This is a genomic window from Lysobacter xanthus, from assembly GCF_047159895.1.
Genome location: NZ_BAAGAB020000001.1, coordinates 54,126 through 268,968, shown reverse-complemented (window position 1 = coordinate 268,968; position 214,843 = coordinate 54,126). Strand labels below are relative to the sequence as shown.

The window sequence follows — 214,843 nt, the reverse complement described above, 5'->3', positions numbered from 1 at the left end:
CCTGATCCCGCGCAAGCAGAAGGTCGTCGAGACGCATCGCGAGACCCGCGTCGACGTGAACACCCCGCCGCGCGTCTGATCCGATGCGTCGCAAGCCGGGCCCGCGAGGGCCCGGTTTTTTTTCGCCCGCGCGTCGCCCGCACCGTCGTCGCACCGCGTCGTCCCGCCGGCGTGCACGACGCCGCGGCCATGGCATGGCATCGTCCATCGGCGCGTCGCCCGACGCCGATGACCCTTCCGGAGGCCCCCATGTCGTTCCGCACGTCGTCCATCCGCATGCTCGCCGCGCTTGCCCTTGGAGGCTCCGCCTTCGCCGCGCAGGCCGCCGATGTTTCCCTCGCGCGACTCGACTGCGGCGGTGCGCCCGAGCCGGTCAGCGTCGCCACGTTCTCGGACACGATGGAATTCCCGGACCTCAAGCTGCAGCTCGTCTACAGCTGTTACCTGGTCCGCCACGGCGATCGTTACCTGCTGTGGGACACCGGCAATGCGATGGACGGCTCGCCGCGCGCGCCGAAGGCGTCGATCGTCGACCAGCTCGCGCGCATCGGGGTGAAGCCCGAGCAGGTCGAATACGTCGGCATCAGCCACTACCACGGCGACCACACGGGGCAGCTCCCGGCGTTCGCGAAGTCGACGCTGCTGATCGGCCGCGGCGACTGGATGGCGGTGCAGCCCGCCACCGCGATCGACGGTGCCGACGCCAAGTCCTATGCCGCCCGACGCGCGCCGTTCGCGCCGTGGATCTCCGGCGGCGCGAAGGTGGAGCCGGTCACCGGCGACCGCCGCGACGTCTTCGGCGACGGCAGCGTGCTGATCCTCGACCTGCCGGGCCACACGCCGGGCCACCACGGCCTGCTGGTGAAGCTGGCCAAGGCCGGCAACGTGCTGCTCAGCGGCGACGTCACCCATTTCCATGAGAACTACCGCAGCAACGGCGTGCCGACCTGGAACACGAGCCGCGCCGACTCGCTCGCCTCGCTCGACCGTTTCCGTGCGCTCGCGAAGAACCTCAAGGCGACGGTGATCATCCAGCACGACCCGCGCGACGTGGCGAAGCTGCCGACGTTCCCCGCGTTCGCGAAGTAGGAACGCGCCTGTCGTTCGACGTCCGGTGTCGACGACCTCGTGCATGGGGGCGTCGATGTCGAGTCGTCCGGCGCACTGTCGACCGCAGGCGCCGGCGAGACGCGCCGACACCCGCGCCCGACCGCACTTACGCGCCGCGCCACCACCGTCGTCCGGTGATCCGCCGCCCGCCGCGTCGCTGGGCGAGCACGATCGTCGCGACCACCGACAGCGCCACGCAGGCGAGTTTCAACGCCACCATCGACGCGTTCCCGACCGCGTTGTCGGCGACGTCGAACAGGGTCCAGTAGGCATTGAGCAGCACGTGGAAGGCGATCGGCAGCCACAGGTTCCATCGCCATTCGACCAGCAGCCACGACCACCACAGGCCACCGACGCCGGTGAGCAGCGCGATGCCCAGCGCCTCGGTGGCATCGCCACCCTGGTAGAGGTGCTCGACGCCGAACACGAGTGCCGACAGCAGGGCGGCGGGCAGGAAGCCCCAGTTCGCGTAGCGGTAGAGGAAGCCGAACAGGAAGGCGCGGAACAGCAGTTCCTCGGCGATGCCCGGCAGCAGCGCGGTGCGCACGAGGTCGAGCGCCATGCGGTCGGCGGGCGCGAGGGTGGACGTCGCGGCGATGCCGGCCAGCACGATCGCACTGGAGGCGAACGCGAAGGCGAACGCGCGGCCCGGCGGGGCGGTGAGCGCGAGCGCCGACAGCGCGCGGCGCCGGCCGAGCAGCAGCGCCGCCACCGCAAGCGGCCCGGCGAGGTACAGGCCGTAACCCACGACGGCGAGCGCCAGCATGCGGGGCCAGCCGTGCAGATCGGCGGCCACCGCATTGAAGGGCACGAGGCCGGTCAGGTCGACGGCGAGGAAGGTCGCGATGACCAGGATCGACGTGGCGGTGCGCGACAGGCGCGGGGCGGCGTCGATGGCGAGGGGCGGGGCGATCGGGAGGATGTCCATGCCGACGTTGTCGCCCGGGGCGCTGGTCCGGCGCTCCTCGAAACCCGGCGATCGCTCCTCGAAACCCGTGCGGACGCTGCTTGAAACCCGGAACGGCTTACGAGGCCTGCGGCTCCGGCCCGGCGGGAACGTCGGACGGCGCGGCCCGGTAGGCGCTCGGCGCCTGCCCGGTCGCCTGCTTGAAGGCGCGGTTGAACGAGGCGAGCGAGGCGAACCCCGAGTCGAGCGCGATGGCGAGGATCTTCTCGCCGGAGAACGCCGGGTCGCGCAGGCGGCGCTTCGCCTCGGCCACCCGGTACTCGTTGACGAAGTTGCGGAAGTGCCCGTGCCCGAGGCGATGGTTGATCGCACGGCGCAGCGCGGGCTCCGGCACCCCGACCTGCGCGGCGAACGCGGCGAAGGTCAGGTCGGCGTCGAGCCAGGGCCGCGCCTCGCGCATCACCGCCTGCACGCGGGCCAGCACCGCGGCGTCCGGGTCCGGCACGGCCTCGCGGGCGCGTGCGGCGACGGGCGTTGCGCCCCAGGGGTCGGCCCGCAGCAGCCAGACGCCGAGCCCCGCGGCCAGCACGGCGATCGCGCCGTTCTGGAGCATCAGGAAGCGCTCGGGCTGCCAGCGGTAGCCGTGCAGCAGGTCCATCGCGAAATCGCTGGCGACCAGCGCGAGCAGCGCGAGCGCGAAGACGGGCCGCGCGCGGCGGCGCCGTTCGACGAGGTCGCCGCGCAGGTCGCGCAGCACGTGCCAGCCCGCATGCAACAACAGGCCGCTGCCGAGCGCGATCTGCAGCGCCGAGAGATCCACGCGCGGCGGCGGCGCGAGATAGCCCTTGCTCGCCACCACGAGTCCGAGCCAGGCGAGCGTCGCGGCCACCACCGCCGGCGTGCGCACGCGCGCCTGGAACAGCACGAGGCAGAACAGCCACAGCGCGATCACCGCCATCCGGCTGGCGAACGAGGCGACGTCCCACAGCGGCGACGGCAGGTCTGCCGCATCGAAGGCCGTGTTGACCCCGAGGAAGCCGGCGAGCCCGAGCGCGAACGCCAGGAAAGCGCGCGACACCGGCAGGCGCGGCGCCGACGCGAGCAGCGCGAGCGCGGTGAGCAGCAGCAGGCTCGCGCCCGCGGTGCGCAGCACGACGTCGAGGAGCAGCGGTGCGTTCGGCATCGGTGGCCTGCGGGCGGGACGGTCCGGGCGGGCCGCCCTCACGCACGGTCCGCGTCGCGAACCTTACCGCGTCGCCGCGCGGCGTTCCGCGCCGCCGCGCCGATGACGGGCAACAAGAAGGGCCGGGTCGAGGACGCAGCGCCCTCGAACCCGGCCCTCGCGGTGGCGCCCGACTCAGTTCGGACGCAGGCGCTTCTCGACCTCGGCGGCGGAATTGCCCACCGCCTCGACGGCGCGGCGCAGTTCCTGCTCGCTCACGCCGAACTTCTCGGTCCAGTACCGCACCTCGTGCTCCTCGCCCAGCGCAATCAGCTTGCGGTCCGGGCTGCCACGATCCTGCAGGTTGTCGCTCATGGTCGCTTCTCGCTTGGGGGAACGCCCGAACCTAGCGCCGCCGGCGTGATCCGTCCGTTGACCGGTCGGGCCGGGTGCCCCACCGCTGCGACTGCTCGCGGGGCGCGCGATCCGCGATGATGCGACGGTCCGGGATGAGCCCGGCGGAGACGTGTCGATGGCCCCGTTTGTGATCGCCCTGCTGGTCCTGCTCGTGGTCGTCATCGCCACGCGGACGCGACGCGGCGAGTCGCCCTCCTACGGCGGGGACGGCATCGCCGGCGACTCGGGCAGCTACGACGGCTCCGGCACTTCCGACGGCTGCGACTCCGGCGACGGCGGCGGGGACTGCGGTTCGGACTGAGCCGCATCGCCGCGGGCGTACGGACCCGCGCGCAACGCCTCAGAGCATCAGCACCACGCGCCCCTGGACCTGCCCATGCCGCAGGCGATCGAGCACGGCGTTGACCTCCGCCAGCGGCGCCATGCTCACCTCGGTGCGCACGCGGCCCTCGACGGCGAAGGCCAGCGCCTCGGCGAGGTCCTTGCGCGTGCCGACGATCGAGCCGCGCAGGGTGATGCGCTTGAGCACCACCGGGAAGATCGGGGTGGGAAAGTCGCCCGGCGGCAGTCCGACGAACGCCACCGTGCCGCCGCGCCGCACGCAGTCCACCGCCTGCGCGAACGCGGGCCGGGAGACCGCGGTGACCAGCACGCCGTGCGCGCCGCCATCGGTCGCCGCGATGACGCGTTCGACCGCGTCGGGCCGCGAGCCGTCGACGGTCACGTCCGCGCCGAGCGACGTCGCGAGCGCGAGCTTGTCGTCGGCGATGTCGATCGCGACCACGCGCAGGCCCATCGCCTTCGCGTACTGCACCGCCACGTGCCCGAGGCCGCCGATGCCGGAGATCGCGACCCACTGGCCCGGTCGCGCCTCGGTCTCCTTCAGGCCCTTGTAGCTGGTCACGCCCGCGCAGAGGATCGGCGCGAGCGCCGGCAGGTCGGCGTCGGCGGGCAGCCGGCCGACGAACTTCGCGTTCGCGACCACGTACTCGGCGTAGGTGCCGTTCACGCTGTACCCGGTGTTGTGCTGCGATTCGCACAGCGTTTCCCAGCCGGTCTGGCAGTACTCGCATTCGCCGCAGGCATCGTGCAGCCAGGCGACACCGACCGCATCGCCGGGCTGGAGGTGCCTCACGCCCGGCCCGAGCGCGACGACGTGGCCGACGCCTTCGTGCCCCGGGATCAGCGGCAGCGTCGGCTTGACCGGCCAATCGCCATCGATCGCATGCAGGTCGGTGTGGCAGACACCGGTGGCGACCAGCCGCACCAGCACTTCGCCGTCGCCCGGCGTCGGAATAGGCACGTCCTCGATGCGCAGCGGGGCACCGAAGGCATGGGCTACGGCGGCTTTCATCGTCTTCATGGGGCACCTCCTGACGGTGTGCCCCAGCGTCGCAGGCCGCGTACGAGCCGGCTTGACCCCGATCAATCCATCAACGTCCGCGGCCGTCCGGCGACGGCCCGCGCCTCAATGCGTAGGCTGCAGGCCCGGCCGGTCGGCCGGTGCGCCCAGCACGCCCGCCATCGCGCCGGGATGCTCGCGCAGCAGCCGCGCGAACATCGCGAGCCCGTCGGCGGTGCGTGGCGTGATCGGGCGGACGTCCGCGTCGAAGTGGCAGACGGTGCCGCACAGGCGGCCCGCATCGTCGAACAGCGGTGCGCTGCAGTACGAGCGCACCACGTCGCGCTTGGGATGGCCGTCGACGCGCGCATCGCGCAGCGAGTCGCGGATCTCCACCGCCGCGCCGCTCTCGCGTACGAGCTGGCAGTACGACGCCACGACGGGTAGGTCGTCGCCCCGCGCGCCCTGCGGGTCCTCGCGGTCGTACATCTCGACGTAGCGCAGCCAGTCGCCGTCGAAGCGGAACAGCGCGGTGAAGCGGAAATCGTCCAGCCAGTTCAGCAGCACGATCGCATCGCGCGTATGGCCGTGCTCGAGCATGTAGACGAGCTGCTGCTCGCGGGACGATGCCATCGGTGCGGAAACTCCTGCGGGACGCGCAAGGGTGCCTGCATCGGGGCCGCGGCGGGTTACGTCCGCGTCAAGGCGGGGCTCAGGTCTCCGATTCCGAGCGCACGTGGAGCACCGCCTCGCCCTCGTCGTCCACCTCCAGCATCACCGTGATCGGCCGGCAGCAGACCGCGCAGTCCTCGATGTAGGTCTGCGCGCCGGCGCTGGCGTCGGCCACGAGGCTTGTCGGCTCGCCGCAGTAGGGGCAGTCGACGTCGACGGTGCTGAGCATGGGGCGGTCTCCGGTGGATCGCGGTGGCAGGTCATCGGCTCGCGCGCGACGGCGGAAGGCCGCGCGGCGTTCCCTTGCGGCAGGCGTCCGAGCAGTACTTCACCGCGTCCCAGTCGCGTTCCCACTTCTTGCGCCAGGCGAAGGGGCGCTGGCAGACGGGACAGGTCTTGGTAGGGCGGTGCACGGTCAGCATGACACCGCATTGTGCGCCGCGATCGGCGCGTCATCGATCGCACCGCCGTGACACCCCGAAACGCCACGGGGGCCACCTGCCTCGTCGACGGGCGCGCATTTGCACCGGGCTACACTGGCGACCCGCCTGGAATTTTCCCGATGACCGACACGTCCGGTGACCCGCTGTACCGGCTCTACGGCGAGATGGCGGCGCTCAAGGCCGTGGTCGGCGTGATGCTGCCGCTGGGCCCGCAGCCGCAGGCCCTGCTGGCGGTCATCGAATCGCTCGAGCAGGCGACGCTCGAAACGCTCGGCGCCCTGCCGGTCGGGCATCCGATGCGCGACGGCTTCCAGGGCACGCTCGAGAACTACAAGCTCATCCTCAACAAGTCGCTCGAGGACGCCAGTCGCGCGGCGAACGACGCGCACTGAGCGCGGGTCCTCGATTCGCCACGCGTAAAAACGTCACCGAACCCGCGGCCCCACCGCGCCGGTCGCGGTCGCGCGCCGCCGGCACCGGGTCGGCTCACCAGACCTCGCAGCGATCCGCGCCGGCGCGAACCATCGCATCGCCCGCCTTGCAGGCGAACGCCTCGCGGAACTCGGGCAGGTTCGACAGCGGGCCGTTGACCCGGAACCGCGCAACCGGATGGGGGTCGCCCTGGATCATCGAGCGCTGCGTTTCCGGCCGCGTCTCGTCGCCGCGCCACTGGCCCCAGGCGATGAAGAACTGCTGCTCCGGCGTGAAGCCGTCGATCGTCGGCTCCGGGCCCTTGCCCTCGCGCGACTTGCGGTAGGCGCGCAGCGCGATCTTCGCGCCGGCCAGGTCGCCGATCGATTCGCCGAGCACGAGACGCCCGTTGTGGTGCAGGCCCGGCTCGATCGCGTAGCGCTCGAACTGGTCGACGACGCACTGGCCCTTCGCCTTGAACTGCGTGAGGTCGGCCGGCGTCCACCAGTTGGCGAGCCGGCCCTTCGCATCGAACTGCGCGCCTTGGTCGTCGAAGCCGTGGCTGATCTCGTGGCCGATCACCACGCCGATCGCGCCGTAGTTCACCGCGTCGGTCGCATCCACATCGAACGCGGGCGGCTGCAGGATGCCGGCCGGGAACACGATCTCATTGAGCGAGGGGTTGTAGTAGGCATTGGACGTCGGCGGCGTCATTTCCCAGCGGTCGCGATCCACCGGCTTGCCGGCCTGGTGGCGGTTTTCGGCCACGTTCCAGCGCGTGGTCGACATGCGGCTCGACAGGAATGCGTCGCGGCTCACGTCGACGCCGGCATAGGCCTTCCACTTGGACGGATAGCCGATCTTCGGCCGGAACGTGCCGAGCTTCTCGAGCGCGCGTGCCTTCGTCTCCGGCGCCATCCAGTCGAGTTCGCGGATGGAATCGCCCATCGCCAGCAGGATGTTCGCCACCATGCCTTCCATCCGCGCCTTGGCTTCCGGCGGGAAGTACTTCGCGACGTACGCCTGGCCGAGCGCGTCGCCGAGCTGCTCGTCGACGTCCGCTGCGCAGCGGTTCCAGCGCGGCTTCATCTGCTTGGCGCCGCTCAGGTAACGGCCGTAGAAATCGAAGTTCTCGGCGACGAACGCGGTCGGGAGCGCCTCGGCATTCGCGTGCAGCACCTGCCAGCGCAGGTAGGTACGCCACGTGGCGAGCGGCGTCGTGGCAAGTTCGCGGTCGAGCTGCGCGAGGAACGCCGGCTCGGTGACGTTGACCTCGCCGCGCGCCATGCCGGCGGTATCGAAGTAGCGACCCCAGTCGAGCGACGGCGCCTTCGCCTGCAGCGCCGCGAAGGCCATCGGATGGTCCTGCTGCTTCGGATCGCGCAGCGCGACATTGTCGAGGGCGGCCGCCGCGAGGCGCTTCTCGAAGTCGAACACCGTCTTCGCGGCCGCCTTCGCCTCGGCGGGCTTCGCGCCGGCCAGCGCGAACATCGTCCCCACGTGCGCGAGGTAGCGCGTGCGCGCTTCGGCGAAGCGCTTGTCGGGCTTGAGGTAGTAGTCGCGGTCCGGCATGCCGAGGCGGCCGGGCGACACGTTGGCGACCATGCGGTCGGGTGCGTGCAGCCCCTGCTGCGCGTAGACGAAGAAGGGCGCCATCACGCCGATGTTGTGCAGGCGCCCGAGCTCGGCCTGCAGCGCATCGCGCGTGCGCACCGACTCGACCCCGTCGAGCCACGGCTTCAGCGGCGCGAGGCCCTGTGCATCGATCCGGCCCTCGTCCATGCAGGCCGCGTAGTAATCGCCGGCGAGACGCCCGGGGCCGCTCGCCTTCGTCTTGCCGGCGGCCAGCGCATCCAGCAGGTCGCGCACGTGCGCCTTGTTGGCCTCGCCCGACTGCCATCGGCGGCTCCAGCGGTCCATGTCCGCCGGGATCGGGTTCTCGCGCCGCCAGGTCCCGTTCGCATACGCGAAGAAGTCGGTGCAGGCCTGCGCATTCGGATCGAGGTCGCCGGACAGGATGCCGTGCGGCGTGCCCGCCGTGGCGGTGCCCAGCGCGGTGAGGAGCAGGAGCGGAAGGCGCGAGCGCGACATGGGGCGGCCTGGCGGGACGGAAGGCCCGACTATAGCCCCGCGTCGCGCCGCATCCGATGCCGTGGGTCTGCCGCGCGCGCATCGGAAATCCGTGCGCGTGCAGGCGCAGTCGCGCCGCACGCACCCGGCGCCGCAGGCCTTAGGCGCCGAGCAGCTCCACCTCGAACTTCAGCGTCGCGTTCGGCGGAATCACGCCGCCCGCGCCGCGCGCGCCGTAGCCGAGGTTGGGTGGGATGATCAGCGTCCGCACGCCGCCTTCGCGCATGCCCTGCACGCCTTCGTCCCAGCCCGGGATGACCATCCCCCCGCCCAGCGGGAAGATGAAGGGCTCACCGTGGTCCTTGCTCGAGTCGAACTTCTCGCCCTGCTGGCCGTTCTCGTAGAGCCAGCCGGTGTAGTGGACGACGACGTTGCGGCCGCGCTGGGCTTCCGGGCCGGTGCCGACGACGGTGTCTTCGTATTGCAGGCCGGAGGCGGTGGTGGTGTAGGGCATGGTGGGGTTCCTGTCGGGGACGGTGCACTCGAAGTCTAGCGGTCCGTCCGTGCAGGCCGATCCACGACGCTACCGCCAGTACCTCTGCACGGTCGGGTCTTCTTCCTGCGCGAGCACTTCGGCCTGGATATGACGGATATGCCGTTCAGGCGGATGCTCGAGCATCGCGAGGCGCTGCAGCAGGAACAGATTCCGGACCTCGATCTTGCGGAAGCCGGCGCTGATCGCCTCGATCTCCAGGTCGGTCAGGTCGGGATGCCAGAAATCGACGATCAGGATCGCGCGGCGCGCGCTGCCCTCGTTCCAGACTTCATGTTCGAACGAATCCTCGAAGAGCAGGCTGCGACCTTCCTGCCAGTGCCGCGTCTCGGGTCCCACGCGAATGCGGCAACCCTCCGGAATGCGGATGCCGAGATGGCAGCGCACGCGCAGGTTGTCGATGCTGCAGTGGGCCGCCAGGTGGGACTGCGATGCATGGATCGAGAACAGTGCATCGCCCCATGGATAACCGATGCACACCCGCGGCAGACCCTGGATGAGCTCGCGGGTGCGGGGACACCTCCGGGTGAGCGCTTCGGTATCGACGCCCATATGGCTGAACAGGTAGACGCCCCAGAACTTGTCCATCGACGGCGGGGTGTAGCGCAGCAGGTCGTCATCGCGCAACGCGAGATATTCCTCGCGGATCACGTCGATCGAGCGCTCGAGCACGAGCGCGCCCGGGGCTGTCTCGACAGCGGGAAACGGTTGGTGCGCGAGCCCGGGAAAGCACGGGTAGGTGGGGTATTGCATCGGCCCGTGCGTGGCGGGGGGCACCTCGCCCGCGAAGGCACGCAGCCATACCTTGACCCGGTCCAGCTCCGGCCCGGCGGAAAGGATGTTGTCGTAATACCCGCCGGATTTCATCGCGGCGATGACGGCACTGCAGGCGGCGTTCAAGCCATCGATTCCCCGGCGGTATCGCCACGATCATGGCGACCGGCCGGAGCCCGCGCAATAACTGACGCATCGAGTCGCGCGGTGTGTTTCAACCATTGCCACGCGAGCAGCGCTGCCGCCAGCGCCGCGGCGGCACTCGCGAAGGCCGCGCCCGAGGCGCCCAGATGCGGCACCAGGATCAGGTTGAGCGTGCCGTTGATCACGATGCCGGCGCATACGCTGAACACGGCGACGTGCGGCCGTCCGATGAAGGCGGCCACCGCCGCGGCCGGGCCGAAGACAGCGGCCGCGACCTGGCCGCCGACCAGGATCAGCAAGGGCCGCAACGCCGGCTCGTAGTGGGGGCCGAACAGGCTCAGGAACCACGGTGCGACCAGCCACAGGCCAAGGAAGGCCATGACGGCGACGGAGAGCATCGTCCGCGCCGAGCTGCGCAACATCCGGTGTACGCCCGCACTGTCGCTGCCGGCTGCAAGCTCCTCCAGCAGCCGTGGAATCAGCACCGTCGTGGCCGCGCCGACGGCCACGAGCACCGGCTGAAGGAAGCGCGTCGCCACCGCGTAGATCGCCACTTCCGGTTTCGTGGCGGTCAGCCCCATCAGCATCAGGTCGAGGCGCTCGTTGATCGCGGCCGCCACCATCACCCCGCAGAAGCCGAGTGCCGCCCGACTCCACGGACGCGCTTCGAACACCGGCGTCGCGCTGCGAATGGGCGACGGCAATACCCGCCATGCGTAGGCAGCGGACGCGACGAGCACCACGCCGTTCGCAACCAGATACGCCGCGAGAACCCAGGAGGCGGAAAGGTTCGCCCGCTGGTTCCACCACAGCGCGGCCAGCAGCGCCAACATCAGTACCGAGCGCAACAGGTTGGCCAGCACCTCGGCCGCGAGCACCCGGTTCAAGCCCTGCAGCAGGCCCGTCAGGACCAGCAGGAGCACGCTGGGCAGGAGCAGTAGCGTCGTCGCCTGGTAATAATGCCTTTGCCCCGCTGCCAGCTCGGGCAATCCAAACGCGACGAAACCCCAGGCCGACAACGCCACCAGCGTGGCGAGTAACGCGGTCGTGGCGAGCGCGAAAACGATCAGGCCGTGCGCCTGGGCCACATGGCCCTGTGCCCACTGCGCCGGCAGGAAGCGCACCAGCACGGCGGGCATGCTCATGCTGACCACCGAGCCGGCGAGGGCCACCCAGACCAGGGCGAGTGCAACCCTCGCGAAGTCCTCCGGTGCCATGGTCCGCGCGAGCGCGAGGAACAACAGGAAAGAGAACCCCGTCGAACCCAGTTTGAGTGCCGTGTTCAACCAGGCGCTGCGAGCTTGCGAGCCAATCATGCGGGGTTCCGGCGAGGTAGCGAGATTTGCGCAACGGACCTTCGCTGCGCCCAAGCGTGCAGGGCCGGGAATTGTCGCCCACTTGTACTCGCCTGGCTTCGCTCGGCGGCCGCGACCGTTTTTTGACGCGGTGCGCCATGTTGTAGACTTGCTACTGCTCCGGGCGCGGCGGGGGATGTAGGTTCGCGCCCGGATCGATTTCATGGAAGGCGCGTTCGCGACCTGCCTGCAGGGTCTTGGGGAAACAATTCAGATGCGTGACGTTGAATCTCGGCTCGAGAGTCACGGGAAATCGGCTGGGCGGGCCTCTGCGCTGCGACGGCTGAATCTCCTCGTGTTTCCCTTGGTGCTGGTGCTCTCTTGCGTGCTTCCGGCGAGGGCGGGATCGACTGCGGGCATCACGGCCGAGCGGGTGGAGCCCGACCGGAAATTCGCATTCGTCTACGTCTTGCGAGCCGGCGACCTGATCGACGTATCCGTCTACCGACATCCGGAACTGTCCCGGAAACTCACCTTGCGACCGGATGGCGCAGTGACGGTGCCGCTGCTGGGTGACGTGCAGGCGGCCGGCAAGTCGCCGAGCGAATTGGCCCGTCTGCTGACGCAACGATACGAAGTGCGGATCCGCAATCCGGAAGTCACCGTTGCCGTCGAGAATCCCCCGGAACCCGTGGTGTTCATCCTCGGCGAGGTCGGTGTCACCCGCGCATTGCCGCTCCGCCAGGCGGGCAATGTCGCGCAGGCGCTGGCCCAGGCCGGCGCACTGCCGAAATCCGCGGCGATCTCGCGCATCACCGTGATCCGCCTGAACGAGCAGGGCGAAATGGTGTCGTACGGCCTGCAGCCCCAGGGTCGTGGCCGCACGGCGCAATTCATGGCGCTCAATGCGATGGCGCTGAAGCCCAACGACCTCATCGTCGTTCCCGAGACGTACCGGGGCCAGGTGGTCCGCGTCTTCCAGGACATGGTGACCGTCCTGTCCCCGTACTTCCAGTTGCGGGTCCTCGACCAGCAAGTCGGCTTTGGATTCTGAGCGGCCCATGAGCGTGAACGAAGCAGTGCCGCACGTCCCCGAAGCAGACAGCTTCCAGATCCGCGCCTCGCTGGAAGCGATCGTGCAATCGCTGAGATTGCATCGCTGGCTGGTGCTGGCCTGCATGGTGCTCACGACGTCCCTCGTGATCGCCTACATGGCCATCTGGCCGCCGATCTTCGAAGCGGAAGTGCTGGTCTCGGCGGACGCCGGGGACGATCCGCAGCGGAACGCCTTCTACCAGGGCTGGAACATATTCCGGAAGGACACCCTGATCGACGAGGCGACCCTCATGACGGCACCGCCGGTCCTGAAGGAAGTCATCAAGCGAATGGACCTGCGCTACGACGAGGTCTATCACCCGTTCACCAGCTATGCCGTCCACCTGTGGGGCGAGTCCTGGTTGGGCCGCGCCTATCGTTCGGTGAAGTACACGATCTTTCCGCCCAAGGTCAGTCCGTACACTCTTTCGGCCCAGGAACTCGAGTACGCCAAGGTGCTCAAGGACCTCAAGGAAAGCGTCAGCGTGCAGCAGGTCGGCGAAGCCAGCATCGGTCTGCTGATGGTCAAGGGATCCACGCAGCGCGTGTCCGAGATCGCCAATACGATCGCGCAGGTCTATCTGGAGCAGCGGCGCGCACGCTTCGTGGGCGAGGCCGAGGAGGCGTACCAGAGCCTGCAGCAGGAAACGGACAAGGCCCTCGAGCAGCTGCGCAAGTCGGAGGCCGACATCAAGCAGTTCTATGCCGACAACGGCATGCTCCTGTTGTTCGAAAAGGAGCGCTCCCAGATCGGCCAGTTGCTCGAACTGGACAACCAGGTGACGGACCTGGAAGCCCGCGTCGCCGCGAGCCAGAACGAGATGTCCGTCCTGAACAGGGAGCTGTCGTCCGAAGGCGTGCAGCTCGGGGCGAACCGCGTATACAAGGACAACGCCAACAAGGATCGCCTGGTGCGTCTGGAAATCCAGCTGGCGGATGCCAACCAGCTCTACCAGCCGAACTCGCCCGAAGTCCAGGACATCGAGCAGCAGATCGCCATCGCCAAGGCGGGCATCGCCGGCACGGGCGCGGGCCAGCCGGTGATGCGCAACATGCTGAGCATCAGCGAAGCCTACGAAGTGGTGCGTCGCAAGAAGCTGGAACTGGATGCGAAGCTGCAGGGCGACCTGGCGGCGCTGCGGGTCAAGCGGATGGAATACGCCAAGTTGCAGGCGGTATTGAACAGCCTCCCGCGGCAGACGCAGGTCAATCGCGAGCTCGAGCGACGCCAGCTCAAGTACGAAAGCACCTATCGCAGCCTCAACGAAAAGCTGACGATGGCGGAAGTTTCCATGGCGACCGCGAAGTCCGCGCCGTCTTCGATGCGGGTGATCGACCCGGCCAGCCCGCCCGAGAAACCGCGCTGGCCCAACAGCAAGTTGTTGGTGCTGGTGGGGATGCTGTCCGGCCTTCTGATGGGTGCGGTCGTCGCCTTGCTGCTCGATCTGTTGCTGCCGCGCGTGAACCGTCACCGCTTGCTCGCGCAGACCGGCGACTACCGCCTGTTCGCCGTCGTCGGCAACGACACTGCCTTCCTGTCCCGGATATTCCCGCAACCCGGAAAGGCATACCGATGAGGCCGCAGCACAAGATTCTCGGCGCGATTCGCGCGCGAGCTCGCTCGGTCGTCTCCAGGAGCCGGGAACCTGCGTCGCGCACGTACCGGTTCATGTCGAGGCTGATCGAGCAGGAATTCCCGGCGGGCGAAATGGGTGTCTGCCTGTCGTTCTTCTCCGCCGACCACGACGGTGCCACGACCGACACGCTGCTGATGCTCGCAAACAGCTTGCAGGGCGAACTGGGCAGCCGTGTCCTGATGGTCGATGCGCGTTTCCGCGATCCGGCTGCCGGGCTTACCGGGCGGTTGGGCATGTTGTCCGCGCCCGGCTTCGCCGAAATCATGCGCGGGGGGCTGGACGGCTGGTCCGATTCCATTCGCAAGACGGCGCTGGACCGCGTCGATGTCTTGCCGGCCGGCCTGCTCGGTCCGTCGGATGCGCTCAGCCTCGACCGCGACCGCTGGACGGAATTTCTCGCACGCGCGGCGGGCCGTTACCGCCATGTCCTGATCCAGACGAGTTCGGTGCTGGCGGATACCCGCAGCCTGCTCGCGGTGGCGCAGACCGATGCGGTGTTCCTCGTCGTGCAGGAGAACCTCACGCTGATGAACACCGTCGCCGACATCCGGCATGTCCTGCTGAGCAACGGCGTCGAGGACCTGCGTGTGGTCCTGTCGACGCCCGAGCAGTGAGGCTGCAGTGGCCACGCCCGCACCGTGCCTGAGATGAACATCGGGAAGCGGCCCGCCGCGACCCAGGCGCTGTTGGTGGTGCTGGGTTCGATCTGGGCCGCGGCGATGGCGATCGTGCTGTTCAGTGGGAGCAGCCTGTATGCGTTGACGATGGTCGCGGCCACCGCGTCGCCGCTCGTGCTCTACACGAGCCGGAACCCGCGCCTGTTCTTCCTCGTCGGCACGGTATTCACGGCAGGCCTGGGCCTTTCCATCAATTTCATGCGCGTGACGCACATCGGGGGCGCACCGTCCTACAGCGTGGACCTGATGGATTTTTTCTTGGCGCCCCTCGTGGTGTTCCTGATCAGGGACTTCGCCAAGGGATACCGTCGCGATTTTCGCTTCTCGTCGATTTCCGTCTGGTGGGCCGGGTTGATCGCACTCGGCGTCGTGTCGGTGATTCTCGGTCCCTATCGCCAGTTCGCCGCCTTCGAAGTCGTGCGAATGCTGAAGTGCTGGCTGCTGTTCCTCGTCATCGTCAACGAGTGCGTGCGCGAGAAGCATTTCCACTACGTCGTGGCCGGCCTGGCGGCCGGGGTGGCGCTCAACGTGCTCGTCGCGCTCACGCAGTTCATGCTGAAGCGCGATCTCGGGCTGCAGGCTCTGGGGGAGCCCTCACCGGAAGCGACCCTGGGCGCCAATTACGGCGTTTACCTGGGCGCCGGAACCTACCGCGTCGGTGCGCTCATGGGGCACCCGAACCTGTTCGCGGCCTATCTTGCATTGGTGCTGCCGATCTTCATCGGCCTGCTCTTCACCGGCTACAAGGGCGCGAACAAGGTTCTTCTCTCGCTCGTTTCGCTCGGCGGCGCGGCGGCGCTGGTCCTGACTCTTTCGCGTTCGGGGTGGGCGGGCTTCGCCCTCGCCATGCTGCTGTTGATCGTCGTCGTGTTCATCCACCCGGCACTGCGCACCCGGTTCGCGGCGCTGAAGCTGGCCATGGTCTCGGGGATCGGCGTGTGCGCGCTGGCGGCGGCCGGCCCGATCATCCGACGCATCACCTCCAGCGATCCCGGTGCACTCGACTTTCGCGCCGAGTGGGTCCATATCGCGTGGACGATGGTCCAGGACAAGCCGATCCTCGGCTTCGGGCTGAATACCTTTTCGTACCATATCGTCGGCTACACGAAGGACAGCGTCAGCACGCTCATCGATCGATTTGGTGACGTTTGGCCGGTGGTACACAATATCTACATGCTGACCTGGGCGGAGCAGGGCAGCGTCGGGCTGCTGCTGTTCCTCGCGCTCCACGTGAACCTGATGTGGATCGCGTTCCAGAACTCGCGGCGAATGCTCAGCGACAAGGTCTTCATGACGAGCATCGGCGCTGCGTGCGGGGTCGCGGCGATCATGCTGGATGGTTTCGCCAGTTTTTTCACGCGTGTCCCGGCGTCCGGCCGAGTGTTTTGGATCGTGGTCGGCCTCATCGTGGCCGCGAAGTACTGGAACGAACGCACCTTCGCGGCATTGGGAAAGTCGGGTGCGCCGCGACCCGCGCCAGCGCCTGCGAAAGCCGCCGACCGAAAGGTCGGCCCATCCGCTAGCGCGGCATTGCCGGGGCCGGTCGGCCCCAACTAAGGGAGGCAGAGATGCAAGTTGTAATTCTTGCCGGTGGCAAGGGAACGCGCGCCTATCCGTTCACCGAGTACCTGCCCAAGCCGATGATGCCGGTGGGTGGCAAGCCGATCCTTGTCCAGATCATGCAGTTGTTCGCGGCGCAGGGGCATCGGGAGTTCGTGATCTCGGTCGGGCATCGCAAGGAAGTGATCCTCGATTACTTCTCGCACAAGTCCTACGACCTCGACATCACGATCGTCGACACGGGCGAGGAGACCGACACCGCGGGGCGCATCCATCGCTGCCGCCACCTGCTCGGCAACCAGTTCATGGCGACCTATGGCGACGGTCTGTCCGACGTACCCATCAACAAACTGATCGATTTCCACAACGGGCACGACGGACTGGTGACCTTGACCAGCGTCCCGCTGCCCTCGCAATACGGCACGGTCGAGTTCGACGAGAACAACCGCGTCACCGGTTTCAGGGAAAAGCCGCGGCTGATGAGCCACTGGATCAATGCGGGCTTCTTCGTAATGGACAGCAAGGTCTTCCAGCACTGGGACGGCAGCAACCTGGAGCGCGAGGTCTTCCCGGTCCTGCAGGACCGCGGGCTGCTGTACACGTACCGGCACGACGGATTCTTCAAGTCGATGGATACCTACAAGGACCAGCAGGAGATGGAGGAGATGCTCGCCCGTGGCGACATCGCCCAGGGTCCTGTCCACGTCCAGACCAGTGATCGATTCAAGTACGTCGAAGCCGGCGCGATCCCCGCATAACGCCGCTGTCCAGAGACGCGCGGCAGGTGTCGCACCACTTTATTGCATCTAATGCAACGGGCGAGAACAGTGATGAACAACAGCAGCTTCTGGCAGAACAGGAATGTCTTCGTAACGGGCTCCAATGGCTTCTTGGGCAGCTGGATGATTTCCGAGCTCAATCGCCGCGGTGCCAATGTCGTCGGCCTCGTCCGTGATGTGTCCGCGACCGGCAAGGGCGGGCTGATCGAAAAGTCGGCGCCCGCGTCCGTGGTCTTCGGCAAGCTCGAGGACTACGAGGTGCTGTTGCGCGCGATCAACGAGTACGAGGTCGATACGGTGCTGCACCTGGGCGCCCAGCCGATCGTCGGCATCGCCAACCGCAACCCGCTGTCGACCTTCGAGGCCAATATCCGGGGCACGTGGAATCTCCTGGAAGCCTGCCGGCAGGTGTCCACCGTCAAGCGCGTGGTCGTTGCCTCCAGCGACAAGGCGTATGGCGAGCAGCCGACCCTGCCGTACGACGAGTCGATGCCGCTGCAGGGCATGCATCCCTACGACGTCTCCAAGAGCTGCACGGACCTGATTTCGCAGACGTACCACAATACGTACGGCACGCCGGTGTGCGTCACCCGTTGCGGCAACTTCTTCGGCGGCGGCGACCTCAACTTCAGCCGCATCGTGCCGAGCCTCATCCGCTCCGCCCTGGACGGGGAACGGCCGGTCATCCGCAGCGACGGTTCGATGATCCGTGACTATGTCTACGTCCGCGACGTCGCGCAGTTCTACCTGCACCTGGCCGAGGCGATGGAGGACGACAGCCTGCACGGGCACGCCTTCAATTACAGCACCGAGAGCCAGCTGAGCGTCCTCGACATCACGCGCATGGTCCTTCGCCTGATGGATCGCGCCGATCTCGAGCCCGTCATCCTCAACGAGGTCCGTGGCGAGATCCCGCACCAGTACCTGAGCGCCACCAAGGCCCGCGAGATGCTGGGCTGGACGCCGCGCTTCTCCATCGAGGACGGCCTGAGGGAAACCATCGACTGGTACCGGGCCTACTTCGCCAACGCCCTGGCGGCCTGACAGCCATGAGCGAGCATGCGTCCGCGGTGCGACCGCGAATCTCGGTCGTGATACCGAGTTACAACCGCATCGACTCGCTCTCCGATACGTTGAACGGGCTGGCGGCCCAGACCCTCCCCGCGACGTGCTTCGACGTGGTGGTGGTCGACAATGCGTCCACCGATGGCACGCTGGAGCGGGTTCAGGCCATGGCACCCGACATGCCCTACACGCTGCGCGTGCATCGCATACCCGGGGAGAACCGCGGGCCGGCGCCTGCGCGGAATTTCGGCGTCGGGCTGGCGCTGGGCGAGATCATCGCGTTCACCGACAGCGATTGCCGCCCGGATCCGCATTGGCTGGAGGCGGGCTTGGCCGCGTTCGACGACCCGGCAGTCGCGTTTGCAACCGGCGTCGTCGACTTCAAGCCCGAGCAGAGGGATCAACTGGGTTTCTTCGCGCGGCACACCGTGGTCTCCAGTTTCGAGCACCCGACGTATCCCACGGCGAACGCGTTCTACCGGAAGAGCGTGTTCGAGCAGTTCGGGGGCTTCGATGAGCTGCTGTCGTTCCCGAGCATCCTCGGGATCGCCATGGAAGCCGCGGATACCGATCTTGCCTGGCGCATCAAGGAAGCCGGTCACCGCAACGCGTTCGTCGCGTCCGCGATCGTGCACCACGAGGTGCAGACGGTTTCGCCCAAGAACTGGTTATTGGAGCCATTGCGGCTGTTCCTCGTTCCGGCATTGGTGAAACTGCATCCGGGGCTGCGCGGGAGCCTGTTGGCCCATGGCCTGTTCTTCTACCGCGGCAGCATCGGGTACTACATCGCCTTGCTCGCCGCCATCGCCATCGCCATCCTGCGGCCGTCCCTGCTGCTCGCGCTGCCCATCCTGCTGCTGGCGCTCGCCGCGGTGAAGGCGCGTTCGCTGCGGCCGGACGTCGTAGTCATCCGTGCGGGGCAGATCGTGTTGAACACAATGCGGATCTATGTGATGTCATTTGCGCTGATCGGCGGAAGCCTGCGTTCACGGGCGCTCGTGCTGTGAAGCGCCGGAGAGCCTGGGGCGTCGCTGCGTGCCTGATCGTGCTGGCTGGACTTGCCTTGGCGGTAGTGGCCAACCACGCAGCGCGCGGGAAGCTGGCCGCTGTCGTGGCGAACGAGGGCTTCGAATCGGTCCGCGGGACGATGCCGGAAGCCTGGGTCCTCGACGACGCGGTGAGCGGCAAGGGCTCGGTGAGCGTGTTCGATGCCTGGCCGGGTGCGAACGGTCGCGTGCTGGTGCTCACGCCGAATGCGAAGAACGGCGGCCAGCAACCGCTGGGTGTCGGGCAGATGCTGGACGCAAGCACGCTGCGCAACCGCACGGTGACCGTCGAAATGGTGGCCGCTGCCACGCAGGGCGCTACCGCGGTCGTGGGCGTGCATGCGATCGGCGACGGTGGGGATGTCGGCTTCCTCCAACTCACCCAGGGCAATTCCAGTGGCGTCCTCAAGCGACAGGTGGCGACTCTCAAGGTCAAGCAGGGCGCGCGGAACCTGATCGTCTATGCGGTGGCTACGGGCACCGACGGCAAGGCGGTGTTCGACTCGGTCCAGGTCAGCGCAGCACCACGCAATGCCGGGGCGTCGGCGCCCGCGCGACCTGCGGCGACGCCCGGCGATGCGACCGCAGATGCGGAAATCTCGATCGACACGCGCCGCAGCCTGCGCCAGGTGCCACCGACCCTCTTCGGCACCAACGCCGAATGGATCTTCGACGGTCAGGGCCTGTGGTCCGCCCGCGACGGCAAGCTCGACGCTGACGCGGTCGCGCTGACCCGACAGTTGTCGCCCACCCTGATCCGTTTTCCCGGGGGCGTGTTCTCCGATACCTACCACTGGCGCAATGGCATCGGGCCCCAGGCCCAGCGCCCCGTGACGGCGCATTACCCCGGCGGGCCCCAATCGCGCCACAGCTTCGGCATCCCCGAACTCGTGGAGTTGTCCAATGCCGTCGGCGCGCAATTGCTGCTGACGGTCAACGCCGGGACGGGCACGCCGACCGAGGCGGCCGACTGGGTGGCCTACATGAAGCGCTCCGGAAGTGCGCCCGTGCGCTACTGGGAAGTGGGCAACGAGCTCTACATGAAGGACGACCTGTCCGGCGCATCCATGACCGCGGACGAATACGCGCGCCGATTCGCGCTCTTCGCGGGTGCGATGCGCAAGGTCGACCCCACGATCAAGATCGGCGCGATCGGCGGCCTCAATTACGGAAGCTACAGCTTCATCGACGATCCGGAATGGACCCGCAGGGTCCTGTCACGGAATGCAGGGCAGATCGATTTCCTGGCCGTCCACAATGCGTATGCGCCCGTCGTCATGGCCCCGACGGCATCGAGCGCTCCGCGTGATGTCTACCTGGCGATGATGGCGGCGCCGGTCCGGATCGAAGCGAATCTCCGTGACGTCTCCGCCTTGCTGGCGGAGAACGAAACCAAGGGCCGGCCCATCGCCATCGCGGTCACCGAGTGGGGGCCGTTCTTCCACGTGCTCCCCTCGAGCCCGTGGGTCGACCACGTCAAGACCATGGGGTCGGCATTGTTCGTCGCCTCGACCATGAATGCGTTTCTGCGCACGCCGCGTGTCGAGATCGCGAATTTCTTCAAGCTGACCGAGACCGGTTTCATGGGGTGGCTGGGCCGACGCGGCGGCAAGCCGATGGCCACCGCGCCGGCGATGGCGTTCGAGCTTTACCGGCACAAGCTGGGCACCAACCTCGTCCACGTGGACAGCAGTATCGGCCCGACCTTCGATGCCGACGCGGCAGGCGTGGTCGCCGCCGCCTCCAACGTACCCATGCTGGATGCGGTCGCGACGTTCGATGACGGCAAGCTCGTCCTGATCGTGGTGAATCGCAGTGATACCCGCGCGGTCCACGCCACCCTGAAGCTGACGGGTGCGGCGCGTTATGGCCCCGGAACTGTGGAAGGCATCCAGGCCGACAGTTTCGATTCGAACACCGGCACCACGCTTCCGAAGATACCGGGCATCGACTGGGCGCCCCAGGCGAGCCTGGGACGGTTCGCACTCGGGGCGAAGAGCGAGATCAGGCAGTTCAAGGCGGCGCTCCCCGCTCCGCGCGCGGGAACCGACGGCACCACCCGTGTCGGATTCGATTTCCAGCCGCTCAGCATCACCAGCATCACGTTCGAGCCCGCCGCGCGTGGCGATGACTAGCGTCGGCAACCCCGGGAGCGACGTCGCCCAGGATCCGGTCGCGGAAGCACGGCCCACGGTCGCTCGCAGCCAGGCCTATCTCCTGCTGGCGCAGGTGGCGCGGGTCGTGCTGTTCCTGCTCGTCACCCGTCAACTCGGCAGGGACATGGAGGCCGCCGACTTCGGATTCTTCGCGCTGGTATCGACGATGTTCGCGCTCGCGCTGCAGGTGATGGACATGGGCTCCACGGCGGTGGCGACCCGACAGATCGGCCAGCAGCCCGCGATCGAGCGCGAGTTGCTGGAGGCCCTGCTGGGCTGGCGCCTGCTGCTCGGCACGGTGATGGCGGTCGGCTGCCTGCTGCTCGCGTTGTTCGGGCCCGTACGGGGTCCGGAAGAACGCGCCGTCTTGGCCGTCGCCGGGATCGGTGTGTTCCTGCTCCACCAGAGCAGCTATTTCGTCGTATTCCAGCTTCGCCAGCAATTCGGTCGGGCCCTGCTGTTGGGCTTGGGCTCACAGATCGGGTTCCTGCTGGCGAGCCTGGTGCTGTTGCGAATGCACGTGGTCGCCGTCGTCGTCGCGTTGCTGGTCGTCGTTCGCGAAACCGTGCAGGTATTGGGCAGTCGGCTGATCGCGATCCGCCTGCTCGGATACCCGCTTCGGCCCCGGCTTCGTTCGCCCGCATTGCGGCCCCTGCTGGCCGTTGCGTGGCCCTTCGGGCTCTGCGCGGTGATCTACAAGCTCGCCTTCCACGGCGGCACGTTTTTCGTCTGGATGCTCGAAACCCCCGACGTGCTGGGCACGCTTGGTGCGACGCTGCGCCTGTTCAGCCCGGTGATCGACGCCGCGTGGCTTTTCGTCACCCCCTTGATCGTGGGGATGAGCGTGGCGGCACGCACCGACACCGACGTATTCCGCAACCAGTTGTCGGCCTACCTGTGCCTGCTGCTGGGCGTGGCCGGGTTGCTCGCGGTCTGTGGCTCCATGCTCGCTCCGACGCTGCTGCGGATGGTCTACGGCGACCGTTATGTGCTCGGCGAACTGTCTTCGGTCGCGACCTTCCAGTGGTGCAGCGCGGCGACCGCGCTGTCGCTGGTCACGCCGGCGGCCGCCATTGCGATGCTCGCGCAACATCGCGAGAAAGAGCTCCTGTGGATCAGCGCAGCCGGCCTGGGCCTGAACATGCTGGTATGCGCGTGGGCCATTCCCCGGCATGGTGCCGCCGGCGCCGCGATGGCGACCTTCGCCACCGAAGCCTTCATCGTGTTCGGTTTGCTCGGGCGACTCTATATTTCCGGTGACTGGCGACCATCGCCGTGGCTCGTCGCCCATTTGCTGCCGGCGGCCCTGGTGGCCTCGGCGCTGCTGGCGCTCGCACCGCATCCCCAGCTGCGCCTGCCCGTTGCAGCGCTGATGGGATTGGTGTCCGTGCTCGCCATGTGGCAGTTGCCGGCGCAGAAGAAAGGCCGACGGGGCATCGACCCGGCGGCGATGACCCTGGTGGAGAATCCGCCGCGAGAAGGGCAGCGACCATGAGCGTACGCCCCACCATTGCCGGCAGTGCGTCCGAAATCGTGCGTGGCGACGGCAGCACCGTCCACACCCGCGACGGCCGCGCGCTGACGGACCTGGCCTGCGGTTTCGGCTCGGTTTTCCTCGGGCATGCCCATCCCGACGTTGTGGCGCCGGTGCAGCACCAGCTCGGGCAGATCTGGAGTGGCGGCAGTTATCCCACCGCGATCCAGGAGGAAGCCAAACACCTGATTGCCGACCTGCTGCCGACGGGCTTCCGACCCTGCGGCCTCTACTCCACCGGAATGGAGTCGGTGGAGTTCGCGCTGCGCATCGCCGCGAGCCATACCGGGCGGAACGACTTCGTGGGTTTCGCGTGCAGCATGCACGGCAAGTCGACGCTCACCGCGGGCCTGTGCTGGGAGAATGCGTCGATCGGGAGCCATCGTGCGCACACATTGCCCTTCGTCGACACCGTCCCGGAGGCCGACATCCTCGATCGCCTGGCGACGCTGCTCGCGACCGGCACGATCGCCGCGGTGCTGGTGGAACCGATCCAGGGATCCAACGGATGCCTGCACGCCAGTCCGTCGTTTTATCAGCAGCTCATCGAACTCTGCCGCCGCTATGGTGCGCTGTCGATCTTCGACGAAATCCTGACCGGCCTGTACCGCACCGGCCCGCGGTTCCGAGCGGAAATGCTGCAGGCTCCGCCCGACCTGCTGGTTTTCGCCAAGTCCATCGGCAACGGGTTCCCCGTATCGAGCGTGGCCGCCCTCGACCACGTTCCGCTGCTGCCGGGGGCTTTGCCGGGCAGCACGTTCGCAAGCAACTCGCTGGCGGCGGCGGCGGTCGTGGCGACCCTTCGGGTCATGGAGCGCCTGCCCATGCAGCAACTCGTCGCCGATGTCGGAGCGACGGTGGAGCAGGCATTGCGTCCCTGTCAGGTGGCCGGCATCCGTGTGCGTGGCGGCGGCGCATTGTGGGCCCTGGAACTTGGCCCCCACGTCGAAATGGGCCCGCTCCTGCAGGAGATCCACCAGTACGTCCTGGTTACGGCGCAACGGCGTTTCATTCGCGTGCTGCCGGCTGCGAACATCGACGCGCGCTTGTTGCGAACGGCGTGCGAATACATCGCCGACGCCTGCATTCGCGCGCATTCGGGAGGGAAGTGAGCATGGCGCGCAAGCTCTATATCTTCGGCGCGCAGAACTTCGCGGAGATGTGCCACTACTTCTTCACGGAGGACAGCGAGTACGAGGTGGCCGGCTTTACGGTCGACGCGGAGTACCTCGTCGAAACCACTTTCTGCGGCCTTCCCGTCATCGCCTACGAAGAACTGCGAAAAACCGTCTCGCCGCAGGATGCGGACATTTTCGTGGCCATCGGCGTCGCCCGGATCAACACCGCGAGGGCCGAGCGCGTGGCGCGCGTGCAGGCCGACGGATACACATTGGCCAGCTTCCTCAGCACGCGTGCGCATGTGCACCGGGACCTGGTGATACGCCCGAACACCATGGTGATGGACCACGTGATGATCCACCCGGGCGTCAGCATCGGCGCCAACACGGTGCTGTGGAGCAATTGCGGTATCGCGCTCAAGGTGCGCATCGGCAACCATGCGTGGATCACCAGCGCGGTGATCGGCGACTCCTCGACGATCGGTGATTTCAGCTTCATCGGGCTCAACGCGACCATCGCGCCGTTCGTCAACATCGGCAGCCACAATCTCATCGGCACGGGTGCGGTCGTCACCCGCGATACGAAGGACTACCAGGTCCTTCGCGGGCCGCGGAGCCGGCCGTCCTCGGTCTCCAGCCTGCGCGCGCGAAACATCTCGCTCATTCGCTAGCGGCGTGCCGTTCGCGCGCGAGCTGTACCAACGGAATGGGCGCCATGCCCGTCGTCAACCGCGCCGTGATGGCGGCGAACTCCCGGCGCACGTCCAGCGCATCGACGGCAAGACTCGCCGGCTGGAGCGGGTCGGACAGCCGCCGCAACGGTGGCCGCCATCCCCCGTAGAAACTCCGAATGCCTTGCTGCGACAAGGCTGGAAGGATCTCGACCATATGGCCTTCGTCGAAGAAGAACACCGGGCGCCCGGCGATCACCCGGTGAATGATCGAGAAGGAAAAATAGTTCCAGAAGAACGCGTATTCCGCGGCCATCAACGTCGCCATGTAGCGCGAATACGATTCTTCGCCGCGCAGGATGACGTCCGCGCCCTCGGCCAGTTTGGGCCGCAGTTGCGCGGCCAGTTCCGGCGTCGCGACCAGGACGGCCTGTCGCCCCGAAGCCGCCACCTCGGACAGGCGTGCCGCTAGGTGTTCGATGAACGCGCTGCCGTGGCGCCGGGTCTGGATGAGGCAATCCACGCGCGAGAGGGTGAATACCCACAGCGGTTTGCCGGGCGCGAGCGCCGCCTGCGACTGCGACGCCCGCGCCAGGTCGGGATTGAAGTAGTTCAACTGCAGGGTCCGACCACCCGCTGCCGGCTCCTCGATGGGTGCCGGATACACGTGGCAGGCGCCTCGAAGGGCGCGGCGCATCAGGTAGATGCGCAGCGACAGTGCCTTCGACATCAAGGCGATGGACGCCCGCCTGAGGCCGCGCCCCATGCCCGGCTGGCTGGCCAGCACCACGGAAAAATCCAGGCTCCAGGGGCTTCGGATCATGCCGATGAAGGGGTCGCTGGTCAGCACCGGCGTTCCGCGCGCTCGCAGGAACCGCAACAGCTGCAGGGCGTGCAACAGCGAGAAGCGGCGACCGATCGCGAGCAGGTAGCCCGAAAAAAGGAGGACGGCATCGGGCTCGGTCTCACGCACCGACGCCTGTATCTCGTTCAGGGATTCGTAGCGCCGGATGTCGAAAGCACCGGCGGCCAGGCCGGGTTCCTGCATGCCGACCGGCAACATCAGCACCGGCGCGGTCGCCAAGGGCGTACGCTCCAGGAAGTTCATGGCGTTGCCCAGCTCGCCATAGTCGCGCGACACGATCACCAGGAGTTTCATGGGCGATCCAGGACGCGTGCGTAGAGGCGTTCCAGGGCGTCCACGTGGGCGTCCCAGGTGAACATCCTCGCCGTGGCCAGGTTCTGCCGTCCCGCCTCCGCGCAACGCACGGGATCCTTCCACAACGCGCCCACTGCGCGGGTCGCCGCGTCGGCGTCGTCCGCGACGATCTTTTCGCCGGCGAAAGGCAACGGCGAGGTCGATACCACGGCGCAGCCCGACGCCATGGCCTCCGCCACAATCAAGCCGAAGGTCTCCGCCTTGGTCGGAAAAAGGAAAATGCGGGCAGCGGACAGCACCTCCGCGAGGTGTTGCCGATCCCTGAAGCGTTCGATCGCGACGTTGGGCGGGCAGCGGGCCGCGACGTCGTCATAGCGCTCGCCCCAGCCGATGATCCGGAACGGGACATCGGGCATGTTCGCCGCCACCTGCAGCACGACGTCGATCCCCTTGCGAACATCGAGCTTCCCGGCAAACAGCACATACGGCTTGTCCGCGGCGGCGTGGTAGTCGGCCAGGCTGATGCCCGGGGCGATCACGGTATCGTCGGGCCGTGCCGACCCGAGGCTGCGCGCCAGGGCCAGCGAGTCGTCGCTCAGGAAAATCCGACCGGCCAGGGGAAGGCGCAGCAGGAACTTTTCCATCGCCCGGAATGCGCGACCGACCACCGGCCCGCGCATTTCCAGCCAGACGTCATCGAACAGGGCGAGCACTTCCAGCACCACGGGCTTGCCGAGCGCGCGCCCGGCCTTCTGTGCCGGCACGACGGAGTGATACGTGAAGCAGTGGATGAGGTCGGCGTCGCAGGCCATGGCCGCCACCTCGCGCCACGCCCCGTTGAACCGGTAGCGCGACACGGGCAGGCGCCGGGTCGCGATCCCCTCGAACGAACCGATCGCCGGATCGCCGGCCGTGAGGACGCGCACGACGTGGCCCCGGGCCTGCAGGTGACGCGCGGTCTCCAGCACCACGTATTCGCCACCGCCGGCGTAGTCGGGCGGGAAGCGCTCATGCACGAGCAGGATGTGCAGGGGCCGGACGTTGCTCACAGCAGTACGCAACGCGCGCGGATGGAGCCGGAGACGAGCGCATACCAGGTACATAAACTGCGTGGCACGCCCACCACGACGCGCGCCAGACGTGGCATGACGCCGCCGACATGACCGCCGCTCAGGAACCGCGCGACGAGGTACGGTGCGATGAACGGCACGGCGAACAGCGAGCGGCCGGCCACGAGCGGCAGCGACAGCAACGCGAGATTGAACAGGAATGTTTCGCGGGTCAGGAAATAACGCAAGAACATATGCCGCCGAAGGCCCGGATGCTTGCGTACCAGCGAAGGCAAGTTGCGGAAATAGAGCGGCTCGGCCAACCACTTCCGGAAGCTGACCCGGAACACTTCGTGGTGGACGAGCGCATCGGCCGCGAATGTGCCCCGGTAGCCGCCCTGCGTGACTTTCCAGCCCAGGTCCGAATCCTCGCCGTAGAACAGGTCGAGGAAGTCCGCCGAGAAGCCGCCGACCGAATCGAACGCCTCGCGGCGGTAGAAGATGTTGCAGGTCTCGAAGAAGACGGTCGGCCCGCGGACGGACACGGTCTTGCACGGGAAGCTCTGCGACTGGTCCGGCATCGGCAATGTCTGGCCCTGCACCAGGCCGACGGGGTCGGAACCCTGTGCGGCTGGCTGCCCGAACGCCGCAAGCCCCGCCTTGAGCCAGTCCGGCGTCGCCATGCAGTCGTCGTCGATGAAGGCGAGGAACTGGCCTCTCGCGACGGAGGCTCCGAATTGCCGGGACCGGGTCGGACCCGGGTAATCCTTCTTGAAGTAGAAGGCGTCGAACGGCTGGTCCGCGCACCACCGCGTCGCCATTTCTTCGGTGCCATCGGGGGTGTGGTTGTGGACGACGATGACTTCGAAGTGCGCGGGGTCCAGCGTCTGGTGGGCGAGCGAGTCGAGCAGGCGCGCGAGCAGGGCCTTGCGGCCGTGCGTGGGGATGATCACGCTGACCAACGGCGGCATCGAGGCGTTCATGACGTGCTGCGCGTCGGTTGCGTGACCAGCGCGAGCAGGCGCTGCTCGTAGCGGGGGCCCAGGCGCGCCCAACTGAACTCTTCGGCGCGCGCCTGGCAGGCCGCGCGAACGGTCGCGCTTTTCCCGCGCGCCAGGACCGAGAGCAGGGCAGCGACCAGCCCATCGACGTTGTGCGATTCCCGATCGAACGGGGCAGGGTCGAAGCACTCGCCCACCAGGTCGCTGTCGATGATGTCCGGGATGCCGCCATGCCGGGCGCCGACGACGGGCGTACCGGCGGACAGCGATTCCACCAGCACGAGGCCGAAGGCTTCCCACACCGATGGCAGCACGGTCACCGACGCGGACTGGAAAAGGGCAGGCAGCTCATCGACTTGGCCCAGCCCATTGAACTTGATCGCGTCGCGCGTGCCTGCGTCGCCCGCCAGCTCGAGCAGCGCCGACTGCCGTGCCTCGCTTGCCCGACCGGCGAAGACCAGCGTCGCATCGGAGTACGTCTGCCGGATCCGTGCGAAAGCACGGCACGCCAGTGCTGCCCCCTTGCGCGCCTCGTCGACGTCGCCGACGAACAGCAGGCAGGGTCCGTGTGGTGCGGGCTCGCTGCGCGCTCCGCAGTCGGTTGCAAACCGGGCGGTTTCCACCGGTGGCGGCAGTACGTCCGCGTCCACGTTCCAGTCCCGCTTGAGGCAGTCACGGGCGAACCGGCTCAAGACCAGCACGGCGTCCGCGTGGCGCAGCACCGTGCGCATGAACCACGCATCCAGCGGAACCGCGCGGAAATAGGCCCGGGTCGGGATCCCCACCGACATGAACACGACTCGATAGCTCTTGTTGAACCGCGCCCGGGCGCGCAACGCCGCGTAAGCATCGAAGTAGTTCAGGCAGAAAACGACGTCCGCATCGCTGCGTGCGAGCGATGCCTGCAAACGGATGGCGAACGCGTGCAACTCGTTGAATTGCCGCGGCACGGGTCGGCCGCGCTGGCGGATGAACCGGTATTCGACGCCATCCCGGTCCTCGACGCCCGCGTGCGGGGCCATGGCGTGCACCGTGACCGCGTGGCCGCGACTGCGGAGGTCGCGGGCGAGGTTGTCCAGCAGCCGCTCGGATCCGCGCCGCACATGCGGCCATGCATACGGATTGGTGATGGCGATACGCACGACGGCCCGCTCAGAGCCGGTCATCGGTGATGGTGGCCGCGGGCTGCGCCGTGTCGGCCTGCAGGTCCGACGTCGCAGGGCGACGCCGCCTGCCTGCGAGGCGGCTCGGCGGCCCCCAGCGCCCGCCGCCGCGCGCCAGCACGGCGGCATCGGGCACGGCCCGGCGCGCCTGCACCTGCCTTCGCAGTGCCAGCGTTTCGCCCAGGTTCGACAGGTTCCATGCCAGGGCGCGCCACTTGGGCGCGCGCGGTGCGCGCAGCACCATGTCGGCCAGGGTGTAGAGCGCATAGCCGCAGAGCATGAGTGGAAGATGCCAGCCGCCCGCATTCTTCAGGATGGTGCGCAGTCGGTTCTTGCAATAGTGGAAAACGATCTGCGGATGCGCGAAGCCCGGATCGGCATCCACATGGTGGCGCGCCTCGAGTTCCGGGAACACCGATACGGGACGACCGGTGAGGCACAAGCGCCACCCGAGGTCGGAATCCTCGTAGCCGTAGAAGAACGTCTCGTCGAAACCGCCGGCCCGGCGAACGGCGTCCGCGTCCGCGAGCATCGCCGAACAGTTGATCCAGATGCGATGGGCCGGTGGCTTGCCGCGGTCGAGGGCAGTGCCCTCGTCGACATCCCAGGCCAGGCCGAGCAGGCCCATGTCCCCGCCGTAGGCGTTGACGCGATCTTCGTCGAAGGCATACAGGATATGACCCCCGACCGCGCCCAGCTCGGGTGCCTGCCGCATGCGGAGCACTGCGTTCGCGATCCAGTCCGGCGGCAACTCGATGTCGCTGTCATGGAACAGCACGTAAGGCGTCGTCGCCGCCGCGAGGCCCGTGTTTCGGGCACTCGCCGGGCCGTTCGGTTCCCTGCGGATGTAGCCGAGCCGGCCCTTCCACTGCGGAATGAGTGCAGTCACCTGCTCCTGCGTACCGTCGGTGGAGCTGTTGTCCACGACCAGCACGCGAACGCCCGGACAGGTCTGCAGCGCAAGCGCCTGCAGGGCGCGCAGCAGGTCGGCGGCGCGGTTGTAGGTCGGGATGATGACCGTGACCTGCCCGGTGCCGGCTGGCTCGACGGCCTGATCGCCTCGTGGGGTGCTCGGGTCGTGCATCGACATTGGGGCCTCGGGTCCGTGCGGTGGCTGCACGCGGGAGTCAGCGCGAATGCGCGACGGGTTCGTTCGCGGATCGAGCCTGCAGAGTGTCGAAGTAGGCATCGATCTTTTCGACGAACGCATCCCACGTAAACAGCCGGCAGCGCTCCGCCCCCGCCAGGCCGAGCTGACGCGCCTGTTCCGGGTGATCGAGCAGCCTTTGCATCGCGTCGGCGAACGCCTCGGGTTCGGGCTCCACCAGGTAGCCGGTGACACCGTCGCGAATGATTTCCGTGGGCCCGCCGCGGTTCACCGCCACCACCGGCTTTCCATACGTGCCCGCCTCGAGCGGCGTCAGTCCCTGGTCTTCATTGAACGCGGTGAAGAGCGTCGCATGACAGCGCCGGTAGTAGTCCTTCATCTGCGCATCGGTGAGGTCGGTTTCGAAGCGGATGGGTGCGCCGCGTGCGAGTTCCCTCAGCTTTTCCAGATACGGCTGGCTCTTGCGATCCACCATCCCGGCTACGACGAGCTCGATGTCGCGGCCCGTTCGCGCGTGCAGGGCCTTGAACGCGGCGATCCCCAGCTCGATGTTCTTGGTCCACATGATCCGCCCCGGCAGGAAGAAGAAGGGCTCGAACACATCGCTGGGTTCGATCCGCTCGCCGGTAATGCCTGCATGGGCGATCTCGATGCCCGCTGCCGGAAACAAGCCACCATCGGTGACGCGTTTCTTGACGGTCTCGGTAATGCAGAACGCATGCGCGTAGCGTCGCCACGCCAGCTTGTCGATCAGCCGGTAGCCGAACTCGAATGCCGACAGCAACGGGCGCAACCATCCGTACCGTGCCAGGTGGCGCTTCTTGTATTCGCTGTCGTACACCGCGCGCAGCGGCGTGAAGCACAGGCACGCCACCGGCTTGTCGCTGTTGCGAAAGTTGATGAAGCTGCCGAGCCCATCGCAGCAGACCAGCACCGCGTCGTGCGCGCTCGAATCGAGCTTGGTGCGACCGATCCGCCACGCCGCTCGCAGAACCGCGCCGTATCGACGCTCGACCGAGACCTTTCCAAGCTCGACCACGCCCATCGACTTGAGTTCGGGATACGTCCCGTCGGGGCTGTAATGGCTGGTGTAGATGACCCAGTCGTGCCGGCTGCGCGACTTGATCTCCATGATCGTCCGCTCGAGGCCGCTCTTGACGTAGATCCAAGGGTGGTAGATCGCTATTTTCATGGCGGACACGGAGAACGTGCGGACGGGTCGAGGCGATGGCAAGGCGACACGACGCCTGTCGCGGTTTTCGCAACAGACGTGGACCTTGTCGACAGCCCCCTGGCGTGACATCAATCGACCGAGAGTCTAACATCGGGTGTATACGTCAACGTGCGCCGGGGAAGGGCGTTCGGTTCGATGAAGACGTAGCGTCGGGGAAAACTTTTTGAATACGGGTCGGCCTGTCCACGTGCAGGTTGGCGGTGCGTCGACGCGGTTCGTGTCCCCACGGCCCTGACCTGCTTTTCAAGGGCCTTCATCGTGATGAAGGATGCAGCGGGGGTTGCAGTGAACAGACCGCCAAGCGGGAACATTCGACCGCCCGACTCCGGGCAGGCCGGCTTCGCGCGTCTCCTCGATGCAGGCGCGATCATCGTCGCCATCCCGTTGTCGTGTGCATTGCTCTCGACGCCGATCGCACCCGAATTGACCGTGTACGGGCTGCTCGCCCTGCTGATTTTTCCGCTCGCGGCCGTGCGCTGGGGCCTCTACCACGACCGCGGGCACATCCCCACGCTGTGGTCGGAAATACGCAGGCTGGTGGGCAGCTGGGGCAGCAGTGTCCTGTTCCTGGTGCTCGCCATCTACCTGATGCAGCGCCTGCAGGTCGTTCCGGTGAAGGTGGTGGCGGTGTGGTGCGGCGTAGCCATCGCCCTCATGGTCGGGATGCGCCTGCTCGTGCGCGCACACTGGCGCCTGACGCCGATCGGCAAGCACGGGATGCGTCGCGTGGCGATCGTCGGGGCCACGCGCATGGGCGCCCAGGTGGCCCGGAACCTCGAGAACGCGCGGTGGATGAGGCTGCAGGTGATCGGCTGTTTCGACGACCGCGCGCCCGACGCCACTCGCGTGGACCTCGAACAGGGTTTCGAACTCAGCGGGAAGATCGACGACCTGGTGGAGCTCGCACGTGCAGGCGGCGTCGATGTCATCTACATCGCGCTGCCGATGGCGGCTGAGCAGCGCATCAAGCGCTTCATGTGCCTGCTGAGCGACACCACCGTGTCGATCTATTTCGCCCTCGACTTCAGCAGGTTCGATCTCCTGCACGCGCGCTGGGATCGCCTCGGCAACATACCGCTGGTCAATGTGGTCGACGCCCCGGGTACCGGCGTCAGTGGCGCCTTGAAGCGCTGTTCGGACGTGGTCGCATCGCTGGTGCTGCTGCTCTTGGCCGGCCTCCCGATGCTGCTGATCGCGATCGGCGTGCGGCTGTCATCGCCGGGCCCGATCCTGTTCCGCCAGCAGCGCTACGGATTGAACGGACGGATCTTCCACATCTGGAAGTTCCGGACCATGACCGTCATGGAAGACGGCGCCGCCTTCCGGCAGGCCACGCGCAACGATGCGCGCGTCACCCGTTTCGGTGCCTTCCTGCGCGCCAGTTCGCTCGACGAACTGCCGCAGCTGTTCAACGTGCTGCGGGGCGACATGGCACTGGTCGGTCCCCGGCCGCACCCGGTCGCCATGAACGAAGAGCAACGGAAGCTGATCGAACGCTACATGCTCCGCCACAAGGTGAGGCCGGGCATCACCGGCTGGGCGCAGGTGAACGGCTTCCGCGGCGAAACGGATACGCCCGAAAAAATCAACGGCCGAATCCGGCTGGACCTGGAGTACATCGACAACTGGTCGCTCGGGCTCGACCTGCGCATCCTGCTGCAGACCGTGCGCGTGCTGGTCCACCACAACGCCTACTGAAAGCGCGCAGCGGCAGGCAGGTCGTTTCGCCGCTGTACTTCGAATGCCCGCACGCGCATCGCACACCGATGCCGTCCGGACATGATTCACGCGATGCACTCAAATGGACGCGGGCCCGATGAGAAACTACGAAGCCAGGAAACGGATTTTGGTCACCGGTGGCGCCGGCTTCCTCGGCTCGCACCTGTGCGATCGCCTGCTGGAACGCGGCGACGAGGTCGTGTGCGCGGACAACCTGTTCACCGGCAGCAAGCGCAACATCGAACACCTGCATGCCAATCCGCGCTTCGAGTTCATGCGACACGACGTGACGTTCCCGCTGTACGTGGAAGTCGACGGGATCTACAACCTCGCGTGCCCCGCATCGCCGGTGCACTACCAGCACGACCCGGTGCAGACGACGAAGACGTCGGTGCATGGCGCGATCAACATGTTGGGCCTGGCCAAGCGCCTGCGCTGCCCGATCTTCCAGGCGTCGACCAGCGAGGTCTACGGGGACCCGTCGGTCCATCCGCAGCCGGAGGCCTACTGGGGGAACGTGAATCCCATCGGGATCCGTTCCTGCTACGACGAGGGCAAGCGGTGCGCGGAGACCCTGTTCTTCGACTACCAGCGACAGCACGGCGTATCGATCAAGATCGCCCGCATCTTCAACACCTACGGCCCGCGGATGCATCCCAACGACGGCCGCGTGGTGTCGAACTTCATCGTGCAGGCGCTGCAGGGCCAGCCGATCACCATCTTCGGCGAGGGACAGCAGACGCGGTCCTTCTGCTACGTCGACGACCTGATCGACGGCTTCCTCAAGCTGATGGACACCGAAGACGGCTTCACCGGTCCGGTCAACCTCGGCAATCCCGGTGAGTTCACGATTCGCGAACTGGCGGAGAAGATCATCCAGTTGACGGGCTCGAAATCCAGGATCGAGTTCAGGCCGTTGCCGTCGGACGACCCGTTGCAGCGGCAACCGGACATCTCGCTCGCGCAGAGCAAGTTGGACTGGACGCCGACCGTGCAACTGGACGCCGGCCTGCTCAAGACGATCGCCTATTTCGATGAGCTGCTGGGGTGTTCCAAGTGAGCGCACGCCCCGACGCGGCCGCGAAGACCGCGGTGATCACCGGGATCACCGGGCAGGACGGCGCTTACCTGGCGCAATTGCTGCTGGAGAAGGGCTATCGCGTGGTGGGCACGTATCGCCGCACGAGCTCCGTGAACTTCTGGCGGCTACGGCACCTGGGCGTCGCGGCGCACCCTGCGCTGGAGCTGGTCGAGCACGACCTGGTCGACCCGGGCTCGTGCCAGCGGCTTCTGCAGCGCCATCGGCCGCAGGAGATCTACAACCTCGCGGCGCAGAGCTTCGTCGGCGTGTCCTTCGACCAGCCGGTCAATACCGGCCAGATTTCCGGCCTCGGCGCGGTGAACATGCTGGAGGCGATGCGCGCGGTCGACCCGTCGATCCGCTTCTACCAGGCCAGCACGTCGGAAATGTTCGGCAAGGTGCAGACCGTCCCGCAGGACGAGTCGACGGCGTTCTATCCGCGCAGCCCCTATGGGGTCGCGAAGCTCTACGCGCACTGGATGACCGTGAACTACCGGGAGTCCTACGACATGTTCTGCGTCAGCGGGATTCTGTTCAATCACGAGTCCCCGCTGCGCGGCCTCGAATTCGTGACGCGCAAGATCACCGATGCGGTGGCCCGCATCCATTCGGGCCAGGCGGCCCTGCTGGAGCTGGGCAACCTCGACGCGGAACGCGACTGGGGATTTGCCGGCGACTACGTCGACGGGATGTGGCGGATGCTGCAGACCGAACGCCCCGGCGACTACGTGCTTGCCACCGGCGGCGTCGAGACCGTGCGCGGCTTCGTAACGATGGCGTTCGGCGTCGTCGGCCGCACGCTGGCATGGGAAGGCGAGGCGGAACGCGAGTTCGGGCGGGATGCGTCGACCGGCGAAGTGCTGGTCCGGGTGAATCCGCGCTACTACCGGCCCGCCGAAGTCGAACGGCTGCAGGGCCGTGCCGACAAGGCGCGGCGCGAGTTGGGCTGGGCGCCGCGAACCTCGCTGTCGCAGCTGTGCCGCATGATGGTCGAAGCGGATCTGGGCCGGGTCGCCGATGGCCGGTCCTACTAGCCGGGTCCTGCTGACGGGAAGCCGCGGTTTCACCGGGCGGTATGTCCGCAAGGCGCTGCTCGCTCGGGGCTACGACGTCGTCGGCCTGATCAACGACGGCGAGGCCGGGCCCGACGAACGCACGGCCGACATCACCAGCGCCACGGCGATGCGCGACCTCGCGAGCGACGTCGCTCCGGATTACGTCATCCACCTCGCGGCGATCACCTTCGTCCCGCACGCCGATGCCGAGGGCATCTACCGGACGAACACGCTCGGGACGTTGAACCTGCTTGAAGCGCTCGCGGCCCTGCCGCGTCGCCCGAGCCGGGTGATCCTCGCGAGCAGCGCCAACGTTTACGGCAACGCCGCAGCGGAGTTCATCGACGAGGCGGTTCCACCGGCGCCGCTGAACCACTATGCCGCCAGCAAGCTGGCGATGGAGGCGGTGGCCTCCGTGTATCGCGACCGGCTGGCGTGCGTCATCACCCGGCCGTTCAACTACACCGGGCCCGGGCAGGCATCGCAGTTCCTGGTTCCGAAGATCGTCGACCACTTCGCCGCGCGCGCAACCCGCATCGAGCTCGGCAACCTGGATGTCGAGCGTGACTTCCTCGACGTCCGCAGTGTCTCGTCGATCTACGCGGCACTGCTGGACAGCGCGAACGTGGACGGAGGCGTCTTCAATGTCTGCTCCGGTCGCGGCACGACCCTGCGCGCGATCGTGTCCAGGCTCGAGGCCATCACGGGCCACGCGATGGACGTGGCGGTCAACCCGGAATTCGTGCGTCCCAACGAGATCCGGCGACTGGTCGGAAGCAACGACCGCTTGCGCGCGGCGGTGGGGGAGTGGCCCGACTACAGTCTCGACGAGACGCTGCGCGACATGCTCGCGGCTGCGGAAGCGACGGCGCGGACCTGAGCCTGCGTCGCGGAGAAGCGACGTGGCGAGTTCGTCTCCTCATCCTGTCGGACGTCGGGCAGCGATGCGCGGCGCTACCGAATACCGCGGGGTGTCGATCGGCGGACGGTACCCGGGATGACCCGGCGACCCGGACCGCTGCCGGCTCCCGATCCAAGGCGGTTCGATTGGTCCGTCCATGACGTCAATGACGTGATGCATGAGGTCATTGACGTCATTTGCGACGTTCTGGACGTCATGCGTCGGGTCAAGGACGTCGTGAACGAGGTCGCCGACGTCATGGGTGAGGTCGCCAACGTCAGTTGGGAGGTTTCGGACGTCAGCGGCGAGGTCCGGGACCTCGTGCGTGGCGTTCTGGATGTCGGTGGCCGGGTCGGGGACCTCGCGGGCGAGGTCTCGGCCGTCGAGCGCGGCGGGTTGCACGTCGCTCACCGGATCCCTTTAGAAGCGTTTCGTGCGCTGGCGCGCCCGAGTCACTTTTCTTTGCTGCTGCAAAGAAAAGTAACCAAAAGAAAGCAGCTTCCCCGAGGAATCTACAGCTCCCACGTGTCGGGTTCTAGCGATCGCCACACTCGGCCTCCTGCCTCGGGTGGCGACGGCCGACGTCCTGTCGGCCGCCCTTCGGGTCTCACGTTGCTGTCCCGTCGTCGAGGCAGAGAAAAAGCCCACTCCGATTCAGGGTCATTGAGCTTCGACCCTTTCTTCTACTGCCGTGCCTACGGCAGCTTCTTCGCGGGGATCGCCAGCAGCGGTCCTTCGTAGTACAGGTCATGCTCGTACGGCTGGCGTACGTCACGAATCTCGATCGTCAACTGGGGCTCGATGGCGACGGCAGCGGAGACAAGCGCGCAGACGTGTCCATTCGGCTCGACGACCGGCTTGAGCAGGACGTCCAGCTGCGTCGGTTCCCCGCGGCGCAGGCGGATGTCGACATAGCGGGCGTCGAAGCCCGCGGCGGGCAGTGGGCCCTCCACGCAGATGCGGTGGTGACGGAAGACCGGGTGGTCGTAGAGGACTTCGCGGGTGACCTTCGCGTCCTCGACGCGGTGCGTGGTCAGGAAGTTTTCAGCCGGCTGCGTGTAGGGCGGCGGCTCGGCACCGGCGGCGCCGGATGTGGACAGGACCGCAACTGCGGTCAATGCGAAAGGGCGGGCTTGCCGCAGCGTGCTGATGAAGCGCATGGATGCTCACGGTGTTGCGGCACGTGGGCCGGCGGTCCAGATGCGAACGGGTGGGGTCGGGCCATGGGGTTCAGCGCTCCCGGCTCAGGGCTGGAGAGCGTTTCGTGCGCTGGCGCGCCCGAGTCACCTTTCTTTGCTGCTGCAAAGAAAAGTAACGAAAAGTAAGCAGCTTCCCCGACGAATCTAAAGCTCGCGATCGAGTGAGTCTGCCGCCATCGCCACACTCGGCCTGCTGCCTCGGGCGACGACGGCGCGTGCTGTGCGCCGCCCTACTGGTCTTCGAATACTGTTTGACCGGCATAGGCGAGGAAAAGTGCACGCAGACGCCCGTCTCCCTACGCTTGCTGGCTATTCAGACCGAGTAGACCGCACCTGAACATCTGCCACGCCGTCGTAATTTGATGGCTTCACCGCATCGGTGGGCGCGCGCGACAGCACCGCCACCAAAAGTGCCACTGCGGACGCGACAGGCAACCAGGTTTTTGCAACTCGCAGGAACCAGCCAGTTAACTCAATCTCAACCGTAAATGGCCAAGGGTGGCGTGCGTTCGAAAACTGTGTGTGTTCCGCATCCCACCGGGAGGGATCGTTCTCGCACTCAATGTAGCGCTCGAAATGCGCCTCACTCATTCGCTTTGCGCCTACCAGCGAAATGAATAACGAAAGAAACACCAGCGCGATCGAGAAGACCGCCCAAGAGTTTTGTCTGATGCCTTGCGCATTTTCAAAGCAGGCCCAGTTGGCCGCGATGACAGCGACCGACAAATGAAAGCTGCTCTCGGTAAGCCGGCCGGACCAGTAGTTGTAACCCTCTTCAACGGCGATTAATGCATCACGCCCACTGCCGTAGCGCGGGGTCACGTGCTTCGGCCCCCTCCCGGTCCGCGTCCCGCGCTGCTTTTGCGAGCTGCAGCCCGCTTCACACCTTCAATCTTTTTTGCGGCCCTCTTGGTTGCAACCTTCTTCGTCACAACCTTCTTGGCAGCAGCCTCGCGGGTTGCGGTCGTGTTGCCAGCAACCTCTCTATTCGCAAACTTTTTGGCCGCAACCCTTTTGGCTGCAATCTTCTTGCCCGTAACCTTCTTGCTTACGGCTCTGGATCTCGTGATCTCGCCGGCTTGTTTCGGAGCACACTTTTCGGGTGCTCGCCCGGCTGTGCTGTCGAGTACCGTCGGCTTGCGCGCGTCGCGCTGGGTTTTCCCGACCACAGTAGTCGTCGCGTGTCCCCCACGCGAAATGCCCACCCGCCTTTTTGCCGGTGTCTTCAGCGGCATATTGGTCCCCTATCACAGGGCGGACCTAGAGTTGCCGGTTCGCCCTGTGGGTTCGGCCAAAAGCCTCAAGTGAAGAGGCCGACCCACCAAGGCGCCACGATTACGAGTGCGTCCGACGGCTATCGATCGGCAGCCTTAAGGCGCTACTTTCCTCGGCAGCGTCGGCCATATGGCGATAGATTCCTTCGACCTGCGAAAATGCCCTAGAAAAAAGCGGGTTCTTAGGCTGTTGCCATTGCAAGTCACTTCGTAAGCCTTACAGCGTGAGGTCGTGCACGCGGCAGCGCTCATCGATCAGTCGGGTGCGTGTACCGATCGGACGGATCACCAGCACCCGTCGAGGCTGACCGCGGCGCTGATGTCGATCATGTCTCCTTCCGGCCAGCAGCAGACGTTTCCGCCTGGGCCTGCCGCCCCAGCACAGGCGCACGGTTGCCCGCCTGACATGACTGCGCCTGCATCATCCGGTGCCTGCGCACGACGGAACGTGGACGGTTAACCCCTAGGACGGTGGCCGGCCGTTGGAGGACCATAGAGGTCCGAGGGAGCATTCCGGCGACGCGGTGAGCGGAACGCGGGCGTCGACTCGATCCGGACCGGCACTGTCCATCGACTTCCTGGAGACTAACGATGCCGACCATGTTTGCGATGGCGCTGCGCGTGGCCCTGTCCGCGCTATGTCTTCAAGCATTGCCTGCCGAGGCACGCAGTCCATCAGCCGACTGGGCAGGAAGCTATATCGCCGGTTCCGGAAAACTCATGCTGTATCCCACAGGTAAATTCGACTACGACGGCAGCAGCAGCGGCAATTGCTTCCCCGATAACGGTGGAGACGTGGGTTTTGTCGAAGCCTTCAGCGGCCGCTATCGCATGAAGGGCGGCTGGATCGTGCTCAAGCCGGAGACTCCAGGCTATATCGGCGGGTGCAGCGGTATCGCCCTAAGGCTGTTCGCCTACCGGGTCGGTGCGCGTCGCTACCTGTTCGACGAACACTACCTGCGCCGCATCGCCCACGAGGTTCGGCGAGGTGCGGATCCAAAGGTCTACTACCCTTGGCACACCGCGGGCGAACCTGCCGAGTTAACCCGTGCCGCGCGCGCGTGGCTGCCTCCGCCGTTCGCGCATATGGCGACGACGCGGCCACCGTCGGGATAGGTCATCGCCATCGGCCCTGTGCAGAAACGCACGTTGTACGGCGCTGCGGGGCGTATCGAGGGCGAGCAGCTCTTCGCGATTCTCACCTTGAACTTCGGCCGCAACCAGGGCGCATTCGAAGGTATGCCGATCTGCGTGCCGGGCACCCCCCCCACGTTGTTACTTCAGTCCGCGGCTGAAAACACCTCGACGCTGGGTTGGGTGTGGTCAACGACGGGGGCGGGGGCACCCGACATCGGGCAGCTTTTCGAGTCCGCGTGTAACGACAGCGCGTAAAGCACTCATTAGCCGCTTACCGGAACGACCGCTGCGGGTCGAAAGCAGGCATCCCGACCAGCGAATAACTGGAAAATTAGTTCCGCACCGCGGCGACCACCTCTTGTACGAACCGATTGACGGCAACGCCCGTCGGCACCTCGTCATACGCGCCGGCGGCCGTCACGATCGCCAGGTCGCGCTCGGGGATCACGAAGAGTCGCTGCCCGCCATTTCCGAATGCGGCATCCCACGCAACGCGGCGGCCTTCCCACATCGTAGTTCCTGACCACCAGTGCCCGTGGTAGCGAAAATCGGCGACGTCTGTCGCCAAGCCTGGCGCCCAGGAGTCTCGTAGCCACTTCGCAGTCACGAGCTGCCGGCCGTTCCATCGCCCATCGGCCAGCACAAGTCGTCCGAACTTCAGCAGATCGCGTGGCCGAAGGCGCAATCCGTTGAAGGCCATTGGGCGGCCGTGCAGATCGCGCACCCACTCCCAGGAACGGATGCCCAGCGGGGTGAACAGGCGCGCATTCGCGAATTCGTCGATCGGCAGGCCGGTCCGATCAGTGATGATCTGCGCCAGCAATGCCGTGCAGCCGCCGCTGTAGTTGAACGTCGTCCCCGGCTCGACCGCCATCGGTCGGTCGAGCACGTAGCCGGGCAGGTCCTGCTTCCAGAACAACCTCAGCTCGTCGTTGATTCCGATTCCGCCTCCCTTCCAGGAGAGCCCGCTAGTCACATCCAGTAGGTGCCGAACACGGATGCGGCGCTCGTTCGCTGATGCTGCCCCCTTCAGCTGTGGGAAAGCGTCGCCAACGAAGGTGGCCGGGTCCGGCGCGTTGCCCTCCGCCAAAGCGATGCCGTACAGCAGGCTGGTGACCGACTTTCCGACCGAGCGGACGTCGTGAATCGTCGCCGGACCGAACTCCTGCCGCACCGACAGCAGCGAATACACCGACCGGTCCCGCCCGCCCTGATACGCATCGGCGACGAGGCGGCCGTGGCGTTCGACGAGTACGGCGTGCACGTTGAGCCTTCGGTCGAGCAGGCGCTGCATCGCATCCAGCAATTCGCGATCGTCCAGTCCTTCGGCCGCGGGGGTCGAGCGCGCCCAGCCGTCATCCAGCGCGACAGGCGTGGGGCCCGTGCGCGCACCGATCGGGCGCAACCATGCGGACCAAATAAAGATCGCCAGCGCGGCGAGGCCCAGCGCCGCGTACGCCTGCACTCGCCGAGAACGAAGCTTCATGAGTGATTGAAGGCCAAGGCCATTTCGCGAATCGTAGGCGCGTTGCACGTCCGCTATCCGCTAGTATCGGACATCCAGTCCCGGCCAGACGGGCCGTGTGCGCATCGACGTGTCGACAGCAGCCCGCGAACCAGCCCGTTCAGCGTTCTTCGCCGCCATGTCGCGGGGCAAGCACGATCTGGCCAAGGGTCGCGCTTACTGCCCAGCCGTTCAGCTCGGCGAGACGCGAAACGATCGGCGATATCGGAGGATGCGGGTACTCCTCGCTTTCGGCAGCCGTCGATGACGCCCATCCGATCCGGATCGAATCACGCATCACGGTGGCGGTGACCGCTACATCCCTACGGCTCAGCTGTCGAAGCACGAGCCTGAGAAGGAGCGGCAGTTCGGCTCCCGCCAACAGGGGCGCCGTCGCTTCGGGAACGATGACGTGGACGGGTGCCGCGGGCGACACGTCGCGGGCTGCTTCGTTGACCATCGCCGCCAAATCACAGGGGACGCAGCGCACCTCTCGCCGCCGCGCGACGGCGAGCAACGCCTCGGTCAGGTCGCCGAGTTCACGGACGCCGCGGTCCAGCCGTCCGAGACGTGTGCCTTCGGATGCCGCCAGCACCGGGTCATCAAGAAGCACTTCCGCGACCCCGCGAACCACTGCGATCGGCGTACGCAGTTCGTGGCTCGCGTCCGCGAAGAACGCCTGCTCGCGTTCGTCGGCTGCGGCGAGGCGCGCCTGGTAATCATCGATGGCCCGCGCGAGGCGCCCGAGTTCGTCGTCCGGCGCATGCGCGGCGAGGCGCGTCCGTGCCGGCGTGCCATGAAGCCCTTCCACCGCCGAGGCCAGATGGCGGAGCGGACGCAGGGCGGTCCCGGCCAGCCACCACCCGACGAGTGCCGACAGCGCGACGCCCAGCGAGACGAAGCCCGCGAGCCAGGCATGGAGGTGCAGCTCGAGGCGCTCGATGTCGGACAAATCGATCACCACGCGAAGGCGCCCGGCGCGGGTGTCGAACACGCCCGCATGCTGGCCTTCGTACTGCAGGTCCTCGTACATGCCGGGCGGCAGGCGCGCGAGCCATGCCGGCGCGTCGTCGCGATAGCCCGCGAGCCGCTGCGTGCGCGGCAGTGCGGCGGGCAGTCCGTTGTCGACGCGCAGGACGTAGTCGTCCACCTGGCCGCGCAGCAGCTCGCGCGCGAGCACGGTCTCGTAGTCCTCGGTGACCACCAGCACGGCCGCCACCAGCAGGCCGCAGACGGCGAGGCCCAGTGCCGCGGACGCGAGCGCGACGCGACGCCGCAGCGAGGCGGGTGCGGGCCTCACGACAGGATCCTATAGCCGACGCCGCGCACCGACGCGATCAGCGCGCGATCGAACGGGCGGTCGACAAGGTTGCGCAGCTCGTACATCTGCTGGTGGAGGGCAGGCAGGTCGGCATCGCCATCGTCCCAGCCGGCGGCAAGCAGGCGTTCGTGCCCGACGATCGCGGGTGCGTCGGCGAGCAGCGCGTCCAGCAGCCTGCCCTGCGTGCGCGTGAGCGGGATCTCGCGCCCCGCGCGCGAAGCGGTCATGGTGCGGCGGTCGTAGTGCAGCTCGCCGGGCGCCTGGCGCCGCGTCGCACCGGAGAAGCCGCGCTGCAGCGCACGGATACGTGCCTCGAGCTCCTGCAGCGAGAACGGCTTGACCATGTAGTCGTCGGCGCCCTCGGCGTAGCCGCGCAGCTTGTCCTCCAGTGTGTCGCGCGCGGTGAGCATCAGGATCGGCACGCCGTCGCCCGCCTCGCGCAACTGGCGGCACAGGTCGAGCCCGTCGAGCCGCGGCAGGCCGAGGTCGAGCACGATCACCCGGAAGCCGCCTCGGCGCGCCCTCGCGAGTCCGCTGGCGCCGTCGGCGCAATGGTCGAGTTCGTAGCCGCGACGTTCGAGGTAGTCCCAGATGTTCGCGGCGATGTCGTGCTGGTCCTCGACGAGGAGCACGCGCGCGGGGGCATCGGGCGTTGCGGGAGGCATGCCGGTAGCCTGCCATGAACGGCGTCCAGCGCTTAACGGCCGCCTGAGACGCACCTGAGGCGGCTTTACGCGCCGCCGCCCAGGCTGGCGTTTTGGCGACCGGCGGCGCGATGTTCTCGACGATTCCGGGGCGATGGCGCCCCGTGGTGTGGTGGTCCTGCACCTTCCTCGCGATTCAGACGCTGGTGCGGCTGGTGCTGCGGATCGACATCGGCCATGCGATTCCGGCAGGTGTTGCCGATGCGAAGCTCTTCGCGGTCGGCTTCGCGTACGACGTCGCGACGCTCGCCTATGTCGCGCTGCCGCTGGTGCTGCTGGCGGCCGTGGTGCCGTTGCGCGGACGTCGCGGCCGCGTTGGGCGGTTCGTGCTGGAAGCGATGTGCGCGCTGCTGCTGCTGGGCCTGCTGTTCGTGGCGGTGTCGGAGTGGACGTTCTGGCAGGAGTTCCAAGCGCGCTTCAACTTCATCGCAGTCGACTACCTCGTCTACACCACCGAGGTGATCGGTAACATCCGGCAGTCGTATCCGGTCGGCCTGCTGCTCGCCGGCATCGCCGCGAGTGCAGCGCTGCTGCTGTGGGCGACGCGCGGGCTGCGCCGGGTGCAGGGCGAGCCGGCGACCGCGCTGCAGCGCATCGCCGTCCCCGCCGGCTGGGCGCTCGCGGCGGTGGCGGTGTCCGCGCTGGTGAGCGCCGACCTGAAGGATCGCGGCAGCAATGCCTATGCCGACGAGCTGGCCGGCAACGGCATCTACCAGTTCTTCGCCGCCTACCTCAGCGCATCGCTCGACTTCGACCGCTTCTACCGCACCCTTCCCGATGCGGACGCCGAGGCCGAAGTGCGTCGCAGCGTGGCGACGCCGGATGCGACCTTCCTTGGCGTCACCGGGCTCGATCGCACGATCCACAACCTTGCCCCCGAACGCCGGCTCAACGTGGTGCTGATCAGCGTCGAGAGCTTCTCGGCGGACTATTCCGGCACCTATGGACGCAAAGACTCGCTCACGCCCCAGCTCGACGCGCTGACGTCGCGCAGTCTCGTGTTCACCAACCTCTACGCCACCGGCACCCGCACGGTGCGCGGGCTGGAGGCGTTGTCTCTGTCGGTGCCGCCCACGCCGGGCGAGTCGATCGTCAAGCGCCCGCACAACGAGGGCCTGTTCACGCTCGCCCGCGTCTTCAACACCAAGGGCTACGCGTCTGAGTTCCTGTACGGCGGCTACGGCGCCTTCGACAACATGAATGCCTACTTCGGGCACAACGGCTATGCGGTGCACGACCGCACCGAGATCCCCGACGCGTCGATCCACCACGAGAACATCTGGGGCGTGGCTGACGAGGACCTGTACTCGATGGCGCTGTCGCGCTTCGACCGGGCGCATCAAGCCGGAAAACCCTTCTTCGCGCACGTCATGACGACGTCGAACCACCGCCCCTACACGTTCCCCGCCGGGCGGGGCCCGTGGCCGCAGAAACAGCGCGAGAGCGCCGTGCAGTACACCGACTGGGCGATCGGCGATTTCCTGCGCCGCGCGCGTACGCATGCGTGGTTCGCGGACACCGTGTTCGTGATCACCGCCGACCACTGCGCCTCGAGCGCGGGCAAGGCCGCGCTGCCCGCCTTCCGCTACCACATCCCGCTGTGGGTCTACTCGCCGCGCCATGTGGCCCCCGGGCGATTCGACGGGCTCGTCAGCCAGATCGACCTGCCGCCCACGCTGCTCGGCCTGCTGGGCTTCGACTACCGCAGCCGCTTCTACGGCGTGGACGTCTTCCAGCAGGCGCCGGACCGCGCCCTGATCGGGACGTACGAACTGCTCGGCCTGATCCAGCACGGCCGGCTCGTGCAGCTCGCGCCACACCGGCGCGTGACCACGCTGCAGCCGGCGATGCGCGACGACCTGCCGCAGCCTGCCGCCGCCGACGATCCGCGCCTCACGCTGCGCGCCGTCGCGCTATACCAGCACGCCGCCCACAGCTTCGCCAATGGCGGCATGCGCGACTTCGATGCGCCGCCGCCGATCGCGGTGAAATGATGCACGCCGCGCTGAGGGAAGCCGCGGAGCTGTCGGCCGTCGTGCTGGGCCTGTTCGCCGCGCTCTCGGTGCTCAGCAGGCGGCACGACCGCTGGGCCGCGGGCTTCCATCGACGCCGCGTGGGCCTGCTGCTGCTGGTGGCCGCGGCGGTGGTGCTGGTGGAAGTGACGGGCGAGGTGCTGGGCCAGCACAGCACCGCCATCGACCGCAGCATCCTCCTGGCCATCCACGGCGCGGTGCCTGCAGGCCTGTCGCCGCTGTTCGACGTGGCGACGCAGAGCGGATCGTCGCACTGGATCGTGCCTTGCGTCGCCATCGCGGTGGCCCTGCTGCTGTGGCGGCGGCACCGCTTCGAAGCCCTGCAGCTGGCGACGGTCACCGCCGTCGCCGGCCTCGTCATCTACGTGGCGAAGACTGCGGTCGGCCGCGCACGCCCCGACCTGTGGTCCACGCAGTGGTTCTGGGGATCGAGCTTCCCGAGCGGCCACACATTGAGCACGGCGGCGGTGGCGACCGCGGCCTGCCTCGCCGTGGCCCGCGTGCGACCGCAGGCACGCCGGCCGGCGACGGTGCTCGCGATCGTCTGGGTCGGGCTCGTGGGCCTCTCGCGCCTCGTGCTCGGCGTTCACTGGCCGACCGACGTGATCGCCGCGGCCTGCGCAGGGCTGCTGCTGGCGACCGGCGTCAACGGCCTGCTGGCGTGGATCGGCCATCGCAGCGGCCGGCTTGCGCTGCCCGCACCACCGGCTTCCCGAACGGATGTCCAACCATGAACCGGAGCGTCGAACACGCCCTGAGCAAGGTGCCCGCCATCACCCTTGCGTTCTGGATCATCAAGATCCTCGCCACGACCCTCGGCGAGATCGGCGGGGATGCGGTCACGATGAGCTGGCTGGGCGAGACCACGCCGGAGGCGGGCGGCGCGGGCGTCTCCGGCTACCTCGTCGGCACCGCGATCTTCGCGCTGGTTTTCGGCGCCGCCGTCGCTGTGCAGATCCGCGCCCGCCGGTTCCATCCCTGGCTGTACTGGACCACGATCGTCGCCAGCACTACCGTCGGCACCACGCTCGCCGACTTCGTGACGCGCGCGCTCGGCATCGGATACACCGGCGGCTCGACGCTGCTGCTCGGCCTGCTGCTGGCCGCGCTGTTCACCTGGTACCGCAGTACCGGCACCATCGCCGTCGACAGCGTGCGCGATGCGCGGTCCGAACTCTTCTACTGGCTCACCATCACGTTCTCGCAGACGCTGGGCACCGCGCTGGGCGACTGGGTGGCCGATACGCAGGGCCTGGGCTACACCGGCGGCATCGCGATCTTCGGCGGCCTGCTGGCGCTGACGGCGCTGCTGTACTTCACGACGCGGCTGTCGCGCACGGCGCTGTTCTGGGCCGCATTCGTGCTGACGCGACCGTTGGGCGCGGTGGTCGGGGACTTTCTCGACAAGCCGCATGCGAAGGGCGGACTGGAGCTGAGCCGCTACACCGGTTCGGCCGTGCTGCTGGTCGCGATCGCGTTGTGTGTCGCGCTGTTTCCGCAGCGGGCAGCGGAGCGGGGGCACTGATTCATGCATGGCCTGTCGCACTCCCGATAGCCGGGCGACGTGGCGCGGTGCCGGCACGTTGGCGCGCGCCCCGCGATGCACACCGGCTCACCGCGCGTAATCCTCTATCGTCCCGACTTCCAGGCAACAGCAGAGGGCGGCATGACGACGTTTCCGACGTGGTTCGCATGGGCGATGCTCTCCGCGGTATTCGCTGCATTGACGGCGATCTTCGCGAAGGTCGGTATCCAGGGCATCGATTCCGACTTCGCCACGCTGCTGCGCACGGGTCTGATCCTCACGGTACTGGCGGTGTTCGTTGGCGGCACCGGCAAATGGTCCGACCCGCGCGCACTGCCGCCCCGCACGCTGCTGTTCCTCGCGCTGTCCGCGCTCGCCACCGGCGCCTCGTGGGTGTGCTACTTCCGTGCGCTGCAGGTCGGCGCCGCCTCGCAGGTGGCGCCGGTCGACAAGCTGAGCGTGGTGCTGGTCGGCCTGTTCGCCTACGCCTTCCTCGGCGAGCGCCCCACCCCGCGGGAGTGGTTCGCGCTTGCGCTCGTGGCGGCGGGCGTTGTGCTGCTGGCTTGGCCGTCGGGCACGTCCACGCACGCGAGCTAGCCAACGAGGCGCGCGGTGCAAACAGCAGGCACCCGGGACAGCGCGGGTCCCCGTTTGCCCTGGTCAATGTCGCATGTCCGCTTCGGGTCGAAAGCCGCCGTCTCGGCGTCTGACGGCGGCTGTGCGCCCGTACGACTAGGATTCGGTCTGCTCGGCCATCTCGAGCGCATCTTCAACCTCGATGCCTAGATATCGCATCGTACTCTCAAGCTTGGTGTGACCAAGCAATATCTGCACGGCCCGTATGTTCTTCGTGCGCCGGTAGATCAGCGAAGCCTTCGTCCGACGCATGCTGTGTGTCCCATAGGCGTGGCGGTCCAGTCCGATGGCGGCGACCCATGCAGAGACGATGCGCGCGTACTGTCGCGTTGAAAGGTGCCCGGCTTCACGGCATCGCCCTGGGAACAGATATGACGCGGGATTAAGATGTCCCTCATGGACCCATTGGGCCACGGCGGCTCGCGTCAGGTCAGTTAGCTCAAACTGGACCGGTCGGCCCGTCTTTTTCTGAAGGATTATGGCTCGCTTGGCGATCGCATTCCCGTGGGAGATGTCCCGGAGCCGAAGGGCAATTAGATCGCAGCCGCGGAACTTCGAGTCGATCGCTAGATTGAACAGTGCGAGGTCGCGGAGATTGCCCGCGAGCTGCAGGCGCACCCGGATAGACCAGATCTCGCTTAGCCGGAGCGGTGCCTTTTGCCCGACCAGCTTGCCCTTGTTCCAAGGTGTACGTCTGGGTGCCATATGAAGTCTCCGATAGGAGACTCCACGGTGGCGGCGCTCCGCGAGCGCGTCAGACCGCTTATGCCAACGCTTCGAGACGCTTGGCGGCTTCGCGCTTTCCAAGTCCGCGAACCAAGGCAATCGCCGCCCGCTGGTTCGCGCGTGGGACTGCCTTTCCGGCTTCCCAGTTATAGATCGACTGACCACTGGCTCCAACCAGGCGGCCGAAGTCCGCTGCCGATAATCCAAGGCGCGCCCGGAGCGACTTCAGGCCCTTTGCGCTAAATCGCGTCCCGCCCGCCTTTTCCGCCGCGAGAGGTGCGCCTTCCTGCGGCGCCTTCGAGAGAGAGCGAAGCTCCTTCCGCAAAGCCGACATTTGTCGCTTCAGCTCTGCAATCTCCCGACGGTAGTTCGCGTTTGCTTTCCGCAGGGGATCGGCCGCGCTCTTGATCTCCCTCCGAGCAACGCGAGCGATCTCGCCTTTGAGGACGGAACTGAAATTCGACATATCTGCGCCAGGTGGAACGGGCTTGCAGTCTACAGGCGCACCGAAGGTTGCCTGGCACAAGGGCGGCTTTCGGCCATAAGCCGACATCAGCGCGACCAGCGGTGTGCATTCGCCGAGCCTGTCGCCATCCGGCCCATTAGATCGGTCATCGCCTCGGCGACTTGTGCACCGACGAACCCAAGATCGTGTCGCCGTGCGTCACAGGCGTGCGCGTCTGGTCGAGCAACGTTTGCCACCGGCATGCAAACGAAGTGTGTCGCACGAGCCAGTGCATGGCGAAAGTTCGGGAACCAGCGCAGCGATCGCGCCGTACCCGCCAGCCAGGTACGCAGCAAACAGACAACGACGGTTCTCATCGCCTGTCTAACTCGTTGTCTGCTGAAGGGAGGGGAACGAGTGCGACTACGACTACGAGGCAGGACCCTGTCTGCACCAGGCTCACATGGGCAAGGACAACGCCCGTTGCCCGACGAGTTTCGCGGGCGTGTCGAAGGGCGCCTCGTCGGACCGGCCGGGCCGGGCACCCACCCGTGGTGGCATCCGGAGGATCTTGGTCACGCGCGGCAGGGATAACACGTAGCGGTTTACTATGGTCGCAATGTTTTGAGGGATTGCCACTACGATGTGGTCGAGAGGCGGAGGAAACCAATATGGGTATTTCCGATGAGCTGGTCCTTGCCGCGAGAGCCGGGGACGCATCAGCTCTCACCGAGGTCCTGAAGCATTCGCGGCAGGATTTACGGCGTTATGCGGAGTACCACTGCGAAGTTAATGACGTGGAGGACGCGGTCCAGGAGTCGCTTTTCACGGTGTCACGCCGCCTGACGGATCTGCGTCAGGTGGAGGCGATGGCGTCGTGGCTGTTCCGGATCGTCAAACGCGAATGCACTCGCATGCGGCGAGCGTGGCGTCGACTTCGCTACCAGCCGCTTGATCCGTCGCTTGAGCCTGTCGTTACTGCCGAGCCAGCCGAGCTGCGGTTGGAAATCGGGCGCGTGCTGGCGACCGTGCCCGAGCATTACCGGGAGATCCTGGTGATCCGAGACATCGAGGGCTGGACGCTCAACGAGATCGCGGACGCGCTGCAGCTCAGCCTGCCCGCGGTCAAGTCGAGGCTGCACCGCGCCCGTTCGCTGGTGCGCGAACGCTTGGCGGGAGAAGTGCCGGCCACGAATGTCGATGCCGCCAAGGCTGAAATGCAGACCGCCAAGTAGCGGGGAACGGGCGCGCGACCCGCCGGCGCAGTTATGCCTGTCACGCGGCACAGGATCGGCGTTTCCCTGTTGACCGACAACCGCTTGAACCGCATGCGCAGCATTCAGTCCGATGCGTCCAGTCGCGCTCGTGACAGCAGGGCGCCCAAGGCTGCTAATGCCCGTGCCATGCGGATGGCCACGGACCGGAACAGGTAAGCGCCGGTCACCGCGGCCGGTAGCGCGAGGGCCCACCCGCCGAGCCACCGGCCCAGATAGCCGCCTTCAAACCCTGTGTTAATCGCCGTTACGACAGCAGACACCAGGCCCGACATGCAGGTCGCCAGACACGCGGGCACAAGCCGCGTCGCGAGATCGGGCACCAATGGCGGCAGGAGGTCGGCGCGAGCTGCCTCCGTGCCCGACTCGATCGGACTAGCGCGCGACGAGGAAGCCGGTTGATCCACGCTCATCGGTATTCGGGATTGGGATGGTCGAAGCGGCAGCCCGCGTCCCAGTCGGTGCGCTGATTGCCATGGACCGGGAAACCGCCGGCGTCGCGGAGCAGCCGCGCCAGATGCATCAGGTTCCACGCCATGAAAGTCGCATTTCGCTGGGTGAAGTCATTGTCGTAGCCCGCGCCGTCGTCGCCATAAGAGGGCCCGGCGCCCGCCTCACCGACCCAACCCGCGTCCGCCTGGGGCGGGATGCAATACCCCAGGTGCTGCAGCGCATACAGTAATGATGATGCGCAGTGCTTGGCGCCGTCCTCGTTGCCGGTGATCAGCGCCCCGCCGACCCGCCCGTAGTAGACGTACTGGCCCGCCGCGTTCGTCTTGCCCGACTCGGCGTACAGACGCTCGATCACGCGGCGGCAGACCGAGCTCTGCTCGCCGAGCCAGATCGGCGTGCACAGCACCAGGATATCGGCGTCCATCACCTTCGTGCACAGGTCGGGCCAGTCGTCACGATCAAAGCCGCAGGTGCGCATATCGGGCTGCACGCCCGGAGCGAGGTCGCGATCGACAGGCCGCACTATCTCTACGGCGACGCCCTGCCGCCGCATGATTTCAGCCGGCACGTGGACGAGGCGCTCGGTGTGCGACACCTCGGGGCTGCGTTTGAGCGTGCAGTTCAGGAAAAGCGCCTTGAGGTCGTCGTATCGACGTGCGGGCGGTGGCGTATCGGTCATCAGAGCTGCTCGGCTGCGTGGTGCGTCGGGTGGGCGGCGAAAGCTTTGTACAGCGGGCTGGACGGAAACGCGCCCATCCGATGGGCTGGCTACCCGCGCGTTTCTGCGACCTCGTACGAGGTGCGCAATACCTCGTGTCTGTCGCGCGCAAAGTGACAGGTTCCACGGACGGCAGGCACGTGTGCCACGTCGCGTCGAACCTTGGCTCTCGAGTGCAAGTGACGAGCGACCCATTGGAGGTGGCCGCTTCCAGCTCACGCCATACCCGCGTGGGAAAGCTCTGTGTCGGACTCCGACGGAGCGAGCGCACCACCACAACTGGAACCCTGCCCCGCCGTGCAGCCATAACAATGGCCCGCAACCCGGATGCCGTCGGGCAACCGCGCGTGCAGGAGGTCGGTGACGTGCATCGTCCGTCCGGCGTGCGTGATCGGAAGGCCAAGCATCTGGTTGAAATCGCAGTCGTAGAGTGCGCCGTCGTAGCCGACGCTGAGCGTGGAGCGACACATCACGCCTTCGAGGTTCCCGTCGCGATGGGCTGCGCGCAGCGTGCCCATGTAGGCGTGGAACTGGCCCTTCGACACCAGCCATGAGCCGAAGCGCTGGATCGGCATGTTGGCGATCGTGTAGAGCCGGTTGAAGTCGACGTCGAAATTCGTGCGCAGCAGGCGGCGGTAGTCATCCTCGAGCGCGCCCTGAGGCGGCGGCAGGAATGCGCCGTTGGGGTTGTAGACGAGGTTGAGAACGAGCTCCCTGTCGGGTTGTGCATAGCCGAGCGCATTGAGCGCCTGCAGGCCGCGGATTGAGCTTTCGAAGACGCCATCGCCCCGCTGCTCGTCGACGTTGGCCTGGCTGTAGCACGGCAGGGACGCGACGACCTCCACGCCGTGCGCTGCAAGGAAGCCGCCGACCCAGTCGTAGCCGGGCTCTTCCATGATCGTCAGGTTCAAGCGGTCCATCACGCGCAAACCGCGTGCCGTCGCGGTCTCGACGAGCCACCGGAAATCGACATTCATCTCGGGCGACCCGCCGGTAAGGTCGAGCGTTTCGATGCCGAGCACGGTCGCGGCATCCAGCGCGGCCTGCAGCGTCTCGCGCGACATCGTCTCGGTGCGACGCGGACCCGCATTGACATGGCAGTGGATGCAGCTGAGGTTGCAGCTATAGCCGAGGTTGAGCTGAAGCGTGCGTACGTTCGCGCGGCGCAGCGGCGGGAACGCGATGTCGCGCAACAGGGGAAGGGTGTCGTGCATGTCAGACCGCCAGTTGGATGGTCGCGGGAACGGAGGGTGTCGCGGGTGCGGCGCCGGATTGGAGGCGTGAGAGCCACGCGGCGAGGCGTCGCTGCGAAGGCGTGGCTGCGGGAAGTGCGTCGAGCGCCTCCAGCACGGGCGTGAGGTCGGGTTCGGTGTCCAGGTCGCGCAGGACCGGCAGTTCGCGCCAGAGTCCGACATCGCCCACGGCCGCACGGAATGCTTCCGCAGTGTCATCGCAGCTGTAGGCCACCGAAGTCCAGGCGTGCGTCGGAATCGCGACGTTCGCGCCGAACAGCCAGAACCCGCCGTCGTCCGCGCGGCCGATCACCAGCCGCGGCCCGGGAGCTGCGAGCCAGCCAGCCGCGGACCGAAGATGGTCGGCCGTGATCTGCGGCGCGTCGGCGCCGATGAGCAGCGCGGCGCCGTGGCGTTCGAGGAGGGCGCCATGCACGCTCGCCATGCGCTCGCCGAGTCCGCCTTCGCCTTGGGGCACATGGGCGAGGTCGGCCCAGGCGTCGCCGTCCAGGGCTTCGGGCTCGGCCACCGCCCAGTAGGGCTCGAGCGGCCGCGACTGCCTTGCCTCGCACGCGACGGACGCGACGGCTTCCGCCGACAGCAGGTACAGCGCTTCGGCCGTCTGGCGTCCGATCGCGGGCCAGAGCCGAGACTTCACCGACGACAGCACGGGCGTCTTCACGAAGATCGCGACGGCGCAGCTCATGGGCGCTGCTCTCCGCGCGAGAACGCCCATGACTGGCGCAGCGTGGCCGACCAGTGCTGGCGGGTCGTAGTCCACCAGCCACGCGTGCCGTATTTGCGTGCACTGGTGATCACGGTGCCGCCAAGCGCACGCAGGCGCAGACCCGCACCTCGCGCGCTCCATACGAACGCGTGGTCCTCGCCGTCGACCGATGGGAAGCCACCAAGCCGAACGAAATCGTGGCGACCGATCACGAAGGCTTGGTCGCCGAACGGCAGGCGCAGCAGACGACTGCGCAGCGTGGCGCCCCAGCCATTGAGTCGCGCCAACGCGGGTCCGTCGCTGGCGAAGGCGAGGTCGAAGTAGCCGAGGCCGGGCGCACCGTTGAGCAGATGTCGGTCCAGACCGGCAAGCACGCGCGCGTCGATACCGGTGTCGGCATGGAGGAACCACAGCACGGGTGCATGCGTGGCGGCGGCGCCGGCGTTGAGTTGCGCAGCGCGTCCGCGGGGTGCGTGGAGGACGCGGACACCGGTCGGCACCGGGGCGCTCGGTTGCACGCGGTCGGGCAGCACGAGCACGCATTCGGCCACGCCCGAGGCTACGAGGACGGGCAGCAGGCTATGCCAGGCCTCGTCACCGGGGCCGGCGGGCACGACCGCGGCGATGGCGGTGCGATCCACGGCTCAGCAACACGCCGGGGGGGTGGCCGGCGTGGCGCCGGGCGTCGCACAGTCGAACAGGCCGAAGTGCGTCGAGGTGTCGCCCGCCAAGTGGAAGTGCGCGGCGTAACGACTGCGCGCGAGCATGTCGAACGTGTTGCCGCAGACCCGCATGGGGCGGCCGGTCTCGAAGCGATGATGATCGTCGAGCACGAACGCGTGCGGATGCCGCGCGATGCTGCCGCGATATGTCGCGAGCTGGCCGTAGTCCTCGCAGCGATCCTCCATGGGCAGTCGGAATGCGCGCACCGTCGCCGAATGGAACCGCACCATGCCGATGCGCGATTCGACCTCGGGATCCAGCAGCGGAATCGGCGCGCGGCTGACGTCGCGTGCGTCCAGGCAACCCGCCTGCGCCATGACGCGTCGAAAATCTTCCGTATACAACGCGCCGCCGAGGCATTCGCCGAGCAGCACCGGGTCTTCCCGCAGCGGCGTCGGGATGCGGCGGTCGGCGAAGACATCGGAGAAGTAGAGCTCACCGCCGGGCTTGAGCACGCGGAAGATCTCCGCGAAGACGCGCGCCTTGTCGGGCGCGAGGTTCAGAACACAATTCGACACGACCACGTCGACGCTGGCGTCCGCGATCCCGCATGCGGCGAGATCCTCGATCACGCCATCGACGAACTCGACGTTCGATGCCGCGTAGCCGAAGCGCTGGGCATGCCAGTCGCGGTGGCGTCGCGCGACATCGAGCTGTTCGGGTGTCATGTCGACACCGATCACGCTCCCTTGCGGGCCGACCAGGCGCGACAGGATGTACGCATCGCGCCCGCTGCCGCAGCCCAAGTCCAGCACTGTGCAGCCTTCGAGCGCCGGCGGCAGTGGCGAGCCGCAACCGTAGAACCGGTCGAGCACGTCCGGGTGCAGGTCGCCGATGACCGCACGTGCCTCGGCGGACATCGCCTCAGCCGGGCAGCAGGCGCCGGTTTTTAGATCCTTGGAGGACGAGAGCGTGCTGCCGTAGTACTCACGGACGGAGTCATGGAGTGCGTCGACGGTCATGGAATATCTCAGCGGACGAGGAATGCGATGAAGTAGGCGATGACTGCCGCACTAGGCAGGGTCACCAGCCATGCGAGCAGGATCTGGCGCATGACGCCGCTGCCTGCCGTGCCATTGCGTGCAGCGAGGCCGAACAGCGCGCCGGTGCTGACGTGCGTGGTGGAGACCGGCAGCCCGAAACGCGACGCGAGCAGCACCAGTGCGGCGGTCACGCCGTTGGCGGCGAGGCCCTCGGCAGGATCGATACGCGTGACGCGATACGCAAGCGTCCGCGTCACCCGCTGTGACGCCACCAAGCCGCCAGCCGCCATCGCCACCATGACCAGCGCGAACGCGCGCGTGGATCCGATCCCGCCGGCCGCCATCAGCGCCGTGATCTTCGGCGTGTCGTTGAGGCCGCGCGCGAAGCTGACCGTCGCGGCGCTCGCCACGTGAGCCAGGTCGGCAAGTCGAAGGCGCCGGCCCGGCATGTCGATCACGGCGAGGGTGCCGTCGGCGGCTACCGTCAGTTCCGTCGTTGCGGGCTCTTCGACGGTAACGCGCGCCTGTTCCTGCGTCGGGTTCGGACGCGCAGCGGAACGGCCCGGTTCGCCGGCACGGCTGCGCAGCACCAGTGTCGCCAGCAGCAGCGCGAGTACGAAAGCGATGACCGGCGACGTCACCAAGGGCACCGCCATCGTCGACAGCGCGACGCCCAGGTGCACGTTGGCCGGTGCAAACGCATAGCCCGCGCCGAGCAGTGCACCGATCAGCGCATGCGTCGTGGAGATGGGAAGGCCGGCGGCGGTCGCGATCCACACAGTGGCGGCGCCCGCCATCGCGACGCTCGCCAGGAACGGCAGCGCGGTGGTCAGATCCGACGGCACGATCCCATGGCCGCTGAAGGCCTGCAGCAGCCCGCTCGCGAGTACCGCCGCCGCGATGCCCCCAAGCCCGGTGGCGACCGTCGCAATGACGAGCGCGGGACGTTGCCGCACGACGCCGGAACCGACTAGCGTCGCAGCTCCTTTGATGTTGTCGTTTGCGCCGTTCGCCGCGGCGAGTAACAGTGTCGCGACGAGCAGCAAAATAGTGAGCACAGCGGCCTCCAGGTTAATGACGTTGCATCGCGAAATAGCGGGCGGCGAGTTGCAGCAGCCGCTGTGGTGCGTGCGCGCGTTTCCAGCTGCCCGCCACGAAGCGGTTGGCTTCGCTGTAGGTCGGGTAGACGTGGATCGTCGACAGCAGCTTGCTGAGCCCGAGGCCGTGCTTCATCGCGAGCACGAGCTCGGCGAGAAGCTCCGGCGCACGCGCGCCGACGATCGTGGCGCCGAGGATGCGGTCGGACCCGTGTGCCGTAACGACTTTGACGAAGCCGCTGTCGCGGCCATCGGCGATGGCACGGTCGAGGTCGTCGAGGCCGTAGCGCGTGACTTCGAACGCGATGCCTTTCTCGCGCGCCTCGCCCTCGGTCAGACCGACCCGGGCGATCTCGGGGTCGGTGAACGTCGCCCACGGCACGACGCGCAGGTCCTGCCGGAACCGCCACCACGGCCGCAGCAAGGCATTCAGCACGGCGTAACCGGCCTGATGGCCTGCGACATGCGTGAACTGGTACGGCCCGGCGACGTCGCCCGCCGCGAAGATGCTGGGCACCGACGTGCGCAGGAACGCGTTGGTGCCGACCGTGCGGTTCTCTTCGATGCGCACGCCGAGCACCTCCAGTCCGAACCCGTGCGCGTTCGGCGTGCGGCCCAGTGCGACCAGGATGCGATCGAATGGAATACGGACCTCGACGCCGTCGTGCGTGCAGACGAGCGTTCCAGAACCGCCGGCCGCGGCCTCGACGCGGTCCGCGGAATGGCCGAGCCGGACGTCGATGCCCTCGGCGTCGAACACCGACTTCAGGCACGCCGACGCCTCCGGATCCTCGCGTACCAGCAACCGGTCGGCACGTTCCACGAGGACCACCGTGCAGCCCAGCCGCGCGAAGGCCTGCGCCAGCTCGCAGCCGATCGGCCCACCACCAAGCACGAGCAGGCGATGCGGACGCTCGCGCAGGTTCCACACCGTGTCGGACGTCAGTGGCTCGACCGCGTCCAGCCCCGCGATCGGCGGCACCGTCGGTTTCGCGCCGGTCGCGAGGACGATCGAGCGCGCCGTGATCGTTCGGCCACATACCTCAACGGCCCACGGCGTGCGAATCGTCGCGTCGCCGCTGATGACGTCGACCCCCATGCCCGTATAGCGTTCGCGAGAGTCGTGCGGCTCGACCCGTGCGATGACGTCGCGGATGCGTTGCATCACCGCCGCGAAGTCGACGTCCACGGATCCGCAACTGACCCCGTACCGCTTCGCATCACGCACCTGGGCGGCCACGTGCGCGCTGCGCAACAAGGCTTTCGACGGCACGCAGCCGGTGTTGAGGCAGTCTCCGCCCATGCGGTCACGTTCGATCAGAGCGACCTTCGCGCCGACGGTGGATCCAATGTAGGACGCGACCAGTCCCGCGGATCCGGCGCCGATCACGACGACGTTGTAGTCGAAGCGGGACGGGCGACGGTGACCTGCATTCGCGCGTCCGTCGCGCATCGCCTGCAATGCGCCCTTGGTCGCGATCGGTACCGCACCGAGCAGGAGCAGTGCGAGAATCATCGACGGCGACAAGACATCGCTCGGGGAATGCAGCACCGCCAGCTGCCGTCCCGCATACACATAGGCAACAGTCGCCGGCAGCATCCCGATCTGGCTCACCGGATAGAACGTTCGCAGGCGAAGTGGGGACAGCCCGGCGAGCACGTTGACCAAGAAGAACGGAATCGCCGGCACCAGCCGCAGCGACAGCAAGTAGAGCGCGCCATCGCGCCGGATACCTTCGTCGAACTGGTCGAGCTTCTCGCGATAGCTACGGCGCAACGGCTCGCGCAGCAGCCGGCGGCTGGTCAGAAAGGCCATGCTCGCCCCGATGGAGCTCGCGAACGACACCAGCGCCACGGCTTCGACGAAACCGAACAGCGCGCCCGCCGCGAGTGTGAGAACCAACGCACCCGGCATCGCGAGCGCGGCGGCGACGGCGTAAACGACGAAGAACAAGGCTGCGGATGCAGTGGGATGCTCCGCGACCCGCAGGGCCAGTTCTGCGTGTCGCACGTTGAGCGTCTCCAGCGTCAGCCACCCATGCGAATCCAGCTGCCACGCTGCGACGCCTGCCAACGCCAGCAGGAGCGCCGCGCCGATGACGCGCGCGCGATGGGAGGCTGGCGGCGATTGAATTTCTGGATCCATGTCCACTAGAGCCATGGATCGCCGAAAAGGATTCGGGACCTACAAAATTCCTTTGCGCGGAGAGAGGCGCGGCTGAATGGGTCAGCCTGATCTGCGAGCCGCGTCCATGCAGGCCGATCCGCCGTCCGCGGCGAGCGAACGACCGGCTTCATTCGCTGGGCTCGCGACGGGCCTGATCGTTCCGCACGGTTACCGAGACGAACGGGAGCGTCAGCAAATACCCGAGTGACGCCGTGGGGGCCGGGCGCGTCTCGACCAGGCCGATTCTCATGGTCTGCTGGTCCAGCTCGCGCGAACTCGGCGAGGTTCGGAGAAGACGGTCCCAGACGCTCAGAAAGTTGCCGAAATGACAGTCGGTGTAGACGCGCAAATCCGAGTGGTGCAGACGGTGCCAAGCCGGCGTGACCAGGAGCAGCGCGACCGGGCGCTCCCATCGCCGCGGCAGTTGCAGGTTTGCGTGCGTCATCAGCGAAAACGACGCGAGCAGGATCTCGTAGCCGGCGACCGCTGTGCCGGTGGGCCCGACTAGGATCACCAGCACAATTTTGTACAGCGCGGAGATGAGGATCTCGGCGGGATGGAAGCGCAGTCCGAGGGTCGCGTCGAACTGCGGGTCGCTGTGGTGCACGCGATGCACGCGCCAGAGGGAGGGAATGCGGTGGAACGCGCGGTGCTGCAGATAAAGGCCCAGGTCGAAGGCGATAATGGCGAGAAAGGCTTCGGTCGCTGGTGTCCAGGCCACGTGGTTCAGCAGGCCTAGGTGATGCGTGACCGCGAAAGCCGTGACAGCAACGACTCCGTTCGGCAGCAGCACGCGGGCGAGGAGGGCCGAGCCGAACCCCAACACCACGTTGGTGAATTTGCGGCGCAGGCCGACGCCGTCGCGGCGAAAGCCGAAGCCGCGTTCGAGAACGAGCAGCACCACGAGTAGCGCTGCCAGGACCACGAATCTCTGCGCGATCAAGCGGTGCACCATCGGATTTCGGGACGGGGCATCACCACCGAATCGACAGGCCGGGTACCGAGTCCGCGAGTGACGTTGTTTCCCAGCACTCTGGTGTGAGAAGCACTGGAATCGATCGACTTGCAGATACAGACGCGAGTTGCTTCGCCGGCTGACGGGCTGCCGAGAGTCGGCGGCAGCACCACGACGCTACCGCAGCTGTCCTTGCCACGAATGCCGTCCACAGCCCTGCTAGGACCCCACGGCCGCGGCAAGAGCCGACACGTGCTCGTCGCGACGTCGGGGCGACTGCGCGCCTTCGCCATACCGGGCGTTAGCAGCGTTGGTTGTGGTCGCGGCATCCGTGGCTCAGGACTTCGCCGGCCCCGGCATGATGGCGCGACGCCCGAGCGTCAGCATTCCCTGCTTCTCGAGTTCCTTCAGCACGCGACTGATCGCTTCGCGGGTGCTTCCCAGCTCGTCGGCGAGTTCCTTGTGGGACACGGCGATGCAGGCTTCGCCGTTCCGGCGTGCCTGGTCGACGCGGCGCAGGATCCGCTCCCGAAGGCCTTCGAAGCTGGTCTCACCGGCACGCAGCAGCAGCGCGGCGACGTTTCCGGTCAGAGCACGCATGACGAACGTCCGGAATGGCGGTTCTTCGAGCAGCGCCGAAAAGTGCCGGGTCGGAACCCGAAGCAGGGTCGTCGCGCCCTCGGCGACCACGTCGACCGGCGCGGACGCCTGGTAAAGCGATAGCACGGTCACGGTGCAGAGATCTCCGGCGGGAACCCGATGAATTCCGAGGCTCCGCCCGTCGCGTGAGTTCGCACGGATCCGCAGCGCACCAGACAGCACGATCGAGAAGTAACGGTCACAACCGCCGTCGGTTCCGCTGACTTGCGCGCCATCGGCGAAACGCGCCACGCAAGATTCCGTGAGCGCGCACGCCCAGCGCTCGCCGGTGATCGCCTGCGTCGACGGGTGCCGGTCCAGAAGTGACCGGTCGAAGGGCAGGTCGTATGTCACGGCTGCGCGGTGAGCCCTTGCGCGGCATGAAACACCGCGGCGCTGGCGCGCGCGCCGCGTGCGGCGGCCTGGCCCTCGGTCAACGAACTTACATCGTCGCGCGCGCTCACCGTGCTGCCCGACTGCGTTGCGACGTGAAGCCGGCGGCCGCCGAACCGGCCTCAGCGAGAGGTGTGTTCATACGTATCCCGTCTCCGTCACTCGGCGCCCTCCCGGCAGACATGCCTATGAGAGGCATACGGATCGGAAAAGGATTCGCCGCGGCATGACCGTCCGTCGCGCGTGCAGCCCGGTACCCGGAACAGGCCGACGGGGACCGTTGCTCGCCTCGGTGCCCATGCTCTGCCGGCGCGACGGTAAGGCCATAACGATTTTCTAACGAGCGGCCCCGCCGGTCGGACCATTCCCGGCCTCGGTATCAATGGTTACTGAATGTCGCGTGACGGCATCGTTTAATTGTGACGCGGGGCAAATTTCGGGGAACAGCGGTTCAGGCCGCGTTTGGACAACGATTCAGTCGGCTGGCGCGCCGCTTTGGGCATCAGTCCGGCCGGCGACGGGTCCTGATGTCCCGGCGGATGCCCGAGCCAAGCAGCCCACAGCACAGATTTCGACCCCGGCAAGCGGGGTCTCGCCCGCCAACACTCAAGGATCGATCCATGCGCGCACCAACTCGAATTCACGCACTGACCTTCGCCTGCATCATGGCGATGGCCAGCGGTACGGCCGCCGCCAGAACAGTCGCGACCGACTGGAACGACGAAGCACTCCAAGCCATCCGCACCACGCATCCCGGCCCGCCGATGGTCGCGCGCATGCTGGCGATGACCGACACGGCGATGTACGACGCATGGGCCGCCTACGATGCGCGGGCGAATGGCACGGAGCTGGCCGGAGAGCTGCGCAGGCCGGCGTCCGAACGCACCGATGCGAACCGGAGCAAGGCGGTCAGCTACGCCGCCTATCGCGTGCTGCTCGACCTCTTCCCCTCGGAGGCCGCGAGCTTCAGGGCAAGGATGACCGCCCTCGGCTACGACCCCGACGACAACTCGCAGAACCTCAACACCGCAGTCGGGATCGGCAACGTCGCGGCAGCGGCACTGCTGCAGAGCCGCCACCACGACGGGTCCAACCAGCTCGGTGACATGCATGCGGGCGCGTACAGCGACTACACCCAGTACGTGCCCGTGAACTTCTTCGACCAGATCGTCGACCCCAACCACTGGCAGCCGCTGCGGGTGTCCGACGGGCACGGCGGGTTCGTGACGCAGACCTGCATCGCCCCCTTCTGGGGACGGGTGAAGCCGTTCGCGCTGCACGGCTACAACCAGTTCCCGGTCACGAACCCGGCCAGGTACGGCACGCCGGAGTACCGCAAGCAGGTGCTCGAGATCGTCCACTACAGTGCGACGCTCGACGACCGCAAGAAGGTCATCGCCGAATACTGGGCCGACGGCCCCAGGTCCGAGCTGCCGCCGGGCCACTGGGTGCTGTTCGCCAAATATGTTTCCGAACGCGACCACCACACGCTGTCGCAGGACGTCACGATGAATTTCGCGATGACCAGCGCGGTGCTCGACGCCAGCGTGGCCGTCTGGGGCTACAAGCGGCAGTTCGATTACATCCGTCCGGTCAGTGCGGTCCATTACCTCTTCAAGGACCGTCCGATTCTCGCGTGGGGTGGCCCGGGCAAGGGCGCGCGCGTGATGAACGGGCGCGACTGGCAGCCTTACCAGGCCAGCACGGTCGTTACGCCGCCTTTCTCGGAGTACGTATCCGGCCACAGCGCGTTCAGCGCAGCTGCTGCGGAAGTGCTGAAGCTGTACACGGGCAGCGACAGGTTCGGCGCGTCGGTCACGAGTCCCGCGGGCTCGTCGCGCGTCGAGCCCGGGCTGGTGCCTGCACACGACGTCACGTTGTCGTGGCCGACGTTCTCCGCGGCCGCGGACGAGGCAGGGATCTCGCGTCGATATGGCGGAATTCACTTCGTCCAGGGCGACATGCAGTCGCGCGCATTGGGCCGCAAGGTCGGCGCCCAGGCCTTCGCGCTCGCCAGCGACTACATCAGCGGTCGCGCCGGAAACTGATCTGACGCAGGCCTAGGGACGGTATCTCCACGGATGCCGTCCCGATTGGCGTGTCGTTCAGTGCTGCCGAACTCGTCTAGTTCTTGGCCGCCCCTAGTGCGGTCCGATTCGGCGTCGCGACCGCGATGCCGAGTTGATCGCAACGGCAGACTCACTACGCGGCGGAGGCGTCGCCGTCCACTGGACACGCGGCGAACGCGGCATGCGTCGAGCCGTCAACAAGACTGATGGGCTGGCGGGCTGCGCACTGAGCCGTGTCGCGACCTCAGCGGCCCTAGCGACCGCTGCCTTCCTCAACGGAGCGTCAGGTCTCTGGGTGCGCAATTCGACCGTTGCACGTGCCATAGCCGTACTTCTGATGGGGCGCACCAGCTCGTCCGACGTCACATTGGGTCGAAAGCGGACGCTAACGCGGCTACCGCGGATCCGCCCAGCTCGGCGCGTCAGGCAAAGCGCCTGTCCACTCGGGCGGCGGCAGCTCGATTTCAGGCATGACGGTCGCTGCTTCCACGGGTAACCGCGGCGCGTTGGCAACGGTCAGTGCCCGCAGTGCGTCGCTCTTCGTCAGAACTGCAGCCACCTCACCAGCGAGCACACCGAACATGTCTGCGATGAGCAGGCAGAGCCAAACCTCAGACATTTGGAATCCATTCCTTCTCCGGACAAGCTGTTCGAGTCCCGCGTGAGCGTAGCTATGGAACACGTGTGTTTGTTCCAGGATTGTCGAGCCGAGACGTTGCAGCTCTTGCGGCCCTCGCTTCGCCAAGTAGCGAGCCAAGTCATCCAAGTCGGGTTTTGCTCTCCCCGCGACAAAAACGCTCGACCGAGTCAAAGTCCGCGACGTAGACGAGCCAAAGCGCACGAAATGTCGTTTCCATCAATGCTCGGATCAACGCGTGTGCTGTCGCAAAGTGCCTGAAGCGCACCAGGGTCGCGATCGCAGCATGGTGTTCCATGGCCAGAAGAATCGCGTCGTGGGCTATGGCACTTCGCAGCGCCGACGGAAAAACAGCGTTCTGGAAGGCGTCGACGTAGCGCAGGTGTAGCCCAACCGACTCATCCGCGCGCCCGTCGAGCTCAGGTGGTTGAGGTTGCATTGCACGAGTCTAAAAGGACGCTGGACCGCCTGCGACGTCCGCTTTCGGCCAAAAGCGGACCTCGGCTGATCAACGTCGGCAATGTGGTCGGTCCCAACCGGAACAGTCATGCTGCTCGACATGTGCATGCAGCCGGGTTGGCATACGGGGCTGGTGGACTAGAACTGCATATCGCTGGGTTCCATAGCGCCAAAAACCTGTTTCAGAATCTGCATGGCCGTCATCAGCACGGTGCTTGATGAGTAATTGGGCCACGCGAGGTCCTGCCGCCCTCAGAGGCGCAGAGCGGTGAAACCTAAGCCAGCTTTCGGATGAGTGTTTCGGCGATCTGTATGTCCGATCGTCGCACGAACATCGTGACGTACTGAGCCGTTCGAACTCGAATGTATTGAACTTGCGCGAAATCGAAACGGGCATAGATGCGTTTGATAGGGACACCCGTTCGTCGACTGACGCGTGACATCGATTCGTAGGTCTCATCAAAATGATTCACTGACGCTCGGCACGGGTAGATGCGGCCGCGAAATGTGCGGCACTGCAAGTGACCTGCCCGTTTCAGACCGGTGATCACCGCGTCGGCGCACTCGAGTTGCGTGGCGGCAACGCGCACAGTGACGCACACATCGCCGTCGCGCATGCCGGCGACGAGAGCCTCAATCGCCGCAGCCTTCACCTGCAGGCGCCCACCAAGTCCCGGCCCCTTGGTGAGTCGTCCCACTACGAGATCCGGATCCTCCAGCAGACGTTCGTAGACGGTCGCTTTTTCCGCTGGCGATGCGTGCGAAGCAGTGAGTGCCTGATCAAGGCTGGTGATTCCTTCGGCGCGTAGAAGGCGCTTTCCTCGGAGCAGTCCGTTCAAGCGCGCAGCCAGCGCCGCCACGTCTTCGACCGTCAGGGATTGCGGCATCGCCGCTCGATGGTTGCGCTGATACAGTCCTGAGTCGCACATCGCCTTCAGAGTCTCGATCGAAACGCCCACTTGTTTTGCAGCCCTGCGAATACATGCCGCGGGGTGGCGAGATTGCGACTGCCGAAACGCACGTGCGTGCTCCAGATCAACGACGGTTGTGCGTGTGCCGTCGGTGGCCACCTTCTTGGACTTGATCTCCCCGGCGCGAACGAGCTTCTGCAACGTCAGGATATGGAGCCCCGTGACCTCGCAGGCCTCGCCGTAGGTTCCCCAGCGAAAAGTAAGATCGGGGGCGAGCGCGTCGCTGCTGTCCCGGGCAACCGTCGAGCGCGTCCAGTGCTGGCTGGCAAAGCGGTGCACCTCGTCGCGGATGAATTGAAATGCGGTCGCTCCACCTTCAACATTCTTGATTAGCGACCCCTTGAGCCAAGCAAAGAGTCGATGGAAGGCGGGCAATGATTGCGGGTCGGACACGGACGCGCTGTAACGGTCGGCAAGGAACAAGCGAAAGTTGTGGGGCCAGTCCGACAACGCATGTGCCACCGCGTTCAACTCACTCCGGTAGTTCTTACGGGCTTTCGAACGTTCCCGCCCCACGCCATCGCCTTGAGCGACGAAGCTGAGCGTCCAGGTCAACTTGCACAGCTGCCGGAGGGTCAGGTGCTGCAGGTGGCGCCACTGTGCGGGTACTGGCTCGCCCAGCTGGTCACGATAGGTCATCGCACGCAGCAGGCCCATTAGATCCGCGAGATGCGTCGAGACTGGCCGGGTGGGCCAGGCGGTCAGATCCGCGCCGCACTTGCATTGGTTCGTCCGCTTCCTAGACCATCGAAGTTGCTTGTCGCACTGCGGACAGGTCGATACGAGTTCGACGCTGTGACGCGGACACGCGGCTGCCTGCGTCAGCTCCCAGAACGCCTCGCAGCGACGGCCATCCTTGAGGCACAACGGACAGATCTTCGGCTCTCGACTGCTGACCTCGGCGCTGGGCAGGTCATTGCCGAAGACGCGCACGAAGGCTCTCGGGCGCGCGGAGGGCCGCATCGTCAGCCGCTCGATCTCTGCGGCCTCCAAGTGCGCCATCTCGGCCAACGGCGCGGCGTCGAGTCGCCCGATGGTCGATCCATACCACCGCCCGTTCAGGGCGGAGGTCACGTAGGAGATCGAGGGATAGCCGTTGGCCTCCGTCAGGTGAAGCGCGTAGCCCATGAGGGACTCGTAGGCGAGCGGCTTGGGGGTGACTACAAGCTTCATAGCGCCCTCCCGAGCTCGCGTTTCAACCGCTCCCGATCCCCGGCGCCGCGACGCGTTTGAGTTGTCCCGTCGCGTGCACTCGAAGCCGGGGCGCCGCGACCGCTGCTGGGCGTCTTGTGCGCGGGAGCCGCCGTGGCCTCGCCGCCGTGGACGGACACGGAGGCACTGCGGTCGGCGACGGGCTCAAGAGCGGCAGTGGTAAGCACCGCCGTGCGCACGTCCTCGCCCATTAATTCAACCATCCCGGCTCCGAAGGGGCCGCCCTCCACGGGAAAACGCTCGGCGGACCAGATCGCCCGCCGGTAGGCCTTGCCGAAATCCTCGAGCCGGATCTGCAGCGTCCCGGCGCGGATCGCATTGCGCACGACCCGATCCAGGAGTTTGGCCACCAGGCCGATGCGGCCGGCGGTGGCGAGATACATCCGCAGTGCCATTTCGCGGCTATCCAATGCGGGCATGTCGAACGGTTGCAACTCGCGCTGGAACTGACGGAGCACGCCGCGGAACTGGGCGACGGATGCCGGATCCGTCCAATCGAAGAGCGGCATCCGCAGGGCCGCATCAAAGCGGCCCACCAACTGCGGGTGATCGTAGACGACCGATGCCGCGATCGGGAGCCCAACAGCGACGAGACCGTACTTGCGCGATTCGATGAAGACCTTGAGCCAGTCGGCGAGCACGTCCAGCTTCTTTTTTTGCCCCTTGTCGCAGATGTGCTGGAACTCGTCGAGAACGATCATCCTGCACTCGACCGCGTCGAGCATGGTGTAGAGACGCTGGGTCATGTTGGACTCCGTGCCGCGACTCCAGAACGGGTCGCCGAGGCCCTTGAGCAGCGCCTCGAGCAGTGACTTCAGGGTGGCCTTGGCCGGTGCGACGGCGTAGACGATGCGCTGGACCGCTTCGCCCCGCCCCTGGCTCGGCAGGTAGGTGTCGAACAAATCCTTCACGACGCTTGATTTTCCGGTACGCGTGTCGCCGGTGATGAGCACGAACACCGGCGTCGCCGTGTGCCCGACCGAGTCATACGCCTCGACCAGCTCATCAAAGATGTCGCGATACACGTCGTGCTCGATACGGATCCGCGAGACAATGTTGTAGTACTGCTTCAGATTCGCAGCTTTCTTGGCCGTCATCGGTGGCCTCCCGCGACCCGTCGACTGGAAAACTCGGGAACGGCATCCGCTGCAGCATCGGGCGGCTGCGCATCGTCGTTCTTCTTCCGCGTGCGGCGCGCCCGGGCAATTGGTGGGGCGGCACCGTCACCCGCATCCGCCTGGGCACGTTCCGTCGCAGCCGCAGCTTGACCTGCAGCTGCAGCCATCGCCGCCGCCGCATTTGCCGTCTCATCGGCGTTGACCCGCGGCTCAGGGGGAACCACCGTGCAATCGTCCTGAAGAAACCGCTGTTGCTTGTTGCGGGTCTTCTTCGAGCCCATCGCCATGTCCTCGCGGATCATGTCGCGGATGCGGTTGCGAGCGTCCAGCAGGCTGATCTGGCGAGCGTCTTCGTCGAGGACACGCGCTCGGTATCGTCGGCAGACCTTGTGTTGCCACCGGGTCAGTCCGGCGGCGTAGTCCTGGTCCAGCGCTGGTACTTTGACAAGCGTCTTGCCGTCAGGTGCGACGACGATGAGCGAGCCCAGGTCATCGTCGCAACTGCGTACTTCAACATCGAATTCGTGGCCGTGCTGCTCGCGCAATGCGCCCAGCTCTGCACTGTTATAGAACAGCGAATCGAACTCGATGCCCTTGTGGGTCAGGCGCCGCATGTCCGATTTGCTGAAGGCCGATTCGAGCGTGAGTGAGGAGGGCGGAAGAAAACGGTCTACCGTCCCAATGCTCTGGTCCCACACCAACGAGGGCGGCCGATTCTTCAGGCCCCGGTGGTCCTCCTGGTGGTAGACGTCGACGATCCACGTGTGGACGACCCGACGCAGGGTTCCCAGCGTCATGACGGCATGCTTGGCGGGGTCGTAGTCGCCCTTCAGCACCAGATTCGAGAACGTCTTGCCCTTCATGTCCACCAGGAGCCCGGTGTTGAGCGTCCCGAAATGGCGTTCGACCTTGCCCTTGTACCAGGGCTTGCGGCGCGGACAGAACTGGACGGCGATGCCGAACCGTCCCGCGCCGGCTTCAAGCGCTCGTGCGTGGAATTCCATGCCGTTGTCGACGACCAACATGTCCATGATGCCCCAGGCGTCCCATGCGCACTTCGCGTCGGGCGAAGGGTCTTTCGGACGCAGCGCATGCCGAAGCGCCCGGGTCATGCTTACGCTGCTGGGCTCCTCGAAGCTCAGGTAGTAGCCGAGGATGTACCGGGTGAACTCGTCGATCACGACCGTCAACCACGGCCGTCCCAGCGGCAGACCGGTTCGTTCGTCGATGACGAACACGTCCATTCGACAGTGGTCCATGCAAGCCCGGCCCAATGGACGCTGCGCATCAACCCCCTTGGTTGCGAAGCGGAATTTGATGTCGGCGACGCGCTGTCCGAATCTCGCCTTGCACACGTCATAGGGCGCCAGCTGCGCGATCTGACGCTTCAGGTAGTCATACGAGGGCGCCTTTAATTGCTCTGCGCGCAGGCGCGTCACGTTCTCAACTGCGACCATGCCCTTGAGGTCCTTGCGGAGCGAGGTGATCGTGGGGCGCTCGAGCGTCAGGTAGCGCGTCTCGATCATGTCTTCGACCATGCGGATCACGATCGGGTCGTAGCGCTCGTCCCGGTTGCCCTTCTCCAGATGGCGGTCGATGAGAGCCCGAATGTCCTTGTCGGCGTCGTGGTAAACGCGGATCCATTTGGCGACGGTGGTGAAGTGCGGCGGGCGGTCGAAGGTGAACGTGCCCTTCCAGAGCGCCGTGTCGTCCCAGACCTCCTTGATGACGGGCGTCATGATGTTTTCCGAGCGTGGCAATGGGCTCAATCGTGAGACGTAGACGAGCTTGGCTTTGGCGCGCTCCTGTTGCTCCTGCGAGTAGCTCTGGCGGAAGGCATCGGTGTGGGCGTGCCGCAAAGCCTCGCGGACCGCCTCATCACTGTCGGGAAGAGGGCGGTCGCCAAACACCAGCTCGCCGCGGCCCCATGCCGCCAGCAGATCGGCCACGGAGCGTTCGAGAAAGCGACCGGCGCGCAGATCCTCAATCGCCAGGATGCCGTTCCCAAGATGTCGTGCAACACGGTAGAGGCCGTCACTCTGGACGAAGCGATTACCTACGCGGAAGGCGCCAGCAGCCATGGGGCAGCCTCCTCCTTGAGGGCGTGGGTTGCACACACAGGAGAGGCGTCGGTCAAAGGCTCACGCCAGTCGACGGCCGCATGTCCATCTGTGATGAGCTGCGCAACGTGCGCTGCCTGCACGCTCTGGTGTGCGGTCCAGCCGTAGTCGCCCAAGGTTTTGCCCAAGCCTCCGCGCAGATGTTCGAGCACCCGAAGTGAGTCGATTTCGCTCGTCGCATGGCGGGCGCGCCGCAGAATGCTTTTCGCGTTTTCGAGCAAGCTGCCGTGGCGCAGAGCGCTTTCCGTGAGCAGGTGGTACTCCCACCCAAGGCGTGAGAGCTCATTCTTGAGAACAGCGGTGCGTTCGTTGACCTCGGTGGTGACATCCTTATTGAACTTGATCTCGAGAAAGGCCTTGCGCCTCCCCACCTGCACGGCGTAGTCCGGAATGTGGCTTCGCGCCGTACCGCAGAGGCTGTAGTGGATCCGGGCGGGCTGCTCGGCGAACGAGGGAACCTGCGGCGAGGCGTCGAGCAGCAGTGCCGCTTCGTACTCGAGTAAGGACTCGCACTGCACCGTGCGCCCAAGCGTGAGGGAGGGCACCTTGAAGACCGGCCTTTGGGTGCCGCGATGCACGAGGTTGCGCATCCGGACGGCGCCGGGCGGGGGCAGGTCCACACGCAGTGGGCCGCCGTTCGACGCTGCGATCCGCAGGTATCGAAGTGAGGTCGGGATCGATCCGCCGTCCTCTGCGAGCGACAGATGTGTGCTCGATGAGCGTTTGCGCACCATAGGCGCAGTGGATTTCATTGGATGCAGCCTCCCGCGACCGGTGCGCGGCACCGGTCGTTGGTTGTGTCCTGACGGTTCGCCGGTCGAAGTGACAGCGCGGTTTTATTGACCGCACGGCGAGACGGGATAGACTGGGAGGCACTGAGGTGACAGAACGCAGTGCCTCAACGAACGGCCCGGGTTGCGACCCCGGGCCGTTGTCTTTTGCAGCCCTGAAACAGCTACGGTTTCATGGGCGACTCCTTCGTTTCGGCGGCCGCTTCGAGCGCGGCCAAGTGAGCTGCGAGCTCGTCCGAGCGTGCGTAGACACCGCGCGCCTGGCCGGGCATCGGGTAGAGCGAAAGCGAAATCGTCTTCGCCAGCCGAGCCCGCTGAAAGGCGCGTTCGTTGGCAAACCCGAGCGCCTGCCACAGGCTCTGACCGCTCACTCGCGTGTAGGGGCTCGTCGGCTCTCGCTGGGGCACGGGGTCCTTGTCGGATGCGGTGACAGTCGGCTAATTGCAACCTGCGGCGGTCACAGCGACAACCCGGGCATAATTCGTCGGTTTCCCACTCCAAAGCGGCGCATGCGAACTGCGGATGACCTGGCCTACCGGGCGAGGAACTGGTTGTGGTATTGGCGGGTGCGACAAGTCTCCGGGCTCTCCAACCAACAGCTCGATGAGAAGGCGTTCGGCGACGTGGAGCGGAAGCGCCACTTTGAGCGCATCCAGCACACCGCCTCGTCGCCCGATCGGGTCGCGCTGCTAGGGGGCCGAACACTGCTTGAGGCTGTAGATCAATGGACGCTGCCCAAGAGCGATGCAGCACAGCCGTTTGCCGAGGCGACCGCTGCGTTCCGTTCGAGGCTCTGGGAGTTTCTCGCACGGCGGGACATTGCGCCGGCGGAGTACACACGTTTCATCGAAGACGTGGTCGCTGCGCGGGGCTGGCACCGGGCGCAGGCTCAAGATCTTGGGCTGTATCGAGAGTTCCTTGGAGACATGGAGCCCGCCATCGGACCGCCGGGCGGCACGGCGTACAGCGCGATGCTTCACAGGCTGGTCAATGACGCCAAGCCTGAGTCCCTAGCAGTGCTCATCGCGCTTTTTCGGGAGGCTCTCTACGGCGTGCGCTTGGAGGAAGCGCTCTTGATCAAGTCCGCAGTCACGACTGCGGTCGGGTGGATGTGCCATCAGCTGCGTCTTCCGGAGTCACTCGAGCGCTTGCTGGATCGCCTCGTCGACGACCGCATTCTCGCGAATGTCTGGATTACGGAAGCCGATTGGCGTGCTCACACTGGTCGACGTGCCGGCCTCGCAAAGAACTCACGTGACCGTCTCGCCGAGTTTCGCGCCTGGGTGGAGTGGTACGTCGAGAGGCGTCGACCGCGGTTCGAACCTGCCTACTGCCTCTCGCCGATCGTTCCTTCAGCACCTCGGGTTGACTGGCTCGAAGCGAATCGAGGCCTCCTCGAACAGGCCTACCGAGACATCATGCGAACGAACGGCGAAGGCCAATTTAGGCTGCTTGGCACGGGACAGATCGTGGATGCGCCTTGGCTCGATCGCGCACAGTTCAGCGCCCAGCTCGCTAAAGCACTCGGGCGGCCGGAGACGGCCTCGCCGCAGTTCTACTCAGATAGTCCGCCGCTTCTTATGGGAAGACTCCCTAACCCTTATTAGCGTCGGGCGCCGAACTCAACGGACCTAGCCGCAATGGCTCGCGGGGCACCTGACGCTACGTGGCCCCTCAGTTCCGCTCCGGCAGCGTTCTCCGCCCCAAGCCGCGGTCGCCAACCTTTCGTCGGCAGACAGGGATTTCATACAAAATACCTGTTGACGTCCATTCAGGACGGGCTTAGCGTAACGGTGTGGGCGCAGAAACGCATGCAGTTTCGCGATTCATGTACCCACAAAGACAAAGCCCGGCGTTGGCGCGCCGGGCTTTGGAAGACCAACCCGAGCCTGCGCCCGAGCCGATAACAGCACCGCCAGAGTGGCGGATTTGGTTCTTGGGGTCAACGCATGCTCATAACTTCGACCCCAGGAGGGTTCAGTTTTTATGAGCGATTTCAACATCTCCTGCCCACATTGCCGGGCGGCCTTCCAACTCACGAAAGCGCTGGCCGAGCCGATGTTGGCTGAGGCTCGTCTCAAGCTCGAGGCTGATACCGAACAGCGGATCGCAACCGAGCGCGACCACGCTGCGCGAGCTGCCCAGCAAGCCATCGAAGCAGCGATCGCGACCGAGCGGCAGGCAACACAGCAGGCCATGGCCGAACGTGACGCACAACTCCAGGCGGCCAAGTCCGCAGAGCTCGCGGCGCTCAAGGTGAAGGAAGCTGCTGAACAGGCTCGCCGCGATCTTGAGCTCGAGGTCCAGCGACAGGTTGAGGCACGTAGCGCCGAAATCGCGGCGAAGGCCATGGAGCAAGCAAAGGATGAAGTGGCTGCGCAGTTGGAAGCCGCCAAGTCACAGCTCGCTGCCAAGGACGAGAAGCTCAGGGCAGCGCAGCAGGCAGAAGTCGACGCGCTCAGGCTGAAGGCCGAAGCTGAAGAGGCCAAGCGCGAGGTCGACCTCGTAGTTGCCCAGCGCCTGGACGAAGAGCGGGCCAAGGTCCGCGAAGCGGCATACAAGGAACGCGACGACGCCAACCGCCTGAAAGTTGCGGAGAAGGACAAGCAGCTCGAGGCCATGCGCGAGCAGATCGAGGAGTTGCGCCGCAAGGGCCATAGCGTCTCTCAGCAGCTCGCAGGCGAAGTGGCTGAACTCGACCTCCTGGCACTCCTGCAGAAGGCATTTCCGGCTGACCGCTTCGAGCGCGTCGGAAAGGGCCAGAACGGCGGCGACCTGATTCAGACCGTGGTGTCTTCCGCGGGCGCATCAAGCGGCACGATCCTGTGGGAGTGCAAGCGCACCAAGGCGTGGCAGAGCCAGTGGCTGCCGAAGCTGCGAGAGGATCAGCGCGCAGCAAAAGCCGACATTGCGATTCTGGTTTCCGAAACGACGCCTCCCGACCTGGCGTCATTCGGACAGATGGATGGCATTTGGGTGACCTGTCCACAGACCCTCGTTCCTGTGGCGCAGGCGCTGCGCCAGGGGCTACTGGAGGTCGCAACGACACGGCGGGTGACCGCGCTCACCGACACGGCCAAGGACAAGGTCTTCGACTACCTGACGACTCCGCCCTTCCGCCAGCGAATGACTCGCATCGTCGAAGCGTACGAAGAGCTGCGCAGCGATCTCGACAAGGAGAAGAAGGCAATGAGTGCCCTGTGGAGTCGGCGCGAAAAACAGCTTGACCGAGTGCTGGGCGGCGTGACCGGATTCTACGGCGACTTGCAGGGTATCGCAGGCAGCAGCATGCCGACGTTGGAAAGCCTGGAGCTTCCCGGCCCTGAGTGCGACGAGCCTAAGCCACGCCTCGCGATGGTGTCAGGTTCTGACGTAGTCCCGGCTAACGACACCAAAGGACCCTGACCCATGCAATCGAGGCTGGCCGACGTCGCCGATGTCCGCACTGGATTCCCGTTCCGGGGCAAGGTGATGGACGACCCGTCCGGAAAGCTCGCCGTTGTCCAAATGAAGGACATCAGCGACGCCGGCCTCCTCGATGCAGGCGGTTATCTGCGGATCAACGAGGAGCCGGCCCACAGCCGGCACCTCCTCAAGCAAGGCGATGTGTTGTTGCAGTCGCGGGGAACCAAGTTCCCCGCCGGCGTAGTCGACGCGGAAGTCCATGGCATCGCCGCGCTGGGGCTGCACGTGCTGCGTCCTGGGGAACGGTTGCTGCCGGCGTACCTGGCGTGGGTGATGAATCACCCGGCGACGCGCGAGGCACTCCGCGGTATCGCCAGAGGCAGCTACATCCCATTCCTCTCGAAGAGCGATCTCGTGGATCTGAAGGTCCCGGTACCGCCTATCCAGACCCAACGCCAGATCGTCGAAGTGGCGCGACTTGAGCGGGAAACCGCCCGCCTTACCGCCCAACTTCAGACCCTGCGCGATCAACATTCCGCGGCCGTTACCTGGCGCGCCGCAACCAGAACCTGAGAGCCGAGACATGACTGACCAGAAATCCATCAACGACGCCGTATGGCGGGCCTGCGACACCTTCCGCGGCACCATCGACGCCACGATGTACAAGGACTACATCCTCGTGATGCTGTTCGTGAAGTACCTGTCCGACCTGCACAAGGAGAGGGCAGACGAGTACCGCAAGCGCTACAAAGGTGATGAGTCACGTGTCGCCCGCGCCATGGCGCGCGAACGCTTCTCGCTCCCGGGAGAGTGCGATTTCGACCACCTGTACGCGCAGCGGAAGCAGCCGAACATCGGCGAGCTCATCAACAAAGCGCTAGCCAAGATCGAAGACGAGAACAAAGCCAAGCTGGAAGGCGTGTTCCGCAACATCGACTTCAACAGCGAAGCGAACCTGGGCGAGACCAAGGAGCGCAACGCGCGCCTGGCTCACCTGTTGGAAGACTTCAACGACCCGCGCCTCGACCTGCGGCCGTCAAAGGTCGGCCACCGCGACGTCATCGGAGACGTTTACGAATTTCTGATTGGCAACTTCGCCTCGGATGCCGGCAAGAAGGGCGGAGAGTTCTACACCCCCGCCGAGGTGTCTCGGCTGCTAGCCACCATCGTGGCCCCCCAACCGGGCGATCGCATCTGCGATCCGTGTTGCGGCTCGGGATCGCTCCTTATCCGCGCCGGGCGCGCCGTAGGCTCGGATGACTTTTCGCTCTACGGGCAGGAGCCCAACGGCGCAACGTGGGCGCTCGCGCGCATGAACATGTTCCTGCACGACCTGGACAATGCCCGCATCGAGCGCGGCGACACGATCCGCAGCCCAAAGCTGATCGAAGCCGACCGCCTGATGAAGTTCAACGTCGTTGTGGCCAATCCGCCGTTCTCACTCGACAAGTGGGGCGCAGATACGGCAGCTCAAGACCCGTACAACCGGTTCTGGCGTGGTGCGCCGCCCAAGAGCCGCGGCGACTATGCCTTCATCTCACACATGGTCGAGACAATGAACGCCCAGGACGGGCGCGTGGGCGTCGTAGTGCCGCACGGCGTGCTGTTTCGTGGCGGATCGGAAGGACTCATTCGTCAGCGTTTGATCGAAGAAAACCTGCTGGAGGGCGTGATCGGTCTACCAGCGAACCTGTTCTACGGGGTTGGCATCCCAGCTGCGCTGATGTTCTTCAAGCGCAACAAGAGCGATAAGGGTGTGTTCTTCATCGATGCCAGTCGCGAGTTCGCGGAAGGAAAAAACCAGAATCGCCTGCGGGAAAACGATTTCGAGAAGATTGTTGGCACTTGGCGAAAACGCGAGAATGTCGACCGATATGCGCATCTGGCCAACTTTGATGAGATCCAGGAGAACGAGTTCAACCTCAATATTCCGCTCTATGTAGATTCCTTCGAGGAAGAAGAGCCCGTAAATCTCGACGCGGTGACGAAGGAAATGTCAAAGATCGAGGAGGAGCTCGCTAACGCTCAAAAAGCGCTTGCCAAGGCACTCGATGAGTTGGGGATCTGATCATGATTCGCGTCTCGAACGTCGTAGCAAGCTTGCGTGCGGGCGTCAGCCCAGTTTGCGAACCAGCTGCCCCTGGCCCCGAGGATTACGGGATCCTCGCCCTATCTGCAATTACATCCGGCGACGTCAGTAGAAGGAATGCAAAAAGATTGGCGGCCACTCGATTCAGAGACGAGTGGCCGTCTATCCGCAAAGGCACTGTCTTGGTTTCGCGCGCAAGCGGGAGCAGAGATCTTGTAGGCGCATGCGTTCTTGTTGAGAGAGACGAACCGAAGCTCGTTCCACCAGACACAGCCTGGGTGATTGAAGTTTCAAAAGAACATTCAGCTCGAGCGTTCGTCGAGTACCTTCGCTCGCCCAAGGGCCGAAAGGCCATTCATGAGATTGCACGCGGAAGCAACGGAACTTGGAAGATTTCGCAAGAATCTTTCTTGTCGCTTTGGATGCCCTCCCTCAACCCGGAAGTCGAACAGCGAGTAGACATCCTCTCGCAAGTCTTGGACGCCAACCTGTCGAGCCTCGGTGCTCTGGTTCGAGAAAAGCGCAAGTTTAAGCTTGGTATTGTGCAGCAGCTGCTTACCGGCACAAAACGCTTTCCAGAGTTCGTTGATAGCAGCGCGACCCAAGCCGGCGTTTTTAAGGAGCTGCCTGCCGATTGGAAGATCCTTAAAATCGGAGACATCGCCGCTGAATCAGTCGATCGAGGCGAAACCGATGGGGCAATTGTCTACTCGTGCACGAAGCATGATGGCCTAGTGCCTTCACTTGAGTATTTCGGAAGGCAGGTTTTCAGTCGCAATCTCAACGCATATAAGCGGCTGAATGTCGGTGATTTTGCGTATGCGACAAATCACATTGAAGAAGGCTCAATCGGGCTGCTACGCAAAGGCGGAAAGCCAGGGCTTGTGAGTCCAATGTACACGGTGTTTCACTGCCACGAGGTAGTGAACCCTGAGTTCCTTTTTGCGGTTCTAAAAACAGAGAACTACAGGCGGATCTTCGAAAGTCGAATGAGCGCGTCGGTAGATAGGCGCGGCAGTCTGCGTTGGAAAGAGTTCTCGAAGATTCGTGTTCCTCTGCCGTCGCTGCACGAACAGGATCGAATCGTAAGAGTGCTCGAATTGCTGGATTCCGAGATCTGGAAGCTAGATAAGCAACACGAGTTGCTTCGTCGATACAAGCGCGGCCTTATGGATCGTACGTTTTCTGGCGCGCTTTCGGTGGCTGCGTGAACGCTATTCCTAACAGTACTCCACCCTTCGCCGAGGACGCTGTATCACAGCTACCCGCTATGCACTTGTTGCAGAAGCTTGGGTGGACACTGTTGACCCCGGCCGCTGCGTTGAGAATGCGTGGGGGACGCAAAGGCGAGGTGCTGCTCCGGTCGATTCTTGAGAGTCAGATGGCAGCGATAAACAGCTTTGAATATCGCGGCGGCATATATCAATTTGATCGCTCCGGGATTGAGGAAGGCATCCGAGCCCTAAGCAACTTGGGCGACGATGGTCTAGTACGGACCAATGAAAAAGTCTGGGAGCTGATTCGCTTCGGCAAAGGGATACCGCAGACGGTGGACGGTGATACCAAGAGCTATACGTTTCGCTATATCGATTGGGAGCACCCAGAACGCAATGTCTTTCACGTCAGCGATGAGTTCAGCGTCGAGTCCTTCGGCACGACCAAGTCACGACGGCCAGACCTAGTGCTGTTCGTCAACGGCATTCCCTTTTCGGTCATTGAGTGCAAGCGCCCAGGCGACGTCGGTGGCCGGGAACCGCTGGAGCAAGCGATCTCCCAACAGTTACAAAACCAGCGCGAGGGCGAGATACCCAAGCTCTTCCATTACGCGCAAGTCCTTATGGGACTTACCGTTAATCAGGCCGCATATGCCGCAACCGGGACAGCGCTCCCGTTCTGGCAAGGCTGGCGTGAGCAGGTGTTTTCAGAGAACGACCTGTCCAGCTTGCTGCGCAGACCGCTGACCGCAGAGGAGTCCGATCAGACGTTTGCTAACGACGCTACCCGATCACCCGGTAGGACCAATGCAGCAGCCCGCGCTTGGTTGGACGGGGTCATTGCGTCCGGGCGGACCCCAACCGAGCAAGACAAGCTGCTCAATTCCCTTGCGACACCAGAACGGCTGCTAGCACTCGCTAGCCGATACACTGTGTTCGAAGGTGGTACCCGCAAGCTGGCGCGGTATCAGCAGTACTTCACAGTCGAGGAAATTCTGAGCCGCGTCGAGAACGTCGATGCCAACGGCGTCCGGCGCGGCGGTCTTGTCTGGCATACCCAGGGCAGCGGCAAATCGTTGACCATGGTGATGCTGGCGGAATCGCTTCTGGAAAAGTTCGCTGCGCTCAGCCCAAAGATCATCCTCGTCACCGACCGGGTTGATCTGGATGACCAGATCTACGGCACCTTTCGGGCGAGTGGCGTCCACACCCAGCAGGCGAGCACCGGCCGCCACTTGCTTGAGTTGCTGCAGAGCAGTCGAACGGAAGTCATAACGACCTTGCTACAGAAGTTCGAGGCAGCTGTGAATGCCAGGGAGGCTGAACTCGACAGCCCCAATATTTTCGTGCTGGTCGATGAGGGACATCGCAGTCACTCCGGGCAGTTTCATGCAGCCCTGCGCCGGGTCATTCCGAAAGCATGCTTCATCGGGTTCACCGGCACGCCGGTATTTAAGTCGCAGGTCCCTACGGTCGAGAGATTCGGGGGATTAATCGCGTCGGCGTACACGATCGATCAGGCGGTGGCGGACAAAGCCGTGGTGCCCCTCCTGTATGAGGGACGCCATGTGGAGCAACGCGTTGACCAGATTTCCATCGACGAGTGGTTCAGCCGCTACACGGCGGCGCTTACCGACGCCCAAAGAGCGGACCTGAAGCGGAAGTACTCCTCAGCCGACCAGTTGAATCGCACTGAGCAAAAGGTGCGCGCCATTGCTTGGGACGTCAGCGTCCACTTCCAGACCAACTTCAAGGGAACCGGGTTCAAGGGGCAATTGGTCACACCGTCGAAAGCTACGGCCCTGTTGTATAGGCAATTCCTACATGAGTTCGGAATGGTCACCAGCGAGGTGCTGATCTCGGGTCCGAGTTCCATCGAGGGCAATGAAGACGCGGACGAGGGCAAGGGTCGCGGCAGTCAAGCTGTGGACGCGTTCTGGGTCGAGATGATGAAGCGGTACGGCAATGAGTCGCGCTACCAGAAGGACGTAACAACGCGTTTCAAGAGTGCAGATGAACCCGAGATCATCATCGTTGTCGATAAGTTGCTTACCGGATTCGACGCCCCCCGCAATGCTGTGCTCTATCTGACGCGGTCGCTGAAAGATCACAAACTGTTGCAGGCTATTGCGCGTGTGAACCGCGTTTCAGAAGGGAAAGATTTCGGCTTAATCATCGACTACTACGGGATCATCGACCATCTAGGAGAAGCATTGGAGCAGTACACCGATGCGGCCGAAGATTTCCAGACGCACCTCAGTGATGTGATGCATGTTCTTGACGGCGCGGTGCGCGAGCTGCCGCAGCGGCACAGCGACGTTTGGGATGTATTCAAGACCGTGTCGAACAAGGAAGATCGAGAGGCAATGGAGCGCTTCCTTGCTTCCGAAGGGGAGCGGCACAAGTTCTATGAGCGTTTGACGAATTACGCCAAAGCGCTTCGTCTGGCACTCGCAGCAGCCACCTTCCACGAGAATACCCCTGCCGCCCAGATTGATCGGTACCGCCGGGATCTGAAGTACTTCATGGAGCTGCGCGCGTCCGTGGCCCGTCGGTACGCCGAGAAGGTGGACTTCAAGCAGTATCAGGGTGCGATCCAGAAGCTGCTCGACGTCTACGTGGGTGCGGGCCAGGTTGAGACGTTAGTCGAGCCGGTTTCCATCCTGGACAAGGATGCATTTGCCAAGGACGTAGATACAGCAGGAACGCCAGATGCCAAGGCGGAGATGATTGCCAATCGGGTAAGGAGTGCGATTCACGAACACATCGATGAGGACCCGGTCTTTTACAAGCGGTTTTCTGATCTCATCGACAAGACTATCGCGGACCTGCGAGCTGATCGGCTCTCGCAACTCGATGCGCTCAGTGCGCTGAAAGACATCCAGGAGCGGGTGCGGGATCGCCGTACTTATGAGGATGTGCCAGAAGTTCTCAAGGCGCGAGATGTCGCCAAGTCCTACTACGACGTGGTGCGCGATCAGTTCGCGAGCGGCGGCCTTACGATAGATGAGAACGTCGCTGCCCATCTGGCAGCTCGTATCGACGACCTGATCATGGCCAAGCGCAAGGTCGACTGGGCGGAGGACTTGGACGTCCAGAACCAGATGAAGATCGCTATCGAGGACGAACTTTTTGCCCTCAAGGCGGAACACGGCTTGGAGCTCGACTTCGACTCCATCGACCGACTGCTCGATCGGTTGATCGATATTGCACGCAGGCGCGTTCCGTGACACCGGAAACGGTTGAGATTCGTGTCCTTAGCGTGGGCGAGATCGACGTTCTTACGTACTCACTCCGCCGCACGGATCGACGCCGAACTGTCGGGATCTTTGTCGAGCCGTATGGGCAGGTTGTAGTACTAGCGCCGCCAGCAGCATCGGTGGAGCGAATCGAGCAGATCGTACGGCGGCGGCTGAAGTGGATTCGGGGAAAGCAGAGACTGGCAGAGTCTTATCCGAGTCCACCGCAACCTCGTGAATGGGTGGCGGGTGAAACGCACCGATATTTGGGTCGTCAGTATCGATTGAAGCTAGCGGCGGGCTGCTCGACGTCCGTCAAGTTGGTCGGTGGCTACTTCCTCGTGGTCACCCCAGACCCGCAGGACCGTGACCAAATTCGCAAAGCCATGGAGGACTGGTACAAGCGCCACGCGTTCACGCTGTTAAGCGACCGCGTCCGGAGAGCAATATCGTTGTCGTCATGGTTGCGAATGGAGATTCCGCCGATACGGGTCCGGCTTCTGACTCGCAGATGGGGGTCAACGGCGGTGTCCGGGCGCATTACGTTCAACATAGACCTCGTGAAGCTTCCGCTATCGTGTATCGACTATGTCGTGGCGCATGAGCTTGTGCATCTGAAGATCCCGAACCATTCGCCAGCATTCTGGGGCATGCTAGGAAGGGTAATGCCCAACTGGCGAAAGTGCAGAAGCAGGCTAGCAAGCGCGGAAACGTCTTAGGTCCGTGACACCCTGCTGATGGCCGTCGAGGGGTTGGACTTTGTATCGAGATCGGGCCAATCGGAGCGCAGTCCTCCCTTCGACGCTCCCGCTTCGGTCTTGCGCAGTTGGGGTATCTGAGCCCACAGTGGCCGTACGACTGGTTTCCTCGACCCGGAATCTGTCCCTCATAGACGCCTTGTTGCTCATGAAGCTGCGTGCACCTCCGGCCTGACCCGGAAACTGTCCCTGATAGCGAGGGCTATACGCGGTAGGCTCTGCCTCGAGTCCCGTCGGTCGTTGAACGCGGTGTGGCACGCCGTGTCGGAAAGCATCGCGTCGGTGGCGCTTCCCTCCATTACTGGAGTGGCGGAAGCGTTGGTGATCGAGTGGCCATCTGAGGCGGGCGGGGCGATGGGCGACACCAGAGATGTTGTAGGAGCGAGGCGGATGACTCGATATCAAGGTTCGACCCATGTCGATCTCGCCGATCCCGTTGCGCTGCGCGACCTTGGGCGGGTAGTCATTGCGCTGCTTGAAAAATGGGGCCTGAGCGCGGAGCAGCAGCTAGCACTTCTCGCGAGCAAGGGGCAGTCTGTTTCAACATTGCAGCAGTTGAACAACGGAGACTGTTCTTTGCCGCCCGCGGTGCTACAGCGCTTCGGGCACTTGATAGGCATCCATGGTTCGCTGCGACTGCTGTTTCCAGAAGATAAGGAGTTGCGCTTTTCTTGGATATGGAGGCGCAATCTAGCCTTCGACGGTTTAGCGCCCATCGACATCATGCTCAGAGACGGGGCGGACGGGATAGCGAGAGTTTGGGCCGTGCTTGACCAGCAGTGCATGCAGTAGCCGTCAGCGGTGTGGACATGCTTACGTGCACGGGGAGTGCGCGATGCACCATGGCGCCGCTCCTCCGCCGTGGCACGGTTTATCGTGACGCCGTACGGCTCCCGAGGAAAGCCGACTGCCTCTACATAGAAGTGCAAATTTGCGCGTCTATGTAAATAGCTGTAAGCCGGTGCGGCGCCTATTCCGCTTCCTCCAGTGTTCCCATGCGGTGGCTACGGCGAACGGCTCGCGTGACGCATCACAGAGTTCGCAACTTAGATTGAGCTCCCGCTGCAAAGGCTGAGCTCGCAGGCTATAGAGCCAGCAGCGTGCAAGAAAAAACCCCCCCTGGCCTTCCGGCGAGGGGGTATGCAGTGAACGCTAGCGTCTTATGTGGGCCTTCGTAGCGGCTTATGTGCGCCCGGCTAGCGACTTATGCTTGTCCCCACACGCCCGGAATCCCCTTAGTTACACGCTCGCCTCACCCGCACTTGCTGTATCCGCAATTCAAGCAAGTCGCGCACCCGTCCATCAGCACCAGCGCCTTCGTGCTGCACTTGTGGCACATGGTTGCGCTGGGCGGGAAGCTGGTGCCGTCGCCGGTGACGGACACGCTCTCGTTCGCGGCCGGGGCGCTCGCGCGCTCGTAGGCGGCGCGCTTCTCGGCGATCAGGGCGCGCTGCGCGTCGCTGAGTTCGGGGTCGTGGATCATGCCGATCGACTTGAGGTGGTCTTCCACTACCGCGCCGATCTCGGCGACCAGGCTCGGCATGTACACGCCGCCGGCCTTGAAGTAGCCGCCGCGCGGGTCGAAGACGGCCTTCATCTCGTCGACGAGGAACGTCACGTCGCCGCCCTTGCGGAAGACGGCAGACATGATGCGGGTGAGGCCGACGATCCACTGGAAGTGGTCCATCGACTTCGAATTGATGAAGACCTCGAACGGGCGGCGCTGCTCGTGCTCGGTGCCGGCGTTGAGGACGATGTCGTTGATCGTCACGTACATCGCGTGCTCGACCAGCGGCGTCTTGATCTTGTACGTCGAGCCGATCAGCACGTCCGGGCGCTCGAGGCGCTCGTGCATCTGGATGACGTCCGCGGTCTTCGGCGCCTCGGGGGCGGGGTTGGCGGCCTGGGCCTCGCGCGCGCGGTCGTCCGCGCTGACGACCTGGTAGCCCTTGATTTTCTTTTCGATCTTGACGGCCATCGGCCCCGTTCCCCGTGTCGCTGGTTGTTGAGTGGTGGAAGCGTCGCGTGGTGCGCCGCCTCGTGGATTCGGTGGTGCCGGCGGCGAACCGCCGGCACCGGGTCACTGCGTGTTACAGGCTGGCGCGGCTGTCGCTCGAACGGCTGCGGCCGTTTGCGCTACGGGCGCCGGCCGAGGCGCGGCCACCGGCCGACTTGCGCGCGCCGGTCGACTTGGAGGCCGCCTTGCGGGCGCCGCCCTTCTTGGCCGCCGTCTTGCGGGCACCGGTGGACTTCGACGCGGACTTCCGCGCGCCTGTCGACTTCGAAGCCGACTTGCGGGCGCCGCCCTTCTTCGCGGCCGTCTTGCGACCGCCGGTCGAGGCGCGCGTCTGCGCACCCTTGCGGGCGGCGGCCGAACGGCGCGCGCTGGCGGCGGTCTCGCGGACGGCCTTGGTCGCGCGGGTCACGGACTTCTTGACCGCCTTCTTGACCGCGTTGACCTTGCGGGTCGTGGCGGCCTTCTTGCCGGCCTGGACGCGCGTGGTCGACTTGCGGCCCGTGCCGCCGGCCGACTTGCGGGCCGTCGACGTCGAGGCGGACTTGCGCGCCGTCGTCTTCTTGGCGGCGGACTTGCGGCCACCGGCCGACTTCGAAGCCGTCGTCGAGCGCGAGCCCGCCGACTTCGAGGCGCTCTTGCGCGCACCGGTCGACTTCGACGCCGAGCTGCGGCCACCGGCCGACTTCGACGCGGACTTGCGGGCACCCGTCGACTTCTTCGAAGCCGACTTGCGACCGCCGGTCGAAGCGCTGCCGCCCTCGGACGCCGCGCGGCTACGCGACGTGGTGGCGGTCTTGCGGGCGCCGGTCGACTTGGAGGCGCGAGCCTCCTTGCGGGCGGCGGTGCTGGTGCGCTTGAGCGCCTTCTTGGCGTTCTTGACGACGCGGCCCACGGCCTCGCCCGCGCCGCTGGCGGTGTCGACGACCTTCTCCACGACGGTGCTGGCGGTATCGGCGACGGCGCTGCCGATGTTGGTGGCGGTCTCGGCGACGGTGCTCGCCGCGTTCGACAGCGTAGCGGTCACTCCATTTCCATTGCTCATCGGAAAGCCCTCCTTAGGGGCGCTGTTATGCGGTATCGGGATAACGGGTAATGCGTTATCGCGGCGACCTATACCGTCGCTGCACACAACACGGTGTGAAAACTACGCGTACTGCATCGGGGTTTTTGACGGGACGGATGCGTTGCTGACGGACGGCGGCGACGCATCGGGCGCCGCGCGCCGGGTACGTCGCCCGGCGCGTCGGCAGGTGGATCAGAACTTGCCGTAATAGCCTTCCTTCAGCGCGTCGAAGAGGTTGGCGGCGGTGTGCATCTCGCCGTCGTACTCGACCTCCTCGTTGCCGCGGACCTCGACGAAGCTGCCGTCCTCGAGCTCGAAGCGGTAGGTCGTGTTCTCCAGGTCCTTCTCCTTGACCAGCACGCCCTGGAAGGCGGCCGGGTTGAAGCGGAACGTGGTGCAGCCCTTGAGGCCCTGCTGGTGGGCGTAGCGGTAGATGTCCTTGAAGTCCTCGTACGGGTAGTCCGTGGGGACGTTCGCCGTCTTGGAGATCGAGCTGTCCACCCACTTCTGCGCCGCGGCCTGCACGTCGACGTGCTCCTTCGGCGTGATGTCGTCGGCGGCGATGAAGTAGTCCGGCAGCTGGCCGGCCGGGTCCTCGGAGAACGGCATCGCGCGGGCGTTGACCAGCTCGCGGTAGGCGAGGAGCTCGAACGACCAGACGTCCACCTTCTCCTTCGACTTCTTGCCCTCGCGGATCACGTTGCGGCTGTAGTGGTGCGCGAAGGAGGGCTCGATGCCGTTGGAGGCGTTGTTGGCGAGGCTCAGCGAGATCGTGCCGGTGGGCGCGATCGAGCTGTGGTGGGTGAAGCGGCTGCCGACCTCGGCGAGTTCGTCCACCAGCTCGGGCGCCACCTCGGCCACGCGCTGCATGTAGCGCGAGTACTTGGCGTGCAGCACCTTGCCGGGGATCTCCTGGCCGATCTTCCAGCCGTCCTCGGCCATCTCCGGGCGCTTGCGCAGCATCTCGGCGGTGACGGTGAAGCGCTCCTCCATGATCGGGGCGGGGCCCTTCTCGCGGGCGAGCTCGAGCCCCATCTCCCAGCCGGCCACCGCCATCTCGCGGGCGATCTGCTCGGTGAACTCGCAGGATTCCTTGCTGCCGTACTTCATGCGCAGCATGGTCACCGTGCTGCCGAGGCCCAGGAAGCCCATGCCGTGGCGGCGCTTGCGCATGATCTCCTGGCGCTGCTGCTCCAGCGGCAGGCCGTTCACCTCCACCACGTTGTCGAGCATGCGGGTGAACACGCGCACCACCTCGCGGTACTCGTCCCAGTCGAACGTGGCCTGGTCGGTGAAGGCGTTACGCACGAACTTGGTGAGGTTCACCGAGCCCAGCAGGCAGGCGCCGTACGGGGGCAGGGGCTGCTCGCCGCAGGGATTGGTCGCGCGGATCGACTCGCACCACCAGTTGTTGTTCATCTCGTTGACGCGGTCGATGAGGATGAACCCGGGCTCGGCGTAGTCGTACGTCGAGACCATGATCATGTCCCACAGGTGCCGCGCGCGGATGTGGCCGTAGATCTTGCAGGCGACCAGGCCGTCCTCGCGGGAGACGTAGTTGCGGTGCGTCGGCCACTCGCGCCAGATCACCTGCTCGGCATTGGTCAGGTCGAGGTCGTCCTGTTCCTTGACGTGCACCGGGAACACGAGCGGCCAGTCGCCGTCGGCCTCGACCGCTTCCATGAAGCCGTCGGTGATCAGCAGCGAGAGGTTGAACTGGCGCAGGCGGCCGTCCTCGCGCTTGGCGCGGATGAAGTCGCGCACGTCGGGATGGCTGACGTCGAACGTGCCCATCTGCGCGCCGCGGCGGCCGCCGGCGGACGAGACGGTGAAACACATCTTGTCGTAGATATCCATGAAGGACATCGGGCCCGACGTGTACGCGCCGGCGCCGGCGACGAACGCGCCCTTGGGGCGCAGCGTCGAGAACTCGTAGCCGATGCCGCAGCCGGCCTTCAGCGTCAGCCCCGCCTCGTGGACCTTGTCGAGGATGCCGTCCATCGAGTCCTCGATGGTGCCGCTCACCGTGCAGTTGATCGTCGACGTGGCCGGCTTGTGCTCCAGCGCGCCGGCGTTGGACGTGATGCGGCCGGCGGGGATCGCACCGCGGCGCAGCGCCCAGAGGAAGCGCTCGTTCCAGTACTTCTGCTTCTCGCCGGTCGGCTCGGCCTCGGCCAGTGCCTTGGCGACGCGCTGGTAGGTCGCGTCGATGTCGGCGTCGACCGGGGCGCCGGTCTTGGTCTTGAGCCGGTACTTCTTGTCCCAGATGTCCAGCGAGGCCGGCTGCAGCGGGATGTCCCCGTCGGACTTCAGGGTCTTGGCCATGCCGACCACCTCCAGGCGCACCGTGCTCATTCCTGCGTCATCTCCAGTCAAGGCCACGCGGAGGCGGCCGGTCGTTCGGTCGACGGCCGCCGTGGCGACCGTTGTTATGGGGGTTGGTGTTCCACGGGCCGACAGTCCGGGAAAGCGGCCGTGAAACCGCTCGAAAGGGCGTCGGAAAGCATGGGCCGGAGGGTGCCCCTCCGACGCCTCTACCTCAACCTATTCCCCGTCGAGCCGTCGTGAACCACAAGATTTAGTGGCCACGAGGAAACGTCACGCTACGCTCACGACCGCCGGCGCGTCAACGCCTTGACGCCGTCGACCGCATGCTTTTCGCCCGTGTTTCGATGCTGCGCCGCGACAGCCCGACGAGCGGCGCGGGAACTGTCGGCGCGCGTCGCGGTCGGTCGGCACTTGAACGGAGGTCGCGCCGCCGCGACATCCTGTCCGCTGCCCGTTCGCCGCTTTTCCCGAGGACCGCGATGGCCACCCCCCGCACCACGCTGCTCACGCTCTCGCTCGCCGCCGCCTTCGGTGGCTTCGTCGCCACCGCCTGCCGCGAGGCCATCGACCCCGCCCACGCGGCGCCGGCGAGCGCGATCGCGCTGCCCACGGTGGCCGCGCTGCCGAGCGCGGTGGGCGCCACGCCGGTGCCTTCGCTCGCGCCGATGCTCGCGCGCGTCACCCCGGCGGTGGTCAGCGTGCATTCCAAGCAGCGCGTGCGGGTCAGCCCGTTCGCGAACCCGATCTACCGCCAGATGTTTCCCGAGTACACGCAGGAGCGCATCAACGAATCGCTCGGCTCCGGCGTGATCGTCGACGCGCAGCGCGGCCTGATCCTGACCAACCACCATGTTATCGAGGGCGCCGACCAGGTCTCGGTGACGCTCGCCGACGGACGCACGCTCGCTGCCGAATTCCTCGGCAGCGATCCCGACACCGATGTCGCGGTGCTGCGCATCAAGGCCGAAAAGCTGCAGGCGTTGCCGCTGGCGAATTCCGAGGCGCTGCGCGTGGGCGACTTCGTCGTCGCGGTCGGCAACCCGTTCGGCATCGGGCAGACGGTGACCAGCGGCATCGTCTCCGCCGTCAGCCGCAGCGGCCTGCCGGGGCTCGGCTACCAGAACTTCATCCAGACCGATGCCTCGATCAATCCCGGCAATTCCGGCGGTGCGCTGGTGAACCTCAACGGCGAGCTTGTCGGCATCAACACCGCGAGCTTCAATCCCCAGGGCGCGATCGCCGGCAACATCGGCCTGGGCTTCGCGATCCCGTCGAATCTCGCGCGCGGCATCGCCGAGCAGCTCGTCAACAACAAGGGCGTCGTGCGGCGGGGCACGTTCGGGCTGGAGACGCAGGACATCGACGACCGCCTCGCCCGCGCGCTCGGCGTCGCCGCCGACGCCGGTGCGGTGGTCACGCGCGTGTACCCGGGCTCGCCCGCGGCGCAGGCCGGGCTGCGCGCGGGCGACGTGGTGACCGCGGCGAACGGCCAGCGCATCACCGGGCGCGATGCGCTTCGCAACTTCGAGGGCCTGCAGGCGCTCGGCGCGCGCGTGGCGCTCGACGTGCTGCGCGAGGGCAAGCCGCTGAAGCTGCAGATCGGCCTGCAGGAGCAGCCGCGCAGCGTGGCGGGCGCCGACCTCGACCCGCGCCTCGCCGGCGCGATCTTCGCGGAACTGCCCGCCAACCTGCGCAGCGCGGGCGCTGCCGGCGTGCTGGTGCAATCGGTCGCACGCGGCTCGCGGGCGGCGCAGAATGGCCTGCAGGCGGGCGACGTGGTGGTCGCGGCCACGATCGGCGACTTCGACGACCTGGCGGCCTTCCGCGCCGGCTTCACGCGCCAACCGGCAGATTTGGCGCTGCGCGTGATGCGCGGGAATCGACAGGGCGTCCTGTCCCTCCGTTGACCCCCGAAATTCCCCCGATCCAGGAGCAGCGACATGGCGAGCAACAACGGCAATGGTTCTTCGTCCACCGAAGTGAGCGCGGGCGGTGCCTTCCGTTCGAATCTTTCCGAGGCCGGCAGCAGCCTCAAGCAGGCCGCGGTCGACAGCGGCGATGCACTCAAGAACGCGGCTGTGGCGGCCGGGGAGGAACTCCGCGTGGGCAAGGCGAATCTCAAGGCGGACCTCGCCGACACCGCACTCGCGGGCATCGCCGCGGCGGAAGTCGCCGGCAGCGCGGCGCGCGAGCAGATGGACACGCTGATGGACAAGGGTCGCGACCTGGTCGACAGCGCCGCCGAGATCATCCGCGAGCGTCCGCTGGTGAGCTTCGGCGCGGCCTTCGCGGCGGGCTGGCTGATCGCGAAGCTGGCGCGCGGCAACGACCGCTAAGCCGAACGAACCTCCATCGTGTCCAGCGCGGGGAGCGCGAGCGAACGCGAGAAGTCCCGGGATCATGCCGATCCCGGGCCTGCGCCCGTGGGCGGAAGCAACACGCCGCCGCCCCCGCCCGAGCTCGAGGAATCGCTGCGCCAGGTGATGGCGGCAGGGCGCGCCAGCATGGGCGCCGTGTCGGACGCCTCGAAGGCGTTCCGTGGCCTGCTCGCCGCCGATGTCTCGCTGGCCCGCAGCGCCTTCGGGCGCTCGCTGGCGTTCGCCGGCCTCGCCGTGGCCTTCGGCGCGAGCGCCTGGCTGCTGCTGATGGCCAGCACCGTCGTCGTGCTTCGCGCGCAGGTCGGGCTGTCGTGGGTGGTGGCGATGCTCGCCTGCGCCGGCCTGAGCATCGTGGTCTGCGCGCTCGCCGCCTGGGGCGCGATGCGCTACTTCGAACACACCCGCTTGAAGGCCTCGCGTCGCCAGCTCGCTCGCCTGGGCTTCGGCGAACTCGCCGACTTCACGCCCGCGCCGGGTTCGGCGCGCTCGGCGAAGTCGGTCGAGGATGCCGACCTCACCACCGCCAGCGGCGCGCCGATCAAGGACGAGGTCGGCGTGCCGGTCACGCCGCCCTGAGCCCATGTCGACCTCCTTCCGCCAGCTGATCCAGAAAGTCGACCAGGCCGAGGCCGCGCTCGAGGCGCAGGAGCGGCGCGTGGCCGCCGACTGGCGCCAGCTCAAGGCGTCGTGGGTCTCCGGCTGGACGCCCGGTCGCATCGTGCTGGCCGGCCTCGTGAGCGGCTTCGTGATCGGCCGCGTCGAGCCGACCAAGTCGGTGGCCAAGGGCAGCACGATCCTGCAGATGGTGACCGCGCTGTCCGGCCTGTTCGCCAGCGCCACGGCGCAGCAGGCCGCGACGCGCATGGACACCGTCGCCGACGACGTGGGGCAGGTGGCCGACGACGTCGGCACCGCGGCCGATTCCGCACAGGCCGCCGCCGCGTCGGTCGTCGAACCGGCCGCTTCGGCCTGAGGCTCCAATGACCAGCACCACGCCGCAGCACACGGTGGTTCCGCCCGCCGATCCCTCGCCCGTCACCGGCGAATCGGCCACGCCCGCGGACGCGACGCCGGCCGAGCCCGTCGCCTCGCGACCGCGTTCGCCCACCGCGGTCGTCGTGCTCGCGGTGCTGGCGGTGGGGTTCACCCTCTGGGCGGCGCAGGGCCTGATCCTGCCGGTGCTGCTCGCGATGTTCTTCGCGCTCGTCGGCAACCCGATCATCCGCGTGCTCAAGCGCGCCTTCGTGCCGCGTTTCGTCAGTGCGCTGCTGGTGATCACGCTGGGCTTCGGCGGCACCGTGCTGCTCGTGGAGCAACTCGTGCAGCCGGCGACGGAATGGATCCGCGAGGCACCGACGGGCATCCGCTCGCTCGCGCCGAAGCTGCGCGAGATGGTGAAGCCCGTGCACGAGGCGAACCAGGCCGCGCAACGCCTCGCGCGCGCGGCGTCGTCCACCCCGGGCGAGGCGCGCGTGCAGGTAGTGCGCACGGAGACGAACGATCCCTACCGCTGGCTGATGACCACGCCGAAGCTCGTCAGTTCGCTGCTCGCGGTGGTGCTGCTCACGTTCTTCTTCATGGTTTACGGCGAGAACCTGCAGAAGCACGCGCTCGCCCTGCTGCCCACGCGGCAGCAGCAACGCATCACCGTCGACATCCTCAGTTCCATCGAGCGCGAGATCTCACGCTACGTGCTCACGATCAGCGTGATCAACGCCGTGGTCGGCGTGGTGATCGCGGGCCTGCTCAACTGGATCGGGGTGCCGGTGCAGGAGGCGCTGCTGTGGGGCACGATGGCCTTCCTGCTGAACTTCGCGCCCTACGTCGGCCCGCTGATCGGCATCCTGACCCTGCTGGTGATGGGCTTCCTGCGCTACGAGGACTGGATGGCGCTCGCGCCCGCGGGCATCTACCTGCTCGTGCACACGCTCGAAGGCCAGCTGCTCACCCCGATCGTGCTCGGGCGCTCGATGCGCCTCTCGCCGCTCGTGCTCATCCTCTCGCTCATGGTCTTCGGCTGGCTGTGGGGCATGATCGGCCTGCTGCTCGCGGTGCCGCTGCTGGTCTGCATCAAGCTCGTGCTGTCGCGCCTCGACGGTCTCGATGGCTGGGCGCGACTGCTCGAGTAAGGCTCAGCGCGCGAACGGCGCGGGGCCGTACAGGCGCGCGAGGTGGTCGGCGACCTTGGGATACGCGCGGCGCAGCACGTCGGGCGCACTGAAGTGGTACTCGCTCGCGACCGCGAAGAATTCGTCGGCCGATTCCGCGGCGTATTCGTCGATGGGCGGACGGCGTCCGCGCTCGAGCCGCGCGTCGAGATCGTCGAAGGCCTGCTGGAAATCGCGCACCCACGCGGCGTGCCAGTCCGACGCGAGCGGCGGCGTGCCGTCCATCTCGCCGTCGAGTGCGTCGAGCTTGTGCGCGATCTCGTGCACCGCCACGCAGAACCCTTCGCGCGGATCGGCGCAGTCGGCCTGCGCGTCGGCCCACGACAGGATCAGCGGGCCCGCATCCCAGGCTTCGCCGATCAGGTCGTCCTCCCATTCGTGCAGCACGCCCGCGGCATCGACGTGGCTTCGGTTCACCCGGAAGGCGTCGGGATAGACGATCAGCTGCGACCAGCCGCGCAGGGCGCCGACGCCCAGTTCCAGCACCGGCAGGCAGCAGCAGGCGGCGAGCACCGCGCGCTCGCGGTCGTCGAGTTCGAGCCCGGCGACGGGCGTGATCGCGCGATTGCGCAGGAACCAGGCGGCCAGGCGCGACAGCCGCGCGCGGCGCGGCTCATCGAGTGCGCGCGCCCAGGGGACGTGCGCGACGACATGCGCCTCGAGGGCGGGGTCGAGCGGGGTATCGGGGGTGTCGGGCCGCGCGAGGCGGCGGATCCAGCCGAACAAGCGTCAGCGGAACATGCCGGGCAGGAAGCTGTGCCAGCGGGTGCGCGTGGTGCCGACGTCGCCGTGCACGCTCGGGCGCACGCGGCCGTCCTGCGCGGGCGCGGTGTCGCGCGCCGCCGCGGGCTTGCGCGATTCGACGCGCGCCGGGACCGGCACGTCCGCGCCACCGCTCTCGGCGCCGCTCAACCGCACGTCGCGCGCGGCCGCATCGGCACAGGCGACGAGCATCAGCAGGCACAGGCAGGTACGGAGCATGGCGGTCCCTCGATCCGGGAAGGCCCGGAGCCCGGCGAGGATAGCGCGATTCCCGGACCGGTCCGTGCCGGGCGTCGGCAGGCGGGCTGGCCGGTTCAGCCGGACCATAATGCGGGCATGCATCGCGACCCGGACGCCCGCCCCACCCTCGACGACCGGGCCCTGCTGCGCGCGCTGGCCGGTGGCCCGGTCTCGGGCGATGCCCTCGCACGCGGTACCGGCCTCACCCGCGCGGCCGTCTGGAAGCGGATCGAGGCGCTGCGCGAGGCGGGGGTGCCCGTCGAGGCCGCGGCCGGCCGCGGTTACCGTCTCGCGACGCCGCTCGACCTGCTGGACGCGGACGCCATCCGCGACGCGCTGCCGGCCCCGGCGGCGGCGCTGCTGGGCGGCCTCGAGGTCGCCTGGACGATCGACTCCACCAACACCGCGCTGCTGCGCGAGCCCGCGACGCCCGCCGCGCGGGTGCTGTTCGCCGAGCGGCAGACGCAGGGCCGCGGACGTCGCGGCCGCACCTGGCAGGCCCCGCTCGGCGCGAGCCTGCTGCTGTCGGTCGCGCGCACGTTCGATGGCGGCCTCGCGCGCCTGGGTGGGCTCAGCCTCGTCGCCGGGCTCGCCGCGGCCGGCGCCCTGCGCGAGGCGGGGTTCCCCGACGTCGGCCTCAAGTGGCCGAACGACCTCGTCGTCGATACCGGCGCGGGCCTGCGCAAGCTCGGCGGCCTGCTGGTGGAAGGCGGCGGCGAGCATGCGGGCCCGGTGCGCGCGGTGGTGGGCCTCGGCCTCAACGTGCGCCTGCCGGATGCCGGCGTCGACATCGACCAGCCGTGGACCGACCTGTCGCGGCTCGGGCCCACGCCGTCGCGCAATGCACTCGCCGCCGCGCTGCTCGCGCGCCTGCTGCCCGCGCTCGAGATGTTCGACCGCGAGGGCTTCGCGCCGTTCGCCGCACGCTGGGACGCGTTCGACGTCCTGCACGGTCGCGACGTCCTGCTTCACCTGCACGACCGCGTGGAGCCCGCGCACGTGCTCGGTCTCGCACCCGACGGGGCGCTGCGCGTGCACACGGCGACCGGCGAACGCGCGGTGCACGCCGGCGAAGTCACGCTGAGGGCAGCGGCATGAGCGACTGGCTCTTCGACCTCGGCAACACCCGGCTCAAGTGCGCGCCCCGCGTCGACGGCCGCGCCGGCGAAGCGATCGCGGTGCCCCATGCCGAAGGCGGCATCGCCCATGCCCTCGACAGCGTGCTGCCCGCGCGCATCGACACCGCCTTCGTGGCGAGCGTCGCCGGCGAGCCGCTGCGCGTGGAACTGCTGGACGCGCTGACGCGCCGCTGCACGCGCATCGAACTCGCGCGTACGCAGGCGCGTTTCGACGGGCTGCGCATCGCCTATGCGGTGCCGGCGCGACTGGGCGTCGACCGTTTCCTCGCGCTCGTCGGCGCGCGCGCCATGGCCCCGGGGGCGGTGCTCGTCTGCGGCGTCGGGACCGCGCTCACGATCGATCTCGTCGACGCGGGAGGTCGCCACCTCGGCGGACGCATCGCGCCGTCGCCGCGACTGATGCGCGAGGCGCTGCAGGCACGCGCGCCGCAGCTGCCGGTGGACGGCGGCGAATGGATGGACTGGGCCTCCGACACCACCGATGCGCTCGAAAGCGGCTGCCAGGGCGCGGCGCTCGCGCTCGTCCGCGAGGCCATCGCCGATGCGGGGACGCGGCTCGGGGTCGCACCGGACGTGCTGCTGCACGGCGGCGGCGCCGATGCGCTGCGCGCACGACTCCCCGCGGCGCATTGGGCGCCTTCGCTGGTGCTCGACGGTCTCGCCCGATGGGCCGCAGGGTGACGGTCGACGCAGGCCGTCGCGGCACGGGTCGCTAGAATCGAACGATGCTGACGCGTGCGCTGCTCGTGCTGTTGCTGGTGCTCAATGTGGGCGTCGCCGCCTGGTGGGCGCTGCACGTGCCGCCGACGCCCGCGGCCCCGCCGCCGCTCGACGGGCCGACGCTGGAGCTGGTCGGCGCGGCGCCGGTCGCGCGCACCCGGCCCGCGGCTGACCTGCGCTGCCTTCGCTACGGCCCGTTCAGCGATCCCGCCGCGTTCGATGTCGCGCGCCGCGCCATCGCCGGCGAGGTTGCGTGGACCGCCGTGGCGCAGCAACTCGCCAGCCCGCCCCGTGCCTGGCGCGTGGTGCTGCCGCAGCCCGACCGCGCGACCGCGACCGCCACCGCGGCCCGGATCGGCGCCGCCGGCTTCAAGGACTACCTCGTGCTGCCGGACGCCGGCAGCGACGCACACGCGATCGCGCTCGGCCGCTACCGCAACGAAGCATCCGCCCGCGAACGCGCCGCGAGCCTCGCGGCCGCCGGCTTCGCCGCCGTGGCCGAACCGGTCGGCGGCCGCGTGGTGCAGTGGCTCGACGTCGCGGCGCCGCCCGCGTTCGCACCGCGCTCGGCGACGCTCGGCCTCGACGGTGCACCGATCGACTGCGCCGGGGTCGTGCGGGACGGGCGCTACACTATCCCCGGGCCGGCTTAGCTCAGTCGGTAGAGCAACTGATTTGTAATCAGTAGGTCGTCGGTTCGATTCCGACAGCCGGCACCACGGAGCCCACGCCCGCGCCTGATGTACTGTGCCGCTTCACGCGGCCCGTGCGGGCCGCTCGCGAAGGGAGCGATGGTGGGGACCATCCGCGCCGGTATCGAAACGGGAATTTCCGCTGCACGGACGCGGTCGACGGCACTGCTGGTCGGTTCGGTCGTGTTCGCGCTGTCAGCGGTCGCGACGCTCGGCCTGCTGCGCCTGAGCGAAGGCACGGTCGCGATCTGGATCTCCAATGCGCTCGTCGTCGGCTATGCGATGCGCCGGCCGTCGATGTCGTTCGCGACCGCCGCCGGCATCGCCGCGCTCGGCACGCTGCTGCTCGGCCTGCTGCCGGGCATGCACCTCACCGCCACGCTCGTGTCCGCGCTCGCCAATGGCATGGAGGTCGGGTTCGTCTGCCTCGCGATCGATCGCCTCGGGCTTCGTGGCAGCGGCGCGGTCACGCCGTCGCGCGTGCTCGCCGGGTTCGCGATCGCGGTCGTGCTGGCGCCTGCGCTCGGCGCGCTGCTGGGATCGGTGGTGCCCGGCGCACGCGCGTGGGCGCCCCTGTTCATGCGCTGGTTCGTCGCCGATGCCTTCGGCATGTTCATCGTGCTGCCGCTGGTCTGGTCGTACCGGCGCGACGAGGCCCGCGAGCTGGTGCGCGGTCGCCGGGGCGCAGGCTTCGTCGCCTGGATCGGGGTCGTGGTCGCCGTGGCCGCGCTGTCGATCCTCTATCTCCACTATCCGTTCGCGCTGTTGCCCCTGCCGATGCTGGTGGTGGCGCTGCAGCGCGGCGTGTTCGCGACCGCGGTCTGCAACATCGTCTCGATCGTCACCGTGCTGGCGGTCGCGCTGCTGCGGCACCGCTACGACCCCGGCTCGGTCGACGCGGTGATCCCGTCGCACCAGTGGTTCCAGGCCTGCCTGGGCACGTTCGGGCCGCTGCTCGTCGCGGGCCTCACCGCCGAGCGCGATCGCGAGCGGCGTCGCTCGCTCGCCGTGGCCGAGCGTCTGCAGGTGATCGCCGACAACCTGCCGGCCTACGTCGCCGAGGTCGGCCCCGACCTGCGCTACCGGTTCGCCAATCGCAAGTACCTCACCTGGCTCGGCAAGTCGCCCGAGGCGCTGATCGGCCACACGCCGGCCGAGGCGCTGGGCGAGGACGCCGCCACGCGGCTGCGGCCGTACATGGAACGCACGCTCGCCGGCGAGCCGCAGCGCTTCGAATTCGAGTTGCCCGGCCAGCGGCTCGACGTCTTCTACGAGCCGCTGCCGCAGTCCGGCGGCTTCGTGCTGATGGCGCACGACGTGACGTGGCGCTACGAGGCCGAGCGCCGCTTCCGGCACCTGCTCGAATCCGCGCCCGACGCCATGCTGCTCGTCGATCCCGACACGCGTCGCATCCTGCTCGCCAACCGGCAGGCCGAGTTGATGTTCGCCTGTCCGCGCACGCAGCTGCTGGGCGAGCCGATCGCGCGCTTCGTCGACGGCTTCGATCACGTCGACGAAGCCGCGGTGCGCCTGCACCTCGCCGCTCGCACGGTGCGCGCCGAAGGCGACGTGCTCGAACTCACCGGCATCCAGGCCGGCGGGCAGGGCTTCCCGGTCGAGGTCGTGCTCAGCGAGTTGCGCACCGGCGAGGCGACGCAGTTGCTCGTCGCGATCCGCGACGTCTCCGCGCGACGCCGCACCGAGCAGGCGCTGCAGGAGGAGCGCGAACGCGCGCACGTGACCCTCAATTCGATCGGCGACGCGGTGGTCACCTGCGACACGCTGCAGCTGGTGACGTCGCTCAATGCCATCGCCGAGACGATGACCGGCGTGACGCAGCGCGAGGCGCTCGGTCGACCGCTGGAGGAGGTCGTGCGCCTGCATCATGCCGACGGCCGCGCGGACGCGCGCGAGGGGGCTGCGCTGCTGCGCCGGCGCGACGGCCAGGAACTGCATGTCGAGTACGCGCAGTCGCCGATCACCGACGGCGAGGGCCGCGTCGTCGGCGGCGTCACCGTGCTGCGCGACGTCAGCGAGATGCGCGCGATGGCCGAGCGCATGTCGCACCTCGCGCAGCACGACTACCTCACCGGGCTGCCGAACCGCGTGCTGCTGCAGGACCGCCTCTCGCAGGCGCTGCAGACGCCCGGCCGCGGCGCGGTGCTGTTCGTCGACCTCGACTTCTTCAAGACGATCAACGACTCGCTCGGCCATCCGGTCGGCGACCGCGTGCTGCAGGAAGTCGCGCGGCGACTCGCGGGCACGGTGCGGCCGGACGACACGGTGAGCCGGCAGGGCGGCGACGAATTCGTGCTGCTGCTGCCGCGGCTGTCGAATCCCAGCGGCGCCGCGCGCGTGGCCGAAAAGCTCATCGGTGCGATCGAGGCGCCGCTCGAGATCGACGGCCGCACGTTGCACCTGTCCGCCAGCGTGGGCATCGCGCTGTTCCCCGAGGACGGGCAGGACATCCTCGCGCTGACCAAGCAGGCCGACACCGCGCTCTACCACGCCAAGCAGAGCGGCCGCGGGCGCTACAGCTACTTCACCGCAGTGATGAGCGAGCGCGCGGACCAGCGCCTGCGGCTGGAGAGCGAGCTGCGCACGGCGGTGACCGCGGGCCAGCTCTTCCTCGTCTACCAGCCCAAGATGCAGCTGCCGGGGCGCACGCTGTCGGGCATGGAGGCGCTGGTGCGCTGGCGGCATGCGGACGGCCATGTCGTGCCGCCGATGGACTTCATCCCGATCGCCGAGGAGACCGGCCTGATCCGCCTGGTCGACGATTGGGTGCTGCGCGAGGCCTGCCGCCAGAACCGCGCCTGGATCGACGCCGGGCTGCCGGCCGTTCCGGTGGCGGTGAACCTCTCGCTCGCCAGCTTCGATCCGGTGCGCATCATCGGCGACCTGCAGCGCGCGCTCGCCGACACCGGGCTGCCGCCTTCGCTGCTCGAGGTCGAGCTCACCGAGAGCCAGATGCTCGGCCACAGCGACCGCGCCGCGCAGCTGATCCAGGGCATCCGCCTGCTGGGCGTGCGCGTGTCGGTCGACGATTTCGGTACCGGCTATTCGAGCCTGGGCTATCTCACGCGTCACCGCTTCGACGCGATCAAGATCGATCGCTCGTTCGTGCAGGGCCTGCCCGGCGAGCCGGGGCAGCGCGCGGTGGTCGAGGCGATCCTCGCGATGGCGCATGCGCTCGACTACCGCGTGGTGGGCGAGGGCGTGGAGACCGACGAGCAGGCCACCGCGCTGCTCGAGCTCGGCTGCCACGAGATGCAGGGCTACTTGCTCGGCCGTCCGCTGCCCGCCGAGGACATGGAGCGGCTGTTGCGCGAGTCGCGCTGAGGCCTTGCTGCGCGCCTCACGCCGTGCGCGCGACGCTCGACGGCCCACGGCACGAGGAGCACGACATGGCACGCGAATTCCCGGGCGGCGCGCCCGCGAGCGGCATCGGACGCCAGGGCGACCTGGATCCCTCGACGCGCGGCGCCGATCGCGCCGACAGCGACCTCGGCGCGCGGCAGGCGATCGAAGGCCGCGAGGAGGACGACCTCGCCGCCGGCAGCGAAGCCGAGGCCTGGCTCCGGGGCGCGCGCAGCACGCCGTCGTCGGCGGACGTGCGCAGCGACGACATGGGCGCGCCGAACGGCGAGCCGCTCTGAGTCGCGACGGGACGGCGACGCGCGGGCGACCGCCGCGTCGCCCCCGATAGAATGCGGCCACCGGTCGGGCCTGCTGGGGTGGAGTCGCCGCGGCGCCCGGGCGCGGAGAACCGCATGTCCCGTCCCTATCTCCCCGTCACCCTGGTCGGGGCGCCGACCGACGTCGGCGCCGGCCATCGCGGCGCACGCCTCGGCCCCGAGGCGCTGCGCATCGCGGGCCTCGGCGAGGCCCTGCTCGCGCGCGGCCTCGACGTGCTCGACCGCGGCAACCTCGACGGCCCGCGCAATCCCTGGCTCGATGCGGTCGACGGCTACCGGCATATCGCCGAGGTCACCGAGTGGAACCGCATCGTCATGGACGCGATGTACGCCGAGCTGCACGGCGGCCGCATGCCGGTCCTGCTCGGCGGCGACCACTGCCTCGGCCTCGGCTCGATCACCGGCGTCGCGCGCTGGTGCCGCGAGGCCGGCAAGAAGCTGCGCGTGCTGTGGCTCGATGCGCATGCCGACTTCAATACGAGCGAGGTCACCCCGTCGGGCAACATCCACGGCATGCCCGTGTCCTGCCTGTGCGGGCTCGGCCCGACGCCGCTGACGCACCTGGGCGGCAGCGCGCCCGCCGTGCGTCCCGACGAGATCCGCCAGATCGGCATCCGCTCGGTGGACGAGGGCGAACGCCGCCTGATCAAGCAGTACGGCCTCGACGTCTACGACATGCGCTACATCGACGAGATCGGCATGCGCGCGGCAATGGACGAGGCGCTCGACGGCCTCGACGACGACACGCACCTGCACGTGAGCTTCGACGTGGATTTCCTCGATCCGAGTATCGCGCCCGGCGTCGGCACCACGGTGATGGGCGGGCCGACCTATCGCGAGGCGCAGCTGTGCATGGAGATGATCTGCGACACCGGCCGGCTGGGCTCGCTCGACATCATGGAGCTCAACCCGCTGATCGACGACCACAACCGCACGGCGATCCTCGCGGTCGACCTGGTCGAGAGCCTCTTCGGCAAATCGACGCTGCTTCGCGACTGAGCGGTTCACGGCATGCGTGGCGCCAATCGCCGGCGTGGCGTGAACGCAGCGCACGTCGTGCAACGCCGGTCGTCATCGGCATGAACGGCGGGTGAGGCGGAAGCGGGCGCGGGCAGCGACAGTGCACGCGCGTTTCACGCGGTGCATCGTGTCATTGCCCCCGCGGAATCCCCCTGCCGCCCCGCGGCATTCCCCGAGGAGATGACACCATGAAGCGTCTGACTGCCCTGCTGTTGCTCGCGATGTTCTCCATGTCCACCCTGACCGCCTGCAACACGATGGCGGGCGTGGGCAAGGACGTCTCGAAGGTCGGCGACAAGGTCGAAGACAAGGCGCAGGACTGCAAGGACGGCAAGTGCTGATCCACGCGCTCCGCGCATAAAAAAAGGGCCGGAGCGATCCGGCCCTTTTTTTTATCCGGCGCGCTTACCAGCCGCGCGGCGGATCCGGCACAAAGCCGCCCGGGAACGCACGCGGCTCGCGGCGGTCGCGGCGGCCGTAGCGCGAGGGGATGATGCCGCGCTGGGCGAGCACGTCGGCGTCGTCGTAGCGCACTTCCGTCACCTGCACCGGGCCGCCGGCGCGCACGAAGCCGGTGCGCGACACCGGGGCGTACTCGCGATAGCCGTGGCCGGTGCCGATCGACTGCGCGCGCGATTCCTCCATCGGCGGCGCGGAGGCCGCCGCGGCCGGTGCGCCCTGCGCGTCCATCGCCTCGCGTCGTTCGGGGTAGTAGACCGGCGGAGGCGGCGGCAACCGGCGTGCTTCGTCGAAGACCGCGATCCCGATCACGCCGACGTTGCGCGGCCGTCCGGTGCGCGCGGCGTAGCTGTCCCGCAGGTCGGAGAAGTAGAACTGCGCCACGTCGCGCATCGACTTGCGCCAGCCCGCGACCTCGGTCGTCCCGTAGGGCTCGAGCACGTAGCCGGCCTGGTTGCCGTCGGCGGTCTGCCCGGACACGGCGTTGACGCCATCGACGCTGAGCACGACCAGCACGCGCTCCGGACTGCGGTTGGTCAGTCGCACGGCGTACCGGTGGCCGGGCACGCCCGGCACCCAGGCCTGGCCGCGCGCGTAGTACTGCGGCAGCTCGTCGCGGGCGTCGCGATCGACGATCGACATCTCGACGCGTTCGCCGCGGCCATAGCCCTGCGCCTGCGCGCTGCCGGCGGCAGCGGCGAGGAGGGCGGCGACGGCGAGGACGGCACGGGTTCGGGCGGTCATGGGTGGCGCTCGTTGGTAAGGTGTCGAGATCAACGCATGGGCGCGCTGAACGGGGTCGCCACGGCCGCTTCCATGCGCGCAACGCATTCACCCGCCGTTGATCCGGGCCGACGCGGACCCCCGCGCTAGACTTGCGGCCCCACGATCCGCCCGCGACTCCATGGCCCGCACCCGCGTCCTCACCGGCATCACCACGTCCGGCACCCCGCACCTCGGCAACTACGCCGGCGCGATCCGCCCGGCGCTGGCGGCGAGCCGCGATCCGTCGGTGGAGAGCTTCTACTTCCTCGCCGACTACCACGCGCTGATCAAGGTGCAGGACCCGGCGCGCGTGCAGCGCTCCACGCTGGAGATCGCCGCGAGCTGGCTTGCCTGCGGGCTCGATCCCGCGCAGGTGTGGTTCTACCGGCAGAGCGACGTGCCGGAGATCCCCGAACTCACGTGGCTGCTGACCTGCGTCGCCGGCAAGGGCCTGCTCAACCGCGCGCACGCCTACAAGGCGGCGGTGGACCGCAATCGCGAGTCGGGCGAGGACGACGATGCCGGCGTCACCGCCGGCCTCTTCATGTATCCGGTGCTGATGGCCGCGGACATCCTCGTCTTCAATGCGCAGAAGGTGCCGGTGGGTCGCGACCAGATCCAGCACATCGAGATGGCGCGCGACATCGGCCAGCGCTTCAACCATCTCTACGGCGAGCACTTCACGTTGCCGGAGGCCGCGATCGAGCAGAACGTCGCGACGCTGCCGGGCCTGGACGGCCGCAAGATGAGCAAGAGCTACGACAACGTCATCCCGCTGTTCGCCCCGCGCGAGCAGCTGAAGAAGCTCATCTATTCGATCGTGACCGACTCGCGTGCGCCGGGCGAGCCGAAGGACGCCGACGCGTCGAACGTGTTCCAGCTCTACCAGGCGTTCTCGAGCGATGCGCAGGCCGCCGAGATGCGCCGCGCCTTCGAATCGGGCATCGCCTGGGGCGAGGCGAAGCAGGCGCTGTTCGAGCGCATCGACGCCGAGATCGCGCCGATGCGCGAGAAGTACGAGGCGCTGGTGGCGAACCCGGCCGCGATCGAGTCGATCCTGCGCGACGGTGCCGCGCGCCTGCGTGCCACGTACGCGACGCCGCTGCTGGCGTCGCTGCGCGAGGCGGTGGGGCTGCGCGACCTGTCGAAGGTGTCGATGGCCGCGACGAACGTCGACGAGACGCCGGCGCCCGCCGTCTTCAAGCAGTACCGCGAGGCCGACGGAAAGTTCTACTTCAAGCTGGTGCAGGGCGAGCGCCTGCTGCTGCAGAGCGCGGGCTTCGATGCACCGCGCGACGCGGGCCAACGCGTGGCCGCGCTCAAGCAGGCGGCGCGGCTCGACGACGAATCCGCCGCGATGCTCGCGGAGGGCGTGTCGCGCGCGGACGTCGATGCCGCGCTGGCCCGGCTGGCGGAGGCCGCGGCATGAGCATGAGCGCGTCGGTACAGCAGGTGCTCGCGCTCATCCTGTTCCTGCCGTGGTTCGCGATCCTCACCGGCCTGTTCTGCTTCTATCCGCGCGAGCCACGCCACGCACGGCGCCGCGCGTTCGACCTCGCCACGATCGCGCTCGCGCTCGTCGCCTTCGTGCTCGTCGTGCGCTGGGCACACGGCTACGCGGTGCCGACGGGCAGCGCCGGCAACATCTGGCGCCAGGTGCTCGCCACCACGTCCGGCTATGCGGTCTTCCTCGGCGTGATGGTGGCCGGCTGGTTCGCGCGCCGTCGGTGGCTGCGCGGGCTGTCCTGAGGCCTCACGGCCGGCGCGGTACCATCGGGACGCCCCCCGGGCCGCCCCGATGACGCACGCCTTCGAGCTCCTGCCCCGTGACCTGCCGACGGCCGAGCGCTACCGCGCCTTCGATTGGTCACGCACGCCGCTCGGTGCGATCGACGACTGGGACCTGGCGCTGCGCACGCTCGTCCCGGTCATGCTCGCCTCCAACCAGCCGATGTTCATCGCCTGGGGGCCGCAGCGGACGCTGCTCTACAACGCGCCGTATGCCGAATTGCTGGGCAACAAGCACCCCGACGCGTTCGGCCGTGACTTCCTCGAGGTCTGGCACGAGATCCGTGGCGACCTGACGCCGCTGGTCGAGGCCGCCTACCGCGGCGAGCCCTCGCAGGGCCAGGACCTCCAGCTGTGGATCGAGCGCCACGGCTATCGCGAGGAGGCGCACTTCTCCTACTTCTATTCGCCGGTGCGGGGCAGCGACGGCGAGGTCGCCGGATTCTTCTGCGCCTGCAACGACATCACCGCGCAGGTGGTGACCGAGCGCCGGATCGCCGAGAGCGAGGCGCGCTACCGGGGCGTGTTGCAGAACATGGACGAGGGTTTCGTCCTGTTCGACCGCGACTTCACGATCCTCGAAGTGAACGACGCGACGCTGCGCCTGGTCGGGCTCGCGCGCGACGAACTGATCGGCCGCAATCACTGGGAGCGCTTCCCCGGCGCCGAGCAGGGACCGGTCGGTGCGCTCTACCGGGACGCACTGGCCGCCGGCGCCTCGCGTTCGGCCGAGAATCTCCACCGTTTTCCCGACGGCCGCGAATGCTGGTTCGAGGTGCGCGCCTTTCCCGTCGGCGACGGTCTCGCCGCGCTGTTCCGCGACGTGACCGAACGCCACCGGCTCGAGGCCGAGGCAGCGGCGTCGATGGAACGCGTCAACCTCGCACTCGATGCGGGCGCGATCGTCGGCACCTGGATCTGGGACATCCCGGAGGACCGCGTGGTCGCCGACGAGCGCTTCGCCGTAAGTTTCGGCCTCGATCCGGGTGCCTTGCGCGACGGCGTGGCGATCCAGCACGCGTTCGATGCGATCCATGCCGAGGACCGGGCCAACGTTCAGGCGCAGGTCGCGCGAGCGATCGAGACGCGCGGCGCCTACCGCTGCCAGTACCGCGTGCTGCGCGACGGCCACTACCGCTGGGTCGAGGCGACCGGCCGGGTGCAATGCGATCCGGACGGCACGCCCCGGCGCTTTCCCGGCGTGCTGCTCGACATCGACGAGCGACGCCGCGTCGAGGCCGAGCGCGACCGCGCGACCGCGCTGCTGGAGACGTTCGTCGCCGCGGTGCCGGGCGTGGTGTATGCGAAGGACCGCGACGGGCGTTACCTCGTCGCCAACCGGGGCGCCGCGCAGTCGCTGGGCCTCGAGCCGGAAGACTTCATCGGGCGCACCGACGCGGAGGTCATGCCCGACCCCGAGGATTCGGCGGCGGTGATGGCGAACGACCGCGCGGTGATGGAGAGCGCCGTCGCCACGCAGGTCGAGGAAGTGGCGCGGCGTCCAAACGGCGAAACGTCCATCTGGTGGTCGTCGAAGGCGCCGCTGCGTGGCCCGGAGGGCGCGGTGATCGGCCTGGTCGGCACCAGCGTCGACATCACCGAGCGCAAGGCCATCGAGGACGCCCTGCGCCTGTCCGAGCAGCGCAGCGCACTGGCGATGGACATCGCACGGCTCGGCACGTGGCGCTGGGACCTGCGCACCGGCGTGATCCTCGCCGACGCGCGCTGCCGCGAGATGTGCGGGCTCGATGCCGATGCCGCGACGTTCGCGTTCGACGCGATCGAGGCGCGCGTGCATCCGGGCGACTGGCCGGCCGTCGTGCGTGCGCTGCGGGCGGCGCTCGACCCGCAGGGCGAGGGTGCGTACGCCGAGGAGTTCCGCTGGCGCCACGCCGACGGCCGCGTGGTCTGGACCGCCTCGCGCGGCACTGTCGAATTCGAGGGCGAAGGCGCGGCGCGGACCGCGGTCGCGCTGCTCGGCTCGGTCATCGACATCACCGAGCGCCGCCAGATGATCGAAGCGCTGCGCCAGGCCGACCAGCGCAAGGACGAGTTCCTCGCGATGCTGGCCCACGAACTGCGCAATCCGCTCGCACCGATCGGTACCGCGGCGCATGTCCTGAAGCTGTCCGCGGGCGACGCGGGTCGCGTGGGCCACGCCGCGGAGATCATCGACCGGCAGGTGGGCCACCTCACGCGGCTGGTCGACGACCTGCTCGACGTGTCGCGGGTCACCCGCGGCCTGGTCCAGCTCGACCGCGCGCCCGTGGACCTGCGCAGCGTCGTCGCGACGGCGGTCGAGCAGGTCCGCCCGCTGGTCACCTCGCGACGTCACGAACTCCGCACGCGCGTAGGCGCGGGGCCGTTCGTGGTCGACGGCGATTTCCATCGACTCGTCCAGGTGGTGGCGAACCTGCTCAACAACGCCGCGAAGTACAGCCCCGCGGGCGGGACGATCGAGATTTCGCTCGACCTGCGCGACGGCGAAGCGACGCTCTGCGTGGCCGACACCGGCGTCGGCATCGCCCCGCACCTGCTGGAGGCGGTGTTCGACCTGTTCACGCAGGCCGAGCGCACGCCTGACCGCAGCCAGGGCGGGCTCGGCATCGGGCTCGCGCTGGTGCGCAGCCTGGTGCGCCTGCACGGCGGCCGCGTGCGCGCCGAAAGCGACGGTGCGCAGCGAGGCGCGCGCTTCATCGTCGAACTGCCGCTCGCAACGGACATGCCGGTGACGCCGCGCGCCGTGGAGTCGGTCGCGGTCGGATCGCGGCGTCGCGTGCTGGTGGTCGACGACAATGCCGATGCCGCGGGCACGCTCGCGGACGTGCTGCAGATCGTCGGCCACGAGGTGACCGTCGCGCACGATGCCGGCGGCGCGCTCGCCGCGGCCGAGATGGCCGAGGCCTGGGACGCCTGCATCCTCGACATCGGCCTGCCCGACATGACCGGCCACGAGCTCGCGGGCCGGCTGCGCGCGCTCCCGGCGGCGGCCGGCGCGACGTTCGTCGCCCTGACCGGCTACGGCCAGCTGCGCTACCGCGAGGTCTCCACCGCCGCGGGCTTCGAGCACCACCTCGTCAAGCCGGCGAACGTGCCGGAACTGCTCGGGATCCTCGAGCGCGCCGGCGTGTCGGCGGCGCGCCGCGTTTAAACCCGGCGGGCCGCGGCCGCATCGATGGAGGACCGGCGGCGCGTCGACCGCTTCTCCCATCAGGCCCGACATGTCCGCTCGCCCGCTTCGATCCGCGCTCGCCTGCGCACTGCTTCTCGCCTGCTCCGCACTGCATGCGCAGGAGCCGACGGCGGCGACCGTGGCGACGCGCAGCTACGCGCCCGCCGACTTCGTCCGGTACGCGCCGCACAACGCACTCGACATGCTGCGCCAGGTGCCCGGCTTCGTGATCCGCGAGGCCGAGCAGGAACGCGGGCTCGGCGAGGCGACCGGCAACGTCGTCATCAACGGCCGGCGCATGTCCGGCAAGAACAACGACGTCATCACCGAGCTCACGCGCATTCCCGTCGAGAACGTGGTGCGCATCGAGATCGTCGACGGCGCGAAGCTGGACGTCCCGGGCCTGTCGGGCCAGGTTGCGAACATCGTGACGCGCGCCGGGGGCATCCGCGGGCAGTGGTCGTGGAAGCCGGACGTGCGGGCCTACAACACGCGGCCGCAGCTCACGCGCGGCGACGTCTCGGTCAGCGGCTCGAACGGCGGCCTGCAGTACACCGTCGGCCTGCGCAACGACGCCAACCACAGCGGCGCGGACGGCGGCACGCGCATCTACAACGCCGACGGCAGCCTGCGCGACACGCGCTACGACGCCTGGACCGGCGAGTCGGACCGCCCGAAGCTCAGTACGCGCCTCACCTACACCGCCGCCGACGGCGACGTCGCGAACCTCAACGCATCCGTGCAGAAGCAGTTCTTCCACTATCGCGAGGATGGCGTGCGCAGCGGGCCGGGCCTGCCGGATCGCGAACGCCGGGTGCGTGAACAGGAGGGCGGCCATGCCTACGAGGTCGGCGGCGACTACGAGTTCGGGCTCGGCATCGGCCGGCTGAAGCTGATCGGCCTCGACCGCTATTCCAGCAGCCCGTACTCGCAGACGGTGGTGACGCGCGTGGTGGACGGCTCGGCCGCCGACAGCGGCAGCCGCTTCGCGCGCGACAGCGAGGAGACCGAGCGCATCGCGCGCGCGGAATACCGCTGGAAGACCGGGGCGAGCGACTGGCAGCTCTCCGGCGAAGGCGCGTTCAACCGCCTCGACAGCGCGTCGAGCCTCGCCGTGCTCGATGCCGGCGGCGACTTCGTGGCCGTGCCGCTGCCGGGCGCCACCGCCGTCGTCGAAGAGGACCGCTATGCGCTGATCGGCAGCTGGGGCCATCCGCTCGGCGCCACCGCGAAGCTGCAGGTGTCGGCCGGCGCCGAGTATTCCAACCTCCGGCAGGCCGGCGCGGGCGGACTCAGCCGCAATTTCCTGCGGCCCAAGGGCTCGGTGTCGCTCGCCTGGAAGCCGTCCGACACGCTCGACGTCAACGTCAAGCTGCAGCGGCGCGTGGGCCAGCTGAACTTCTACGACTTCCTCGCCTCGGTGAACCTCAACGACGACCGCGAGAACGCCGGCAACCCGGACCTCGTGCCGCAGCAGAGCTGGGAACTGGAGGTCGAGGCGACGAAGAACCTCGGCGCCTGGGGCACCACCACGCTGCGCGTCTTCGACCACCGCATCGACGACCTGATCGACATCATCCCGATCGGCGCGACCGGCGAGAGCATCGGCAACATCGATTCGGCGCGCGAATACGGCTTCGAGTGGAAGGGCACGTGGAAGCTCGAGGCGCTGGGCTGGCGCGGCGCCAAGCTCGACACGCGCTGGATGGCGATGGAGAGCGCGGTGCGCGATCCGCTCACTGGCGTCGAGCGTCGCACCGGCAACAGCCTCGTGCACTTCTGGCAGGTCGCGCTGCGCGACGACATCCCCGACACGAATTGGGCGGTGGGCGCGGACGTGAACCACGAGAAGGATTCGCGCGACGTCCGCCTGACCGAGGTCGGCGAGACGTGGGAAGGGCCGCTCTGGGGCAGCCTGTTCGTCGAGCGCAAGGATTTCCACGGGCTGACCGTGCGCGGCACGCTGAGCAACGTGCTGGGCGCGCGCAGCTACCGCGACCGCTACGTCTACGTGGGCCGCCGCACCGGGCCGGTCGACTTCCACGAGGTGCGCGACCGTCGCATCGGACCGATCCTCTCGCTGAGCGTGTCCGGCACGTTCTGACCGCCGGATCAGCCGCGCGCGGTCGGCTTGCGGGCCGGGGTCTTCACGGCTGCCGTCCTGGTGGCCCGGGGTCGTGCCGCGGCGGCGACCGGCGCCGGGCCGACCACCAGGCCGATCAGGTCGCCAACCCGGCAGTGCGCCTCCAGCGGATGTCGCAATGCGACGTCCAGATGCAGCGTGTAGGTGTTGCGCCGGCCGTCGCGCTGGCGCTCCAGCACCCCGCCGTCCTCCAGCTCCGAGACGATGCGCTGCACCGCACGCTCGGTCACGCCCACCTTCGCCGCCACCTCGCGCAGGGTCTGTGCGCCGTCCGCCGCGAGGCAGACGAGCACGTGGGTGTGGTTGCTCAGGAAGGTCCAGCCGCTGTCGGTCATGCCGTTCGTCCGTTTTTCGTACGCCGTCGTTGACACGAACTCAATAACGCGACCTACAATACACGACACAAACGTCGTATATAGGAGGGCGCATGTCCGCCCAGCTCAGGCCGCAGACCGCCGTCGACCTGCTGCCGGACCGCACCATCGCCGTGGCCGCGGGCGACGGCATCGGCCCGGAGATCATGGACGCCGTGCTGTCGGTGCTGCGTGCCGCCGACCCGGGCCTGTCGTTCGCGCCGGTCACCGTCGGGCTCGAAGCCTACCGTGCGGGATCGACGGCCGGCTTCGGCCGCGAGGTGATCGACACCGTCGCCGAGCACGGCGTGATTCTCAAGGGTCCGATCACCACGCCGCAAGGCGGCGGCTACAAGAGTGTGAACGTGAGCCTGCGCAAGACGTTCGGCCTCTACGCCAACCTGCGCCCCTGCGTCGCCTACCACCCGTTCGTCGCGACCCATCATCCTGGCATGGACGTGGTGATCGTGCGCGAGAACGAGGAGGACACCTACGCCGGCATCGAGCACCGCCAGACGGACGAAGTGGTGCAGTGCCTGAAGCTCATCACGCGCCCGGGCTGCGAGCGCATCGTGCGCTACGCCTTCGAGTACGCGCGCATGCACGGCCGTCGCAAGGTCACGTGCATGACCAAGGACAACATCATGAAGCTCACGGACGGGCTGTTCCATCGCGTGTTCGACGAGATCGCGCCGGAGTATCCGGACATCGCCGCCGACCACATGATCATCGACATCGGCACCGCGAAGATGGCGGTCGACCCCAGGCGCTTCGACGTGGTAGTGACGCCGAACCTCTACGGCGACATCCTCTCCGACGTCGCCGCGGAAGTCGCCGGCAGCATCGGCCTCGCGCCGTCGTCGAACATCGGCCGCGACTGCGCGATGTTCGAGGCGGTGCACGGCTCGGCGCCGGACATCGCCGGGCAGGACCTCGCTAATCCGTCGGGCCTGCTGCTCAGCGCGGTGATGATGCTGGTGCACCTCGGCCGCCGCGCGCCCGCCGCCGCCATCCACAACGCCTGGCTGCGCACGCTGGAGGACGGCCTGCACACCGCGGACGTCTTCGGCGCGCACAGCCGCGAAAAGGTCGGCACGCGCGCCTTCGCGCAGGCGGTGGTCGCGCGCCTCGGCCAGCAGCCGCGGCAGCTCGCGGCGGTGGCGTATCCCGATCGCGCACCGACGCCGGCGGCGCCGACGTTGGAAGTCGCCCGGAACCCATCGGTCAAGACACTCGAGGGGGTCGACGTTTTCCTCCACTGGGACGTGCCGGGCCGCGATGCCGACACGCTGGGCGCCGCGTTGGAAGCGGTGGCTGGCCCGCAGTTCCGCCTGTCGCTGATCACCAACCGCGGGGTGAAGGTTTATCCGCAGGGCCAGAAGCAGACGACCCGCACGGACCACTGGCGCTGCCGCTTCGTCGTCGCCGACGACTACCTGCTCAAGCCCGCCTCGGTCTGCGCGCTGCTGCTGCGCGTGGCAGAAGCCGGCTTCGAAGCCGTCAAGACCGAGAACCTCTACGCCTTCGACGGCGTGCGCGGCTACTCGCAGGCGCAGGGCGAGTGAACGCCGTCCGCGGCCTCGCGCCGGCGGCGCTTTACGCCGGCCGGCGCGTCGCGCTGCTCACCCAGCACGGGAAGGAGGCAATCCTCGCGCCCGTGCTCGAGCCGGCGCTGGGCTGCCGGATCGATCTCGTCACCGGCTACGACACCGACCTGCTCGGCACCTTCACCCGCGACATCCCCCGCGAGGGCACGCAACTGCAGGCCGCGCGGCGCAAGGCGCGCATCGGCATGGAGCTGGGGGGCGCGAGGATCGGCCTCGCGAGCGAGGGCGCCTTCGGCACCGATCCGATGTTCGGCCTGCTGCCGTGGAACGTCGAGATCGTGATCTGGATCGACGACACGCTCGGCATCGAGGTCGTGGGCCGCGCGGCCGGGAAGGCGCGTTTCGCCACGCGCCGCGTCACCTGCTGGGCCGAGGCGGAGGACTTCGCGCGCCAGTGCGACTTCCCCGCGCACGGCCTCGTCGCTCGCCCCGACAGCGCCTTCGACCGCCGCGTGCACAAGGACATCGTCGACCTCGACGGCCTGCGGCATGCCTTTGACGCCGCGTTGGCCGAGTCGAGCGACGGCTACGTCGTGCTGGACGTCGACGCGCGGGCGCACCGCAACCCGACGCGGCAGGGCGTGATCCGCGAGGCCGCGCTCGACCTGGCCGCGCGTCTGGCGTCCTGCTGCCCGGCCTGCGATGCACCGGGCTTCGCGGTCGCGCGCCGGGAGCCCGGCCGCCCCTGCGCCGACTGCGGCGGCCCGACCAGCGACGCGCGCGCCGAGGTCCAGGCCTGCGTCCGCTGCGCGCACCACGAGGTGCGACCGCTGGGCGACGGGCCGGCCGATCCTGCGCACTGCCCCGGCTGCAATCCCTGACCGGCGCAACCGTCCGTTCCGGCGGGCCACGGTGGCGGCGAACGCCGCCAGGCCCGACACTTCCCCTTCTTCCTGCAGGCTCCCCATGCGCGGACTCTTCGTTACAGGCACCGACACCGGCGTGGGCAAGACGCGCGTGAGCACAGCGCTCGCGCATGCGCTGGCCGCGCGCGGCGTCGACGTGCGCGTGCGCAAGCCGGTCGAATCCGGCGCGCCCGACGGCCCCGACGGCCCGTTGCCGCAGGACGCCAGCGCGCTGCGCCTGGCCGCCGGTGCGCGCGAATCGCTGGCGACGATCTGCCCGTTCGCGCTGCGCGCGGCGCTGTCGCCCGAGCGCGCCGCCGCGCTCGAAGGCATCGAGCTCGAACTCGCGGCGCTTGCCGACGCGGCGGTGCAGGGCGTCGGCCCGTCGGGCCTGGCCCTCGTGGAAGGCGCGGGCAGCTTCTATTCGCCGATCGCGCGGGGCGCGCTCAATGCCGACCTCGCCCAGGCGCTCGGCCTGCCGGTGCTGGTGGTCGCGGCCGACCGCCTCGGCACGATCGGCCACACGCTGCTGACGGTCGAGGCGGTGCGTGCGCGCGGGCTCGTCGTCGCCGGCGTTGTCCTGAGCCAGACGTTCGCGCTCCCGGATGCGGAGATGGACAACGCCGGCGAGCTCTCGCGCTGGCTCGAGCGGCCGGTGCTGCGCCTGCCCTACGGCGGCGCGGCCGGGCCCGATGCCTGGCGTCGCGAGGCTGCGCTGCTGGAGCCCGTCGTGCGCACGCTGCTGGCCGACGCCGCATGAGCGATGCGGTGGACGCGGCGGCGATCGAGCGGGCGGTGCGCGTGCTGCGCGCGGGCGGGCTGGTCGCGTTCCCGACCGAGACCGTCTATGGCCTGGGCGCAGCGGCGCGCGACGCGACGGCGGTGGCGAAGATCTTCGCGGCCAAGGGGCGGCCCGCGGACCATCCGCTGATCGTGCACGTGCCGTCGGTCGAGGCGCTCGCGCGCTGGGCCTCGCACGTGCCCGATGCGGCGAAAAGGCTCGCCGCGGCGTTCTGGCCCGGCCCGCTCGCGCTGGTGCTCCCGCGCGCGCCTGGCGTACCCGACGCGGTGACCGGCGGCCTCGACACCGTGGCGCTGCGCATGCCGCGCCATCCGGTCGCGCTCGCGCTGCTGCAGGCCTTCGGCGACGGCGTCGCCGCGCCGTCCGCCAATCGCTACGGCCGCGTCAGCCCCACGCTCGCCGAGCACGTGCGCGACGAACTCGGCGATCGCGTCGACCTCGTGCTCGATGGCGGGCGCTGCGACGTGGGCGTCGAATCCACCATCGTCGATCTCTCGGGCGAGACGCCGGTGCTGCTGCGGCCGGGTGCGGTCACCGTCGCCATGCTCGAAGGCGTGCTCGGCACGCCGGTGCGGCCGGCGGGCGAAGGCGCGACGCCGGCGCCGGGTCGCAAGCCTTCGCACTACGCGCCGCGCGCCCGCGTGCTGCTCGCGAGCGATGCCGAGGCCGTGAGCCTCGCGCGCTCATTCAACGCCGGCGGCGCCCGCGTGGGACTGCTCTCCGTGCGGCCGCCGGTGGAGCCCGGCCTCGTCTGGCTGGGCCTGCCGGACGATCCCGAGCAGCAGGCACGCCAGCTCTACCAGCGCCTGCGCGATGCCGATGCGCTGGGCCTCGATGTGGTCGTCGCCGTGCCGCCGGCGGGCGAGGGCATCACCGAAGCGCTGCGCGACCGGCTGCACCGCGCCGCGGGGCTCGGCGACGGCGTGCCGGATGCGTCAGACTTCGCGCCATGACCGACCGCCTCACCATCACCCGACCCGACGACTGGCACGTCCACCTGCGCGACGGCGCGATGCTGCGCGACGTGCTGCCGGACACCGCGCGCCAGATGGGCCGCGCGATCGTGATGCCCAACCTCGTCCCGCCGGTGGTCACCACCGCGGACGCCGCGGCCTACCGCGACCGCATCCTCGCCGCACTGCCGGCCGGTGCGTCGTTCGAACCGCTGATGACGCTCTATCTCACCGAGAGCACCACGGCCGACGAGATCGTGCGCGCACGCGAAAGCGGTTTCGTGCACGGCGTGAAGCTGTATCCCGCGCATGCGACGACGAATTCGAGCCATGGCGTCGGCGACCTGCGCCGCTGCGCCGCGACGCTCGAGGCGATGCAGCGCGTCGGCCTGCCGCTGCTGGTGCACGGCGAGGTGACCGATCCCGAGGTCGACGTCTTCGATCGCGAAGCCGTCTTCATCGAGCGCGTGCTCGAACCGCTGGTGCGCGATTTCCCCGCGCTCCGGATCGTGCTCGAGCACATCACCACCACCGCGGCGGCGGACTTCGTGCACGCGGCGCCCGCGAACGTCGGCGCGACGATCACCGTCCACCACCTGCTGCTCAACCGCAACGCCATCTTCGCCGGCGGCCTGCGCCCGCACCACTACTGCCTTCCGGTGCTCAAGCGCGAGATCCATCGCCAGGCACTGGTGAAGGCCGCGGTCTCCGGCTCGCCGAAGTTCTTCCTCGGCACCGACAGCGCGCCCCATCCCAGGCATGCGAAGGAATCGGGCTGCGGCTGCGCGGGCATCTACACCGCGCACGCGGCGATCGAGCTCTACGCCGAAGCCTTCGATGCGGCCGGTGCACTCGACCGGCTCGAAGCGTTCGCCAGCTTCAATGGCCCCGACTTCTACGGCCTGCCGCGCAATGCCGGCACCGTGACGCTGGTACGAGAGCCGACGCCGGTGCCCGAGACGCTGCACGTCGGCGGCCACGAGCTCGTGCCGTTCCGCGCCGGCGCCACGGTGGGTTGGCGCTTGGTCGACTGACCGCGGCGGTCGGGGCGCGAGCGACTCGCGCACCGACCCGTCGCCCTCAGAACCCGAACGTGGCGCCCGCGCCCGCGAGGATCGCGAGGCCGAACACGGCGAACAGCGCGGCGGCGGTCGCACGCACGAGCTTCATCGGGATGCGGCGCAGCAGGCGGTCGCCGACGAGCACCGCCGGCACGTTCGCGATCATCATGCCGAGCGTGCTGCCGGCCACGATCGCGACCAGCGACGCATGCGTCGCGGCCATCGCCGCGGTCGCGAGCTGCGTCTTGTCGCCCATTTCGGCGAAGAAGAACGCGACGAGCGTGGTGCCGAAGATGCCGAAGCGTGGCGCCTCGGCGACGCCCGATTCGTCGAACGTGTCCGGCACCAGCGTCCATGCGGCCATCGCGACGAACAGCCCGCCGATCACCCAGCGCAGCACGCTCGGCCCGACGAGCGCCATCACCCACGCACCGGCCGCGCCGGCGAGCGCATGGTTGAACAGGGTGGCGACGAGGATGCCCAGCACGATCGGCACCGGCTTGCGGTAGCGCGCGGCGAGCACGAAGGAGAGCAGCTGCGTCTTGTCGCCGATCTCGGCGAGGGCGACGGCGCCGGTGGAGGCGAGGAAAGGAGTCATGGCGGTTCCAGGCCGGGCAATGGACGCAGGACCACGCGCATCCCCGGCCATCGGAGGCGGCGTGGTCCATGGTCTTGCCAGATGCGGGACCGCCGGCGCCATGGCCGGTTCAGGCCAAGCATGTTGACGCGGGCCTCGCCGGGATCGGCGAGAGGCTACTCCCCAGGGACGCGGCCATTGTACGCGCCCGGGCGCACCGGACGGCGGGGCGTCGCGCGTCGGTTCAGCCCGCCGACGCGGGCAGGAAGTCCGTGTACTCGAAGCGGCCGTCGCGCAGGACCCGCTCGCCGGCCTTCACCGCGATCGGCGTGGCGAACATCGGGCCGTCCACCACGAGCGTATGGAATTCCCCGTTCTCGCCGCACGGGTCGCAGCCGGACGGCAGGGCCGCGAGCAGCGTGTCGTCGAAGGCACGGCCGGAGAAATCCGCGTCGAGTTGCGCGGTGTCGACGCAACACAGGTGCGCGCGCAGGCCGCCGGCGATCATCGCGCGCGCGAGCACCGCGGTGTCTGCGCCGAACAGTGGCGTCTCCACGCGCCAGTCGAGCTTCGCGAGCGAGGCCTCGCGCCAGACGCGGACGTCGTCGAGGAAGAGGTCGCCGAACGCGACCGTGTCGAGGCCCGGCCAGCGCGCACGCGCGTCCGCGAGCGCATCCGCGATCGCCGCTTCGTAGCGCGCATTGTCGCAGCGTGGCTCGATGACGGCTTCGACCAGCGGCAGTCCGGTCGCCGCGGCTTGCGCGTGAAGCACGTCGCGACGGATGCCGTGCATCGCGATGCGGTCGTAGCCGCTGTTGACCGTGGTCAGCAGCGCGACGACCTCGACGTCGTCGCGCGCGCGCAGCGTGTGCAGGGTCCACGCTGCGTCCTTGCCGCCGCTCCAGGAGAGCAGCACCGGCCGGCGGCTCATCGCGTCATCCCTCGCGCGTCGCGGCACTCAGGCCGCGGTGACGTCGCGCAGCTGCCAGTGGCTGCCGGCCAGCAGGCGCAGGCGGTGGCGGACCACGTCGCCCGGCAGGACCGTCGTCAGCACGAGGTCGATGTGCAGGTCCCGCTGCTCGCCGGTGGCGACCGCGTTCGGATCGGTCGCCCCGAGCGCGGGGTCGACGTCGTCCGGATCGTCCTGCGTGCCGCGCCAGCGGTCGTACACCTGCGACGTGCGCATCGCGTTCTCGAGCTGCTCGGCGAAGCCCTCGGCGCCGTGCGCACTGAAGGACGTGTCGGGGTTGCTGCCGCGTGCGGCGGCGCCGTCGGGAAGGCGGATGTAGTAACGCGTCGGCATGGAGGGCTCCTCGGAAGGTCGCGTTCAGTCTATTCAGCATGCTACGCAGCGCCCGTGAACGCCAGAAACGACGACGGCCCGCCGGAGCGGGCCGTCGTGGGCGATGCGACCGTCAGTCCTCGCCGTGCGCGCGGGCTTCGGCCTCGTTGAACGTGCGCCCGAACGTGGTGCCGTCCTTGCCGCGCTGCCAGAAGAAGGTCGGCGCCGCCGCGTTGCGGCCGCCGATCTCCTTCATGCCCGCGTCCACGTCGAACAGGCGCCCGTTGACCATCACGAAGCGCGTGTCGATCGTGCTGCGGATGTTCTCCAGCGGGTTCGAATTGAGCACGACGAGGTCCGCGCGCTTGCCCGCCTCGATCGAGCCGAGCTGCTTGGACAGGCCGAGGTAGTCCGCGCCGTCGACGGTCGCCGCGCGCAGCGCCTCGAAGTTGCTGAAGCCGCCCTGCGCGAGGCTCCAGATCTCCCAGTTCGGCGACAGGCCCTGGAGCTGGCCGTGGCCGCCGACCTGGATACCGATGCCGGCATCGCGCATCGCCTTGGCCGTCTTCGCCACGTTGATGTGCCAGTAGTCCCAGTCCGGCGCCGTCTCGCGGCGGATGCTGCGTGCATCGAGCGTGTCGCGCGGGAAGAAGCGCGCGAGCTTCCTGTCTTCCCAGACGTCGTCGCGCGCGTACCACCAGTACTCGCCCGACAGGCCGCCGTAGTTCACCACGAGCGTCGGCGTGTTGCGCACGTCGGTCTGCGACCAGACGCCGATGACGTCCTTGTAGAGCGGCGCGACCGGGATGTTGTGCTCGATGCCGGTGACGCCGTCGATCATCATCGTCATGTTGTGGTGGAAGGTGGAGCCGCCTTCCTCCACGACGAGCAGGCCCAGTTCGCGCGCGGCCTGGTCGATCTGCTGGCGCTGGTCGCGACGCGGCTGGTTGTAGCTCTTCACCGAGAACGCGCCGACCGCCTTCATCCGGCGCAGGTGGCTGCGCGCGTCGTCGAGCGAGTTCACCACCGCCTTGAAGTCGCCATCCGCGCCGTAGAGGATCGTGCCGGTCGAGAACAGGCGCGGGCCGACCATCCGGCCGGCCTTCAGCAGCTCCGCCTGCGAGAAGACGAACTCGGTGCTGGCCGACGGGTCGTGCATCGTGGTGATGCCGAAGGCGAGGTTCGCGTAGTAGGCCCAGTTCTGCTGCGGCACCACGCCGGAGCCGAAGTTCGCCGAATGCGCATGCACGTCGACGTAGCCCGGCACGATGGTCTTGCCGGTGGCGTCGACCATGCGCGCACCCGCCGGCACGGCGACCTGCGAAGCCGGGCCGACCGCGACGATGCTGTCGCCGCGCACGACGACGGTGCCGTCCTCGATCACCTCCTGCGCCTTGGCCGCATCGCGCATCGTGACCACGCGTGCGTGCGTGAACGCGACGGTCTCGTCCGGTGCATAGACGGGCTGGGTCAGGCCCATGGCCACGCCGCCGTCGTTGGTCGGCTTTGCGATTTCTTTCGGCGCACCCGGCAGGAAGGCGAAGCTCTGCGTGAGGTCGCGCGAGTAGTAGCGGTCGCCCATCGTCCAGTGCAGCGACTTCGAGTCCGCCGCCCAGTGCAGGTAGCTGCCGACGTCCGCGCTGACCTGCGTCACCGGCACGGCCTTGGTGTCCTTCGACAGCTCGAGCGCCTGGCCGGTTTCGACCATCGGCGCCACGTAGGCATTGAACAGCTCCGTGAACGCGACCCACTTGCCGTCGGGGCTGATGCTCACCGTGTCCGGATACTTGAGGTTGAAGACTTCGCGCGGCTGTTCACCGTTGAGGCCGACGGATATCAGCTTCTTCTTGAGCCCGCCGCCGGTGAAGTAGTAGACGCGGCTGCCGTCGGCGCTGAACTGCGGCGCATCGCCTTCGTCGGCGACGCGCTTCGCGCCACCGCCGTCGGCATTCATGACGTAGATGCCGGTGTCGTTGCTCCACGTCGAGCCGGTCATGCCGCTGCCGCCCGACTTCGAATACACGATGCGGCGGCCGTCCGGCGAGAAGCGCGGGCCGTAGTAGTAGCCCTTCTCGGTCGTCAGCTTGCGCCCCGCGCCGGTGCCGGCGGCGTCGCGCAGCCAGATGGCGCCGAGACCCTCGTCGGACCACGTCGTGTAGAGCAGCTTGCTGCCGTTCGCGCTGAAGCTCGGCTGGTATTCGTAGACGCCGGTGTTCGACGTCAGGCGCTCGGGCGTGCCGTTGGGCAGCGTCTTGCGCCAGAGCTGGCCGACCGCATTGAACACGACGCTGCGACCGTCGCTGCTGGTGGCGACGTCGCGGATCAGCTTCGGCGCGAACGTGCCGGAATCGAGCGTCTGCGTGAAGCGCAGCGGCGCGGTAACGGCCTGCTCGATCTCCGCGGTGAACGGGATGTTGGTCGGCGTGCCGCTCGCCATGTCGACGCGCCAGAGCTTGCCCTGCGCCCAGATCACCACGTTCTTCGAGTCCGGGGTCCAGTCGAAGTCGGTGTACGGGCCGAAGATCGCCCACGCTTCCTGCTGGTCGTGCGAGAGACCGTCCCACACCGCGCGCACTTCGCCGCTCTTGAGGTCGAGCACGTGCAGCACCGACTTGTCGCGGATGCGCTTCACGAAGGCGAGCGACCTGCCGTCGGGCGAGGGCTGCGGGCGCACCGCGCCGCCGGACGTGTCGACCAGCGTATCGATGCGACCGTTGGTGCGGTCGAGGCGCTTGATCGCGTAGATCGTGCCGTGCGGGTCCTTGTTGTACTGGAACGTCGGGCCGCGGCTCACGTCCTCGGAGAAGTAGACGTAACGCCCGTCGGGCGACACCGCGGGCTCGCCGAGGTCCTGCTGGTCGTTCTTCTGCTTGGTCAGCTGCACGCCCGTGCCGCCGCCGGCCACGTGGTACATCCACAGCTCGCCGGCGCCGAGCGAGCGCTCGCCGGTAAAGTGCTTGCGGCCGATCAGGTACTGCCCGTCCGGCGTCCACACCGGGTTGTTGAGCAGGCGGAAGTCTTCCTTCGTCACCTGCACGGCATTGCCGCCATCAAGGCGCATGCGCCAGAGGTTGTTGCCGCCGCCCCGGTCGGAGGTGAAGGCGATCTGCGTACCGTCCGGCGAGAAGCGCGGCTGCACGTCCCAGGCCGCACCCTTCGTGATGCGCGTCGCCGTGCCGCCGCCGATCGGCAGCAGGTAGATGTCGCCCATCATCGAGAAGGCGAGCTGGCGCCCGTTGGGCGAGACGTCGACGTCGAGCCAGGTGCCCTCGTCGGTGGTGAAACGCACGGTCTTGGTCGGGCCGTGCGGGGCGTTGACGTCCCACTTCGAGGCGTCGGCGTTGTCGCCCGGCTTGGCGGGGCCGCGCTGGGCCTGCCCGGGATCCTTCGCCTTGGGCACGCCGGCGGGGTTGAGCGCGTCCTGCTCGAGTTCGGTATCGGGCGACGGCGGCGGCGTGTCGCCCTTGTTCGCGTTCTGGGCGAACGCAGGCATGCCGAGGGAGAGCGCGCTGGCGAGCGCGACGGCGAGCAGGGAACGGGTCGGGGTCATGGGCGTCGAGGGCAGGGAAACCCCTCGACGGTAGCGCGCACGGCCGCCGGGCGACCGGGCCGGAAGTCAGGTGGGCGTGACGCCCGTCGCCTTACTCCCAGGCGGCGGCGTCGGAGGCGAAGCCCAGCGTCAGCGAGCCCTTGCCGACGTTGCACATGCCGGTGAGGCTCATCAGGCTTTCGAGCACCTCGACCTTGTGCATCCGGCAGGTCTCGATGAGCTCCGCGTAGCCCGGCAGCTGGCGCATCTCGTCCAGCGGCCCGCCGTAGCTCATCACCAGCGTCGGCGTCATGAGCTTCCCGTCGCGGACGCGGCGCGAGGCGAAGCCGAACAGCTTCTCCGCCGCGTTGGTGAAGCCCTTCACCTTGGCCACCGGGCCCGTCTCGCCGCGGTTGCAGTGCAGCACGGGCTTGATGTCGAGCGCGCTGCCGAGCGTGGCCGACAGGAAGCTCACGCTGCGGTCGCCGCGATGGCGCGTACGGGCGCGCAGGTAGTTGAGGTCGCGCGGCACCATGTAGGCCTGCGTGTTCAGCGCCACCTGCTCGATGCGCGCGCGCATCTTCGGCGCGCCTTCCTGGGCGTCGCGCAGCCGAACCGATTCCACCGCGGCGATCGCCTGCCCGGCGAACACGCTCTGCGTGTCGATCACGCGCAGCGCGAACGGCGTCGTGATGCCCGCGGCGGTGCGCGGGCCCTTGTAATCGTTGAGGATCGCGAAGCTCGCCTGCTGCGTGTTCTCGAAGATCGGGCTGCGGGTCTTCGTGATCGTCATGCAGAAGACGTAGTCGTAGTCGATCACCAGCTTGCGCAGGAACAGGTCCTGGACCTGCTGCACGGTGAAGGGCTGCGTGTCCGCCTGCGCCATCAGCTCGTCGGACTTGTTCTCGAGGAACTCGAGCGTCGCCTGCTGGTTGCGCTGGTCGGCGAGCACGGCGTCGCCGATGCGGACCGTGATCGGCAGCAGCGTCAGCTCGTGCTTCTGGATGTATTCGAGCGGAAGGTCGCAGGCCGAGTCGACTACCAGACCGATACGCATGGAGAGGCCCCCCTGTGGGCATTGAACGCTTGATTCCGGACAGGATTATCGGCGCTCGCGCCGGATCCTTGACCGGGTACGGTGGCCGCCGCGGGCAGGATGCGGCGCCCGTTCAGCAACCGGTGCTTCGATGGACCGCGGCCTGCCGCACGAGTTCACCCGCCCGCGCCCGGGAGGACAGGAACAGCGTGGGCTGGCCGACGTTGTAATGGTCGGTCGTGTCGAGGATCAGGTCGAGCCGTCCGTCGCGGTCGAGATCGCCGGCGAACCACAGCGACGGGGCGGCATCGTCGCCGAGCATGACCGCCCCGTCGTCCTGCATCGTGGCCGTGGTGCGGGCGAGGACCTGCGACCGGCCCGCGTGGCTCATGACCACCTCGCACGGGCGCGACGCGGCGCGGGCGGGACCGGTGCAGCGCACGACGAGGCGGTAAGCGGTGCTCCCGAGCTTCAGCTCGAGCGGTTGCAGGCCGAGCGATGCAACCTCGGCGCCGCCGGCACGCGGCACCGGACCCGGCCGCAGGCCCGCGCCGCGCAGGACGACGCGCGTGTCGGGCACGTCGACGTCGACCTCGCGACCCGTCGTCTCCTCCGGCGCATCGAGCACCGCATCGTTGACGGCCCGCACGCGCACGCGCGTCGCGACCAGTGCGGCGCCGTTCCCGCCGTTTCGCAGCGCGAGCCAGGCCTGGCCGTCGCGGGCGATCGTCTCGTCGCCGTGGAACAGGCCGACGGGCTGCAGCGCGAACGCGGCGGCGAGGAGGAGTGCGCTCAGCGCCATGCGGCGAGGATCGCGCCGTACAGCGTGAACTGCACGACGTGGTAGCCACCGTCGATCAGCCACAGCGCGAGCGGCCGGCCGGCGAAGGCGTAGTTGATGCCGAAGCTGGTGGCCACGAACAGCAGGCCGATCATCGCACCGAGCCCGGCGCCGTGCAGCGCGCCGACGCTTGCCGGCACGGCCAGAGCCATCGCGATCGCGGCGACGAGGCTGAGGACGATCGCGACGCCGAACGTCTTCGCGGGATGGCGCGCCGGGGGTGGCGCGGCCGGGTCGTGGCCGTTGGCGCGAAGCCACGGCTTGAGGAACAGCGGCCCGTACCAGAGGCCGCCGAGCAGGAAGGCCGACAGCGCGGCGACGAGCACCGGCAACGGATGGATCACGGCGAAGGCGGTCATCGGGCGGCCCGTCCGGCGTCCCCGCGCCGGCGTGCCCGGGAGGATACGGGCCCCGGCCGCGCGGGCGGCGACCGTCGATCCGCAAAAAAAAGACCGCCCTGCGCGGGCAGGGCGGTCCGGGTCACGCGGGAACGGGCTCAGCGGCGCCGGTCGGGCACGTCGTAGGCCCGCGGCAGCGCGCCCTTCGGCGCGAGGTAGCGGTCGCGCAGGTCCGTCTGGCGGCTGCGCATCGGGATCGCGCGGCCGTTCAGCCACACCTGACGGGCGACGTTCGCGACGTCGAGCGGGTCGCCCGTCCACAGCACCAGGTCGGCGCGCTGGCCGACCGCGATCGTGCCGGCGTCCTTGATGCCGAAGACCTCCGCCGGCACGCGGGTGAGCGCGGCGAGTCCGTCGTCCCACGACAACCCGTTCGCGACCGCGTTGCCCGCGAGCTGGCGGGTGTTGCGCGCGTTGTGCGTCGGGTTCTCGCCGCCCTGCACGATGCCGACGGTGACGCCCGCACGGCGCAGCAGGGCCGCGTTGTCCATGCGCGCGCCGATCTCGTCGAAGCCGACCGGCAGGTTCGCCAGCGGGTCGACGAACACCGGCACCTTCGCTGCGGCGAGTTCGCCCGCCATGCGCCAGGCCTCGGCGCCGCCGACGATCCCGATGCGCAGGCCCTGGCGCTTGGCGAAACGCAGCAGCTGGTGGATGTCCGCCGCGCGATCGACCTCGAACATCACCATGCCCTCGCCACGGGCGTAGCGCGCGAGCGTGGCGCGGCCGGCCGGGGTCAGGCTGGCGACGTTCGTGGTGGCCGGAATGCGGCCGCGCGCCTCGTCGAGCCACTGCTCCAGCAGCATCCACTGCGCCGCGCGCGAGCGGCCCGTCTGCCCGGCGCTTTCGCTGCCGAGCGCGACGAACAGCAGGCGCGGGCCGATCGGATCGGGCGAGCCGTCGAGCCGCACGAGGCCGCCCTGGCCGAGGATGATCGAGCCGCCCTCGGCGAGGCCGGGGATCAGCATCGTCACGCCGACGCCCTCGATGCGCGTCACCGGCACCGCGGACGCATCGGGATTGAAGGCGAGCGTCACGTCGAACTCCGGGCGCACGACCATCTCGCGCGTGCGGTTGCCGAGCCCGAGGCTGGCATCGACCGTGGTGTCCTCGCCGGACACCTCCTCGACGCCGAGGTGGGTGAAGCCGCCGAACAGGGCGGGCGTCACCGGTGCGCCCTGCGCGTCGACCGCGGGCACGCCCGCGGGTGCGGACAGGCCGGGGCCGACCGCGGCGACGCGGCCGCCACGCACCAGCACGTCGGCGCCCTGCAACGTGCCGCGCGACGTGGCGGTGTGCACGGTGGCGTTGCGGATCAACAGCTCCTGCGCGGAGGCGCCGCCCGCGATGGCGAGCAGCAGCGCACCGGCGAGCGTGGCGAGGCGGCGGCTCATCGCACGCCTCCCGTCGGCGCCGCCGACTGGCCGAGCAGGAAGTCCGACACCGGCTGGCGCGAGCGGTCGTTGCGGTCGTACATGCGTGCCCCGTCGATATAGACCTGCTCCGCCTTCGCGTAGCTGCTGAACGGCGTGCCGTTCCAGACCACGACGTCGGCCATCTTGCCGGCCTCGAGCGTGCCGGTGCGCTCGAGGATGCCGAGTGCCTTCGCGGGGTTGCGCGTGAGCCACTGGATCGCGTGCTCGGGCGTGATGTCCATGCCGGCGAGCTTCGCGTGCGCGATCACCTTCGCCGCTTCCTGGTTGAGGCGCTGGATGCCTTCCTCGGAGTCGGAATGCACGATCGCGCAGCCGTTCGGCGCGCGGTCGACGAGCGCGATGTTCTCCTGGATGCCGTCGTAGGCCTCCATCTTGAAGCCCCACCAGTCGGCCCACAGCGCACCGCAGACGCCTTCCTGGCCGAGCCGGTCGGCCAGCTTGTAGGCCTCCACGCCGTGGTGGAACGCGGCGATCTTGAAGCCGAACTCCTTCGCGAGGTCCAGCATCGTCGCCATCTCGTCGGCGCGGTAGCAGTGGATGTGGACGAGGATGTCGCCGTTGATCGCGCCCGCGAGCGTGTCCATCTTCAGGTCGCGCTTGCCGCCGGTGGCGTTCTCGCTGTCGGCGTTGCCGGAGGCGGACTGCCACCAGTGGCGCTTGGCAGGGGCCGCGGGCTTCGGGCGGTTCTTCTTGAGGTATTCGCTCGCATCGATGAACGCGGCGCGGTAGCCGGCCACGTTGCCCATGCGGGTCGACGGGCCGCCCTTCTGGCCGTAGACGCGCTTGGGGTTCTCGCCGCAGGCCATCTTCAGGCCCCACGGCGCGCCCGGGAACTTCATGCCCTGGTACGTCGTGGACGCCACGTTCTTGAGCGTGACGCCGCGCCCGCCCACGAGGTTCGCCGAGCCCGGCAGGATCTGCAGGCTGGTGATTCCGCCGGCGAGCGCGGTGAGGAAGCCCGGGTCCTGCGGCCAGATCGAATGCTCGGCCCAGACGTTCGGCGTGGTCGGGCTGGTCGCCTCGTTGCCGTCGCTCTGCGCGTTCACCGACGGGCTGGCGTAGACGCCGAGGTGCGAATGCACGTCGATGATGCCCGGCGTGACCCACTTGCCGCTGCCGTCGACCACCGTCGCGTCGGCGGGCGCCTGCAGCGCGGTGCCGACCGCCGCGATGCGGCCGTCCTGCATCAGCACGTCGGCGCCGTCGAAGCGCCGGCCGGTGCCGGTCAGCACGGTCGCGTTGCGGATCAGCACCGGGCCCGAGGCGACGGGCGCGTAGGTGCTGGGATACGGGTCCTGCACGAAGCGCGACGGCGGCGCGCTGGCGGCGGTCGCCGCGAGCGGCACGGCGAGCGCGGCCGTGAGGGCGAAGGAGGCGAACGGTCTGAGCATTGGGGTCCCCGGGACAAACAGCCCCCGACCCTAACGGCCGCGGCCGGTGCCGTCACCATGACCTTCGTCATGTCCGGTGCCACAATCGGCACAAACCACGAAAGCATTCGAAATGCGAGAGAAAGATCAGATCGTCTCCAACTGGCTGCCGCGCTACACGGGCGTGGCGCTCGAGGACTTCGGCGAGCACATCCTGCTCACCAACTTCAGCGGCTACCTGCACACGTTCGCGCGCCTGATGGGCGCGGAGGTGGTCGGCCTCGACCGCGCGATGCCGAGCGCCACCGCCGACGGCATCACCATGATCAACTTCGGCATGGGCAGCCCGAACGCGGCGACGCTCATGGACCTGCTGTCGGCGATCTCGCCGAAGGCCGTGCTGTTCCTCGGCAAGTGCGGCGGGCTCAAGCGCAAGAACAAGCTCGGCGACCTGGTGCTGCCGATCGCCGCGATCCGCGGCGAGGGCACGTCCAACGACTACATGCCCCCCGAGGTGCCCGCGCTGCCGGCGTTCGCCCTGCAGCGCGCGGTGTCGACGATGATCCGCGACCTCGGCCACGACTACTGGACCGGCACCGTCTACACGACGAACCGCCGCGTCTGGGAGCACGACGAGGCGTTCAAGGACTACCTGCGTCGCCTGCGCTGCATGGCGATCGACATGGAGACCGCCACCGTCTTCGCCGCCGGCTTCGCCAACCGCATCCCGTGCGGGGCGCTGCTGCTCGTGTCGGATGCGCCGATGACGCCGGAAGGCGTGAAGACCGCCGAGTCGGATGCGCGTGTCACGGCGGAATTCGTCGAGAACCACATCCAGGTGGGCATCGAGGCGCTGCGCCTGATCCGCCGGCACGGCAAGTCGGTGAAGCATCTCCGCTTCGACGAGTAGCGGAGCCGGGCCGGGCTCGCGACTCCGGCCGATGCCGCAGCCTCCGGGCACCCGTGGCAGCGCCCGGGTGCACCGAAGCGGCATAAAAAACGCCTGAAAAACGACCCCGACGAACGGCCCCGGCACGTCGCGACCCCTGCGACACCCCGCCTGCAGACTGTCTCCCCAGACAGGAGCAGGACATGGAACAGGCCTTCCTGGTGGTCCTCGGCGCGGCGCTGACGTGGGCCTTCTATTTCATCCAGCGCCGCGTCGAGCGACGACGCACCACCGAAGCGATCGAGCGCAACCAGAAGCTGCTCGCGCTGAAGCAGGGGCTCGAAGGCGCGAAGACGAGCCTCGGCGACCTGCAGCGGTTCGAGAACGGGCTCGTCGGCAAGGCGCAGAGCGCGGTCGAGATCGCCGACGGCTACCTCGCGCGCGCCGAGGAGGTCATCGAGCGCGGCGCGGTCGAGGTGCTGCAGGACGACGAGTTCACCGCACAGGCCCGCGAGCGCCTGCTGTTCGCCGACGCGCGCCTGCATCGGGTCGTCGTGCGCCTGCGGGCACAGCTCGACGGCGAGAACCAGGCCTCGTTCGACCGTGCGCACGCGGCCTGGCTCGGCTTCCGCGACCGGCATGCGCTCTTCATCGCGCAGTCCTATTCTCGGGGCCCGATCCGGGCATTGATCCAGGCGGTGACGCTCGAGAGCCTCACCGCCGCGTGGATTGCCGAACTGGAGACCCAGCTGGGTGAATGAGTCGATCGCCACGGCCGCCGATGTCGTCGCCTTCTGGCGGGATGCGGGCGCGTCCCGCTGGTTTGTGCGCGATGCGGCGTTCGACGCGGACTGCCGGCGCCTGCTCGATCTCCATTTCGCCGCCTCGCGTCGCGAGCGGGACGCCTGGGCGGAGACCGCCGAAGGCGCGCTGGCGCTGGTGCTGCTGCTCGACCAGATTCCGCGCAACGTCTTTCGCGGCAGTGCGCACGCCTACGCGACGGACGCTCTCGCGCGCAGCTTCGCCGACGCGGCCCTCGCGCGGGGTTTCGACCTCGAAACCGAGGAGGCGCTGCGGATGTTCTTCTATCTGCCGTTCGAGCATGCCGAGTCGATCGACGCGCAGCGCCGTTCGCTCGCGCTGCATCGCGAGCGCCTGCCCGCGCCGGACGCCGATCGCTGGGCGGTGCTCCACCTCGAGCTGATCGAGCGATTCGGTCGCTTCCCGCATCGCAATGCCGCGCTCGGCCGCGCGACCACGCCGGACGAGCAGGCGTATCTCGACGGCGGCGGCTTCGCGGGCTGAGCCCAGCCGCAGCGCCAAACGACGAACGGCCGCTTTGCGGCCGTTCGATTCACGCGTCGGGACGCGCTCAGTAGCGGGGGACCGCCGCGTCGACCTGCTGCGACCAGGCGTCGATGCCGCCGTCGACGTTGTAGACCTTCGTGAAACCGAGCCGGCGGAAATGCTCCGCGGCCGCGGCGCTGCGGCCGCCGTGATGGCACAGGAAGGCGAGCGGCGTGTCCTTCGCGAGGCCTTCGACCTCGGCGGCGGCGTCGCCGTCGAGCACCGAGAACGGCGCGCGCACCGAGGCGATCGTGCGCTCCTCCACCGGACGCACGTCGACCAGCGTGAGCTGGCCGTCGCCGAGCATGCGCGCGGCGGTGGCGACGTCGATCGACTTCACGCCCGTGGCGTTGGGGTTCTCGACCACCAGGCCGCGACCGCGGGCGTCGTCCACCCAGTCGATGCGGATGCCCTTCGCGCGCGGCGCGCTCGCGGCATCGAACTGCGCGCGGATGCCGTCCACCTCGGTGGCGATCGCGTTCGGATCGACCGGACCGAGCTGGAGCTGCGTGCGGTGCTCGGCGTCCACGCTCACCTGCAGCGCATAGCCGGGGCCGGCACCGGCGATCGCGTCGCGCAGCATCTGCGCGGCGGCCGGCGTGATCTCGATCGACGGCGGCGTGCGGTCGGGGGCCTCGACGCCGATCAGCGCATGCAGCTCGCCCGAGTTCGCCATCTGGATCACGATGTCGCTGCCGCCGACCAGCTCGCCGTCGACGTACAGCTGCGGAATCGTCGGCCAGTCGCCGTAGGCCTTGATGCCTTCGCGGATCTCGGGATCGGACAGCACGTCGACGTGCGCGTACTCGACGCCCATGCCGTTGAGCAGGCCGGCGGCCTTCGCCGAGAAGCCGCACTGCGGCATGGACGGCTGGCCCTTCATGAACAGGACGACGCGGTTCGCCTGCAGGAGCGATTCGATGCGGGTGCGCACGGCGGGGTCGAGCGACATGGGGCGGTCCTCCGAGATAAGACGGCCATTTTACGGGTCGGGGCGGCATGGACCGCGTGGCATCATGAACGGATGGTTCCGTCCGACGTGAAGCTGGCGCACCGGCCGCCCCGGTTCCCGCGTTTGGCGGTGGCGCTGTCGATCGCCTCGCAGGCGGCCGTGGCGCTGCTGTGGTGGCGTTTCGGCTGGCGCACGGGCCTGCCGGCGCTGATCCTCAGCCACGCGGCGCTGCTGTGGGGCAGCCTGCGCTACGACTCGGCGCTGTTCGGCCCGGTGGTGCGCTCGCTTCCGACGCGCGAGAAGCTCGTCTGGCTGACCATCGACGACGGCCCGTCCACCGACACGGCCGCGATCCTCGACCTGCTCGATCGCCACGGCGCGAAGGCGACCTTCTTCGTCGTCGCCGACCGCGTGCGCGCGCATCCGGCCCTGGCCCGCGAGATGGTCCGCCGCGGACACGAGCTGGGCAACCACAGCGACCGCCATCCGTCGAAGTGGTTCTGGGCGCTGGGCCCGTCGCGCATGCGGCGCGAGATCGCCACCGCGCAGACCGACATCGCCCGCATCTCCGGCCGCGCGCCGCGCTGGTTCCGCGCGGTCGTCGGCATGGCCAATCCGTTCGTGGCGGCGCCGCTGCACGAACTCGGCCTCGCGCGCGTCGCGTGGAACGCGCGCGGCTTCGATGGTGTCGCGGGCGATCCGGACCGCGTGGTGGCGCGCGTGGAGCGCGCGCTGCGGCCGGGCGCGATCGTGCTGATGCACGAGGGCGCGCCCCACGGTCGCAATGTCGAAATGCTCGATCGCCTGCTCGGACGGTTCGACGCGCTCGGCTACCGCTGCGTGCTGCCGGCGACCTGAGCCCGTCAGTCGCGGCGCGCGACGATCCGCCAGTTGTTGAACGGCGTGTTGCCGTACAGCGGCACGAAGTCGCTCGCGAGCCCCGCGGCATCGAGGCGTGCACGCAGCTCGTCGGCGCGGGGGTAGCGCCGCGGCGCCGAATGCATCCAGCCGCTCAGGCGGCCGAGCACGTCGGTGAAGTGGGTGAATCGCGCGCGCGTGCCGCCGTCGTCGAGCCCGGTGCGGATCACGAGGCGGCCACCGGGCGCGAGCATCGCGATCGCACCTTCGACGATGCGCGCCTGCGCCTCGGCGTCGACGTACTGCAGGACGTCCAGCACGGCGACGCTGCCGCGATGCGCGGGCAGGCCATGGGTGAGGTCGACGGCTTCGAACGCGACGTCGCGCAGGCCCGCGCGCGCGGCGATGCGCGTGGCATGCGCGATCTTTCGTGCGTCGATGTCCACGCCGCGGTAGGGCAGGTCGAGCCCGTCCTCGCGCAGCGTGTGCGCGAGCAGGCCGAGGCCGCAGCCGAGGTCGAGGACCGGCGCCGACGTGCCCCGCAGGGCCTCCGCGACGGCGGGGTACAGAGGATCGCTGCCGAGCTTGCCGCGTGTGTAGTAGTAGTTCCAGCGGTTGCCGGCGCGCGATTCGGGGCGGAAGGCCTCGGCGATTCGGTGCGCGCGCTCGCGCGCGAGGGGCTGCCCGGTGGCGCGGTTCATTCCGCGCCGAGCAGGCCGTGCACCGCGGGCAGCGCGATCTCGACCCAGCGCGCGTACATCGCGCGGGAGGGATGCAGGCCGTCGGACGTGAGCATCGACGGGCTGTCGCCGTCCTCGCGGCTTGCCGGGGTGATGTCGACGAACGCGATCCGCCGCGACTCGCACATGTCCTGCGCCGCGTGATTGAAGGCGTCGATCTCGCGGCCGACGTGGTGCGCGTCGTGGCCTTCGTCGCGGGCGAAGCGCGTCGCGCCCCAGTCGGGGATCGACAGCATCAGCACGCGCTCGCTGCGGCCGCCGGCGAGCTGCACGGCGGTGCGCAGCAGCGGTTCGAGCTGCGCGCGGTACTCGGCCAGGCTGCGGCCGCGGTACTGGTCGTTGACGCCGATGCACAGCGAGACGAGGTCGAAATGCCCCAGCGGCTGCGCGGCGGCGATGCCGGCCGCGAGCTCGTCGGTGGTCCAGCCGGTGGCCGCAACGATGCGCGGCTCGGCGATGGCGATGTCGTCGTGGCGGAGGGCGCGCACCAGCCGCACCGGCCAGCGGTCCTCGGCCTCGACGCCTTCGCCGATCGTGTAGCTGTCGCCGAGCGCGAGATAACGCAGCACGTCAGGCGACCTGCGACGTGCGCGAGGCCGACGCGGCGCGACGATCGAGCACGCGCTCCACGCGCGCGAACACTTCGCGAAGCACGTCCGCCTCCGGCAGCAGCGTCACCCGGAAGTGGTCGCGGCTGCGCATGTTGAAGCTGGTGCCGGGGACGATCAGCACGCCTTCGCTCTCGAGCATCTCCAGCGCGAAGCCCTGGTCGTCGAAGCCGATGGCGGCATCGCCGACGACCTGCGGGTAGCCGTACAGCGCGCCGCCCGGCGTCGCCATGCGCAGGTGGCGGCTCGCGGCGACGCTCTCGACCACCGCGCGGCGTGCTTCGAACAGGCGCCCGCCCGGCGAGGTGAGCTCGTGGATCGTGGCGCTGCCCGACAGCGCCGCCTCGATCGCGAACTGACCCGGCACGTTCGCGCACAGGCGCAGCGCGCCGAGCAGGTCCATCGCGTGGTGGAAGTCGCCGACGCTCAGCGGATCGCCGCTCAGCATCGCCCAGCCGATGCGCCAGCCGCAGGCGCGATAGACCTTGGACAGGCCGCCGAACGAGAGGCAGGGCACGTCGCCCGCGAGCGGCGCGAGCGGCTGGAACGTGGCGCCGTCGTACAGCACCTCGTCGTAGATCTCGTCGCTCATCAGCAGCAGCTTGTGCTTCGCCGCGATCGCGACGATGCGCTCGAGCAGTTCGCGCGGATACACCGCGCCGGTCGGATTGTTCGGATTGATGACCACGATCGCGCGCGTGCGCGGCGTCACCAGGCCCTCCATCTCGTCCGGATCGGGCAGGAAGCCGTTCTCGGGGGCGCAGCGGTAATGCACCGCGCAGCCGTCGTTGAGGATGGTCGCCGCGGTCCACAGCGGGTAGTCGGGCGACGGCACCAGCACCTCGTCGCCCGGGTTCAGCAGCGCGCGCAGGCTCAGGTCGATCAGCTCGCTCACGCCGTTGCCGATGAAGACGCGCTCGGGGGTCGCGTTCGGCGTGCCGCGGCGGCGGTAGTGGGCGGCGAGCGCCTCGCGCGCCGCGGGCAGGCCCTGCTGGTGCGTGTACGGGTCGGTCTCGTGGATGCGATCCGCGATCGCGCGCTGCAGGTGCTCGGGGGCGCGGAAGCCGAAGGCGCCCGGGTTGCCGATGTTCAGCTTGATGAGCTTGCGGCCCTGCGCTTCCAGCTCGCGGGCCCGGCGGGCGAGCTCGCCGCGGATCTCGTAGCGGACTTCGGACAGGCGTTCGCGGGTCTTGAGCACGTGGGACATGGAAGCGGCGGCAGCGCGGATTCGGCGGCCAGCCTACCGGAATTCCGGAGCGCCCCCACGCACGGCGCGGCCGCTGCGACTGGCTAGAATCGGGGCATGCACGGTTCCTCGGCCTCCGTCACGCCTTCCACCGATGCCCTCCGGGCAATCGGCTGGCCGCTCGCCGCCGACGGCGACGGCTTCGACGACTGGCGCGAGGCGCTCGCGGCGCATCCGGAGGCCCGCCCCGCGCGGGTGGTCGAGCAGCACCGCACCGGCTACGTGGTGGCCGAAGCCCCGGGCGACGGCTACGGCGTGGAGTCGCTGCCCGACTGGGCGCGGCCGGCAGGCTACCGGGCCGGCCGCACCGATCCCACCGAGCGCCCCGGCGTCGGCGACTGGCTGCTGGTAGAGGGCGAGGGCGCCTCGGCCAAGGCGGTCGACCTGCTGCCCCGGCGCAGCGCGATCAAGCGCGCGGCGGCGGGCGAGCACTACAAGCAGCAGCTCATCGCCGCGAACATCGACGTCGCCTTCGTGGTCTCGGGGCTCGACGGTGACTTCAATCCCCGTCGCATCGAGCGCTACCTCCTGCTGGTGCACGGCGGCGGCGTGAAGCCCGTCATCGTGCTGACCAAGGCGGACGTGGCCGGCGCGGCGACCATCGACGATGCGCGCGAAGCGCTCGTCACGGTGGTGGACGACATCGAGATCGTCGTGGTGAACGCGCGGGACACGGCGAGCGTCGCGCAGCTCGACCGCTGGGTCGGCCCGGGGGCGACCGCCGTGCTGGTGGGCAGCTCCGGCGCCGGCAAGTCCACGCTCACCAATTCGCTGCTCGGCATCGAGCGCATGAAGACCGCGAGCGTGCGCGAGAACGACTCGCGCGGCCGCCACACCACCACGCATCGGGCGCTGATCCCGCTGCCGCAGGGCGGCTGCCTGATCGACACGCCCGGCATGCGCGAACTCAAGCCCACGGGCGAGGAGGCGGTGGCCGACACGTTCACCGACGTCGAGGCGCTCGCCGGCCAGTGCCGCTTCCGCGACTGCTCGCACGAGGCCGAGCCCGGGTGCGCCGTACGCGCGGCGATCGCTTCGGGCGAACTCGAGCCGCAGCGGCTCGCCAGCTGGCGCAAGCTCGGTGTCGAGGTCGCCGGCGCCGCCGAGCGCCTGGCCACGCGGCAGCAGCAGAAGAGCGATTCCAAGCCGGGCGGGCGACCCTCCGGCAAGCGGCCCGAGCCCCGCGGCGGGCGCCGCTGAGTGGACACCGCGCGTCCGCGCTCGCCCGACATCGCGCACCACGCCGCGCTCGACGAGCGCATGGTCCGCGTCGCGCGCGACATCCGTGTGCTCGCGCTGGTCAGCTGGCCCGCCGGCACCGAGCAGGCCTTCCTCGCCGCCTTCGACGCGGGTACCGCGCGGCCGCCCGTGGTCGAGTACCCGAAGAGCGACTTCGCCGTGCACCGCGCGGAGCTCGACCGCATCGTCTGCGAGGCCGATCCCCAGCATCCGCTCGGCCAGTACCTGATCGATTCGGCGCGCAGCTGGTCGACCGCCGCGCGCATGTGCGAGTCGCTGGGCACGCGCCGCGTGGTCGGCCTGTCGACCGAGCTGTACGGCGCGCCGAACGAGGCCTTGCCCGGCAACGGGCCCACCGCACGCGAGGCCGCGCAGCACTTCATCTCGATCGCCGACGAGCTCGACAGCGGCCTGCTCGCGCCGTCGGAAACCGTGCAGATCTCCGCCACCGCACTGCGGCTTCAGTTGCAGGGCGACCTCGACGACTTCTTCAACCGCCGCGTGATCGAGGTCGAGCTCGATCCCGACCTCATCGCCAAGGCCGCGGCGGGTGCCACGCGCATCCGGCTGCGGGCGAGCGCGAACTTCAGCCTCTACGACCGCGACCAGCTGCTCAACCACGAAGCCTTCGTGCACTCGATCACCGCGCTCAACGGGCGCGAGCAACCGGTGCTGCCGAGCCTGTCGCTGTCATCGCCGCGCAGCACCGCGACGCAGGAGGGCCTCGCCACGTTCGCCGAGCAGATCACCGGCAGCATCGACATCGGGCGCATGAAGCGCATCTCGCTGCGCATCGAGGCGGTGGCGCAGGCGCTCGACGGCGCCGACTTCATCGACGTCTTCCGCTTCTTCCTCGCCTCCGGACAGACGCCGCAGGAGAGCTTCTCGTCGGCGCAGCGGATCTTCCGCGGCGTCCCCACCACCGGCGGCCACGCCTTCACCAAGGACACCGTCTACCTGCGCGGCCTGGTCGGCGTGCACACGTTCTTCCGCTGGGCGCTGCGGCGGCGGAAGCTCGCGCTGTGCCGGTGCCTGTTCGCCGGCAAGATGACCCTCGCCGACGTGCAGCGCTTCGAGCCGCTGTTCGAGTCGGGCGACCTGCTGCCGCCGCGCTGGCTGCCGCCGTGGCTGACGCGCATCAACGGCCTCGCCGGGATGCTCGCGTTCTCGCTGTTCGCCAACCGCATCCGGCTCGACAGCATCGCCGACGACGGCGCGTTCCTGCTCGACTTCTGAGGCCGCGGCCCGGCCGGTTGCGGGCGGGCGGTAGAATCGCAGGCCCGACCGGTCCGGTGATCCGATGACCCAGAGCTCCGCCGACGACCTCAAGCAGGCCGCCCTCGAGTACCACCGGGCCGATCCGCCCGGCAAGATCAAGGTGGCGCCGACCAAGCCCCTGGTCACCCAGCGCGACCTTGCGCTCGCCTACTCGCCCGGCGTGGCCTACGCCTGCGAAGCGATCGTGGCCGACCCGAATGCGGCCAGCGAGCTCACCGCGCGCGGCAACCTGGTGGCGGTGATCTCCAACGGCACGGCGGTGCTGGGCCTCGGCGACATCGGCCCGCTCGCCGGCAAGCCGGTGATGGAAGGCAAGGGCGTGCTGTTCCAGAAGTTCGCGGGCATCGATGTCTTCGACATCGAGGTCGACGAGCGCGACCCCGACAAGCTGGTCGACATCATCGCGAGCCTGGAGCCGACCTTCGGCGGCATCAATCTCGAGGACATCAAGGCGCCGGAGTGCTTCATCGTCGAGCGCAAGCTGCGCGAGCGGATGAACATCCCCGTCTTCCACGACGACCAGCACGGCACGGCCATCATCGTCGGCGCCGCGATCTACAACGCCCTCGAAGTGGTCGGCAAGAAGATCGAGGACGTGAAGCTCGCGACCGCGGGCGCCGGTGCCGCGGGCATCGCCTGCCTCGACATGCTGGTCGCGCTCGGCATGAAGCCCGAGAACATCCTCGCGGTCGATCGCGATGGCGTGCTCTACACCGGCCGCGAGCACCTCGACCCGGACAAGGCGCGCTACGCCCGCGACACCGACAAGCGCACGCTCGGCGACATCCTCGTCGGGGCGGACATCTTCCTCGGGCTGTCGGCGGGCGGCATCCTCAAGCCCGAGATGGTCGCGACGATGGCCGAACGCCCGATCATCCTCGCGCTCGCCAATCCGTATCCGGAGATCCTGCCGGAGGACGCGAAGAAGGTGCGCCCGGACTGCATCATCGCCACGGGCCGCTCGGACTATCCGAACCAGGTCAACAACGCGCTCTGCTTCCCCTACATCTTCCGCGGCGCGCTGGACGTCGGCGCGCAGGAGATCAACGAGGCGATGAAGCTCGCCTGCGTCCGCGCGATCGCGAAGCTAGCGCGCATGGAGGCCGGCGACCTCGCGAGCGCCTACGGCGGCGACGTGCCGAAGTTCGGCGCCGAGTACCTGATCCCGCGTCCGTTCGATCCGCGCCTATTGGTCGAGCTGGCGCCCGCCGTCGCGCGCGCCGCGATGGACTCGGGCATCGCCACGCGCCCGATCCTCGACATGCGCGCCTACGAGGAGAAGCTCGGCGCCTTCATCTACCGCACCGGCCTGATCATGAAGCCGGTCTACGACCGTGCGCGCAGCGACCTCAAGCGCGTTGTCTATGCCGAGGGCGAGGAGGAGAACGTCCTGCGCGCGGTGCAGACGGTGATCGACGAGGAACTCGCCAAGCCGATCCTGATCGGCCGTCCCGACGTCATCGCGAACCGCATCGAGCGCCTCGGCCTGCGCATGCGGCCCGGCGTCGACTTCGAGCTGACCAACATCAATTCGGATCCGCGCTTCGACAGCTACTGGCAGCAGTACCACGCGCTCACCGAGCGTCGCGGCGTCACGCCCGCGGCCGCGAAGAACCTGCTGCGTTCGCGTACCACGCTCATCGCCGCGCTGATGGTCGAGCGGGGCGAAGCCGACGCGCTGATCTGCGGCATCGTCGGCCGCTACCACAAGAAGCTCGGCTACCTGCGCAGCGTCTTCAGCTTCGACCGCGGCGTGACCGGCACCGCGGCGATGACCGCGGTGATCAACAACCTCGGCGCCTGGTTCTTCCTCGACACGCACGTGCAGGTCGACCCCTGCGCCGAGCAGATCGCCGAGGCCACGCTGCAGGCCACCTACCGCCTGAAGCTGTTCGGCATCGAGCCGAAGGTCGCGCTGCTTTCGCACAGCAACTTCGGCAGCCACGACAACGCCTCGGCGCAGAAGATGGCGAAGGTGCGCGAGATCCTCGTCGGCCGCGCGCCGAAGCTCGAGATCGAGGGCGAGATGCAGGCCGACACGGCCTGGGACGACGACCTGCGCCTGCGCATGTTCCCGAACTCGCGGCTGCGCGGCCGCGCCAACCTGTTCGTAATGCCGAACCTCGACGCCGCGAACATCGTCTACAACATGGTGCGGGTGATGACCGACGGCGTGGCGATCGGCCCGATCCTGATGGGGCTCGACAAGCCGGCGCACATCCTCACTCCGGCCTCGACGCCGCGCCGCGTGGTCAACATGACCGCGATCGCCGCGGTCGACGCGCAGATCCGCGCCGCACGCGGCCGCTGAGGCCGTCCGGCGCGTTGCGGGGCGCGGCGTCCACGCCGCCGCGAGGTGCGTGGGCGCACGGTGGGGGTCCCCCTTGCGAGGACCCCGCCATGAGCCGACTCGACGAACAACAGCGTGAGCACCTGGACGAGCGGCAGTTCGCGTTCCCGAAGGAACGCAAGCTGCCGATCGAGGACGCCACGCACGTGCGCAACGCCGTGGCGCGCTTCGACCAGGTGGAAGGCGTGAGCGACGACGAACGCGACGCCGCGTGGAAGCGGCTGCAGGCGGCCGCGAAGAAGTACGACGTGGAACTGGACGAGCGCGACTGGCGCGAGCTGGGCAAGCCGCACTGATCGCCTTCGCCGCGGTGCGCGATGCACCGCGGCGTCCGGCCTCAGCGACGCGGCGGCGCGTAGTTCGGCGGCGGCAGCTTGTCCGCCTCGACGGCCGCGATCAGCTCCTTCAGCTCGCCCTGCTCCTCCGGATCCTTGGAGGCCGCGAGCAGTGCCTTGAGCGCCGCCGCATGGGCGACCTTCTGTGCGTCGGCGGCCGCGACCTCGATGTCGGGCTTGACGCCGACGTGCTCCCAGTTGGTCTTCGTCACCGGATTGATCGAGCGGCCGTTCGGGATGAAGGCGGCGAAGCCGCGGGCGAGGGGATAGCCGTCGCCGGGATTCGCACCGCCCCCGGTGGTTTCGCCCACGAGCGTCGCGCGCTTCTGGGTCTGGAGGTCGTACGCGGCCTCTTCGCCGCCGGAGAACGTGCGCCGGGAGGTCAGCACGTAGATCGGCTTGCCGTAGCGCAGCGTCACCGCCGCACTCGTCCAGTACTGGCGCGTGCTGTTGTCGGTGCGGCTGTAGATATCGTTGAGATGACGGCCGTCGCCGATGGCGAAGAAGTGGCTGAGCAGCCGCGCGACGCTCTCGGGCTCGCCGCCGCCGTTGCGGCGCAGGTCCAGGATGAGCGCATCGGTGCCCGACAGCAGCGAGATCGCGGCGCTGTAGGCGTCGCCGACGAATTCGGTCGGCGGGAACGCGCGCACTTCGAGGTAGCCGACGTTGCCGGGCAGGCGGCGCACGCTGTCGATGCCGTAGCCGCGCTGGGTGATCTCGCGGCGCGCGTTGTCGATGTCCTCGGCGCTCGGCAGGTGGCCGGCGTCCACCGGACGCGGCTGCTCGTCCGGGTCGTAGGCCACGTTGAAGTGCAGGTCCTTGCCGAGCGTCTGCAGGTCGCTCGACAGCACCTTGCGGAAGGTTTCGCTGTCGGTGGCGGCGGCGTAGCCGCCTTTCGCTTCCCTCGCGCGCAGCGCCGCGGCGAGCTTCGCGGCCACGTCGGGAAACACGTAGCTGCTCTTGAGACGGGTGGCGAGTGCCTCGACGACGTCATGCCGTGTCGCGGCGTCGACGGGCACGGGGGCCTGCGACTGCGCATGGGCGGGGAGTTGTACGAGCGCGAGCAGGAGGGCGAGGGACATCAGGCGTTGACGCATGGCGGAGCTCCTTGAAGGGGCGCGTCGTGCGCCCCGGGTTTGACTACTAAAGAGTTAGTACTTACGGGCAAAAAAACTCAGCGGGCGACACGGACGATCTCGATCTCGTCCTTCGACCAGACGCCTTCGTCGAGCGTCGCTTCGACGTGGACGGTCGCGCGTCCCTTCGGGCCGCTCAGGTCGATGCGCAGGTCGGCGTCACCGTCGGCACCCGCATCGAAATTCAGGCGGCCTTCCACGTCCTTCGACGCCAGGACCACCGGGGTTCCGAGCTGCGCGACGACGACCGGATCGACCGCGGCGATGCGCAGCACGGCGGCGAAGGCGGCGGTGTCGGTGATCGCGGGCGCTTCCGGCGGCATCGGCGGCGTGGGCGGCATCGGGATCGTGCCGGGCGAACCGGCCTGCGTTGCGACGGCGGAGTCGGTGGGCGCGCCGGGCGGCGGCGGGGGCGGCGGCGGCATCGGCGGGGCCGGCGGCACGCTCAGGCGCACGACTTCGGCCAGCCACGCACGCGCACGGGTGTCGAGCGGACGCGTCTGCCCGTCGCGCTTGTAGACCTCGACGATGCGGCCATTCGCGTCGACGTCGGCGCGGTAGTAGCGGTCGCCGTCGATGCCGTGCGCGCTGATCTCGCGCATGTCGCCGGGGCCGAGCACGCCGTCGGTGGTGGATCGGATGCGGACGCCGGGCCGCATGTGGCCGGTGACGCCGGCCTGTACGGCCAGCACGGCGCCCGCGGCGACGAGCACGGCGATGCCGGCGCGTGCGCCCCATCGGCCGCGCGAGGGCGGGCCTGAAACCAGTCGGGTGATGCGTTGCATGAGTGCGCCTCCATGGGCAGCGAGTACCAGTCGCGGGGCGGGTTGCCGCTGGCGCTCGAGTTGCGCGAGCGCCTCGGCCAGGGCGATGGCGTCCCCGCACGCCACCACCGCGAGATCGTCACAGGCGTGCTCGCGCTCGATGCGGATGCGTCGGCCGAGCCACCATGCGGCGGGATGGAAGAACAGCAGCGATTCGACGACGCACTGCACGCCGTTCCACAGCCAGTCCAGTCGCGCGACATGCGCCAGCTCGTGCGCCAGCAGCGCTTCGACCTGCTCGCGCGGCAGCTGCGTCACCAGGGACAGCGGCAGCCAGACGACGGGCCGCACCAGCCGCGCGGTGAACGGGCCGACCACGTCCTGCGACAGCCGCACCGCGACCTCGCGGGTGATGCCCATCGCCGCGCGCATCGCATCGACGCGCCGTTGCCACTCCGCGGGCAGCACCTCGTACGGATATCGGTCCAGCGCATTCACCAGCCGCCAGCCGCCGGCATGGCGCAGCAGCATCACCGTCGCGCCTGCGATCCACAGCAGCGCGCAGACCAGCGCGACCGGGCTCGACGCCTGCACGAACAGGCCGCCGGTGGATTCGACCTGCGGCAGCGTCACCGCAGGCAGCAGCCCCGCGTTGATGGCGGTGGCCGGCGCCTGCCAGTACCGCACGAAGCGCAGCGCGGGCATCGCCACCATCGCCAGCAGGAACAGCAGGCCGACCGAGTGCCGCGACGCCGCGCTCGAGCGCGACATCGCAGCCAGTGCGAGCCACGCCGCGAGCGCGAGCAGCGCGTCCTGCCACAGCGCATGCAGCAGCGCGGTGGCGAGGGCCGGCGCCAGGCCGAACTGGAGGGCGGCGAGGGCGTCCATCAGCCCTTGCGCTTCGCCTTGGCCTGCGCGATGAGCTTCTCGATCTGGTCGAGCTCGTCGGCGCTCGCCACGTCGTCGTCGATCGCGCGCTGCACCAGCGTCAGCGCCGAGCCCGAGAACGCCTTGCGCATCAGGTCCTTCAGCAGCGAGCCCTGCACCGCGGGCTCGGCATAGACGGCCGCATACGCATGGCTGCGTTCGGACTCGTCGCGCGAGACCAGTCCCTTGTCGGCCATGATCGTGAGCATCTTCAGCACCGTCGTGTAGGCGGTGTCCTTCGCCTTCGACAGCTCGGCATGCACCTCGCGCACGGTCATCGGCGCGCGGCGCGCCCAGAGCACGCGCAGGATCGCGAGTTCGCCTTCGGTGGGGTTCGGAGCGGGGGTCGCCATGGGCGTCTCTCGTGGAGTACGCCGCTATTAGTACGAAAGGCTTAGTAGACGTCAACAGGCCGGAGGTCATGCCCCGATGGACGGTCGCTCGCGGGTGCCTCGCCGCCCGGTCGAACGCCCCGCACTCCGTACCGCCCCGCATGCCCGCATTCGTATTCACGACCGGCTGGAGGCGCGGACCCGCTTGCTAGAATCGAGGCTTCCCCTGCACATATTTCAGCGGCCAAGGGGCCGCAGACGGATGACCGGCAATCTTTCCAGCGCCATCAACGACATGCTGCTCAACGACCCGGATCCGACCGAGAGCCGCGAGTGGCTCGAGTCGATCTCCGCGGTCATCGACCGCGAAGGCCCGGACCGCGCGCACCAGCTGCTGCAGGGCATGGTCGAGGTCACCCGCCGCGCCGGCGCGCACCTGCCGTTCAGCCCCACGACCGAATACATCAACACCATCCCGCCGCACCTGGAGGCCAAGAGCCCCGGCGACGCCGCGATGGAATGGCGGATCCGCTCGATCCTGCGCTGGAACGCGATGGCGATGGTCGTGCGCGCCAACCGCAAGCCCGGCGACCTCGGCGGCCACATCGCCAGCTTCGCCTCCTCGGCCACGCTCTACGACGTCGGCTTCAACCACTTCTGGCGCGCCCCGAGCGCGGACCACCCCGGCGACGTGATCGCGGTGCAGGGCCACAGCTCGCCCGGCATGTACGCGCGCAGCTTCCTGGAGGGCCGCTTCACCGAGGACCAGCTCGACAACTTCCGCATGGAAGTCGACGGCCGCGGCATCAGCTCGTACCCGCATCCCTGGCTCATGCCGGACTACTGGCAGGTGCCCACCGTCTCGATGGGCCTCGGCCCCATCGCCGCCATCTACCAGGCGCGCAACTGGAAGTACCTCGAAGGCCGCGGCCTGATGCCCAAGTCCGACCGCAAGGTCTGGTGCTTCATGGGCGACGGCGAGACCGACGAGCCGGAAAGCCTCGGCGCGATCTCGGTCGCCGGCCGCGAAGGCCTCGACAACCTCGTCTTCGTCGTCAACTGCAACCTGCAGCGCCTCGACGGCCCGGTGCGCGGCAACGGCAAGATCATCCAGGAGCTGGAAGGCCAGTTCCGCGGCGCCGGCTGGAACGTCATCAAGCTCGTCTGGGGCAGCTACTGGGATCCGCTTCTGGCGCGCGACACCAGCGGCAAGCTGCGCCAGCTGATGATGGAAACCGTCGACGGCGAGTACCAGAACTGCAAGGCCTTCGGCGGCAAGTACACGCGCGAGAACTTCTTCGGCAAGTACCCGGAGACGGCGCAGCTGGTCGCCTCGCTGTCGGATGAGGACATCTGGCGCCTCAACCGCGGCGGCCACGATCCGCACAAGGTCTACGCCGCCTACGACCTCGCCACCAAGACCACGGGCATGCCCACCGTCATCCTCGCCAAGACGGTGAAGGGCTACGGCATGGGCGCGGCGGGCGAAGCGCTCAACCCGACGCACAACACCAAGAAGCTCGACGACGAGTCGGTGCGCGCCTACCGCGACCGCTTCCAGGTGCCGGTGAGCGACAAGCAGCTTGCCGACGGGCAGGTGCCGTTCTACCACCCGGGCAAGGATTCGCCGGAAGTCGAGTACATGCTCGAGCGCCGCCGCGCGCTCGGCGGCTTCCTGCCGCAGCGTCGCCGCAAGGCCACGCAGTCGCACGAGACGCCCAAGCTCGAGGTCTTCGATCGCCTGCTCAAGAGCACCGGCGACCGCGAGATCTCCACCACGATGTCGTTCGTGCAGGCGCTCAACATCATCCTGCGCGACAAGCAGGTCGGCCCGCGCTGCGTGCCGATCGTGGCCGACGAGGCCCGCACCTTCGGCATGGAAGGCCTGTTCCGCCAGCTCGGCATCTACGCGCCGCAGGGCCAGAAATACAAGCCGGTCGACCGCGACCAGCTCATGTACTACCGCGAGGACGCGGCGGGCCAAGTGCTGGAAGAGGGCATCACCGAAGCCGGCGCGTTCGCCAGCTGGATGGCCTCGGCCACCAGCTATTCGACGAACGACCTGCAGATGCTGCCGTTCTACATCTTCTATTCGATGTTCGGGTTCCAGCGCATCGGCGACTCCGCCTGGCAGGCCGCCGACATGCGCGCCCGCGGCTTCCTGCTCGGCGCCACCGCCGGCCGCACCACGCTCAACGGCGAAGGCCTGCAGCACGAGGACGGCAACAGCCAGCTCATCGCCAGCATGATCCCCAGCTGCCGCAGCTACGACCCCACCTTCGGCTTCGAGGTGGCGGTGATCCTGCAGCACGGCATGAAGCGCATGCTCGACGAGCAGGTGGACGAGTACTACTACATCACCCTGATGAACGAGAACTACGCCCATCCGGACATGCCCGAGGGCGCGCCGGACGGGATCATCAAGGGCATGTACCTGCTGCAGGGCGGCGCCAAGCCCAAGAAGGGCGAGCTGCGCGTGCAGCTGATGGGATCGGGCACGATCCTGCGCGAGGTCATGGCCGCCGCCGAGCTGCTCGACAAGGACTTCGGCGTCACCGCCGATATCTGGTCCTGCCCGAGCTTCAACGAACTCGCCCGCGACGCGACCGACGCCGAGCGCTGGAACCGCCTGCACCCCGAGGACGAGCAGCGCGTCCCGTACATCACGTCACTGCTGCAGGGCCGCACCGGCCCCGCCATCGCGGCGACCGACTACGTGCGCGCCTTCGCCAACCAGGTCCGCGAGCACGTGCCGATGCGCTACACCGTGCTCGGCACCGACGGCTTCGGCCGCAGCGACACCCGCGCCAACCTGCGCCGCTTCTTCGAGGTGGATCGCTACCACATCGCGCACGCGGCCATCGCGGCGCTAGCGGCGGAGGGGAAGATGACGCAGAAGGATGTGGCGAGGGCTATTAAGCAGTACAAGTTGGATGTTGATAAGCCCAACCCGATTGGCGTTTGAGCTTCCCGCCCACACATTCAACTACTAGACGAGTTTCTATACATGAAAGTCACTCTGCTGATCGGCGTTTCGACCCATGCAAGCCAACATGATCTTCCAGCATGCGCAAAATGATGCAGCAGCCATGGCGCAGCTCTTTGCTTCATCAAACCAACGGGACGACGTGCAGTCGGTCACCTCGGCACCGATTCGTCGTGGCTGAAAAGCGCTGTACGTGCATCCGTCAAGGGCGAGACGGGTGACGCGCGCATTCCGCCGTTCGTCGAGGTGATGCATATCGCAAAGCGGTGTCCGCACGCTCGAACAGGGCGGCAGTCGCACGGACGCCAGGCAACGGCAGCGTCGTTCAGGCCTGCGGTACGCACCGGGCGATCGCGATGCCGGCGACCAAAACGGCCGGCCACTGCGCGGATTATCCGCTCATCGTCGTTCCTGACCACCGAAGCGACGGGCAGCGTAACGTCGCGCCTGCATTGGGGAGCGCCCAGACGAGGCTCAGAGTGGCCAGTCGCACACTCGATGGCAAAGGCCGACTCCTACCGTGTTTCAGCTCGCCGAAGCTGTTAACCAGGTCGCTGCGGCAGCTGAGCGTTTAATCGTGAGAATGGGCGGGCGGCGCTGCAGCGCGGCGCAGGCGTGCCGTCGACGTTCAGGCACTGCATCGCGACGTAATGCGCCGCTGGTCGCTGCCTACCGTCGGCGAATGCGCATGAAAAACACAGCGCTTGCCAGGAGAAGCATCAATGCGGAGCCGCCTGCGATGACCGCGGCGGAATGCTGCGCCGTGCCGACGCGCATGGCGGCGGCCATCCTGCGGACGGCGACGACGACGCGCCGCATGCCAAGAACACGCGTAACCGAATCGGCGGCGCCGCTCGCGCCGAAAGCGGGGTCCACTCGGGATCCGACCGTAGACGTCGTGCGCGGTGTCAACAGCGGTGCGACAGCGCCGGGCGTGCGAAGGCAGCCGGTGCTGTACAGCACCTGCAGACCGTTGTTGTTGTCGGAGAAGGCCACGTCCAGGCACCCATCGCCGTTGAGGTCCGCCGTGCCCAGTCCGCCGAACAACAGGTTGCTGGTCCGCACGGCGTACTTCACTTCGGCGTCCAGCGCGGATGGCGCCAGACCGGGTAGCTGGTGGTAGTAACCGATCGAACTCCAGCCGGAATGAAGCACGAGCAGGTCGTCAGCGCCGTCACCATCGATGTCCCGCCCGGCGAGGTCGGCCGGCAGGTCGTAGGTTCGCCAGCTGCGATCGAAGCGCAGCGTCCCGGACGGCATCCGCTTGAGAAGTGCCAGCTCTGCGTGCGGTGCATTCTCGCTTTTCGCAAGCACGATTTCCGGCGCGCCGTCACCGTCGAAGTCGCCCGTTGCAATCCCGCCGGTGTTGAATCCTCCGCGCCCCGAGCGTACCAGCTGTGGCGCACGGAACGCGTCGACGCCGTCGTGTGCGAACACGGCGACGCCACTTTCATTGACGTCCGGCGCCCACGTTGAGATCAGGTCCGAGCGACCGTCGCGGTCGACGTCCATCCACGCCAGCCGACCACCGGGAATGCTCTGCCGCAGAAAGCGGCGTCGGGCGGCGCCGCCTTGGCCATCGCCGTAAAAAATAGTGAGTCCCGCGAGGTCCGTGGGTGCCGTTCCCCCGACGCTGCGGCCGCTCATCCAGGCAACGACGTCGAGGCGACCATCGAGATCCATGTCGCCGACGACGAAATCGCCAGGCACTTCGGCGTTCGTTTCGCCCTGAAGCAAAGGCCCTGCGCGCAACCCCGTCGGGCCCCCGAGGACCACATTCAGGCCTACCTCGCTTGGCCAGATCAGGTCGCTGGAGCCGTCCCGGTTGAGGTCCGCTGCAAGTAGCCGTCCGACGGAACGCATCGCGGGAAACACGTAGCGGCTTGGCGCACCCAGCGTTCCACCGGCCTGCTGCAGGTACACCAGGATGCTGTAATCGCTTGCGGGATCAGCGGCCGCCCCGGTCCAGCTTCCGCTGATGATGGCGACATCCTCGCGCCGATCACCGTTGAAGTCACCCGTCGCGAGCGCCACGTTGTACGTGGCGGCGGCGTACGGCTGCACGGGTCGGAAGGCATCGACGCCACCGGGCACTCGAGGCGCCGCGACAGGGGTGATGCGCCGCACTCGATTGTTCCTCGTGTCAGCGACATACACGTTGCCGGCTGCATCCAAGGCCACGTCCTGCGGTTCCCACAACATCGCCGCGGTCGCGGGTCCGCCGTCGCCGCCGAATCCCCACCAAGCGCCGTAGGGCGAGAACGTGGAATCGTTGTAGTCGCCGGCAACGACCTTGAGGATTCCGGCCGGCGTGATCATGTGCACGAGGTTGGACTGGTTGGCGACAAACAGGTTGCCGCCGCCGTCCAGCGCAAGTCCCCAGGGAAAGTACATGTCCGAATTGACCGCGAGCGGATCGACACGGAACGGACCCTTGCCGGCGACGCGCGACACGACCCCTGCAGTGGACAGGCGCCGTATGGTGCCGTTCGAGTTGTCGGAGAAGTACACGCTGCCTGCGGCGTCGACGACGAGCGCACGCGGGGACATGCCCGCCGTCAGGGCTGGACCGCCATCGCCGCTGGCTTGCGGGCCCCCGTTACCGGCGATCGTGCGGATCGTGCCTCCCGCATCGATGCGACGGATCCGCATGCTCACGTTGTCGACGATGTAGAGCCGGCCGGCGGAGTCCACGGCAAGGTCCTGGATGACCCCGACCTGGGCGCGATTCGCCGGGCCGCCATCGCCCGAGAATCCCCACGTTCCCGTACCGGCGATGGTGGAGATCATGCCCGATGGCGTGATGCGTCGAATCCTCGAGTGCTCTCCGACATACAAGTTTCCGGCAGCGTCGACTGTCAGCGCGTATGCGCAGACGGACACCGACGTCGCCGGTACGTTCTCACCCTGCGTACCGCGGCCACCATTGCCGGCAAACGTCGTGATGATCCCCGTCGGGGACACTCGCCGAATACGGCACGCGTTGAAGCTGTCGGCACCTTCTGCGATATACAGGTTGCCGCTGCGATCGAAGGCGATCGAGCTCGGTCGGTCGAGTTGGGCGTCGGTCGCTGCTCCGCCGTCGCCAGGGACGGCGGCGCCGCCTCCTGCGAAGGTCGAGATGGTCGGTTCGGCTGCGGCCACCACACCGACTGCCATGGCGAGGGCGAGCGCCCAACATGTACGAATCATTCGTAATCCCTGGCGGTCCTTTGGGCAGGATTTTAGCACCCGGGGTTCCAGCGGCTTTAGAGAGCGCATCGGCCCGTGTGCCGTGCCTGCAATGGACGATAAGACGGTCGATTCCGCGCATGCGGGGCATGCGGTGCAGAGAGAAGACCGTAATTAGAAGCAGGGATCAGAGTGGTATTTCCACGGTGCGGTGAGATGACTGGCGCCAACACCCCCGCGGCTTGCGCGAAGCTTTATCGGCGGGGCTCCGGGTCTGCCGATCGAGGCTCAGAGCCTCACGAATGACCGTCAAAGGCTGATCGACGAGGCTCCAGAGCCTCACGCGGCAAGCTTGAAGCCTCACCGCCGAGGCTCGAAGCCTCATCCACCAGGCTTCAAGCCTCACGCACCAGCCTCAAAGCCGCACCCGGTAGGCAAAAAGCCTCACGCGTGAGGCTCGCGAGCCTCACCCGGCAGGCAAAAAGCCTCACCCATGAAGCAAAAGGCCCGGCGCAGGAGGCTTTGGCCTCACCCGCCGGGCTCGCAGGCTCGATGCCGCCAGATCGCCCCGGCGACGCCGCCCGTCAGTCCGCGAGCGCCGGCTCCTTCGGCTTGCTCGACTTGGCGAACCGCGCCGACAGCTCACGACGTGCGCTCTTCAGCGCCTCGCCCTTGCTGGCCACCTTCAGCAAGGCATAGCCCTCCAGTGCCACGCGCATCACGTCGCTGCCCAGCGCCAGCTCGGTGTCGTCGGCGCGCTCGGTGAGCTGGCGGAACTTGTCCAGCCGCGGGCGCAGTGCTTCGAGCGCGGCGAGGTCGGCCTTGGCCTCAGCCACGCCCAGGCTCGGCGGCACTACCTGCGGGTTGTTGATCGGCAGCGTCAGCGCTTGGCGGCAGAAGGCTTCGGACTTGTCGCCCATTTTCATCAAATCGCGCCGCTGCTGCGGCGTCAGCGCGCTGCCGCGGGCGAGCACCTTTTTGATGGTGGCGAGGGCGCCGTCGAGAAGCGATACCGGGGTCAGGTTCACCTGTCCAAGTTGCGGACGCGGAGAGGTCCTCTCCCTGCTGCGGCCGGTCAAACAGGGGGCCAGAGTAGACTTTGGCTCGACACCGCGAAAAAGGCTCTTCCTGTTGTCTTCATACTGTTCCGAAGTCGAGACAGGCACGAGCGGGCTCTGCGAGGCACGAGAAGTATGAGCGCCACCGACCCCGACGTTCCGAAGTCCCGCAAGTCCACGCCCGCGCCATGGCCTCCGGTCCTGGAGAAGGGCGACCCCACCGTGTGGGGCCGGGCGCATACGACGATGCTGCTGAAGGCGATCGAGCGCGACGACGTCGACCTGGTCTCGCGAATCCTCACGAGCGAGCTCTGGTCGTCCAAGCAGGGCGGCTTCGCCTACCTGCCCGCGGTGGTGCCGCTCGCCCATTCGGGAGACATGGTCCGCCTGCTGGCACGCCACGGGGCCGACATCGACGCAGCCGACCGCAAGGGCGAGACGTGCTTCGCGCGCATGACCGCGAAGGGCGTTCGTGCGAACGATCGCGTCGGGGCGGTGCGGGCGCTGCTCGAATCCGGCTTGCAGGCGAGCACCCGGCAGGGTGCCGAACAGCGGCGCGGCGGGTCGCTGCTGCGTGCGCTGCGAAGCGACCTTCCCGGTTGGCAGGACATCGGCGACGCGATCCTCGCCGCCGGCGAAGACATCGACGCCACCGTCGGCGACCCGAAACGCGGCTCGACGGCCCTGCACCAGGCCGTCCGGAACTGCGACAAGCCTCTCGTGGCCTGGCTCCTCGAGAAGGGCGCCGACACGCAGAAGAAGGACAGCCAGGGGCGCACGCCGGCCAACATCATCCACGAGCGCCGTCGCAGCGGCTTGCCGACCAACCTGGTCGGTTCGTTCAAGCAGGACACCGCCGACATCGAGGCGATGCTGAACAAGCACGAGTACGACAGGACGCATGCGCGAAAGGCCGATGCGGCCGGTGCGCCGGCGCGGCAGGACGACGGCGCCTAGAAGAAAGGCGTCGGATAGCTTTCACACAAGTGGCCACCCGATGACTCGCACAAGTGGACGCGAGCAGAGGATTGGAGCGCAGCGATCCGGGGCGGCGGTGGCGCACGGTCTCGTCGCGCAGGACCAGCCACGTCGATGGTCTCCAAAGTTCCGACCGCGAAGCCGCTCGAACGGACCGATCCACAGCCGTTGACCTGCAACTGCATGCGCGCGTGGACACTGTCGGCAGGTCACCCCGTCGAGCGCCCATGATCTCCCTTTCCGTCCTCGACCTCGCCCCCGTCGGCGAGGGCCGCGACGTCGCCCAGGCCTTCGCGCACATGCGCGACTTGGCGCGCCATGCCGAGCAGCTCGGCTACCGCCGCTACTGGCTCGCCGAGCACCACAACATGCCGGGGATCGCCAGCGCGGCCACCGCGGTGCTGATCGGCCACGTGGCGGGTGCGACGTCGACGATCCGCGTCGGGTCGGGCGGCGTGATGCTGCCGAACCACGCGCCGCTGCAGGTCGCCGAGCAGTTCGGCACGCTAGCCACGCTCTACCCGGGCCGCATCGACCTCGGCCTCGGGCGCGCACCGGGCACGGACCAGGCGGCCACGCGCGCGCTGCGCCGCTACTACGCGGGTGCGGACGAGTTTCCTGCTGACGTCGTCGAGCTGCTCGGCTACTTCGAGCCGGTGCAGCCGGGACAGCTCGTGCAGGCGGTGCCGGGTGGCGGCGTGGACATCGAGCCGTGGATCCTTGGATCGAGCCTGTTCGGCGCGCAGCTCGCCGCGAAGCTCGGCCTGCGCTACGCCTTCGCCTCGCACTTCGCCCCCGCCGCGCTCGAGGACGCGCTGCACGTCTACCGCGCGCGCTTCGAGCCGTCGGCTAAGCTCGCCGCGCCGCACGTGATGCTGGCGATCAACATCGTCTGCGCCGACACCGACGACGAGGCGCGACGCCTGTTCACCACGCAGCAGCAGGCCTTCGTCAACCTGCGCCGCGGCCGCCCCGGCCTCGTGCCCCCGCCGCTGGCCTCGGCCGAAGCGCTCGACACGTTCTGCAGCCCGATGGAGCAGGCCGGCATCGCGCAGGCGCTCGCGTGCTCGGCCGTCGGGTCGCCGGCCACGGTAGCCGCATGGGTGCGCACCTTCATCGAGCGCTATCGGCCCGACGAACTGATCGTCACCGCGAACATCCACGACCCCGACGCGCGGCTGCGGTCGTATGCGTTGGCAATGGAGGCGTTGCGCGGCTGAATCGCCCAAAGGAAGCGCGTGCCGCGAGCCGGTACCGCCCCGAGCGCGCATTAACGTCGAGCAGCGAGCGCGGCTTGTCGGTCGACGGCGTGAGGGTTGCCGACGTCCGCGCACGTGGGGATACTCGTGCTCCGCACCAGGATGGCGCCGAGCAGGGAACAGGACCGTTCCCGCTGAGTCGCCGACTGGCATGGCCCGCCCTCGGAACGCACTCATGAATCGAACCCTCCTGATTTCCGTGCTTGCCCTGCTCGTTGGCTGCAGTGCAACGGAGCCGTCTGCATCGCTGCATGGCGCCGACACACCGCGAAACGCTGCTTCAACAGGGGCGCGCGAGGAATCTGCCCCCACGGACAGGTCAGGACCCACGAGACTGCGTCCGCAGTACCAGCAATGCGTTGACGCCGCGGCCGGTGTCGTCCCGGACACGCAGGTCTGCATCGGTACCGAGTTCACGTATCAGGAGCAGCGGCTCAAAGCAGCGCTGAACCGGAAACTTCGCGAGGGCGATGCCGCGTCCACATCCGCCGCCCAGGCCGCATGGCGCAAAGCCACCGACACCCGCTGCAGCTGGAACGCGGCGGAGGAAGGACAAGGTCAGCGGCTCGAGGCGAACGCGTGCGAGCTCGAAGCCATTTCCGCGCGGGCCGACGAGCTGAGCCAGTAACGTTCACAAGCACCGTCAAGGAGTGACGAATGAATAGGCGAGATGCCGAAAAGTTGATGCGGTCGTGGCACTTGGGCCAGACCTCTGCAAGATATGAGTCGTCGGGCGGTGGCGCCGCGACCATTGCGCACGTGCCCGGGGACCACGGTGGCGTGTCCTACGGGGAGTACCAGCTCTCCAGCAACGCGGGTACGTTGCGCGAGTACCTCGATCAGTCCGTCTATGGGCCCCGGTTTGCCGGTCTTGCACCGGGGTCGCCTGCATTCGATGCGCTGTGGCGGGAGCTGGCGCACAGCGATCTGGGTTTCGGGCCCGACCAGCACCGGTTCATCGGACGCAGCCATTACGACCATCAGCTTCAGCAGCTGAAAGCTCGCGGCCTCGATCTAGCGGATCGAGGCCCGGCAGTACAGGACTGCATCTGGAGCACGGCGGTCCAGATGAGGCACCTGACGCCGCGCGTGTTCGAGCGGGGACTGAAGGAAGCCTTCGGATCGCAGGTCGACGCTCACAAGCTGTCGGATCGCCAGATCGTGGAAGCGGTGCAGGACTACAAAGTCCGCCACAACTCGGAGCTCTTCTCGAAATCACCGACTCTGTGGCGCGGGCTGCTCCTCCGCGCTCACGCCGAGCGGAACGAGCTCGCGAGGCTGGCAGATGCGGACGCGCTCGCACCGCATGCGCGAACGCATGCACAGACTGACCATCAAAGTTCCCGCGCGCATCCGGCGGGGGGCGATGCGCATCCGTCGCAGCACCACCATCCTGAGCGCCTGGAACCGCCGCGCCACGGGCAAGCGCCGGGCCACGCGCCGCAGGCGACCCGACGGGACGGGGCGGCCGAGCTTGCTCAGCGACAGTTGGCTCACCTCGGATATACCGGTGCGGACGGCCGCCTGATCGACGCCGACGGCCGCATCGGCCGCAATACGCGGCATGCGCTTGAGCAGTACCAGCGCGACCATCGGCTGCCGGTCACGGGTCACCTCGACACTGCGACCCGCACCCGCCTCGAGGACGATGACCGCACCATGGCGAGCAGCACGCATCCCGCACACGCGCTATACCGGCAGTCCGTCGACGCGATGCTGGCACTCGACCGGCAGCGCGGCGTGCAGAGCGGGCCGCAGACCCTCGCACTGGCGGGCGCGGCGGCGGCCGAAGCAGCGCGTTCGGGCATGTCGCGGGTGGACCGGATCGAGGTGGGGAAGGACGGCCGGCACGCGCAGGCCGTCGAGTTCCGCCTGGGTGTCGATTCGTGGGTCACCAACCGGACGTCGGACCCCATCGATGTCCGACGGGCACTGCAGCAGCCGCTTGACGTGAGCAGTCGGTACGCAGAACAGGCGATCGCCGCCCGCGCCGGGCATCAGGCACCCGAGCAGCACCCGCACACCCGGCGTCCGTCCCACGCGCCGTAGGCATCACCACAAGCCGCGGGATCACTCTGCTGCCGCGCCGACGGAGACGCGGGGCAGAGTCGTTTTCCTGGAATGCGTCGGAGAAGCCGACTCTGGTCCTGCTCCCACTGCTCCAGCTACTCCTACCTTGTTCCACTCGGTCAGCGCGGCCGGCCTCGACCGTCTGACGGTTGCGCCCGCACACTCCACGGCCCGGCAGGCCGTTGCCGCATCTTCCTCGTCGACTTTGCCCATGACATCGAGACGTCGCGCCCTGCTGGCCGTCGCCGCGATCGCCGCCCTCGCGACGGGCTTCGCCGCGATGCGCCACCGCCCAGCGGCATGTCCGGATGCGGACGAATGCCGTGCGGCGCCAACCGCTACCGCGAAACGCGCCGGCGATGCGCCACCCGTGCGATCGTTCGGACCCTTGCCCGAAGGCGACTTCGACCGGACCCGGTCGCTCCTTGAATCGCGCGCGTTGGCGGGCGACCCGGCGTCCGCCTATCGCCTCGCGGAAGTGATCGGGCGGTGTCGTACGTATACGTCGATGTCGGACGGCGTCTTCGCGCGGCTGCTTGCCAGCGCCGCCGGGATGCTCGGAGCGCTGCGCATTGACGGCGAGCGCATCGGCGTGCGCGACGCGATCGACCTCATCGCGGACGCGAAGGCCGACATGGATGCCCTGTGCAGCGGGACGGAGGCCACACGCGCCTCGATGCAGCCTGCCGATGCTTTCCGGTGGAACCACCGCGCCGCGATGCTCGGCGACACTCGCGCCATGGCGGCATATGCCGACTATGCCTTCACCGAGTTCCCTACCAGCGCGGACCTGATGGACCACGCCGCCGAGGTCGCGCGCCGGCGAGTTACTGCGCGCGCGATGCTCGAGCGTGCACTGCAGGCCGGCGAGCCGACAGCACTCAAGTCTTTCTCGGCTGCGCATTCGCATACGGGCTGGCTGCAGCGCGATCCTGTGCTCGCCCTGTCGTACTGGGACGCCTACCGGCGCACGTCCGAGGGCCACGGCCTCTCGGCCGTGCAGGCTGCGATTGTCGACCGGCATTTGCGGAACCGGGTCGGTGCCGCCGGCGAACGCGAGGCGCAGCGTCGTGCCGCGGACCTGCTTGCGCGCTACTTCCCGGGAGTACGGCCATGAAGCGACGCCGTGTCCTCGGCGGCCTGCTGATCCTGGTGGCCATCGGCGTCGGCGGATACCGCTACGCGGGTCGCCCGTCGGCCTCGCCGGTGGCGCGTGATCGTGCGGCCACGATGGAGCTGCGGCGTCTTCTCGCGGATGCCGCGCCCGCGCGGCCGCCCGTTGAGCAGAGTGTGCAGCCTGCGAACCGCGACTGGTGGAACGTTCCCTTCGCCGCCGAGTTCGAGGCGATGCGCGCCGCGGCGCGTGCCGGCGATGCGTCGGCCGCGTACGCACTGGGCAGCCGCGCGGCGACGTGCATGAGGGAGCTGCGCGAGAAGTCGCCGGCGTCCATCCTCGCGGACTACCAGGACCAGCTGAGCCTGCCCGAGGACATCGAAAAGAGGCTCGGGCCGGACCACCTGGCCGTGCGACGACGCAACACCGCGAACAACACCGCGCGCGAACTCGATCGGTACGAGAACTGCGCGGCCATCGGTGCGGCACGCATGGCCGATTACCTGCAGTGGCTGGAGCAGGCCGGCGCCGCCGGGAGCGGGGCCGCGCGACTGAGCTACGTATCGGCTGTCCAACAGGCCTATTCGGACGATCGAGGGGCCTTGATCGCACAGATCGAGGAGGCGGGGCGGCGGCGCACATTGGCACGCGAATGGCTCGACGAGCGCATCGCCAGCGGCGACGAGTCCGCATTCCAACTCTATGCGAACGCGCTCGAGGGCAGTTGGCTTTACCGGGCGGATTACGTGCGCGCTGCCGCGTATGGCTACGCGCTGGAACTAGCGCAGCAACGGCGCATGGGCAACTTCGGGCAGCGATGGCGCGAAGGCCTCCGCCCCTACGGCGACCGCCTGACACCCGCCCAGTGGGCGGAGGCGTCCCGCCGCGGCCGCGAGCTTTTCATGGCGAACCTGCAGAACCGGCCCGTCTGGCCCAACGGCGCGCCACCGCCCGAGATTCTCCGACGGATGCAGGCCTTCAGGCCGCGGCAGTGACGCGCGTCGCAACGCATCGCGTTCGGGGCAGGGACGGATAGGGTGCCGGCGCCCCGGTAACCTGCGAACCGGTTGGCGGAAGTACCCGGAAACGGGCGCGGCCTCCTCTCGCCGTGCCAACACCGACCCCAAGATGCGTTGTCGTTGGTAGGCCCCGCGCGTTACGCGTCGGTGCAATAAGGGGGATCCACCCTCGGACGTTCAATGTCGGCCTTCCCTCGACGCCCTTGCGCAATGCGTCGTCCTCGTCGTCGTAAGGTTCCTTTCCCCCGCCTGCAAGAAAACCCATCGAGCGCTGCCTTGAACCCGACCCCGCCCGTTGCCGACCCCGGCGCCACCGCCGTCATCAGCCACCGCGTTCTGCCGTCGAAGCTGGGCGCCTATGAAGCTTGGCTCGACGAGATCGCGCCGTTGTGCCGCGCGGCACCGGGCCACCTCGACTGGCACATCGTGCGACCCATTCCCGGGCTGACGGAGACGTACACCATCGTCATCCGCTTCGACTCGGTCACGCATCTCGAAGCCTGGATGCGCTCCACCGAACGCAGCCGCCTGATCGCACAACTCCGTCCGCTGCTCGCCGGGGACGACAACGTGCGCATCAGCAGTGGCCTCGACTTCTGGTTCGCGCCGGCAGAGCCTCGCGCGCCGGTCCCCGTGCGGTGGAAGCAGTACCTCGTGACCTGGTCGGCGATCTACCCGCTCGCGCTGGCCGTGCCGCACCTGGTCGGCGGCGTGCTCGGGTCTGCAGGCCTCTCGCTCGGCGCGGTGATGACGACGCTGATCGTCACCGGAATCGTGGTGTTTCTCATGGTGTACGTCGTAATGCCGCGCTACACCCGGCTGGTGCGACGATGGCTGTTCGCGTAGCCGCGCGCCGGGTTGCCGATCTCAAGGCCCATGCAGCGTGGGCCATGCACCCCGCGGTTCGCGAATTCGGCAGTGGCCATGCGCAACAGTCGCTCGCCACGCGAACCCACAATCCGGGACGGAGCACCGCGGCCCGTCAGGCGTCGGCACCAGACGCTCGACGCCATTGATAGTGCAGCTGCGCATCCGTTCGACCGCCGGGCCGAGAACGACAAGCCGCACAGAGTCCAGAGCGCGCCAACAGAGAATCACGGCAAGCGAGGTCGTCGTCCGATGCCATTGGCACGGCGTGGTTTGGCCGACCGAATGACTCAGTTCGCGAGCGAGGGGGACCGTCCCTGAATGCGCTGCTCGACATGTTGGGACAGTTCCGCGCGCGGAAGCTGCGCGAGCATGTCGCTCGACGCGTGCAGCGACTGGGACGATGCCACGCGCGTTTCCAACGTCGCCATGCGCTCGTGCACTGAACCGCCGCCCGCCATGACCTGGACCGCGCGCACGAAACGTGAATCCTCGCCGAAGTCGACGCGATCGATCCGCTGCAGGCCTACGTCGCGTGCTTCGACCACCAATGCGGCGGCGATGTTCGCGCTGTGCATGCCGGACGTGATGCCCCGCGCGCGTTCGCCGGACTCCACCATGCCGAGCGTGCGTTCGAACAACGGATAGTCGGGATGACGCGTGTCGGTGAGGCGAAGGCCGTGGATCGACGACAGTGCCTCGCGGCTACCGGTATCGATCCGACCGCTCTCCGGAAGACCGTGGTCGTGCTGGAAGCCCTTGAGCGCTTCGCGCGTACGGCGGCCGAACACACCATCCTCGACCAAAGGCGCGCCGCGCCCGTCCCGCGCGCCGAGATCATTCAGGTCGTTCTGCAGCCGCGTGGTGTCGGCATCGGCGTGAGCTGGATGGTCCGTCCGGGGCGTGCCGGGGCGGACGGGCGCTAAGGGTGGCGCCCCGCCGGGATGTCGGGAAGCGTCCACCTCCGCGGTCGGAAGCGAGTGTGCTCCCGCTTGCGCACTCAGCGGCGATTCGCCATGCAGGGGCGGACGTACCTGGAACTCCGGCTTCGCCCGTAGTGCGCCCACGATATGAGTGGTCCGGCCGTCCCAGTAGCCGTTCGGCTCAATCGCTATTTCGCGGGGCCCGGTGGAGCTTTGCGATCCGATGAAGTGTAGGCGACCGTGTTCGTCGTAGCCCTTGAAGATGCCGACATGCTGGCTGTGACCGTCCGAGAACAGCAGTAGATCGCCTCTCTCCAACGTGCCGCGAGGCTGCCGCGCTTTGTCAGCCGCGATGACGTCAAAATGCGAGCGGGCATACTTCGTTGGCGTCCGGCCATCGAAAAGACTGTGCGTGGAGAAGCCAGAAGCGTCGCTTCCCGTGACGTTGAATCCGGCATTCTTCAGGCCGCGCCAAACAAACGCGGAACAGTCAACGCCCATCCGTCCGTCACCGTCGCCGTCGCGCTCCAATCGGCTGTTATCGCGGCCCGGGCGGTGCGCGTCCGGCCGGCCGTATTCAAAGCGCTCCGGTGCCGCCATGAAATGGATCGTCGCCTCGTCATAGATCGAGTGGCTCGCGCGGCGGGACGAAGTCCGGCCCTGCGGCGCAACCGACCTCGGTTCGCCGGGCCCGACTTGCGCGAAATCATGGCCATTGACTTTGCCCGGGCGAAATCCCTCGAAACGAGCGACGCCGTGCGCCAGAACGGCAAGTTCTTCGGGTGACAGTGCATCGATCCTGCGATGTCGCAGGTCGATGCCACGTTCGTCGCCCGTGCGAAAGATCATCGCCAGCTGCGCCGAGTGATGTGTGGGACCACTGTAATCCTTGGTCGAATACCCTTCGACCATTCGCTCGACCGTCCGCTCGCCGAACCGGTTCTTCAGCACCTCAAGCTGCGCGACTCGCCCCGCTTCGGGCGTTTCAAAGATGGCATTGCCCCGCGGGTCGAGCGCAACCACGCCGAAGTGGGCGTTTTGTGCGACCCGCAGGGCTTTTTGATACGACCGACTTGAATGGACGGTCGGGTCGGCGCTCCCTGCAAACTCGAACTTCAGATTGCCGGGATTGTTATGGCGCCACGAGGCCGTGCCTCCCGACCAGACCTCCACCGAACCGTCGTCCATGCGGTAACTGCGCTCGGTACCCCGCGCTTCCACGAGCGCGACGATCTTCTTCGAACCTGCCATCACTTTCGTCCTTGATGTGATTGGTTAATAAGCTACATGCCGTTGTCGAAGCTCTCCAGGGCATCGGCATCGACCCAGCCCGCGACACACGAGGTGTCGCGCGTCACCGGACATTCTCGTGGCGTGCTCCGCAGATCCACACGTCGGTCGCCGTACATGTCGCACAACCTGTTGCCTCTGCACGAAGGGACGGCCGACCTCTGGATGGTGCTCACAAAGAAGTAGTCAGGCTGCTGCCCGGCTCTCGCGATCGCCTGAATGCAGACAAGTTGGCCCTTGGACAGAACGGCTAGGGTTGCCTCGTCGTTCGGAGCCAAAGCGTCACGAAGTTCGGCGCCCGAGTCGTCCGCTACGCCGCCGAAAAACCCATCCGCACCGCAGTCCGGCCGCAACTCGACGTCGTAGATATCGCCGTTCTCCGGCTTGCCCCCGATGCAGGCGATTTCACGCCCCTTGGGAGTGCACTCCACACGGATCCGCTTTGCGAAATCGGCGAGCGACTCGACGGGTGCGACATGCGGCGAAGTGTCGGCAGCCGTAGCAGGGCGCCGTGTGGACGGTACGGTGGATGCCACCTGCGTCGCGTTCGCACCCGGGGAGCTCGCGCCCGTGCAGGCGACGAGGAGAAGGGTTGCGAGGGCGACGAGCGCGTTTCGAGTCATGGTGACAGTCCCTGTCGGTTTGTACGTCAGGCCGGTGCGCCCGACTGGTTCTTCGATGGTCCGTAGGGTAACCGGGGCGACCGGGCGTGTGAACAATGCCGCCCGGTGGTGGGTGTGACGCGCGCAGGCGGCGGGTTGGTAGACCCAAACGGTGGGGGCGACCGGAATGGCGACTGGCAGGCGCGCTGGAAAGCCGTTTCAGCCCACTTGCTCGCAACCGTCGACCGCATTTGCCACCCTCGCCGTAACGCAGTCGGCGGGTCACGGCACCCGGCGCCCGCTATGGCCTCGTGCGTGGCACGTGCGGCGACAACGCCCGCATCTCGCAGGGCGACCCGCTCTCTTGGTGTGATTGATGGGTGTAGTCGTTCAGAGGAGACCTTGACCTGCACATGGTGAACCCTTGCGCCGAGCGTTCATCCGCGCATCGCAGTGCCTATAAGGTGAGCGAACGCCGCGTGTCCGTGCCGTTCCCGAGACGCTTCGCGAACGGGCACACTGGACGCCTCAGGAGAAGCGCATGCCCAAGCCGTACTACCTGATCGATTTCGAGAACGTGCAGCCGAAGGCGCTCGACCGGCTGACGCCGGGCGCAGCGCGCATCAAGGTCTTCCTCGGCCAGCACCAGACCCGGCTGATGCTCGACCTCGTGCAGGCACTGCAGCCGTTCGGCGCGGATGCGGAATACATCGCGATCACCGGGAGCGGTCCCGATGCGGTCGACTTCCACATCGCGTACTACATCGGCCGCATCGCGGTGGAAGAGCCTGGGGCCGCGTTCCGCATCATTTCGAAAGACAAGGGCTTCGACCCGCTCGTGCGCCACCTCAACGCGCGCGGTATCGCGTGCGAGCGGCTGCCGGAAATTCCTGCCGGCGCGGGGCCGGTTCCGGCCGCGGTTTCGACGCCCAAGCCCGTCGCCAAGACGACGGCAAAAGCGGCCAAGAAGGCCGTCGCAAAGAAGAAGGCGGCAAAGAACGTGGTGGTGACGGTCGAGCCCGCGCGTACGGCCGCACCGCCGGCTCCGACAGCCTCGACGGCCGCCCGGGTGAAGGTGGTGCTCGGCCTGCTCGCGAAGTCGACCAAGCCCGCGAAGGTGTCCGGGCTGCGCTCTTCGATCAAGTCGTGGTTCAAGCCCGCGCTGGACGACAAGGCGGTCGATGCGGTCCTGCAGAGTCTCGAATCCAGCAAGAAGATCCGCATCGAAGGGACGAAGGTGACGTATGCGGCCCTTTAGGAGGAATCGCTCAGGTCTCCTTCTGACGCTGACGGTGGGGCTCGGCACGCTGATCGCTAGCCCGGCGCACGCGGATTCTGTGTACCGCTGCGTCCAGAAGGGCAAGCCCGTCAGCTTCCAGAGCGAGCCGTGCGAACCTTCGGCGAAGACCACGGCCATTCGCGGTTTCGTGCCCGACCCGGCCCCCACCGCAAACGAGCTGGCGTGGAAGCGCTACCGGGTCGAGCAGGAAATGGCCAACCGCAATCGGGCGATGCGGGCCTCGGGCGCCGTCCCGACGGGCGCGGTGCTTCCAGCCGGCGGTCAGGCTTGCGCCGATGCGAAGGCGGCGCGCGACGCTTGGGAGCGCCGCGTGGGGCTGAACAGGAGCGTCGACGGCATGCGCGTGTGGCAGGACCATGTCTACCAGGCGTGTCGCTGATCGAACTCGACCGAGTCAGCGTCAGAAGCCTGGTGGACGACCGACGGGCCGTCCAAAACGCAGTGCGTCGCGTCGCGGCCGCCGGCTATCGCTTCAGCTCGAACACGGTCGCGACGCGTTCGCTGTAGTCCACGGTCGGCTGCACGTAGCGGCTGCGGCGAATACGGGACCCGGTGACTTCGATGCGGTCGAGGTCGCCGCCGTAGCGGTCGGCGAAGGAGGAGTTGAGACTGTTGATGCTGTAGACCGGGCCGAGCGTCGCGCCGAACGCCTCCGCGAGGCCACCCGCCTTCTCGCGCGCATCGGCCACGGCCTTGGCGCGCGCTTCCACACGCAACGCGTCGGCACGACTGGACTCGAAGCCGATGTCGTCGACCTCGTTGATGCCCGCCGCCAGTGCGGCGTCGAGGAATTCGCCCAGGCGCGCCAACGCACGGAACTCGATCTTGAGGTCGCGGCGCGCGACGAAGCCGTTCGACACCTTGCGGCCGTTGTCGTCGGTATCGATGTCCTCGGAGACCGACAGGTCGCCGGCGGTGACGTGCGCGGGCTCGAGGCCGAAGCGCGGTGCGAGTTCGAGGAAGGCTTCGACGCTGCGGTCGACCGCCTGCTTCGCCGCCAGCGGCGATGCCTTGCTGTAGCGGGCGGTGAGGTTGATGCGCGCCAGGTCCGGTGCGACGCTGACCTTGCCTTCGCCGGTGGCGGTGACATGCGGGGCATCCGGCAGCGGCGTGCCGGCGAACGCGGGAGCGGCGGCGAGCAACAGGGCGAGCAGGACAGGGCGCATCGGTCGGCTTCCGGGGGCGATGCCGAACGATAGAGCGAAATCGCTCGGGTGCGCACGCGTCGCGCGCCCGCTCGGCAATGTGTTCGCGCGCCCGCGTAACCGGCCTGCGTCCCTAGGTATCGCGTGGCGTGGGGTCGGTCGCCACCACGTTCGCAGCCGCAGTGCGCCTTCTGCGACGTGCGACGCTTCGACCGCAGCGCGGTCAGCGCAATGCCGATGCGGCCACGAGGCAACTGCCTGCCGCGACGACGGTCAGCACGAGACGCAATGGGCGCCATCCCGCCAGCCCCTGCGCGGGCAGCACGCGGCGATCCACGGCGTAGCAGGCGACGAGCGCGCTCGCGAGGACGGCGAGCGCACTGCGGGTGGGCAGCAGCAGCGCACCCCAGGCCACGAGGCTGGGCACGGCGCCCCAGGCGTACTGCAGTGCGGACTGTCCCGAACGTGCGGCGAGCCCCCAGTGCAGGCCACCGAGGAAGGCGACGATCGTCGCGCCGTAAGCCGCGAGCGCGAAGGCGGCGTGCGGGCCTTGCGGCGTCGGCAGCAGCCATGTGGCGCCGGTACCGGCCACGAAAGGAACGAGACCGGTCAGGCCGAGCAGCCATGCGGATCGGGTGGGTGCGGCGGGTGTATCCAAGATTGTTCCGGTCATGTGGCGGAGTCGATGCCGTGCATTGCGCGGCTGCGTCGATGGGCGACGACACAAGTGCGCAAGCGCGCTCCAGCGCGGCACGCCGTCATCGCGATCGTCGTCCATGCCGTCCGGCGCAGCGGCGCGGCATCGGTCCGCATCGCATCGTGTCGTCATGCGATGTCGCCGCACCGAGCGCGATGTGGTGCGTCACGGCGCGATCGGCGTCGCAGGTCGGGCCGCGGCTCCACCGAACCCGTGCGGATCGATCACATCCGCCGCGCGCCATCCGCGGTCGAGATCGATCCCGGTGACGCGCCATTCGTGCGCCTTGATGCGCAGCGGACCGCGCACGCGCTCGAGGAAGCGCACGGGCAGCAGGTAGGGGCCGACCGCGCGGTATTCGAGGAACGTGGTGTCGACGTGCGCGCCGACCGTGGTCGGGAAGCCGTCGATGGTCTGGTGGATCCGGTACAGGCGCGCGGTGCCCGCGTCGATCCACAGCACGGCGCGGTCCTGCTCGGCGCGGCCGAACCCGGGCCGCAGCGTCGCCAGCAGACGATGGAAGCGACGGCCGTCCTCGCGCGCGTCCGGAAGCCGTTCTAGCGAGGCCATGCGATCCAGGAAGAACGTCGGGCCGAAATGGAACATGCGGAACGCGTCATTCGTCATCGCGGTGGCGGCGCGCTTCTCGTCGTCGTCGGTCTCGGTGCCGTTGTAGGCGACGCGCAGCCCCGCGGTGCTGCGCACGACGTGCTTGGTGCCGTCCGGCCCGGTGTGGCGCACCGCGTACAGGCCTTCCGACGGGCGATAGCGCTCCTCCGAGCGGATCCGGAAGCCGGCGTCGGTGACGACGGGCTGGATGCGCTGGATCAGCGCGTACCAGCGCCCGTCGGTGGACAGGTTGATGTCGCCCGGATGCCGTCGCAGGTCGCCTCCGTGCGCGGCGAGGCTGCGATCGAAGATCGCCTGAGCGGTGAGCCCGTCGGACGGCGGCGCCCCACCGGGACGGGGGAACGACGAGCAGGACGCGAGCAGCAGGCAGGCGACCAGGAGGGCGATGACGCGGGACATGTCCGGCTCCTTGCGCCGGGTCGATGGCGCGGTGAAGCGCCATACGGTCCGCGGGGCCGGGCGGAGGCAGTCGACGCGAACGACCCGCCGAACGGTGGCGGCGCCGGCACCGACGCCCTACCCGAGCGCCGGCCGGCGACAATGGGCGATCCCTTCGACGGTGATCGCCCGATGTCCGACTGGTTCATGTCCCTGCCGCTGCTCGGCAAGCTCTGGCTGGTCTATGCGGCGGTCGTGGCGTCGTTGCTGGGGCTGGCGGCCTGGATCGAGTTCAGCCGCTCGCGCCATGTCGACGGCGCCGGCGGATGGATGCTGTTCGGTGCGCTCGCATTGTCGTTCTGGGGACTCGTGCTCACCGCGCTGGCCTCGCTCGCGATCGTGCTGGTGCGCGCGCTGGCGTGACCGCGGCCCCGGTGCACCGCGCGCCACCGACCTAAACTGCGCGCTGTCGACCGGGGGCGTCATCGTGGGAATCGAAGTCTGGAACATGCTCGGCACGTGGGCCGGGCCGGTGGTGACGCTTGCGGGCTTCGTGCTCGTGCGCAACCAGTTGCGTGCCGAGCGCCGCGCGCTCGAGACGCAGACGAGCTGGCAGATGTACGAGACCAGCATCAGCATCCTCACCGTGTTCGTCGAGCATCCGGAGATCCGCCCGTACTTCTACGACGGCCGCCCCGCGCCGACGGAGGAGCCGCTGCGCAGCCGGGTGCTGGCCACCGCCGAACTCGTCGCCGACCACATGGAGAGCGTGGTGCTGTCGCAGGATGCGGTGGAGGCGGGCACCCGCGCCGTGTGGGTGCGCTACATGCAGGGCATCTACCGCCGCAGCCCGGTGCTGCGCGCGTTCCTCGCGCACGACAGCGAGGGCTACCGCTATGCGGACCGGTTCCTCGACCTGCTGCGCGAGCCGTTCATGCCGGGCGTGCCGGCGATGGTCGCGCCGATCGACGAGCCCGCCTGACGTGTCGACCGCGGTGATCGCGCCGCTCACGGACGCGCGCGATGCGGCGATCGTCGCCGACTGGATCTGGAACGAGTGGGCACGGCACGAGCCGGGCGTCACCCGGGCCGACAGCGATGCGGGCGTGCAGGCCGCGTTGCGGGGCGATCGCCTGCCGCACTTCATCGTCGCGCGTGTGGACGGCAGACCTGTCGGCTGCGCGAGCATCGTCGCCGCCGACCTGCCGACGCGCCCGGATCTCGGTCCGTGGCTCGCGAACGTCTACGTCGTTCCGGCGCAGCGCGGCCACGGGCTCGGCAGCGCCCTCGTCCGCGAGGCGATGGCGCAGGGCGCGTCGATCGCCGGGCGCCTGTATCTCTACACGTTCGGGAGCACGGCCTGGTACGCACGACTCGGATGGCGCCCGCACGCCGCGGCCGAGTACGCGGGGCGCCCGATCTCGATCCTGTCGTACGACGTGGCCGGCGCCCGCGCACCTACGCCTTGAGGTTGCGGGGGCGCGGGACTAGGCTCGCGATGCGCATCCGCGCCGTCGTGCTGTCCCGGGAGATCCGCCATGCGCCGCTACCTCGTTCCGATCGCGCTCGTCCTGGTGGCCGGCTGCAGCAGGCCCGAGGCCCAGGCCCCCGCAGCCGCCGAGGCGAATGCGCCGGCGCCCGCGGTCGCCGCGTCGCCGTCTTCCGTGCTCGATGCGCCGGTGGCCGCGCCCGCTGCGGTGCGTTCGGCGCTGCCCGCGCAGGCCTGCAGCCTCGACGGCTACGAAGCGTTCTTCGAGGCCTTCGCGCAGAACCAGGGCGTGCGTGCCTCGATGACGGCGCCCGGCGTGGATGCCCGCACCTTCGACATCGAGCTGCGCGACAACGGCTGGATCAATCGCGCCTCGCCCGACGTGCCGCTGGATATCCGGCAGTCGCGCGATGGCGAGGCGTTCGTCGCCGAAGCGGTACCGGTCGAACGCGGCGCAAACGACGAAGTGGTCAAGGAACTTGGCCCCGGCGTGCGCTACCGGTTTGAGTTCGCGGAAGGTTGCTGGCGGTACGCCGGCCGCGACTGACCGTCGCGCATCGCGCGCGGCACGCCGTCGGCGGCCACGGCGCCCGAATCTGCCAGGTGGCAGGGCCGTCATGCGACATGCGACGTCGGCCGTCCGCGCTGATGGCCGGATGGCTGCAGCCGCCCGTGCAAGACACGCATCTGTTTTGCGTGCGAGCGCCTGGTGCCTATCGACGGAAGTCGTTGCCGGTCGCATCTGGACGGCACGGCGACGGTCTACGAACCAACGCTCCGATGTGAAGCGCACATTCGAATCGTTGCTGCAGCGCGACGGCACGGTTTGACTTTCATTCGTCCATGACATCTCGATCCGGCGTTCCGCGTGGAGACAGCCGCCATCAGCGATGGTGCAGTCCGTCACCACCGAAACAGGAGGTCGCAATGTCCCGGGACACCAAGACACCGTTCGATCACGTGAACGACACGCTGACGCAGCTCAAGGAGATGCGTCACTACTCGAAGAACAACGTCGAGCGCCTGACCACCCAGTGGCTGCTGTTCGACAGCGAGCTGAAGAAGCTGGAGCAGGCCGATCGCATCGAGGACCTGATGGTGCGTGCGGGCGAGCTGCACGAGGCCATCGAGGCGGAGATCGCGGAACTCGAGGAGGTCGCGGTGACGCTGAAGCCGGTGGTCGACGACGGCGCGGTGGGCAGCGGCACCGTGCACTGAGCCGCCAGATTCCAGCGTGCGACGAAGGGCCCCCGTCGACGGGGCCCTTCGCTTTTCCGGGACGCAGCGTCGCCGCGCGCGTCATCGTGGCACCACCCGGTCCGTGATCTCCTGTGTCCCGATTCACGTCCTCGTCGAGGTCGACCGATGTCATCCCCCGTCGCTGCCGCGCCGCTCCGCATCGATTTCGTTTCCGACATCGTCTGCCCGTGGTGCGCGATCGGGCTGGCCTCGCTGGAACAGGCGATCGAACGGGTGGGCGGGGAGGTCGCGGTCGAGCTGCACGTGCAGCCGTTCGAGCTCAATCCGCAGATGGCGCCGGAAGGCGAGGCGATCGACGAGCACCTCGGCCGCAAGTACGGCCTGACGGCGGCGCAGCTCCAAGAGAACCGCGAGCGGCTGCGCGAACGCGGGGCGCAGGTGGGCGTGGACTTCGCGACCGGCGCGCGCTCGCGCATCTACAACACCTTCGACGCGCACCGCCTGCTGCACTGGGCCGCCGAGAGGGGCCTGCAGGTTCCCCTGAAGCATGCCCTGCTGCGCGCCTACTTCACCGATGGCGAGGACGTGAGCGGCCACGCGACCCTCGTGCGTCTCGCCGGTGCGGCCGGGCTGCCGGTCGAGCGCGCGTCGGCGATCCTCGCGTCCGACGACTATGCCGACGCGGTGCGCGCCGATGAGCAGGGCTTCCTGCGCGCCGGCATCAATTCGGTGCCGGCGATCATCTTCGACGGGAAGTACCTCGTCTCGGGCGGGCAGCCGGTCGAAGTATTCGAGAGCGTGCTCCGGCGGGTCGCGGCGGAGCGCGGCGGGTGAGTCGACGAGGTCGCGACTGCGGATCCACGCGCGTCGCCAAACACATCCCTGCGGCCTGCACCGCGTGATCCCTGGGCGGCGCGGCGGGCCCGGTATACCGGTCGAACGCGTCAGCGCCTGACGAGTGCGAGGCCGCGCCCGAACAGCGGCCACAGCCCGAGCCACACCGCGGCGGATGCGAGCGCGATGACGCCGCCGATGAGGACCGGCAACAGGCCACCGAACGTGTAGGCCATGCCGAGCACGAAGCCGAGCAGGTACTCGATGCGGTAGGCGCGGAGGGCGACGCCCGACAGCACGATGGCGGGAAACAGCACGCCCGCGATGTCCTCGCGCCCGTTGGCGAACGCGATCGAGAGCGCGAGGCCCGCGAACAGCGCGGCGAGCAGGCGCCGCAGCGCCGCCGGATCGGGCCGGTCCGTGGCCGGAAACACGCGTCGCGACGCGATCCACGCGAGCGCCGGCACGACCAGAAGGCCCCAGCCGTTCCACAGCGCCGGCATGGCGGGATCCTGGAGCAGGTGGTGGCTGACGATGCCGCCATGCGCCTGCTCCCAGCCCAGGTGCGCGGCTTCGAGCACGGCGACCGCGCCGGTGAAGGCGAGGCGCGCCTGCGTTGCGCCGCGTGCGGCAGTCGTGTCCATGGCCCATCCCGTCGGCGGCACATCCGCCCGCGACCGTTGTACCGAACGCCGCGACCGTCGACCCCTGCCGATCGTCGCCCTGCCCACCGGCCGTGGTGGCGCGTCGTTCGCCCTGGTCGCGACGATCACGCCGCACGCGACACGATGCGGCTTCTCCCGGAGCGAAACACGTGGCCCAAGGATCGACCCGACGCGGCACCGACGACCGCGGCCTGCACGGCGGCGCACGCCTGGGCCGCGTGACCGTCGACAGCTACGGCCTGAACGTGCGGGGCGACGACGGTGCGTTCGTCGGCGACCGCGCGAGCGAGACCGGCTTCCTGCAGATCCTCGACCGCGTGCGCCGTCGCGACCGCATCGGCAAGGACCCGTTCGGCGCGGGACGCGGACCGGACACCGACAAGGCGCTGCTCGAGCGCGTGCTGCTCGGCGGCGATCCCGATGCCTCGCACCTGCTGCACATCGCGGTGGAGGAGTACGCACAGGGCTTCGCGGACGTGGTGCGCTTCTTCCTCGCGAAGCCGCAGTGGGAAGGCGTCGAGCGCATCGTCGTGGGCGGCGGGTTTCCCTTCAAGGGCTTCGGCGGCCTCGCGGTCCGTCGCACCGCGCGCATCGTCAGGACGCGGCGCGTGCCGGTCGAGTTGCAGGTGCTCGGCCAGGATCTCGACGAGGGCGGCATGATCGGCTGGGTGCATGCCCTCGCGCCGGCCACCACGCGCGGGTACCAGGCGTTCCTCGGCGTCGACATCGGCGGCACGCACGTGCGCTGCGCGATCGTCGAGCACCGCCTGCGTCGCGCTGCCGACGGCTCGAAAGCGTGTGCCACCGACCACATGCAGTGGCGGCACGGCGACGACGCGCCCAGCCGCGACGAACTCGTGCTGCGCATTGCCGGCATGCTGAACGGCCTCGCCGCCGAGGCGCGCACGCTCGGGCTTTCCCTCGCGCCGGTGGTGGGTGTCGCCTGTCCGGGCCGCATCGAGCCGGACGGCGATCTTGCCGAAGGCACGCAGAACCTGCCGGGCGACTGGTCGCCGCCATTCAACCTGCCGCGCGAACTGGCGAAGAAGCTCGACCGCATCGACGGTCGAACGCCCGAGGTGCTGATGCACAACGACGCGGTCGTGCAGGGCTTGAGCGACGCGTTCCGCGTCAAGGACGCACGCCGGTGGGGCGTGCTCACGATCGGCACCGGCCTCGGCAATGCGAGCTATACGAACCGATGAGCGAAGCCGTCCGCGGCTCGCCCGGCCTTGAAACCGCGCGGCCCCGACCGGATCTCCGAATCGTGAACGTCCCGCCCGACCCGCGCCCCCGTCCGCCCGAGCAGCCGTTGCCGACCGACTGCTGCGGCGGCGGCTGCGCGGTCTGCGTCAACGACGTCTACCAGGAAGAACTCGACGATTACCGGGCGCGGCTCGCGGAGTGGATGCAGCAGCATCCGGAGCCGGACGCTGCCGACGCGAGCGCGTCGCACCGGCCGTGATCGCGATGCGCGTGCATGAGGCCCCGTCCACGCCGTGCACTAGACTGGCCCCATGAAGAATCTCCTGCAGGACCAGCTGCTCAAGGCCGGTCTCGTCAAGAAAGCCCAGGTCGCGCAGGTGGCTCGCGAGCAGGCGAAACAGCGCCAAGGAAAGGCGCCCGCCGGGCCGAGCGAGCAGCAGCTCGAGGCCGAGCGCGTGCGCGCCGAACGCGTGGAGCGCGACCGCGCGCTCGCCGCCGAACGCAATGCGCAGGCGCGCGCCGCCGAGCAGCGCGCGCAGGTGCGGCAGATCATCGACACGCAGCGCCTACGCGCGGTGGGCGACATCGAATACCGTTTCGTCGACGGCAGCGCGATCCGCAGCCTGCTGGTGGATGGCGCCCAGCGTGCGCAACTCGCCAGCGGCGCGCTCGTCATCGCGCGCTTCGACGATGGCTATGCGTTGCTGCCGCGCGCGGCCGCCGCCAAGGTGCGCGAGCGCGATGCCGCGGCGATCGTGCTCGACCATGCGGCGCCCCACGCCGCGACGCCGGCCACGCCGTCGGACGACGACGCGTACTACGCGCGCTTCACCGTGCCGGACGACCTGATCTGGTGACGCCGGGGGCGGCAGGCCGCACACGCGCGCCCTGCGCCAGCGATGCCTCGCGGTCGCGCCACGGCTTCGGCACCCAGCTGCCGTGGAACGGCACCAGCACGATCGTGTCGGTGAACTCGGCTGATTCGCCGATCTTCAGTGCCGCCAGCCGCCGCAGCTGCGGCGCGAGGGCGGCGGTCGCCGGGTCGGGGCTGCGCGCCGCCTGTTCCGCTTCCGCGGCATGGGTGGTCAATGTCGGCTCGGCGACCTTCAGCACGCTGTAGCGGATGTCGAGGTCGTAGCGTCCCGCGTCGACCCTGTGCCCGCGCACGAGTTCGATGCGCTGGAGTTGCAGCGACGACGGATCCCACAGCGCGTACGCCTCGGTCGCCATCTCGTGCATCTCGATCCGGCCCAGCCCCTCGAGCGGCTCGACCTCGCTCTGCGTCGTGCAGGCGCCCAGCGTCGCGAGCAGCGCCGCGGCGCCCGCCGTCCTCATCCATCCCATGGTCGTTCCCCATCCCGCGACGGTCGGTCGCGTCCCGATGGTCGCCGAGCGCGACCGTGGGCGCCAGCACGTCTCCGGCAGGGATGCGGCGTCGCGGCTAGCGCACCGAGGACAGAACCTCCGCCACGCGCCTCGCGTCGACCGGCTTGGTCATGTGCTGGTCGAAGCCGCTTGCCAGCGCGCGGTCCACGTCGGCGCGCGATCCCCATCCGGTGAGCGCCACGAGCGTCGTCGCCGCACCGGAATGGCCGGCGCGTATGCGGGTCGCGAGTTCGTGGCCGTCCATGCCCGGAAGACCGATGTCGAGGAAGGCCAGTCGCGGTACGCGCGCGGCGATGGCGGCGAGCGCCTCCGACGCGTCGTGCGCGACGCGCACCGTGTGGCCGAGCGCCTGCAACAGCGTGCTCATCATCTCGGCGGCGTCGCCGTTGTCGTCGACCACCAGGATGTCGAGCGGTGCGGACGTGGGCGAAGCGGGCAGCCTCGACCCATCCGCGTCGCCGTCGGGGCCGCGGTCCCGCGCGGGCAGGCGCACGGTGAAGACGCTGCCGCGCCCCGCGCCGTCGCTGTCGGCGACCACGTCGCCGCCGTGCAGCGTCACCAGCCGCTCCACCAGCGCGAGGCCGATGCCGAGGCCGCCCTGCGAGCGCCCGAGGCTGCTGCTCACCTGCGAGAACAGGCCGAATACCCCGGTGAGCGCATCGCCTTCGATGCCGACGCCCGAGTCGCGGACGCGCACCACGGCGGACGCGCCCTCGAGATCGGCCGAGACGTCGATCCTGCCGCCCGCGGGCGTGTACTTCGCCGCGTTGCTCAGCAGGTTGCCGAAGACCTGCACGAGACGCGTGCGATCGCCCACGACGGACATCGCGCGCGGCGGCGTCGACACGAACAGACGATGCCGCGCCTGGTCGATCGCCGGACGCGAGGCCTCGATCGCCTCGTCGAGCACCGAGCGCAGGTCGAGCGGTTCGGTGCGCAGCTCCAGCTTGTCGCTGTTGATGCGCGCGATGTCGAGCAGGTCGTCGATGAGTCGCACCATGTGGGCGAGCTGGCGGTTCATCACCTCGCGGGTGTGCGCGGCCGCCTCGGCGGACGGGCCCATGCCGAGTAGCGCCAGTCCGGTGCGGATGGGCGCCAGCGGGTTGCGAAGCTCGTGCGCGAGAGTGGCGAGGAACTCGTCCTTGCGACGGTCGGTCTCGGCGAGCGCCTGCTCCGCGGTGCGGCGGTCGTGGATGTCCACCGAGGCGCCGTACCAGCGCACGATCTCGCCGGATTGCGGATCGTGCTCGGGCTCCGCGCGCACGAGGAACCATCGGTAGTCGCCCGACGCGGAGCGGATGCGGTGCTCGACGATGAAGGGCCGGCCCGACGCACGCGCCCGCTCGAACCGTTCCATCGTGATGCCCGCATCGTCGGGATGCACGACGGTGCCGGCGGTCTCGGCGGCCGTCGCTGGCACGTAGCCGAGCCCGGTGTACCGGCTCCATTGCCGATTGAAGAACTCGACCCGGCCGAACGCATCGGTGATCCAGATGATCTGCGGGACCGCATCGGCCATCTTGCGGAACCGCGCTTCGTCCTCGCGCAGGATCTCCTGCGCGGTGCGCCGCTCGGTGACGTCGGCGACGGTGCCGACGAAGTTCGACACCGTACGCGATGCGCCTTCGTCGCGGAACGAGGCGACGCCGTGCGCCTCCAGCCAACGAATCCGCCCATCGGGTCGGACGATGCGGTATTCCACCGAGTAGGGCGCCGGTTCGACGGGGTCCATGGCGGCTTCGACCGCGGCCCACAGCATGGGCGCATCGTCCGGATGCAGCAGCGCGCTGATCGCCTCGATGGCGCGCGGGCCGTCGCCTTCGAGGCCGTAGATTTCCGCGTAGCGCGCATCGTGCGCGACGATGCCGGTCGTCGGGTCGTACTGCCACCAGCCGAGGCCCGCGGCATCGAGCGCAAGCTGCCGCTGCGCGGCGAGGTCGATCTGTGCGTCGTTCGCCTCGCGCAGCGCGGTGATGTCGGCGACGACCGCGGTGACGAACGCCACACGACCGTCGGGGCCGCGCACGCCGGACATCGCGCTCTGCGCCCAGATGCGCGTGCCGTCCGGACGGACGTAGCGACGTTCGATCGTGATGCTCGACGTCGCGCCGGAGGCGAGCCCGTCGAACACGCTGCGCAGTTCGTCGGCATCCTCGGGGGCGACGAGGTCGCGCACGTGCCGCGCGAGCAGGTCGTCCCGGCTGCGCTGCACGATCTCGCAGAAGCGATCGTTGACGAGGACGAAGCGGCCTTCGAGGTCGACCTGCGCGATCCCGCCCGTCGATTGCTCGAACACCGCGCGGAAGCGCTGCTCGCTCGCCTGCAGGGCGTGCTGGGCGGTCTTCTCCGCGGTCGTGTCGCGGGCGAGCCCCATCCATTCCACGATGTCGCCCGCGTCGTCCAGGATCGGCACGGCACGCGAGTAGGTCCAGCCGAGCGAGCCGTCCGGGCGCAGCGTGCGGTGTTCGAGCTCGAACAGGCCCTTGTCCGCGATGGCCGCGGCGATCGCCTGCCGCACGCGCGGATGCTCGAAGGCGGGCACGTTGACGTCGAGCCAGTGCTCGTCGACCGGCACGTCGCTGCTGGGCACGAGGCCCCGGCCGTCGAGCGGCTGCATCTCGCTCCAGTCCGCGTTCATCCGGTAGACGACGTCGGTGGTCGCGGTGGCCAGTGCGGCGAGCGCGGACTGCGCGGACGTCGACGCCGCGCCCTCGCGATACGGGCCTACCTGTGCTGCGGACATCGGCTCACCTGACGTGGGTTTCCCGGTCGCCCGGTTCGCCTTCGGCCGGATCGACACGCGGCGACGCGCACCCACCCCTGCGCCCGCAACGGGCGCTAGGGTCGCGCAGGACAGTCATGGCGGGGTGAAATGCAGGCGGGGATTGCCGAAGGACGCAGGGCTCATGGGCCGCCGGCCGATCGGCCTGCGTCGGAGCGCGGTTGCGCGCGCCGTCGTGCGTGCGGTCCGGCGCGGACCGGCAGGCCGAGCCGCATCCCCGGCGTGGATGCGTTCCGTTCCGGCGAACGGCACCCCATTCGGCGCGCGAACGCGCGATGGTGGCGCTCCGTTCGCCTCGGAGCCGCCATGAACCTCTCCGCCTGCCTGCTGTCGGCCGTCCTGCTTGCGTGGGCCCCGGCCGCCGGCGCCCACGAGCCCGAGGCGCATGTCGGCACCGCGGCGAACGCGCTGTCGGTGGTGCCGCTCGTCGAGAAGAAGGTCGCGGCATTGCCGGCGGGCGAACTCGTCTGGCGGGCCGAGACGTTTGCCTCGATCGATGCGGCCCGCGCCGCGGCAGGCGCCTATTCCCTCGCCGCGGAGGCGGACGGGCGCGCGTGGCTGTTCACCCTGGGCGCCGCCGGTGGTTCCACGCCGGGTGGCACGTTCGTGCGTGAGATCGGCCCGATCCGCCGCATCGACGCGCCGGAATACCTGCTCAGAATCAACTTCGCGAGCGGCCCGGCCGGTGCCGTGACGCCGGTGCATTCGCACCCGGGTTCGGAGGCGTTCCTCGTCCTCGCCGGCGAACACCGCCTGCGCACCGAGCAGGGACTCGTGCGCATCCCGGCCGGAACCGCGCACGCGGGCGACAGCGCCGACAGGGCGATGCAGATCTCCAGCGGCGGCCCCGACCCGGTGCGGACGATCGTGCTGTTCGTGGTCGACGCCACGCGTCCGTTCTCCACGCCCGCGAAACTGCCGCCGTCGCCCGGGTCGCGCTGACCCCGCTTCAGAGCATGCGGCGCAGCACGCCGTCGCGGCGCACCACGTGGTGCCACAGCGCGGCGGCCGCGTGCAGCCCGATGACGCCGTAGAACACGGTGCCGAGCGCCTCGTGGAGTTCCTCGAGGTCGCGCGCGAGGGCGGGTTCGATCGGCAGCAGGGACGGCAGTGTCCACGCGGTGAGCGGCACGGCCACCGTCTGCCCGTCCGCCCACAGCGAGGCGAGCCCGATCAGCGGCTGCACGACGACGAACAGCAGCAGCGCGACGTGCAGCGCGCCCGCGGCGATGCGCTCGGCGGCCGAACCCGCGACGGGCGGCATCCGCGGGCGCTTCATCGTGTAGCCGAGGAGGCGCGGCACGAACAGGGCGAGCAACAGCAGCCCGGCGAGCACGTGCCAGTTCGTGCCGCCTCCGCCGTGTTCGCCGGCGTCGTCCATCAGGTCGCTGGTCAGGTAGGCGACCAGCACGAGCAAGGCGCTGAGCCAGTGCACCGCGCGCACCAGTGCGGGATAGCGGGGGAAGGCGGTCGACATGGCGGTCTCCTCGGGCCAGCCGTGAGCTTCGCGCCGATCCCGGGCCGCCGTGTTGACGTGGATCAAAGCGGCGCGGGCGCGCGGTCGCGCATCGGCCGCGAACCCCCGTGCAGCGCGCGCAGAAGCCGCCCGAGCGCCGCCGCGGCGAACACGAGCAGCGCGGGCACGACCGCCGCCAGCACCGCCGGACCCGGCGACAGCGCCTGCAGGTGGAAGACGCCGGGCACCGGTCCGGCCGCGGCCGCCACCACGACGCCGACCGCGAGCCCGGCCGCGACGCCGAGGTCGCGCACGCCGCGGCGCCCGCTGCCGGTGGACCAGGCGGTGACCGCGAGCATGGCGAGGTTGCCGCCGAGGATCGACAGGAAGACGTAGCCCGGCAGGCTGGCTGCGGGCACACCGGTGGCGACCACGAGCCGGTACGCGGCGATCGTTCCCAGCAGCGCCGCTCCGCCGAGCATCACGGCCTGGAGGAATCCCGCCCGCGTCAGCAGCGGCGAGCGCAGCGCGCGCGGTGGCATGTCCATGAGCCGGTCCGCACCGGGGCGGCGTTCGAACACGAGGGTCGACGCCGGATCGATCAGCAGCTCCATCAGCACCACGTGGATCGGCATCAGGAGCGGCGGCATCGACAGCAGCATGGGCAGCAGTGCCGCGCCGGCGATCGGCACGTGCACGGCGACGATGTACTGGAAGGCGCGCACGAGGTTCGCGTGGATCCCGCGGCCGCGCCGGATGGCCTCGACGATGGTGGAGAAACGATCGTCGAGCAGCACCACCGAGGCCGCATGGCGTGCGACGTCGCTGCCGCGCCGGCCCATGGCGATGCCTACGTGCGCAGCGGCGAGAGCGGGCGCGTCGTTCACCCCGTCGCCGGTCATGCCGACCACCTCGCCCGAGGCGACGAGCGCCTGCACGAGGCGCAGCTTGTCCGCCGGCCGCACGCGCGCGTAGAGGTCGCAGCCGCGCGCGCGCGCCGCGAGCTCGTCGGGCGCCGCCGCCGCGATCGCATCGCCGTGCATCACCTCGTCGACGTTCGCGAACCCTGCGGCTCGCGCGATCGCGCGCGCGGTGGCCGGATGGTCGCCGGTGATCAGCACGACGCGGACGCCCGCCTGCCGGGCGCGCCGCAATGCGTCGGGCACGTCGGCGCGCAGCGGGTCGGCGAGCACCAGCAGGCCGCACCAGCCGAAGGCGATCTCGCCGAGCGCATCCGGCAGGTGCGCGGAGTCGGCCAGCGTGGCGCGCGCGACCGCGATCACGCGCAGGCCGCTTTCGGCAAGCGTGGCGACGTCGCGTTCCAGCGCCGCGCGGTGCGCCGCATCGAGGCGGCAGAGCCCGGCGACCGCTTCGGGCGAGCCCTTGCAGCACAGCAGGCTGCCGCCGTCGTCGATGTCGACTGCCACTGCCGTCGCATGCAGCGCGTTCGAGAACGGATAGACGCGCTGCACGTCGCGCACGGGCACCCCGGCGCCCGCCGCCCCCAGCACGGCGAGGTCCATCGGGTCGACCGCGCGCGGCGGACATGCGCCGGCCGCGACGGTGAGCACATCCCGGCGCGCCTCGGGTGCGGCGTCGCCATGCGCGAAGGTGGCATCGGGCACCTGTACCGCCTGCACACGCATGCGGTTCTCGGTAAGCGTGCCCGTCTTGTCGGTGCACAGCACGCTGAGGCAGCCGAGCGTCTCGATGGCATCGGGGCGTTGCACGAGCGCGTCGAGTCGCGCGAGCCGCCACGAGCCGAGCGCGAACAGCACGCTGAGCACGACCGGGAACTCCTCCGGCACCGTGGCGATGCCGAACGTGAGCGCGGGCAGCGCCGCGGTGCGCCAGTCGCGGCCCCGGGCGAGCTCGAGCACGAGCAGCGACGTCGCACCGAGCAGGCTCAGCACCGCGAACAGCCGCACCACGCGGCGGATCTGCGCGCGCAGCGGACTCGGCGCACGCACCACGCCCGACAGCGTCTGCCCGAGGCGCCCGAACTCCGTCCGTGCGCCGGTCGCCACGACCTCTGCCAGGCCTTGGCCCTGCACCACGAACGTGCCCGCGCGCAGCGTCGACGGGGCGTCCGCGCCACCGCGCACCACAGGAACGGACTCGCCGGTCAGCAGCGATTCGTCGACTTCGAGCACCACCTCGCCGAGCAGGCGCGCGTCGGCGGGGATGCGGTCACCCTCGGCGAGCGCGACCACGTCGCCGACCACGATCGACGCCGCGGGCACCGTCGCGGTCGCACCGTCGCGCAGCACGCGGGCGCGGGGCGCGGCGAGGTCGCGCAGCGCATCGAGCGCGCGTTCGGCGCGCACGTCCTGGTAGACGTTGAGCGCGATGACGAAGCCCACGGAGATGCCCATCGTGACCGCATCGCGCCATTCGCCGACGCCCGCATACAGCGCGGCGACGGCGACGAGGAGCAGCAGCATCGGCTCGCCGAGGACGCTGGCCGCCAGTGCGATCCGGCCGCGGCGCGTGGCTTCGAGCGCGTTCGGTCCGTCCCGCACGAGGCGTGCGGCGGCCTCCGCCGCGCCGAGCCCGACCGGCGTGGACGCATCGCGCGATTCCGCCGGGGTTGCCGTCCGCATGCGCGTCTCCTGCCGGGTGGGTCGTCGCGACGATCGCGCATCCGGCGCGGCGTCGCCTTGATCGACCTCAATGTACCGGCGCTGGCGCGCCGCTCGTCAGTCGCGCATCGAGCCCGTTTCCACGAAGCGCCGGTGCCAGGACAGGGCCTCGCCGAGCAGATGCGGGGTCTGCAGGCCCGCGCCGTCGCGGCAGGCCCGGTCGAAGTAGTCCTGCAGCATCGGCCGGTAATCGGGGTGCGCGCAGTTCGCGATGATCGTGCGGGCCCGCTGCTTCGGCGACAGGCCGCGCAGGTCCGCGAGGCCCTGCTCGGTCACCAGCACCATCACGTCGTGCTCGGTGTGGTCCACGTGGCTGGCCATCGGCACGATCGACGACACGGCGCCGTGCTTCGCGCTGCTCGGCGACATGAAGACCGACAGGTAGCCGTTGCGCGCGAAGTCGCCGCTGCCGCCGATGCCGTTCATGATCCGGCTGCCGGCGATGTGCGTCGAATTGACGTTGCCGTAGAGGTCGGCTTCGATCATGCCGTTCATCGCGATGCAGCCGAGCCGGCGGATGATCTCCGGATGGTTCGAGATCTCCTGCGGGCGCAGCAGGATGCGGTCCCGGTAGAAATCGACGTCGCGGTTGAAGGCCTCGATGCCGTCCGGGCTCAGCGAGAACGACGTGGCCGATGCCATGCGCAGCGTGCCCTGCCGCAGCAGGCCGAGCATGCCGTCCTGGATCACCTCGGTGTAGGCGACGAGGTCCTCGAAGCCGCCTTCGGCGAGCCCGGCCAGGACCGCATTCGCGATGTTGCCCACGCCGGACTGCAGCGGCAGCAGCGTCGGCGCCAGGCGCCCGCGCGCGATCTCGTGGCGGAGGAATTCGATGAGGTGGCCGGCGATCCGGCGCGAGTCCTCGTCGGGCGGCGTGAACGGCGAATTGCGATCCGGCGCGTCGGTCTCGACCACCGCGACGACTTTCGCAGGATCCACGCGCAGGTAGGGCTCGCCGATCCGGTCGTCGGCATGCGTCAGCGGGATCGGGCGCCGGTTCGGCGGCAGCGCGGTGCCGTAGTAGATGTCGTGCATGCCCTCGAGCGCGGCGGGCTGCCAGCGGTTGACCTCGAGGATCACCTTGTCGGCGAGGTCGAGCCACGTCTTGTTGTTGCCGACCGACGAGGACGGCACCAGCAGGCCGTCTTCGCGGATCGCGCTGACTTCCACCAGCGCGACGTCGATCGGGCCGAAGTAGCCGAACCAGGCGTACTGCGCGACATGGCTCAGGTGGATGTCGATGTATTCGAGTTCGCCCGCATTGATGCGCTCGCGCACGGTCGGGTCGGACTGGTACGGCAGCCGCAGTTCCATGCACTTGACGCGCGCGAGTGCGCCGTCGAGTTCGGGTGCAGTGGACGCGCCGGTGAGCACGCGCACGCGGAAGGCGTCGCCCGCATCGTGCGCGGCATCCATTGCCGCGGCGAGCGCCACCGGCACGGCTTTGGGATAGCCGGCGCCGGTGAAGCCGCTCATGGCGACCGTGTGGCCGTTGCGGATGTGCGCGGCGGCCTCAGCCGCGCTGCAGGTGCGCGCGGCGAGTTCGGGATGGCGGATGCGGTCGTTCATGCGGCCATGGTCGGGGTGGCGATGTCGCGCGGCCGTCGCAGCGGCGGTATCAGGCGAAGTCGGCGGCGGTGAGCAGGTCGACGCCGCATTCCAGGCGCTCGAGCCAGTCGAGGAAGGCCGGGATCGCCGTGCCGCGCATCGGCAGGCCGTGCTGCGGGACGATCATCTCCGGATCGAGCGTGCGCACCATGCGCGCCCACAGCCGCGCCACGCGGTTGGAGCCCATGTAACGGCGATGGAAGCCCGCCATGGTCTCGACGTGGCGGTCGAAGTCCTCGACGAAGACGTACGGCGCCTTGCTCGGGATCATCGACGAGCCGACGTCGCCGGAGAACAGGATGCGGCTCACCGGATCGAAGAAGCTGAAGTTACCCACCGAGTGCATGAAGTGCGCGGGCATCGCACGGAGGTGGCTGTCCTCCATCGGGATGCGGCCGCCTTCGTCGGGCAGCAGCCGGTAGCGCTCGCTGCCGGCATTGTTCATGTAGCCGGGGACGAGGTGCGGCACGAAGCGGCCCCACAGCTTCGAGCAGACCACCATGGCCTTCGTGTACAGCAGCCACTTGTCGACCGAGCCGATGATGTCCGGGTCCTGGTGCGAGCAGAGCAGCCAGGTGAGGTCGGTGGGTTTCGCGAATGCGCCCATCGCGAGGATCAGCGGGTTGTAGAGCAGGGCGCCACCCGGATCGATCAGTGCGCTCGACGCGCCGTGCTGCACGAGGAACTGGTTGGCTTGGATGCCGTCGTCGCCGCGCACCAGGTCGCTGAAGGCCACGCATCGATGGCCGTCGCGCTCGTAGAGGATCGTCGCCATGGTCGTCCGTCCGGAAGTGGCGGAATTCTGCGTGCGACAGGCGGCCGCGACTTGCGCGCGATCAAGGCGCGCGCGGCGAAACTGCGGCAGGCCCGCTCGCCCGCGCGGCAGCAGGGGTGCAACGCTGCGGCGCGCCCGGGCCCCTGCAGGATCGGCCACGACCGGCCGATGATGGGGGCGTCCCCGCGCGGCTGCCCGACGTGACCTCTTCGTTCTGCGACCGACCCCTCGCCGCCCGTCGCGTGGTCCGCATGCTGGTGGCCGTGCTGGTGGTCGCGTGGGCCGCGGTGGCGGGCGCGACGGCGCCGCGCGAGGTCGTGCTGGCCGGCCGATGGGCTGCGGCTGCCGCGCCCGATGCGCCGATGCGGGCGTTCGATCCGTCGAAGCTCACCGCGTTCGGGCGTCCGCCGGGCGGCGCCCCGGTGCTGCTGTCGCCCCCGCCCGGCGGCTGGCCCGCGGGCGCCTGGGTGCTGTCCGTCGAATCCGCCGCATTCCAGCGCGTCACGCTGGACATGCCCGGTGCGCCGTCGCGCACCGCGCATCTGCTGCAGGCCGGCGACGCGCGTCCCGCCTACGGCCGGCTGGCGTTCGAGCTGCCGGCCCTGCCGGTGGACGGCGCGCCGCTGCGCCTGCACGTGGATGCGCGCGGCACGCTGCCGTCGCCGATGACGTTCGCGCTGCGCAGCGTGCCCGAGCAGGCGCGGGTCGAGGCGCGCTGGCTGGCCTTCGCCACCGCCTGCCTCGCCACGATGCTGGCGACCGCGGTGATCGCGCTGTTCTTCGGCCTGCGGCTGCGCGATCCGGCGTTCAACTGGTACGCCGCCTACGTCGTCTCGTATGCGGTGATCCAGGCGACGCAGAGCGGTTATGTCGTCGAGCCGCTCGGCTGGACGGCGATGGCCGCGACGCTGCCGACGTGGGGGCGCGCGGTGACCACGCTGTCGGTGATCGCCGCGGTGCTGTTCCTCGACCGCTTCGCCACGTTGCAGCGGCGCCTGCCGCGGCTGCGCCGCGTGCTGCACGGCTATTGCGGCCTGATGCTGCTGCTGGTCGCGGCCGGCTATTTGCCCGGCCTGCACGCCGCGGCGCGGGCACTCGTCAATCCCATGCTGATCCTCGGCGCACCGCTGGTGCTGGGCACCGCCGCGGCCGCCGCATGGCGGGGCTCGCGATCGGCGCTGCTGTTCCTGTTCGGCTGGCTGCCGCTGCTCGGCGTCACCGTGATCGGCAGCCTGCAGCTCTACGGCATCGCGGCCGACTGGACGTGGTCGGACGATGCCGCGTTCGCGGCCGGTGCGTTCGAGGCGATCGTGCTGTCGCTCGGCCTCGCCGAACGCGCGGCTTCAGTGCGCCGCCAGCGCGACGTCGCACGCGTGCTCGCCGACACCGATCCCCTCACCGGCGTGCTCAACCGGCGTGCGGTGCGCGACGAACTGGCGGCGCGCCTGCAGGGCGACGAGGCGTTGTCGGTGCTGTATCTCGACCTCGATCACTTCAAGCGCGTCAACGATCGCCTGGGCCACGAGGGCGGCGACCGCGTGCTGCGCCTGTTCGTCGACGTGCTGCGCCGTGTCCTGCGCGATCGCGACGTGGTGGGCCGCTACGGCGGCGAGGAGTTCGTGGTCGGGCTCGCGGCGGCCGGTCCCGAGGAGGCGCAGGCCGTCGCCGAGCGCATCCGCTCGAGCCTTCGCGCGCGGGCCGCCGTCGTCGAGGCGGACCTCGTGCTGACGGTGAGCATCGGTGTCGCCACCCGCCGGCGGGGCGAGTCACTCGACGACCTGCTGCGTCGCGCCGACGCCGCGCTGTACACGGCGAAAGACAGCGGCCGCGACCGCGTGCAGGCCGCCTGAAGCGCGGGGTGGCCCGCGGCGCCTAGAATGGCGGCCCGATCGCGCCAGGCGCCACGATGTCCCCGAAGTCCACCGTGGTGAAAGTCGAGCTGCAGGTGAGCGACATGGATCGCCACTACTACGCCTCGCACGCGCTCACCCTGGCGCAGCATCCCTCCGAGACCGACCTGCGCCTGCTGGTGCGCGTGCTCGCATTCGCGCTGTACGCCGACGAGCGCCTCGAATTCGGTCGCGGTCTGTCCGACGAGGACGAGCCCACGCTGTGGCGGCGCGACTACACCGGCGCGGTCGAGCAGTGGATCGAACTCGGCCAGCCCGACGAGTCGCGCCTGCGCAAGGCGGCCGGCCGCGCACGCGAGGTGGTGGTCGTCGGCTACGGCCGCAATGCGATGGATCCGTGGTGGTCGCGCAACGCGGCCACGCTGTCGCGCCTGTCGAACCTCACCGTGCTCGACTTCAGCGACGAGGAACTCGACGCCGCGCTTCCGCTCATGGGTCGCGGCGCGCGCCTCACCGCGATGATCCAGGACGGCGAGCTCCAGCTGATGGACGCCGAGCGCAGCGTCAGCCTTCGCCCGAACGTGCGACAGGCGGGCACCGCGCGCTGAGGCGCGCGTTTGGGCGGGGGCACCGCCCGCGCGCGGCGGTGTAGCCTGCAGGTGGCGGGCGCCGCCTCGGCATTCGACCGCGTTAGATCGAAGGCGGGGCCCCGGACTTCTCGAACACGAGCATGCTTGGTGCGATGCCGAAAACGCGGCGGCAGGTGCGGGTGAAATGCGCGGCGTCGGCGAAGCCGGCGTGGAGCGCCGCCTCCGTCCACGACATGCCGTGCGTCGCCGCTTCCACCGCGGCCTCGGCGCGCGCCCACATCAGCCAGGCGCGGAACGACGTGCCGGTCTGCGCGACGAACAGGTGGCGGAACCGCCCGGGTGAGAGGTGCACCGCCGCGGCGACGTCCTCGAGCCGCAGCGGCGTGGTCAGCCGGCCGCGCATCCATGCGAGCGCGGCGGTAATGCGCGCATCGGACGCCGGGGCCCGTGCCGGATCGCCGGCGATCGTGCAGATCGCGCCGCGTGCGCACTGCGCGAGCGACGCATCCGTCGCGCCCGCAGCGTAGTGCGCGCGCACCGCGGCGACCGCGCGTTCGCATTCCGCCGCGTCGAGCACGGCCACGTCGTGGCCGTCGAAGCGCGTGCGAAGCGCGACGCCCTGCATGGAATTGGGTTCGACGAAGATCGTCGCGATCGGTGCGCCGCAGCCGTCGAGTTCGTGGCGACGATCGGGCTGCACGACGACCGCGACGATGTCGCGCCATTCGGGCCAGGCGTCGCCGCGGATGCGGAAGCGGCCTTCGAGCGCGAGCGAGATCTGGATGGCGTGGTGCGCATGCGCCGGAACGCGGCCGACCTGCCGACCGATCCACAGGCTCCCGCCGGTCCAGACGATGACGCGACCGACGCCCGCGACGGCGCGCGGCGACGCGATGCGGTCGTGCCGCGCGGTGGCCGTTTCCGACAGGTCAGCCCGATTGTTCAAGACCCGACCTCCCGCGCTGCGGAGACTTCATGGCGTGGGCAAGCCGCCCACCTATCGAGGAGTCTCCAGATGAACACCGAAGCCACCCCGTCCTGCGCCTGCAACCCGTGCCCCGGCGCGTCCTGCACCTGCGGCTGCCGCACCCCGGCCGCGACGCCCTCCACCTGCACCTGCGGCTGCCAGTCGGCCCGGCCCTGCACCTGCAGCCCGCGTTGAAACGCCGAACGCCGGCGACGCATGCACCCGCGGCATCTTCGACCCTGCTCCCGGATTCGTCGATAGCTCCGCTCGCGGCCTGCGTGTCGTCGCCGGCATCGGCTGGCAGGAAATGATCGAACGCTGTCATTTCCGCCGGCCGGCCCACTGACAACACTGCGTCCACGGCAACCGCCGATTCCAGGACACCACCATGCTCCGCAGCACGCATCGCATCGCACCGCTGGTCGCCGCCGTCGTCGCGGCGGTCGGCCTCCTCGGCGTCACGGCGCCCGCCGCCGCCGTCATCCCGCCGTCGAACGGCATGGCGGCCCCGACCGCCCTGCAGGCGTGGACACCGCGCGCCGGCCACGCGACGGCGCTGGTCGCCATCGCCGCCGAGAACGACGGCACCGAACTCACCGACTTCGCGATTCCCTACGGCGTGTTCAAACGTGCCGGCATCGATACGGTGGCCGTCGCCGCGCACGAGGGCCCGGTGCGTTTCCGTCCGGCGCTCAAGGCGCAACTCGACCGCACGATGGCGGAGTTCGACCGGCTGCACCCCGAGGGCGCCGACTACGTGATCGTCCCCGCGCTGGTGCGCCACGACGATCCCACCGTCGTCGCGTGGATCGCCGAGCAGGCGCGCAAGGGCGCCACCGTGGTCAGCATCTGCGACGGCGCATTCACCCTCGGCGCCACCGGCCTGCTGAAGGGCCGCTGGGCGACGGCGCACTGGGCTTCGGAGAGCATGCGGTTGCAGATGTTTCCGACCACGCACTGGGTGCGCAACACGCGCTACGTCGCCGACGGCAACGTCGTCTCGAGCGCGGGCATCAGCGCCGCGATGCCGACGTCGCTCGCGCTGGTCGAGGCGATCGCCGGGACCGCACGGGCCACCGCCGTCGCGCGCGAGATGCAGGTGTCCGACTGGAGCCCGCGCCACGATTCCGAGGCGTTCCGACCGCACTACGGCAACCTGCGCGCCTTCGGGACCAGGTTGCTGCTGAATCCGTACCTGCGCCGGACGCATACGGTGGGCGTGCCGCTGGTGGCAGGCGTCGACGAGATCGGCCTCGCCATCACCGCGGACGCCTGGTCGCGCACTGGCCGCAGCCAGGCCGTGTCCGTCGCCGGGACGCCGGATGCGGTCGCCACGCGCCACGGCCTGCGCTTCCTGCCGGACGCGGTCGGCAGGACGAGTGCCGTCGACGTGGTGCTGCCGCCGCTGGCGGACGTTCCCGCGGGCCAGGCGTTCGATGCCGCGCTTTCGCGCCTCGAGTCGCGCTACGGTCGACAGACCGCGTACGGCGTGGCACTCGACTTCGAATACCCCGGATACACCCTGTGACCACGACGCTGCAGCCCGAACCCGACTCCGCGCCGCCCGCGCGTCCCGCGCCGCCGTACCGGGTGGTGCTGCTCGCCTACGAGCACATGAACGTGCTCGACCTCTGCGGGCCGTTGCAGGCGCTGGCGACCGCGAGCCGCCATTGCGACGGGGACGCACCGGCGCGGTACGAGACCGTCGTCGCGTCGGCCGAGGGGGGTCTGGTGACGACGAGTTCGGGGCTCGCGATCGGCACCGTCGCGGTCGACACGCTCGACGGGCAGGCGATCGACACGCTGATCGCGCCGGGCGGTTGCAAGGGCGAGGTGTACAGCGCGCCGCGCAAGCTCGTCGACTGGGTGGCGAGTCGGGCGCCGACGGTGCGACGACTGTGCTCGGTCTGCACCGGCGCCTTCCTGCTCGCGGAGGCCGGCCAGCTCGACGGACGTACGGTCGCCACGCACTGGGAATGGGCGCCGCGGCTGCGCGACAGCCATCCCGGCATCGACGTCGACGCCGACCGCATCTTCGTGCGCGACGGCAACCTGTGGACCTCGGCCGGCGTCACGGCTGGCATCGACATGACCCTCGCACTGATCGAGGACGACTTCGGGCACCAGGTCGCGATCGACACCGCGCGCCGCCTGGTGATGTTCATCAAGCGCGCGGGCGGGCAGTCGCAGTTCAGCGCGCCGTTGTCGGCGCAGGCCCGCGACCCCGGCGGTTTCGGCGACCTGCACGGCTGGATCGCCGCCCACCTGCGCCTGCACCTCACCGTCGAACGCCTCGCCGAGCAGGTCAACATGAGCCCGCGCACGTTCGCGCGCACCTATACGGCGCGCATGGGCATCACGCCCGCGAAGACGGTCGAGGCGATCCGGCTGGACGCGGCGTGCCGTGCGCTGCAGTCCACCGCGCTGCCGTTGAAGTCGGTCGCCGACGAGGCCGGCTACGGCGATGAGCAGGCGATGCGCCGTGCATTCCAGCGCCAGTTCGGCGTCGGACCGAAGGCCTACCGCGACCGGTTCTCCAGTCACGCACCCGCGCGCGCGCACTGACGAACGCGGCACCCGGCCCAATCGCATCGACACCTGCGGCGTCCGCGGTCTTGCCACGCGAGGACGGCGCGAGCCACCCACGACGCAACGAAGGGACGGGCATTCCCGCCACGCGCCTTGCCTGCGCGGTCGCGCCTGCCCACAATCGGCGCGTCGACCGAGCGCCCCAGGCGCGCGGCGATACCGGGGGCGAAGGACCGCACCGCAGGCGACCGCAGGTCGCCCACGCATGGAGGCGCCCCTGTATTCCATCCACAGGAGGCGTCCCATGTTCCGTTCCACCGTCATCGCCCTCGCGCTCGTCGCCGTCGCACCCCGCGTGCATGCGGGCTCGTGCGAGGAGAACTTCACCAAGACCGGCAGCCTGTTCACGCGGGTCGACTACACCAGCCGCGTGACCGTTCCCGACGCGGCGGTCGCCGACGTGCTCGGCCAGATGCGCGCGATCTTCATTGGCGACAAGATGGACGTCATCACCGAGGACGTGGCGTCGGGCTCGATGCTCGCCGAGCAACGCGCGACGGACATGGCGCGTGCCGTGCCGGTGCTGGTGAACGCGAGCGCCGAAGGCGGCGCGACGACGGTGGAGATGACCGTCAAGACCGAACGCGGGCAGCTGGCGAAAGCCGATGCGGTCAAGACCGAGATGTGCCGGCTGCTCGGCATGCTCAAGGGCGGCAAGGCGGGCAAGTCGGCGGCCGCCGCCGGCCGCAAGCAGCAGAACGCCGATCCGACCACGTTCCGCGACGTCTACATTTTCTCGCGTGAGATCGCGGCCGAAGCGCAGGCCAATGCCGTCGCCGTCAATGCACGCCAGCGCGGCCGCAAGTACGCGCTGAAGGGCAAGGTCGACTACATCATGGAGGACGGCCCGGACTACAACGTCTCGTTCAAGATTCCGCAGCAGTCCGAAGTGATGCTGCGCATGCCGAACGACCCGCCGCGGGTCGGCGTGGCCTGCCTGTTCCGGCCGAGCCAGATGGCGAGCGTGCTCACCTTCCGCAAGGGCGACATGGCGACGTTCAAGGGCAGCTTCCTGCGCTACGACGACCTCAAGCGCATGGTTTGGCTCGAGAACTGCACGCCGGCGAAGGGCTGAGCCGCCGGCCGGCACGGGCCGGCCGTGCGGCATCGCAGGTCGACGCGCCGACGCGTCGACCTGCGGCGCACCTCAGGCGCCGCGGTGCGCGGCCTCGAGCGCGGCGATGTCCAGCCGGCGCATCGCGAGCATCGCGCGCATCACCCGCGAGGCGCGCGCCGGTTCGGGGTCGGACAGCCATTCGGGCAGCTGCGTCGGCACGATCTGCCACGAGACGCCGAAGCGATCCTTGAGCCAGCCGCATTGCTGCGCGGTGGGATCGCCACCCGCGCCGAGCGCCGACCAGTAGTGGTCGATTTCGTCCTGCGAGGCGCACTGCACCACGAACGAAATCGATTCGTTGAAGCGGAACAGCGGCCCACCGTTGAGTGCGGTGAACGGCTGGCCGTCCAGCTCGAACTCGATGGTGAGCACGCTGCCGACCGGTCGGCCCGCCTGGCGCGCCGCCGCCGGGTCGTAGCGCAGCACGCGGCCGACGCGCGAATTCGGAAACACCTGCGTGTACTGCGCCACCGCGGCTTCGGCGGCGTCGCTGAACCACAGGCAGGGCGTGATGCGGGCGAAGGTCATGGCGCGCGGCTCACGGCAGGCGCACGAGGCGATGCTCGGCGCGCTCGCAGACGGTGATCTCGCCCGGCGCGTTCACCGTGCCCGTGGCGCGCACGCGGTCGCCCGCGGCGAAGCCCTGCACGCCCTCGACCGGCGCGGCCTTGCACAGGTTCCAGCGCGCCGGCAGCTGCACGCGCACGTCGCCGTCCGGCGTCGTGACCACCACGGTCGCGTTGCCGTCATAGGCCCACGGCGCGGTGTCGACGCTGCGCACGCGGCCGTCCACCGTCGCCTGCGTGCCGACCGCGAGGGCGCCGCCTGCGGGCGCGGTGGCGCAACCGGCCAGTGCGAGGACGAGTGCGGCAAGAGCCGTGGTGCGGAGCGTGGGCGACATGGGCGGTCTCGCGGTCGGGGGACGGCGACAGCTTACGCGTGCGTCCGTGCGGCTTCGTAAATGAACCGCGGTCAGTGCCAGTCCTGGTCGGCCTGCGTGCCGCGGCGGCGCGCGGCATCGATCACGTCCTGCAGCTCGACCGGATCGCTGAAGGGATCGGCATCGAGTTCCGTCACCCGGTTGAGCTCCTTCTGCCAGCGTCGCAGCGCGTCGACGTACGGCGCGAACGGCACGCGCCGCAGCCGGCCGCCCTCATCGACCACGTCGCAGATGCCGTTGTGCAGCCACTCGCCGGTATGCCAGTCAGGCATGTCGACCGCGGGGAAGAGGCAGATGCCGTGCAGGTCGATGCCCCGGTTCACGGCGGCCATCGATTCCTGCATCACGTCGTCGAGCCACGCCGGGCGCCCGTCGCGCAGGCCGCTCGTCTCGGAGATGAGCATCGGCCGCTCGTAGCGCTTCCAGACGCGCTCGAGCAGGTCGCACAGCGGGCGCACGCGGTCGTCCGTGGGTTCGAGCGCCATGTGCGGCCCGTTCTCGCGGTACTCCATCTGCCCGAAGGAGTAGCAGTTCGCACCGACGATATCGAGAATCTCCGGCGTGCCGCCGAGTTCGGGATGCTTCGCGCCGTAGAGCACGTCCCAGGCGAAGCAGGCGTCGTCCACCATCTCGCGCTCGGCCTCGTCGGCGAGGTCGGGGCGGTCGCGTGGCGGCACCACCTGGATGACGGGCTCGACGTGCACCATGCGCGCGTCCGGGTCGACCTCGCGGATCGCACGCACCCCGGCGATCGCCGCCTCGCAGAGCACGAGGCGGAAGCGCTTGCGCGTCTCGCGGTCCTGCCCGAACGGTGCGGCCCAGCCCCATTCGCCACCGCAGAACCCCCAGAAGGTGATCTCGTTGATCGGGGTGAAGAAGCGCGGCCCGTCGACGCGTTCGCTCACGTAGCGTGCCGCGGCGCGGCAGTAGCGCGCGAAGCGGTCGACGAAGCCGGCATCGAACGGATCGACGTCGTCGGGATAGCCGTAGTGGCAGAGGTCCCAGATCGGCCGCACCTGGGCGGCGTTCATCGCCTCGATGACGGTGTCGACGTGGCGGAAGTCGTACGTGCCGGCGTGGTCGACCAGCGGCCACGGGATGCCTTCGCGCGCCACGGCGATGCCCAGGCTGCGCAGGAACCGGTAGTCCTCATGCGCGTGCTCGCGGTGCTGCGTCTCGTCCACGAGGTCGCGCCGGCCGCGGCCGCGCCATTCGAACGTCGAGCATTCGAAGCCGGAGAGGAAGAACGTGGGGAACAGACCGGGTCGTTGGGCCATGGGACGCGCGCCGCGGGCGGGGCGACCCTTGTACGGCCGCGGCGGTCATGGACGGGCGAACGGCGCGCGGTCGTGCGCGACGAAGGCGACCAGTTCCGGATAGAAGGCGTCGAACGTGTCCCGCGCCGCCGGCTCGAGCGTGCGCAGGTCGTCGAGGCAGGCCGCCAGCCGCTCGCCGTGGCGGGACAGGCGCGTGGCGATGCGCCTCACCGCGACATCCACGTTCGCCCGCTCGCGGTAGCCGCCCAGCCAGTCGTCCGCCGCCATGCGCGGCGCGAGCGACTGCAGGCGGGGCGGCAGCGTGTCGAGGCGCGCGGCGAGCGCCGCGTAGGCGCGTGCGGTGAAGGTGTCGAGCGGCTCGTCGCTCCAGCGCGCCCAGTCGCGCGCGAGGCAATGGTCGAAATAGACGTCGATCGCGATGCCCGCGAAGCGGCGCCGGCCGTCGCCGAACGATCCCCGCAGCGCGGCGACGTCCGGATGGGTGTCGGTGAAGCGGTCGATGCGGCGGTGGCGGAGGATCTCGGCGCGCTCGACGATGCCGAAGCGGTCGAGCCCGCTGGAGCCCAGCGCGAAGTCGCCGAGCAGCGCGCCGACCATCGCGGCAGCGCCGGGCCCGGCGAGGTGGAGGTGGGCGAGCCAGTTCATGGCCGCAGTCTAGGGGGGCGGCCCGGACGCTCCGCTCAAGGCGCGGCGCCGGCGGCCGATAAGACCTCCGACCCCGGGAAGACCCCTCATGACCATCGCCACCGCCGTCGCGGTCGAGGACGCCAACACGCAGCGCGCCGCGCACGACGGACGCGCCGCGGCAACCCTGCGCTCCCGTTTCAACCGGCTGCTCGCCGTCGCGGTGTTCCTGCCGGCGCTGCTGTTCGGCCTGCTGCAGCTGTGGTCGGACTTCCGCACGGCGGAGTCGAACCTGCGCGAACAGTTGCGCGTGGCGACGCGCCTGACCGCCACCTCGATCGACCAGTTCATGCAGGAGCACGCGTCGGCGGCGGCGCTGGTCGCGGACGAGGCTTCCGTAAATCACGAGCTTCCGCACCTTCCGGCGCTGATCGAGCGGTATCCGACCTTCATCACCGTGCTCGCGACCAACGCGACCGGCCGCATCGTCGCGGCCGAGCCGGCACGGGTCGCCGCCCTCGCGGTCGGCCAGAGCGTCGCCGACCGCGACTACTTCAGGGGCGCGATCAACAGCCTCGAGCCCTACGTCTCCAATGCCTTCGTCGGCCGTGGGCTCGGCAGTGATCCGATCGTCGCCGTGTCGGCGCCGATCATGCGGGACGGGTCGGTCTCCGGCATCGTCGAGGGGTCCATCCGCATCGATTCGTTCGCCCGCCTGCGTTCGTCCGTCCTGCGCACGCGTCGTCAGGAGATGCTGATCGTCGATCGAACGGGGCACGTCGTGAACGCGAGCGAGGGCCTGCCGCAGGCCTTCCTGCAGAAGGTGACCGACGCGTGCTTCCTGCAGGGGCGGGAGTCGGCCGACGGCGTGACGGTGGCCCGGCTGTGCCCCGGCGTGCTCCGCGATGGCGGCGACGCCTGGACCGCGTGGACGCAGCTGCACTCGGGTTGGCGCGTGGTGCTGTTCACGCCGCGGGCGCCCGTGCTGGCGACGCTGCTGCGGCAGGCCGCCTCGATGCTCGGCGTGCTGGTGCTGGCGGTGGCGGGGGCCCTGATCGTCGCCGGCTGGCAGATGCGACGGCTCGAACGTGTCGCGCGGGCGGTGTTCGACCGGCTGCACACGATCGCGAACGGCGGGCGTGCCGCCGACATGCCGATCGAGTCGATCCCGGGCGAACTGCGCCCCATCGCGATCGAGGTATCGAAACTGGCGGCACGGCTCGATTGCGTACACGGAGACCTGCTCGATGCGGTGGAGCGCGAACGCCAGCTGGCCGATTCGCTGCGTGCCGCGGTCGAACGGCAGGAGCAGGAGATCCACGCGCGGACGCTGGAGCTGCGCGCGGCGAACCTCGAACTCGAGCGTGTCAGCCGGACCGATGCGTTGACCGCGACGCTGAACGTGCGTGGCTTCCGCGGCGCCTGCGACGAACTCATCGGCCGCGAAGGCGAACTCCACGCGCCGCTGGGCGTCATCTCGTTCGATGTGGACCACTTCAAGGCCTTCAACGACCGCTACGGCCATCCGCTCGGCGACCGTGTGCTGCGTCGCGTCGCCGGCGCCGCGCAAGCGTGCCTCCGCGACACGTCCGACCGCATCGCGCGCGTCGGCGGCGAGGAGTTCGTCGTGCTGCTGCCCGATGCGGACCTGGAGACGACGCTCGCGGTCGCCGAGCGCATCCGCGTCGCCGCGCTCGCCCTCGGGATTCCGCACGAGGACACGCCGGACGGGCGCGTCAGCGTCAGCATCGGCGTGATCGCCGCGGCGAAGGGCGAGTTGCTCGAAGGCATCCTCGGCCAGGTCGACGGCGCGCTCTACCGCGCCAAGAGCGGCGGCCGCAACCGCGTCTCGGACTGAGCCGTCAGTCGAGCGTGTCGGCCGGCACGCGCACCGCGCCGTCCATCAGCACGCGCGCGCTGCGGCTCATCACCGCACGCGTGACCCTCCAGCGGCCGTCGACCAGTGACACGTCGGCGCCGACGCGCAGCGTCCCGGACGGATGGCCGAAGCGCACCACGCTGCGTTCGCCGCCGCCCGCCGCCGCGTTGACCAGCGTGCCCGGCACTGCGGCGGCCGTCGCGATCGCCACGGACGCGGTGCCCATCATCGCGTGGTGCAGCTTGCCCATCGACATCGCACGGGCGAGCAGGTCGACGTCGGTCGCGGCGATGGCCTTGCCGCTGGAGGCGGTGTAATGCTTCGCCGGCGCGACCCACGCCACCTTCGGCGTGTGCTGCCGGGTGACGGCCTTGGACACGTCGTCGATCAGGCCCATGCGCAGCGCGCCATGCGCGCGGATGGCTTCGAGCTTCGCCAGCAGCGCGCCATCCTCGTTGACCGCGCCCTGCAGCTCGGTGCCGTCGAAGCCGAGGTCGGCCGCGCGCAGGAAGACCGTCGGGATGCCGGCGGTGATCATCGTGACGTCGAAGCGGCCGACGCCGGGGACGTCGAGCACGTCGACGAGGTTGCCGGTGGGGAACATCGCGCCCGAATCGCCGTCGTCCGACGGGTCGACGAATTCGAGCGCGATCTCCGCCGCCGGGAACGTCACGCCGTCGAGCTCGAAGTCGCCGGTCTCCTGCACGTCGCCGTCGACCACCGGCACGTGCGCCACGATCGTCTTGCCGATGTTCGCCTGCCAGATGCGCACCGTGCACGTGCCGTTCTCCGGCACGCGCGACGGATCGACGAGGCCGTTCGCGATCGCGAAGGGGCCGACGGCGGACGACAGGTTGCCGCAGTTGCCGGACCAGTCGACGAAGGCGGTGTCGATGGACACCTGCCCGTAGAGGTAGTCGACGTCGTGTCCGGGCACGTCCGACTTCGACAGGATCACGCACTTGCTCGTGCTCGACGTCGCACCGCCCATGCCGTCGGTGTGCTTGCCGTAGGGGTCGGGCGAGCCGATCACGCGCATCAGCAGCGCATCGCGTGCGGCGCCCGGCACGCGTGCGGCCTCGGGCAGGTCGTCGAGGCGGAAGAACACGCCCTTGGACGTGCCGCCGCGCATGTAGGTGGCGGGAATGCGGAGCTGCGGCCGTGCGGTCATGGGCATGTCGTCGGAGGGTTTCAGGCGTCGGGAATGTTCGGCTCGACCAGGCGCGCGAGCTGCTCGAGCGATTCCTGCCAGCCGAGGTAGCAGAACTCGACCGGAATGGCGGCCGGGATGCCCGACTGCACGATCGAGACGTCGGTGCCGCACATCACCGTGCGCAGCTCGACGACGGTCTCCATCGTGCCCGGGAGGTTCGGATCGTCGAAGCGGTCGCTGTAGCGGATGCGCTGCTCCGGCACCAGCTCGAGGTATTCGCCGCCGAACGATTGCACCGAACCCGTGCCGAAGTTGGTGAACGCCATCCGGAACGTGCCGCCGACGCGTGCGTCCATGTGCTCGACCTGCGCCGTGAAGCCATGCGGCGGCAGCCACTTCGCCATCGCCGCGGGCTCGAGGAACGCGCGATAGATCTTTGCGGCGGGCGCGCGCAGCACGCGGTGCAGGCGGACGGTACCGGTGGCGTCGCTCATGTCGGGCCTCGCGTCGTGGATCGGGACGGTGGGATGCCGCGGGATCAGGCCGCGGCGCGGTTGCCTTCGAGGAAGTCGTTGGCGAAGCGCTGCAGCACGCCGCCGGCGTCGTAGATGGAGACTTCCTCGGCGGTGTCGAGGCGGCACGTCACCGGCGCCTCGATCGTGCTGCCGTCGCGGCGACGCACGACCAGCGTCAGCGTCGCGCGCGGCGTGCGCTCGCCGACGACGTCGTAGGTCTCCGTGCCGTCGAGGCCGAGCGTCAGGCGCGTGGTGCCCGGCTGGAACTCCAGCGGCAGCACGCCCATGCCGATCAGGTTGGTGCGGTGGATGCGCTCGAAGCCTTCGGCGACGATCGCCTCGACGCCGGCGAGCCGGACGCCCTTGGCCGCCCAGTCACGCGAGCTGCCCTGCCCGTAGTCGGCGCCGGCCACGATGATCAGCGGCTGCCGGCGCTCCATGTAGGTCTCGATCGCCTCCCACATGCGCGTGACCGTGCCCTCGGGCTCGATGCGCGCGAGCGACCCCTGGCGCACGCTGCCGTCGTCGTTGCGCACCATCTCGTTGAGAAGCTTCGGGTTGGCGAACGTCGCGCGCTGCGCGGTGAGATGGTCGCCACGGTGCGTCGCGTAGGAATTGAAGTCCTCCTCCGGCACGCCCATCTTCGCGAGGTATTCGCCCGCCGCGCTGTCGAGCATGATCGCGTTGGACGGCGACAGGTGGTCGGTGGTGATGTTGTCGCCGAGTACCGCCAGCGGGCGCATGCCCGTCAGCGCGCGCTCGCCGGCCAGCGCGCCTTCCCAGTACGGCGGACGACGGATGTAGGTGGACTGCGCACGCCAGTCGTAGAGCGGACTCACCGGCGCGCCGTTCTCCACGCGCACGTTGAACATGGGGCCATAGACGCGCCGGAACTGCTCGGGCTTCACGTGCTCGCGGGCGATCGCATCGATCTCCGCATCCGTCGGCCAGAGGTCCTTGAGCGTCACGGGCAGGCCGTTGCTGCCGGTACCGAGCACGTCCTTCTCGATGTCGAAACGGATGGTGCCGGCGAGCGCGTACGCCACCACCAGCGGCGGCGAGGCCAGGAACGCCTGCTTGGCGTAGGGATGGATGCGGCCGTCGAAGTTGCGGTTGCCCGACAGCACGGCGGTCGCGTACAGGTCGCGCTCGATGATTTCCTGCTGGATGGCCGGATCGAGCGCGCCGCTCATGCCGTTGCACGTCGTGCAGGCGAAGCCGACGATGCCGAAGCCGAGCGCCTCCAGATGCGGCAGCAGCCCGGAATCCTGCAGGTACAGCTCGACGGCCTTCGAGCCAGGCGCCAGCGACGTCTTCACCCACGGCTTGCGCACGAGGCCGAGCTCGTTCGCCTTTTTCGCGAGCAGGCCGGCGGCGATGACGTTCCGCGGATTGGACGTGTTCGTGCAGCTGGTGATCGCCGCGATGATCACCGCGCCGTCGGGCATCAGGCCCTGCGCTTCCTGCGCGCGCGCGGCGTCGAGATCCTTCGCGATGCCGCGCTCGGCGAGCAGGCTCGTCGGCAGGCGGCGATGCGGATTGGACGGGCCGGCCATGTTGCGCACCACGCCCGACAGGTCGAACGTGAGGCTGCGCTCGTAGACGGCGTCGACGAGGTCGTCGGCCCACAGGCCCGCGGCCTTCGCGTACGTCTCGACGAGCGCGACCTGCTGCTCCTCGCGGCCGGTCAGGCGCAGGTAGTCGAGCGTGTTGTCGTCGATCGCGAACATCGCCGCGGTCGCGCCGTATTCCGGCGCCATGTTGGAGATCGTGGCGCGGTCGCCCAGGGTAAGCGCGCGTGCGCCTTCGCCGCGGAACTCCAGGTAGGCGCCGACCACCTTGGACTGACGCAGGAATTCGGTGAGCGCGAGCACGACGTCGGTGGCGGTGATGCCTTCCTGCGGCCGGCCGGTCAGCTCGACGCCGACGATCTCGGGCAGGCGCATCCACGAGGCGCGGCCGAGCATCACGCTCTCGGCTTCCAGTCCGCCGACGCCGACGGCGATCACACCGAGCGCGTCCACGTGCGGTGTGTGCGAGTCGGTGCCGACGCACGTGTCCGGGAACGCCACGCCATCCTGCACGTAGACCACCGGCGACATCTTCTCCAGGTTGATCTGGTGCATGATCCCGTTGCCCGGCGGGATCACGTCGACGTTCTTGAATGCGTGCTTCGTCCACTCGATGAAGTGGAAGCGGTCCTCGTTGCGGCGCTCCTCGATCGCCCGGTTCTTGGTGAACGCGTCGGGGTCGTAGCCGCCGCACTCGACGGCGAGCGAGTGGTCGACGATCAGCTGCGTCGGCACCACCGGATTGATCTGCGCCGGGTCGCCGCCGCGCTCGGCGATCGCGTCGCGCAGGCCGGCGAGGTCGACCAGCGCGGTCTGGCCCAGGATGTCGTGGCAGACCACGCGCACCGGGAACCAGGGGAAGTCGAGGTCGCGGCGGCGCTCGATCAGCTGCTCGAGGTAGGCCGACAGCATGTGCGGCTCGGCCCGTCGCACCAGGTTCTCGGCATGCACGCGCGAGGTGTAGGGCAGCGTCGCCCACGCACCGGGCTTGAGCGCCTCGACGGCCTCGCGGGCGTCGAACCAGTGCAGCGGGGTGCCGGGCAGGGGCTTGCGGTGGGCGGAGTTCGTCATGCGGGCCGGGAGACGGAGGCGGTCCGGCGACCGGCGGTGCGCGCGGTGCGGACGGGAGGCCGGGCGATGCCCGGCGGCGAGCCCGAATTATCCCGCAGAACCGGGGAGACCGTGCCCGCGCGGGCGCGTGCGATTCAGCGCCGGGGCCGGCCTCCGCGGCGGCGGTTAGCGGCCTCGTGCGCGGGAAAACGGCATGCGGCAGTGCGTGCGGGCGTCGCAGGGCACGTCCGCGTGGCGGCCCCGTCCCTCACTGGACCGCCAGGCGCCGGCCGTCCTGCGCGAGGATCGTGGCGAGGAAGGCCGTCGAGCGGTCCTGCAGCGCCTTGCGGTCGTGGCCGACGCCCGGCACGAGCTCGAAGCGCGCGGCGGGCGCGGCGTCCCGGTACAGCGCCCGGGCGGCGGTCCAGCGCGCCATCGGCGTCGCGCCGTATCGACGCTCGAGGTCGTCCGCGACCGGCCGCTCCCAGCCGTCCTCGAAGTCGAGCGAGTCGTTGTCGTCCGCGTCGCCCATGTAGACGAGTTGCGGCACCCGTGCGAACGCGGCCGCGTCGAACCGTCGACCGGTGAGGGTCGCGAGGTCGGCGATGCCGGCCGGATACCGCATCGCCACGCCAGCGGCCTCGGCCACGGGTGCGATCGGCCAGCCGCCGGGCGAGCCCGACGTCGACGCGCGCACCCGCGCCGGATGCAGCGCGGTGAAGCGGTTGGCGAACATGCCGCTCGCGGAGAAGCCCTGCAGCAGGATGCGCACGTCGACCGGCCGTCCTTCCGCGGCGAGGCGCCGGCGCGCATCGTCGACCATCGCGACGAGTTGCAGGTCCGGCCGCGCGAGCTCCGGATCGCGCGTCGTGAAGCAGTCGCGGTCGAGCGCATGCGTGTAGACGCGCCAGTCGCTCGCGGTGCGCGGGAAGGCGGGCACCAGCAGGGCGACGCCGAGACGGTCGGCGATGCGGCGTCGTTCCAGGCCCGTCCACCAGGCATCGCGCAGGTGCACACCGCGGTCGTCGGAGGTGGTGCCGGAATTGTTCGGCTGCACCAGCAGGGCGCCGACGCCGCGCGCATCGACGGCACGCGTCGGCGGCACGTAGAGGAAGTAGTCCGATCGGAAGCCCGCCGCCGGGTCGGCGCGAACATGGCGCACGCGCACCACGTAGGGCCCGGCGATGACCGCGGCGGCCAGCGTGGCCGCGCTGGCGGCGAGGGCGAGGACGAACAGGGACGTGCGGAGCGCGCGGCGCATGGCGGTTCACGGACGGGGCGACGGGCCGGAGGATGCCGACGCCGCGCGCGTGCGTCACCGCCCGCGCGACGAAACGCCGTGCAGGCCGACCGGACCGGGGCACCGGTGGGTCAGGCGTACTTGCTGAGCGCGAACGCCGCGAGGAATCCCGCGACCGTGACCAGCCCGGCGTAGTCGTGCGCGACCTCGAACGCCTCCGGGATCATCGTGTCCACCAGCATCGCGAGGATCGCGCCGGCGGCGATCGCGGTCGTGGCGGCCACGGCCTCAGGCGGGCGGCCGTCGAACAGTCCGAAGCCGGCGATGGCGGCGAGGCCGGAGATCGCCGCGATGGCGCCCCAGACGCCGAAGACGTAGCCGGCGCCGCGGCCCGCCCGACGCATGCCCGCCGCGCTCGACAGCCCTTCCGGCAGGTTCGACAGGAAGATGGCGACCACCGCGACGAGGCTCACGACGCCGCCCTTGAGCAGGCTCAGGCCGATGACCATCGACTCGGGGATGCCGTCGAGCAGCGCGCCCGCGGCGATGGCGAGTCCGCTGCCGGCCTGCTGCGATTCGGTGGGCTGGTGCGGGCCGCTGCGCTTGCGGTGCTTGGCGCCGCGCCGCGCGAGCAGGAGGTCGACGCCGGTGTACAGCCCCGCGCCGAGCAGGAAGCCGAGCCCGGTCGGCCACAGGCCGCCGCGCTGGAAGGCCTCGTCCATCAGCTCGAAGGACAGCGTGGAGATCAGCACGCCGCTGCCGAAGGCCATCACCGCGGCGATCGCGCGCTGCGGCACGCGCACCAGGTAGCCGACCGCCGCGCCCAGCAGCAGCGCGCTTCCCGCCAGCCAGCCCCACAGTCCGGCCTGCAGCCATCCCGGCATCGGTGCACCCTCCGCATTGCGTCGCCGTCCGGCGACGGACATGAAAAAAGGGACGGAGGTTGCCCTCCGTCCCCACGAGACGCCGGTCGACGAGGTCCGGCGGATCGATCCTGGAGCGTGCGCGTTACGGCATGAGCACGGTGTCGACGACGTGGATGACGCCGTTCTTCTGCATGACGTCGGCGATGGTGACCTTCGACTGGCCGCCCTTCGCGTCGGTGAGCACGATGCCGCCGGCGCCGTCGTCCTTCGCGGTCAGCGTGCCGCCCTGCACGGTGGTGAGCGTCGCGGTGCCGTTGCCGGCGGCGATCTGCTGCTTCAGCGCGGCGGCGTCGACCTTGCCGGAGACGACGTGGTAGGTCAGCACCTTGGTCAGGTCGCCCTTCATGTCGGGCTTGAGCAGCGTGTCGACGGTGCCCTTGGGCAGCTTGTCGAACGCGGCATTGGTCGGCGCGAACACGGTGAACGGGCCGGCGCCCTTCAGCGTGTCGACGAGGCCGGCGGCCTTGACCGCGGCGACGAGCGTGGTGTGGTCCTTGGAATTGACGGCGTTGTCGACGATGTCCTTCTCGGCATACATCGGCGCGCCGCCGACCATCGGGTTCGCAGCCGGCATCGCCGCTTCGGCGGTCGTCGCCTCGGGCATCGGCGCTTCGGTGGTCGCCGCGGCGTCGGCCGGGGCAGCGGCGGCGTCGGCGGCGGCCGTATCGGCGGCCGTGTCGGTCGCCGGCTTGCTGCAGGCGGCGAGGGTCAGCGACGAGAGAAGGGCGACGGCGAGCAGGCTGTGCTTCATGGTGGGGCTCCGCGGTGGAAGGAACGTCGGATCGACGTGCCCTTCCTTACGCCGCCGGCCGCGGTCCGGATGCAGCCGATCACCCCCATTCGCGTATCGGGCATCGCCCGACACCGCGTGAAGGATCGTTCACGCGTCGGCGTCCCGCCCCGGGGGCGACGCTCAGCGGTAGCCCGCGGCCTGCAGCTCGAACAGCTCGGCATAGCGTCCCCGCTGCGCCATCAGCTCGTCGTGGGTGCCCGAGGCTTCCACCTTGCCGCCGCCCAGCACGAGGATGCGATCGGCCATGCGCACGCTGCTGAAGCGGTGGGAGATCAGCACCGCGGTGCGCCCCGCGCCCAGCTCCTTGAAGCGCTGGAAGACCTCGAATTCGGCGCGCGCGTCGAGCGCGGCGGTCGGCTCGTCGAGGATCATGACCTGCGCATCGCGCATGTAGGCCCGGGCGATCGCGATCTTCTGCCACTGGCCGCCGGACAGGTCGACCCCGGTGTTGAAGCGCCGTCCGATCATCTGGTCGTACTGCAGCGGCAGCGCTTCGATCACCTCGTCGGCCATCGCGCGTCGCGCGGCGTCGCGGATGCGCGCGTCGTCGTCCATCGCCTCCAGCCGGCCCACGCCGATGTTCTCGCGCGCGGTCAGGTGGTAGCGAACGAAGTCCTGGAAGATCACGCCGACGTTGCCGCGCAGGTCGTCGAGGTCGTAGTCGCGCAGGTCGCGGCCGTCGAGCAGGATCCGGCCCTCGTCGGGCTCGTACAGGCGCGCGAGCAGCTTCACCAGCGTGGTCTTGCCGGCCCCGTTCTCGCCGACCAGCGCGAGCACTTCGCCGGCACGCAACTCGAAATCGAGCCCGCGCAGCGCCCAGCGCTCCGCGTCCGGGTAGCGGAAGCCCACGTTCTCGAAGACGAAGCCACGCTCGATCGGGTTCGGGAACGGCGCCGGATCCACGGGCGAGGTGATCTCGGCCTCGATCGCGAAGAACGAGAACAGGTCGTCGAGGTAGAGGGCTTGTCCGGCCACCTGCGAGAAGCCGATCAGCAGGCCTTCGAGCAGTTGGCGCAGGCGGCGGAAGCTGCCGGCGAGGAAGGTGAGGTCGCCGATGGAGAAGTCGCCCTTCACCGTGCGCCAGACGATGTAGGCATAGGCGACGTAGTAGCCGAGCGTGCCGAGCGCGGCGAGCAGCGTGCCCCAGGCGGCACGGCGACGCGCGAGCGCGCGGTTCGCGGTGAAGAAGCGGTCGGCCAGCGTGCGGAAGCGGTCGATCAGGAAGCGGTGCAGCCCGAAGATCTTCACTTCCTTCGCGGTGTCGGCGCTCGCGCCGGTCTGACGCAGGTACTCGAGCTGGCGGCGCTCCGGCGTCCACTGGAAGTTGAGCGAATAGCCGAGCGCATTGAAGTGCGACTCGCCGATGAAGGCGGGCACGAGCGCCACCGCGAGCATCGCCATCAGCCACGGCGCATACGCCACGAGGCCGATCGCGAAGCTCACCACGGTGATCGCGTCCTGCGCCTGCCCGAACAGCTGGCCGAGCAGGTTCATGCGGCCCATCGTCTGCCGTCGCGCGCGATCGAGGCGGTCCTGCAGGTCCGGGTCCTCAAAGTCCTCGAGGTCGAGCGTCGCCGCGTGCTCCATCAACCGGATGCTGGTGGCGTTGGTGAAGAGCTCCGACAGCAGGCCGTCGGCGTAGCTCGCGCCGCGGGCGAGCAGGTCCGAGCCGACCGCGAGCGCGAACTCGAGCGCGACGAGGCCGGCCAGCGAATCCAAAGCGCCGGACGACCACAGCGCTGGGAGATCGGCGGCCGGATGCAGGCCGGCGAGACGGATCGCCTCGTCGATGATGAGCTTGCCGACGTAGAGCAGCGCGACCGGCACCAGCGCCTGCACGAGGCGCAGCGCGAGGCTCGCGAGCGCGAGGCGCGGGCTCGTCGCCCAGATCTGTCTCAGGAACGGCCGGAGGTTGCGCAGGGCGTCGAGGCGTTCGCGCAGCGGCGGCGCGGCGCGGCGGGGTCCGGTCGGGGCAGGCATCGGCCGATTGTCGGCATGGCGCGTGAATCAGGCGCGGACGAGGCCGCCCCTCCATGCGACAGCGGCGACGGCCACCAGTCCTGCCAGCACGGCGAGAAAGGGCATCGCGATGCGCAGGTCCGCGCGCGAGGGCAGCGCCGCGCCGAGCAGCGTGCCGGCGATCCATGCATGCAGCGCCAGCATCGCGCCGTGCGCGGTCGCGACGAAGACGATGGTCCATGCCAGCGCACCGGGCAGCAACAACACGGGCGCCAGCGCGATCGGCCCCGCGCGCCACCACGGCGCCTGGAAGGCGACCGAGCCGAGCCGCCAGCCCGTCGCGGCGCGCTCGGGCCACAGACGCGGCAGCCGCGGCCGCGCGGCGAGCAGCAGGGCCACGCCGTAATGCGCGAGTTCGTGCGCGAACGTGCCGGGCAGCGCGAACAGGGCGTAGATCCACAGGCCGAAGCGGCGCGCGACACGCTGCATCGCCATCACCGCCGCGACCGCCAGCCATGCCGCGATCGGGACCGCGGCGACCGACGACACGGGACCGGCGAGAAAATCGTTCACCCGCCGAGTATGCGGGCAGCGATGCGCGCCTTACTGCGCGGCGCGCAACGGCTCGCGGCCGTCGAAGGCCTTCGGCGCCTGGCCGAGCGCGCTGCGATAGCGCACGTACAGCGCTTCGACCTTCGCGAGGTACTGCTGCGTCTCGCGGTACGGCGGCACGCCGCCGTAGCGGGCGACGACGCCCGAGCCCGCGTTGTAGGCCGCGGCGACGAGGCGCAGGTCGCCCCGATAGCGCGCGACCAGCTGCCGGATCATCCGGGCCGCGCCATCGATGGACTGTTCGGGCGATGTCGGATCGGCGACGCCGAACTCGCGCGCGGTCGCCGGCATCAGCTGCATCACGCCCACCGCACCCTTCGGCGACACCGCGGTCGCGTCGAAGCCGCTCTCGGCATGCGCGATGGCGCGCAGGTAGGCGTCGTCGACGCCGGTCTTCTTCGACGCCGCCTTGAATTGCTTGGCGAAGCGATCGATGCGCGGCGTGCCGACCTGGCCGAGGCCGGTGTGCGCCGGCTCGCCGGGCGGGGTTTCGACCGTGAAGCTCATGACCTTGGTCGCGCCCGGCAGCTTGCGCGTGCCGTAGACGGTCACGCCGTGCTGCTGGCGTTCGTAGAGGTTGCCCTTCACCACGCCGAGCGCGCCCCAGAGGTTCGGCACCTTGCCCGGGTCGTCCTTGAACGTCTTCTTCTCGCAGCGCGAGCCGGGCTCGGGCGCGGTGGACAGGCTGACCGTGCCGTCGCGCAGGCACCGATAGACCGTGCGCGCCTGCACCTGCGGCGTGAGCAGCAGGAGGGCGAGGACGAGCACGGGAAGGGGAGGGCGACGCATGCCGGGCATTGTGGGGGCCGTGCATTAACGCCGGATGTGCCCGAGGTCAGGGGGGCGTTCGTCAGCGGCCGTGGCCGTAGACTCGCGGGGTGCCCGTGGCCGGGGAGAGCCCATGCGCAGCCCGTCGTTCCGTTGTTACGCCTGCGCGCTGCTGCTCGCCGTCGCCGCCCCCCTCGCGGCCGCGCCGGCGCGCCTGACCGCGGACACACCGCCGCTGCCCGACGCGCTGTCGCCCGCGGAGGTCGCGGCGATCGTGGCCGAGGCGGACGCCGTCCTCGAACCGCAGCGCACCTACGTGAAGCGGCTGCCGGCCACGTGGCGGACGCTCGACCGCGATCGCCTGCTCGCATTGATGCGCATGCCGGACTTCGCGACGACGACGGGCTCCGCGCACGGGCTGCTGATGAACCAGGCGGGCACGTGGGACCTGTTCGGCTGGCAGCGACCGTCCGACGCGGCGCGGCTGTGGGAGCGCATCTGGCCTCGCAGCAGGAGCAGCGATCCAACCGACCCACCCAACGGCTACGGCCTTCCCTACTGGCCGGACCCGACCTGGTCGACGCACGCGCGCGCGATGACCACCCTGTTCGCCTGCTTGCCCGACAGCGCCTGGCGCTCGACGGGCGATCCGCTGGTCGAGGCGCTGCGCACGCCGGTGAGTTTCCAGTGGCAGAACCACTACGGCTGGTCCGGGTTCCACGACTGCGTGCCCGACGGGGCGTTCGACGAGGAGACGCGGCCGGACGCCGCGGGCCTCGCCGAGCTGCGCGGCTTCCTTGCCGACCGCCTCGCCGGCGAGCTCTACGTCGACGGCTGCACCCGTCGCGGCGTCGAGGACTGCCTGTTCCTGCTGCACGCCCTGACGACGCTCGCGCCGCACGACCCGCGCCTGCCGGCGCTGGTGAAGCGGCTCGCTTCGTCGTTCGACCTCGACGCGTCGATCGCCGAGCCCGACGTGTCCGCCGACCGCATGGGCGAGCTCGCCGATGCCGATCGGGCGACGCTGCTCGCGGCGTACGACCGCGTCGCGCGCCGCAGCCTGTTCCTGACGCACGAGATCCGCGTGATCGCGGGCTGGCCCGGCGCCTGGCCCGCCGGTGTGCTCGACGAGGCGGTGATGCGCGCGACCGACGCCGGGGTGCTGCGCGCGCGCATCGAGCGCCGCTTCGGCTGGCGCAGCCCGATGGTCGACCGCGAGTACGACGATCCGTGGGCGCCGCTCGACGCCGCGACGCGCCGCCGTCTTGCGCCGCGGCTGCGCGCGGCGGGCCAGGACTACGCGCAGACCTACGGTTGCGCCTCCGACCGCATCGACAAGCGCGTCCCCGCCGAGTTCGACGATGCGGCGCGGCGGGTCCGCGGCGCCCTGCACTGCGACTGATCCGGGACGCCCGGCACGGGTGCTGCGGCGCGGTGCGCGCCTACACTCGGGGCTTCCACCCGACCGGTCCGACCGCATGACCCTTCGCCTCGCGCCTCTTTCCGTCGGCCTCCTCGCCGCGGGCCTCCTCGTCACCGGCCTCGCGGCCACGTCGCCGGGCCATGCGCAGGCCGCCGCGCCGGCGGCGGTCCGCCCGATCGTGCTCAAGGCCGCGCACCTGTTCGACGGCCGCAGCGGCCGGATGGTCGACAACGGCATGGTGGTGGTGCAGGGCGAGCGCATCGTGGCCGTCGGCGCCAACGCCGCGGTGCCGGACGGCGCGCGGGTGATCGACCTCGGCGACGCGACGCTGCTGCCGGGCTTCATCGACGCGCATACGCACATCGCCGACGACCACGACGACGACTGGGCCGCGGGCATCTACAACGGAATGATGCGCTTCCCCGCCGAGCAGGCCTTCCATGCGCAGCGCAATGCCAAGGTCACGCTGGACGCCGGTTTCACCACGATCCGCGTGCTCGGCGCCGGCGACTTCGTCGATGTCGCCCTGCGCAATGCGGTCAACGGCGGCTACGCCACCGGGCCGAAGATGATCGTCGCCGGCCATGCGATCGGCTCGACCGGCGGGCATTGCGACAGCGCGCCGTATCCGACGCATCGGGTGATTCCGTCGACGCCGATGGAAGGCGTCTGCAACGGGCCCGAGCAGTGCCGCGAGGCGACGCGCCTGCAGATGAAGTACGGCGCGGACGTGATCAAGATCTGCGCGTCGGGCGGCGTTCTCAGCGAATCCGATCCGGTCGACGTGCCGCAGCTCACGCCAGACGAGCTCAAGGCGATCGTCTCCGAGGCGCACAACTGGGGCCGCAAGGTCGCCGCGCACGCGCATGGTGACACCGCGGCCCGCCTGGCCATCGAGGCGGGCGTCGACTCCATCGAGCACGGCAGCTTCCTCACCGCCTCCACGCTGCAGCTGATGAAGCAGAAGGGCGTCTATCTCGTGCCTACGCGCACCACGCTGCTGTGGACGGAGAGCAAGTTGGCCGGTTACCCGCCGAAGATCGCGGCGAAGGCGCACGCGGCCTACACGTCGCACGAGACGATGCTGCGCAACGCCATCCGCATCGGCACGCCGATCGCACTGGGCACCGATGCCGCGGTCTTCCCGCACGGCCTGAACGGCCGCGAGTTCGGCGATTACGTCGCGGTCGGCATGGCGCCGGCAGCGGCGCTGATGACCAGCAGCATCGGCGCCGCGAAGCTGCTGGGCGTCGACGCGGATACCGGCACCCTCGAGGCCGGCAAGGCCGCCGACATCGTCGCGGTGCCCGGCAACGTGCTGACCGACATCCGCGCGACCGAGCGTCCGTCGTTCGTCATGAAGAACGGACAGGTGGTGCGCGGCGGCGAGTGACCGCCGCGCGTCGGGCTCAGTCCCCGCGGGAGACGCCGTAGCGGTCGTCGTCGCCCTGGTGCTTGCGCGTGGTGATCGAATCGTCCTGACCGCCGGGCACACCGTTGCTCGCGCGGTCGCGCTGCCGGTCCTCGAGCGACTCGCCGCGGGCGCTCAGCTCGACGTCGTGCAGGCGGTTCTCGCCGTCGCGCCCGTCGCCCGGGCCGGAATAGGGCTCGCGACTGCCGCTCGCGGTGCCGCGGTCGGATTCGTTCGAGGACTTCTGCATGGTCATGGCGCGCTCCGCTGCGTAGGGGCTGACAGACTCGCACCGGTTTCGTAAGCCGCCCGCGAGCGGTAGGTCGCGGCGCCGTTAGAACGCGCCGTGCTGGCACGTCGTGCACATGCGCCTCACGTCGCTGAGCCACGGACCAGCGCAACCTGAAGCCTCGGGGCCGTCTGCATGACGCGTTCAGGCCCGACCGGCTAGGGTGCATCCCACATCCCACGAGGAGAGACGACATGAACCGCATGGTTCTCGCATCGACGATCGCCGCGCTCCTGCTCGCCGGCCCCGCCTTCGCAGGCAACGGGCATGGCCAGGGCCACGGCAAGGCGCAGGCGCACGGCAAGGCGCAGGTGCATGCCAAGGGCGGCCACGACACCGTCGTGCTGCCGGTCCCGGGCGTCCGCGTGGATACGCGGGTCGACACCCGCGGCGCGTCGTGGAAGGCCGAGGGCCGCCACGACAACGGTCTGCACCTGGGTCAGAAGAAGCAGATGTGGGCACGCGGCGAGCGCCTGCCGCGAAACTATCTCGACGACCGCTACTACGTCCGCGACTACCGCGACTATGACCTGATGGCGCCGCCGCCGGGTACGGTCTGGGTGCGTCCGTACCAGGACTCGCGCAACTTCTACCTGGTGCAGGTCGCCACGGGCATCATCTCGCAGATCTTCGGCCGCTGATCCACGGCCGGAACACAAGAAGCCCCGCGAGAGCGGGGCTTTTTTTGCGTCCGCCGAACGTGTTCACGCGGGCCGGAACAGCGCCATGAAGGCCGCGCTCACCGTGAGCGTCTCGGGGCGTCCGCGCAGGCGCAGCGTGCCGCGCCCGGTCTCGTCGCGCGTGATCCCGGCCACGGCCTTCATGTTCACGACCGTCGAGCGATGCACCTGCTTGAACGTCCCCGGATCCAGCCGACCCAGCAGCTCGCGCAGCGACGTCCGCAGCAGCGCCTCGCCGTCGGCGGTCACCACCGTCGTGTACTTGTGGTCCGCGCGGAAGTAGGCGACTTCCTCGACGAGGATCAGCCGCGTCTCGCGACCGGCGCTGGCGGTCAGCCAGGTCAGCGGCTCGGGCGCCGGCTCGCTGCGCGGCAGCGCGGTGCCGAGCCGTGCGAGCAGGGCGGCGAGGGCATCGTCGCGATCGTCGCCGAGCCGTTCGCGCACGCGTCGCACGGTGGCGGCGAGGCGATCGGGCACCACCGGCTTGAGCAGGTAGTCGACCGCGCCGTGCTCGAAGGCGTCGATCGCGTGCTGGTCGTAGGCGGTCACGAAGACGATGCGCGTGCGCGGACTCGCTTCCGCCGCGGCACGCGCGACCTCCAGGCCGGTCAGGCCCGGCATGCGGATGTCGAGGAAGGCGACGTCGGGACGATGCTCGGCGATCGCCTCGAGCGCATCCGCGCCGTCCTCGCATTCGGCGACGACCCGCAGCGTCGGCCATGCGCGCTGCAGCTGCTCGACGAGCGCGGCGCGCAGCAGCGCCTCGTCCTCGGCGACGACGCAGGTGGCGGGCGACTCAACCATGGTGCGCGACCTCCTGCTCTGCCGGCACGCTCAGCGTGGCGGCGACGCCGGCGGGGAAGTTCGCCACCACCGCGAGCGAGGCCGCGCCGTCGTACACCAAGCGCAGGCGTTCCCGCACGTTCTTCAGGCCGATGCCGGTGCCGCTGGTCTTGCCGGACAGGCCTTCGCCGTCGTCCGCCACGGTGACCGCGACGTGGTCCTCGCTGCGCCGCGCGCGGATCCAGATCGTGCCGCCACCGGTGCGCGGCTCCAGTCCATGCTTGACCGCGTTCTCCACGAGGGTCTGCAGCATCATCGGCGGCATCGCGGTGGCGCGCAGGCGCTCCGGCACGTCGACCTGCACGTCGAGCCGCGCGCCCATCCGCACTTTCATGATCTCGAGGTAGGCGAGCGCGCGCTCGAGTTCGGCGCCGAGCGTCGACTGCTCGTCCTCCGTGCGCGGCAGCGAATGGCGCAGGTACTGGATCAGGTGGCCGAGCATCTCTTCAGCGCGCGGCGGGTCGCTGCGGGTGAGCAGCTGCGCGCTCGCCAGCGTGTTGTAGAGGAAGTGCGGCTCCACCTGCGCGTGCAGCAGGTTGAGCCGCGCGACGGTGAGCTCCTTCTCGGTCGCGGTGCGCGCGGCGGCATCCTGCTCGCCCCGGCGCTTGGCGGCGACGCGTCGCGTGATCGCGCGGCCGATCGCTTCCGCGTTTTCGAGATTCGTGCCGTCGTCGACGAGGAACCAGTCGCTCCAGGCGCCGATCTGCGGCTCGCAGATCAGCGTCACGCTGCCGGACTCGTGCGTCGGGGTGACCGTCGCGAGGATCTGGTTGTGGTGCGTGCCGAAGCCCGACAGCGGGTTCCAGCGCCCCAGCGGGCTCGTGCTGTAGGTGACCGGCCGGCGCACGCGCGCCCGGATCTGCAGGCTGTCGCGCGCGCTGTCCACGCGCTCGATTCCGGGCAGTTCGCGGATCGCCGCGTCCAGCAGGTCGAACGCCTCGCCGGCCTCGAACGGGATCTCGATCTGGCGCCGGTGGCGGTTGCCGAGCGTGCCGCCATCGATGTGGCCGGCAACGAGGCGCACCCGTCGCAGGTGGGAGAGGGTCCCGGCGACCACGAAGGCCGCGACCGCCATATCGACGAGGACGGCGGGAAATTCCCACTGACCAATGAAAGGGATGCCGGAGTAGAGCCCGGTGAACAGCGTCAGCAGCAGGAACCAGGCGGCGCAGATGCGCAGGATGAAGGCGGTGCTCTTGATCACGGGGTGGTCCGTTCGTTCGGTGCGGCGACACTGGCGGGCGCCGGGCGCGGCGTCGACCGCGGTGCGACGGAGCGGCGGAGGGCGGGAGCGAACCGCGCAGTGCGCGGATCGGCCTTGCGTGGCGTCGACCGTCATTGTGGCCGCTCGCGCGGCGCCCGGCGCTCAGGCGTCGACGGCGGCGTCGATCGGCGCCGCCATGATCCAGTCCTCCAGCGGGTCGTCGCCCACCTCGAACACGGCACGGCCAACGATGCGGAAGCCCAAGCGCTGGTAGAACGAGATCGGGCCGGGGGCGCGTTGCCAGACGCTCAGCCAGAGCCCGTCGGCGCCGCGGCGACGGGCCTCGTCGCGCACGGTGGCGAGCAGGCGCGCCCCGAGGCCGCTGCCCTGCGCCTCGCGGGCGAGGTACAGACGATGGAGTTGCGCCGGACGGACGAAGGCGCAGCCTTCCGCCGGCGGTGGATCGAAGCGGCCCTGCGCGTAGCCGAGCCAGTGATCGCCGGCTTCGGCGACCCAGCAGGCGCGGTGGGGATCGGCGAGTTCCACCGCCTGGCGCGCCGGGGAGAAGGCGGCGTCCATGCAGGCCACGACATTCCCGGGCGTGCTGCAGTCGCCATAGGCCTCGAGGAACAGCCGCCGCATCAACCCCGACAATCGCGCGGCGTCCTCGGGACGCGCCCGGCGGATCGTCGCGACGTCCATGCGGACCCGGCGCGGGCCGCCGATCGTCAGGCGGCGGCGACGACCGGAACGGCGTCGGCGGTCGGCCGCTCCGAGGCGCGCGCGGTGAGGCTGCGCACCGTCAGCACGCGGCCGTCGGCGGTGATGGCCGCCTGGCCTTCCGCGTCGTGGCGGATGAACGCGTGCCCGGGCTCGCCGCGGACGAACATCAGCTCCCAGCCGGTCGATTCGAGCCAGCTCAGCTTGGCGCGCTGGGCGAGGGTCAGCCGGCGGCGGACTTCGGCGTTGGGCATCGGGCGGCAACGACGACGGTCGTAGATCAGCATGACGGCTCCGGAGGCGGGGGCGCATGGACATTAGGCGGGCGGCGTCTTGTCGACGTGAAACCGGCCGCTCCACCGACTGTATTGCGTTACACGGCCGCTGGCCCGTCCGGTAAAGGCTCGGGGCCCGGCAACAGCGTGGACGGCGGTCCGGGCCGACCGGCGGCATTCCGGCGCCGTCGGCGCCACCGGTGCGTGCTGCACCTGCACGAGCGGCGACGGCCCGGGCCGGTTCCGTGACGCGTTGCCCAGCCGGAACGCCGGGTCGTCACGGCCGCTTAGCGCCGCCGGCGGGAAGCTTTCCGCATGCAATATTTCGCCTTCATCGAGCGGGACGAGAACCGCCACTACTCGATCACGCTGCCGGACTTCATGGGCTGCGTGACCGAAGCGCAGCGCCTGGCGGACGTGACCGATGCGGCGCGACAGGCCGTCTCCGTCCACCTCTCCAGCTGTGTCACGCCGCTCGGCAAGCCGATGCGCGCGGAGATGCTGCCGCCGTCGTTCGAGACGCGCGAGGGCTACTGGATGCTGGTCGACCTCGCGCCGGTGATCGCGGAGTACCCGCCGGGCATCGGTTGGTGATCAGGCGGGCAGGGCGTCGCGCGTAGCGGCGTCCCGCGGGGCCTCACGCGGCCCGCGCACTTCGCGCAGCAGCGTCTCCAGGCTTCGCCGGGGATCCGCCGCCGCCACCTCGCCGGTGGGCTGCAGGTCGACGATCCGGCCGAGCCGGAACTGCCGGAAACCGCCGCGCAGGCGGCACCAGCCGCCGAGCGTCCACGAGCCGCCCCAGAAGACGATGCACAGCGGCTCGATCTCGCGCGTGCTGGCCGCGCCGTCCTCGCGCGTATAGGCGATGCGCAGCACGCGGCGCGCGCCGATCGCCTCGTTGAGGCGATCGAGCAGGTCGCCGAACTCGCGCGTGGACTCGCCGCGGCAATCGGGCGCCAGGATCGCGGTGCGATCAGCCGACTCGCGGATGTGCGCGGGGATCGCAGCCTCGATCTTGAGCATCGCGCGCGACGCGCCGTCGCTGATGCGGTTGCCCGCGAACGCGCGGGCGAAACGGATGCCGACCACCACCGCCTCGATCTCCTGCGCATCGAACATCAGCGGCGGAATCTCCGCGCCGTGCCGTAGCACGTAGCCGACCCCCGCCTCGCCCTCGATCGGCACGCCGGAGCGCTGCAGGTCGGCGACATCCCGGTACACCGTCCGCAGGGAGACGCCGAGCGTGTCCGCGAGGTTGCGCGCGGGCACCGCGCGGCGTCGGCCGCGCAGTGCGTTCACCAGCAGGAACAGGCGGTCGGCGCGACGCATGCAGGCAGTGTAGCCGTGCATGCCGCGGCGGACCTCAGGCGGCGACGGCCTCGCCGGCCTGCAGGGCCGCATGCCGTGCGTCGAGCGCGGTCGCGCGTTCGATCGCTGGCAATGCCGTGACCCGCGCGACGTAATCGCGGAACACGGCGCGATCCGGCGCGAGCCCGAACGCGAGGGCCCAGCGCAGCGCCGTGCCCCACAGCACGTCGGCCGCGGTGAAGCGTTCGCCGAGCAGGTACGGGCCGAGGGCGAGCTGCGCCTCGAGCGCGTCCATCACCGCGTCGTAGTCGCCGTAGGCCGAACTCATCGCCGGTCCGCCGTCGCGCTGCTGCGCGCGGTCGACGATGGCCGGCTCGAAGCTCGCGGCGTAGAACACCGACCAGCGCAGGTAGGGCCCGCGCAGCGGATCGTCGAGTGCGGGCGCGAGGCCGGCGTCGGAGTAGAGGTCGGCGAGGTAGACGAGGATCGCGACCTGCTCGGTCACCACGGCGTCGCCGTGCTCGATCGCGGGCACCTTCCCCAGCGGATTGATCGCGAGATACGCGGGCTGCCTCTGCTCGCCGGCCTTGAGGTCGAGCACGCGCAGCTCGTAGTCGGCGCCCAGCGCCTCGAGCAGCGCGAGCGTGCAGGTGGCGCGGGAATGCGGGGCGTAATGGAACGTGATCTTGCGCGACATGGACGGCTCCTTCAGGTCGCGACGCGGCTGCGTCGTGCCGTGAGTGTCGAAGGTGCCTGCTGACAGCGTGGTGTCAGCAGTCGTGCAGCGCGTCAGGCGACGCGGCGCGGCGGATCCCCGCGCAGGGCCGCCACCGCCGCATGGATCGTGTCGATCTCGAACGGCTTGCGGCAGACCGGCACGCGCGCGAAACGCTCGGGCAGGCGGCCGGGATCGTTCGCGGTGGAGAACAGGAACGGAATGCCGCGCGCCGTGAGCGCATCGGCCACGGGATAGACGACCTCGTCGCCGAGGTTGACGTCGAGCACCGCGCCGTCCATCTCCGGAACGCGCTCGACGAGCGCGAGCGCGTCCTCCACGGTCGCGACCGGACCGAGCACGACCGCGCCGGCATCGCCCAGCACGTCCGACAGGCCGAGGGCGAGCACGAACTCGTCCTCCACCAGCAACAGTCGCAGCCCCTCGATCGCGTCCATCCCGTCCTTCGGCGTCCCGCCCGGCATGGACGGCATGCACAGCGTGCGCGCCGCCGCGTTTTCCCCGCGCGAAAGGCGGCGCCGGGCGGACGCGACGCGGGCCGTGCGCGCACCTGAAATGTTCAGAGTCCGACGTCGCGGAGCGCGGCCATCGAGGCGTCGCGATCGCCGTCGTCGAACGGAACGATGCGCACGTCCTCGAGTCTCAGCGCGGGCAGGCAGCGCGCGTTGACGCTGTAGCCATCGGGATGGCTGCGCGGCACGTAGAAGCTCTTGATCCCACAATGGCCGCAGAAGAGGTGGCGCGCGGCACCGGTGCCGAAGCGGTAGTCGGCGAGCGCGTCGTCGCCCGCCTGCAGGCGGAACCGCGTGGCGGGCACGATGAGATGCAGGAAGCCGCTCATCCTGCAGATCGAACAGTTGCAGTCGAGCACCACGGGCGCGGCCGGGGCGTCGACCTCGAAGCGGACGCGGCCGCAATGGCAGCCGCCGGTGAGCGTCACGAGGGAGGTCTCCATCGGGCGATTGTCGCCGATGCCGTGCGACGCGCATCACGACCCGGGCGCAGGGCCTTGTCGCCCGCCGCACGCGAGCGTACGTTCGAGTCGGGCATTCCGCCCGATGGAGGGAAGGACGATGGCCGCATCCACCTACGCTCCCCGCCTGCACGACGCCGCGATGGCGGACATCAACGTCACCCCGCTCGTCGACGTGATGCTCGTGATGCTGGTGATCTTCATGATCACCGCGCCCGCGCTGACCCGCGCGTTGCCGATGAACCTTCCGGTCCCGAACCGGAACGCCGCGGCGCCGCCCGAACGCGCGGAGCTGCGCATCGACGCGCACGGCGGCTACGTGCTCGACGGGCAGGTGCTGTCCGCCGCGACCCTGCGCCCCGCGCTCGCCGACCTGGCGCATCGCGCGCCGAAGGTCGTGCTGCACGTCGCCGCCGCCGACGACGCGGAATACCAGGGCTTCGCGACCGCGCTTTCGGCCGCGCAGGACAGTGGGCTGGGCAACATCGCGCTCGGCGACTGACCCCGGGGCCGGCCCGATTTTGACGCGGGCTTAACTCCGCCGTGCTCCCATGATGTGGGGCCGCCCTTCCCGGCGGCCCCGGTCACGGCAGGTCAGACTTACACATGGCGCACCAAATTCCGGCGGTCGCCCCGCTCCGATCGGGGATCGCGGGGCTCGACACCGTCCTCGGCGGGGGCTTCACGCCCAACCGCCTCTATCTCATCGAAGGCGTGCCCGGTTCGGGCAAGACGACGCTGGCGCTGCAGTTCCTCATGGACGGCGTTCGCAACGGCGAGCCGGTGCTCTACGTCACGCTCTCGGAAACCGAGCACGAACTGCGGGAAATCGCGGAGTCGCACGGCTGGTCGCTGGACGGCGTCACGATCCACGAGCTGGTGCCGCCGCACGACTCGCTCGATCCCGATTCGCACTACACGATGTTCCATCCGTCCGAGGTGGAACTCGGGGACACGACCAAGCGCATCCTCGACCAGGTGCGCGACCTCAAGCCGACGCGCATGGTGTTCGATTCGCTCGCCGAGCTGCGCCTGCTCGCGGGCTCGCCCCTGCGTTACCGGCGGCAGGTGCTCGCGCTCAAGCAGTACTTCGTCGGCCAGAACTGCACCGTGCTCCTGCTCGACGACTGCGCCGCGACCGAGCACGGGCTGCACGTGCACACGCTCGTGCACGGCACGGTCTCGCTGGGGCAGATGAACCCGGAGTACGGCGGCGACCGCCGGCGCCTGCGCATCACCAAGTTCCGCGGCCGGCGGTTCGCCAGCGGCTACCACGACTACCGCATCGAGACCGGCGGATTGCGCGTGTACCCGCGGCTGGTCGCGGCCGACTACCGGCGCGACACCGAACAGACGAACGTCGGCAGCGGGTCGCCCGAACTGGACTTGCTGCTGGGTGGCGGCCTGCACCGCGGCACCAGCACGCTGCTCATCGGCGCGGCCGGCACGGGCAAGTCGACGCTTGCGACGCTGTGCTGCCTCGCGGCCGCCGAGCGCGGCGAACGCGCGGCGATCTTCACGTTCGACGAGACCGTGCGTTCGCTCAGTACCCGCTCGCGCGGCCTCGGGCTGGACCTCGAGACCCACGTCGACGCCGGACGCATCATCGTGGAATCGATCGACCCCGCCGAGCTGTCGCCGGGCGAGTTCGCGCATCGCATCCGGCGCGCCGTGGAAGAGCAGGGCGTCACCACCGTGGTGATCGACAGCCTCAACGGCTACCTGAGCGCGATGCAGGAAGAGCGTTTCGTGCTGGTGCAACTGCATGAACTGCTGGCCTTCCTCGCGCACCACGGCGTGGTCACGCTGCTCATCAGCGCGCAGCAGGGCCTGATCGGGCAGATGCAGAATCCGCTGGATGTCAGCTACCTCGCCGACTCGGTGGTCCTGCTGCGTTACTTTGAACACGAGGGCGAGGTGCGCCAGGCGATCTCGGTGCTCAAGAAGCGCACCGGCGGCCACGAACGCACGATCCGGCCGATGTCGTTCAGCAGCGAAGGCGTGGCGATCGGCGAGCCGCTGCGGCAGTTCCGCGGCGTGCTCACCGGCGTGCCGTACGACCGCAACGAAGGCCCCGCCGGGTCGAACAAGTGAAACGCCCCGGGCCCGACCCCGCCGCCGAGACCCGGCTGCTTCTGCTGCTGCCCACGCAGCGCGACTGCAGCCTCACCGCCGAGCTGCTCGAGCGCGAGGGCATCACGACGCAGGCCTGCGCCTCGCCGACGGAGCTGGAGCACGAACTCGAGCGCGGCGCCGGCGCGGTCTTCGTCTGCGAGGAACTGCTCGTCTGCGGCGCGCAGGCGGTGCTCGCGCGCGCGATCGCGCGGCAGCCGCGCTGGTCCGACCTGCCGGTGCTGATCCTCGCCCGCGAAGGCGGCGATTCGCGCATCGCGCCCGACGCGCTCGCCGAGCTCGGCAACGTGATGCTGATGGAGCGCCCACTGCGCATCGCCGCGCTGGGCAGCAACGTGCGCACGGCGCTGCGTGCGCGCGAGCGCCAGTACCAGATCCGTCGCCAGCTCGACGACCTCGCGCAGGCGCGCGACGCGCTCGCGGAGACGGCCCGGCGCAAGGACCAGTTTCTCGCGATGCTCGGCCACGAGCTGCGCAACCCGCTCGCGCCGGTGCGCAATGCGCTGCACCTGTTGATGGCCGATGGGCACCTCGTCGACGAGGACGTCGAGCTGTGCGGCATGATGAAACGGCAGGTCGACCATATGGTGCGGCTGGTCGACGACCTGATCGACGTCTCGCGGATCTCGCGCGGCACCATCGAGCTGCGCCGCGAGAACCTCGACCTCGCTGCGGTGCTCGGGCATGCGATCGAACAGAGCCGTCCGCTGGTGGAAGCCGGCGGCCATGCGCTTGACATCGAACTGCCGGCCGAGCCGCTGCGCGTGCATGCCGATCCGGTGCGCCTCGCGCAGGTGTTCGCGAACCTGCTCAACAACGCCGCCAAGTATGCGGAGCCCAACGGTCGGATCGTGGTCCGCGCCGAGCGCGATCGCCGGCAGGTGCGCATCCGCGTGCGCGACCACGGCATCGGCATCGAGCCGGAGATGCTGCCGCACGTCTTCGAGCTGTTCACGCAGGGCCGTCGCGAGGCGCATCGCGCGCACGACGGCCTCGGCATCGGCCTGACCCTCGTGCGCAACATCGTCGACATGCACGGCGGACGCGTCGCCGCGCACAGCGACGGTCGCGGCAAGGGCTCGGAGTTCGTGGTGGTGCTGCCCCTCGCGCCCGCGAATGTGCGGGCCGCTCCGGCACCGCCGGCGCGCTCCGCGTCCGCTGGCGCGACGCGACGCGTGCTGGTCGTCGACGACAACGCCGACGCCGCCGAGTCGATGGGCATGGTGCTCGAGCTGCTGGGTCTGGAGCACCGCATCGCCTACGACGGGCCGACCGCGCTCGAGGCCGTGGAAACGTTCACGCCGGACGTCGTCCTCCTCGACATCGGCATGCCCGGCATGGACGGCTACGAAGTCGCCCGCCGGCTCCGCGGCGATCCGGCGAAATCGGCGTTGCGGCTCATCGCGCTGACCGGCTGGAGCCAGCCGCAGGACCGCGAACGCAGTCGCGCGGCCGGCTTCGACCACCACCTCAGCAAGCCGGTGGACATCGGCGCCCTGCAGTCGCTGCTGGACGATTCGACGCCGGCCGCGCGCATGCGGCCGGTCGCCAGCGCGGCGCGCGCGGCCGCGCGCTGATCAGCCGCGCGTGCCGGTCTGCGCGTCGCGCAGTGCCGACTCGACCGATTCGCGGATGACGTCGATGACGTTGCGCGCGGCGCCGTCCACGTCCGGCAGGTTCTCGAGCATGTCGCGGAACAGCCGCTCTCGGTCGATGCCGGTCTGCCGCGACACCGCTTCCGTCGTTGCGAGGATGGCCACCGCCACGCCCACCGACATCTCGCCGAGCGCCTGGCCGACTGCCTGTGCGACCGCGGCCGCGAGTTCGTTCTGGTCCATCGTCGTCTCCATCGGACGGGGCATCCGTCCGCGCCGGCCACTATAGGCACGGCGCGCGCAAGGCGATGACGACGCGATCAGCCGCCGCTCGAATCGGCGACGGTGCGTACCACGGGTGCGTCGTGCGCGACCTTGGGCTCGGCGGTGGCGGCCGTACCAGCGGGGGGCGCGGATGTCGCGGCCTGCGCGGCGGCGCGTTCGCGGGCGACGCGGGTCAGCTCGGCGATCGCGACGCCGAAACGGCTGTGCGCGCGTGCCGGCGTGGCGGCGGGCGCCGACGCGGGATCGGGCGTCGCGACCTTGGGCGTCGCGGTCTGGGCGAGGGCGGGCGCGGCGATCGCGCAGAGCAGGACGGGCAGGATGCGGCGCATGGTGGACCTCGCGGTCGGACTCGACGGCGCGAGGCTAGGCGTCGACAGCGGGCGCGACGGTGAAAACCGCCGCATGGATCCGGCCGTGCCCGCCGCCCGTACGGGAACGGCTCAGGCTCGTGCGCGCGGCGTGAGGAACGTCACGAAAAAGGCCCGGCAGTGCCGGGCCTTTTCGATTACCAGACCTTCACCCGCTTGTCGGGCGCGAGGTACATCGCCTGCTCGGGCTTCACCGCGAACGCGTCGTACCAGGCGTCGATGTTGCGCACCGTCATCGCGCGATACCGGCCCGGCGAATGCACGTCGGTCAGCACCGCGTTCCGCATCGCCGCGTCGCGGTACTTGCCGCGCCACGCCTGCGCGAAGCCGAGGAAGAAACGTTGCTCGGGCGTGAAGCCCTCGAGCGTCTGCGCCGGCTTGCCCTGCTGCGACAGGCGATACGCATCCAGCGCCGTCGCGAGCCCGGCCACGTCGGCGATGTTCTCGCCGAGGTTGAGCTTGCCGTTGATCGACAGGTCCGGGAACGGCTTGTATGCGCTGAACTGCGCCGCGAGCGCCTGGCCGGCCGCATCGAACTTGGTGAAGTCCGCCGGCGTCCACCAGTTGTGCAGGCGGCCGGTCGGGTCGAACAGCGCGCCCGTGTTGTCGAACGAGTGGCTGATCTCATGGCCGATCACCGAACCGATCGCGCCGTAGTTCACCGCGTCGTCGGCGTTCGGGTCGAAGAACGGCGGCTGCAGGATCGCCGCCGGGAAGATCAGGCGGTTCTCCAGCGGAATGTTCACCGCGTTGATCGTCTGCGGCGTCATGTACCACTCGTCGTGCGTAACCTTCGCGCCGAGCTTGGCGAGCGCCTGCTTGTACTCGAACTGCTCGGCCCGCTCCGCATTTCCGAGGGCGTCGTCGGGCTTGACCTCCAGCGCGCCGTAATCGCGCCAGGTATCGGGATACGCCACGGCGACCTGCAGGTTGTCGATCTTCGCCTTTGCAGCCGCCTTGGTCTGAGCGCTCATCCAGGCGAGCGCGTCGATGCGCTTGCCGAACGCAGCGACGATGTTCTTCACCATCGTCTCCGCGCGCGCCTTCGTCTTCGGGTCGACGTAGCGCCTGACGTACTCGTGGCCGACGGACTCGCCGAGAACATTGCTGGTCATCGACACCGCGCGCTTCCAGCGATCGCGCTGCTGCGGGGTGCCGTTGAGCGTCTTCCCGTAGAACGCGAACTGCTCGTCGGCGAACGCCTTGGGCAGGTAGGGCGAGGCGCGGTCCACCGCGTGGAAGGCGAGGTAGTCCTTCCAGGTATCGAGCGGCTGCGTGGCCGCGAGCTTCGAGATGCCCGCCACCGCCGACGGCTGCCAGACGATGAAGTTCTCCTGGTTGGAGAGGCCCGCGGCCTGCATGAACGTGGTCCAGTCCAGCCCCGGCGCCTTCTTCGCGAAGTCGGCCTGCGTCCATGGGTTGTTGCCGCGCTGCACGTCGTTGGTCTGCTCCTGCGTGGCGTGTACGCGCGCGATCTCGGTCTCGAGCGCGACGATGCGCTGCGCCTTCGCGGCGGCGTCGGCGACGCCGGCGAGTTCGAGCACCTTCTGCACGTGCGCCTGGTAAGCCTGCTTGATCTCCGCGCTGCGCCCGCCCTCGAGATAGAAACTGCGGTCGGGCAGGCCGAGGCCGCCCTGGATCAAGTACGGAACGTTGCGCGACGGGTCGTTGACGTCCTGGTTGATCCAGACGCCGAACGGGCGGTCGGTGAAGTAATCGGTGTTGTTGAGCAGGTCGACGTCGGCGCGAAGCTGCGCGCCGAACTCCTGCGCCAGCGCCTTGGTGTCCGCGATCGCGGCGATGGCATCGAGGCGCGGCTTGAGCGGTGCGATGCCCTTGCCCTCGATGCCCGCCTCGTCCATGAACGCGGTGTAGTAGTCGCCGACCTTGCGCAGATCGCCGGTGGCGGCCTTGTCCTTGGCGGCGCCCTCCACGAGGTCGCGCACCTGCTTCTCGGTGTCCAGCGAGATGCGGGTGAAGCTGTTGAAACTGGAGCGATCGGCCGGGATCTCGGTCGACTTCATCCAGTTGCCGTTCGCATGCATGTAGAAGTCGTCGCCCGGCGCGACCGAGCGGTCCATGCCCGCGGTGTCGAAGCCGAAGCTGCCGAGCACCGGCTTGGTCGATGTCGCAGGCGCGGGCTTGGCGCCAGCGGCCTTCGGTGCCTGCGTCGGCGGTGCATTGCAGGCACCGAGCCCGGAGACGAGCACGGTGGAGACGGCGATGGACAGCAGGCGACGCGACATCGGGGTCATGGCGGTTCCGGTGGAGGGGGACCGCCCGAGCGTAACGCGTCACTGCCGCCCGCCGCACGGGGCGCCGGTCATGCGCCCTGCTGCGTTCAGCGCTCGCTGATGATGAAGCTGCCGAACGAGACGCCGAGCTCGACGCCGTGCCCCTTGCCGGTGAGCGCGAGCGAGACGGGCCCCTTCGTCACCACCTGCGCCTTCGCCGCCTTGCCCGCGGCCGCATTGGCCTCGCCGGTCGCATAGCCGCCGAGCACGTCGCGGATGTTCGAGACGCCCGCGAACTTGCCGATGCCGTCGCGGATCTCGGACTTGCCGAAGGTGAGGCCGCCGCCCTTGGCGTCGATCTTCACCGCGAGCGTCTGACCGTTGGAGCAGCGCACCACGCCCTGGCCCGTCGAGTGCTTGTAGATCGCGCTCCAGCCCTTCATCGAAAAGCGGAGCGAACAGGAGAGGTCGCCCGCATGCGCCGCGGCGGGCGAGAGCATCGCGGTGAGCAGCAGGGCGACGGCGCAGGTGCGGACGTTCATGGCGGGGGCTCCCATCGGTTCGCCGCGAGTATGCCGCTTCGGGTGCGCCGCTGCGTCGGCGCGGGACGTTCAGTGGTGGCATCGCCCGGCGCGCACCGGCGTCCCAGCGACGGCATGTCGCGTCGACGTCCGACCCCGTACGATCCGGGATCCTCCGACCCGGTAGACCGCATGCC

The 214,843-nt window shown here is 68.9% G+C and carries 201 protein-coding genes, 1 tRNA gene, 1 pseudogene and 1 riboswitch (1 of these 204 running past the window's edge); of the genes and pseudogenes, 98 read left to right on the top strand and 105 right to left on the bottom strand.

Translation table 11 applies throughout. The features are described 5' to 3' along the window. Positions 1-249 precede the first annotated feature (249 nt). A complete protein-coding gene (locus ACY35P_RS01300; RefSeq protein WP_462114008.1) occupies positions 250-1,089 on the top strand; it encodes an N-acyl homoserine lactonase family protein in 840 nt (279 codons plus the stop codon). Between the two features lie 127 nt (positions 1,090-1,216). Here ACY35P_RS01300 and ACY35P_RS01295 read toward each other — a convergent pair whose 3' ends face one another. The 3 genes from ACY35P_RS01295 to ACY35P_RS01285 all read right to left on the bottom strand — a co-directional run bounded on the left by ACY35P_RS01295 (position 1,217) and on the right by ACY35P_RS01285 (position 3,554). Then, positions 1,217-2,038: a lysostaphin resistance A-like protein gene (locus ACY35P_RS01295; protein WP_462114007.1), complete on the bottom strand. Its 822-nt coding sequence runs from the start codon at positions 2,036-2,038 to the stop codon at positions 1,217-1,219. Between the two features lie 97 nt (positions 2,039-2,135). After that, positions 2,136-3,200: a helix-turn-helix domain-containing protein gene (locus ACY35P_RS01290; protein WP_462114006.1), complete on the bottom strand. Its 1,065-nt coding sequence runs from the start codon at positions 3,198-3,200 to the stop codon at positions 2,136-2,138. 174 nt (positions 3,201-3,374) lie between these two features. Next, positions 3,375-3,554 carry a DUF3606 domain-containing protein gene (locus tag ACY35P_RS01285; protein WP_462114005.1) on the bottom strand — a complete coding sequence of 60 codons (180 nt, stop codon included), beginning with the start codon at positions 3,552-3,554 and terminating at the stop codon, positions 3,375-3,377. Between the two features lie 157 nt (positions 3,555-3,711). Between ACY35P_RS01285 and ACY35P_RS01280 the strand changes: the two genes are divergently transcribed. Further along, positions 3,712-3,897, top strand: coding sequence for a hypothetical protein (locus ACY35P_RS01280; RefSeq protein ID WP_462114004.1), 186 nt, complete (start codon positions 3,712-3,714; stop codon positions 3,895-3,897). Between the two features lie 39 nt (positions 3,898-3,936). Here ACY35P_RS01280 and adhP read toward each other — a convergent pair whose 3' ends face one another. The 4 genes from adhP to ACY35P_RS01260 form a co-directional block, all read right to left on the bottom strand. Further along, on the bottom strand, positions 3,937-4,959 hold the full coding sequence (gene adhP, locus ACY35P_RS01275; RefSeq protein WP_462114003.1) for an alcohol dehydrogenase AdhP: 1,023 nt from the start codon (positions 4,957-4,959) through the stop codon (positions 3,937-3,939). A gap of 105 nt (positions 4,960-5,064) precedes the next feature. Next, a complete protein-coding gene (locus ACY35P_RS01270; RefSeq protein ID WP_462114002.1) occupies positions 5,065-5,571 on the bottom strand; it encodes a GAF domain-containing protein in 507 nt (168 codons plus the stop codon). Between the two features lie 79 nt (positions 5,572-5,650). Next, positions 5,651-5,839: a CPXCG motif-containing cysteine-rich protein gene (locus ACY35P_RS01265; protein WP_462114001.1), complete on the bottom strand. Its 189-nt coding sequence runs from the start codon at positions 5,837-5,839 to the stop codon at positions 5,651-5,653. A gap of 31 nt (positions 5,840-5,870) precedes the next feature. Beyond that, positions 5,871-6,032, bottom strand: a complete 162-nt coding sequence (locus tag ACY35P_RS01260; RefSeq protein WP_462114000.1) for a DUF2256 domain-containing protein — start codon at positions 6,030-6,032, stop codon at positions 5,871-5,873. A 140-nt stretch (positions 6,033-6,172) separates the two neighbouring features. Between ACY35P_RS01260 and ACY35P_RS01255 the strand changes: the two genes are divergently transcribed. Further along, positions 6,173-6,445 carry a hypothetical protein gene (locus ACY35P_RS01255; RefSeq protein WP_462113999.1) on the top strand — a complete coding sequence of 91 codons (273 nt, stop codon included), beginning with the start codon at positions 6,173-6,175 and terminating at the stop codon, positions 6,443-6,445. 94 nt (positions 6,446-6,539) lie between these two features. Here ACY35P_RS01255 and ACY35P_RS01250 read toward each other — a convergent pair whose 3' ends face one another. From ACY35P_RS01250 to ACY35P_RS01235, 4 genes are all read right to left on the bottom strand, one after another. Then, the gene (locus ACY35P_RS01250; protein WP_462113998.1) at positions 6,540-8,555 is read right to left on the bottom strand and encodes a M13 family metallopeptidase; all 2,016 of its coding nucleotides are present in this window, start codon (positions 8,553-8,555) and stop codon (positions 6,540-6,542) included. Positions 8,556-8,694: 139 nt separating this feature from the next. After that, positions 8,695-9,048, bottom strand: a complete 354-nt coding sequence (locus tag ACY35P_RS01245) for an FKBP-type peptidyl-prolyl cis-trans isomerase (protein ID WP_462113997.1) — start codon at positions 9,046-9,048, stop codon at positions 8,695-8,697. 69 nt (positions 9,049-9,117) lie between these two features. Next, positions 9,118-9,987, bottom strand: coding sequence for an aspartyl/asparaginyl beta-hydroxylase domain-containing protein (locus ACY35P_RS01240; protein WP_462113996.1), 870 nt, complete (start codon positions 9,985-9,987; stop codon positions 9,118-9,120). Then, on the bottom strand, positions 9,984-11,321 hold the full coding sequence (locus ACY35P_RS01235) for a lipopolysaccharide biosynthesis protein (RefSeq protein ID WP_462113995.1): 1,338 nt from the start codon (positions 11,319-11,321) through the stop codon (positions 9,984-9,986). The genes ACY35P_RS01240 and ACY35P_RS01235 overlap by 4 nt, the downstream gene beginning before the upstream one ends. A 202-nt stretch (positions 11,322-11,523) precedes the next feature. Between ACY35P_RS01235 and ACY35P_RS01230 the strand changes: the two genes are divergently transcribed. From ACY35P_RS01230 to ACY35P_RS01180, 11 genes are all read left to right on the top strand, one after another. Next, entirely contained in the window at positions 11,524-12,354 is an 831-nt protein-coding gene (locus ACY35P_RS01230) for a polysaccharide biosynthesis/export family protein (protein WP_462113994.1), read from the top strand. Positions 12,355-12,361: 7 nt separating this feature from the next. Beyond that, entirely contained in the window at positions 12,362-13,972 is a 1,611-nt protein-coding gene (locus ACY35P_RS01225) for a GumC family protein (RefSeq protein ID WP_462113993.1), read from the top strand. Then, positions 13,969-14,646 (top strand): P-loop NTPase family protein, encoded by a 678-nt coding sequence (locus tag ACY35P_RS01220; RefSeq protein ID WP_462113992.1) that lies wholly within the window; start codon positions 13,969-13,971, stop codon positions 14,644-14,646. The genes ACY35P_RS01225 and ACY35P_RS01220 overlap by 4 nt, the downstream gene beginning before the upstream one ends. Before the next feature lie 33 nt (positions 14,647-14,679). Continuing rightward, positions 14,680-16,266, top strand: a complete 1,587-nt coding sequence (locus ACY35P_RS01215) for an O-antigen ligase family protein (RefSeq protein WP_462113991.1) — start codon at positions 14,680-14,682, stop codon at positions 16,264-16,266. A gap of 11 nt (positions 16,267-16,277) precedes the next feature. Next, positions 16,278-17,027, top strand: coding sequence for a sugar phosphate nucleotidyltransferase (locus ACY35P_RS01210; protein WP_462113990.1), 750 nt, complete (start codon positions 16,278-16,280; stop codon positions 17,025-17,027). A 72-nt stretch (positions 17,028-17,099) separates the two neighbouring features. Next, positions 17,100-18,092, top strand: coding sequence for a GDP-mannose 4,6-dehydratase (locus ACY35P_RS01205; RefSeq protein ID WP_462113989.1), 993 nt, complete (start codon positions 17,100-17,102; stop codon positions 18,090-18,092). 5 nt (positions 18,093-18,097) lie between these two features. Beyond that, positions 18,098-19,120: a glycosyltransferase family 2 protein gene (locus tag ACY35P_RS01200; protein ID WP_462113988.1), complete on the top strand. Its 1,023-nt coding sequence runs from the start codon at positions 18,098-18,100 to the stop codon at positions 19,118-19,120. 104 nt (positions 19,121-19,224) lie between these two features. Then, a complete protein-coding gene (locus ACY35P_RS01195; RefSeq protein ID WP_462113987.1) occupies positions 19,225-21,294 on the top strand; it encodes a hypothetical protein in 2,070 nt (689 codons plus the stop codon). Continuing rightward, positions 21,287-22,810, top strand: coding sequence for a lipopolysaccharide biosynthesis protein (locus ACY35P_RS01190; protein WP_462114014.1), 1,524 nt, complete (start codon positions 21,287-21,289; stop codon positions 22,808-22,810). The genes ACY35P_RS01195 and ACY35P_RS01190 overlap by 8 nt, the downstream gene beginning before the upstream one ends. Continuing rightward, a complete protein-coding gene (locus tag ACY35P_RS01185; protein ID WP_462113986.1) occupies positions 22,807-23,961 on the top strand; it encodes an aminotransferase class III-fold pyridoxal phosphate-dependent enzyme in 1,155 nt (384 codons plus the stop codon). The genes ACY35P_RS01190 and ACY35P_RS01185 overlap by 4 nt, the downstream gene beginning before the upstream one ends. A gap of 2 nt (positions 23,962-23,963) precedes the next feature. Further along, positions 23,964-24,638: a PglD-related sugar-binding protein gene (locus ACY35P_RS01180; RefSeq protein WP_462113985.1), complete on the top strand. Its 675-nt coding sequence runs from the start codon at positions 23,964-23,966 to the stop codon at positions 24,636-24,638. Here the strand turns inward: ACY35P_RS01180 and ACY35P_RS01175 are convergent. Genes ACY35P_RS01175 through ACY35P_RS01150 form a run of 6 tightly spaced genes read right to left on the bottom strand, consistent with a single transcriptional unit; the run spans position 24,628 to position 31,310 of the window. Beyond that, positions 24,628-25,797: a hypothetical protein gene (locus tag ACY35P_RS01175; protein ID WP_462113984.1), complete on the bottom strand. Its 1,170-nt coding sequence runs from the start codon at positions 25,795-25,797 to the stop codon at positions 24,628-24,630. The genes ACY35P_RS01180 and ACY35P_RS01175 overlap by 11 nt on opposite strands. Then, positions 25,794-26,813, bottom strand: coding sequence for a glycosyltransferase family 4 protein (locus tag ACY35P_RS01170; protein ID WP_462113983.1), 1,020 nt, complete (start codon positions 26,811-26,813; stop codon positions 25,794-25,796). Before ACY35P_RS01170 ends, ACY35P_RS01175 begins: the two co-directional genes overlap by 4 nt. A 29-nt stretch (positions 26,814-26,842) precedes the next feature. Beyond that, positions 26,843-27,829 carry a glycosyltransferase family 2 protein gene (locus ACY35P_RS01165; protein ID WP_462113982.1) on the bottom strand — a complete coding sequence of 329 codons (987 nt, stop codon included), beginning with the start codon at positions 27,827-27,829 and terminating at the stop codon, positions 26,843-26,845. After that, the gene (locus ACY35P_RS01160; RefSeq protein WP_462113981.1) at positions 27,826-28,989 is read right to left on the bottom strand and encodes a glycosyltransferase family 4 protein; all 1,164 of its coding nucleotides are present in this window, start codon (positions 28,987-28,989) and stop codon (positions 27,826-27,828) included. The genes ACY35P_RS01165 and ACY35P_RS01160 overlap by 4 nt, the downstream gene beginning before the upstream one ends. Positions 28,990-28,999: 10 nt before the next feature. Further along, positions 29,000-30,100, bottom strand: a complete 1,101-nt coding sequence (locus ACY35P_RS01155; protein ID WP_462113980.1) for a glycosyltransferase family 2 protein — start codon at positions 30,098-30,100, stop codon at positions 29,000-29,002. 37 nt (positions 30,101-30,137) lie between these two features. Further along, positions 30,138-31,310, bottom strand: coding sequence for a glycosyltransferase family 4 protein (locus ACY35P_RS01150; RefSeq protein ID WP_462113979.1), 1,173 nt, complete (start codon positions 31,308-31,310; stop codon positions 30,138-30,140). A gap of 327 nt (positions 31,311-31,637) precedes the next feature. Between ACY35P_RS01150 and ACY35P_RS01145 the strand changes: the two genes are divergently transcribed. The 4 genes from ACY35P_RS01145 to ACY35P_RS01130 all read left to right on the top strand — a co-directional run bounded on the left by ACY35P_RS01145 (position 31,638) and on the right by ACY35P_RS01130 (position 36,087). Next, a complete protein-coding gene (locus ACY35P_RS01145) occupies positions 31,638-33,050 on the top strand; it encodes an undecaprenyl-phosphate glucose phosphotransferase (protein ID WP_462113978.1) in 1,413 nt (470 codons plus the stop codon). A 118-nt stretch (positions 33,051-33,168) separates the two neighbouring features. After that, on the top strand, positions 33,169-34,131 hold the full coding sequence (locus tag ACY35P_RS01140) for a UDP-glucuronic acid decarboxylase family protein (protein ID WP_462113977.1): 963 nt from the start codon (positions 33,169-33,171) through the stop codon (positions 34,129-34,131). Next, positions 34,128-35,186, top strand: coding sequence for a GDP-mannose 4,6-dehydratase (gene gmd / locus ACY35P_RS01135; protein ID WP_462113976.1), 1,059 nt, complete (start codon positions 34,128-34,130; stop codon positions 35,184-35,186). Before ACY35P_RS01140 ends, gmd begins: the two co-directional genes overlap by 4 nt. Next, the gene (locus ACY35P_RS01130) at positions 35,170-36,087 is read left to right on the top strand and encodes an NAD-dependent epimerase/dehydratase family protein (RefSeq protein WP_462113975.1); all 918 of its coding nucleotides are present in this window, start codon (positions 35,170-35,172) and stop codon (positions 36,085-36,087) included. The genes gmd and ACY35P_RS01130 overlap by 17 nt, the downstream gene beginning before the upstream one ends. Before the next feature lie 39 nt (positions 36,088-36,126). Here the strand turns inward: ACY35P_RS01130 and ACY35P_RS01125 are convergent, their stop codons facing one another. The 4 genes from ACY35P_RS01125 to ACY35P_RS01110 form a co-directional block, all read right to left on the bottom strand. Beyond that, positions 36,127-36,519: a DUF948 domain-containing protein gene (locus ACY35P_RS01125; protein ID WP_462113974.1), complete on the bottom strand. Its 393-nt coding sequence runs from the start codon at positions 36,517-36,519 to the stop codon at positions 36,127-36,129. Between the two features lie 284 nt (positions 36,520-36,803). Then, positions 36,804-37,268 (bottom strand): hypothetical protein, encoded by a 465-nt coding sequence (locus ACY35P_RS01120; protein WP_462113973.1) that lies wholly within the window; start codon positions 37,266-37,268, stop codon positions 36,804-36,806. A 348-nt stretch (positions 37,269-37,616) separates the two neighbouring features. After that, positions 37,617-38,129: a hypothetical protein gene (locus ACY35P_RS01115; RefSeq protein ID WP_462113972.1), complete on the bottom strand. Its 513-nt coding sequence runs from the start codon at positions 38,127-38,129 to the stop codon at positions 37,617-37,619. Beyond that, positions 38,126-38,542 (bottom strand): hypothetical protein, encoded by a 417-nt coding sequence (locus ACY35P_RS01110; RefSeq protein WP_462113971.1) that lies wholly within the window; start codon positions 38,540-38,542, stop codon positions 38,126-38,128. Before ACY35P_RS01110 ends, ACY35P_RS01115 begins: the two co-directional genes overlap by 4 nt. Positions 38,543-39,172: 630 nt before the next feature. Here ACY35P_RS01110 and ACY35P_RS01105 point away from each other — a divergent pair. Then, a complete protein-coding gene (locus ACY35P_RS01105; protein WP_462113970.1) occupies positions 39,173-39,697 on the top strand; it encodes a hypothetical protein in 525 nt (174 codons plus the stop codon). 352 nt (positions 39,698-40,049) lie between these two features. Here the strand turns inward: ACY35P_RS01105 and ACY35P_RS01100 are convergent, their stop codons facing one another. The 3 genes from ACY35P_RS01100 to ACY35P_RS01090 all read right to left on the bottom strand — a co-directional run bounded on the left by ACY35P_RS01100 (position 40,050) and on the right by ACY35P_RS01090 (position 43,208). Further along, positions 40,050-41,252: a serine hydrolase domain-containing protein gene (locus ACY35P_RS01100; RefSeq protein ID WP_462113969.1), complete on the bottom strand. Its 1,203-nt coding sequence runs from the start codon at positions 41,250-41,252 to the stop codon at positions 40,050-40,052. A gap of 91 nt (positions 41,253-41,343) precedes the next feature. Beyond that, the gene (locus ACY35P_RS01095) at positions 41,344-42,522 is read right to left on the bottom strand and encodes a sensor histidine kinase (protein ID WP_462113968.1); all 1,179 of its coding nucleotides are present in this window, start codon (positions 42,520-42,522) and stop codon (positions 41,344-41,346) included. Next, positions 42,519-43,208 carry a response regulator transcription factor gene (locus ACY35P_RS01090; RefSeq protein ID WP_462113967.1) on the bottom strand — a complete coding sequence of 230 codons (690 nt, stop codon included), beginning with the start codon at positions 43,206-43,208 and terminating at the stop codon, positions 42,519-42,521. The genes ACY35P_RS01095 and ACY35P_RS01090 overlap by 4 nt, the downstream gene beginning before the upstream one ends. A 110-nt stretch (positions 43,209-43,318) precedes the next feature. Between ACY35P_RS01090 and ACY35P_RS01085 the strand changes: the two genes are divergently transcribed. From ACY35P_RS01085 to ACY35P_RS01070, 4 genes are all read left to right on the top strand, one after another. Further along, positions 43,319-45,241, top strand: a complete 1,923-nt coding sequence (locus ACY35P_RS01085) for an LTA synthase family protein (protein WP_462113966.1) — start codon at positions 43,319-43,321, stop codon at positions 45,239-45,241. Next, complete coding sequence (locus ACY35P_RS01080) at positions 45,241-46,014, top strand: phosphatase PAP2 family protein (RefSeq protein ID WP_462113965.1); 774 nt, start codon at positions 45,241-45,243, stop codon at positions 46,012-46,014. The genes ACY35P_RS01085 and ACY35P_RS01080 overlap by 1 nt, the downstream gene beginning before the upstream one ends. Then, positions 46,011-46,805 carry a COG4705 family protein gene (locus ACY35P_RS01075; protein WP_462113964.1) on the top strand — a complete coding sequence of 265 codons (795 nt, stop codon included), beginning with the start codon at positions 46,011-46,013 and terminating at the stop codon, positions 46,803-46,805. Before ACY35P_RS01080 ends, ACY35P_RS01075 begins: the two co-directional genes overlap by 4 nt. 141 nt (positions 46,806-46,946) lie before the next feature. Next, a complete protein-coding gene (locus ACY35P_RS01070; protein WP_462113963.1) occupies positions 46,947-47,402 on the top strand; it encodes an EamA family transporter in 456 nt (151 codons plus the stop codon). Positions 47,403-47,537: 135 nt separating this feature from the next. On the opposite strand, the gene ACY35P_RS01065 is transcribed toward ACY35P_RS01070, so the two are convergent. Then, the gene (locus ACY35P_RS01065; protein ID WP_462113962.1) at positions 47,538-48,146 is read right to left on the bottom strand and encodes a tyrosine-type recombinase/integrase; all 609 of its coding nucleotides are present in this window, start codon (positions 48,144-48,146) and stop codon (positions 47,538-47,540) included. A gap of 58 nt (positions 48,147-48,204) precedes the next feature. Continuing rightward, on the bottom strand, positions 48,205-48,633 hold the full coding sequence (locus tag ACY35P_RS01060) for a helix-turn-helix domain-containing protein (protein WP_462113961.1): 429 nt from the start codon (positions 48,631-48,633) through the stop codon (positions 48,205-48,207). Between the two features lie 650 nt (positions 48,634-49,283). Here ACY35P_RS01060 and ACY35P_RS01055 point away from each other — a divergent pair. Beyond that, positions 49,284-49,847 (top strand): RNA polymerase sigma factor, encoded by a 564-nt coding sequence (locus ACY35P_RS01055; RefSeq protein WP_462113960.1) that lies wholly within the window; start codon positions 49,284-49,286, stop codon positions 49,845-49,847. 104 nt (positions 49,848-49,951) lie between these two features. On the opposite strand, the gene ACY35P_RS01050 is transcribed toward ACY35P_RS01055, so the two are convergent. From ACY35P_RS01050 to ACY35P_RS01005, 10 genes are all read right to left on the bottom strand, one after another. Then, on the bottom strand, positions 49,952-50,161 hold the full coding sequence (locus ACY35P_RS01050) for a DUF2798 domain-containing protein (RefSeq protein WP_462113959.1): 210 nt from the start codon (positions 50,159-50,161) through the stop codon (positions 49,952-49,954). A gap of 134 nt (positions 50,162-50,295) precedes the next feature. After that, positions 50,296-51,018: a flavodoxin family protein gene (locus ACY35P_RS01045; protein ID WP_462113958.1), complete on the bottom strand. Its 723-nt coding sequence runs from the start codon at positions 51,016-51,018 to the stop codon at positions 50,296-50,298. A 254-nt stretch (positions 51,019-51,272) separates the two neighbouring features. Next, positions 51,273-52,271, bottom strand: a complete 999-nt coding sequence (gene arsS / locus ACY35P_RS01040; RefSeq protein ID WP_462113957.1) for an arsenosugar biosynthesis radical SAM (seleno)protein ArsS — start codon at positions 52,269-52,271, stop codon at positions 51,273-51,275. Between the two features lies 1 nt (position 52,272). Then, positions 52,273-52,995, bottom strand: a complete 723-nt coding sequence (locus ACY35P_RS01035; RefSeq protein WP_462113956.1) for a TIGR04282 family arsenosugar biosynthesis glycosyltransferase — start codon at positions 52,993-52,995, stop codon at positions 52,273-52,275. Beyond that, positions 52,992-53,657 (bottom strand): glycosyl transferase family 2, encoded by a 666-nt coding sequence (locus ACY35P_RS01030; protein WP_462113955.1) that lies wholly within the window; start codon positions 53,655-53,657, stop codon positions 52,992-52,994. Before ACY35P_RS01030 ends, ACY35P_RS01035 begins: the two co-directional genes overlap by 4 nt. A 3-nt stretch (positions 53,658-53,660) precedes the next feature. After that, the gene (locus tag ACY35P_RS01025) at positions 53,661-54,701 is read right to left on the bottom strand and encodes a methyltransferase domain-containing protein (RefSeq protein WP_462113954.1); all 1,041 of its coding nucleotides are present in this window, start codon (positions 54,699-54,701) and stop codon (positions 53,661-53,663) included. A gap of 8 nt (positions 54,702-54,709) precedes the next feature. Continuing rightward, positions 54,710-55,768: an inorganic phosphate transporter gene (locus ACY35P_RS01020; protein ID WP_462113953.1), complete on the bottom strand. Its 1,059-nt coding sequence runs from the start codon at positions 55,766-55,768 to the stop codon at positions 54,710-54,712. A gap of 25 nt (positions 55,769-55,793) precedes the next feature. Continuing rightward, complete coding sequence (locus ACY35P_RS01015; protein ID WP_462113952.1) at positions 55,794-57,965, bottom strand: FAD-dependent oxidoreductase; 2,172 nt, start codon at positions 57,963-57,965, stop codon at positions 55,794-55,796. A 148-nt stretch (positions 57,966-58,113) separates the two neighbouring features. After that, complete coding sequence (locus tag ACY35P_RS01010; RefSeq protein ID WP_462113951.1) at positions 58,114-58,938, bottom strand: sterol desaturase family protein; 825 nt, start codon at positions 58,936-58,938, stop codon at positions 58,114-58,116. A gap of 339 nt (positions 58,939-59,277) precedes the next feature. Then, on the bottom strand, positions 59,278-59,934 hold the full coding sequence (locus ACY35P_RS01005) for a Crp/Fnr family transcriptional regulator (RefSeq protein WP_462113950.1): 657 nt from the start codon (positions 59,932-59,934) through the stop codon (positions 59,278-59,280). A 659-nt stretch (positions 59,935-60,593) separates the two neighbouring features. Between ACY35P_RS01005 and ACY35P_RS01000 the strand changes: the two genes are divergently transcribed. Continuing rightward, entirely contained in the window at positions 60,594-62,021 is a 1,428-nt protein-coding gene (locus ACY35P_RS01000) for a vanadium-dependent haloperoxidase (RefSeq protein WP_462113949.1), read from the top strand. 415 nt (positions 62,022-62,436) lie between these two features. On the opposite strand, the gene ACY35P_RS00995 is transcribed toward ACY35P_RS01000, so the two are convergent. From ACY35P_RS00995 to ACY35P_RS00970, 6 genes are all read right to left on the bottom strand, one after another. Beyond that, the gene (locus ACY35P_RS00995) at positions 62,437-62,883 is read right to left on the bottom strand and encodes a DUF6988 family protein (RefSeq protein ID WP_462113948.1); all 447 of its coding nucleotides are present in this window, start codon (positions 62,881-62,883) and stop codon (positions 62,437-62,439) included. Continuing rightward, the gene (locus tag ACY35P_RS00990) at positions 62,801-63,118 is read right to left on the bottom strand and encodes a DUF6988 family protein (RefSeq protein WP_462113947.1); all 318 of its coding nucleotides are present in this window, start codon (positions 63,116-63,118) and stop codon (positions 62,801-62,803) included. Before ACY35P_RS00990 ends, ACY35P_RS00995 begins: the two co-directional genes overlap by 83 nt. Before the next feature lie 295 nt (positions 63,119-63,413). Further along, entirely contained in the window at positions 63,414-65,282 is a 1,869-nt protein-coding gene (locus ACY35P_RS00985; RefSeq protein WP_462113946.1) for a TniQ family protein, read from the bottom strand. After that, on the bottom strand, positions 65,279-66,418 hold the full coding sequence (locus ACY35P_RS00980) for a TniB family NTP-binding protein (protein WP_462113945.1): 1,140 nt from the start codon (positions 66,416-66,418) through the stop codon (positions 65,279-65,281). The genes ACY35P_RS00985 and ACY35P_RS00980 overlap by 4 nt, the downstream gene beginning before the upstream one ends. After that, a complete protein-coding gene (locus tag ACY35P_RS00975) occupies positions 66,415-68,520 on the bottom strand; it encodes a transposase (RefSeq protein WP_462113944.1) in 2,106 nt (701 codons plus the stop codon). Before ACY35P_RS00975 ends, ACY35P_RS00980 begins: the two co-directional genes overlap by 4 nt. Next, the gene (locus ACY35P_RS00970; RefSeq protein WP_462113943.1) at positions 68,496-69,311 is read right to left on the bottom strand and encodes a hypothetical protein; all 816 of its coding nucleotides are present in this window, start codon (positions 69,309-69,311) and stop codon (positions 68,496-68,498) included. Before ACY35P_RS00970 ends, ACY35P_RS00975 begins: the two co-directional genes overlap by 25 nt. A gap of 548 nt (positions 69,312-69,859) precedes the next feature. Here ACY35P_RS00970 and ACY35P_RS00965 point away from each other — a divergent pair. From ACY35P_RS00965 to ACY35P_RS00930, 8 genes are all read left to right on the top strand, one after another. After that, positions 69,860-70,957, top strand: coding sequence for a hypothetical protein (locus ACY35P_RS00965; RefSeq protein ID WP_462113942.1), 1,098 nt, complete (start codon positions 69,860-69,862; stop codon positions 70,955-70,957). Positions 70,958-71,336: 379 nt separating this feature from the next. Further along, positions 71,337-72,755 (top strand): DUF2130 domain-containing protein, encoded by a 1,419-nt coding sequence (locus tag ACY35P_RS00960; protein WP_462113941.1) that lies wholly within the window; start codon positions 71,337-71,339, stop codon positions 72,753-72,755. Positions 72,756-72,758: 3 nt separating this feature from the next. Then, a complete protein-coding gene (locus tag ACY35P_RS00955; protein ID WP_462113940.1) occupies positions 72,759-73,328 on the top strand; it encodes a restriction endonuclease subunit S in 570 nt (189 codons plus the stop codon). A 10-nt stretch (positions 73,329-73,338) separates the two neighbouring features. After that, the gene (locus tag ACY35P_RS00950) at positions 73,339-74,823 is read left to right on the top strand and encodes a type I restriction-modification system subunit M (protein ID WP_462113939.1); all 1,485 of its coding nucleotides are present in this window, start codon (positions 73,339-73,341) and stop codon (positions 74,821-74,823) included. Between the two features lie 2 nt (positions 74,824-74,825). Continuing rightward, entirely contained in the window at positions 74,826-76,055 is a 1,230-nt protein-coding gene (locus ACY35P_RS00945; RefSeq protein ID WP_462113938.1) for a restriction endonuclease subunit S, read from the top strand. Continuing rightward, the gene (locus tag ACY35P_RS00940) at positions 76,052-79,288 is read left to right on the top strand and encodes a type I restriction endonuclease subunit R (protein WP_462113937.1); all 3,237 of its coding nucleotides are present in this window, start codon (positions 76,052-76,054) and stop codon (positions 79,286-79,288) included. Before ACY35P_RS00945 ends, ACY35P_RS00940 begins: the two co-directional genes overlap by 4 nt. Continuing rightward, on the top strand, positions 79,285-80,016 hold the full coding sequence (locus ACY35P_RS00935; RefSeq protein ID WP_462113936.1) for a M48 family metallopeptidase: 732 nt from the start codon (positions 79,285-79,287) through the stop codon (positions 80,014-80,016). Before ACY35P_RS00940 ends, ACY35P_RS00935 begins: the two co-directional genes overlap by 4 nt. 300 nt (positions 80,017-80,316) lie before the next feature. Continuing rightward, on the top strand, positions 80,317-80,847 hold the full coding sequence (locus tag ACY35P_RS00930; RefSeq protein ID WP_462113935.1) for a hypothetical protein: 531 nt from the start codon (positions 80,317-80,319) through the stop codon (positions 80,845-80,847). Positions 80,848-81,307: 460 nt separating this feature from the next. Here the strand turns inward: ACY35P_RS00930 and ACY35P_RS00925 are convergent, their stop codons facing one another. The 3 genes from ACY35P_RS00925 to ACY35P_RS00915 form a co-directional block, all read right to left on the bottom strand. Then, the gene (locus tag ACY35P_RS00925; RefSeq protein WP_462113934.1) at positions 81,308-82,033 is read right to left on the bottom strand and encodes a TSCPD domain-containing protein; all 726 of its coding nucleotides are present in this window, start codon (positions 82,031-82,033) and stop codon (positions 81,308-81,310) included. Between the two features lie 112 nt (positions 82,034-82,145). Further along, positions 82,146-83,114 carry a hypothetical protein gene (locus tag ACY35P_RS00920; RefSeq protein ID WP_462113933.1) on the bottom strand — a complete coding sequence of 323 codons (969 nt, stop codon included), beginning with the start codon at positions 83,112-83,114 and terminating at the stop codon, positions 82,146-82,148. 213 nt (positions 83,115-83,327) lie between these two features. Then, positions 83,328-85,490, bottom strand: coding sequence for an adenosylcobalamin-dependent ribonucleoside-diphosphate reductase (locus ACY35P_RS00915; RefSeq protein ID WP_462113932.1), 2,163 nt, complete (start codon positions 85,488-85,490; stop codon positions 83,328-83,330). A gap of 452 nt (positions 85,491-85,942) precedes the next feature. On the opposite strand from ACY35P_RS00915, the gene ACY35P_RS00910 reads away from it, so the two are divergent. The 5 genes from ACY35P_RS00910 (at position 85,943) to ACY35P_RS00890 (ending at position 89,970) form a co-directional block, all read left to right on the top strand. Beyond that, positions 85,943-87,370 (top strand): trypsin-like peptidase domain-containing protein, encoded by a 1,428-nt coding sequence (locus ACY35P_RS00910; protein ID WP_462113931.1) that lies wholly within the window; start codon positions 85,943-85,945, stop codon positions 87,368-87,370. Positions 87,371-87,403: 33 nt separating this feature from the next. Further along, positions 87,404-87,799, top strand: a complete 396-nt coding sequence (locus tag ACY35P_RS00905) for a hypothetical protein (protein ID WP_462113930.1) — start codon at positions 87,404-87,406, stop codon at positions 87,797-87,799. Between the two features lie 87 nt (positions 87,800-87,886). Continuing rightward, entirely contained in the window at positions 87,887-88,417 is a 531-nt protein-coding gene (locus ACY35P_RS00900; RefSeq protein WP_462113929.1) for a phage holin family protein, read from the top strand. 4 nt (positions 88,418-88,421) lie between these two features. Then, positions 88,422-88,814, top strand: coding sequence for a hypothetical protein (locus tag ACY35P_RS00895; protein ID WP_462113928.1), 393 nt, complete (start codon positions 88,422-88,424; stop codon positions 88,812-88,814). A gap of 7 nt (positions 88,815-88,821) precedes the next feature. Beyond that, a complete protein-coding gene (locus ACY35P_RS00890; protein WP_462113927.1) occupies positions 88,822-89,970 on the top strand; it encodes an AI-2E family transporter in 1,149 nt (382 codons plus the stop codon). A gap of 3 nt (positions 89,971-89,973) precedes the next feature. Here ACY35P_RS00890 and ACY35P_RS00885 read toward each other — a convergent pair. Then, a pseudogene (locus ACY35P_RS00885) lies at positions 89,974-90,772 on the bottom strand (M90 family metallopeptidase). Between the two features lie 335 nt (positions 90,773-91,107). Between ACY35P_RS00885 and ACY35P_RS00880 the strand changes: the two are divergent. The 8 genes from ACY35P_RS00880 to ACY35P_RS00845 all read left to right on the top strand — a co-directional run bounded on the left by ACY35P_RS00880 (position 91,108) and on the right by ACY35P_RS00845 (position 98,621). Next, the gene (locus ACY35P_RS00880) at positions 91,108-92,109 is read left to right on the top strand and encodes a biotin--[acetyl-CoA-carboxylase] ligase (RefSeq protein WP_462113926.1); all 1,002 of its coding nucleotides are present in this window, start codon (positions 91,108-91,110) and stop codon (positions 92,107-92,109) included. After that, positions 92,106-92,831, top strand: a complete 726-nt coding sequence (locus ACY35P_RS00875) for a type III pantothenate kinase (RefSeq protein ID WP_462113925.1) — start codon at positions 92,106-92,108, stop codon at positions 92,829-92,831. Before ACY35P_RS00880 ends, ACY35P_RS00875 begins: the two co-directional genes overlap by 4 nt. A 44-nt stretch (positions 92,832-92,875) precedes the next feature. Continuing rightward, entirely contained in the window at positions 92,876-93,523 is a 648-nt protein-coding gene (locus ACY35P_RS00870) for a hypothetical protein (RefSeq protein WP_462113924.1), read from the top strand. Next, positions 93,514-93,589, top strand: a tRNA-Thr gene (locus ACY35P_RS00865). The genes ACY35P_RS00870 and ACY35P_RS00865 overlap by 10 nt, the downstream gene beginning before the upstream one ends. A gap of 75 nt (positions 93,590-93,664) precedes the next feature. Further along, positions 93,665-96,904: a bifunctional diguanylate cyclase/phosphodiesterase gene (locus ACY35P_RS00860; protein ID WP_462113923.1), complete on the top strand. Its 3,240-nt coding sequence runs from the start codon at positions 93,665-93,667 to the stop codon at positions 96,902-96,904. A 65-nt stretch (positions 96,905-96,969) separates the two neighbouring features. Beyond that, positions 96,970-97,221 (top strand): Rossmann-fold NAD(P)-binding domain-containing protein, encoded by a 252-nt coding sequence (locus ACY35P_RS00855; protein ID WP_462113922.1) that lies wholly within the window; start codon positions 96,970-96,972, stop codon positions 97,219-97,221. A 114-nt stretch (positions 97,222-97,335) separates the two neighbouring features. Further along, positions 97,336-98,259 carry an arginase gene (rocF, locus tag ACY35P_RS00850; protein ID WP_462113921.1) on the top strand — a complete coding sequence of 308 codons (924 nt, stop codon included), beginning with the start codon at positions 97,336-97,338 and terminating at the stop codon, positions 98,257-98,259. 209 nt (positions 98,260-98,468) lie between these two features. After that, complete coding sequence (locus ACY35P_RS00845) at positions 98,469-98,621, top strand: entericidin A/B family lipoprotein (RefSeq protein ID WP_462113920.1); 153 nt, start codon at positions 98,469-98,471, stop codon at positions 98,619-98,621. 64 nt (positions 98,622-98,685) lie between these two features. Here ACY35P_RS00845 and ACY35P_RS00840 read toward each other — a convergent pair whose 3' ends face one another. Continuing rightward, the gene (locus tag ACY35P_RS00840; protein ID WP_462113919.1) at positions 98,686-99,483 is read right to left on the bottom strand and encodes a hypothetical protein; all 798 of its coding nucleotides are present in this window, start codon (positions 99,481-99,483) and stop codon (positions 98,686-98,688) included. Positions 99,484-99,643: 160 nt separating this feature from the next. Here ACY35P_RS00840 and ACY35P_RS00835 point away from each other — a divergent pair, with 160 nt between their 5' ends. The 4 genes from ACY35P_RS00835 to ACY35P_RS00820 all read left to right on the top strand — a co-directional run bounded on the left by ACY35P_RS00835 (position 99,644) and on the right by ACY35P_RS00820 (position 106,568). Then, complete coding sequence (locus tag ACY35P_RS00835; RefSeq protein ID WP_462113918.1) at positions 99,644-100,933, top strand: tryptophan--tRNA ligase; 1,290 nt, start codon at positions 99,644-99,646, stop codon at positions 100,931-100,933. Further along, positions 100,930-101,253: a hypothetical protein gene (locus tag ACY35P_RS00830; protein WP_462113917.1), complete on the top strand. Its 324-nt coding sequence runs from the start codon at positions 100,930-100,932 to the stop codon at positions 101,251-101,253. The genes ACY35P_RS00835 and ACY35P_RS00830 overlap by 4 nt, the downstream gene beginning before the upstream one ends. Before the next feature lie 49 nt (positions 101,254-101,302). Then, complete coding sequence (locus tag ACY35P_RS00825; RefSeq protein ID WP_462113916.1) at positions 101,303-104,443, top strand: PAS domain-containing protein; 3,141 nt, start codon at positions 101,303-101,305, stop codon at positions 104,441-104,443. Positions 104,444-104,513: 70 nt separating this feature from the next. Next, positions 104,514-106,568: a TonB-dependent receptor plug domain-containing protein gene (locus ACY35P_RS00820; protein WP_462113915.1), complete on the top strand. Its 2,055-nt coding sequence runs from the start codon at positions 104,514-104,516 to the stop codon at positions 106,566-106,568. An 8-nt stretch (positions 106,569-106,576) separates the two neighbouring features. On the opposite strand, the gene ACY35P_RS00815 is transcribed toward ACY35P_RS00820, so the two are convergent. Continuing rightward, a complete protein-coding gene (locus ACY35P_RS00815; RefSeq protein WP_462113914.1) occupies positions 106,577-106,942 on the bottom strand; it encodes a helix-turn-helix transcriptional regulator in 366 nt (121 codons plus the stop codon). 92 nt (positions 106,943-107,034) lie between these two features. On the opposite strand from ACY35P_RS00815, the gene ACY35P_RS00810 reads away from it, so the two are divergent. The 5 genes from ACY35P_RS00810 (at position 107,035) to pyrC (ending at position 112,201) form a co-directional block, all read left to right on the top strand. Continuing rightward, positions 107,035-108,525, top strand: a complete 1,491-nt coding sequence (locus ACY35P_RS00810) for an NADP-dependent isocitrate dehydrogenase (protein ID WP_462113913.1) — start codon at positions 107,035-107,037, stop codon at positions 108,523-108,525. Beyond that, complete coding sequence (locus ACY35P_RS00805; protein ID WP_462113912.1) at positions 108,522-109,388, top strand: DUF6671 family protein; 867 nt, start codon at positions 108,522-108,524, stop codon at positions 109,386-109,388. The genes ACY35P_RS00810 and ACY35P_RS00805 overlap by 4 nt, the downstream gene beginning before the upstream one ends. An 85-nt stretch (positions 109,389-109,473) precedes the next feature. After that, positions 109,474-110,172: a dethiobiotin synthase gene (gene bioD, locus ACY35P_RS00800; protein ID WP_462113911.1), complete on the top strand. Its 699-nt coding sequence runs from the start codon at positions 109,474-109,476 to the stop codon at positions 110,170-110,172. Then, positions 110,169-111,167: an L-threonylcarbamoyladenylate synthase gene (locus ACY35P_RS00795; RefSeq protein ID WP_462113910.1), complete on the top strand. Its 999-nt coding sequence runs from the start codon at positions 110,169-110,171 to the stop codon at positions 111,165-111,167. The genes bioD and ACY35P_RS00795 overlap by 4 nt, the downstream gene beginning before the upstream one ends. Beyond that, positions 111,164-112,201, top strand: a complete 1,038-nt coding sequence (pyrC, locus tag ACY35P_RS00790) for a dihydroorotase (protein ID WP_462113909.1) — start codon at positions 111,164-111,166, stop codon at positions 112,199-112,201. Before ACY35P_RS00795 ends, pyrC begins: the two co-directional genes overlap by 4 nt. Positions 112,202-112,247: 46 nt before the next feature. Here the strand turns inward: pyrC and ACY35P_RS00785 are convergent, their stop codons facing one another. The 9 genes from ACY35P_RS00785 to ACY35P_RS00745 form a co-directional block, all read right to left on the bottom strand. Further along, the gene (locus tag ACY35P_RS00785; RefSeq protein WP_462113908.1) at positions 112,248-112,826 is read right to left on the bottom strand and encodes a TMEM165/GDT1 family protein; all 579 of its coding nucleotides are present in this window, start codon (positions 112,824-112,826) and stop codon (positions 112,248-112,250) included. Positions 112,827-112,829: 3 nt separating this feature from the next. Next, a riboswitch (yybP-ykoY riboswitch) is annotated at positions 112,830-113,007 on the bottom strand. Positions 113,008-113,049: 42 nt separating this feature from the next. Beyond that, positions 113,050-113,736: a Dph6-related ATP pyrophosphatase gene (locus ACY35P_RS00780; RefSeq protein WP_462113907.1), complete on the bottom strand. Its 687-nt coding sequence runs from the start codon at positions 113,734-113,736 to the stop codon at positions 113,050-113,052. 27 nt (positions 113,737-113,763) lie between these two features. After that, a complete protein-coding gene (locus ACY35P_RS00775) occupies positions 113,764-114,108 on the bottom strand; it encodes a hypothetical protein (RefSeq protein ID WP_462113906.1) in 345 nt (114 codons plus the stop codon). Positions 114,109-114,220: 112 nt separating this feature from the next. Beyond that, entirely contained in the window at positions 114,221-117,637 is a 3,417-nt protein-coding gene (locus ACY35P_RS00770) for an amidohydrolase family protein (RefSeq protein ID WP_462113905.1), read from the bottom strand. A gap of 91 nt (positions 117,638-117,728) precedes the next feature. Beyond that, complete coding sequence (locus ACY35P_RS00765) at positions 117,729-118,673, bottom strand: DegV family protein (RefSeq protein WP_462113904.1); 945 nt, start codon at positions 118,671-118,673, stop codon at positions 117,729-117,731. Positions 118,674-118,785: 112 nt separating this feature from the next. Next, complete coding sequence (locus tag ACY35P_RS00760) at positions 118,786-119,454, bottom strand: hypothetical protein (protein ID WP_462113903.1); 669 nt, start codon at positions 119,452-119,454, stop codon at positions 118,786-118,788. Next, entirely contained in the window at positions 119,445-119,852 is a 408-nt protein-coding gene (locus tag ACY35P_RS00755; RefSeq protein ID WP_462113902.1) for a DUF1761 domain-containing protein, read from the bottom strand. Before ACY35P_RS00755 ends, ACY35P_RS00760 begins: the two co-directional genes overlap by 10 nt. Before the next feature lie 137 nt (positions 119,853-119,989). Then, entirely contained in the window at positions 119,990-121,285 is a 1,296-nt protein-coding gene (locus ACY35P_RS00750) for an amidohydrolase family protein (protein WP_462113901.1), read from the bottom strand. Then, positions 121,282-122,718, bottom strand: a complete 1,437-nt coding sequence (locus ACY35P_RS00745; protein WP_462113900.1) for an amidohydrolase — start codon at positions 122,716-122,718, stop codon at positions 121,282-121,284. Before ACY35P_RS00745 ends, ACY35P_RS00750 begins: the two co-directional genes overlap by 4 nt. Before the next feature lie 112 nt (positions 122,719-122,830). On the opposite strand from ACY35P_RS00745, the gene ACY35P_RS00740 reads away from it, so the two are divergent. The 3 genes from ACY35P_RS00740 (at position 122,831) to ACY35P_RS00730 (ending at position 124,891) form a co-directional block, all read left to right on the top strand. Beyond that, positions 122,831-123,607 (top strand): AMP nucleosidase, encoded by a 777-nt coding sequence (locus ACY35P_RS00740; protein WP_462113899.1) that lies wholly within the window; start codon positions 122,831-122,833, stop codon positions 123,605-123,607. Positions 123,608-123,789: 182 nt separating this feature from the next. Next, a complete protein-coding gene (locus ACY35P_RS00735) occupies positions 123,790-124,347 on the top strand; it encodes a lysozyme inhibitor LprI family protein (RefSeq protein WP_462113898.1) in 558 nt (185 codons plus the stop codon). A 4-nt stretch (positions 124,348-124,351) separates the two neighbouring features. Continuing rightward, positions 124,352-124,891: a DUF924 family protein gene (locus tag ACY35P_RS00730; RefSeq protein ID WP_462114013.1), complete on the top strand. Its 540-nt coding sequence runs from the start codon at positions 124,352-124,354 to the stop codon at positions 124,889-124,891. 67 nt (positions 124,892-124,958) lie between these two features. Here the strand turns inward: ACY35P_RS00730 and grxD are convergent, their stop codons facing one another. Continuing rightward, complete coding sequence (grxD, locus tag ACY35P_RS00725; RefSeq protein ID WP_462113897.1) at positions 124,959-125,885, bottom strand: Grx4 family monothiol glutaredoxin; 927 nt, start codon at positions 125,883-125,885, stop codon at positions 124,959-124,961. Positions 125,886-125,957: 72 nt separating this feature from the next. On the opposite strand from grxD, the gene ACY35P_RS00720 reads away from it, so the two are divergent. Further along, positions 125,958-126,743, top strand: coding sequence for a polysaccharide deacetylase family protein (locus tag ACY35P_RS00720; RefSeq protein ID WP_462113896.1), 786 nt, complete (start codon positions 125,958-125,960; stop codon positions 126,741-126,743). A gap of 5 nt (positions 126,744-126,748) precedes the next feature. On the opposite strand, the gene ACY35P_RS00715 is transcribed toward ACY35P_RS00720, so the two are convergent. From ACY35P_RS00715 to ACY35P_RS00705, 3 genes are read right to left on the bottom strand one after another with little or no spacing between them, the layout of a single operon-like run. Further along, positions 126,749-127,444 (bottom strand): methyltransferase domain-containing protein, encoded by a 696-nt coding sequence (locus ACY35P_RS00715; RefSeq protein WP_462113895.1) that lies wholly within the window; start codon positions 127,442-127,444, stop codon positions 126,749-126,751. Beyond that, complete coding sequence (locus ACY35P_RS00710) at positions 127,441-128,052, bottom strand: SGNH/GDSL hydrolase family protein (protein WP_462113894.1); 612 nt, start codon at positions 128,050-128,052, stop codon at positions 127,441-127,443. The genes ACY35P_RS00715 and ACY35P_RS00710 overlap by 4 nt, the downstream gene beginning before the upstream one ends. A gap of 1 nt (position 128,053) precedes the next feature. Next, positions 128,054-129,298: an aminotransferase class I/II-fold pyridoxal phosphate-dependent enzyme gene (locus ACY35P_RS00705; protein WP_462113893.1), complete on the bottom strand. Its 1,245-nt coding sequence runs from the start codon at positions 129,296-129,298 to the stop codon at positions 128,054-128,056. A 96-nt stretch (positions 129,299-129,394) separates the two neighbouring features. On the opposite strand from ACY35P_RS00705, the gene rsgA reads away from it, so the two are divergent. The 4 genes from rsgA (at position 129,395) to ACY35P_RS00685 (ending at position 134,500) form a co-directional block, all read left to right on the top strand. Continuing rightward, positions 129,395-130,537 carry a ribosome small subunit-dependent GTPase A gene (rsgA, locus tag ACY35P_RS00700; RefSeq protein WP_462113892.1) on the top strand — a complete coding sequence of 381 codons (1,143 nt, stop codon included), beginning with the start codon at positions 129,395-129,397 and terminating at the stop codon, positions 130,535-130,537. Positions 130,538-130,597: 60 nt separating this feature from the next. Continuing rightward, entirely contained in the window at positions 130,598-131,812 is a 1,215-nt protein-coding gene (locus tag ACY35P_RS00695; RefSeq protein WP_462114012.1) for a flavohemoglobin expression-modulating QEGLA motif protein, read from the top strand. Positions 131,813-131,876: 64 nt separating this feature from the next. After that, positions 131,877-134,165: an NADP-dependent malic enzyme gene (locus ACY35P_RS00690; RefSeq protein ID WP_462113891.1), complete on the top strand. Its 2,289-nt coding sequence runs from the start codon at positions 131,877-131,879 to the stop codon at positions 134,163-134,165. 89 nt (positions 134,166-134,254) lie between these two features. Then, a complete protein-coding gene (locus ACY35P_RS00685; RefSeq protein ID WP_462113890.1) occupies positions 134,255-134,500 on the top strand; it encodes a DUF6582 domain-containing protein in 246 nt (81 codons plus the stop codon). Between the two features lie 41 nt (positions 134,501-134,541). Here ACY35P_RS00685 and ACY35P_RS00680 read toward each other — a convergent pair whose 3' ends face one another. The 3 genes from ACY35P_RS00680 to ACY35P_RS00670 form a co-directional block, all read right to left on the bottom strand. Further along, complete coding sequence (locus ACY35P_RS00680; RefSeq protein ID WP_462113889.1) at positions 134,542-135,636, bottom strand: S41 family peptidase; 1,095 nt, start codon at positions 135,634-135,636, stop codon at positions 134,542-134,544. A 77-nt stretch (positions 135,637-135,713) separates the two neighbouring features. Then, a complete protein-coding gene (locus ACY35P_RS00675; protein ID WP_462113888.1) occupies positions 135,714-137,327 on the bottom strand; it encodes a M56 family metallopeptidase in 1,614 nt (537 codons plus the stop codon). Then, positions 137,327-137,719, bottom strand: a complete 393-nt coding sequence (locus ACY35P_RS00670) for a BlaI/MecI/CopY family transcriptional regulator (RefSeq protein ID WP_462113887.1) — start codon at positions 137,717-137,719, stop codon at positions 137,327-137,329. Before ACY35P_RS00670 ends, ACY35P_RS00675 begins: the two co-directional genes overlap by 1 nt. Before the next feature lie 241 nt (positions 137,720-137,960). Here ACY35P_RS00670 and aceE point away from each other — a divergent pair, with 241 nt between their 5' ends. Beyond that, positions 137,961-140,663 (top strand): pyruvate dehydrogenase (acetyl-transferring), homodimeric type, encoded by a 2,703-nt coding sequence (gene aceE, locus ACY35P_RS00665; protein ID WP_462113886.1) that lies wholly within the window; start codon positions 137,961-137,963, stop codon positions 140,661-140,663. Between the two features lie 76 nt (positions 140,664-140,739). Continuing rightward, positions 140,740-140,865, top strand: coding sequence for a hypothetical protein (locus ACY35P_RS00660; protein ID WP_462113885.1), 126 nt, complete (start codon positions 140,740-140,742; stop codon positions 140,863-140,865). Positions 140,866-141,353: 488 nt separating this feature from the next. On the opposite strand, the gene ACY35P_RS00655 is transcribed toward ACY35P_RS00660, so the two are convergent. Next, a complete protein-coding gene (locus tag ACY35P_RS00655) occupies positions 141,354-143,876 on the bottom strand; it encodes an FG-GAP-like repeat-containing protein (RefSeq protein ID WP_462113884.1) in 2,523 nt (840 codons plus the stop codon). Between the two features lie 563 nt (positions 143,877-144,439). Further along, the gene (locus ACY35P_RS00650) at positions 144,440-144,883 is read right to left on the bottom strand and encodes a hypothetical protein (protein WP_462113883.1); all 444 of its coding nucleotides are present in this window, start codon (positions 144,881-144,883) and stop codon (positions 144,440-144,442) included. Between the two features lie 165 nt (positions 144,884-145,048). On the opposite strand from ACY35P_RS00650, the gene ACY35P_RS00645 reads away from it, so the two are divergent. The 7 genes from ACY35P_RS00645 (at position 145,049) to ACY35P_RS00615 (ending at position 152,199) form a co-directional block, all read left to right on the top strand. Beyond that, positions 145,049-145,870 carry an ankyrin repeat domain-containing protein gene (locus tag ACY35P_RS00645; protein ID WP_462113882.1) on the top strand — a complete coding sequence of 274 codons (822 nt, stop codon included), beginning with the start codon at positions 145,049-145,051 and terminating at the stop codon, positions 145,868-145,870. Between the two features lie 248 nt (positions 145,871-146,118). Continuing rightward, on the top strand, positions 146,119-147,111 hold the full coding sequence (locus ACY35P_RS00640; RefSeq protein WP_462113881.1) for an LLM class flavin-dependent oxidoreductase: 993 nt from the start codon (positions 146,119-146,121) through the stop codon (positions 147,109-147,111). Between the two features lie 214 nt (positions 147,112-147,325). After that, positions 147,326-147,778 carry a lysozyme inhibitor LprI family protein gene (locus ACY35P_RS00635; protein ID WP_462113880.1) on the top strand — a complete coding sequence of 151 codons (453 nt, stop codon included), beginning with the start codon at positions 147,326-147,328 and terminating at the stop codon, positions 147,776-147,778. A gap of 29 nt (positions 147,779-147,807) precedes the next feature. Beyond that, positions 147,808-149,199, top strand: coding sequence for a VgrG-related protein (locus ACY35P_RS00630; RefSeq protein ID WP_462113879.1), 1,392 nt, complete (start codon positions 147,808-147,810; stop codon positions 149,197-149,199). Positions 149,200-149,326: 127 nt separating this feature from the next. After that, positions 149,327-150,337, top strand: coding sequence for a hypothetical protein (locus tag ACY35P_RS00625; protein WP_462113878.1), 1,011 nt, complete (start codon positions 149,327-149,329; stop codon positions 150,335-150,337). Continuing rightward, entirely contained in the window at positions 150,334-151,329 is a 996-nt protein-coding gene (locus ACY35P_RS00620) for a hypothetical protein (RefSeq protein WP_462113877.1), read from the top strand. Before ACY35P_RS00625 ends, ACY35P_RS00620 begins: the two co-directional genes overlap by 4 nt. A gap of 300 nt (positions 151,330-151,629) precedes the next feature. Further along, on the top strand, positions 151,630-152,199 hold the full coding sequence (locus ACY35P_RS00615) for an antibiotic biosynthesis monooxygenase (protein ID WP_462113876.1): 570 nt from the start codon (positions 151,630-151,632) through the stop codon (positions 152,197-152,199). Positions 152,200-152,510: 311 nt separating this feature from the next. Here the strand turns inward: ACY35P_RS00615 and ACY35P_RS00610 are convergent, their stop codons facing one another. Next, positions 152,511-154,394, bottom strand: coding sequence for an XVIPCD domain-containing protein (locus tag ACY35P_RS00610; protein ID WP_462113875.1), 1,884 nt, complete (start codon positions 154,392-154,394; stop codon positions 152,511-152,513). A 32-nt stretch (positions 154,395-154,426) separates the two neighbouring features. Next, positions 154,427-155,056, bottom strand: a complete 630-nt coding sequence (locus ACY35P_RS00605; protein ID WP_462113874.1) for a hypothetical protein — start codon at positions 155,054-155,056, stop codon at positions 154,427-154,429. A 520-nt stretch (positions 155,057-155,576) separates the two neighbouring features. Between ACY35P_RS00605 and ACY35P_RS00600 the strand changes: the two genes are divergently transcribed. Together ACY35P_RS00600 and ACY35P_RS00595 are read left to right on the top strand one after the other, a co-directional pair. Then, positions 155,577-156,293 (top strand): PIN domain-containing protein, encoded by a 717-nt coding sequence (locus ACY35P_RS00600; RefSeq protein ID WP_462113873.1) that lies wholly within the window; start codon positions 155,577-155,579, stop codon positions 156,291-156,293. A gap of 34 nt (positions 156,294-156,327) precedes the next feature. After that, complete coding sequence (locus tag ACY35P_RS00595) at positions 156,328-156,714, top strand: hypothetical protein (RefSeq protein ID WP_462113872.1); 387 nt, start codon at positions 156,328-156,330, stop codon at positions 156,712-156,714. Positions 156,715-156,799: 85 nt separating this feature from the next. On the opposite strand, the gene ACY35P_RS00590 is transcribed toward ACY35P_RS00595, so the two are convergent. The 3 genes from ACY35P_RS00590 to ACY35P_RS00580 form a co-directional block, all read right to left on the bottom strand. Next, the gene (locus ACY35P_RS00590; RefSeq protein WP_462113871.1) at positions 156,800-157,501 is read right to left on the bottom strand and encodes an SIMPL domain-containing protein; all 702 of its coding nucleotides are present in this window, start codon (positions 157,499-157,501) and stop codon (positions 156,800-156,802) included. A gap of 202 nt (positions 157,502-157,703) precedes the next feature. Next, positions 157,704-158,138: a DUF3429 domain-containing protein gene (locus ACY35P_RS00585; RefSeq protein ID WP_462113870.1), complete on the bottom strand. Its 435-nt coding sequence runs from the start codon at positions 158,136-158,138 to the stop codon at positions 157,704-157,706. A gap of 204 nt (positions 158,139-158,342) precedes the next feature. Next, positions 158,343-159,206 carry a hypothetical protein gene (locus ACY35P_RS00580; protein WP_462113869.1) on the bottom strand — a complete coding sequence of 288 codons (864 nt, stop codon included), beginning with the start codon at positions 159,204-159,206 and terminating at the stop codon, positions 158,343-158,345. Between the two features lie 171 nt (positions 159,207-159,377). Here ACY35P_RS00580 and ACY35P_RS00575 point away from each other — a divergent pair, with 171 nt between their 5' ends. The 6 genes from ACY35P_RS00575 (at position 159,378) to ACY35P_RS00550 (ending at position 162,708) form a co-directional block, all read left to right on the top strand. Next, positions 159,378-159,608, top strand: a complete 231-nt coding sequence (locus ACY35P_RS00575; RefSeq protein WP_462113868.1) for a hypothetical protein — start codon at positions 159,378-159,380, stop codon at positions 159,606-159,608. 64 nt (positions 159,609-159,672) lie between these two features. Then, entirely contained in the window at positions 159,673-160,167 is a 495-nt protein-coding gene (locus tag ACY35P_RS00570) for a hypothetical protein (protein WP_462113867.1), read from the top strand. A gap of 1 nt (position 160,168) precedes the next feature. Then, entirely contained in the window at positions 160,169-160,654 is a 486-nt protein-coding gene (locus ACY35P_RS00565) for a GNAT family N-acetyltransferase (protein ID WP_462113866.1), read from the top strand. Between the two features lie 69 nt (positions 160,655-160,723). Beyond that, on the top strand, positions 160,724-161,221 hold the full coding sequence (locus ACY35P_RS00560; RefSeq protein WP_462113865.1) for a hypothetical protein: 498 nt from the start codon (positions 160,724-160,726) through the stop codon (positions 161,219-161,221). A 380-nt stretch (positions 161,222-161,601) separates the two neighbouring features. Continuing rightward, positions 161,602-161,892, top strand: a complete 291-nt coding sequence (locus tag ACY35P_RS00555; RefSeq protein ID WP_462113864.1) for a hypothetical protein — start codon at positions 161,602-161,604, stop codon at positions 161,890-161,892. Between the two features lie 147 nt (positions 161,893-162,039). After that, positions 162,040-162,708 carry a DsbA family oxidoreductase gene (locus ACY35P_RS00550; RefSeq protein ID WP_462113863.1) on the top strand — a complete coding sequence of 223 codons (669 nt, stop codon included), beginning with the start codon at positions 162,040-162,042 and terminating at the stop codon, positions 162,706-162,708. Positions 162,709-162,818: 110 nt separating this feature from the next. Here the strand turns inward: ACY35P_RS00550 and ACY35P_RS00545 are convergent, their stop codons facing one another. Then, a complete protein-coding gene (locus ACY35P_RS00545; protein WP_462113862.1) occupies positions 162,819-163,352 on the bottom strand; it encodes a hypothetical protein in 534 nt (177 codons plus the stop codon). A gap of 170 nt (positions 163,353-163,522) precedes the next feature. On the opposite strand from ACY35P_RS00545, the gene ACY35P_RS00540 reads away from it, so the two are divergent. The 3 genes from ACY35P_RS00540 to ACY35P_RS00530 all read left to right on the top strand — a co-directional run bounded on the left by ACY35P_RS00540 (position 163,523) and on the right by ACY35P_RS00530 (position 165,436). Next, positions 163,523-164,578, top strand: a complete 1,056-nt coding sequence (locus tag ACY35P_RS00540; RefSeq protein WP_462113861.1) for an ROK family protein — start codon at positions 163,523-163,525, stop codon at positions 164,576-164,578. Between the two features lie 62 nt (positions 164,579-164,640). After that, positions 164,641-164,838 carry an oxidoreductase-like domain-containing protein gene (locus ACY35P_RS00535; protein WP_462113860.1) on the top strand — a complete coding sequence of 66 codons (198 nt, stop codon included), beginning with the start codon at positions 164,641-164,643 and terminating at the stop codon, positions 164,836-164,838. Positions 164,839-164,890: 52 nt separating this feature from the next. Beyond that, a complete protein-coding gene (locus ACY35P_RS00530) occupies positions 164,891-165,436 on the top strand; it encodes a DUF2058 domain-containing protein (protein WP_462113859.1) in 546 nt (181 codons plus the stop codon). On the opposite strand, the gene ACY35P_RS00525 is transcribed toward ACY35P_RS00530, so the two are convergent. Both ACY35P_RS00525 and ACY35P_RS00520 read right to left on the bottom strand, forming a co-directional pair. After that, positions 165,408-165,923, bottom strand: coding sequence for a hypothetical protein (locus tag ACY35P_RS00525; RefSeq protein ID WP_462113858.1), 516 nt, complete (start codon positions 165,921-165,923; stop codon positions 165,408-165,410). The genes ACY35P_RS00530 and ACY35P_RS00525 overlap by 29 nt on opposite strands. A gap of 97 nt (positions 165,924-166,020) precedes the next feature. Next, the gene (locus tag ACY35P_RS00520) at positions 166,021-168,708 is read right to left on the bottom strand and encodes a PAS domain S-box protein (protein ID WP_462113857.1); all 2,688 of its coding nucleotides are present in this window, start codon (positions 168,706-168,708) and stop codon (positions 166,021-166,023) included. A 345-nt stretch (positions 168,709-169,053) separates the two neighbouring features. Between ACY35P_RS00520 and ACY35P_RS00515 the strand changes: the two genes are divergently transcribed. After that, entirely contained in the window at positions 169,054-169,689 is a 636-nt protein-coding gene (locus tag ACY35P_RS00515; protein ID WP_462113856.1) for a cupin domain-containing protein, read from the top strand. A gap of 7 nt (positions 169,690-169,696) precedes the next feature. Here the strand turns inward: ACY35P_RS00515 and ACY35P_RS00510 are convergent, their stop codons facing one another. From ACY35P_RS00510 to ACY35P_RS00495, 4 genes are all read right to left on the bottom strand, one after another. Beyond that, positions 169,697-170,224 carry a cytochrome b gene (locus tag ACY35P_RS00510; RefSeq protein WP_462113855.1) on the bottom strand — a complete coding sequence of 176 codons (528 nt, stop codon included), beginning with the start codon at positions 170,222-170,224 and terminating at the stop codon, positions 169,697-169,699. A 62-nt stretch (positions 170,225-170,286) separates the two neighbouring features. Continuing rightward, on the bottom strand, positions 170,287-172,806 hold the full coding sequence (locus tag ACY35P_RS00505; protein ID WP_462113854.1) for a cation-translocating P-type ATPase: 2,520 nt from the start codon (positions 172,804-172,806) through the stop codon (positions 170,287-170,289). 96 nt (positions 172,807-172,902) lie between these two features. Then, positions 172,903-174,414, bottom strand: coding sequence for an acetyl-CoA hydrolase/transferase family protein (locus ACY35P_RS00500; protein ID WP_462113853.1), 1,512 nt, complete (start codon positions 174,412-174,414; stop codon positions 172,903-172,905). Positions 174,415-174,463: 49 nt separating this feature from the next. After that, positions 174,464-175,228: an oxygen-binding di-iron domain-containing protein gene (locus tag ACY35P_RS00495; protein WP_462113852.1), complete on the bottom strand. Its 765-nt coding sequence runs from the start codon at positions 175,226-175,228 to the stop codon at positions 174,464-174,466. A gap of 200 nt (positions 175,229-175,428) precedes the next feature. On the opposite strand from ACY35P_RS00495, the gene ACY35P_RS00490 reads away from it, so the two are divergent. Beyond that, the gene (locus ACY35P_RS00490) at positions 175,429-177,078 is read left to right on the top strand and encodes a GGDEF domain-containing protein (protein ID WP_462113851.1); all 1,650 of its coding nucleotides are present in this window, start codon (positions 175,429-175,431) and stop codon (positions 177,076-177,078) included. Positions 177,079-177,134: 56 nt separating this feature from the next. Next, positions 177,135-177,686, top strand: a complete 552-nt coding sequence (locus ACY35P_RS00485) for a YaeQ family protein (RefSeq protein ID WP_462113850.1) — start codon at positions 177,135-177,137, stop codon at positions 177,684-177,686. An 82-nt stretch (positions 177,687-177,768) separates the two neighbouring features. Here ACY35P_RS00485 and ACY35P_RS00480 read toward each other — a convergent pair whose 3' ends face one another. After that, positions 177,769-178,614: a helix-turn-helix transcriptional regulator gene (locus ACY35P_RS00480; RefSeq protein WP_462113849.1), complete on the bottom strand. Its 846-nt coding sequence runs from the start codon at positions 178,612-178,614 to the stop codon at positions 177,769-177,771. Between the two features lie 409 nt (positions 178,615-179,023). Here ACY35P_RS00480 and ACY35P_RS00475 point away from each other — a divergent pair, with 409 nt between their 5' ends. The 3 genes from ACY35P_RS00475 to ACY35P_RS00465 all read left to right on the top strand — a co-directional run bounded on the left by ACY35P_RS00475 (position 179,024) and on the right by ACY35P_RS00465 (position 182,299). Next, positions 179,024-180,163 carry a DJ-1/PfpI family protein gene (locus ACY35P_RS00475; RefSeq protein ID WP_462113848.1) on the top strand — a complete coding sequence of 380 codons (1,140 nt, stop codon included), beginning with the start codon at positions 179,024-179,026 and terminating at the stop codon, positions 180,161-180,163. Then, a complete protein-coding gene (locus ACY35P_RS00470; RefSeq protein WP_462113847.1) occupies positions 180,160-181,200 on the top strand; it encodes a GlxA family transcriptional regulator in 1,041 nt (346 codons plus the stop codon). Before ACY35P_RS00475 ends, ACY35P_RS00470 begins: the two co-directional genes overlap by 4 nt. A 268-nt stretch (positions 181,201-181,468) precedes the next feature. Next, on the top strand, positions 181,469-182,299 hold the full coding sequence (locus ACY35P_RS00465; RefSeq protein ID WP_462113846.1) for a hypothetical protein: 831 nt from the start codon (positions 181,469-181,471) through the stop codon (positions 182,297-182,299). 72 nt (positions 182,300-182,371) lie between these two features. Here ACY35P_RS00465 and ACY35P_RS00460 read toward each other — a convergent pair whose 3' ends face one another. The 4 genes from ACY35P_RS00460 to ACY35P_RS00445 form a co-directional block, all read right to left on the bottom strand. Continuing rightward, a complete protein-coding gene (locus ACY35P_RS00460; protein ID WP_462113845.1) occupies positions 182,372-182,869 on the bottom strand; it encodes a VOC family protein in 498 nt (165 codons plus the stop codon). Between the two features lie 10 nt (positions 182,870-182,879). Continuing rightward, positions 182,880-183,242, bottom strand: coding sequence for a hypothetical protein (locus ACY35P_RS00455; protein WP_462113844.1), 363 nt, complete (start codon positions 183,240-183,242; stop codon positions 182,880-182,882). Positions 183,243-183,313: 71 nt separating this feature from the next. Continuing rightward, a complete protein-coding gene (locus ACY35P_RS00450; RefSeq protein ID WP_462113843.1) occupies positions 183,314-184,558 on the bottom strand; it encodes a glycoside hydrolase family 1 protein in 1,245 nt (414 codons plus the stop codon). Between the two features lie 45 nt (positions 184,559-184,603). Beyond that, positions 184,604-185,203, bottom strand: coding sequence for an acyl carrier protein phosphodiesterase (locus ACY35P_RS00445; protein ID WP_462113842.1), 600 nt, complete (start codon positions 185,201-185,203; stop codon positions 184,604-184,606). An 88-nt stretch (positions 185,204-185,291) separates the two neighbouring features. On the opposite strand from ACY35P_RS00445, the gene ACY35P_RS00440 reads away from it, so the two are divergent. Beyond that, a complete protein-coding gene (locus tag ACY35P_RS00440; RefSeq protein WP_462113841.1) occupies positions 185,292-187,040 on the top strand; it encodes a sensor domain-containing diguanylate cyclase in 1,749 nt (582 codons plus the stop codon). Positions 187,041-187,044: 4 nt separating this feature from the next. On the opposite strand, the gene prpF is transcribed toward ACY35P_RS00440, so the two are convergent. The 9 genes from prpF to ACY35P_RS00395 form a co-directional block, all read right to left on the bottom strand. Continuing rightward, complete coding sequence (gene prpF / locus ACY35P_RS00435) at positions 187,045-188,232, bottom strand: 2-methylaconitate cis-trans isomerase PrpF (RefSeq protein WP_462113840.1); 1,188 nt, start codon at positions 188,230-188,232, stop codon at positions 187,045-187,047. Between the two features lie 20 nt (positions 188,233-188,252). Further along, positions 188,253-188,708: an SRPBCC family protein gene (locus ACY35P_RS00430; protein ID WP_462113839.1), complete on the bottom strand. Its 456-nt coding sequence runs from the start codon at positions 188,706-188,708 to the stop codon at positions 188,253-188,255. Positions 188,709-188,752: 44 nt separating this feature from the next. After that, complete coding sequence (gene acnD / locus ACY35P_RS00425) at positions 188,753-191,371, bottom strand: Fe/S-dependent 2-methylisocitrate dehydratase AcnD (RefSeq protein WP_462113838.1); 2,619 nt, start codon at positions 191,369-191,371, stop codon at positions 188,753-188,755. Between the two features lie 247 nt (positions 191,372-191,618). Continuing rightward, complete coding sequence (locus ACY35P_RS00420) at positions 191,619-192,611, bottom strand: alpha/beta hydrolase family protein (RefSeq protein ID WP_462113837.1); 993 nt, start codon at positions 192,609-192,611, stop codon at positions 191,619-191,621. Positions 192,612-192,721: 110 nt separating this feature from the next. Then, positions 192,722-193,474 (bottom strand): ZIP family metal transporter, encoded by a 753-nt coding sequence (locus ACY35P_RS00415; protein ID WP_462113836.1) that lies wholly within the window; start codon positions 193,472-193,474, stop codon positions 192,722-192,724. A 124-nt stretch (positions 193,475-193,598) separates the two neighbouring features. After that, on the bottom strand, positions 193,599-194,120 hold the full coding sequence (locus ACY35P_RS00410; protein ID WP_462114011.1) for a fasciclin domain-containing protein: 522 nt from the start codon (positions 194,118-194,120) through the stop codon (positions 193,599-193,601). A 309-nt stretch (positions 194,121-194,429) separates the two neighbouring features. Beyond that, the gene (locus ACY35P_RS00405; protein WP_462113835.1) at positions 194,430-196,289 is read right to left on the bottom strand and encodes an ABC transporter ATP-binding protein; all 1,860 of its coding nucleotides are present in this window, start codon (positions 196,287-196,289) and stop codon (positions 194,430-194,432) included. 27 nt (positions 196,290-196,316) lie between these two features. Further along, on the bottom strand, positions 196,317-196,841 hold the full coding sequence (locus ACY35P_RS00400) for a hypothetical protein (protein ID WP_462113834.1): 525 nt from the start codon (positions 196,839-196,841) through the stop codon (positions 196,317-196,319). Positions 196,842-196,871: 30 nt separating this feature from the next. Next, on the bottom strand, positions 196,872-197,669 hold the full coding sequence (locus tag ACY35P_RS00395; RefSeq protein ID WP_462113833.1) for a lytic transglycosylase domain-containing protein: 798 nt from the start codon (positions 197,667-197,669) through the stop codon (positions 196,872-196,874). A 112-nt stretch (positions 197,670-197,781) separates the two neighbouring features. Here ACY35P_RS00395 and ACY35P_RS00390 point away from each other — a divergent pair, with 112 nt between their 5' ends. Together ACY35P_RS00390 and ACY35P_RS00385 are read left to right on the top strand one after the other, a co-directional pair. Then, the gene (locus tag ACY35P_RS00390) at positions 197,782-199,050 is read left to right on the top strand and encodes a hypothetical protein (RefSeq protein ID WP_462113832.1); all 1,269 of its coding nucleotides are present in this window, start codon (positions 197,782-197,784) and stop codon (positions 199,048-199,050) included. Positions 199,051-199,126: 76 nt separating this feature from the next. Beyond that, on the top strand, positions 199,127-200,464 hold the full coding sequence (locus tag ACY35P_RS00385) for a metal-dependent hydrolase family protein (RefSeq protein ID WP_462113831.1): 1,338 nt from the start codon (positions 199,127-199,129) through the stop codon (positions 200,462-200,464). A 16-nt stretch (positions 200,465-200,480) separates the two neighbouring features. Here the strand turns inward: ACY35P_RS00385 and ACY35P_RS00380 are convergent, their stop codons facing one another. After that, positions 200,481-200,738 carry a hypothetical protein gene (locus ACY35P_RS00380; protein ID WP_462113830.1) on the bottom strand — a complete coding sequence of 86 codons (258 nt, stop codon included), beginning with the start codon at positions 200,736-200,738 and terminating at the stop codon, positions 200,481-200,483. 227 nt (positions 200,739-200,965) lie between these two features. Between ACY35P_RS00380 and ACY35P_RS00375 the strand changes: the two genes are divergently transcribed. Beyond that, positions 200,966-201,412 (top strand): RcnB family protein, encoded by a 447-nt coding sequence (locus ACY35P_RS00375; RefSeq protein WP_462113829.1) that lies wholly within the window; start codon positions 200,966-200,968, stop codon positions 201,410-201,412. A gap of 63 nt (positions 201,413-201,475) precedes the next feature. Here the strand turns inward: ACY35P_RS00375 and ACY35P_RS00370 are convergent, their stop codons facing one another. The 4 genes from ACY35P_RS00370 to ACY35P_RS00355 form a co-directional block, all read right to left on the bottom strand. Further along, a complete protein-coding gene (locus tag ACY35P_RS00370; RefSeq protein ID WP_462113828.1) occupies positions 201,476-202,255 on the bottom strand; it encodes a LytR/AlgR family response regulator transcription factor in 780 nt (259 codons plus the stop codon). Next, positions 202,248-203,498, bottom strand: coding sequence for a sensor histidine kinase (locus ACY35P_RS00365; protein ID WP_462113827.1), 1,251 nt, complete (start codon positions 203,496-203,498; stop codon positions 202,248-202,250). The genes ACY35P_RS00370 and ACY35P_RS00365 overlap by 8 nt, the downstream gene beginning before the upstream one ends. A 162-nt stretch (positions 203,499-203,660) precedes the next feature. Then, a complete protein-coding gene (locus tag ACY35P_RS00360) occupies positions 203,661-204,200 on the bottom strand; it encodes a GNAT family N-acetyltransferase (RefSeq protein ID WP_462113826.1) in 540 nt (179 codons plus the stop codon). Positions 204,201-204,226: 26 nt separating this feature from the next. Beyond that, positions 204,227-204,505 carry a hypothetical protein gene (locus ACY35P_RS00355; RefSeq protein WP_462113825.1) on the bottom strand — a complete coding sequence of 93 codons (279 nt, stop codon included), beginning with the start codon at positions 204,503-204,505 and terminating at the stop codon, positions 204,227-204,229. Positions 204,506-204,808: 303 nt separating this feature from the next. On the opposite strand from ACY35P_RS00355, the gene ACY35P_RS00350 reads away from it, so the two are divergent. Beyond that, entirely contained in the window at positions 204,809-205,087 is a 279-nt protein-coding gene (locus ACY35P_RS00350) for a type II toxin-antitoxin system HicB family antitoxin (protein ID WP_462113824.1), read from the top strand. Here ACY35P_RS00350 and ACY35P_RS00345 read toward each other — a convergent pair whose 3' ends face one another. The 4 genes from ACY35P_RS00345 to ACY35P_RS00330 form a co-directional block, all read right to left on the bottom strand. Further along, positions 205,088-205,822, bottom strand: coding sequence for a helix-turn-helix transcriptional regulator (locus tag ACY35P_RS00345; protein WP_462113823.1), 735 nt, complete (start codon positions 205,820-205,822; stop codon positions 205,088-205,090). 34 nt (positions 205,823-205,856) lie between these two features. Continuing rightward, positions 205,857-206,498, bottom strand: a complete 642-nt coding sequence (locus tag ACY35P_RS00340; protein ID WP_462113822.1) for a glutathione S-transferase family protein — start codon at positions 206,496-206,498, stop codon at positions 205,857-205,859. Positions 206,499-206,590: 92 nt separating this feature from the next. Further along, positions 206,591-206,974: a response regulator gene (locus tag ACY35P_RS00335; RefSeq protein WP_462113821.1), complete on the bottom strand. Its 384-nt coding sequence runs from the start codon at positions 206,972-206,974 to the stop codon at positions 206,591-206,593. Between the two features lie 122 nt (positions 206,975-207,096). Then, the gene (locus tag ACY35P_RS00330; RefSeq protein WP_462113820.1) at positions 207,097-207,492 is read right to left on the bottom strand and encodes a GFA family protein; all 396 of its coding nucleotides are present in this window, start codon (positions 207,490-207,492) and stop codon (positions 207,097-207,099) included. 118 nt (positions 207,493-207,610) lie between these two features. Here ACY35P_RS00330 and ACY35P_RS00325 point away from each other — a divergent pair, with 118 nt between their 5' ends. From ACY35P_RS00325 to ACY35P_RS00315, 3 genes are all read left to right on the top strand, one after another. Beyond that, positions 207,611-208,012, top strand: a complete 402-nt coding sequence (locus ACY35P_RS00325) for an ExbD/TolR family protein (protein ID WP_462113819.1) — start codon at positions 207,611-207,613, stop codon at positions 208,010-208,012. Positions 208,013-208,116: 104 nt separating this feature from the next. Next, positions 208,117-209,604: an ATPase domain-containing protein gene (locus tag ACY35P_RS00320; RefSeq protein WP_462113818.1), complete on the top strand. Its 1,488-nt coding sequence runs from the start codon at positions 208,117-208,119 to the stop codon at positions 209,602-209,604. Then, complete coding sequence (locus ACY35P_RS00315; protein ID WP_462113817.1) at positions 209,601-211,220, top strand: hybrid sensor histidine kinase/response regulator; 1,620 nt, start codon at positions 209,601-209,603, stop codon at positions 211,218-211,220. The genes ACY35P_RS00320 and ACY35P_RS00315 overlap by 4 nt, the downstream gene beginning before the upstream one ends. Here ACY35P_RS00315 and ACY35P_RS00310 read toward each other — a convergent pair whose 3' ends face one another. The 4 genes from ACY35P_RS00310 to ACY35P_RS00295 all read right to left on the bottom strand — a co-directional run bounded on the left by ACY35P_RS00310 (position 211,221) and on the right by ACY35P_RS00295 (position 214,667). Next, entirely contained in the window at positions 211,221-211,481 is a 261-nt protein-coding gene (locus ACY35P_RS00310; RefSeq protein ID WP_462113816.1) for a hypothetical protein, read from the bottom strand. It abuts the gene before it with no gap. Between the two features lie 77 nt (positions 211,482-211,558). Then, the gene (locus ACY35P_RS00305) at positions 211,559-211,852 is read right to left on the bottom strand and encodes a hypothetical protein (RefSeq protein WP_462113815.1); all 294 of its coding nucleotides are present in this window, start codon (positions 211,850-211,852) and stop codon (positions 211,559-211,561) included. A 176-nt stretch (positions 211,853-212,028) separates the two neighbouring features. Further along, positions 212,029-214,146, bottom strand: coding sequence for a M13 family metallopeptidase (locus tag ACY35P_RS00300; protein ID WP_462113814.1), 2,118 nt, complete (start codon positions 214,144-214,146; stop codon positions 212,029-212,031). Positions 214,147-214,232: 86 nt separating this feature from the next. Continuing rightward, positions 214,233-214,667, bottom strand: a complete 435-nt coding sequence (locus ACY35P_RS00295) for a hypothetical protein (protein ID WP_462113813.1) — start codon at positions 214,665-214,667, stop codon at positions 214,233-214,235. Positions 214,668-214,838: 171 nt separating this feature from the next. Between ACY35P_RS00295 and ACY35P_RS00290 the strand changes: the two genes are divergently transcribed. Continuing rightward, positions 214,839-214,843: the 5' portion of a M61 family metallopeptidase gene (locus ACY35P_RS00290; RefSeq protein ID WP_462113812.1), read on the top strand. It continues 1,927 nt past the right edge of the window; only the first 5 of its 1,932 coding nucleotides appear in the window; its start codon is at positions 214,839-214,841; its stop codon lies off the right edge, out of view.

What these genes read in the sequence shown, in the direction of transcription:
- ACY35P_RS01230 (WP_462113994.1), top strand. Translation starts at nt 11,524, where the DNA reads ATGGAAGGCGCGTTCGCGACCTGCCTGCAGGGTCTTGGGGAAACAATT.
- ACY35P_RS00635 (WP_462113880.1), top strand. Translation starts at nt 147,326, where the DNA reads ATGAATCGAACCCTCCTGATTTCCGTGCTTGCCCTGCTCGTTGGCTGC.
- ACY35P_RS01155 (WP_462113980.1), bottom strand. Translation starts at nt 30,100, where the DNA reads ATGTCGATGCACGACCCGAGCACCCCACGAGGCGATCAGGCCGTCGAG.
- ACY35P_RS01165 (WP_462113982.1), bottom strand. Translation starts at nt 27,829, where the DNA reads ATGAACGCCTCGATGCCGCCGTTGGTCAGCGTGATCATCCCCACGCAC.
- ACY35P_RS00380 (WP_462113830.1), bottom strand. Translation starts at nt 200,738, where the DNA reads ATGACCATGCAGAAGTCCTCGAACGAATCCGACCGCGGCACCGCGAGC.
- ACY35P_RS01055 (WP_462113960.1), top strand. Translation starts at nt 49,284, where the DNA reads ATGGGTATTTCCGATGAGCTGGTCCTTGCCGCGAGAGCCGGGGACGCA.
- ACY35P_RS00600 (WP_462113873.1), top strand. Translation starts at nt 155,577, where the DNA reads ATGCCCAAGCCGTACTACCTGATCGATTTCGAGAACGTGCAGCCGAAG.
- ACY35P_RS00680 (WP_462113889.1), bottom strand. Translation starts at nt 135,636, where the DNA reads ATGCGTCAACGCCTGATGTCCCTCGCCCTCCTGCTCGCGCTCGTACAA.
- bioD (WP_462113911.1), top strand. Translation starts at nt 109,474, where the DNA reads ATGCGCGGACTCTTCGTTACAGGCACCGACACCGGCGTGGGCAAGACG.
- ACY35P_RS00555 (WP_462113864.1), top strand. Translation starts at nt 161,602, where the DNA reads ATGTCCCGGGACACCAAGACACCGTTCGATCACGTGAACGACACGCTG.
- ACY35P_RS00455 (WP_462113844.1), bottom strand. Translation starts at nt 183,242, where the DNA reads ATGTCGCCCACGCTCCGCACCACGGCTCTTGCCGCACTCGTCCTCGCA.
- ACY35P_RS00630 (WP_462113879.1), top strand. Translation starts at nt 147,808, where the DNA reads ATGAATAGGCGAGATGCCGAAAAGTTGATGCGGTCGTGGCACTTGGGC.
- ACY35P_RS00840 (WP_462113919.1), bottom strand. Translation starts at nt 99,483, where the DNA reads ATGACCGCCCGAACCCGTGCCGTCCTCGCCGTCGCCGCCCTCCTCGCC.
- ACY35P_RS00465 (WP_462113846.1), top strand. Translation starts at nt 181,469, where the DNA reads ATGTTCCGTTCCACCGTCATCGCCCTCGCGCTCGTCGCCGTCGCACCC.
- ACY35P_RS00960 (WP_462113941.1), top strand. Translation starts at nt 71,337, where the DNA reads ATGAGCGATTTCAACATCTCCTGCCCACATTGCCGGGCGGCCTTCCAA.
- ACY35P_RS00360 (WP_462113826.1), bottom strand. Translation starts at nt 204,200, where the DNA reads ATGGACGTCGCGACGATCCGCCGGGCGCGTCCCGAGGACGCCGCGCGA.
- ACY35P_RS01035 (WP_462113956.1), bottom strand. Translation starts at nt 52,995, where the DNA reads ATGAGCTGCGCCGTCGCGATCTTCGTGAAGACGCCCGTGCTGTCGTCG.
- ACY35P_RS00330 (WP_462113820.1), bottom strand. Translation starts at nt 207,492, where the DNA reads ATGGAGACCTCCCTCGTGACGCTCACCGGCGGCTGCCATTGCGGCCGC.
- ACY35P_RS01015 (WP_462113952.1), bottom strand. Translation starts at nt 57,965, where the DNA reads ATGGATCCAGAAATTCAATCGCCGCCAGCCTCCCATCGCGCGCGCGTC.
- ACY35P_RS01295 (WP_462114007.1), bottom strand. Translation starts at nt 2,038, where the DNA reads ATGGACATCCTCCCGATCGCCCCGCCCCTCGCCATCGACGCCGCCCCG.
- ACY35P_RS00430 (WP_462113839.1), bottom strand. Translation starts at nt 188,708, where the DNA reads ATGAGCGACGCCACCGGTACCGTCCGCCTGCACCGCGTGCTGCGCGCG.
- ACY35P_RS00825 (WP_462113916.1), top strand. Translation starts at nt 101,303, where the DNA reads ATGACGCACGCCTTCGAGCTCCTGCCCCGTGACCTGCCGACGGCCGAG.
- ACY35P_RS01235 (WP_462113995.1), bottom strand. Translation starts at nt 11,321, where the DNA reads ATGATTGGCTCGCAAGCTCGCAGCGCCTGGTTGAACACGGCACTCAAA.
- ACY35P_RS00515 (WP_462113856.1), top strand. Translation starts at nt 169,054, where the DNA reads ATGAACCTCTCCGCCTGCCTGCTGTCGGCCGTCCTGCTTGCGTGGGCC.
- ACY35P_RS00305 (WP_462113815.1), bottom strand. Translation starts at nt 211,852, where the DNA reads ATGCGCCGCATCCTGCCCGTCCTGCTCTGCGCGATCGCCGCGCCCGCC.
- ACY35P_RS00340 (WP_462113822.1), bottom strand. Translation starts at nt 206,498, where the DNA reads ATGTCGCGCAAGATCACGTTCCATTACGCCCCGCATTCCCGCGCCACC.
- ACY35P_RS01140 (WP_462113977.1), top strand. Translation starts at nt 33,169, where the DNA reads ATGAGAAACTACGAAGCCAGGAAACGGATTTTGGTCACCGGTGGCGCC.
- ACY35P_RS00550 (WP_462113863.1), top strand. Translation starts at nt 162,040, where the DNA reads ATGTCATCCCCCGTCGCTGCCGCGCCGCTCCGCATCGATTTCGTTTCC.
- ACY35P_RS00420 (WP_462113837.1), bottom strand. Translation starts at nt 192,611, where the DNA reads ATGCGCCGCGCGCTCCGCACGTCCCTGTTCGTCCTCGCCCTCGCCGCC.
- rocF (WP_462113921.1), top strand. Translation starts at nt 97,336, where the DNA reads ATGTCCCGTCCCTATCTCCCCGTCACCCTGGTCGGGGCGCCGACCGAC.
- ACY35P_RS01075 (WP_462113964.1), top strand. Translation starts at nt 46,011, where the DNA reads ATGAACCGGAGCGTCGAACACGCCCTGAGCAAGGTGCCCGCCATCACC.
- ACY35P_RS00685 (WP_462113890.1), top strand. Translation starts at nt 134,255, where the DNA reads ATGAGCCGACTCGACGAACAACAGCGTGAGCACCTGGACGAGCGGCAG.
- ACY35P_RS00575 (WP_462113868.1), top strand. Translation starts at nt 159,378, where the DNA reads ATGTCCGACTGGTTCATGTCCCTGCCGCTGCTCGGCAAGCTCTGGCTG.
- ACY35P_RS01245 (WP_462113997.1), bottom strand. Translation starts at nt 9,048, where the DNA reads ATGCCCTACACCACCACCGCCTCCGGCCTGCAATACGAAGACACCGTC.
- ACY35P_RS00810 (WP_462113913.1), top strand. Translation starts at nt 107,035, where the DNA reads ATGTCCGCCCAGCTCAGGCCGCAGACCGCCGTCGACCTGCTGCCGGAC.
- ACY35P_RS00925 (WP_462113934.1), bottom strand. Translation starts at nt 82,033, where the DNA reads ATGGCCGTCAAGATCGAAAAGAAAATCAAGGGCTACCAGGTCGTCAGC.
- ACY35P_RS01300 (WP_462114008.1), top strand. Translation starts at nt 250, where the DNA reads ATGTCGTTCCGCACGTCGTCCATCCGCATGCTCGCCGCGCTTGCCCTT.
- ACY35P_RS00510 (WP_462113855.1), bottom strand. Translation starts at nt 170,224, where the DNA reads ATGTCGACCGCCTTCCCCCGCTATCCCGCACTGGTGCGCGCGGTGCAC.
- ACY35P_RS00750 (WP_462113901.1), bottom strand. Translation starts at nt 121,285, where the DNA reads ATGAGCCGCCGCCTCGCCACGCTCGCCGGTGCGCTGCTGCTCGCCATC.
- ACY35P_RS00795 (WP_462113910.1), top strand. Translation starts at nt 110,169, where the DNA reads ATGAGCGATGCGGTGGACGCGGCGGCGATCGAGCGGGCGGTGCGCGTG.
- ACY35P_RS00770 (WP_462113905.1), bottom strand. Translation starts at nt 117,637, where the DNA reads ATGACCCCGACCCGTTCCCTGCTCGCCGTCGCGCTCGCCAGCGCGCTC.
- ACY35P_RS00335 (WP_462113821.1), bottom strand. Translation starts at nt 206,974, where the DNA reads ATGGACGCGATCGAGGGGCTGCGACTGTTGCTGGTGGAGGACGAGTTC.
- ACY35P_RS01130 (WP_462113975.1), top strand. Translation starts at nt 35,170, where the DNA reads ATGGCCGGTCCTACTAGCCGGGTCCTGCTGACGGGAAGCCGCGGTTTC.
- ACY35P_RS00740 (WP_462113899.1), top strand. Translation starts at nt 122,831, where the DNA reads ATGCGAGAGAAAGATCAGATCGTCTCCAACTGGCTGCCGCGCTACACG.
- ACY35P_RS00345 (WP_462113823.1), bottom strand. Translation starts at nt 205,822, where the DNA reads ATGCGTCGCGCCGACCGCCTGTTCCTGCTGGTGAACGCACTGCGCGGC.
- ACY35P_RS00945 (WP_462113938.1), top strand. Translation starts at nt 74,826, where the DNA reads ATGATTCGCGTCTCGAACGTCGTAGCAAGCTTGCGTGCGGGCGTCAGC.
- ACY35P_RS00350 (WP_462113824.1), top strand. Translation starts at nt 204,809, where the DNA reads ATGCAATATTTCGCCTTCATCGAGCGGGACGAGAACCGCCACTACTCG.
- ACY35P_RS00955 (WP_462113940.1), top strand. Translation starts at nt 72,759, where the DNA reads ATGCAATCGAGGCTGGCCGACGTCGCCGATGTCCGCACTGGATTCCCG.
- ACY35P_RS00505 (WP_462113854.1), bottom strand. Translation starts at nt 172,806, where the DNA reads ATGCGGACGGCAACCCCGGCGGAATCGCGCGATGCGTCCACGCCGGTC.
- ACY35P_RS00475 (WP_462113848.1), top strand. Translation starts at nt 179,024, where the DNA reads ATGCTCCGCAGCACGCATCGCATCGCACCGCTGGTCGCCGCCGTCGTC.
- ACY35P_RS00530 (WP_462113859.1), top strand. Translation starts at nt 164,891, where the DNA reads ATGAAGAATCTCCTGCAGGACCAGCTGCTCAAGGCCGGTCTCGTCAAG.
- ACY35P_RS01180 (WP_462113985.1), top strand. Translation starts at nt 23,964, where the DNA reads ATGGCGCGCAAGCTCTATATCTTCGGCGCGCAGAACTTCGCGGAGATG.
- ACY35P_RS00880 (WP_462113926.1), top strand. Translation starts at nt 91,108, where the DNA reads ATGCATCGCGACCCGGACGCCCGCCCCACCCTCGACGACCGGGCCCTG.
- ACY35P_RS00460 (WP_462113845.1), bottom strand. Translation starts at nt 182,869, where the DNA reads ATGACCTTCGCCCGCATCACGCCCTGCCTGTGGTTCAGCGACGCCGCC.
- ACY35P_RS00295 (WP_462113813.1), bottom strand. Translation starts at nt 214,667, where the DNA reads ATGAACGTCCGCACCTGCGCCGTCGCCCTGCTGCTCACCGCGATGCTC.
- ACY35P_RS00405 (WP_462113835.1), bottom strand. Translation starts at nt 196,289, where the DNA reads ATGCCTGCCCCGACCGGACCCCGCCGCGCCGCGCCGCCGCTGCGCGAA.
- ACY35P_RS00610 (WP_462113875.1), bottom strand. Translation starts at nt 154,394, where the DNA reads ATGGCAGGTTCGAAGAAGATCGTCGCGCTCGTGGAAGCGCGGGGTACC.
- ACY35P_RS00580 (WP_462113869.1), bottom strand. Translation starts at nt 159,206, where the DNA reads ATGTCCCGCGTCATCGCCCTCCTGGTCGCCTGCCTGCTGCTCGCGTCC.
- ACY35P_RS00590 (WP_462113871.1), bottom strand. Translation starts at nt 157,501, where the DNA reads ATGCGCCCTGTCCTGCTCGCCCTGTTGCTCGCCGCCGCTCCCGCGTTC.
- ACY35P_RS00845 (WP_462113920.1), top strand. Translation starts at nt 98,469, where the DNA reads ATGAAGCGTCTGACTGCCCTGCTGTTGCTCGCGATGTTCTCCATGTCC.
- ACY35P_RS00760 (WP_462113903.1), bottom strand. Translation starts at nt 119,454, where the DNA reads ATGGCGCTGAGCGCACTCCTCCTCGCCGCCGCGTTCGCGCTGCAGCCC.
- aceE (WP_462113886.1), top strand. Translation starts at nt 137,961, where the DNA reads ATGACCGGCAATCTTTCCAGCGCCATCAACGACATGCTGCTCAACGAC.
- ACY35P_RS00300 (WP_462113814.1), bottom strand. Translation starts at nt 214,146, where the DNA reads ATGACCCCGATGTCGCGTCGCCTGCTGTCCATCGCCGTCTCCACCGTG.
- ACY35P_RS00375 (WP_462113829.1), top strand. Translation starts at nt 200,966, where the DNA reads ATGAACCGCATGGTTCTCGCATCGACGATCGCCGCGCTCCTGCTCGCC.
- ACY35P_RS00390 (WP_462113832.1), top strand. Translation starts at nt 197,782, where the DNA reads ATGCGCAGCCCGTCGTTCCGTTGTTACGCCTGCGCGCTGCTGCTCGCC.
- ACY35P_RS01085 (WP_462113966.1), top strand. Translation starts at nt 43,319, where the DNA reads ATGTTCTCGACGATTCCGGGGCGATGGCGCCCCGTGGTGTGGTGGTCC.
- ACY35P_RS01150 (WP_462113979.1), bottom strand. Translation starts at nt 31,310, where the DNA reads ATGAAAATAGCGATCTACCACCCTTGGATCTACGTCAAGAGCGGCCTC.
- rsgA (WP_462113892.1), top strand. Translation starts at nt 129,395, where the DNA reads ATGCACGGTTCCTCGGCCTCCGTCACGCCTTCCACCGATGCCCTCCGG.
- ACY35P_RS00985 (WP_462113946.1), bottom strand. Translation starts at nt 65,282, where the DNA reads ATGAAGCTTGTAGTCACCCCCAAGCCGCTCGCCTACGAGTCCCTCATG.
- ACY35P_RS01185 (WP_462113986.1), top strand. Translation starts at nt 22,807, where the DNA reads ATGAGCGTACGCCCCACCATTGCCGGCAGTGCGTCCGAAATCGTGCGT.
- ACY35P_RS01220 (WP_462113992.1), top strand. Translation starts at nt 13,969, where the DNA reads ATGAGGCCGCAGCACAAGATTCTCGGCGCGATTCGCGCGCGAGCTCGC.
- ACY35P_RS01070 (WP_462113963.1), top strand. Translation starts at nt 46,947, where the DNA reads ATGACGACGTTTCCGACGTGGTTCGCATGGGCGATGCTCTCCGCGGTA.
- ACY35P_RS00875 (WP_462113925.1), top strand. Translation starts at nt 92,106, where the DNA reads ATGAGCGACTGGCTCTTCGACCTCGGCAACACCCGGCTCAAGTGCGCG.
- ACY35P_RS00755 (WP_462113902.1), bottom strand. Translation starts at nt 119,852, where the DNA reads ATGACCGCCTTCGCCGTGATCCATCCGTTGCCGGTGCTCGTCGCCGCG.
- ACY35P_RS00735 (WP_462113898.1), top strand. Translation starts at nt 123,790, where the DNA reads ATGGAACAGGCCTTCCTGGTGGTCCTCGGCGCGGCGCTGACGTGGGCC.
- ACY35P_RS01200 (WP_462113988.1), top strand. Translation starts at nt 18,098, where the DNA reads ATGAGCGAGCATGCGTCCGCGGTGCGACCGCGAATCTCGGTCGTGATA.
- ACY35P_RS00830 (WP_462113917.1), top strand. Translation starts at nt 100,930, where the DNA reads ATGAGCATGAGCGCGTCGGTACAGCAGGTGCTCGCGCTCATCCTGTTC.
- ACY35P_RS00410 (WP_462114011.1), bottom strand. Translation starts at nt 194,120, where the DNA reads ATGCCCGAGGCGACGACCGCCGAAGCGGCGATGCCGGCTGCGAACCCG.
- ACY35P_RS01060 (WP_462113961.1), bottom strand. Translation starts at nt 48,633, where the DNA reads ATGTCGAATTTCAGTTCCGTCCTCAAAGGCGAGATCGCTCGCGTTGCT.
- acnD (WP_462113838.1), bottom strand. Translation starts at nt 191,371, where the DNA reads ATGACGAACTCCGCCCACCGCAAGCCCCTGCCCGGCACCCCGCTGCAC.
- ACY35P_RS00370 (WP_462113828.1), bottom strand. Translation starts at nt 202,255, where the DNA reads ATGGTTGAGTCGCCCGCCACCTGCGTCGTCGCCGAGGACGAGGCGCTG.
- ACY35P_RS01270 (WP_462114002.1), bottom strand. Translation starts at nt 5,571, where the DNA reads ATGGCATCGTCCCGCGAGCAGCAGCTCGTCTACATGCTCGAGCACGGC.
- ACY35P_RS00895 (WP_462113928.1), top strand. Translation starts at nt 88,422, where the DNA reads ATGTCGACCTCCTTCCGCCAGCTGATCCAGAAAGTCGACCAGGCCGAG.
- ACY35P_RS01080 (WP_462113965.1), top strand. Translation starts at nt 45,241, where the DNA reads ATGCACGCCGCGCTGAGGGAAGCCGCGGAGCTGTCGGCCGTCGTGCTG.
- ACY35P_RS00525 (WP_462113858.1), bottom strand. Translation starts at nt 165,923, where the DNA reads ATGGGATGGATGAGGACGGCGGGCGCCGCGGCGCTGCTCGCGACGCTG.
- ACY35P_RS00660 (WP_462113885.1), top strand. Translation starts at nt 140,740, where the DNA reads ATGCAAGCCAACATGATCTTCCAGCATGCGCAAAATGATGCAGCAGCC.
- ACY35P_RS00670 (WP_462113887.1), bottom strand. Translation starts at nt 137,719, where the DNA reads ATGGCGACCCCCGCTCCGAACCCCACCGAAGGCGAACTCGCGATCCTG.
- ACY35P_RS00545 (WP_462113862.1), bottom strand. Translation starts at nt 163,352, where the DNA reads ATGGACACGACTGCCGCACGCGGCGCAACGCAGGCGCGCCTCGCCTTC.
- ACY35P_RS00785 (WP_462113908.1), bottom strand. Translation starts at nt 112,826, where the DNA reads ATGACTCCTTTCCTCGCCTCCACCGGCGCCGTCGCCCTCGCCGAGATC.
- ACY35P_RS00355 (WP_462113825.1), bottom strand. Translation starts at nt 204,505, where the DNA reads ATGCTGATCTACGACCGTCGTCGTTGCCGCCCGATGCCCAACGCCGAA.
- ACY35P_RS00855 (WP_462113922.1), top strand. Translation starts at nt 96,970, where the DNA reads ATGGCACGCGAATTCCCGGGCGGCGCGCCCGCGAGCGGCATCGGACGC.
- ACY35P_RS01050 (WP_462113959.1), bottom strand. Translation starts at nt 50,161, where the DNA reads ATGTCGGGCCTGGTGTCTGCTGTCGTAACGGCGATTAACACAGGGTTT.
- ACY35P_RS01090 (WP_462113967.1), bottom strand. Translation starts at nt 43,208, where the DNA reads ATGCCTCCCGCAACGCCCGATGCCCCCGCGCGCGTGCTCCTCGTCGAG.
- ACY35P_RS01225 (WP_462113993.1), top strand. Translation starts at nt 12,362, where the DNA reads ATGAGCGTGAACGAAGCAGTGCCGCACGTCCCCGAAGCAGACAGCTTC.
- arsS (WP_462113957.1), bottom strand. Translation starts at nt 52,271, where the DNA reads ATGCACGACACCCTTCCCCTGTTGCGCGACATCGCGTTCCCGCCGCTG.
- ACY35P_RS00655 (WP_462113884.1), bottom strand. Translation starts at nt 143,876, where the DNA reads ATGATTCGTACATGTTGGGCGCTCGCCCTCGCCATGGCAGTCGGTGTG.
- ACY35P_RS01025 (WP_462113954.1), bottom strand. Translation starts at nt 54,701, where the DNA reads ATGACCGTCGACGCACTCCATGACTCCGTCCGTGAGTACTACGGCAGC.
- ACY35P_RS00745 (WP_462113900.1), bottom strand. Translation starts at nt 122,718, where the DNA reads ATGCTCAGACCGTTCGCCTCCTTCGCCCTCACGGCCGCGCTCGCCGTG.
- ACY35P_RS01175 (WP_462113984.1), bottom strand. Translation starts at nt 25,797, where the DNA reads ATGAAACTCCTGGTGATCGTGTCGCGCGACTATGGCGAGCTGGGCAAC.
- ACY35P_RS01290 (WP_462114006.1), bottom strand. Translation starts at nt 3,200, where the DNA reads ATGCCGAACGCACCGCTGCTCCTCGACGTCGTGCTGCGCACCGCGGGC.
- ACY35P_RS00485 (WP_462113850.1), top strand. Translation starts at nt 177,135, where the DNA reads ATGTCCCCGAAGTCCACCGTGGTGAAAGTCGAGCTGCAGGTGAGCGAC.
- ACY35P_RS00325 (WP_462113819.1), top strand. Translation starts at nt 207,611, where the DNA reads ATGGCCGCATCCACCTACGCTCCCCGCCTGCACGACGCCGCGATGGCG.
- ACY35P_RS00870 (WP_462113924.1), top strand. Translation starts at nt 92,876, where the DNA reads ATGCTGACGCGTGCGCTGCTCGTGCTGTTGCTGGTGCTCAATGTGGGC.
- ACY35P_RS00605 (WP_462113874.1), bottom strand. Translation starts at nt 155,056, where the DNA reads ATGACTCGAAACGCGCTCGTCGCCCTCGCAACCCTTCTCCTCGTCGCC.
- ACY35P_RS00640 (WP_462113881.1), top strand. Translation starts at nt 146,119, where the DNA reads ATGATCTCCCTTTCCGTCCTCGACCTCGCCCCCGTCGGCGAGGGCCGC.
- ACY35P_RS00775 (WP_462113906.1), bottom strand. Translation starts at nt 114,108, where the DNA reads ATGCCGACGCGTTACTACATCCGCCTTCCCGACGGCGCCGCCGCACGC.
- ACY35P_RS01045 (WP_462113958.1), bottom strand. Translation starts at nt 51,018, where the DNA reads ATGACCGATACGCCACCGCCCGCACGTCGATACGACGACCTCAAGGCG.
- ACY35P_RS00910 (WP_462113931.1), top strand. Translation starts at nt 85,943, where the DNA reads ATGGCCACCCCCCGCACCACGCTGCTCACGCTCTCGCTCGCCGCCGCC.
- ACY35P_RS01190 (WP_462114014.1), top strand. Translation starts at nt 21,287, where the DNA reads ATGACTAGCGTCGGCAACCCCGGGAGCGACGTCGCCCAGGATCCGGTC.
- prpF (WP_462113840.1), bottom strand. Translation starts at nt 188,232, where the DNA reads ATGACCGCACGGCCGCAGCTCCGCATTCCCGCCACCTACATGCGCGGC.
- ACY35P_RS00645 (WP_462113882.1), top strand. Translation starts at nt 145,049, where the DNA reads ATGAGCGCCACCGACCCCGACGTTCCGAAGTCCCGCAAGTCCACGCCC.
- ACY35P_RS00440 (WP_462113841.1), top strand. Translation starts at nt 185,292, where the DNA reads ATGACCATCGCCACCGCCGTCGCGGTCGAGGACGCCAACACGCAGCGC.
- ACY35P_RS01120 (WP_462113973.1), bottom strand. Translation starts at nt 37,268, where the DNA reads ATGCGCTTCATCAGCACGCTGCGGCAAGCCCGCCCTTTCGCATTGACC.
- ACY35P_RS00500 (WP_462113853.1), bottom strand. Translation starts at nt 174,414, where the DNA reads ATGAACGACCGCATCCGCCATCCCGAACTCGCCGCGCGCACCTGCAGC.
- ACY35P_RS01105 (WP_462113970.1), top strand. Translation starts at nt 39,173, where the DNA reads ATGCCGACCATGTTTGCGATGGCGCTGCGCGTGGCCCTGTCCGCGCTA.
- ACY35P_RS00445 (WP_462113842.1), bottom strand. Translation starts at nt 185,203, where the DNA reads ATGAACTGGCTCGCCCACCTCCACCTCGCCGGGCCCGGCGCTGCCGCG.
- ACY35P_RS01285 (WP_462114005.1), bottom strand. Translation starts at nt 3,554, where the DNA reads ATGAGCGACAACCTGCAGGATCGTGGCAGCCCGGACCGCAAGCTGATT.
- ACY35P_RS00415 (WP_462113836.1), bottom strand. Translation starts at nt 193,474, where the DNA reads ATGCCGGGATGGCTGCAGGCCGGACTGTGGGGCTGGCTGGCGGGAAGC.
- ACY35P_RS00695 (WP_462114012.1), top strand. Translation starts at nt 130,598, where the DNA reads ATGGTCCGCGTCGCGCGCGACATCCGTGTGCTCGCGCTGGTCAGCTGG.
- ACY35P_RS00450 (WP_462113843.1), bottom strand. Translation starts at nt 184,558, where the DNA reads ATGGCCCAACGACCCGGTCTGTTCCCCACGTTCTTCCTCTCCGGCTTC.
- ACY35P_RS00920 (WP_462113933.1), bottom strand. Translation starts at nt 83,114, where the DNA reads ATGAGCAATGGAAATGGAGTGACCGCTACGCTGTCGAACGCGGCGAGC.
- ACY35P_RS00970 (WP_462113943.1), bottom strand. Translation starts at nt 69,311, where the DNA reads ATGAAATCCACTGCGCCTATGGTGCGCAAACGCTCATCGAGCACACAT.
- ACY35P_RS00980 (WP_462113945.1), bottom strand. Translation starts at nt 66,418, where the DNA reads ATGACGGCCAAGAAAGCTGCGAATCTGAAGCAGTACTACAACATTGTC.
- ACY35P_RS01265 (WP_462114001.1), bottom strand. Translation starts at nt 5,839, where the DNA reads ATGCTCAGCACCGTCGACGTCGACTGCCCCTACTGCGGCGAGCCGACA.
- ACY35P_RS00835 (WP_462113918.1), top strand. Translation starts at nt 99,644, where the DNA reads ATGGCCCGCACCCGCGTCCTCACCGGCATCACCACGTCCGGCACCCCG.
- ACY35P_RS00310 (WP_462113816.1), bottom strand. Translation starts at nt 211,481, where the DNA reads ATGGACCAGAACGAACTCGCGGCCGCGGTCGCACAGGCAGTCGGCCAG.
- ACY35P_RS01215 (WP_462113991.1), top strand. Translation starts at nt 14,680, where the DNA reads ATGAACATCGGGAAGCGGCCCGCCGCGACCCAGGCGCTGTTGGTGGTG.
- ACY35P_RS00320 (WP_462113818.1), top strand. Translation starts at nt 208,117, where the DNA reads ATGGCGCACCAAATTCCGGCGGTCGCCCCGCTCCGATCGGGGATCGCG.
- ACY35P_RS00815 (WP_462113914.1), bottom strand. Translation starts at nt 106,942, where the DNA reads ATGACCGACAGCGGCTGGACCTTCCTGAGCAACCACACCCACGTGCTC.
- ACY35P_RS01260 (WP_462114000.1), bottom strand. Translation starts at nt 6,032, where the DNA reads ATGCTGACCGTGCACCGCCCTACCAAGACCTGTCCCGTCTGCCAGCGC.
- ACY35P_RS00820 (WP_462113915.1), top strand. Translation starts at nt 104,514, where the DNA reads ATGTCCGCTCGCCCGCTTCGATCCGCGCTCGCCTGCGCACTGCTTCTC.
- ACY35P_RS00385 (WP_462113831.1), top strand. Translation starts at nt 199,127, where the DNA reads ATGACCCTTCGCCTCGCGCCTCTTTCCGTCGGCCTCCTCGCCGCGGGC.
- ACY35P_RS00690 (WP_462113891.1), top strand. Translation starts at nt 131,877, where the DNA reads ATGACCCAGAGCTCCGCCGACGACCTCAAGCAGGCCGCCCTCGAGTAC.
- ACY35P_RS01255 (WP_462113999.1), top strand. Translation starts at nt 6,173, where the DNA reads ATGACCGACACGTCCGGTGACCCGCTGTACCGGCTCTACGGCGAGATG.
- ACY35P_RS00705 (WP_462113893.1), bottom strand. Translation starts at nt 129,298, where the DNA reads ATGTCCCACGTGCTCAAGACCCGCGAACGCCTGTCCGAAGTCCGCTAC.
- ACY35P_RS00915 (WP_462113932.1), bottom strand. Translation starts at nt 85,490, where the DNA reads ATGAGCACGGTGCGCCTGGAGGTGGTCGGCATGGCCAAGACCCTGAAG.
- ACY35P_RS00495 (WP_462113852.1), bottom strand. Translation starts at nt 175,228, where the DNA reads ATGGCGACGATCCTCTACGAGCGCGACGGCCATCGATGCGTGGCCTTC.
- ACY35P_RS01250 (WP_462113998.1), bottom strand. Translation starts at nt 8,555, where the DNA reads ATGTCGCGCTCGCGCCTTCCGCTCCTGCTCCTCACCGCGCTGGGCACC.
- ACY35P_RS00905 (WP_462113930.1), top strand. Translation starts at nt 87,404, where the DNA reads ATGGCGAGCAACAACGGCAATGGTTCTTCGTCCACCGAAGTGAGCGCG.
- pyrC (WP_462113909.1), top strand. Translation starts at nt 111,164, where the DNA reads ATGACCGACCGCCTCACCATCACCCGACCCGACGACTGGCACGTCCAC.
- ACY35P_RS00715 (WP_462113895.1), bottom strand. Translation starts at nt 127,444, where the DNA reads ATGAACCGCGCCACCGGGCAGCCCCTCGCGCGCGAGCGCGCGCACCGA.
- ACY35P_RS00965 (WP_462113942.1), top strand. Translation starts at nt 69,860, where the DNA reads ATGCGAACTGCGGATGACCTGGCCTACCGGGCGAGGAACTGGTTGTGG.
- ACY35P_RS00780 (WP_462113907.1), bottom strand. Translation starts at nt 113,736, where the DNA reads ATGAGCCGCCGGCCGGTGCTGCTCTCCTGGAGCGGCGGCAAGGACGCA.
- ACY35P_RS01205 (WP_462113989.1), top strand. Translation starts at nt 17,100, where the DNA reads ATGAACAACAGCAGCTTCTGGCAGAACAGGAATGTCTTCGTAACGGGC.
- ACY35P_RS00990 (WP_462113947.1), bottom strand. Translation starts at nt 63,118, where the DNA reads ATGCAACCTCAACCACCTGAGCTCGACGGGCGCGCGGATGAGTCGGTT.
- ACY35P_RS00520 (WP_462113857.1), bottom strand. Translation starts at nt 168,708, where the DNA reads ATGTCCGCAGCACAGGTAGGCCCGTATCGCGAGGGCGCGGCGTCGACG.
- ACY35P_RS01110 (WP_462113971.1), bottom strand. Translation starts at nt 38,542, where the DNA reads ATGCCGCTGAAGACACCGGCAAAAAGGCGGGTGGGCATTTCGCGTGGG.
- adhP (WP_462114003.1), bottom strand. Translation starts at nt 4,959, where the DNA reads ATGAAGACGATGAAAGCCGCCGTAGCCCATGCCTTCGGTGCCCCGCTG.
- ACY35P_RS00620 (WP_462113877.1), top strand. Translation starts at nt 150,334, where the DNA reads ATGAAGCGACGCCGTGTCCTCGGCGGCCTGCTGATCCTGGTGGCCATC.
- ACY35P_RS01000 (WP_462113949.1), top strand. Translation starts at nt 60,594, where the DNA reads ATGCGCGCACCAACTCGAATTCACGCACTGACCTTCGCCTGCATCATG.
- ACY35P_RS00720 (WP_462113896.1), top strand. Translation starts at nt 125,958, where the DNA reads ATGGTTCCGTCCGACGTGAAGCTGGCGCACCGGCCGCCCCGGTTCCCG.
- ACY35P_RS00975 (WP_462113944.1), bottom strand. Translation starts at nt 68,520, where the DNA reads ATGGCTGCTGGCGCCTTCCGCGTAGGTAATCGCTTCGTCCAGAGTGAC.
- ACY35P_RS01280 (WP_462114004.1), top strand. Translation starts at nt 3,712, where the DNA reads ATGGCCCCGTTTGTGATCGCCCTGCTGGTCCTGCTCGTGGTCGTCATC.
- ACY35P_RS00560 (WP_462113865.1), top strand. Translation starts at nt 160,724, where the DNA reads ATGCGCCGCTACCTCGTTCCGATCGCGCTCGTCCTGGTGGCCGGCTGC.
- ACY35P_RS00890 (WP_462113927.1), top strand. Translation starts at nt 88,822, where the DNA reads ATGACCAGCACCACGCCGCAGCACACGGTGGTTCCGCCCGCCGATCCC.
- ACY35P_RS00950 (WP_462113939.1), top strand. Translation starts at nt 73,339, where the DNA reads ATGACTGACCAGAAATCCATCAACGACGCCGTATGGCGGGCCTGCGAC.
- ACY35P_RS00765 (WP_462113904.1), bottom strand. Translation starts at nt 118,673, where the DNA reads ATGCGTATCGGTCTGGTAGTCGACTCGGCCTGCGACCTTCCGCTCGAA.
- ACY35P_RS00395 (WP_462113833.1), bottom strand. Translation starts at nt 197,669, where the DNA reads ATGCGTCGCCCTCCCCTTCCCGTGCTCGTCCTCGCCCTCCTGCTGCTC.
- ACY35P_RS01210 (WP_462113990.1), top strand. Translation starts at nt 16,278, where the DNA reads ATGCAAGTTGTAATTCTTGCCGGTGGCAAGGGAACGCGCGCCTATCCG.
- ACY35P_RS00675 (WP_462113888.1), bottom strand. Translation starts at nt 137,327, where the DNA reads ATGGACGCCCTCGCCGCCCTCCAGTTCGGCCTGGCGCCGGCCCTCGCC.
- ACY35P_RS01065 (WP_462113962.1), bottom strand. Translation starts at nt 48,146, where the DNA reads ATGGCACCCAGACGTACACCTTGGAACAAGGGCAAGCTGGTCGGGCAA.
- grxD (WP_462113897.1), bottom strand. Translation starts at nt 125,885, where the DNA reads ATGTCGCTCGACCCCGCCGTGCGCACCCGCATCGAATCGCTCCTGCAG.